The organism is Glycomyces buryatensis, from assembly GCF_004912275.1.
In the GTDB taxonomy this organism is placed as follows: Bacteria; Actinomycetota; Actinomycetes; order Mycobacteriales; family Micromonosporaceae; genus Glycomyces; species Glycomyces buryatensis.
On the sequence record NZ_STGY01000071.1, the window covers coordinates 1 to 187705 of the forward strand.

The following is a 187705-nucleotide window of genomic DNA, read 5'->3' on the forward strand; positions in this document are numbered from 1 at the left end:
TCGTCGCCATCACGACGCTCGTACTGACGCGGTCCACGGTCGTCACGGTTGCCACCTTGGTAGCCGCCGTGGCCACCACGGTCATCGCGATTGCCGCCGCGGTAACCACCCTGACCTCCTTGGTCGTCACGGTTCCCGCGATATCCACCACGGTCACCGCCCTGGCCGCCACGGTCATCGCGATTGCCACGGTAACCACCACGGTCGCCACCTTGACCGCCTCGGTCGTCACGGTTCCCACCGCGATACCCGCCCTGGCCACCTCGGTCGTCGTTAAAACGGCGGGGACGGTCGTCGCCATCGCGACGCGGCCGGTCGTCGCGGTTCCCACCCCGGTAACCGCCTTGACCGCCACGGTCATCGCGGTTCCCACCGCGGTATCCACCCTGGCCACCACGGTCATCGCGGTTCCCGCGGTAACCACCACGGTCACCGCCCTGACCGCCACGGTCGTCACGGTTCTCAGTGCGGCGAGGACGATCGTCACGGCCGTAACCGCCGCGCTCCGATCGACCACTCCGGTCGTCGTTCCGGCGTTCTCCGCCGCGACCGCCACTGCGATCCCGGTCAGAACCGCCTTCACGACGGCCGTAGCCGCCTCGGTCGCCCCGTCGGTCATCATTGCCCTTGCGGGCACGGCCATCCTCAGCCACGTCGTCCTCCCCCTTTAGTCACCGCGACAAAACCAATCAAGTGTATGCCTCAGGCGATGACCTCGGCTCCGGCGACGGTCTTCTTTCCGCGCCGGATCACTGCGTACCGACCGTAAAGCAGGTCAGAAGGGTCGATAACGGCGCTCGGGTCAGTGACGCGCACGTTATTGAGGTACGCGCCCCCCTCCTTGGCCGCCCGACGGGCCTCGCCCAGGCTGGACACCACGCCTGCCTCCTTCATCACCTCGGCGATGGTGACGCCGGGCTTGTGGACCTCGGCCAGGCCGGCCTCGACCAGCGCCGCGCGCAGCGTCGCCTCGGGCAGCTCGGCCAATTCGCCGCGCCCGAACAGCGCCTGCGAGGCGGCGATGACATGAGCGGTCTCGTCCGCGCCGTGCAGCAGCGTCGTCAGCTCCTCCGCCAGCGCGCGCTGCGCCAGTCGGGCGGCGGGCTTCTCGGCGGTGGCCCGCTCAAGCTCCTCGATCTCCTCGTGGGACTTGAACGAGAAGTACTTGAGGTAGCGCACCACGTCGGCGTCGCCGGAGTTGAACCAGAACTGGTAGAAGGCGTACGGGCTGGTCAACTCGGGGTCGAGCCACACCGCGCCGCCCTCGGACTTTCCGAACTTGGTGCCGTCGGCCTTGGTCACCAGCGGAGTCACGAAGGCGTGGACACCCTTGGCGGCGCGGCGGCGGATGAAGTCCACCCCGGCGATGATATTTCCCCACTGGTCGGAGCCGCCGAACTGGAGGGTGCAACCATGGCGACGATTGAGCTCGTAGAAGTCGTTGCCCTGGAGGAGCTGGTAGGAGAACTCCGTGAATGACAGGCCCGCTTCCAGGCGGTTCTTGACGATGTCCCGAGCCAACATCTTTGAGACCGGGAAGTGCTTACCGACATCGCGCAGGAACTCCACCACGCCCATCTCGCTGGTCCAGTCGAGGTTGTTGACCGGGATGGCGCCGTTCTCTCCGTCGTAGGTGACGAACGGCGCAAGCTGACTGCGGATCTTCTCGACCCAACCCGCGACGACCTCCGGCGGATTCAGCGTGCGCTCACCGGATTCACGTGGGTCGCCGATCTGGCCGGTCGCTCCGCCGACGAGCACGATCGGGCGCAGCCCCGCCTGCTGGAGGCGGCGGGCGGTGACCACTTGCATCAGGTTGCCGACATGCAGGCTCGCGGCCGTCGGATCGAAACCGATATAGAAGGTCACCTGCCCGGCGTCGATGTGCTCGCGCAGCGCTTCAGGGTCGGTCGAGTCCTGGAGCAGGCCGCGCCAGGTGAGGTCGTCGAGAATATGCACGATCCCATTGTGCCTTAAGCGGCAAAATCAATTTCTAGCTCATCTCGAGGCCCTCGGCCGGGGCGGTGGCCTCCCCCAGCTGCAGCGCGACCTCGATGTGGACGCGCAGAGCAAGGGCCGCTTCGGTCTTGGAGGCCTGCTTGGTGGGGCCGGTTCCATCGGCGACGACCTCGTCGCCGCTCTCGGCGAGAATTCCGAGGGCGTGGCAGGTGAACACCCGTTCGTGTGACGGCCCCTCGGACTCGAAGGTCCATTTGAGGCCCTTGACGGCGCCCCGCGCCGCGTAGATCTGCACGGCCTCGACCGGGTTGACCTCGGGATCGACCAGCGGGCTCTTGCGCACCTCGGGCGACCGGTGGGAGACCTCGACGTCGCGGGAGAGGTCCGGCAGGTGGGCCAGGTGGGAGACGAGCGCCAGCGCGGCCTGGTTGCGGGCGTCCTTCTTGCTGCGTTGCAGCCGCTTCGCCGAGCGCAGGCGCTGGCCTTCATAGCGGATTTCGACGGTGGCGCCGAAGACCGGTTCGGCGTAGTCCGGTTCCGATTCGACGTCCCACACGACGTCGACATCGACGGTGACGGGTCCGGCGAGCCGGTCCTGGAGGTAGGTGTTGAGCAGCGAGTGGGCCAGTTGCGGTTCGGCCGCGAGGTGGCGGTTGAGGCGGCGGCGGAGGTCGTCGAAGGCCGGTTCGATGCCGTAGAAGTAGACGGAGGCGAACTCGCGCAGTTGCAGGACCTCGGTGTCGAGGCGGCGTTCGATCTCGGCGATGAGGCCGCCGGGGATCTCGCCGCGTTCGATGGCGAATTGGACGACGCGCGCGAAGTCGCGGTCGTTCAGCGGCGAGAAGTCGTTCGCTTCGAGGCGCTGCACGGTTGCCTCTTCGGCCTTGGCGCGGAAGTACTCGGACTTGGCCTGGCGTTCGGCGGTGATCTTCTCGTTGACGTCGTCGGCGATGGCGGTGAGTTCGTCGAGCGGGTACGGGCTGTCCTTGCCCATGGTGGCCGCCAGCAGGATCCGCTGCGTGATGAGGTCGGGGTAGCGGCGGATGGGGCTGGTGGCGTGGGTGTAGACGGGCAGTTGGAGGCCGTGGTGGCCGTGGACGGTGGGCCCGTAGGTGGCGGGGCGGGCGACCATCTTGACGCGGCCGCGCAGCATCTCGAAGGCGGCGCTATCGCCCGAGGCGGCGACGTCGTCGAGTTCTTGGCGCAGTTCGGCGGGGTCGCCGGCGACGGCGGCCATGCGGTGGTTGCGGAACAGTATCGGCAGGTCGCGGCCGACCGCCCAGGAGGCGATCTGGGAGTTCGCCGCGATCATGAACTCCTGCACGATGATGTAGCCGGAGTTGCGCTCGGCCGTGGCGAGGCGGACGAGCTGGCCCTCCTCGTTGGTGGCGAAGCCCGAGAGCAGGTCGTAGAACGCGAGCGCTCCGGTGGCGCGACGCGCGGCGAGCATGGTCTGGGCGAAACGCAGGCCGAGTGCGAGGGTGTCGTGGAGTTCGTGAGCGGGGTCGGCGGCCCCGGTGGCGGCCTGGCCGTGGCTCATGACCCAGGACTTGGTGAGGCGTCCGTGCCCGAGTTCGGTCTCCAGGACCTGCCCGCCGGCGTCGAGCGCGAGGTGGACGACGAAGGTGTCGTTATCGCGGTCGGGGTCGAGCGAGGCGGCCTCGACGATCGGCTTGGGCAGCATGTGCTTGGTGTGGTCGGTGCGGTACTGGGTGTGGATGCGCTCTGCGGCTTCGCGGTCGGCGCGGCCGCCGTTCTGGACGTGGTCGGCGACGCGGGCGATGTGGACCCAGACGTCGTAGCCGTCGCCGCGCGATTCGATCCAGATGGCATCGTCGCGGTCCACGGTGGTGTCGGCATCGATCATGATGCCCGTCTCGGCTGGGTTGTAGTCCGCCAACTGCGCTCCTTCGGTGCTTCGCGGCCATCCTAGCCGTCCTCGCACCGCCAGTACACGTCCGTTACACGCACGTGGACGGGAACGACGCGCCGTTCCCATCCACAAGTACGGTGGTCAGGGACGCAGGTCCCAGGTTTCGAGCCTGCCGCACATGCCCCACTTCCGCGCCGGGGCGCCGCCGCCGCCGACGTGGGAGTCGCACAGGTGGGCGCCGTCGGCCGCGGCGAGCGCGGTGAGGTGCTCGCCGGTGGTATCGGACTGGGCCTTGGGCCCGGCCTCCCAGATCTTGCGCCAGTCGCCGGCGCGGCCCGAGACGAGGTTCGCGGCGCGGTCCCAAAACGGCCGCATGGCTTCCGCGCCCTCGGTCTCGACGCGGGCCCGCAGCGCGAGGTAGCCCTCGACGGCGAGATCGCGTCTGGTCCGGGCGGCCGCGCCGCGATCGGTGTCGCTCAGGTCGGGCGCCGCTGGCGCGGTGGCGGCAGCCGCGTAGGCGGCGGCGTCGGCCATGACCTCCTCGGGAAAGGTGAAGACGGCGTCCCCGGCCTCGGGGATGCCGGCGTTCTGCATGACGACGGTGACCTGGAGGTCTCCCGAGCCGTTGATGAGCCGGTGGACCGTCCCGGGCGTGAACCACAGGACGGTGCCATGGCTCAGCTCGTGCCGCTGGTAGCCGTCGCCCGAGAGGGTCTCGACCGCGCCGGTGCCGTGCGTGACCACGTAACCCTCGGTGGAGGCGGTGTGCAGGTGCGGAGAGCCGCCGGCCTGGCCGTCGAGCGTGGGCCAGTCGTAGACCGTGACGAGTGAGACGGCGGTGCCGCCGGGGAATCCGCTCATGCCCGCCCCAGCTTCCCGAGTTCGGCGGCCGCGGCGGCGGCCGCCTTGCCGGCGCCCTCGATCCCGGTGTCGCCGTTGCAGACCGCGACGGCGTGACGCAGCGTCACGGTCTGGCCGGGCTGCATCGGCAGTTCGGTGTCGAAGAACGGGGCGGGGCAGACCGCGGCGAACGGGGTCGTTCGGACGAACCACTTGACCGGCGCGCCGGGGTTCTCCGGGTGGTCGGTGAAGACCAGGGTGGAGACCGCATCATTCGAGTCGTGCTTGCCGCGGAAGGCCATCCAGTCGCCGCGCACGCCCATGAGCTCGTCGCCGCCCTCGCCGTCGGCGGTGTAGACCCGCCCCTCGGTGAAGGAGCGGGGGCCGCGCCAGAAGAAGCCGCCGTAGCCGGCGTTCTCGCGGCCCTCGGTGGTGGGGCTGCCCATGACGACGACCTCGTCGGTGTCATTGGTGAACGAGGTCGAGAACGACAGCGACCACGAGTCGTCGTCCAGGACGGTGACGGCGAAGGCGCGCTTCTCGGTGAAGAAGTGGCGCTTGTCCTCGGTGACCCACTCGAGGTCCTCGGCGACGCGGACGCCCTGCGCGTCGGCGCTGAGCTCGGTGAAGGCGCGGTGCTCCATCGAGCCGTCGTTCTTCTCGTCCACGTAGCCCTGGTCGCGCCGGAAGGTGCGCCCGCCCCAGAAGTTCTCGGGGCCGCAGTTGGGCAGCGACAGCGCAATGCCCTTGTGCCACACGTGGTCGTGCGGGCGATAGAGGCTCACCTGGTGACCGGCGAGGTCGCGCAGGGGCTCGAAATAGGGGCGCGGGGACTCGAACTGGTCGTTGTCGGGCCGGTAGACGTAGCGGAGCAGCTCGTTGTCGCCCTTGGTAATCGAGAGCGAGCGCTCGTCGGTGTCAGTGAGTTGCAGCGTCATCGGTGTTCACTCCGGTCGGCTAGGTTGCTGTGCTGTCGGCTTGCGGGGTCGTCACTTGCGGTCGGGCCAGGGGGCGCCCGGTCCGTCCATGCGCTGGTAGTACGTGGAGGTCGGGTCGATCTCGCCGGCCCGGACCGCCTTGCCCGAGAAGGCCGAGGCGTAGATCGCCGTGATCAGTTCGAGCGTGGAGCGGGCGTCGGAGACGGTGACCGGTGGGGCGGACTTGCCGTCGAGCGCGTCGGCGACGGCCGTGAACTGGGCGGCGTGGCCCGAGCCGATGTCGCGGGGCTCGCCGCCCCAGGCCTGCATGACCTCCTCGGTGGCGGCGGGGATCGGGGTGACCGACCAGTTGTCGTCGCCGTAGCCGTAGAGGTGCTCGAGTTCGACGGTGGCGGTGTCGAAGTCGAGGCGGATCTGCGAGGTCTCCCTGGGGCTCAGCAGCGAGTTGGTGATCGCGACGCTGGCGCCGTTGGCGAGGGTGACGATCGCATGCGAGACGTCCTCGGTATTGGTGGCGCGGCGGTGGCGGTGCGCCGTGGCGACGACCTCCGACCAGGGGCCGACGATCGACAGCAGCGTGTCGATCTGGTGGATGCCGTGGCCCATCGTGGGGCCGCCGCCCTCGGATTCCCAGCGGCCGCGCCAGTCGACGGCGAAGTACTCCTCGGGCCGGAACCAGAGGGTGTCGCACTTGGCGACGGCGAGGCAACCGAGGACCCCGGAGGCCAGCATGTTCCGCACCCGCTGGGCGGCGGATCCGAAGCGGTGCTGGGAGATCACGGCGAAATCGGCCTCGGATGCGGCGGCAGCGGCGGCGATCCGATCGAACTCGGCCAGACTCAGGGCCGGGGGCTTCTCACAGATGACGCCCACGCCGGCCTCCAGGCCGGCGATCGCGCCCTCGGCGTGCAACCCGGGCGGGGTGCACAGGTCGATCAGGTCGAGTTCCTCGGAGTCGAGGAGCTCTTTGAGCGAGGCATAGCCCTTCTCCACGCCGAAGCGTTCCTGGAAGGCCTCGAGTCGGGCGGTGTCGGGGTCGACGGCGGCGGTCATTTCGATGCGGCCGTCCAGATGGCTCCGCACGCTGTCGGCGTGGGCGCCTGCGATGCCGCCGGTGCCGACGATGGCGAGGCGGTAAGGGGAGGACACGATTGTCTCCTTGAAATTCGGTACTGCGAGAGAGGTAAGCGTTTTCTTTGCGACGAGAGAATACTATCCGACTTCTGTAACAGTCTCCAATCTTCGGGTTCCCGGGTCCAGGTGCCGCGATTCCGTGACGGAAACCGTCACGGTGCCGGCCACATCCGAGGCCGACCGAGCCAGGCGCAGTTCCAATTCCCCGGCCTCGACGGTCCACTCGCCGTCGGCACCGATGAGCGCGGCCTGGTCGACGGGCATGGCAAAACGCGTCTCGGCGGCCTCGCCGGGCCCCAGGCGAAGCTTCGCGAAGCCGACCAATCGCTGCACGGGCCGGACCATGGTGGACACCGGATCGTGCAGGTACAACTGCACCACCTCCGCACCGGACCGGCCGCCCGCATTGCGCACCCGCACCGCGACCTCCACGGTCCCGTCGGGCGCGACCTCGGTGCCGGACAGCAGCCTCGGTGCGTCCCATTCGAACTCGGTGTACGACAGGCCGTGGCCGAAGGCGAACAGCGGTGTCGGGTCCACCGTGGATACGTTGCTGCGGCGGGCCAGTTCCGGTCCCAGGTAGGTGGCCGGGGGCGAGTCCGGCCGGGCCGGGACGCCCACGGGCAGGCGGCCCTCGGGCTCGGCGGACCCGGTGAGCACGGCACTGATCGCGCCCGCTCCCTCCTGGCCGGGCAGGAAGGCCTGGACGATCGCGGCGGCCGGGTGCTCCGCGCCGCTGTCGGCGGCCGCGCCGAGCGCATAGGGGCGACCGGAGATCACGACGACGACGGTGGGCGTGCCGGTCGCGAGCACCGCGTCCAGCAGCTCGCCCTGCTGTCCCGGCAGCGCGTGGCTGGCCGCGTCGCAGCCCTCGCCGGAGGTGCCGCGACCGAACAGGCCCGAGCGGTCCCCGACCGCGACGATCGCCAGTTCGGCGGCAGCGGCGGCGCGCACCGCAGCGGCGATGTCGGCGTCGGTCGTCTCCAGCACGGTCCCGGCCGCGACGTGCTCGATGACCGCTTCCGGCAGGTCGGCGGCCAAAGCGCCGGCGAGGGTGGCGATCTCGACGCCCATGTCCACGTGCGGATAGGGGTCGTCGGGGTCGAGGTCGTCGGCGTCGTTGCGGCCGTGGTGATTGGGGAAGGCGTAGCAGCCGAGCATGACGGCCTTGTCGGCGGCGACCGGGCCGACGAGGGCGATGCGTGCTGGTGCGGCCAGCGGCAGGATGCCGTCATTGGCCAGCAGCACGATCGAGCGGCGGGCGGCCTCGGCGGCAAGCGCGCGGGCACCGGGCGGGTCGAAGTCGACCTCGGTGGGCGCCTCGGGCAGCTCGTCCATAAGCCCCAGTTCGATCTTCTGGGTCAGCACCCGCTCGGCGGCCCGGTCGATGACGTCGACTTCGAGGCGGCCGGTGCCCACGGCGTCGATGAGCGGGTCGCCGTAGCAGTCCACGTTGGGCAGCTCGACGTCGACGCCGGCGGTCAGGGCCAGCGCGGCGGCGTCGCCACGACGTTCGGCGATGTGGTGGAGCGAGTCGAGGAAGTTGACGCCGAAGTAGTCGGCGACGACCGTGCCCTCGAATCCCCATTCGTCGCGCAGGATGCCGGTGAGCAGGCGCTGGTTGGCGTGGGAGGGGATGCCGTCGTTGGCGGCGTAGGAGGCCATGACGGAGCCGGCGCGGCCGATGCGGACGGCCATTTCGAAGGGCGTCAGGTAGGTCTCGGCGAGTTGGCGCTCACCGAGGTAGACCGGCCCGAAGTTGCGGGCGGCGTGGGAGGCCGAGTAGCCGGCGAAGTGCTTGAGGGTGGCGATAATGCCGGATTCCTGGAGTCCGGTGACGTAGGCGCTGCCGATGGTCCCGATCAGGTACGGGTCCTCACCCATGGTCTCCTCGGTTCGGCCCCAACGGGAGTCGGCGACGACGTCGAGCACGGGAGCGAGCCCCTGGTGGACGCCGACCTGCCGCATGGTGGCGCCGATCTGCCGGGCGACGGCGCCGATCAATTCGGGGTCGAAGGTCGCGCCCCAGGCCAGGGGCGTGGGGAAGATGGTGGCGCCGTGGGCCATGAAGCCGGCCAGGCACTCCTCGTGGACCAGTGCGGCGATGCCGAAACGGCTGTTGGCCTTGATCTTCTCCTGGAGGGCGGCCAATCTGGCCGCTCCGGCCTCCGGGTCGACGGGGGCCGATCCGAACGGCCGGGTCAGCTGCCCCAGTCCGTTGGCGATGACCTCGTCTTCGGAGTGTCCGATGCTCTGCTCGCTCTGATGCGGTGCCATGTCGCCCGCGTCGGAGTCGACGCCGCGCCACAGGCTCGCCAGTTGTGCGCATTTCTCTTCGAGGGTCATCCGCTTGACCAGCCCGGCGGCGCGCTCGGCGGCGCCAGAGGGGGTGTCGGTGTCCATGCCACTCCGCTCAACGGCCCGGGGCCCTCTCCAGAGGGGTGGGCCCCGGCCGATAGTTTCTGAAAATTTTTTGATCGATTTCGATACAGGTTTGCACACCATAACATTGATTACGCGGTACTTCTAGCACCAGTTGAGCGCCTAAATCCCATTGGTCAACCTCCATGAACCGGCAAACTATCCGAAAGTTTCGGCCACACTCCGAGAGGGTGCGGCCCCCGCTATAGGATGTTGCGATTACCGTGGAGAGCACCGACTAGCTGGAGGACCCTTGACTGAAGCCGCACACGGGCGCGTCACCATCCGCGCCATCGCCGACGAGGCCGGCGTCAGCGTCCCCACCGTCTCCCGCGTCATCAACGGCCGCTCCGACGTCGCGCCCGAAACTCGCAAGCGCGTCGAGAACCTGCTGTCCGAGCGCGGCTACCAACCCCGTCGCTCCACCCGGGTTCCCAGTCGGGCCCGCCTGGTCGACCTGGTCTTCAACGAGCTGGACAGCCCCTGGGCCGTGGAGATCATCCGCGGCGTGGAGGACGCGGCCCACTCGGCCGGGGTCGGGACCGTGGTCTCGGCCGTCCATCGCCGCCGCGCCTCAACCGAGCAGTGGCTCGACAACCTGCGCACCCGCGCCTCGGACGGGGTCATCCTGGTCGTCTCCCAGCTGGCCTCCCCGATCCTGGAACAACTGCGGCATCTGCGGGTCCCGATGGTCGTGCTCGATCCGGCAGGAGGGCCCACCATGGACTCCCCCACCATCGGCGCGACGAACTGGGCCGGCGGCCTCGCCGCCACCGAGCACCTCATTTCGCTGGGGCACCGCCGGATCGGCTTCATCCACGGCCCCAAGCAGGTGTTGTGCTCGCGAGCCCGCTTCGACGGCTATCGCGCGGCCCTGGAGGGCGCCGGCATTCCGATCGACACGTCGCTGATCTACCACGGCGACTTCTACCACCAGTCCGGCTTCGACGCCGCGACCGAGATGCTGGACGTCGCCGACCCGCCCACGGCGATCTTCGCCTCCTCGGACCAGATGGCCTTCGGCGCCTACGAGGCGATCCGCCGGCGCGGCCTGCGCATCCCCGAGCAGGTGAGCGTTGTCGGCTTCGATGACCTGCCCGAGTCGCGTTGGACCTCGCCTCCACTGACGACCGTCCGCCAACCACTGTCCGAAATGGGAGCCCTGGCGGCCAAGACCGTGCTCGACATGGCGGCGGGCAACGAGGTGGAATCGCCGAGGCTCGAACTGGCGACGGCAATGGTCGTCAGGGAGTCGACCGCCGCAATAACCCTCCCATAGCGGAATTCAGGCATCCTTTTCACTCAATCGGCCAGATAGACTGGGGATATGGGCTCGCTGTCGCCCGCCGACCGGCTTCGGATGGCATTCGAAATGCACGAGGTCGGCCGCCGCATGTACATACAGAAACTCAAGCGCGCACGCAGCGGCCTCACCGAGCCCGAGCTGCGAGAAGAGCTGCTTCAATGGCTCCTGAACGCGCCCGGCGCTGAAAACGGCGACTACCCCGGCCCTCGTTCGCAGCGCCGCATAAGAACGTGGTCGACCTGCTCGGGTTAGGCGTTCGGGGCGACCTCGGTGCCGGCGCCACGGCGGCGGACCTTCACCTGTTCGCGCACGGCCTCCGGGGCCTCTTCCAGTCCCAGCGGGACCAATCCGGCATCGGCGATGAGTTCGAGGTCGTCCTTGGCCGCCTGGCCCTCGCTCGTCAGGTAGTCGCCCAGGAAGATCGAGTTCACGATCTGCAACGCCACGCCCTGCATGTGCCGCAAGTGAACCTCGCGCCCGGCCGCCAAGCGCACCTCGGCCGCCGGGTTCGCCAGCCGCACCATCGCCAGGATCCGGAGGCACTGGCGCGGGTCCAGCTCCCACTTGCCCTCCAGCGGCGTGCCGTCGAAGGACAGCAGGAAGTTCACCGGGATCGAGTCCGACCCGATCTCGCGCAGCCCCAACGCGACCGCCACCAGGTCCGCGTGGCTCTCGCCCATCCCTGCGATCAGCCCCGAGCACGGCGACAACCCTGCCGCCCGCGCCGAGTTCACGGTGTCCACCCGGTCCGCGAACGTGTGCGTCGAGCAGATCTCCGCGTACTGGTCCTCGGAGGTGTTCAGGTTGTGGTTGTACGCGTCGGCCCCCAGATCGGCCAGCCGGTCGGCCTGCCCGTCCTTGAGCAGTCCCAGGCACGCGCACACCTCCACACCCGGAGCCGCGTTCTTCACCGCCGCAATCGTCTTGCCGACCCGCTCGACGTCCATATCGGTCGGACCGCGCCCGCTGGCCACCAGGCACACCCGGCTGGCCCCGCCCGACACCCCCGCGGCCGCCTGCTCGGCGGCCGCCTCAGGCGTCAGCCACGTGTACTTGAGCACATCCGCCTTCGAGCCCAGCCGCTGCGAACAGTAATTGCAGTCTTCAGGGCACAGACCGCTCTTCAGATTCACCAGGTAGTTGAGCTTGACCTTGTTCCCGAAGTGACGGAACCGCAACCGCGCCGCGGCCGCGACCACGTCCATGAGCTCCGCGTCGGAGCTGGCCAGGACCGCTTCGAGATCCGCGGCGGACGGGGTCTCACCTGCGTCGGCAGCGTCGGACAGGCGATTCAGGACGTCATTCAGAGCTGGCATGGCAAGATCTTGCCACACCCGAGCGCCCGCCGACCTTTCGCATATTTGAGTGTTCGTCAGGCGGAAATGCCGTTTAGGTCACCCTCAGCCCTCACCGTCGGACTCTCGGTGCACTTGCTAAATTGGATACTCGGTGCTGCGAAGAACGCGGCGGGCCGGTGGAGGTCCCCGCCTGCCCGCGTCTCGAATACCAATCCGCCCGAACCATTCGGAGAGCCAACCGTGCCGATCGCACCAGGACAGCCGGCGTTGATCGCCGTGGCAGTCGCCACCCTCTGGGCCGAACCATCGGCCCCCGGACCCGAAGACCGCCTCGCCTTGGGCGTCCCCTCCGCCATTCGCGAGTGGGTCGCCCGGCTCACCAACGAGATTCGCGCGCACGGGCTCAAGGGCCGGGTGCGCAGCCAGTGCCTGCTCGGCACCAGGGTGGAAGTTGAAACGATCGAAGACCAATGGGCCTACGTCAGCTGCACCGCGCAGCAGACCGCCGGGTGGGTTCCGATCGACCAGCTCGTCTACCCCGCCGAGGACGACTCGGCCGGGAAGGTGCACCTGGTGAGCGCCACCGCCACGGCCATCCGCGACGAACCGGGCGGCGACGTCGCCATTCCCGGTGTGACGCTTGGGACCCGGTTGCGAGTGGTCGGACCCGGCTACCGCGGCTGGCTGCCCGTGGCCCTGCCCGGGCCGAGGCAGCCCGGCTGGGTGCCGCAGCGCGACCTCGGCGCCGAACCGATCGACGAGGTCAAGCGCCCCAACCCGGCCACGGCGATGATCGCCGCCGGACTGGACGCGGTGAAGCTCGCGCAGCAGCTGCTGGAGATCCCCTACCTCCACGGCGGCGTGAGCGCCTACGGCATCGACGCCCCCGGTCTGGTGTGGATCGTCTACCGCCAGTTGGGCATCGACGTTCCCCGCTTCAACGATGCCCTGATGGAGACGGGCGAGTCGGTCGACTTCGACGAGCTGCACCCCGGCGACCTGATCTTCCTCGAACACGGCGGCGACAAGAAGATGCCGGCTATCGTGGCCGAGCGCGGCCAGACCGATCTGCCCGAGGTCATCTTCTCCTCCCCGGTCTACGGCAAGGTCGTCATCGAATCCCTCAAGCACTCGGAACTGGGCCAGATCGCCTCCTGCCGCCGGATCCCGACCGGCCCCTAACTGATCCGCCTTGCGCCGCAAGCCACTCGCGGCCCCCTCAAGGCCACTGAGACCCTTTCACTTCCACGTACGCGAAACGGCCCGCCACTTCCCTTATCGGGAAGCGACGGGCCGCTTTCAAGCGTTCAGCGAGCCGTTCAGCGGTCTGAGCCGACACCCGCGGTCGCCGGAGCGGGACTCGAATCGACGTTCGCCTCCGCGAACAGCTGCCTCCAGGTCTTGCCCTGGCGGCGCAGGAGGATGTCGTTGGCGATCACCACGGACAAGAGCACGCCGGCGATGATGCCGAGCGACAGCGTGGTGGAGATGTGCGGCATCCATTCGATGTGATGGCCGCCGTTGATGAACGGCAGTTGGTTGTCGGCCAGGCCGTGGATGACCAGCTTGACGCCGATCCAGCCGAGGATCGCCGCCAGACCCAGCGACAGGAACTTCAGCGACTTCAGCAGTGCCGCCAGCAGGAAGTACAGCTGCCGCAGTCCGAACAGCGCGAAGATCGTCGCGGTCCACACCAGGTACGGCTCCTGCGTCAGTCCGAAGATCGCCGGGATCGAGTCCAGCGCGAACAGGATGTCGGTCGAGCCGATGGCGAGCATCGCCAGCAGCAGCGGGGTCGCGTAGCGCAGCCCGTCGACGCGGGTCAGCAGCCTGCCGCCGTCGTATTCCTTGCTGACGCGCATCTTCGACTCGGCGAACTTCATGAATCTGTTGGGTTCGTACTCCTCGTCGTCGCCCTTCTCACGGAGCAGGCCCCAGGCCGTCCAGACGAGGATCGCGCCGAAGATCAGGAAGACCCAGCTGAAGCGCTCGACGAGGACGGAGCCCAGCGCGATGAAGATGCTACGCAAGGCGATCGAGAGCACGATGCCGACCAGGAGCACCCGCGACTGGAGCCGTTCGGGCACCCGGAAGGCCTGGATGATGAGGAGGAATACGAAGAGGTTGTCGACCGACAACGCCTTCTCGGTGAGGAATCCGGCCAGGAACTGGCCGCCGAAGGTGCCGCCCTGCGTCAAGAAGATGATGGCGGCGAAGACGAAGGCGGAGGCGATGTAGACGCCTGACCAGATGGCCGCTTCACGCAGGCCGGGACGGTGGGGATTGCGGATCGCGCTGGTCAGATCCAGTACCACGACCGCCGCGAGCACGACGAGAGTGAGGGCCCAGACCCAAGGTGGGAGTGCCAATGTGTTGCCTTCCGCATAACTCTGGATGGTCACATGGTCTCTCCCGATCCGAGTGGATCAGCGTCACCGGAGACCGATGGCGGTCTCGTGCATTGACGACGACGCTAACAGCGAGTGTTCGCTGCGGGATACTCCCCACATACCTGATTTTGAACAATCAGACTTATTGTGCCTGCCTGAAAGCCGACATGTCCTCCGTCAGATATGTGACTTCTCTCTCGAACATATGCCGGACGGAACGGTCACGTCAAGTGATCGTGAAAAGCTCCACTCATGGTTCTCGAAGTCGCTGAAATCAAGATCACCCCAGGCCAAGAGGCGGCCTTCGCCGACGCGTACCGCTCCGCCAAGGACTTCGTCGCCGTCTCCCCCGGCCTTCGCTCGATCCGTATGACTCAGGGTGTCGAGAACCCGAGTCGCTTCGTGCTCCTCATCGAATGGGACTCCGTCGAGGCCCATGAGCAGGGATTCCGTGACACCGACCGGTTCCCCAAGTGGCGAGAGGCGATCGGCCCGTACTTCGCCCAGCCGCCGCTGGTTGAACACTTCGAGAACATTGAGTAGTGGCCGGCGGCGCTGACTGAGAAGTTCAGTTCCGATGTCGACTGACCAGCCTTCAGCGCGGTTCCGGGTCTCCCCGCAACCGCGCCATCGGCGTTTCTCAGGCCCCCGCCTCGTCCATCTGACGGAGTTCGCGCTTTAGATCGGTGATCTCGTCGCGGTAGGCCGCGGCCACCTCGAAGCGCAGTTCCCTTGCGGCCGCGAGCATCTGCTCGTTGCGTTCCTCAAGCTGCTTGACGATCTCGGAACGGACCTTCGCGACCCCCTTGTCCCGCTTGGAATCCGGGAGCTCGGCCCACGGGTCGTCCTTGGCGAGCGCCGCGGTCTCGGCCGCGGTGTCGTACAGGTCCTCCATGATGTTCGCGATCCGCTTGCGCAGCGGCTGCGGGTCGACGCCGTGCTCGGTGTTGTACGCGACCTGCTTCTCGCGGCGCCGGTCGGTCTCCTCCAAAGCGGCCTTCATGGAGTCGGTCAGGTTGTCGGCGTACATGAGCACCGTGCCCGAGACGTTTCGGGCCGCGCGGCCGATCGTCTGAATCAGCGAGGTCGCCGAGCGCAGGAAGCCCTCCTTGTCGGCGTCGAGGATCGCCACCAGCGACACCTCGGGCAGGTCCAGGCCCTCCCGGAGCAGGTTGATGCCGACCAGCACGTCGAAGTCGCCGCGCCGCAGCTCTCCCAGCAGCTCCACCCTCCGCAGCGTCTCCACCTCGGAGTGGAGGTACTGGACTCGGATCCCGTTGTCCAGGAAGTACTCCGTCAGGTCCTCGGCCATCTTCTTGGTCAGCGTGGTGACCAGCACCCGCTCGTTCTTATTGGCCCGCTCGCGGATCTCGTACATCAGGTCGTCGATCTGGCCCTTGGTGGGCCGCACCTCGACCTGCGGGTCGACCAGGCCGGTGGGCCGGATGACCTGCTCTACGAACTGACCGCCGGACTGCTTGAGCTCCCACTTGCCGGGCGTCGCCGACAGGTAGACCGTCTGCCCGACGCGCTCGCGGAACTCGTCGAAGTTCAGCGGCCGGTTGTCCTGGGCGCTCGGCAGGCGGAAACCGTGCTCGACCAGGTTGCGCTTGCGCGAGGCGTCGCCCTCGGACATCGCGCCGATCTGCGGGACCGTCTGGTGCGACTCGTCCAGGATCGTCACGAAGTCCGACGGGAAGTAGTCGAGCAGCGTGTGCGGCGGCGTGCCGGCCGGGCGGCCGTCGATGTGCCGCGAGTAGTTCTCGATGCCGTTGCACGTGCCGGTCTGCTTCATGTTCTCGAGGTCGAACACGGTGCGCATCCGCAGTCGCTGGGCCTCCAGGAGCTTCCCCTGGGACTCCAGCTCGTTCAGCCGCTGCTCCAGCTCGATCTCGATGGCGCCGATGGCGCGGGTCATCCGCTCGTTGCCGGTGGCGTAGTGCGAACCGGGGAAGATCAGAATCCGGTCGGCCTCGCGCACCACCTCGCCGGTGAGCGGGTGCAGATAGTAGAGCCGGTCGATCTCGTCACCGAACATCTCGATGCGGATCGCCAGCTCCTCGTAGGCCGGGATGATCTCGATCGTGTCGCCCCGGACCCGGAAGGTGCCGCGGGTGAAGGCGATGTCGTTGCGCGCGTATTGGACGTCGACCAGGCGGCGCAGGAGCTTGTCCCGATCCCACTCCTGGCCCACCGCGACCTCGGTGGCCTGCTCCAGGTACTCGGCCGGAGTCGCCAGGCCGTAGATCGCCGAGACCGTCGCGACCACGACGACATCGCGCCTGGTCAGCAGCGAGTAGGTGGCGCGGTGACGCAGGCGCTCGACCTCCTCGTTGATCGAGGCGTCCTTCTCGATGTACGTATCGGTCTGCGCCACGTACGCCTCGGGCTGGTAGTAGTCGTAGTAGGAGACGTAGTACTCGACCGCGTTGTTCGGCAGCAGCTCGCGGAACTCCTTCGCCAGCTGCGCGGCCAGGGTCTTGTTGTGGGCCATGACCAGCGCGGGCCGCTGGAGCTGCTCGATCAGCCAGGCAGACGTGGCCGACTTGCCCGTGCCGGTGGCGCCGAGCAGCACCACGTCGCGCTCGTCGGCGTCGATCCGCCGGGTGAGATCGGCGATAGCGGTCGGCTGGTCACCGGCCGGCTCGTACTCGCTGACTACTTCAAAGCGCCCCTCGGCGCGGGGAATATCGAATGCCACGGCCCAACGGTAGCCCGGGGGTATGACATTGCCGGTCGGTGCCGGTGACTTTTCCCGGCCTCGATCGTTGGTCCCTCCGTGAGCTCCACTACCGCAACTCCCTTTAAATCGGCCCTCATGTGGGTCTTGATCATCATCGTCGCCGTCGGCGCCGCCGGGTGGTTCGCCGTCTCCTGCCAAGCCGGCAAGGAAAACGCCGAACGCCCCGTCACCGAAGAGGAGGCGCAGCTGCTGGCCGGGGTGCGCGGCCGCAACCACGAGGCCGATCCGGTGGCGGTCCGGATGCGCTTCCCCGTCGAAGGCGACGAGATCACCGTCGACGCCTACCTCGACTGGCAGACCCCGATGCTGTACGCCCGATTCCCCACCTCCGACGGCGGCCACGAGCTGATCCAGGCCGTCCCCGGCCTGGTCGCGACCCACGCCGACGATGAGGAGTCCTTCGGGGACGTCACGGCGCCCGAGAACGGCTGGACGTCCCGCCAGATGCTGTCGGGCGCGAGCGACCAGATGGAGTCGATGCTCGACATCATGGTCTCCTCGGTGTTCACCCTGACCTCCGAGAAGGGCGACGACGCCGATTACATGGCCGAACACGCCACCTGGCGAGAGGAGGGCATCATCGACGGCGCCGACGTAGCCACGTTCAGGGCCCCGATCATGGTCGATTCCGACGAGCAGACCGGCACCAGCCCCGAGGGCCTGTACTCGATCGACGGCGAGGGCGATATCCGCCGCTTCCAGGTCAATACCGGTGGGGCCGAACTCGCCGCCGTCGACTTCCTGCGCGAGGTCGACTTCGACGCCACCGCGCTGCACCCGGTCGACCTCCTCGGCGGCCCCAAGATCGAGCCGACCGAGGTCGACGAGGACATGGCCGAGACCATTGCCGGTCTGCGCCAGGAGAACTGGCTGTCCTCGGCGAAGGTCGACATGACGGTTCCGACGGGCGACGACAAGGTCGTCAACGGCCACGGCTACGTCGACTGGCGCACCATGACCGCGTACCTGAACATCACCGACGCCGAGGGAAGCCGGCTGTTCCTGGCCCGCCCGGGCGGGGTGGCGAGCCTCGAGACGGACTCGGACGAACTACCCGAAACGCTCCCCGAGGACGGCTGGGAGATGCACGCATTGACCGACGAAGACGTCGCGGACAGCTTCGGACCGGTCGAATCGATGGCGTACCGGCTGCTGGAGATGGCCGCCGAGTCCGCCGACGACGCCGGCACCATCGCCGAGCAGGCCTCCCAGCTGCGGGTGGACGAGGCCGAAGGCGAGAAGACCTTCGTCGTGGAATACCCGGTCGCCGGTGACGCCGAGGCCGCGGCGGGGGAATCGGCCTTCCGCTATTACGTCGCGGAGGGCCGCCTGAGCCAGGTCGAGATGATGACCTACTACGGGGTGGCGAGCGCCGAACTGGCCTACGAGGACTACCCGATGACGACGATCCCCTGGGAGGTAAGCGAGAGGATCGGCTGAAACGGGGAGTACCCCCGACAGCGATAACCCGACGGGGCCCGCCGCATTGCGCGGTGGGCCCCGTCGGGTTCTATTTGGTGGTCAGCAGACCGGCGGATGCCAACCGGTCTCTCGGGCCCACCGGTTCGCGCGGGGCCAGCCCTCGTGGTCGAACCAGGGTTCCTTCGCCTCGGCATAGGCCGAGGTCGAATCGGCCTTGGCGGCCAGCACGCCCTTGGCCTCGGCGTAGTCCGCCCGGCCCTGGGCGTCGGCCCGCAGCCAGTCACGGAACAGCAGCGCGAAGCGCTGGCCGGGGCTGTCGATCGGGCGGAAGTGGATTTGGGCGATATTGCCGGGGTCGGCGTAGCCGTAGAAGCGCTTCTCCCAGTCCGCCGGGTTCGGGTGCTCGGGCTTCGGCGAGTCCATGAGCACGCGGCCGAAGAAGCCGGCGTTCCCCAGGGCGTCGGCGAAGGCGTCCACGATGTGCAGTGACACGACCGTCACCTGGATGTCGATGACGTCCTTGGCGGGTAGGTCGAACACGGCCGTGGAGCCGACGTGGTCGATGCGGACCGCGCTGGGTCCCATGACGCGGCGCAGCCGCGCGGCGAGGTGTTCGAACCGCCTGGGCCAGGCCGGGTCGGACTCGACGTACTGGAGCTTCTCGGGTCTGGATTCGGCGCGTTCGGCGTGGAGGTTCTCGTTGAACGGCACGATCCGCTCGTCCCACAGCAGCGATACGCGGCGTTCGAGCTCCTCGACGCCGTCCCGGTTGAACAGGACGACGTCGCAGGCCTCGCGGCGCTCGGCATCCGAGGCCTGGGCGTCGATGCGGCGGGCGGCGTCGGTGCGGTCGAGGCCGCGCTGTTCGAGCCGTTCGAGCCGGAGCTCGCGCGGTGCCTCCACGTCGATATTGAGATGGAAACCCGGCGCCTGGCCGGTCTCGGCCAGCAGCGGGATGTCTTGCACGACAATGGCGTCCGCCGCTTGGGCGGCGGTGATTTCGCGCGCTCGCTGACGAACGCGGGGATGGATGATCGCCTCGAGTTCGGCGCGGGCTCCCGCGTCGTTGAAGACGATCTCTGCGATACGGGCACGGTCAAGCGTTCCGTCGGCTGCCAGTACGGCTGGCCCAAAACGGGATATCACCGCGGCGAGGCCATCGGTGTTCGGGGCGACTACTTCACGGGAAAGAGCATCCGCGTCGATAACGCGGGCTCCTAGCTGCGCCAGCTTGGCGGCGACCGTGCTTTTACCGGCTCCGATTCCACCGGTCAATGCGACTCTAAGCACAAATAAAACACTACCCGCCCCAGGGAAACAACCTGGGACGGGCAGTGGTCTGTCAGCTAAAGGAGTGACTAGTTCCCGGCGAGCTTCTCGCGCAGAGCGGCGAGGGCCTCGTCGGTGGCCAGCGTTCCCGAAGGCTCGGCCGGGGCCGAGGTCTTCTTTTCGGACGTGGTCTTCTTGGGACCCTTGTCGCCCTTCGGCGCGGCCTCGCCCTCGGCGGGCTTCGGCGGCGCTTCGCTGATGACGCGCTCGGCGATCTGGCGGCCGTGCTCCTCCCAGCGGGTGCGGGCCTCGGCGTACTGACGCTCCCACTCTTCGCGGGCCTCGTCGTAGCCTTCCATCCACTCGCCGGTCTCCGAGTCGAAGCCATCCGGGTAGATGTAGTTGCCCTGGTCGTCGTACTGCGCGGCCATGCCGTACAGCGTCGGGTCGAACTGCTCCTCGTTCTCGACGTAGGCCTCGTTGGCCTGCTTGAGCGACAGGGAGATCCGGCGACGGTCCAGGTCGATGTCGATGACCTTGACCATGGCGTCGGAGCCGACCTTGACGACCTGCTCGGGCACCTCCACGTGGCGCTCGGCCAGCTCGGAGATGTGGACCAGGCCCTCGATGCCGTCTTCGACGCGAACGAACGCGCCGAACGGAACCAGCTTGGTGACCTTGCCCGGCACGATCTGGCCGATCGCGTGGGTGCGGGCGAACTGGCGCCACGGGTCTTCCTGGGTCGCCTTCAGCGACAGGGAGACGCGCTCGCGCTCCAGGTCGACCTCGAGCACCTCGACCTCGACCGGCTGGCCGACTTCGACGACCTCGCTGGGGTGGTCGATGTGCTTCCAAGACAGCTCGGAGACGTGAACCAGGCCGTCGACCCCGCCGAGATCGACGAAGGCGCCGAAGTTGACGATCGAGGAGACCGTGCCCTTGCGGACCTGGCCCTTGGCGAGCTGGTGCAGGAACTCGGTGCGAACCTCGGACTGGGTCTGCTCGAGCCAGGCACGGCGCGACAGGACCACGTTGTTGCGGTTCTTGTCGAGCTCGATGATCTTGGCTTCGAGTTCACGACCGACGTACGGCTGGAGGTCGCGCACGCGGCGCATTTCCACCAGGGATGCCGGCAGGAAGCCCCGGAGACCGATGTCGAGGATGAGACCGCCCTTGACCACTTCGATGACCGAGCCGCGGACGACGCCGTCTTCGTCCTTGATCTTCTCGATCGTGCCCCAGGCGCGCTCGTACTGAGCCCGCTTCTTGGACAGGATCAGACGGCCTTCCTTGTCCTCCTTCTGGAGGACGAGGGCCTCGACGTGATCGCCCACAGAGACGACGTCTTCAGGGTCCACGTCGTGTTTGATCGACAGCTCGCGCGAGGGGATGACGCCCTCGGTTTTGTAGCCGATGTCGAGCAGGACCTCGTCCCGGTCGACCTTGACGACGGTACCTTCGACGATATCGCCGTCGTTGAAGTATTTGATGGTCGCGTCGATCGCGGCCAGAAGATCCTCTTCAGTAAGGATCTCGTCAGTGCTGGTCTCAGCGGTGCTCGAGGTGGCCTCGATGCTGCTCGTCATGTGGGCTGGTGCTCCGGATACGTTCAGATACGTGGGCTCGCGTCCGTGCCCGTACGGGGCTCGAATGCTCGCGGTTACAGTCACCAGGCCGGCCTTGTCGGTTCCGACTCGCGCCCTGCTCCCTTCTGAGGGCGCGGACAGGCCCAGGCCATCCCAGATTACCGTGCGCGATAATCCCACGCCAGTCCGGGCCTGGGCTGGTGTCAACTGACACGGCTAGTGGGCCGCCGCTTCCCACGAATCGCCGAATCCGGCGGAGACGGTGAGCGGGACGGCGAGCTCGGCGGCGCCCGACATCTGCTCACGCACCAGTGCCTCGAGCCTGTCGGCCTCGCCGGGTGCGACTTCGCACACCAATTCGTCGTGGACCTGGAGCAGCACCCGCGATCGAAGGCCCTCGGAGCGCAGTGCGGCGTCGACGCCGAGCATCGCAGTCTTCATGATGTCGGCGGCGCTGCCCTGGATGGGGGCGTTGAGCGCGGCCCGCTCGGCCATCTCGCGGCGCTGACGGTTATCGCTGGTCAGGTCGGGGAAGTATCGCCTGCGGCCCATGATCGTCTCGGTGTAGCCGGTCTTGCGGGCCTCCTCCACGACGGTGTGCAGGTAGTCGCGGACCTTCCCGAAACGGTCGAAGTAGTCCTTCGACAGCTGCTGGGCCTCCTCGGTGGAGATCCCCAGCTGCTGGCTGAGCCCGTAGGTCGAAAGACCGTAGGCCAGGCCGTAGGACATGGCCTTGATCTTGCGGCGGTGCTCGGCGGTGACCTCGCCGGGTTTCACGCCGAAGACCTTCGCGGCGACCGCGCGGTGGATGTCCTCGCCGGACTTGAACGCCTCGATCAGGCCCTCGTCGCCGGTCAGGCTCGCCATGATGCGCATCTCGACCTGGCTGTAGTCCATGGTCATCAGCGACTCGTAGCCCTCGCCGACCACGAAGCCGGCGCGGATGTCGCGCCCGGCCTCGCTGCGGACCGGGATGTTCTGGAGGTTCGGGTCCGAGGAGGACAGACGCCCGGTGGCGGCCACCGTCTGGTGGAAGGTGGTGTGAATGCGACCGTCGGTCTGGATCGTCCCGCGCAGCGAGGCCACGATCTGCTTGAGCTTCTCGACGTCGCGGTAGCGCAGCAGCTGCTCCAGCAGCGGGTGCTGGGTCTTGGTGTAGAGCTGCTGCAGCGCTTCGGCATTGGTGGTGTAGCCGGTCTTGGTGCGCTTGGTCTTGGGCATTTCCAACTCGTCGAAGAGGATCTCCTGAAGCTGCTTGGGCGAACCCATATTGAACTGGCGGCCCACGATCCGGTGCGCCTCGTCGGTGGCGTCCTTGGCCTGAGCGGCGAAGCTCGCCTCGATGTCGGCGAAGTGGCCCTCGTCGGCGGCGATCCCGGCGATCTCCAACCGCGCCAGCACCCCGGTGAGCGGGAACTCCATCTCCTCGGCCAGGTTCTTCTGCTGGCGGTCGGCGAGCCGCTCGGTCTGGGCGGCGGCGAGGTCGGCGATCACGCCCGCGGCGGCGCAGTCGGCCTCGAAGCGCGACGAGTCGTCGGCCATCGCCGCGTCGAGCCCGACGAGGGTGCCCTCGTTCGTCTCCTGCGCAGCGGTCTCCAACTCGCGACCGAGGTACTGCATCGCCAGATCGCCCAGGGCGTAGGTGCGCTGCTCGGGCTTGAGCAGGTAGGCGCCGATGACGGTGTCGGCCCGCAGACCGGCCAGCGCCGGCCAGCCGGCGGCGTCGGCGCCCCAGCTGAATCCCTTGACGTCATGCACGAACTTGCCGCGCGTCGCGTCGGCCAGCCACTGCGTCCAGGCCTGCTCGTCCTCGGCGTCGAGCTGCGCGGGGTCGAACCACAGCGCCTCGCCGCCCTCGGCAAGCGCGATCGAGTCGAAGGAGCCGGCGCCGGATTCGAAGGTGCCGGTGTAGGCGATGGCGACGTCGCCGGTGTGGGCGTCGAGCCAGGCCTTCATCGATCCGGGTTCGAGCCGGGCGGCCTCCACATTGGCCACTTCGGCGGTTTTGGGGGCGGCCTGGCCGATGGCCTTGTCGCCGAGGCTGGAGTTGAGGCGGTCGCCGAGGGTGCGGAACTGGAGGGCGTCGAAGAGCTCGTTGGTCTCCGCGACCTTCCATCCCTCCCATGCGAGGCCGTCGAAGTCCTCGGGGAGTTCGAGGTCGCAGACGAGCCGGTTGAGGCGGTGGTTGCGCAGGACGTTGTCCAGGTTGTCGCGCAGACTCTGGCCGGCCTTGCCGGCGATCTCGTCGACCTTGGCGACGAGGCCGTCGAGGGAGCCGTATTTGACGATCCACTTGGCGGCAGTCTTGGGTCCGACGCCGGGGACGCCGGGCAGGTTGTCGGACTTCTCCCCCACCAGCGCGGCGAGGTCGCGGTAGTGGCCCGGGTCGACGCCGTACTTCTCCTCGATCTTCTCGGGGGTGTAACGGGCGAGGTCGGTGACGCCCTTGACCGGGTAGAGGAGGGTGACGGTCTCGTTGACGAGCTGGATGGCGTCGCGGTCGCCCGAGGAGATGAGCGTCTGGGCCCCGGCGGCCTCGGACCGGGTGGCGAGGGTGGCGATGATGTCGTCGGCCTCGTAGTTGACCTTGGTGAGCCACTTGATGCCGAGGGCTTCGAGGAGATCCTGGATGACGGGGATCTGGCCCTTGAACTCGGCGGGGGTCTCAGCGCGGCCGTCCTTGTACTCGGCGTACTCCTCGGTCCGGAAGGACTTGCGGGAGAGGTCGAAGGCCACGGCGACGTGGGTGGGCTTCTCGTCTCTGAGCAGGTTGATGAGCATGGACGCGAAGCCGTAGACGGCGTTGGTCACCTGCCCGTCCTCGGTCGAGAACTTCTCGGCGGGGAGCGCGAAGAAGGCACGGTAGGCCATTGAATGGCCATCGATCAGCAGGAGACGAGTTTGCGAAGCGGTCACGTAGGTGAGCCTATCGAGTGGCTGTGACAAGTCCAGGGCACCTCGGGAACGGCGTGGCCCGGCGAGGACAGATCGGGACTCAAGCGAGCGGCCCGCCCTCCGTCGCGGAGTGCGGGCCGTGCTCGGATCGCGCCGTCCCGGGGGAAGCGGAGCCGGTGGTCGTGGGCCGAATTACTCGGCTTCCTGGGCTTCCTTTTCCTTGGCTTCGTCGATGACGCGGTTGGCCACGTCCCGCATCGACAGGCGGTGGTCCATCGCGGCGCGCTGGATCCAGCGGAACGCGTCGGGCTCGGCCATCCCGTACTGGGTCATGAGCAGGCCCTTGGCGCGGTCAACGAGCTTGCGGACCTCGAGGCGGTCGGTGAGGTTCTCGACCTCCTTCTCAAGGGCGGTCATCTCGGCGAAGCGGGTCAGGGACAGCTCGATCGCCGGCACCAGGTCGGACTTCTGGAAGGGCTTGACAAGGTAGGCCATCGCACCCGCGGACTGGGCGCGGGCGATCAGGTCCCTCTGGCTGAAAGCGGTGAGGATCACGACCGGCGCGATGCGCGCGGACACGATCTTCTCGGCAGCCTGGAGTCCGTCCATGATCGGCATCTGGATATCGCAGATCACCAGATCGGGCTGGTGCTCTTGCGCGAGACGGACCGCGGCCTCGCCATCGGCGGCCTCGGCGACTACCTCGTAGCCCTCCTCGGTGAGCATCTCGGCCAGGTCGAGGCGGATGAGCCCCTCGTCTTCGGCGATGAGCACGCGCTTGCGCGGCTCCTCGGCGGCCTTGCTCGTCATGCGGGTCCGTACCTTTCATGCGCGGCTGATCGGTTCGGCGTGCGGCAGTGAAGGCACACCAGGAAGTTAGCTTAACCGCCGCGAACCTCCGCCGCACCTGGCTATGCCGAGCGTTGCGGACAACCGGGCCGATTCGAGGTGCTCCCCGACTCGGGCGTACCATATGCGCCGCTTCGATCACACCCCGCCGAACCGGACTAGGGGCTGTCCTGTGAATCCGGGCGAGGCTGAATCCGAGTCCATTTGTTCGCTCGCGAGGCGGAAGGGCCTCCAGATCCAACACCGGGATCTGGAGGCCCGACAACGAAGCGACCGGGCAAGGAGTTGCCGCCGCGAAGCGGCGTCCGGTCCGGGTGGTGGCGGGCGACGGGAGGGCGGGCCGGATACAGCCCGTTCGGATTCACAGGACAGCCCCTAACCGCCCGACCCGCCGGGAAATCCGCATTTCCTGATCCGAACTGGACCGGGCGTCCAGACTCGGAGGCAACTAGGCGGAGGGCGGACGATGGAACGGTTGCCGGAGATGCTGGCGCTGCGTCAGACCGCGGGGCTGGCGTGGCTGCGGGCCGCTCCGCTCGCGGTGGTCATCATCGTGGTCCCGCTTGACATCGTCACGCATTCTTTGACCCTGTGGGCGGTGGTCGCGGCGACGCCGCCGCTCGCCGCGCTGGTCAACGGGCCCAAGGTCACCGCTTTGGTGGCACTGGCGGCCGGCGTGGCCTTCGTGCTGCTCGAAGTGGTCGACGCCGGCCGGATTCCCCACCATCCGCAATCTGAGCTGATCACTGTGTCCATCATCGGTCTGACCAGCGTCATCATCGCGCATCTGCGGGATCGGGTGCTGGCCCATCTGCTGAGCGTCGCCTCCGTCGCCGAGGCGGCGCAGCGGGCGCTGCTGCCCGAGGTGCCGAAGCGGGTCGGGCGGCTCGAATGCGCGGCGATCTACCGTGCCGCCGCTGCCAAGAGCCAGCTCGGCGGGGACTTCTTCGACCTGTTGGACACGCCGTGGGGCGTGCGGGCGGTGATCGGGGACGTTTCCGGGCACGGCCTCGGGGCGGTTTCGGCGATGGCCGCGCTGCTCGGGTCGTTTCGGGAGGGCGCGCTGGACGATGTCGATCTCAATGGCCTCGGGGCGCGTCTCGAACGCCGGATGGCGATGCGCAATGACGACCACGGCGCCTGGAACCTCCAGTTCGCGACGGCGCTGCTCATGGCCTTCGATCCGGAGGGCGATTCGGTGGAGGTGCGCAGCTTCGGGCATCATCCACCGCTGCTGCTGCGCGACCGTGCGGTCGAGGAGATCGAGCTCGATCCCGCTCCCCCGCTGGGACTGCTCGGCGAGTTCAACACGGTCGCGCCCGCGACCGGAAAGCGGCTGCGGGTGGGCGATCTGATCGTGGCGCACACCGACGGCCTGACCGAGGCCAGGAACGCGTACGGCGAGGAATACCCGCTGGCGAAGCGGCTGCGGGCCCGGGCGGCGAAACAGGGTCCGTTCGCCAACGCCTGGGCTGCGGCGAACTTCGTCACCGATGACGCGGTCGCGCAGGGCCACGTCTTCAATGACGACGTGGCCGTAATCGTCATCGGGGTGCGCGGCGCCTGACCCGGCGGGCGAACCGTTCCCCGGGCAAGAAGAAAGGCCCTGGTGAACAGGGCCTTTGTGCGGTGCCCTACCTGGGATTCGAACCCAGACTTTACGGGTTTTGAATCCGTTCTCTCTGCCAGTTGGAGTAGTAGGGCATGGCCGTCGAAACAGCCGGTGGAAATGTTACCTCGCGCCGGACCAGGGCTGCTCGGAAGGTCCGGGCGGGCGAAAGGGACCCGCCGTCGCTCGCCTGGTTCGGGCTCTCTGGAAGGGCGGCGGTCCGGTGGCCGATCGGACTGGCCGGGCGTGGATACAGTCACCGAATGGCGATCGTGGAGATGATGGAATCGGCTTGGTTTCCCTGGGTTGCGTCCCTGGTCGTGGTGATCGTCGGCGCGCCCTCTTTGGTGCTGGTCGGCTATCCGCTGTATGTGATCAAGACGCCTGAGGAGAAGCGCTCCAGGGCGGGTTTCGTCACTGGGACGATCTTTCTGCTCACGATGATGTACAGCGTCTCGCTAATGGCGTTCAGCGGCTTTCTCAGCGATTCCCCGGACACGCTTTCGTTCGGCCTCACCGTCGTCGGCCTCCTGGTCCTCCCGGCGACGGCGGTCTCGTCGGCCACCGCCTGGCTCCTGCGCCGCAAGGGCTGGGGGCAGCCGAGACCGCGCCGGGACACCTGACGCCGCGTCAGATCTGGACTCCCGTGATCTCGAAGGTCTGGACCGTATTGGCGGGGAAGGCCCTGGAGAATCGCTTGCCGGACACCGCGGTGTCGGTGTAGCTGCGGTAGAGCTCGGAGCCGTTGGTCTGGGTCGACCAGCGGGTGATCGTGGCGTCGGGGACGGTGGCGAAGTTCGCCAGGTCGTAGGTGACGGTCTGCGCGTTGCCGTAGTTGGTCGTGATGAGCACCAGCTTGCGGGCGGCCGAGTCGTAGGCGGCGATGGTGTTGTCCTCGCCGCCGTCGATGAGCCGCATGCCGGGGCGGATGTGGCGGGCGTACTGGGCGTAGACGTAGTACTTGGGGTGGACCTCGCCGAGCGTGCCGGCCTCGTTGTCCGCCTGGATGAGTCCCCAGCCGCCGCCGTCGAGGACCTGCCAGTAGACCCAGGCGGTCGGCTTCATCCAGCGCAGGTCGAGGTTGAGGTTGCGGGCCAGTCGCATGCCGGTGGCGTCGTTCTCGCCGTATTCGGAGTTCCACAGGATCTTCCCGGCGGCGGAGACGTCGTTGAAGAGCAGGTCGCGGCGGCCGTTCTCGTACTGGTAGCCGTGCACATTGACCTTGGCGACCTTCCCGCGGGCCGTGCTCGTCAAGCCGTTGAAGGTGCTGCGGGCCTGGTCGTAGCTGGTCTCGTCCGAGGCGGTGATCGCCGTTCCGGAGAGTCCGCGCGAATCCAGTTCGGCGCGAAGGTGATCGATGACGATCGACTGGGTGCCCACGTCGAAGTGGCAGCCCTCCTGGGTCCCGGTGGCGCTCCAATAGTTCGTCATCGGCTCGTTGAAGGGGTCGACGTACTGGAAGTCGACGTCCCAGTTGTCGCTGGCGTACTTCGCGACGGTGGCCATGTAGACGGCGTGCTGCTGCCGGTTCCAGGACTGGAGGTTGTCGACGTTGGCGTCGGCGCCGCCGGACGGGTTGTGGTTGGTGCACATCCACCACATCGGCGAGTTGGAGAACAGCTCGAACAGGTTCGCGCCCCGGTCGCGGGCCTTCCACATGAGGTTGCGCTGGGCCGAGTCGACGTTCCAGTCCCAGCTGGAGGAGGACGGGTCGCTGGAATTCCAGTCGAGCCAGTAGCCCTCCATCTGCCTGGAGGCCATCATGTTCGGGGAGACGGCCATGGACTCGCCGTCGATCGAGTTCCAGCTGCAGGCCCCGGCGTTGTAGCGGACGATGTTCATGCCCAGACCGGGCACCGAACCTCCGTTGTAGCTGACGGAGTTGCGGCTGAACATGATGTCGGCGATGTCGTCGCGATCGCCCCAGGCCTTGCCCCACCAGCACAGTGAGGTCCCCCAGCCCTCCCAGGTGCCCCAGTTCGCGGCGGGGTTGACGGTGGTCGTGTAATCGGCCTGCGCGGTGCCCGGAATGGCCACGGCGGCAGCGGTTCCGGCACCGGCGGCGGTGAGGAGTGTACGACGGCGCATTCAGGCCTCCAGATATGTCGATACGACACAGAGTCCCACCGTCCGGCGACAACGTCAACCCCTTAGAGAAAGGGGAAGTGAAAGTATCGCCACCGCCACCGCACCGACCACTTCGGGCCGCTCGGCTTCTCGCCGAATCGAGGTGTGGATCGATCGCCGTTCCGTCAATCCATGAGGGAGTAGAACATCTCCCGGACCTCACCGGAGGTGAAGTCGGACTCGTACTCGTCGGGCGGGAGGGCGTAGGTCGATCCGTAGAACGTCTCCACCTCGATGTATTCGGGGCAGGGATCGCCGAGCTGCTCGGTGAAGCTCGTGACGAGCTCGCCGGTCCGGAGTTCGTAGGCCTTGATGGTGAACTTGCTGGCGTAGAAGTCGACTTCGCTCGCGCCTAGCGGGGACAGGGAGTTCTCGTAGTAGCAGCTGTCCTGGTATTCGCCCTTCGAGGGCCCGTTGACGCAGACGACCAATGCCGTGTCGTCCACGCCGTCGGCCTGCCAGGAGTTCGGGAAGTCGTATGAGTTCGGGTCCAGACCGAACAGCCACATCCGGTGCGGGCCTTCGCCCTTGTACTCCACGGCTCCCCGGTAGGGGGCGGGGTTGTCGCAGTACTCGTCGTTGTTCAGCAGATCGGTGACGTTCTCGTACTCGATCTGGGTCTCCACCTCGTAGAGCTCGTCGGCGGCCTCGGCGGCGCGCGCGTCGTCCGGATACTCGGCGAGGAACTCCTCGTACGTGGCCCGGGCCGTCTCGAGTACACCGGCGGCGGCCGTATCGCGGGCGCATTCGAGCATCCGGTCCGGGACCTGGCCGGCGGCAGCGGCTATCGGGTCGGACAGTTCCGGCGCCTCCGCGGACTGGGCGTAGAGCCAATCGTTGATGGTCTTGACCCGGCAGGCCGAATCGTCGTCCGCGAGGTCGACCAGGTAGGACTCGACCACTTCCTGGACGCGAACCGATTGGGCGGGGACGTCTTCGAGCGTCGTCGCCAGTTGGGCGAAGGCCGCCTCCAGATTCGGTTCGACCGCCATGCTGCTGTCAATGGTCGATTCCAGCAGCAGGGCGGCCCGCTCGGGCCCGGCCCCTTCCCACAGCGCCCCTGGGTGGTCCATATAGTCCACCAGTGTCTCGGCACCCTCCGTCGGCCCTTCATCGAGCGCCCGCAGCAGGATCTGGCACGCCGCAAGGTGCTCCTCGCCTTCGAGCGTCATGGAGCCGAATGCGATGCGATGGGTCCCGTCGAGCTCCTCCAGGGACTCGCTCGCGCTCGCGCAGTCGCCGTCGGTCTGCGCGAGCGCTGCGCTCCGCACGGTCATCCAGGCGTCGAAGCGCAAGCCCACGACGGCGGCGAGGACCAGTCCGGCGGTGGCGGCGACGAAGATGCGCGAACGTCGGGAGCGGGGCCGGCCGTCCAGGTCATCGATCAGCAATTCGGGTTCGGTGCGGCGGGTGAGCCACCAGGCATGGACCACCGCCGCCAGCCACCATGCGGCCAGCCCGAACCGCCACTGCGGAGCGGCGGGATCCTCGGCCAGCGCGAACAGGAAGAACAGCGTCCCGACGATGGCGACGCCGGCCAGTCGCGGGCGGCGCATGAACAGGTATCCAATGCCGAGCGCCGTGGCGTTGCCGAGGATGGCGGTGGGCGGGTCGGCGCGGCGCACGATCGGCTTGGGCGGCACCGGAGTCGGCGGCTCCGGGGCAGGGGGCGGGAACATCTGGGGGTACATGGGGGCTCCTAGCGCTTCGGTTCCGGGTCAGTCGCCGAGCAGGCGCAGGTCGGGCGGGACCAGGGTCCTGGTGTGCAGCAGTTCGAGGATCAGGTTGTGGTTGAGCATGTTGCCGACGGGTTCGCCGACCTCCTCGCGCGTCAGGCCGGGCACGCCGGTGGCCGAGAGGCGGCGGCGCACGGCCGTGACCAGGTGTTCGACCCGCTTGGGGCGCCACTTCGCGTCGGGCTGAAGCTCCTGCAGCTCCTCGGCGACCTGCCGCCACGCCAGCGGCTGCGCGTAGGACTCGTGCATCAGGTAGCGCTGCGCGAGGGACACCAGGGCAATCCGCTCCTCGGCGTCGAGCTTCCACGGTTTGTCCTTGAGCGTCCCGGCGTCGGGCGCGGGCCGGGGCAGGCGGCCGTCCTCTCCGGCGACGTACAGCTCCAGCAGGTGCCTGCGATGGGCGGTGCCGCGCAGGAACACCGGGGTGTACCCGAGCCCCAGCGGGAGCGGCTCGTCCTCGGAGAACAGCATTCGCGAGCTGGGGAGCTGGAGCGCCGCGTGTCCGGTGTTGGCCAGCCACCAGTGGTCGCCGCGGCGGGTCACCTGGCCGTGGGTGCGGCTGACGCGGCGGTCGTCCTCGCCGAGGCACACGTGGACCTCGGGCCGGTTCCGTCCGAAGCAGACGAAGCGGCCCTCCTTGGGGCGGAACCGTACCCCTCCCGAGACGGAGAGGACGTAGATGGTGCCCGGCTCGGATTCGGGGATCCCGAAGGCCAGGCTCGCGTGTTGCGGCGGCAGCGGTTCCAGGCCCTCAACCTGTTGGATGTCACTCATGTCGACCTCCGAAATCCTTCGACGTTCACAGCGTTGCACGACCGGCCTGGGACCCCTCCCGGCCGGTCCGGGCTAGAAACGATGGTGTGAACACCCCCGGCCCGAGGAGGAAACCGTGAACCGCATCAACCCCGCAATCGTCCTGCCCGCAGCGGCCATGCTTGCTCTGGCCGCCTGCGGCGCAGGTGACGACGAGGGCGACTCCGAGGAGTCGGCTTCCGCAGGCTCGGTCCCCACATCGTCCGAGTCGGAGCCGGAACCGGAGTCGCCCTCCCCCACCGAGGACCCGCTCGAAGCCGCCGACGGCATCGACTACGAATCCTGCTTCGACGGCGACTGCGAGGTGCGGGTCTCGGCCGGGACCGAGTTCGCCATCGACGACGAGTACGGCATGGACACGTTCACCGTCACGGAGGTCGGCGACGGCTACATGTCCGTGGAGGGCACCGGCCCCGGTACCGCGGTGGGGTTCAGCCTCGGCGTCGACAACCAGGGCAATGCCAACAATGCCCTGGTCATCACCGTGGTGGCCATCGAGGGCGACGAGGGCGTGCTCGAACTCCGCCCGACCTGATCAGTCCTGCGGCAGGGCGGCGGCCAGCGGTTCGGCCAGGCCGACGGCGAGATCGCACAGGTCCTCCTCAGATTCGTCTTCGCCGAGGACGATGAGCTGAACAATCTCGGCGGTGGTGCTGCCGTCCCCATCGGCGCTGGGGCCCTGCCGGTGCATGACGCTCACCTTGCAGGTGCCCTCGCCCCAGGCGGCGGAGCCCTCCATGAGCGCCGGGCGTCCGGCGAACGTCATCGGCTCGCCGTCCTCCTCGCTCAGCGGCTGGTCCCGGTCGAAGATCACGTACACCTCGGTCTCGCTGGTGGTGCTGTTCCACCTGCATTCCCATCCGCCGTATGGGACTACGGGGTGGGTGGCGTCGACCCCGGGGAACTGCTCCAATGCGTCGGCGTCGAGCAGGTCGCAGGCGTACACGCTGATCAGCGAGGCCGGATCGGGCTCGCCTTCGCGCCTGGGGATCGGGCCCTGGTCGAGAACGGAGAGGGCGTGGTCGACCGCCGTGTCGGCCATGGCGCAGATATCGTTGGTGCCGTTTCGCTCCTGCTCCGCGTCCAGCTCGATGATGTACTCGCCGTCGGGCAGGATGAGGGTCCGGTCGCACTCTTCGGGCATGTCCTCCTCGCCCCTGACGACGCCGATGAGGCCGACCATCTCGGTCTCTCCCTCGGGGCTCGGGCTGGTGTCTCGGTAGATGTCGAGCTCGATGTTGATCTCGCTCGGCCCGTTGTTGACGATGACATTGCAGCGATTGAAGTTGCCCTGGTCGGTGTCGAAGACCGCATTGCCGTATTCGGCCAGCGCCTCCGGGTCCAGCAGCGCGCATGGATCCACAGTGGTCGGGTCGCCGATGAAGTCGCTGGTCGTCTCGTCCCCGCCGGTCAAGATCCCCGTGTCAGCCTGGTTCCCCTTGCCGCTGAGAACAATCCACGTCGCGGCCGCCAGGAGCCCGACGATCGCGGTGGCGGCCGCCACCCGGACGCCGGTGCGCTGGCGCAAGCGACGCCCTGACCAGTGGGCGGCACCGACGGAGGGGTCGCCGTACTGCCTCGCCAGTTCCCTGCGGACCTGCTCAGGACTCGGCCGGCGGCCCGGGTCCTTGCGGAGCATCTGCTCCAGCATGGGGATCTGCTGCGCGCGCTCGGATTCGCGCACCTCCTCGGTGACGGTCTTCCAAAGCAGCGCGTGGTTATTGTCCTCCCCGAACGGGGAAGTGCCCTCCAGCGCGAAGTACAGCGTGGCGCCCAGCGAGAACACGTCGGCGGCGACGGTGAACTTGCCGCCCTTGGCGACCTCGGGTGCGACATAACCGGGCGTGCCGGTGATCGCGCCGGTGCCGGTCAGCGTCGCCGCGGCGTGCACGTCGCGGGAGATCCCGAAGTCGGCGAGCTTGGCGAAGCCCTGTTCGGTGAGGAGGACGTTGGCGGGCTTGATGTCCCGGTGCAGGATGCCGACCGCGTGGACGGCTTCGAGGGCCCCGGCTAGCTGCGCGCCGAACCGCGAGACCTCGTCCGCCGAGAGGGGTCTGCTCTCGGCCAGGGTGTGGCCGTGGACGAGTTCCATGACGATCCAGTCGCTGTCGTCGTCATGGACGGTGTCGTACACGGTGACCACATTGGGGTGGCTGACGCTCGCGAGGAGGGCGGCCTCCTTCTTGATCCTCCCGGCGGTGGCCGGACTGGCGCCGGACAATGCCCGCTTCAACGCCACCGGGCGCTGGTTCAGGCGCAGATCCGCCGCGCGCCAAACCTCCCCGTGACTTCCCGAACCCAACCGCTCGTCCAGTCGATAACGACCGCCCACCATCTGTCCAGCGCGCAACTGGCTCTCCACTCGTCCAATGCCGGTTACATGACCCCGTGAGTTGCCCTCAACTCTAGTGCAGTGCAACACAGTGCCCACGGCGTGGGACCGGTCCGAGGCGGACGGTGCTAGGGGGTGCCTACGGCCCCTTGACGGCCGCTATCCGGCCCATCTGCCCGCTCTCTCGGATTCGGGCCGCTCAGCCACGGGGGTAGAGCAGTTCCAGGAGCCGGTCGATGGTCGACGGTTGGGCGGCCATGATCGAGTCGGACTCGGCCCGGTAGTCGGCGCCGGTCCGGTCGACCACGCTCAGGCCCGACTCGCGGGCGATCACGGTGCCCGCCACGACATCCCACGGGTTGATCATGGTGTGGACGACCGCGTCGACTCGGCCCGCCGCGGCCCAGCACATGTCGAGCGCGGCCGCGCCGAGCATCCGGATGCGCTGGACCTCCGGGACGAGCCGGCCCAGCTGTTCCAGGCGTTCGCCGATCCGCTGCTCGGCGCCGATCCACACCGGGAAGTCGCCCATCGCCACCACCGAGTCGTGGAGGCTGTCGGGGCCGGTGCGCTTGGCCAGCGCCCGCCCATTGAGGGTCGCTCCGTGGCCGACTGCGGCACTGAAGGTCTCCTCGACCTGCGGTGCCCGCACCACGCCGACGACCGGGATGCCGTGCCGGGTCAGTCCGAGCGAGACGCAGTGCTGCGGCGAGCCGTGGGCGAAGTTGATCGTGCCGTCGATCGGGTCGACCACCCATTCGTATTCCGAGCCCGAATCCCCGCTGCGGCCCCGCTCCTCCCCCTGCACCGGGATGCCGGGGGTCTCGGCTGCCAGGAACTTCCGGATCGCGTCCTCGGCGGCGAAGTCGAGCTCGGTCGCGAAGTCGCGGTCGCCCTTGCCGCTGATCTCCAGCTCGCCACCGGTGCCCGCCCGGATCGCCTGGACGGCGACCTCGACGGCGGCCTCGGCCTGGCGCTGAAATTCGAGTAGTTCTGGCATATTCGGCTCCCTCGTTCGCACCGCCCGCGGCCTGGTGCCGCCGCGTTCGGCCCCCCGTATTCGATTACTCAAAGCCTAACTGCGAAACCTGAAGCCACCCTTAAATCTGTGTCACGCAAGGGAAAATGCGGCGTCCCCGAGGTTTGGAAGCCCCGGGGGCGCCGCAGCGGCGTCACGGCGAAAGGGCGGCCCGGCATTGCGCCGGGCCGCCCTCGCGCTGGTCCCTAAGCGGTCGGCAGCCAGACTCGCATCGTGGCGGGGCCTCGCGTGGCCCGCAGATGGAACGGGATGAGTGCGACCTCGGCGGCCTCGCGTCCCTCCTCGGGGTCCGGGTTCGAACCGTACGGCCAGGCGTCGACGTGCTTGTGGACGTGACCCGACACGGTCACCGTGCCGTCCTGGACGACCGGGGCCTTGCCGGGGTCGACACTCAGGTCGACCACGTCGGCGCCGCCGGGCTGGTCGACCGATTCGGCGCACAGCACCAGCGGCCCCTGCTCGACCGCGACGCAGCCGCGCACCGAGTCGATGCGCGGATCGGCCCGGGTCCACCTGGGCCCCACCGGGAGTTCCAGCGTGACGGTGTCGCCCGCGGCGAAGTCGCTCGTGATCTCGGCGCGACCGGGCGCGACGGTGCGCCGCACCCCGTCCGGCCCGGTGAGCTGCGCGCCGTCGGCCCAGTCGGGGACGCGCAGGCTCAGCGTCCACGGCCCCGCCTCATTGCGGTCGATGCGGATCGTGATCGTGCCGGACTCGGGATAGTCGGTCTCCACCCTGACCGCGACGGGGCCGTCGGCCAGGTCGGTGGCGATGTCGGCAGGCATGTACTGGTGGAGCTGGAGCCCGCCGTCGTCCACTGTGGCGATGTAGGCCGCGAGCGAGGCGAAGGTGCGGGCCAGGTTCGTCGGGCAGCACGAGACGTCGTACCAGGGGGCTCGATGGCCCCCGGCGCCGCTGTGCCCGACGGCCTTCCCGGACGGCGGCACCTCGTCGAAGGTGCGCTGCTGCAACGGGTTGGCGTAGAAGAATGACTTCCCGTCGGGGGCGACCGCCCCGGCCAGGACGTTCCAGGTGATGCGCTCGATGATGTCGCCGTAGGAGAGCTCGCCGGTGGCCAGCAGGAGCCGCCACGCGGTCATGACGCCGCCGATGCCGGCGCACGACTCGGCGTAGGCGCGGTCGGGCGAGAGCGCGAAGTCATCGCCGTAGGCCTCGTCCTGGTAGCGCGATCCCATGCCGCCGGTGATGTGGGTGCGCCGCGCCAGGGTCCGGTCCCACTGGCGCCGAACGGCTTCCAGCAATTCCTTGTCGCCGGTGTCGGCGGCGACGTCGAGCGCGCCCGACGACAGGTACAGCGCCCGGACGGCGTGTCCGCGCAGGACCTCGGCGTCATGGACGTGCGCGTCGTCCTGGTAGTACTCCAGGCCGTCCCCGCCGAGCGTGCGCTTGCCGTGGCGGTCGATGAACAGCTTCGCCTGGTCCAGATAGCGCTGCTCGCCGGTGGCGCGGGCGAACTCGGCCAGACCCACCTCGATCTCCGCGTGCCCGCAGATCCGCTCGATCCCCCCGGGACCGAACGTGTCGCAGACGTGATCGGCGACCTGGCGCGCCAAGCGGACGAAATCGTCCTCACCGTGGGTCCGCAGCCGCGCGACCGCCGCCTGGAGCAGGTGCCCGTAGCAGTACAGCTCGTGGCCCCATTCCAGGTCGGTGTAGCGCGGGCGCTGCCCCGGGTGGCCGAACATGGTGCTCAGGTAGCCGTCGCTCTCCAGCGCTGCCGAGATCTGTTCGGTCAGCCGGATGAACCGCGCCTCCAGTTCGGGCGAGCCGGAGCGGCCGATCTCCCACGCCATGGCCTCGGCGAGCTTGTAGATCTCCGAGTCGGAGAACTCGCGGCCGGCCCGCTCGAACTCCGCACCGGTCCCGGCCTTCTCGAAGTTGTCGATCCAGCCGAGCTTCTCGAGCCAGTGGAGACAGTGCCAGATGGTGGCCTCGGCGTTCGTCTCCTGCCTGCGGCCCCAATACCCTCCGGTGATCTGGACTTCGTCCAGCCCCAGCGGGCGAAGTGCGCTCCGGGAGGGCAGCACGGGTGTCTTCTTCATCCTTTGATTGCTCCTGACATGAATCCTCGAACATAGTGACGTTGCAGCGCAATGAATAGCAGCAGGCACGGCAGTGCCATGACAACGACGCCGGCCTGCGTCGCACCGAAGTCGACCGACCCCTGCGCCTGTTGACGAAGGTTGGCGATGGCCACCGGCAGCACGGCCTTGTCGGCCTCGCTGACGAGAATGAGAGGGGCGATGAAGTCGTTCCAGGCGGCCAGGAACGAGAAGAGGCCGACCGTGATCAGGCCCGGCCATACCGCGAACAGCATGATCCGGGTGAGGACCCCGAAGGAGCCGCAGCCGTCGACCATCGCCGACTCCTCGATCTCCTTCGGCACCGACTCGAACGAGATCCGCATCATGAAGATCGCGAACGGCAGCTGGTAGAGGGTGAGCACGAGCGAGAGCCCGAACAGCGTATTGCGCAGGCCCAGGTCGCCGAGCATCGAATACAACGGGATCAGCAGGGTGCTGTAGGGCACCATGAGGATCGCGATGGTGACCAGGAACAGCGCGTCCCGCCCCCAGAACTTGAACCGGGCGAACGCGTAGCCGCCGACGATCGCCAGCGCGAGGGTGAAGGCCACGGTCAGGACCGAGACGTAGGCGCTGTTCCACAGGTACTGGGTCAGGCCGGAGTCGTAGTCGAGCAGGCCGGCGTAGTTGCCGAGGCCGAAGCCTTCCTGCTGCCTGGTGGCCCCGGCGGGGGCGACCGAGGCGTACCCGGTCCATATGAGGGGGAACAGGAACAGGATGGCCAGGCCGCCGGCCAGGACGTAGTAGGAGGTTCCCCAGACTTTGGCTCGCATCAGGCATCCCTCCGCAGGGCCCGGAACTGGGCGATATTGAACACCAGGAGCGCGACGAGGACGACCACGGAGATCGCGGCGGCCGCGCCGAGGTCGAAGCGCTGGAACGCCTCTCGGTAGATGAGCTGGACGACGGTGACGGTCGAGTTGTCCGGGCCGCCCTTGGTGAGGATGAAGAACTGGTCGAAGGCCAGCAGCGACCCGGTGACCGAGAGGATGAGCACGAGGCCGAGCGCGGGGCGCAGCAGCGGGAGCGTGACGTGGAGGAAGGACTGCCAGCGGCTCGCGCCGTCGAGCCGGGCGGCCTCGTAGACGTCCGGCGGGATGGCCTGGAGGCCGACCAGCAGGATGATCATGAAGAACCCGGCGAACTTCCACACCACGAGGACCACGGTGGAGAACAGGGCCATGCCCGAGGTGCCGAGCCACGAGACCGGTTCGTCGGTGAGCCCGATCCATTGCAGGAGCGGGTCGAGCGGACCGATCGAAGGGCTGTAGAAGCCGAAGAACAGCAGCGAGGCCGACGCGAACCCGAGGGTGGTGGGCAGGAAGTAGGCGGTGCGGAAGAAGCCGGTGCCCCTGCGGCCGCCGTCGGCCACGATGAGCGCCAGCAGGAGCGAGAGCCCGAGGAGGATGACCACGACAATGCCGGTGTACTTCAATGTGAAGCCGACGGCGGGCCAGAACAGCGGGTTGTCCCCGATGCTCTCGTAGTTCGCGGGGAAGTTCACGCCCATATCGCCCGACAGCAGCGGCCAGTCGGACGCCGACATGCGTCCGACCAGCAGCAGCGGGGCGACGAAGAAGACGGCGACGAACAGCGCGACGGGTGCCGCATAGGCCGCGCCGACCAGTTTTCTCGAATGTCGCATTAGTGGAGGAGTCCCAACCTGTTCGGCGCTAACTGTTCAGGGAGGCGGTGACGGCGTCGTTGAGTTCGGCCAGGTCGGCGCCCGCGTCGCCGTAGACGGCCTCGCGGATCAGCGGCAGGAACGGCCCCTGGGGGTCGTTGAAGGTCTGCCCGAAGCCCAGCGAGTACGGGGTGCGGCCGACCGCGACGAGGTCGTTCATCAAGACCGCGTCCGGGTTCTCGGCGTAGTACTCGTTGTCGGCCAGGTCGGTGCGGGCCATGACGTCGCCGTTCGCGGCCAGGAGTTCGACCTGCTGTTCCTCCTCGAGACTCCAGCGCAGGAAGTCCCAGGCCTGGTTGGGGTACTCGGAGTTCTGGGCGATGCCGATGGAGTCGCCGCCGACGAACGTGGACTCGCCGCCGGTGAGCCCGGGGATGGGTGCGACGCCCATATTGAGGTCCTCGGGCATGAGTCCGAGCATCGTCGAGGGCATCGGCATGACCCCGATATTGCCCTCGGGGAACAGCGATACCCAGGTGGCTCCCGTCTCCTCCTGGTGTCCGGGGGCGACGGCGCCGTCCTCGACCAGGCCGCGGTAGGTCGAATACAGTTCCTGCGCTTCGGGAGTCGCGAGGTTCGCCGCGGTGCCGTCCTCGTTCAGAGGTTCCTGGCCCTCCGCCCACAAGGTGGGCCACCAGGTGAAGACGAAGCAGCCGCCGCAGTTGCCGCCGAAGAACGTGCCGTGCGTGTCGTCGCCGAGCTCGGAGATGGCGCTAGCGTGCTCGGCGAACTCCGCGAGCGTCGTCGGGGGCGCCTCGGGGTCGAGACCGGCCTGCTCGTAAAGGTCCTTGTTGTAGAACAGGACCGACAGGTCGAGGGTGTGCGGGACGAGGTACTGCCGGTCGTCCACGGTGCCGACGTCGATGTGGGAGGGGGCCAGCGCGTCCTTGAAGTCGAGCGCGCCGATCCGGTCGGTGAGGTCGAGGTAGGAGCCGGCGGTGGTGAAGCGCGGCGCGAAGACCACGTCGATGGCGAACAGGTCGGGCAGCTCCTGGTTCCCGGCGGCCGTGCCGACGCGGGTCTGGTAGTCGTCGGTGGGGACGACGGTGAGCTCGACCTGGTTCTCGTGGGCGGCGTTGTACTCGTCCACCAGTGCCTGGGACTGGGCCTCGGTGGCGGCGCGGGTCCACATGGTGAGGGTGGTGCCGTCGTCGACGCCTTCGAGGACGACCTCCTGGTCGGACCCGCCGCCTCCGCCGCTGCACGCGCTGGCGGTGAGGACGGCGGCCGCCGCGGCGAGGGCCACGGCGGCGGTGCGCCCCGGCCGGCTGTGGCGCTTGTCGGTTCTCATTTCCTGTAGCTCCTTCGCTAAGGGGATCAAGGGGTTGCGGACGGCTAACGTCGCCGCCAGTAGAGGTGGTAGGGGGCGTCGTCCGCGAGGTGGAGCGGCGCGAAAGTGTAGCCGTCGGCGGTGAAGTGGAGCGGTTCGTCGGCCGGTTCGAAGGCCGCTTCCAGGTCGTCGCCGATACTCAGGTCGATCAGGCCGGACTCCAGGTCGTCGCCGACGGCCTCATGCCGGATCGCCAGCAGCGTCGGTCCGTAGTAGACGGATTGGACGTCGGGGGCGTCGATGGCGGCCTTGGTGCGCAGGCGCAACGGGAGGGTGATGTCGACGGTGTCGCCGTCCCTCCAGGTGCGGTTCAGGGTCGCGTAGGTGCCGGGGGCGGCGTCGATCTGCTGCGTCTCGCCGTTGACGGCGACGGCGAAGCCATCGCACCAGGCGGGGACGCGGAGCTTCAGGGCGAAGCGGCTGCGTCTGCGGACGCCGATGGTGAGACGGCTCGCGCCCTCGAAGGGGTAGTCGGTGGACTGCTCGACGGTGACGCCCCGCGCAGTCCAGTCCAGAGTGGAGTTGGTGTAGAGGTTGACGTACAGGGACTTTCCGTCTGCGGCGACGAAGTAGACCGAGTCCTGGTGCTTGGTGTGGTTCTCCATGCCGGTGCCGCCGCAGCACGTGCCGATATTGCCGTAGTCGCGCCGGCGGCCGGGACGCACCGGCACGAAGTAGGTGACCTCGGGGCTCTCGGTCGAGTCGGCGTCGCGCCGTGAGGCCAGGATCTGGTTGACCATGGCCAGCTCGTAGTACTCCATGTACTTCGCGTCGCCGGTGTGGAAGAACAGGTTCCGCGCCAGCTTGAGGAGGTTGTAGACGCAGCAGGTCTCGGCGTGGTTGGGGTCGTCCGGGTACTGGTAGAGCGATCCGGCGATGACGTCCCGGGCGCGCAGGATCTCGCCGACGCCGGTGCCGCCGTGGGCGTAGCCGCGGTGGGCCACGACCATGTCCCAGAAGTTCTCGGCGGCGGTGAAGTAGTCCCGGCCCTCGCCGCTCTCGTACATGCGGAGGTAGCCGGTGAACTGCGGAATGTGCTGGTTGGCGTGCTTGCCGTCGAGCCGGTCCTCGCCTGCCGCGGTGGCGGCGAGGAGCGCGGTGTTGTCGAAGGCCTTTGCGGCGGTGCGGTATTCGGGTTTGTCGGGGAAGTGCCCGGCGAGGGTCGCCATGCTCTCGTTCATGCCGCCGTACTCCCCCGCGATGTAGATGCCCCACATGCGATCGAGGGACTCGCGCGGCAGTTCGGCCAGGCGTGCGGCGACCCAGTCGCCCATGGCCGCAGCGATCTCCAGGGCACGGGTGCTCCCCGCGAGACGATGGGCGTCGAGGAGGCCGGCCATGATCTTGTGGCAGGTGTAATACGGCGCCCAGATCCCGGCATTGCCGCCGTAGGTCGCGAACTCTTAGAGGCGGATGAACTGGGTCTCGGGGTAGGCGGCGAGGAAGCCGGGGTGGCGCCCGGAGTCGGTGGGGGCGATGAGGTTCGCGTCGCGGCCGTTGCCGGAGGCGTCGGCGCACACCAGGCCGGGCTCGTCGTCGAAGCGGTACCAGGCGACGGTGCCGCCCTCGCCCTCCCCGGCGGCCAGCGCGGCGATCTCGGCGGCGTCGAGCGCGCGGTCGAACACGCCGAACTCGTCCACTGTGGCGTTCAGGTACTGGGTGATGCCCTGCGGGAACTGTCCGCGGCCGATCCAATTGCTCGTACCGGCGCCGAGATCGGCCGGGGTGAGGCTCACCTCGGCGGTCCCGACGGCGGTGCCGTCGAGGTAGAGGCTCGCGGTGCCGCCTCCGAGGGTGACGGCCAGGTGGGTCCATTCGCCGATCGGCAGCGGCGCGTCGCCGGTGACGGCCTGCTCGGCCTCGGTGCCGCCGGTGGTGATGGCGAAGCGCGGGAACGGCTGGTCGTCGTCGGCCCGCACGGTCAGGCACAGGTGCGACTCGGCGCCTGATCCCAGATCGAAGACCTTGACGCCGTTGGCGAGCGGCGCGGTGTCCTGCGAGGGGTCGGGGAGGCCGTCCGGATCGACGGTGCCGAGGTCGATCCAGGTGACGATGGTGATCTCGGAGAGCCCGTCGATGAGCCCTTCGGGCAGCGCGAGGTGTTCGGCGTGGCCGAGGGGCGAGCCGGTCAGGCGCACTGCGGTGCCGTCGCGGCCATCGACGCGGGGCGTCGGCTGCGCGGCCGCGGTGGCCAGCGCGTCCTGGCACTCCCCCAGTCCGTCCACGAAGTGTTCGAGTTTGCGCAGGTAGGTCTCGTCCCCGGTGCTCGCCCAGGCCTGGGCGAGCATGGACAGGAAGTGGCCCGAGTAGTGGCCGCGCAGGTAGCCGGTGGCGTTGTCCCAGCTGCCGGGCGGCGCCGACCCCGCGGGATTGTCGAGGCCGGCGGCGGCCCGGAAGTTGTAGAGCATCCGGTCGACGCCGGCGAGCTCGCCATTGTCGGCTTCGTAGCCGAGCGCGTAGCCGTACATGCGGTCGCGCTTCTCACTGAAGAGGCTGTCGCCCAGGGCGACCTGGTCGAGCCTGAAGGGTTCGATCGCCCTATTGGAGGTGAAGAGCGCGGCGGCGGCCGGGGAGGCGAGCGCGCCGATGGCCGGTGAGGCGGCCGCCAGTGCGCCCAGTCCGAGGGCGGTCCTGCGGGAAAGCGGGTGCGTCATGGCGTGGCTGCTCCTCCGGTGGTCTGGACGACCTCCTGCATGGTGCCGTCCTCGTTGAAGACGAGTTCGTCCATGGCGACCGAGCGGCGGAAATTGCCGCCGCCCTGGGCATCGGCGGTGTGGTAGACCATCCACCACTGGTCGCCGAATTCCATGATCGCCGGGTGGTTGGTGGTCGAGGTGACCTGGCCGAGGACGACGCCCTGGTGGGTCCAGGGGCCGGCGGGGTCGCTCGCGGTGGCGTAGCGGATGCAGGCGTAGGCGGAGTCGGTGACGCAGTCGGCGCCGGCGTTGGACGCGTAGGCCATGTAGAAGGTGCCGTCGCGCTCGAACATCCAGGGCGCCTCCCAGAAGTCGGTGAGACCCTCGGGGGTCGTGACGGGACCGGCGAGGGAGGTCATGTCCTCGTTCAGCATCGCCATGCGCGGCTGCCAGTAGGAGCCCCAGTAGAGGTAGATCTGGCCGTCGGCGCCGGTGTAGACGGTGGGGTCGATATTGAGCGCCGAGGAGTTCGGGGTGGCGTCGGAGATGAGCGGGGCGCCGATGGCGTCCTCGTAGGGCCCCAGCGGATCGTCGGCGACGGCGACGCCGATGTTCATCCAGCCGTCGTCGGTGCTGCCGTCGACCGAGACGAACCAGTAGTAGCGCCCGTCCGGCCCCTGCTCCACTTCGGAGGCCCAGGCGTTGGCGCCGGCCCACTCGAAGGTGTCCAGCGAGAGCACGGCGCCCTGGTCCTCCCAGGCGGCGGGGTCGTTGTCGGGGGCGGTGGAGGTGAAGGCGTGCCACTCGTTCATGACGAACGCGTCCTGGCCGGGCTGGGCCTCGTCGCGGCCGGAGAAGATGTAGGCGGTGTCGCCGACCACGAGCGTCGCCGGGTCGGCGGTGTAGATGTCGGTGACGATCGGGTTGCCCCCCTCTTGCAGCGGCCCGGCGTCCGGTTCCGAGGCGTTCGAGGCGGCAGCGGCGACGCCGCTCGCGGCGAGGACCGCGGCAAGGGCCGCGGCTCCCATGGTCTTTGACTTGGCGGTGCGCATCATGTGAGTCTCCTTGTGCCGGTTGGAGTTCAGCTTGATTCGATGACGTGGACGGTGGCTTCGGCGGTCCGTGAGGTGCCCTCGACGGTGCCGGAGACGGTGAAGGTGCCGGGTTCGGCGTACTGCGACGGGTCGATGTCGTCCCAGGTGACGGCGGTGGTCACATTGTCCTTGGAGCCGTCGTTGTAGACGGCGGTGACGGTGGGCGGCAGCTGCGGTGCGGCGCCGGCGACGGTGGTGACGTCCTCGGGTTCGAGGGCGGTGATCTCGACCTCGTTCGTGAGTCTGACGTGGACGGTGGCGGTGGCCGGCAGGCCGAGCCCGGTGACGAGTCCGCCGGCGTCTGTGGTGGTGGCCGGGGTGGCCACGTCCTCCTCGGTCAGCTGCTCCCAGACGACCGGGTAGTCGACGCGGGTGCCGTCGGCGTACACGCACGTGACGGTCTGGGGCAGTTCGGGAACGGTCCCGGCGACCGTCGGCTGGTCGACGTGCCGCACGGTCTCCGGAATCTCGGCGGAGACCTTCCATTCCAGGGCCCCGACGGAGCCCTCGCCGCTCTGGAGGACCGCGCGCACACCGGTGGTGGTGACCGGGTCGAAAGACACCGAGTTGTACTGGTCGGGCGCCGTGCCGTACTCGCCCCGCGCGGCCACGTCGACCCATTCCTCGTCGGCGCCCCGGTACTGGAGCTTCCATTCGGCCGGGACTCGCACGCCGCCGCCGTCGTCCAGGAAGTACAGGTCGGAGGCGTTCAACCGGATGGGCGTGTCCCAGTCGTACTGGAGCCACTGCTCACCGGTCTCGGGCCAGGTGCCCCAGCGCGGGTTCTCGCCGTCGTTGGACTGGGCCGGGTCGATGCCGTCATTGACGGCGGTGACGTTCTCCCAGGACGAGGTGTAGGAGGCGGTGGGGGTGGCCCACAGGGCGGCGTTGGAGGTGTCGCCGGTTTCGGCGACATTGACGTGGAGGCTTGCGGCGCTTTGGAGTTCGCCGTCGTCGGCGGCCAGTTCGAGCGTGTATTCCCCCGGCTCGGTGAAGGTGGCGACGGTGGTCGCCGCCTGCGCGTCGGCGAAGACGACCGAACCGGGTCCTTCCACGAGCGACCATTCGCTGGCGAGGGTGCCCTCTGCGGGGAGGGCGTCGTCCTTGACGGTGCCGGCGAGGCGGGCCTGCATGGGCCGATTGAAGTCCAGGTCCTGTCTCGCCACCACATACGGCGCGGCGTTGCCCTGTGGATCGGGGCCCTCACCCGATCGGAAGGCCTGGAACTCCTTGAGTCCGGTGGCGTGGGCGTCCTGGTGGTCCATGACGACGCGCAGCCGGTCGGTGGTGACCTCGCCGAAGCTCACCCGGTTGTAGTTGGCGCGCGGGATCGCGGGATCCCTGGCCTGGTCCGGGACGTTCACCCAGTCGGTGCCGTCGTGGTACTGGACCTGGTAGGTAGATGGTTCGAGCAGGCCGGTGGGGGTCCGGTCGCGGTAGAAGTAGAGCCGCGCCTGATCGACCTTCTCGGGTTCGCCGAAGTCCACTTCGTACCAGTCGGAGTCATTGCCCGAACCGGCGCTGGACCAGTAGGGAGCATTGACGGTGGTGCCGTCGACCGCTCCCTCCACGCTGCTGCCATCGGCGGTGTGGGAGGCGCTGGCGGTGGCACCCTCCGCCAGATTCTCGGCGTCGACGTGGAGGTCGGCGCCGGCCTTGGCGAAGATGTCGGCGACGCGACCGTCCTGCTCCACCTCGATCGGGGCGGACAGACCGGGGCTGGCGGTACTGAAGAGCACCTCGCCCTCGCCGCCGGCCAGCTCGACCTCGCCGGTGTCGGGGTCCCAGACCGCCCCGACCAGACTGTCCACGGTGAAGGCCAGGTCGCCGTCGATGAACACCGAGTAGCCCTCGGGCGCGCCCTCGTAGTACTCATTGCCGTCGCCGGGCTCGTCCCACGTGATGGTGAGGTCGGAGTCGCGGTAGCGGACATTGTTGAGGGTGAAGTGGTCCCAGTCGATGTCGATCGGCGAGAGTTCGACCTTGTCGTCGGTGCGGGGGCGCAGGCCCATCGCGTCCTCGACCACGGTCCAGATGCTGGAGCCGAGGGTGGTGTGGTGGATCCAGGAGCGGTAGTCGATCTGCTCGCTCTCGGGGTTCCAGTCGGCCCAGAACTCGTTGGCGTCGGGCCAGTTCACATCCCCGCCGATGTAGGTCGACCAGGCGTTCCAGTACAGGAGCCTCTTATAGTCCTCGGCGGTGATCGCGTCCTGGTCGTAGTTCCGAAGCACGGACGAGAACAGTCTGAACTGGACTGTCGAGTTGATTTGGGAGAAGTTGTTCGAGCCGGGGAAGCCCGCCTCGGCGGCTTCGGCCTTGTCGGCCTGGTTCGCGGTGTAGAAGGGGAACAGCGGGTACTGCTCGGGGTCCTCGAACAGCCGCAGCGCGTCGGTGTAGGGCTCCTCGTTGGGGACGGCGCCGACAGAGAACGGGTAGTAGTTGTTGATCTCCTTCCACGGCACGTGCTCGCCGGACTCGACGTGGACGTGCTCGAACAGCTGTGTGTCGGGGTTCCAGAGTTCATCGGTGATGGCGCCCTGGATGGTCCCGGCGAGCTCGCTCATCTCGTCGGCCTTGGCGTCCTCGCCGAGGAGCGCGTAGGCCTCGGAGGCGGCCTGGGCGCCCGAGTACTGGTAGGCGGACTCGGCGCGGTCGAGATTGCCTTCGCGCCAGTGGAACGAGACGGCGTCGGCGTCATTGCCGGTCATCGCGCCCCAGTCGTATTCGATGAGCCCGTTGCCGTTGGTGTCGAACTCCTCCAGTTGGCCCTTGACGTCGCCCTCGGCGTATTCGGCGAGGTTCTCCACGATCGGGGCCTGGCCGCCGTGGATCTGGTAGGAGCGCCAGGCGGCCTCTGAGATGTACTGGGTGTAGGAGTTCGACCAGTTCTCGGGGTCGCCGGGATTGTCCATGAAGCGCCCGCCGCCGGAGCTCTCGCCGGTGGAGACCCAGGGTCCGTAGGAGTAGGCGGGGTCGCGCAGGTACTTCAGGTCGTCGATGAACATCGGGACCGTCAGCGCGATGGCGTTGTTGTAGCCGGTGACGCCCTCGATGGAGGTGGGGAACTGAAAGTCGTTGCCCGGAATGTCGGCGTCGAGGTAGTTGTAGCGCATCAACCACCAGCGGTAGTAGATGAACTTCTTCATCTCCTCGTCGGGCACGTCGAAGTAGGGGATGTTGTCCGCCCACCACTGGTTGTAGGTGCGGACGTGCTCGGCGAAGGCGTCCTCGGGGGCGGCGCCCGCGTAGGCCTCGTACTCGGTGGTCGATTCGGGGATCTCGTCGGCGATCATGCCGAGCTGGACCTTGAAGGTGGTCGATTCGCCTTGGGCCAGTTCGATTTCGCCGGTGAGAGCAGCGCCCTCGGGTGCCAATCCGGTGCCGGACAGGCGCGGGAAGACGGTGGTGAGGCGCTCGCCCTGGGAGTTCTGGGCGTCGAGGACTCCGGTCAGCTCGTCGCCTTCGGCCTGCCAGGCGAAGTCGGACTCGACGGTGATCGGAAGGGTGGCCGCGTCGCCCGCATTGCTGACGGTCACGTTCGCGACCGCGACATTGTTGTCGGTGATGAACTTTTCGACCGTGGCCCGGAGGTCGCCGCTCTCGTGGACGCTGCTCCAGTGACTGGGCGTCTGGACGCGCTCGTCCACGACCTCGGTGAACTCGGTGTCGCCGAAGTCGACGGTGAAGCCGTCGGCATTGCTGGTGCGGTCGAAGTACGGGTCGTAGTAGGCGAACTGGCCGCCGAAACCGATGACGTCCGGGTCGTGGACCCGCATCAATAGCGCCCGGCCCCGAGTCATCAGCCACTCGTCGCCGGCGGGATCGGCGCCCTCGCGGGCCAGGAGCCTGTCCATCCAGAAGTCGGTGCCGTCGGCCTCGGCCTCGGCCTCGAACATCGCCGGGAGCATCGCGTCGGTGGTGTACTCGACCGGTTCGTCGGGGACGGCGTCGCCGCCGGTGAAGACGGGATAGCCGATCGTCTGCTCGGCGGAGGCCGGCGCCGCCGCGGCGACGAATCCGACGGTGAGGACGAGGGTGGTCGCCGTCGCTAGAAGCGTGGTGGACGGATGCCGTTGCGCCATTGCGTGCCTCCGTGTGGGGCGGGGGACGAGTCGGGGTGCCGAAAGCGACCGAAAACCTTTTCGGAACCTTCGTCGCCCACGATGCTAAAGGCCCGGAACCTCCGCTGTCAATGCATTGATTGCGATGAATTCCTCGAAGAGAATGGACCTATGGGGATACCGTGAAAGCCGGTGCGGCAGTCTTGGCGTGGTTCGGCTACAGTCGATCCGACCCCCACCGAAACGGCACGGCCCGAAAACCCTATAGGATATATCCTGTAGGGTGCGGCGGCCCGATTCGGACAGGGGTGCCCGGCAGAAGGAGGACGACGTGGCCAGATCCCCGGCTTCTCGCGGCGCCCGCGCCGCCACACTGTCCGATGTGGCGCGCCTTGCGGGCGTCTCGGTCGCCACGGCCTCCAAGGCCCTCAACGGCCGCAACCACGTGCACGCCCAGACCCGCGCGCGCGTCCTCGAAGCCGCGCAGCAACTCTCGTTCTCCCCCAACTCGCTCGCGCGCGGCCTGCTGGCCGGACGCAGCGGCACCGTCGGCCTGCTCACCTCGGACCTGGTGGGGCGCTTCAGCCTCCCGATCCTCATGGGCGCCGAGGACGCCTTCGGCGCCGGCCAGGTCTCGGTGTTCCTGTGCGATGCGCGCGGCGACGCGATCCGCGAGCGACACCACGTGCAGGCCCTGGTCAGCCGTCGCGTCGACGGTCTCATCGTGGTCGGCAGCAGCACCGATCCGCGCCCGCCCCTGGTCGAGGGCGTGGATGTGCCGGTCGTCTACGCCTACGCGCCCTCCGAGGACCCGGCCGACCTGTCGATCGTGCCCGACAACGTGGGTGCGGGCCGGATGGCCGTGGAACACCTGATCGCCTGCGGCCGCACCAGGATCGCGCACATCAGCGGCGACCGCGACTACAGCGCCGCGCGCGATCGCGTGGTCGGCGCCGAGGCCGCGCTCGAGGCGGCGGGCCTGGAACCGGTCGGCGAGGTCGCCTACGGCACCTGGTCGGAGGGCTGGGGCCGAGCGGCGGCGGGCCTGGTGCTCGACCGGCACCCCGAGCTCGACGCGATCCTCTGCGGCTCGGACCAGGTTGCCCGCGGCGTGCTCGACACGCTGCGCGAACGCGGTCGGGCCGTACCCGAGGACGTGGCCGTGATGGGCTTCGACAACTGGGAGGTCGTCGCCACCGGATCGCGCCCCGGATTGACCAGTGTGGACATGAACTTGGAGGAGCTCGGCCGCACCGCCGCCCGCGCCATGTTCGACGCCATCGACAACGAGCACGCCCGCGGCGTCCAGACGACGCAGTGCCGAGTGGTCATCCGCGGATCGACCGCGCCCGTGGCTTAAGGTGCGGCCCCGCGCGAACGGCCACCTCGCCCTAGCGGTGGCCCCGGTGGTCGTGGCGGCAGTGACAGTCGGCGCCGCCGCCCGTTTCGCAGGCCGGTCGACGACCGCCATCTTGACCTCGCGCCCTACCCCCTGTCGGGCCCGCTAACGGCGCTCCGGCTCCGTGTGGCATTCGGCCAAGTGGTCGTCCACCATGCCGATCGCCTGCATCATCGCGTAGGCCGTCGTAGGACCCACGAAGCGGAACCCCTGTTTCTTGAGCGCCTTGGACAGCGCCGTCGATTCGGGTGTCACCGCCGGGATCTCCCCGATCGCCTTCGGCCGCTCCCGCTGTGGAGGGGCGAACGACCAGATCAGCTCGGTCAGTCCCCCGTCGAGCCGCTGCGCGGCCCGCGCATTGGCGATGGTCGCGGCGATCTTGGCGCGGTTGCGCACGATCCCCGCGTCATCGAGCAGCCGCGCCTCGTCCTCCTCGGTGAAGGCCGCCACCGCCTCGATCCGGAATCCGGCGAACGCCGCCCGGAAGGCCTCGCGCTTGCGCAGGATCGTCAGCCACGACAGCCCCGATTGGAACGCCTCCAGGCTGATCCGCTCGAACAGCTCGTCGTCGCCCCGGATCGGACGCCCCCACTCGGTGTCGTGGTATTCGCGGTAGATCGCCGGCTCGGCACCCCACGGGCACCGCGCCAATCCGTCGTCCCCGATGGTCGCACCTTCACTCACTGCTACCCCCTTTTCGCGGCTTCGAGCGTACGCACCACCACCGACAATTCGAGTGGCGAGTGGTGCCGAGTAAGTCTCGGGTATTGCCTCGCGGTCGCGACAAAGGTTACGATCCATGAGCATTCGGCTACACCACCGGCCGATGCGCTATGGCCAAGTTGATCCCCACCGGCAGTTCTCGTCAACCAGGACCAAAGCGAGCAATGAGGTAACAAGTGAACACGCGCATATCGATCCCCGCCGCCTCCGGATCCCACCCGGTGATCGGCCACAGCATCGAACTCGGCCGGGACCCGCTCGGCCTGATGCGCCGCGGCCACCGCGAACACGGCCGGGTGTTCCGGCTCAACCTGCCGATGCGGGACGCCGTGGTCCTCCTCGGGACCGAGCACAATAAGCTCGCCTTCGCCGAGACCGACCGCAAGCTGTCGATCCGCACCGCCTACCCGTTCTTCCTGCGGATGTTCAGCCCCGACTTCTACTTCTTCGCCGATCGCGCCGAATACCGGCGCCAGCGCGACGTGGTCCTGCCGCGTTTCCAAGGGCGCCAACTCGACGGCTACGTCAAGGTCATGGAGGACGCCTCCCGCGATTTCATCGCCGAGCTCGGTGACAGCGGCGAGTTCGAACTGACCGAGGGGTTCGGCCCGCTGGTCATGCGCGTCGCCGCCCACTCGTTCCTGGGCGAGCGCTTCGCCGACAGCAGCACCGACTGGTTCGAGGAGTTCCGCCGCTTCTCGGAGGGGGCCGACTTCATCACGCCCGGTTGGCTTCCGGCTCCGCACCTACTGCGCAGCCGTTCCGCCGGGCGGCGCATCCGCGCCCGGATCCAGGCGATCATCGACAGCCGCCGCGCCGCGCCCGGCGATGGCGGGGACTTCCTCGACGCGTTCGTGCGGGCGACCTACGAGGACGGCACGCCGGTGCCCGACGAGGTCCTCGTCCACCTGATCATCATGCTGGTCTGGGCCGGGCACGAGACCACCACCGGCCACCTGGCCTGGGGGCTCATCGACCTGCTGCGGAACCCCGACGAACTCGACCGGGCCCGGGCGGAGGCCGAGGCGATGCCGGAGGCCATGGGAGCGGCGGATGTCAGGCGGCTCGCCCACCTGGACCGGTGCCTGCACGAGTCCGAGCGGCTGCACCCGGTGGCGTTCATGCTGGCCCGCAGCACGACCGAGCCGATGACCATCGACGGCCACTACGTTCCGGCCGACACGATCGTCATGCTCAGCCCCTCCGCCACGCACCGCTTGGAAGAGGAGTTCCCCGAGCCCGACCGCTTCGTGCCCGACCGCTTCGAGGACGATCCGTCCCAGCTGCGCCGGCTCATCGGATTCGGCGGCGGCCTGCACCGGTGCCTGGGCATGCGGTTCGCCTACCTGGAGATGACGGTGATCCTGGCGCACCTGCTCCGCGCCTTCGACTTCAAGCTGGCCGATCCCGATCCGCAGCCGATCAGGACGACCGGCGCGAAGTGGCCGGCGCCGACCACGGTGAAGTACTGGCGCCGGTGAGCCGGACCCCGGAGATTGCTTATTGCAATCTTTATGCAATAAGATGAGTCGGTGTCGAATTCGAACCCCGCACCAGCACCCCTCGATCTCCTTGCGCCCGCGGCCGTTCCGGACCTGGTCATGGCCTGGGGCCGGGGCCGGGCGGTCTCGCGCCTGACCCCGCCTCCCGTCCCCGTTCCCGGTGGCTATTCGTGCTACGTCAATGGCCCGGGCGACCGCATCCGGCACGTCCTCCACGACTACACCCCCGATTCCCTCGCGGCGCTCGGCAAGACCCTGACCGGGTACCGCGAGGAGATCAAGATCGCGGGCCCCGTCCCGCTGCTGCGCGAGGCGCTCTCCCCCGATTGGAGTCTGGACGACAATGGACACTTGATGGCCGTCGCGTTCGCGCGCCAGCCCATCGAGGCCCCGGCCGGCTACCGGGTCCAGGTGGCCGTCATCGGTGAGCTGCTGGTGGCCGCGGCCTACGACGCCGACGGGAACCAGGCGGCGTCGGCCCGACTCGGGCAGACCGGTGAGTTCGGCGTCTTCGACAAGGTCATCACCGAGCCCGAGCACCGGCGCCGCGGCCTGGGGACCGCGATCATGCGCGCGCTCACTGATCGCGCGCTCGATCTGGGCATGACCCATGGCATCCTGGTCGGCAGCGACGAGGGCCGGGGGCTGTACGAGTCGATCGGCTGGAGCTATGTCTCGGACTTCCCCGGCGCCCGCCGAACGACCGCCGTCGCCTAAAACGATTGCGGAGCCGATCACCTACTGCAACAGTAATCGGCATGAGTAACGAGCCCGACTGGAGCCAGTGGCGAGAGGCAAACCGCGCGATGTGGGACGAGCGCGTCCCGATCCATGCCGCCAGTGAAATGTACGACCAGGACGCCTTCCGAGACGGCAAGAACACGATCTGTCCCTTCGAGGAGGAAGAGATCGGCGACGTCACCGGCAAGCGGCTCCTGCATCTGCAGTGCCACATGGGACAGGACACTTTGTCGTGGGCGAGGCGCGGGGCGGCGAAGGTGGTGGGTCTCGATTTCTCGGCCCCGGCCATCGCGACCGCGCAGGGCCTCGCGGAGGACATCGGCATCGGTCGCGATCGGGCCGAGTTCGTCGTCTCCGACGTGTACCAGGCCCCCTTGGCGGTGCCCGACGCCGACTACGACATCGTCTACACCGGGATCGGCGCGCTGGACTGGCTGCCCGACATCTGGAAGTGGGCCGAGACGGCCGCTTCTCTCGTCGCTCCCGGCGGGTTCCTGTACGTCGCCGAGTTCCATCCGTTCACGCACGTCCTCGGTTGGGAGAACGGGACCGAGATCCTGGAGGACTACTTCAAGTCCGAACCGATGGTCACGGACGCGCCGGGCACCTACACCGACTTCGAGGCGAGGACCGTCAACAACGTCAGTTTCGAACGGGCCCACACCCTCGGCGACATCGTCACCGCGATCAGCGCGGCCGGGTTGCGCCTGGAGTTCCTCCACGAGCACGACTTCACCCTGTTCCGGCGCTTCGCCGGACTGGTGCCAGGGGAGCACGGCTTCCTGACCACACCGCAGGGGAAGCCGAACCTGCCGCTGATGTTCTCGCTCAAAGCCTCCCGCCCGGCCGCCTGACCGGTCTCAGTGGAGGACGACCAGGCCGGTCTCGCCGAACAGGGTGGCCTGTAGGGCCTGGCGATTGCCGGGTTTGATCAGGAGATGCGTGCCGATCGCCTTGAGCGGCACCTCGATCGAGCCGGGATCGGGGTGGATGGCCTCCAAGCTGACGAGCGGGACCGTCGGGAGGTTCGCCGAGGGGTGCGCCGCACGCCCCCAGTCGATGAGGAACGGGATGAGCCCGCGGTGCCCGCGCTCCCGGTCGAGGGTGAGCCGCCATTGCAGCTCGCCGCCGGCCGGGGTGCGGCGCGACATCGACCACGCCTCACCCGGGTCGTACCCGGCCTCGCGGGAGCCCGCGCAGGCCGCGTCGAGGTTCTCGACCCGCACCGCCCACGTCACTATCCGCGATTCGGTGAGGCCGTCGATGCCGAAGGGCCGCGGCCGTTCCGGTTCGGGCTGTTCGGGATCGGGCCCGACGATCTCCAGATAGGCGCCCTCACCGAGCCCGAGCAGGTGGTTCCTGGTGCCGAGCCCGGGGTGCGCGCCGCCGGGGACGGGTTCGGTTCCGGTCAGGGCGGCGACCTCGGCGACAGTGGAGGCGAGGTCGGGTGTGGCGAGGACAAGATGGTCGATAGCAGCCATGCGACGCAGTCTAGTATCGCTGTGCCCCAGCCGCATCGGACGACTCGGCTGACGGCCCGATCGTGAGCATCGGCACGTCCGGGCCCGCTCCCGGCCCGAACCCGGCGCCGGGTCAGTCCTTACCGCGTTCGGTGATCGACTTCAGCATCTTGTCCCTCGCCTCGCGAAGCGGCCCATCGGGACTGGCCAGCGATCGCAGCATCTCGTCGGTCGCCTCGCGGAGCGCGCTGGGTTCGCGGGTCTCGGGATCGTCCACCGCGTACTCGACCCGGCAGCCTTCCGGACCGAACGCGACATCGGTGGGCTGCGGCTCGGTCTCGCGCCGCATGAGGTCGCCGATTCCGTGTTCGAGCAGTCCGAAGGCGTGCTCGGCGGCCGTGATCGCACCGGGCCGGAGCTCCTCGACCGTCCGTCCCTCCAGGATGTGGTGCACATTGACCTCTGCGAGGATGTTCTTGGTGTGCATGAGCTGCGAGGCGACCAGGCGCGCGGTCAAGTCCTCGTGCCCCTCCTCGATGAGGACTTCGGAGAGCAGGACCGAGCTGTGCCGGCGGTAGCCCATCGTGGTCATCAGCAGCGTCGGTGAGGACATGAGCAGTTGCTGGATCCGCAGGTACATGGGATTCCCGCTCAGCCCCGTCTGCGGCGCCCCTGCCTCCAGCAGCCGGAGGAAGTGCTCGCGCAGCGCGGCGTGGGGCGTCTGCCCCTTGGCGCGCTCGCGCACCACGCGGGCGTCGTCCCCGACGTGGTGCTTCATGCCGCCGATGACGAGGTCTTCCTTGGCCGGGAAGTAGTTGAACACCGTGGCCTTCGAGACCTCCGCGGCGGCCGCGACCTGGGCGACGGAGACATTGTCGTAACCGCGCTCCTCAAAGAGGTCGATCGCGGTGTTCCTGAGCAGCTCCCAGGTGGCGTTCTTCTTGCGTTCCCGCAGGCCGTTCCGGTGTTCCACTCTTTCAGTGTACCAGATCAAACTTTGAACCAAATAAAAAGTTGTACCCGGTCCATTTATTCTGCTACGTTAGCTCGCATGACAGGAAACCCACCTCCATCTCCCGAGCGGAACAGGGACCACACCATCCCTGGGGAGAGCCCGCAGCCCGAGGGCGGGCTCCTCCGCCTCCTCGGCGAATACCTCCGACCCCACCGCAGACTCATCGCACTGACGGTGGTCTTCCAGGTCGTGCAGACCATCGCGATGCTGTACGTGCCGACGCTCAACGCCGACCTCGTCGACAAGGGCGTGGCCACCGGCGACACCGACTACGTGCTGCGGCACGGCGCGGTCATGATCGGCGTGACCTTCGTCCAGATCATCGCGGCGGCGTTCGCGGTCTACTTCGGCGCCCGCGCCTCGATGGCGCTCGGCCGCGACCTGCGCCGCGCGGTGTTCGGTCAGGTGCAGCGGTTCTCGGGCCGCGAGATCGACCGCTTCGGCGCGCCCTCGCTGATCACCCGGACCACCAACGACGTCCAGCAGATCCAGTCGCTGCTCATCATGGGGCTCACCATGCTCCTGATCGCACCGATCACCGCCGTCGGCGGGCTGGCGCTGGCGCTGAACCTCGACGTGCCGCTCTCCGGCGTGCTGCTGGCGTTCATACCGATCGCGACGATCGCGATCGTCTTCATCATCCGCGCGATGATCCCCGCCAGCCGCCTGATGCAGCGGTACATCGACGCGGTGAACCAGGTGATGCGCGAGCACATCACCGGCATCCGGGTCATCCGCGCCTTCGTCCGCGACGACCACGAGCAGCGGCGATTCGCCGAGGACAACGAGAACCTGACCGCCGCCTCACTCAAGGCCGGCCGGGTTCAGGCGTTCTTCGGTGCCACCGCCATGCTCTGCGGCAACCTTGCCTCCATCGCGATCGTGTGGGTCGGCGCGAACCAGATCGCGAACGGCTCCATGCAGATCGGCACCCTGATCGCCTTCCTGACCTACGCCGGCCAGATCCTCGGCGCAGTCATGATGTCGATGGGCGTGTTCATGATGGCCCCGCGGGCCAAGGTCGCCGCCGCCCGCATCCGCGAGGTCCTCGACACCGAGCCGAGCGTGTCCGTGCCCGACGCACCCGTCACCGAACTGGCTGGGCTCGGGGAACTCGACGTCAAGGCCGTGACCTACCGCTATGACGGGGCCGAGTCGCCGGTGCTGCGAGAGGTCGACCTCATCGCCCGGCCCGGCCAGACCACCGCGGTCATCGGCTCCACCGGCGCTGGCAAGAGCACCCTGCTCAACCTGATCCCCCGCCTGTTCGACGGCGAGTCGGGATCGGTGCGTATCGACGGCGTCGACGTGCGCGAGCTGGACAGGTCCGTCATCGCTCGGAGCATCGGCATGGTCCCCCAGCGCGCCTACCTCTTCTCCGGCACCGTCGCCTCGAACCTGCGCTACGGCGACCCGAACGCAGACGACGCGACGCTGTGGCGGGCCCTGGAGACCGCGCAGGCGGCCGACTTCGTGCGCGCCATGCCCGACGGGCTGGAAACCGTGATCGGCCAGGGCGGCACCACCGTCTCCGGCGGCCAGCGCCAGCGCCTGGCGATCGCGCGGGCCCTGGTGGCCCGCCCCAAGATCTACCTGTTCGACGACTCGTTCTCCGCCTTGGACACCGCGACGGACGCGGCCCTGCGCAAGGCCCTGTCGGTGGAGATCGCCGATGCCTCGCAGGTGATCGTGGCGCAGCGCGTGTCCACAATCCGCGATGCCGACCGGATCGTGGTGCTCGAAGCGGGCAGGGTGGCCGGAACCGGCACCCACGAGGAGCTGCTGGAGTCAAATCCGGTGTATGCCGAGATCGTCAATTCCCAACTCACCCTTCAGGAGGCGGCGTGAGCATGCCAGGAGGGCCGCGGGCCGGCGCCCCGGCCACATCGAAACCGAGCGACTTCCGCGGCACCGCCCTCCGGATCGTGGCGCTCATCAAGGGCGACCGGCTCCGCCTGGCCTCGATCTTCGGGTTCGGGCTGCTCATGGTCGGCGGAATGCTGCTCGTTCCGACGCTGCTGGGCAATGCGACGGACCTGGCGATCCGGGGCGTGAACTCGGGCGGGGTGGACTTCTCCTCGCTGACGTGGACCCTCGGCGGGGCTGCGGCGGTGTCGCTCGCGACGTTCGCCCTCACGGTCTTCAACGGCCGGGCGATCGCCAAGCTGGCGCAGGGGATCGCGTTCGGCCTGCGGGCCGACACCGACGCCAAGATCGCCTCGCTGCCGCTGCGGTACTTCGACACCCGTACCCGCGGTGAGGTGCTGTCGCGGGCCACCAACGACATCGACAATCTGACGCAGACGGTGCAGACGGTGACGCAGCGGCTGATCCAGGGGGTGCTGTTCCTCGTCGGGGTGCCGCTGGTCATGCTGACGATCTCGCCGCTGCTGACCCTGGTGGTGATCCTGACCCTGCCGCTGACGGTCGTGGCCGCCAGGGTGATCGGCAAGCGATCCCAGCCGCGCTTCGCAAAGCAGTGGGGCGCCACCGGCAAGCTCAACGGCCACATCGAGGAGATGATCACCGGGCACCAGCTGGTGACGCTGTTCGGCCGCCAGGCCGAGGGCGCCGAAACCTTCAAGCGGCACAACGAGGAGCTGCACTCCTCGGGAGTGCGGGCCCAATGGGTGTCCGGGCTGCTGGGCCCCATCATGTTCTTCCTGGGGTCGTTCACCTATGTGATGGTGGCCGTCGTGGGCGGCCTCCAGGTCGCCGCGGGTGCACTGAGTTTCGGGCAGATCCAGGCGTTCATCCAGTACACCGGGCAGTTCTCGAACCCGTTGAACATGCTGGCCGCCATGTTCGGGCAGATTCAGTCCGCGGTGGCCTCCGGCGAGCGGGTCTTCGAACTGCTCGACGCGGACGACCAGTCCCCGGAGCCGGTCACCGCGGCCGATGATCTCGGGGTGCGGGCTCTGGACACGGTCGAGGGGCGGGTCGCGTTCGAGGACGTGTCGTTCCGGTACCTGAGCGAGGAGCCGCTCATCGAGCACCTGTGGCTGTCCGCCGAGCCGGGCCAGACGGTGGCCATCGTCGGTCCGACCGGCGCCGGGAAGACCACGCTGGTGAACCTGCTGATGCGCTTCTACGACCTGGACGCGGGCCGGATCACGGTGGACGGCACCGATATCGCGGCCGTGGAGCGGGCGCGGCTGCGGCAGCGGATCGGGATGGTCCTGCAGGACACCTGGCTGTTCGGCGGCACGATCGCCGAGAACATCGCCTACGGCCGGCCCGAGGCCACCCGCGAGGAGGTGGTGGCGGCGGCTTCGGCCGCGCACGCCGACCACTTCATCCGGACTCTCCCGGACGGCTACGACACAGTGGTCGGTACCGATGAGGAGGGCAGTCTGAGCGCGGGCGAGCGGCAGCTCCTCACCATCGCCAGGGCGTTCCTGATCGATCCGTCGATCCTGATCCTGGACGAGGCGACGAGTTCGGTGGACACGCGCACGGAGATGCTGGTGCAGCAGGGCATGGTGGCGCTGCGCCAGGGCCGCACGAGTTTCGTGATCGCCCACCGGCTCTCGACCATTCGCGACGCCGACGTGATCGTGGTGATGGAGCACGGCCAGGTGGTCGAACAGGGCAGCCACGAACAGCTGCTGACCACCGGCGGCGCATACGCCAGGCTCTATGAGGCCCAGTTCGCACAGGCGGCCGTGGACGAAGACGAGGAAGCCGGTCTGGTCCTGTAGGACCGGATCACGGCGGCCCCGGGCATTCCGATTGGGATTGCCAGGGGCCGCCGTTTTCTGTATCTGGTGTGAATGGGGACCGAATACGGGCCGCATTTCCGGCGGTTGCTTTCAAAACGGGCGCCGCCAAGATCCCCCGTTTCAACGGTGCCCGACAGGTACGACATTGCTCGCGGCCTGAAACGGTGGGACCGCGGGTTATCCGGCGGTGACGGTGAGCCGGGTGGGGTTGCCGTCGAAGGCCGCGCCCGATTGGTCGGGGGCGTCGTCGGGGCAGACGTCGTCGTACGGGAACGCGTATCCGATCGGCGAGTTCGCGTGGACGATCCGCGAGTAGTGGTTGGTGACCTCGTGGGTGTAGAACTCGTCGACCGGGGCACCGTTGGGTTGCTCGGGGTGGCTGTGGATCGTGCTGCGGTTGAACGCCGCGGCGAGACGGGCGAGGAGTCCCTTCTTCTCCTCGGAGTCGGTGGGGATATTGGCGAACGGCCCGTGGTCGCAGGTGAAGATGTCGCGGGCGTCGGGCCGCGGGAAGCTGGATCCGTCGCCGAACACCAGGTTCTCGCCCTCGACCCGTCCGGTCAGGACGCCTCGGCCTCCCTGCAGGTCGATGGACAGGTCGGCGCCCTGGTACAGACTCCAGACCTCGTCGACGTAGGCGGTCCAGTAGTCGGCGAACGGCATGTCGGGCTGCCCGAAGTAGGGGGCCATGAGGTTCTGCGGGGAGACCACGCGCAGCACCTGCCCGGAGCCGCCGCGCAACACCAGCTGGTCCCACGGCTGGCCGTCGGCGGCCGCTTGAGTTTCGAGGTCGGACGCGATGGCGTCGACGGCTCCGGCGGGCATGGGCTCGACGGTCTTGTCGGCGTCGCCTTGCAGGCGCACGCCGAGCGGCAGGTTCGTCACTAGGTCGACATAGCTGAGGTTGACGAACAGCTGGACGTCGTTGAAGGTGAACTCGCAGAACGAGACCGTCTTGCCGTAGTTGGAGTCCGCGGGATTGTGGAGCGCCGGCTCGACCAGGGCCGGGCCGGGGTTGACGTAGAAGTCGAGGACGTCGTCCTTGACGAAGTAGATGCGGGAGCCGTACATCCGCGGCAGCGTGACCACCTTGGGATCGGCGCCCGAGGCGTTCAGCGGGATGGCGGCGTCGACCGGCAGGGGCGTGGCCTCGCCGGCCGGCTCCTCGATGTAATAGGGGGTTCCGTCGGCGAGGAGCAGCATCATTCGATCGGTGCCGAATTCGCGGCCGGTGACGTAGGCGTTGATCTGGTTGGACGACTGCTTGGCAAGCGCCAGTTCGCAGTCGAGCGGAGCGGCCAAGGCTTGAGAGAGCGCTCTCTGGCCCCACCAAGGAGCGCTGGCGGCAGCGGCGGCGGTGCCGATCGCGCCGACGGAAAGGATTTTTCTTCTCGAAAGCATGCAAGTTATCCAAATCGTCTGGAGACGGGGTAAATCGAACATCAATAACGTACTTTATTTACTAATTGACGTCAATAGATGCGAAGGGCCCTTGCGCACCGTCGGTGCACAAGGGCCGAGTCGTCTCACCGGACCACTGAGCCCGGACCGGACGTATTGTCCCCCAACTAGCTCAGCGGTCGGCGGCCTTGCGAAGGGCGTCCACGTAGGGGTCGTCTCCGAGGGAGTCCCAGTCGGCGATGAAGACCGCGATGGCCTCGTCGTCCATCTCGAGGTTGAGGAGGAGCTGCCTCCAGGCCCACAGATTCGGGTGCTGGTAGGCCGTGCAGGCCTCGGCGGGACTCAGGAGTTCGATGACTCGAGTGAGGTCCTTTCGCGACAGACGAAAGGAACCGGTCTCGTTGCGGTATCCGCAGACCGTCGCCAGTACGACGGCCGGGAGCGGGTTCTCGCCCACGTTCACGCGGGCGAATTCGAGCTTGCCGTGCTCGTCGAGGGTGCCGAGCCCGAAGGCGGCGGGTCGCTGCCAACCTGGGAGGGCGGTCTCGAACCCTTCTCGGGCCGCGGCGATCTCTTCTACTGTTTCCCAGCGCTCGTTCATGAACTTCATCGAACCACCTCAATGGCGCTGCGGCAAGTGAAATGCCGACCGCCGAGTCCCTTCTCGATCAGGACAAGAAGCGGAATACGCCGTACGCGGCGCTCAGGCCCACGGCGATCGCGCAGACCGCCACCGCCGCGACCATGATGATCCAGTCCGGCGGGCTCATCCGCTGCTCCCTGGCACGGGTTCTGGGGATTCCCGAATCGAAGCCCCGGGCGTCCATCGCGGCCGCGAGCCTTCCCGCGCGGCGCATGGCGCCCACCAGGAGCGCGAACATGGTCGACGCGAACAGCTTCGCGCGTCGCACCGGGTTCCGGCCGCCTTCCAGTCCTCGCGCGCGGCGGGCCGTGGTGATCTGACGCCACTCGGCCGCCAGGAGCGGCAGCATCCGCAGGGCCGCAAGGGAACCGATCGTGAATCTCGGCGAGGTGCGCAGCTGCTGGGTGAGCGCGTCGGCCAGGTCGGTCGGGTCGGTGGTCGCGAAGCCGAGCACTCCGGCGGTCGCGGCCACGCACACCCGCAGTCCGAGCGCCGCGCCGGCAGTCAGGGCCCCGGCGCTGATCTCCAACGGCCCCAGCGAGAACAGGATCGCCCCGGTCTGCTCGGCGGCGAAGACGGTGTTCACCACGACGACCGTGGCCGCCGCGAGCCACAGCCACTTCAGTCGCTTCACCAAGGGTCCGAATCGAATGCCCGAGAACGGGACGACGGCGAAGATCGCCGCCAGGAGCAGCAGCGGCGTCAGCCAGTCGGCGGCGATCAGCGCGGTGGCCGAGATCGCGGCCACCGCGAACAGCTTCGCGACCGGATTCACCCGCGCGATCGGGGCCTGAGGGCCGCACACCGGCGCCAGCGTCAGCATCGCGTCGCTTCCTCGGTCGCCTTGCCCTGGTCCAGGGCCAGCTCCCTGCCCGCCAGGGCGGCCGCGAAGTCGCGGTCGTGGGTGACCGCCATGAGCGCGGTGCCGTCGTCGCGGATATCGGCGATGAGGTCCACCAACTCACCCCAGGTGCGGCGGTCCTGCCCGAAGGTCGGCTCGTCCAGGATCAACGTCCCCGGCGCGGCCGCCAGCGCGCCGGCCACCGAGAGCCGGCGGGCCTCCCCTCCGGAGAGGGTGTGCGGGTTGGCCCCCGCCAGACGATCCAAGCGGAGCCGTTCCAGCAGTTCGGACACCCGAGCTTCGATCCGCTCGGACTCCCAGCCGGCCGCCCGGGGCGCGAAGGCGAGTTCATCGCGGACGGTGGCGGTCACGAACTGGTGCTCGGGATCCTGGAACACCGTCCCGACGTGTGTCGCCAGGCGTTTCGCGGGGAGGCGATGCAGCCCGGTCCGCTCGCCCGGGACGCGGGCCCGTCCGGCCGTGGGTTTCTCCAGGCCTCCTGCGAGCAGCGCCAGGGTGGACTTCCCGGAACCGTTCGGTCCGGTCACCGCCAATAGTTCTCCGGCCCGCAGTTCGAGGTCGACGCCGTCGAGGGCGGACCGGTCCGCGCCCGGATAGGCCAGGGTCAATCCCTCGCCGCGCAGCCGCACCTCCCCCGCGTCCCCGCTCGGACGGACGGGCAGCGGCGCTCCCGGCACCCACACCCCTTGCGCGGCCAGGCTGTCGCCGTGTTCACCGAAGACCGCCTCGGGTGTGCCGTCGGCGGCGAGGGCACCGCCGGGGCCGAGCGCGATGACGCGGTCGACCAGATCGAGGATGTCGGCCACCCGGTGCTCGACCACGATGAGGGTCGCCTCGGTGTCGGCCAGCGCGGTCCGCAGTCCTTCCCGGATCGCTTTGGCCCCTTCGGGATCGAGGTTCGCGGTGGGTTCGTCGAGCAGGATCAGGTCGGGTCTGCGGGCGAGCACTCCGGCGAGGGCGAGCCGCTGCTGTTCTCCGCCGGAGAGCGCGTCGGTTCCCCGTTCGCGTCCGTAGGGGAATCCGACCGTTTCGAGGGCCTGGTCGACGCGCGGCCAGATCTGGGCCGGGGGTACGGCCTGGTTCTCCAGTCCGAAGGCGACGTCGTCGCCGCTGCGGGCCATGACCAGTTGTGTCTCCGGGTCTTGGAAGAGGATGCCGACGCGGCCGCGCTGGTCGGCCGCGTCCGCGCCGTCGAGCAGGACGGCTCCGGTCTGCTCCCCCGAGTCGGTGGTGAGCAGGCCGGCGAGCGCGGCGAGCAGGGTGGACTTGCCCGACCCGGAGGGGCCGAGCAGGAGTACCCGCTCGCCGGGCTCGATGCGCAGGTCGACGTCGGCGACCGCCGAGGCGAGGCGCCCGGCGTGCCGCCACGCGAAGCCGCGGAACTCGACCGAGATCATGAACCGATCAGATCCTGGCCCGCTCGCGTCCGGCGGGGAATCGGTCGAGGACGCCGGTGGGCTGCATGGCCTTGACCAGGGCCTTCGATCCGAGTCCGGCGACAATGGCGCCGGAGACCATGGCGATGGCGACGTAGGGGACCTTGAAGGCCCAGAGGTCGAACGTCGGGTACCAGTACAGGACGTCCCACATGGTGCCGCCGAATCCTGCCAGCGCCCCGCCGAGCATCGCGATGGGGACGCCGTAGCGGCGGTAGCGGCCGGAGGCGAAGGCGAGATCGCCGCCGAGCCCCTGCAGCAGGCCCTGGTAGATGACGGTGATGCCGTAGGGCGAGCCGAGGAGGAGCGACATGAGCGCGGCCAGTCCCTCGGTGAAGATGCCCGCGCCTGCCTTGCGGACGATGAGCGGGGCGAGGACGGCCGGGATGAGCCAGAGCCCGTAAATCACCGCGGACAGGGGCGGGAAGAACTTGAACAGCGGATCGATGCCCGCCCAGACGAAGTTCCAGGCCCAGAAGACGATGCTGAAGGCGACGGCGAGCACGGCGCAGGTGACGATGTCAACGGTGCGCCAGCGTCCGGTGGGGGCGAGGAAGGCGGCGAGGGCCCCGCGGTCGGGCGCGGGGGGCGAGCTGTCGATGGGAGGCATGGGCGTTGCCTTTCGCGGTTCGGGGACACGGCGCGACAGCGGCAGACGAAGACTTCCTACGCCGGAATTACCCGGATCAGGTTTGAGGGTCTGCGGTCGGTTCCGCACTCTCAGCCAATCGGCTCCCCTGTCACTGTCGACGTTAACACCAGGCGACGCACAGGTAGCACCGAAGCGCCCGGCAGTGGCGGACGCCGCCGCTACCCCGGGTCACAGGGAGCCGATCGCGCTGAGGCACCCGGCGCCGGGCGTCGGCCTTTCCCGAGCCGTAGGGACCGACCCGTACATTGGGGCGCATGACGACTGAGGCGGATTGGGAGTTGGTGCGACGGCTGGTCGCGGCCCTGCCCGAGGGGACCTGGACCTCCTACGGCGATCTGGCGGAGCTGATCGGCACGGGCCCGCGCCAGGTCGGGGCGTTCATGCGCGATGACGGCGCCGTTCCTCGGGCCTACCGGGTCCTGACCGCCTCCGGGAAGGTCTCCGAGGGTTTCCGCTGGTCTGACGGCCGCACCGGCAAGAACGTGCCCGATCTCCTCCGCGACGACGGCGTCACGGTCTCGGCGAAGGGCACGGCCGACCTGAGCCAGCGCATGTCGGTCTACGACCTGCGACTGCTGGCGATGGAACTCGGCGAGGACCTCGGATCGGGCTTCGGCACGAAGCTCGACGAGGACGACGAGGACGCCTGACGGCCGCGCCGCCCAGACGATCCCCGCCTACCGAACTCCTGCGAGCGACCACGCCCGCCAGGGGTCGCTCAAGAACCCGCTAGTGAATCTCGGCATCGGGTTCGGTGAGCCGCCACGAGGCGAAGTCGACCGTGAGCCCGGAGCGGGTCGGCGCCGCGCAGTACGGTCCGGCCTGGAGCTCCAGCTCGGGGTTCACCGGGGCGAGGCGCACCAGGCGCCACGGCTCGTCGCCGGACTTCGCGCGGATCACGACGCCGTCGGCGATGCGGCTGACGCGGATCGTCACTTCCGTTCCGGCCCATTCGGGGACGGGCGCGTTCGACCAGTCGGACTTGATGTCGGTGACCACCGCGCCGACCCCGAGCGCACCGTCGGAGAACTCGACGCCGGTCTTGATCCAGTGCTCCTCGTCGGCCCGGATCAGCATGCCGGCCTGGTCGAAGTCGCCGTCGTAGTCGACGGTGAAGGTGACTTCGACGGCCTGTTCGCGGTCCCAGTCGGTGAGGAGGGCGTGCTCGTTGTCGTGCACGAAGCCGTAACTGGTGTGGCGCCAGGCGTCGCTGCCTTCGGCGGCGGTCACGACCAGGTGCCCGTCGCGCTCGGCGGCGGCGACGGGGAGGGTGGTCCACACGCCGGACTTCCAGGGGACTTCGACCGGGATGGTTTCGAGATTCGTCATGGGACGGAAGTGTAGTGGCGGCGCGGCCCGCTCGGTAGAGGTCGCGTCAGGGACATTGCGGACCTGTCCGGCCCGGCCGAAGTGCTCCGTTCATCGGTGTCCGGGGCGATGTCGACGACGACCAGGACAGGACCCGCCCATGACGTGGCGGCAGCCACGTCAACGGGATCGGCCGGGACCGGGCGGGTAAATTCAATCGCATGCCCCGCCCTCCACTCAGAACGGACGCCCTCGAATGACCGCCCCGCATTCCTCCTCCGACCTCGTCTTCCGCGCCTCCGCCGCCACCCGCTTCGGACTGATGGCGGCAGGCGGCGGAATCTCCGTCCTGTTCATGGGCCTGGCCTGGTGGCAGGAGGGGTGGGGCCTCGCCGCGATCATGGGGGGCTGCTTCGCCGCCATACTCATCCCCACCTTCATCTATGTGCGCAACGCCTACACGGCCGTGACCTCCACCCACGTCGGCAGGGCCGGGATCACCGGCCGCCTCCGCGCGGTGCCGCGCGCCCACATCGCGGCGGCGGTACGAGCGCGCCTCCTTCAGCCCCGGACGCCGGCCCTCGACAACCTGTTCCTCATCGACCACCACGGCAGGCAGCTGCTCCGCCTGATCCCGCACAATCGCAACGGCGACCAGATCGATCAGATCGTGGCGCTGCTGGGCGTCCCGGTCACCGGGCCCGACGAGCCCGTCTGGGGCAAGCAGTTGGCCCGTGAATACCCGGTCGACCTGGCCCTGTACGAGCGGCGTCCCTACCTGTTCTCGCTCTCCATTGCCGGCGTCACCTGCGTGGTGATATTCGCGGTGATCGTCGCCGTCGTGTGGTCGGCCTCCTGAGAAGTGTCGGCGCCCTCAGGTACAACAGAGGGCATGGCTGAAACCGGGAACATCGCCGAGCTGGTATCCAGAGATGAGGCGGAGGCGCTGCTGCGCTCCCTCGCGGGCGAGCACGCGCAGCTGCGCGAGGACCAGTGGAGTGCGATCGAGGCGCTGTGCGACGGCACGGGCCGCCGCGTGTTGCTGGTGCAGCGCACCGGCTTCGGCAAGTCCGCCGTGTACTTCGTGGCCACGGCGCTGGGACGCCGCAGGGGCGCCGGCCCCACCGTCATCGTCTCGCCGCTGCTGGCGCTGATGCGCAACCAGATCGAGGCCGCCGAACGGGCCGGGGTGCGGGCGCGCACCATCAACTCGGCGAACCTGGAGGACTGGGACGCCATCACCGAGGCCATCGCCGCCGACGAGGTCGACGTGCTGCTCATCAGCCCCGAACGGCTCAACAACCCGGCGTTCCGCGACTACCAGCTGCCGAAACTGGCCGCCGGCTGCGGCATGCTCGTGGTCGACGAGGCGCACTGCATCTCCGACTGGGGCCATGACTTCCGGCCCGACTACCGGCGCATCGCCACCTTCATCGAGGACCTGCCCGGCGCGGTCCCGGTCCTGGCGACCACCGCGACCGCCAACGCCCGCGTCAGCGCCGACATCGCGGAACAGCTCGACCGGGAGCACTCGGAGACGCTGGTCCTGCGCGGGACGCTCGACCGCGAATCCCTCCATCTGTCGGTGGTGGAACTGCCCGACAATGCCCACCGCATGGCCTGGCTGGACGAGCGGCTCCCGAAGCTCGAAGGCTCGGGAATCATCTACGCGCTCACCGTCGCCGTGGCCGAGGAGGTCAGCGACTACCTCTCCGCGCGCGGCCACGCCACCGCCTCCTACACCGGCCGCACCGACAATGCCGAACGCCTCGAACGCGAGGAGTCCCTGCTCCGCAACGATCTCAAGGCGCTCGTCGCCACCAGCGCGCTCGGCATGGGCTTCGACAAGCCCGACCTCGGATTCGTCATCCACCTCGGTGCACCGTCGTCGCCCGTCGCGTACTACCAGCAGATCGGCCGCGCGGGCCGCGCCTGCGACCGCGCCGACGCGATCCTCATGCCCGGCAGCGAGGACCGCGCGATCTGGGACTACTTCGGGTCGCTGTCATTCCCCGCCGAGGACGCGGTGCGCCAGACTCTGGCGGTGCTCGCCGAGGAGGGCCGGCCATTGTCCACGGCGGCGTTGGAGACCCGGGTCGACCTGCGCCGCACCAGGCTCGAGATGATGCTGAAGGTCCTCGACGTGGACGGTGCGGTCCGCCGCGTCAAGGGCGGCTGGGAGGCCACCGGCCGGCCCTGGGTCTACGACGCCGAACGCTATGCGAAGGTCGCCGCGGCGCGCGAGCACGAACAGTCCCGAATGCTCGCCTACGAGGCGACGCGGGAGTGCCGCCTCGAGTTCCTCCGCGAGGAGCTCGACGACTCCACGGCCACCGCCTGCGGGCGCTGCGACAACTGCACCGGCGAGCGGGTCGAGACCGCCGTCTCGTCCGAGGTGATCAGCTCGGCGGCCGAGGCGTTGGCCAAGCCGGGCGTGGCGTTCGAGGCGAAGCGCATGTGGCCCACCGGGCTCGGGGCGATCGGCATCGATCTGAAGGGACGCATCCCGGCCGACCAGGGCGCCGAGTCGGGACGGGCACTGGCGCGGCTGTCCGACATCGGCTGGGGCGGTCCGCTGCGGGAGCTGCTGTCGGACGGTGCCGATCGGGACGTGCCCGACGACGTGTTCGCGGCGCTGGTGAAGGTGCTGGCGGCGTGGGACTGGGACGAGCGGCCGCAGTCGGTGGTGTCGATGGGTTCGCTGTCGCGGCCGCGGCTGGTGGACGGTTTGGCCGAGCGGATCGCGAAGCTGGGCCGGATGAACTATCTCGGTTCACTGGGGAGGGTGCCGGAGGCGTTCGGCGGGTCGCGGCGGGCCAATAGCGCACAGCGGTTGCAGCAGGTCCTCGGTTCGTTCACCGTGGACTTCCCGGTGCCGTCGGGCAGCGTGCTGCTGGTGGACGATGTGCGCGACTCGGGCTGGTCGATCACGGTGGCGGCCAGGCAGCTTCGCGGCGCGGGAGCGACGGCGGTCTACCCGCTGACGCTCGCACTTCAGGCCTGAGGCGCCCGCGCCGCGAGGCGCGGGCCGCTCGCTTCATTCGATGCCGGTTCGCCAGTCGGCGATCGCCTGCCTAAAGGATCTCGGACATCTCGGCGTAGTAGCCGTCGCGCTGGCCCAGCACATTCGGGTGGTAGGGCACGTCGATGACGGTGAAGCCGTGGAGCCACGGTGCGGTGTCGCAGATCGCGTGGCCCTCGAAGCCGTCACGTACGTCCACATAGGTGAAACTGTGGCCGCCGGTGGCCTCCTCGATGACATCGGAGAGCAGGTCGGCCCCCTGATTCATCCGCTCCTGCTCGGCAATGTTGATCGATCCCAAAGCGTCGCAGGTGTTGCGCGCGGCGAACAGTCTCGGGTAGCCCAGGACGTAGACCTCGGCCTTGGGAGAGCGCTCGGCGATCTCGGCGTAGACCGCGTCGAGCTTCGCGGGGAGCTCCTCCGTCGCCTTGCGCTCGGCCTCCTCGATCTCGGGAGTGCAGTCGTGGAACGGGGTGATGCAGGCGGCGATGGCCTCGGTCCAGCCGATGTCGTTGCCGCCGATGCCGATCGTGACCAGGTCGGTCTCCTCGGAGAGCGCGTCGACCTGTCCGGCGAGCACGTCGTCGGTGACCGCGCCGCCGCAGGCGACGAAGCTGAGCTCAGCGCCGAGCTCGTCCGCGAGCAGTTCGGGGTAGGCGTTGTTCGAACGCTGGCAGACCGCGTCGGAGTACGCGCCGGCACCGGCGCCCGAGGAGTACGAGTCACCGAGGGCGACGTACTGCTCGATCTGCTTGGGCTTCGCCTGCGCGGCAGCGGGGATGAGGAATAGGGTGGCCAGCAGCGCTACGGCCACAGTGGCCGTTCGTCGGATATTTCGCATGAGGGCTCCTTTGGGGGTCTTCGTTGACCTGCCAGTCATTGTGACCGACGAGTAACTTCTGAGGAACCCCTAACGCGGAATTAGTCGGTAAATTTACATATATCGTTCCTTTGCCACGCGTATTGTCACGGGTCGGTCACTGGTTTCTCTGGCATCGAGGCGCCGTAACTCCTAGGCTGAACGCATGAGCGAGACTCCAGCAACCCGGCGAACGACCATGTCCGACCAGGCCCTCATCGAAGGGACCGGTGCCGACTGGAAAACCTGGCTCAGCCTGCTCGACGAACGCGACGCGACCGCGCTCGACCACACCGCCATCGCCGCCCTCCTGGTGCGCGAATTCGACCTCGACGGCTGGTGGGCGCAGTCCATCACCGTCGGCTATGAGCAGGAACGCGGCATGCGCGAGCCCGGCCAGCGCGCCGACGGCACGTACTCCGCGAACGTCTCCAAGACCGTCTCCGCCGACGCCCCCACCGCGTTCGAATGGGTCGCCGACCCCGATCGCCAGGTCCGGTGGCTGTCGGACATCGAACTGACCCAGCGCAGCGCCTCACCGCCGAAGTCGATTCGATTCGACGCCTCCGACGGCACTCGAGTCCTGGTCAATCTCTCGGCCAAGGACGGCCAGAAGACGGCCGTCCAGATCGAGATCGCCAAGCTGGGGTCCGCCGAGGACATCGCGACGGCCAAGGTCGCGTGGCGGGAGCGTTTGGCTCGGCTGGCCGAGGCAATGCCTACCCTTTTAGCTCGGGTTCGATGAGCTCCGGCTCGGAGACTTCCGCTGCCCGCTTGGCCTTGCTTCGCGAACGCGAGATCGCCACGCCCGCCAGGCACAGCACCCCGCCCGCGAGCGCGCCCAGGCCGGGCACCTCGCCCAGGTAGATCCACGACATGAGCACCACGATCGCCGGGACGACGTAGGTCGTCGCCCCCATCTTGCCGGCGGTGGTGAACTTGAGCGCGTAGCTCCAGGTCAGGAATCCCAGCGCGGTCGGGAACAGCCCCAGGTAGAGCACGTGCAGGCCCGCGGCCGAGGGGGCGGCGTCGAGTTCGGAGAACAGCGCCGGGGCGAACGGCAGGCACAATACGGCCGCGATCGCGTTGCCGAAGGCGGTGAACTGGAGCGATGTCGCGTACTTCATCGTCGGTTTCTGCACGACGACGCTGATGGCGTAGGCGATGGCCGAGACCAGGCAGAGTATGACGCCGAGGACCGACGTGGAGCTCTCCTGCGAGGTCGAGAGGCTGACGATGGCGACGCCGCCGAACGAGACGGCCATGCCCAGGAACAGGCGGGGCGCGAAGCCCTCCTTGAGGAGCCAGCCGCCGAGCAACGCCATCAGGATCGGGCCGATATTGACCACGAGCGCGGCGGTTCCGGCGTCGACGAGTTGCTCGCCCCAGTTGAGCGCGACCATGTAGACGCCGAACCACAGCACTCCGGCGGTGATGATGCCGGGCCAGGCGCGCTTCTTGGGGAGGCCTTCGCGGCGCACCGCCCAGATGGCGAGGAGGACGACCGCGGCGGTGGCGGCGCGGCCGAGGGCGAGGGGCCCGGGTTCGAAATGCTGGCCGGCGTCGCGGATCGACACGAATGCCGAGGCCCACAGCAGTACCGTCACGCCGGCGGCCAATGCCGCCTTCGTGTTCATCGTTCGACTCATTGAGCGGGCACTTCCTGTTCGGGTCCGGCGGCGCGGGGCGGCGCCGGAACGAACGTAGCACCGGGGTCTGACGGGAGGGAACCGAAATATGCCCCGCGGCGTCGTATTGGGTATGAAGCAGATGACACTTCTTCGCCTCGCCCCGGTGGCGGCGCTGCTCGTGCTGTCGGCCTGCGGGCAGGGCGGCGGCGACTCCGCCGGAACCCCGGTGGACGCCGGCGACAATGCCGACCAGTCCACTTCCTCCGATGAGCCCGTTTACGAAGGGGCGCTGACGGTCTACCAGGGGGTCGAGCGCGATGCCGCGGAGCTGTGCGGCGTCGTCGCCGAGTCGTATCCGCCGCAGTGCCAGGGCCTGCCGATCACCGGCTGGGACTGGGAGGCGGTCGAGCACGAGGAGGCCGAGGGGGTGCGGTGGGGTTCGTACATCGTCACCGGCACCTTCGACGGCAAGGCGTTCGACATTACCGAGGACCCGGTGGCGACGGCCGACGTCGACATGGCGGACTATCCGGAGCTCGACTACTCCGAGCCGGAGATCGGCGAGCCGGCCGAGGAGCTGAGCGTCGAGGAGCTTCAGGCCATGGTGGACGAGATCGCGGAGGCGTTCCCGCGGATCGTCTACGGCGGCTGGGCGGACGAGCAGAACGGGGTCGCGCTGGTGGACACGCTGCTGGTGTCGCCCGAGCTCCAGACTTACGCGGACGAGCATTATCCACAGGACACGGTCGTGTTCTCGCAGATGCTGCGCCCTGTCGACTGATCAGGAGGGGAGCGATGGCCGGGGTGGGGGCCCCGGCCATCGCGTTATTTGATGCTGCCGAGGGTGACGCCGGAGCGCCAGAAGCGGGCCATCGCGATCATGAAGATGGCCAAGGGGATCGTGGACAGGAGCGATCCCATGATGACGAGGCTGGTCAGGTCGGTGCCGGTCTCGGCCCGCTTCCCGGCCCAGGCGTAGAGGCCGAGCGCGAGGGTCCACTTGTCCGAGCCGCGCAGCATCATCAGCGGCAGGAAGAAGCTGTTCCACGAGCCGACGAACGCCAGCAGGAAGATCGTGGCCGCGCCGGAGGTCATGATGCGCACGACGATCTGGAAGAACACCCGCACCTCCCCCGCCCCGTCGACGCGGGCGGCGTCGAGGAGTTCGTCGGGGACGGCCGAGTCGCAGTAGACCTTCGCGAGGTAGACGCTGAAGGCGTTGATGAACGAGGGGATCAGGACGGCCCAGACCGTGTCGACCAGGCCGAGCATGCTGAACAGCAGGTACAGCGGGAACGCCAGGAGCATGCCCGGCACCAGGAATGTCGCGACGATGAATCCCATCGCGATGCGCCTTCCCCGGAACTGGAACTTGGAGATCCCGTATCCGGCCGCCAGCGCGATGAGGGTACTGACCAGAGCGCCCACTCCCGAGTAGAACACCGTGTTGAGCGTCCAGCGGGCGAAGATGCCGTCGTCGTAGGTGAGGACCTGGCGGAGGTTCTCGATGAAGTTGAAGTCCGAGAACCACAGTCCCCGGAGGCCGGAGTCGGCGTAGAGGTCGCGCTGGTTCTTGGTGGCGGCGGTGATGAGCCACCACACCGGGGCGACGGAGTAGATGAAGAACAGTCCGAGTCCGGCGAGGGTGAACAGCTGGCTGCGGCGGGTCTGGCCGTGGCCGACGGGCATGTCCTCGGCGGCGCGGGAGCGTCGTTTCCGTACCGGGCGGGCGGGCGCGGGCGGGCTTTCCTTGAGTGAGGTCTTCAAGGCGCTCATGCGTTTCCACCCCTGTTGGCGATCTTGTAGTAGACGAAGGAGACCGCGCCGATGACGAGGGCGAGGACGACCGAGAGCGCGGCGGCGTAGTGGTAGTTGTTGGCGGCGAAGGCCTGGTTGTAGATGAACAGGATCGGCGTGAAGTCCTTGGTGACGGTCTCGGGCGAGACCTGGCGGAACAGCAGCGGCTCGTTGAAGATCTGGACGAGGCCGATGATGGAGAGCATGCCGACCAGGGCGAGGGGCCCTCGTACGTGCGGGATCTTGATGGACCAGGCGATGCGCCATTCGCTGGCGCCGTCGACGCGGGCGGCGTCGAACAGCTCGCGCGGTACCGACAGCAACGCCGCGTAGATGATGAGCATGTTGAACCCGATGGTGTTCCAGACGATCAGGTTGCCGATGGAGACCCACAGCATCTCGGAGGCGAAGAAGTCGGCGTCGATGCCGATGTCGTCGAGGACGGGGGTGAGGGGGCCGGAGCGGGGGCTGTAGATGTAGATCCACATGAGGGCGGCGACGATGCCGGGGACCATGTAGGGCACCAGGAAGCCGAGGCGGAAGAACCTGACGGCGCGCCGCCGGGCGGCGTCGAGCAGCAGGGCCATGGCGAGGCTGATCGCGAGCATGACGGGGACGAGGATGAACGCGAAGATGAGGACCCGGCTCATGCCGAGCCAGAACTTGCCGTCGGCGAAGACCCTGGCGAAGTTGTCGAACCCGACGAATTCGGTGACGGTGCCGGTCAGGCCCAGGCCGCCCGCGGCCTGCTCGCGGAAGAGCGACTGCCACATCGCATAGCCCAGCGGGATGATGAAGAGCAGGACGAAACCGAGGAAGAACGGGACGGTGAAGGCCGCGCCCTTCCACTTCATCGCGGTGGTCCAGTGGCGGGTGCGGCGCCCGGGGGTTCCGACATCGGTGTCGGGTGCGAGTCCGGTGGAGCTCACGGTGGGGTCCCTTTCGGTCCAGGGTGGTGGGGAGCGGGAGAGTATAGATAACGGTCTCTATGAGGCTAGGCGTCGCGGTTCTCGATGGCAAGACGGAGATGCCGAATCGTTACCTTTGTGGGTCTTGCAGATTGCCTGATAGTTCTCTTGCGCCGGTCATGAGACCGTTTGCAGGAAAATCAAAAATGTCGATGATTTTCTCTCGACAATCGGGCGTCGAGTGCTTACCGTAGAAACCGATATCTACACCTCCCAACTGAAGGAACTCCTGTGACCGCTAAACCCCCGGCACTGTTCACCATGAGCCCCGAACTGGTCCCCCGGCTCTACCCCGAGCCCCTCATGCGGCGGCTGACGGCGGTCCTCGACATCGACCCCGCGGGTGCGGTGCAGCGCTTCGAGGGGCCGGAGGCCGACGCCGCGCTCTCGCAGGCCGAGGTCATCGTCTCCGGTTGGGGCTCAGCGCGGTTCGATGAGGCCCTGCTGGAGCGAGCGCCCCGGCTGCGGGCCATCCTCCACACCGCCGGCTCCATCAAGTGGCACGTCAGCCCCCTGGCCTGGGAACGCGGCATCGCCGTCTCCTCCTCGGTCGGCGCCAACGCCCTCCCCGTCGCCGAGTACACCCTCGGCTCGATCCTCTTGGCGGGCAAGGGCATCTTCACGCAGCGCGAGGATTTCCGGGCCCGCCGCTCCTTCACACTCGGCCTCATCCACGAGGGCGTGGGCAATTTCGGCCGGGTGGTCGGGATTGTCGGCGCCTCCCGGATCGGGCGACGGCTCATCGAGCTGCTGCGCCCCTTCGACTTCCAGGTGCTGCTCTCGGACCCCCACGTGGACGCGGCGGAGGCGGACCGGCTCGGCGTCCGACTCGTCGAGCTCGACGACCTCATGGCCGCCTCGGACGTGGTCACCGTGCACGCCCCGGCACTGCCCGAGACCGACGACCTGATCGACGCGAAGCGCCTGGCGGCCATGCGGGACGGCGCGGTCCTCATCAACACCGCCCGGGGCTCGCTGGTCAATACCGACGCGCTCACCGCCGAGCTGGAATCGGGCCGGATCTCGGCGATCATCGACGTGACCGAGCCCGAACCGCTGCCGACCGAATCGGTGCTGTACGACCTGCCGAACGTGTTCCTCACCCCTCACACCGCCGGTTCGCACGGCAACGAGCTCGCCCGCATGGGCCTGTTCATGGTCGAGGAGGCCGAGCGGTTCATCGCGGGGGAGCCCCTCGTCCACACCATCGACCGCGACTCGCTGTGGAAGCAGGCATGACGAACCCCTTCCCTGGGGCGAATGTCAATACCACACGGCAGAGTCACTGCTCACAATGCGCCCCGGAGCGGTCACGTGTCGATGCGGAACCCTTTTACTAATGGCTTGACGAACTCCACTCCAGAAGGAACCCTGTAAAGATGACCCGAACCGATTTCGACTACGTGGAAAGCGAAAGCCCCGGGACTGGGCGACTCGACCCCCGCGCGGCGCTGACCTCCGACGCCGCCGTGTTCAGCCTCGACGGCGACTGGCGCTTCCGACTGGCCTCCGGGCTCACCGACACCACCGAGGGCCTGGAGAACCCCGACCTGGACGACTCGGCCTGGGACACCCTCGCCGTGCCGTCGAGCTGGCAGATGACCGGCCTGCCCGGCGAGACCCGCTACGGCGCACCGGCCTACACCAATACCGTCTACCCCTTCCCGGTCGACCCGCCGCGCGTCCCCGACGCCAACCCCACCGGCGAGTACCGGCGCACCTTCGACCTCGGCGCCGACTGGCCGGCCACCGGCCGCACCTTCCTGCGCTTCGAGGGAGTCGACTCCTGCTTCGCGGTATGGCTCAACGGCATCCGACTCGGCGACGGCAAGGGCTCGCGCCTGGCCACCGAGTTCGACGCCACGCCGCACCTCAAGGCCGGCGAGAACACCATCGCCGTCCGCGTCCACCAGTGGTCGGCCGCCTCCTACCTCGAAGACCAGGACATGTGGTGGCTCTCGGGCATCTACCGCTCCGCCTCCCTCGTCCACCGCCCCGATGCCGGCATCCCAGACCTATTCGCGCACGCCGACTTCGACCACCGGACCGGCGAGGGCACGCTCCGCGTCGAGTCCGATGCCGACGGCCGCGTGACGGTCCCCGAACTGGGGATCGACATCGCCATCGGCGAGAGCGCCACCGTCGCCGTCGAGCCGTGGACGGCCGAGACGCCGCGCCTGTACGACGCCGTCGTCGCCTCCGGCACCGAGCGCGTCTCGCTGCGGATCGGCTTCCGCACCGTCAAGATCGAGGACGGCCTGCTCAAGGTCAACGGCAAGCGGATCCTGCTGCGCGGCGTCAACCGCCACGAATGGGACCCCGACACCGGCCGCACCCTCTCTGTCGAGACCATGCGCCGCGACCTGGAGATCATGAAGCGGCACAACATCAATGCCGTCCGCACCAGCCACTACCCGCCGGACAAGCGCTTCCTGGACCTGTGCGACGAGCTCGGCGTCTGGGTCATCGACGAATGCGACCTGGAGACCCACGGGTTCGTCCACATCGGATGGAAGGGCAACCCCTCGGGCGAGCCGCAGTGGCGCGAGGCCTATCTCGACCGCATGCGGCGCACCGTCGAACGCGACAAGAACCACCCCGCGATCATCATGTGGTCCTTGGGCAATGAGAGCCACACCGGCGACAACCTCGCCGCCATGTCCGAGTGGGCCAAGGGCCGCGACCCCGGCCGCCCCATCCACTACGAGGGCGACTGGGACTCCGGCTACGTCGACGTCTACAGCCGCATGTACGCCGACCACGCCGAGACCGACCGGATCGGGCAGAAGACCGAAGCCGCCACCACCGACCCCGCGCTGGACGCCCACCGCCGAGACGAGATCCCGTTCATCCTGTGCGAGTACGCGCACGCCATGGGCAACGGCCCCGGCGGACTCAGTGAGTACCAGCGCCTGTTCGAGCAGTACCCGCGCTGCCAGGGCGGTTTCGTATGGGAGTGGATCGACCACGGCATCCGCCGGCGCAATGAGGACGGGACCGAGTTCTTCGCCTACGGCGGCGACTTCGGCGAACCGCTCCACGACGCCAACTTCATCACCGACGGCCTGGTCTTCCCCGACCGGACCCCCTCGCCGGGGCTCCTCGAATACAAGAAGGTCATCGAGCCGGTCCAGATCGCGATCAGCCCGTCCGGCCAGACCGTGGTCATCACCAACGGCTACGACTTCACCGACACCGCCCACCTGCGATTCACCTGGTCCGTCGAGGACGGCGGCGAGGGCACCGCTTCCGGCGAACTCACGGTTCCCGCCGTGGCCGCCGGCCAGACCGCCTTCGTGGAATGGCCCGAACCGCTTCGCGCGGCCGCCTCGCCGGAGGCGGCGGGCGACGCGAGCGGCGAGCGCTGGGTGAGCGTCTCCGCGGTGCTGGTCAAGGACGAGCCGTGGGCCGAGGCCGGACACGAGATCGCCTGGAGCCAAACGCAGATCGACGGCGCAGCCGCGGCCGCGCCCACCCGCTCGACCACCGAAGCGGTCGTCGCCGGACGCGAGATCAGCCTCGGCGCGGCCACCTTCGACGCACTCGGGCGCCTGACCGCCCTGGGCGACATCGCCATCGACGGCCCCCGCCTCGACCTGTGGCGGGCACCGACCGACAACGACCTGCTCGGCTGGGGCGGCAATGTCTCCGACAAATGGGTCACCCGCGAGGTCGGCCTGGACCGCCTGGAACACAAGGTGCTCGACGTAGAGACCGCCGACAGCGGCCTCACCGTCACCACCAGGGTCGGCGCCGCCAGCACCGACCTGGCCATGGGCGCGGTGTACCACTGGAGCACCGACACCGAGACGCCCGGGCGGCTGTGGCTGACCGTCGAGATCACGCCCGAGGGCGACTGGGACTTCGTACTCCCCCGCCTGGGGCTGCGCGCCGCGCTTCCCAAGACGCTCGGCAATGTCACCTGGTTCGGTGGCGGACCCGGCGAGGCCTACGCGGACACCCGCGCCGCCGCCCGCGTCGGCCGCTACAGCGCCACCGTGGCCGAGATGCAGACGCCGTACGTCTTCCCGCAGGAGAACGGCAGCCGCATCGACGTGCGGTGGGCGAAGCTGGCCGACGAGTCCGGCAACGGGCTCACGGTCCTGGGCGCCCCGGACTTCGCGTTCACGGTGCGGCCGTGGACGACCGAGGACCTCGCGGCGGCCAAGCACACCCACGACCTGGTCGAACGCGACCGTCTCTACGTCAACCTGGACCAGGCCCTGCAAGGTGTCGGCACCGCCTCGTGCGGTCCCGGCGTCCTGCCGCAGCACCGGCTCCACGCGGCGGCGACGTCGTTCACGGTCGGATTCGAAGTGCCGGTGCGGTAATCGCACGAGTCGGCAACGCTCCGACCTGGGACAGCCGTTCTAATTGAACTAGGCTGAGGGCAAGCCCAACGAAGAGCGAACGCTGAGAGAAGGCCTCTGGTGCCCAAGAAGTCGAGTACGGAAAACGGAAAGCGCCCCACCATTAGGGACGTCGCCGCGCTCGCCGGGGTATCGGTGCCGACGGTCTCGCGGGTGCTGGCCGGGAATTACCCGGTCGCACCCGCGACCCGCGCGAAGGTCCTGCGGGCCATGCGGGAGCTCGATTACGTGGTCAACGCCCACGCCCGCGCGCTGGCCGGGGCGACGACGAAGACCGTGGCGTTCGTGGTGGACGACGTCACCGGACCGTTCTACGCCTTCATCGCTCGCGGCGTCGAGCAGGAAGCCTCCTCGCAGGGGCGGCTGTGTCTGCTGTGCACGACGCATGGAGACCCGGAGCGGGAGCTCGCGGTCGTGGAGCTGATGCGCGAGCAGCACGCCGAGGCGGTCATCGTCGTCGGCGGCGCCTGGGACGACCCGAAATACGCCGAGCGAATGCGCTACTTCGCCACCGTCCTCGACAAGTCCGGCTCACGGCTGGTTCTGTGCGGGCGGCCGTCCCTCGGAGAGGACGTTCCGGCCACGGTGGTGCACTACGACAATGAGGGTGGGTCGTACGCGATGACCGCGTACCTGCTCTCGGCCGGGCATCGCAAGATCTGCTACATGGGGTTCGGCGTCGGACTCTCCACCACGGATGAGCGCATGGCCGGCTTCCGTCGCGCCCACGCCGACTACGACGTCGAGGTGGACGAGTCCCTGCTGATCCACGGCCATTTCTCGAAGGCCAGCGGCCGCGAGATGACCCGGCATCTCCTGGCCGAACGCAGCGACGTCACCGCCATCTTCGCGGCGACGGACATGGTCGCCGCCGGCACGCTGAAGGCGCTGCGGGAGGCCGGGGTGCGGGTGCCCGAGGACATGTCCGTGGTCGGCTTCGACGACATTCCCCTCGCTTCCGACCTGACCCCGGCCCTCACCACCGTGCACGTCCCCCACGAGCAACTCGGCAAGGAGGCGGTCCGCCTCGGCCTGGGCCGCTCCGAAACCGGCGACGACCAGGTGGTTCTCGGAACCCACATCGTGGTCAGAGATTCGGTCGCCCCGCCGAAGCACCTCAGCCACTGAGCATTTGAGGGCAGGCCGGTTCACGCGGAGCGCGACCGGGACACGTTGAGGCACTGGTCTGCGCGAACACGGAATGGAACCGCAGTCACGTGGGACTGCCCTGCCCTCCTGCGCGGGAGAGCCGTGCAGAATCCGTGCGACCGGCGGTCACCGTGAATGAAGCAGCGGAGTCGATGTCGGAATCCCCCGCCCGTACAAGAACATCCGTCGAACCCCGCTGCATCAGGAGATGCCTCAACGTATCGATAGGAGAACTGCGCAAATGAGAAGACTCAGTTATTTCGTCATCGCGATGGTTAGCGCCATCGCCCTCTTGTGGCCGACGGCCGCATCGGCGTCCGCCGACACCGAAGGCGAATTCGCCGCTCAAACCGTCGCATCCGGACCCACGACAACCGAAGCCGGTTCCAACGGCCGCAACGTCACCGTCGCTCGGCTGCGTTCGAAGTCGGATCTGTTGTCCAGCACCATCAGCTGCCCCGAGGGATCGTTCTGCATCGAGCTCGGAGGCAAATTGCATGTCTTCCCCACATGTACGTTGATTGAGCTGACGAGCTGGGAAGGCACAGCGCTCATCACCAACAATATTTCAGGAACGGTAACCAGGGCATACGACGCCAACGGACATCTGGTGTGGAGCAAGATGGCAAAGTTTTCCATCTCGGTGAACATCACTCCGTGGTCGTACATCCGAACCTGCTAGACCGGGACCATGAGGAACGACAATCGCCCCTGGCCAATGTGACTGGGGGCGTTGGTTTTGCCGGGGATCGATCAGCGACCAAAGGCGAACAGTTCCCTGAGGCCGGTTTCGCCGCCCGGGGAGACCGGCATTGGGAACGCGTGCGCTGGCGAAATCGGTGTCCCCGAACGGAACCGGTGCACTGAGGCAGCGAAGAAGCGGTAGCGGGTTACCCCGGGCCGGTTCGCCATTGCCCGCACCGTTCGGGTCGGTCTTCAGGCATCAGCGACGGAGGAGTGGGGAGGGTGTCCGCGCGACGCGCCCGACCGCGGGTGGCAGTGGCACCGAGTCGTGTCGGTCCTCGGGGGCATCGTTGAGATCGGGGGGTGCCGATTGGCGACACGCCCGACCGCGGGGTACGAGGTACTTGACCAGGGAAGACACTGCCATATTCACCCGATCGAGTGATGCCATCGAACCCGTCATGTGGCACCATTGAGTCATAGAACAGGAACACTAAGACAGGCGAACTGTTCGAGACACAGCCTCCCCGAGGAGGTGAGATAGATGGCCACCAGTCACACCACTACCACACAGGCCGGTTCTGACCGGCGGGGCAAGTCCGAGGCCATCCACTCCGTCCTCGATGCGCAGGCCGCTCTGATCAATTCCGCTCACGCCCAGGTGTTGGCCTCGGTGATCGATGCGAAGGCGGCGAACATCCACCGCGACTTCGACGGGTTCTCCGCCCTGCGGGAGTGGCTGGTCTCGACCTTCGACTTCCACACCCAGACCGCCTCGGACCTGGCCACGATCGCCAGACGTGCCAAGAAGTTCACCCTCCTGGCCGAGGCGGCGACCTCCCAGGCGGCCCGGATCGACCCCGTCGCTTACGCGGTCAGGCAGTTGGACAAGACCCCCGCGATGCGCCTCTACGCCCGGACTCCCTACCGCGAAGCCGTGGCCTCCCCCTTCGACGCTGCGGTGTCCTGCACGACCCCCGAAGCCCTGATCGTCCAGTACTGCGCGCACGCACCGTTCAAAGACCTGAAGGCGCACCTGGCCGAGATCGAAGCGTCCCTCGCTGAGAGCGCTGAACTGTTCGAAGGGCTCGGGGAGCAGTCGTTGCAGTATGTGGAGCTCGGGCTTCAGCGCAATGGCATGTGGGCTTTGAACGGGCAGTTGTCGGCCGACACCGGTGCCCTGTTCGCCAAGATGCTCGCCACCTCGGTTCCCCCGCCCCGCCAAGACGAGACCGACCAAGACGGGGACCTGCCCGCGGCCGCGAACCGGAACGCTGAAGCCCTCCACCAGATGCTCGCTTCCTATGGCACTGACCCCAATGCACCGAAGCGGCACGGGCACACCGCGACCCTGTCCCTCTCAGTGGACATCGAGACGCTGCGCGGAGACATCGACCTGACCGAGCACCCCGAGCGGACCCCGCGCCTGGACGGGGACCCGGTCTCGGTCGCCAAGGCCCGCCTCCTGGCCTGCGAGGCCGACATCATCCCCATGGTCTTCGACTATGCGACCGGGGAAGTAGTTGAGCTCGGCCGTGAAGAACGCCTCCCCAACACCGCCCTCCGTAGGAAGCTCGAGGCTGAGCAGCAGGGCGGGTGCGCCTGGCGGGGCTGCGACCGGCCGGTCGCCTGGACCGAAGCGCACCACATCGCACACTGGGCCGATGGTGGCGAGACGGTCGCGGACAACCTGATCCTGCTGTGCCGGTTCCACCACGGCCGCATCCACACTCCCGGCTGGAGCGTGACCAAGACCGGCCCCGGCCAGGCTCTGATCGTCCACCACGATGGACACGAAGCGGCCCCGGCCGACATGGGCGAATACTCGGCAGACGAAGGCAGCACCGGTAGCGGCTGCGGGTACGGCTGCGAAGACCACCGCAGCAGCATCGACCTCGATGAGGACTTCAGGAACGGGCCCGACGATGCCTTCCCCACCGGCCTCTACCCCGAAGAACACGCCCAAGTCCCAGGCCGGGACTTGAGGGATGTTCTCGACGCCTATGCGCTCCACCGAATCGGCATGGACCTCAAGCAAGCCAAAGCCAGAGCACGAGAACGCTTCCGCACACCAACCACTCCCGAACCCGAACCAGCCGACCGGTTACGGTGCCCCGCCGCCAGGCAGCAACGGCGGCGGGGGAAGCGGACCATCAAAGGACCGCAGCCCGACCCACCCCGAAACGGGACTCAGGGACGGGCCCCTCGCCATGCCCACAGGCCGAACCAGCCCCCAACCACTCCGCACCGGCCCACACCCCACCCACACGGCCCGCACCGGCCCACCTGAACACCTCACCCCGACAACGAACGCCAGGCACCCGCCACACCACTCCATCGCTGATCGTCTGAACCCCAAGCGATGCGCACCCTGACAGCCAGCGGCCGGGCCGAAGCGGAAGGCCACCTCTCCATCGCTGATCAGTTTGAAGCCCAAGCTCCACGCACCCCGACAGCCAGTAGACCGCCACCGCACCAGACAGACCTCCGCTGTCGCTGATCCGTCTGAACCCCAACCTGTACCCACCCCGACAGTCAGCCGACTGACCCTGGACCGGGCTGACCTCCACTGTCGCTGATGAGTTTGAAGCCCAACCCACCTGCGCGCCCCGACAGCCAGACGACTGGCCCGGGACGGACGAACCTCCTGATAGGCCTTCAGTCCCGGTTCGAACGAGCTCATACGCCAGGCACGGCAAGCCGAGCGAGACGATCGAGTGCCGACGATGGGTTGGCGGCAGCGATGTGGGGCCGACCTCAGAGTCCTTCCAGCGCAGCGAGTACGCCAAGGTCGTGTTGGGTTTCGTTGTACCCCCGGGAGCCCTGTGGTGTTGCTGGGGCCTGTGGAAGGTGTATGCGCTGCTCTCGATGACCTGTGTGTTCAACACCGTCACCAGAGCGGCCTTGAGAACCGCTCCGATGCCCTTTCCTGCTAAGCGGAGTACCCGTAGCCGACCTGGGCGAACCCGTCAGCGGAACGACTGCAGCGCCTCGGTGCCCGGCGGCTCCTCCGCCCGGATGAGCGACTCGAGCTCGGCCATGCGCTCCCAGGTGTTCACGGCCATCCCCGCGAGCACCCGGCCGCCCTTGGTCCAGAAGACCACGAACTCCAGCGACTCAACCGAACCGGAGACCACCACCTCGTCGTAGGCGTCCGGGCCCGCGACGAAGCCGAGGTACTCCATGCCCAGGTCGTACTGGTCGGTGAAGAAGTACGGCAACTTGTCGTAGGGCTCCTCGGCCCCGAGCATCGCCTTCGCCGCGTGCGGGCCGGTGTCGAGCGCGGTCTGCCAGTGCTCCACCCGGATCGGGCGTCCGTAGCGGGAGGACGGAATGCTCGCGATGTCCCCCGCGGCCCAGATGTCCGGGCCGCTCGTCCGCAGCGTCCCGTCGACGGCGATGCCGCCGCCGAGGTCCTTGGCGCGCAGGTTGATGCCAGCCTCGACCGCGAGGCCGGTGTTCGGGGTCGCGCCGACCGCGATGAGCACGATGTCGGCCTCAACGCGCTTGCCGTCCTCAGTCTCGACGCCCGTGGCCTTGCCGTCCTCGCCGAGGATCTTTGCGACCTGGGTACGTCGCCGCAGGTCCACGCCGTGGTCGGTGTGGAGCTTGGCGAATACCAGGCCCATCTCGGGCCCGAGGACGCGTTCGAGCGGCTCCGCGCCGAGCCCGAACACCGTGACCTCCCGCCCGAGCTGCCGCGCGGAGGCGGCGACTTCCATGCCGATCCAGCCGTCGCCGACGATCGCCACCCTCTCGGACTCGTGCAGAGCACTTGCCAGGAGGTCGGATTGCTCGACCGTGCGCAGCAGGTGCACGTTCTGGAGGTCCGAGCCCGGGATGGGGAGCGGGCGCGGGTTGGAACCGGTGGCGAGTAGGAGCTTCTTGTAGTCGACGGTGGAGCCGTCGGCAAGCGAGAGCCGCCGGGCGGCCGGGTCGAGCCCGGTCGCGGGCTCGCCGGTCCGCAGCTCGGCGTTCCGGGCGAACCAGTCCTCGTCGACGGTGAACACGGCCGAACGGTCCGCCTCGCCGCGCAGGTAGTCCTTCGACAGTGGCGGCCGCTCGTACGGGCGATGGGCTTCACCCGTGACGATGACGAGGTCGTCCTCGTAGCCCTCGTCGCGGAGCGTCACGGCGGCCTTGGCCGCGGCGAGACCGCCTCCGACGATGACGAACGGTGCGTGGCTCATGAGCGCCTCCGGCTCGATAGGCGGCAGGTCGACATCATTGTCCCGCGATCGACTGATCTCGGGGCGGATCGACCGAGATCGGAGTGCCCGGACCGCGGCGGCTCAATCGCAGGGGAGCGTGCCATGAGGGAACGGTGATGGATCGCCGTGGAAGGCGGCCGAGGGTCCGCGACCCAGCACCGAGATGGTGCCGGGCCGCGGACGTGGTTGTCAGGACGTGGTTGTCAGAACGCGGTGTCCTCCTCAGTTATCCGCCGGGCATCGCTTCCAGGCGAAGTGGTAGATGGTGTTGATGTCGCCGTCCGTGGAGTCCATGGTCATGAAGCTCTTCTTGGTGGGGTCGGTGCCCGCGGACACTCGGACTTCGGTGTTGATGTTGAAGTTCCGCTCCTCGCCGCACGGCTTGTAGCTGAGCTGGTCGGTCTCGACCTCGTCGGTGAACTGCCAGTTGTCGCTGTGCGGGGCCGCCAGGTCATGGGTGACGCTGGAGGTCGCCGAGTCGCCTGAGAAGTAGTAGCTCGCCTTCTGCAAGCCGGTGGCGCCGGGTTCGAGGTGCCCGAAGCCGCGGTAGTCGGCCCTCGCGATCGCGTAGGTGAAGCCCGACGGGATGTGCACGATCAGGTTGAGCTGGCAGTTCTTGCGGAAATCGGTGGGGTCCGAATTGCCGCCCGCCTGGGCGAGGTACTCGCTGTAGGTCACGGTGAAGGAGGTGTTGCCCTCGTTGACCGCGACCGCGGCGGTGCCCGCCGGGCACCCGGAGCCGTTGACGGTGGCGACGTCGATGACGATCTGGTCGGGCGGCGGATTCTGGAAGTGAGATGCGGCGGCCGCCGGGCCCGCCGCGGTGGTGATCAGGCCCGCCACCAGGGCGAAGGCCCCGGCGATCACAGAAGCCTTTCGGAGGGTTTTCATGTTGGATCCTTTTCTGGGCTATGGGCAGTCTTCCGACTGCTGGACAAGAGGCAGAGGGATCGGAGACATTGCGCCGCAGGGGCTCGGGTTGGGGTGTTGGAATCGTTCCGGGCGAATACCTGCGCAAGGATCGGCTCTCCGGCTTGTGACCAGATTGCACCGTCCAAATACTAATTTAAGACCATAAATATGTAATGAGTCAATGACTAGGGATGATTTTGTCTCAAAGAGATAAATGAGAATAAAGTTGCAAACAAGGCATCTGCGGCACGCCTGGGTCCAAATTTGACTGCTGGTGCGGCATTGCCGAACCACCCGGAGCGGTCGCAGAACCTTCCTCGCGGCACAAAGGCAACCGCCCGCCGAGTGAGGCCGAGAGGGACGGCGGCGCACGAACTCAGGCCAGATCCGCTCGGATCCCCTCTTGTCCTATCTATCGATTAACGATATATTTCTATTGCCAATCGATCGAAGGAGGAGAAATGGGGAAGCTTACAGTGCTGGCGTTGCGCGTCGTGATCGTCATGTTGGGCGCCGGCTCGTTGTTCGTTCAGTCCGTGATGGTGCCGATCGTGGTCCAGGACGAGGAGTGGTCCGATGGGCCGCTTCCGAGCCAACTCGTCGCGGGTCTCGTGATCGTGGTCCTCGGCGTCGTCGCGATGCAGGTGGTCCTGGTCTGCGTCTGGAAACTCGTCACCATGGTGAAGCGGGGAACAGTGTTCTCCAACGCCGCTTTCCGCTACGTGGACGTCGTGATCGGTGCTTTCGCGGCGGCCGCCGTACTGGTATTCGCGTTCGGGTTCGTGCTGGCGCCGGGCGAAGAGGTCCCCCCGGGAATGGTGCTCCTCGTGGGCGGAGTCGGCATAGCCGTCGTGGGTATCGCGCTCGTCGTGCTCGTGATGCGGGCACTGCTGGCCCAGGCCGTCGCGCGCGATGCCGAAGCGACGCAACTGCGCGACGAGCTGGACGAGGTGATCTGATGCCGATCGTCGTCGATATCGACGTGGTACTGGCCAAGCGGAAGATGTCCGTGGGCGAGCTGGCGGACCGCGTCGGCATCACCCCCGCCAACCTGTCGGTCCTCAAGAACGGCCGCGCCAAGGCGGTCCGGTTCACCACCCTCGCCGCACTCTGCGAAGTCCTGGAATGCCAGCCCGGGGATCTGCTCCGGTGGGAGTCCGACTAACGGTTCCGGCCAGGCGCCTCGCCGGCCCAGACCAAGCCCACCCCGAGGCACCCGCGCCCCACGGCCCCGGCTCCGTACCCTGCGGTTCGCGCCCACGCGATATGATGGACCGCACAGGAAAACGTTGCCCCCCAGATCAAGTCGAGCTGTCATCCCCCGGCGCCCCGACTCCCGTGACTTGACCCCAAGGCGCGAACGTCATGCCCGCCGACAGCACCCCGACAGGAATGCTGTGATGTCCCCGAGACCAACTCCGCTCATAGGACCCAGATCCGTCCCCCGAAAGGCCTCAAGGGACCAGACCGGCCGCTACCTCAAGGCCCCCGGCCCCGAATCCGAACGCCCGCCCGTCCTCAACTTCACCGGACCTCCCGGATTCGGCAAGACCACCCTGCTGCGCCAGCTCGACAAGTGGTACGAAGCGGACGAAGAACCCCCGCACGCACTCGTCGACAGCAGCGACTACCCCAAGCTGGAAGACCTCCCCAAAATGCTCGAGGAGATCAAGTTCCAGCTCGGACGACGCAGCCCCGGGTACGGCCGCATCCCCTTCCGCCGCCTTGAACTCGCGCTGGCGGTGACCGAGCAGCCCGTCGACTTCACCGACCAGGGACACGCCTACCGCCGACTGAAGCGACTGACGCGCAAGGCCTCCCGCAGCCGCCGCGTTCCCGAAGTGGGCGGCGGCGTGCTCGGCGACGTTTTCCAGTCGCTCGTGCAGATGCCGCTCGCGCTGCTGCGCACCCCCGTCGAAATGATCGTGACCGCCGCGATCTCCTTCCTCATGAGCCGCCCGCTCGCCCGCCGCCGCTTCCAGAAATGGTTCGGACACCGCGACCAGGGACGCACCATCCACCCCGAAGACGCGCTCGCCCACCTCAATCGCACCGCCCAGACGCCCCGCCTGTTCCGCGAACGCGACGAGCTCCTGGTGGACGCCTTCCTCGCCGACCTGCGCGACGCCTATGGCCGCGGCAGACTCTCACGGCCCGGCTGGCTCTCGTGCGTCGTCCTGCTCGACAATGCCGACAGCCGCGTCGGCACCCAGTTCCTGCGCCACTTCCGCCACCTGCGCAGCCAACTCCAGCACACCGCCGCCCGCGCCGAACCCCTCCTGGTCGTCACCGCCAGCCGCGAACCCATCGGCGGCGCCTCAATGGAAGTGCACCCCGTTCCCGCCTTCACCGAGAACGACGTGGAATGGCTCGCCTCCGACCTGCCCGAGGTCGACGAGCAGGAATGGCTGCCCAAACTCATCCACCAGACCACCGGCTACCCCGCCGCTGCCGCCGCGCTCGTCCGGACCGCCTGCGCGAAACCGGAGTCCGCCACCGGCATCGACGCGCTCCTGGCCCAGGCCTCGACCGACGGGCCTGACCACCGCAGCCTCGAAGACCGGCTCTACCAGGACCTCGTGAACCATCTGCTCGTCGAGTCGGGCCCGCTCCCGTTCCCCGACGCGGCCCTTGACGCCTTCATCACCTTCTCCGCCGCCCGGAACCAGACCGAAGCCGACCACCTCGCCAAGGCGCGCAAGGGAAGCGTCCTCGCCGACCCCGCCCTCATCCTCCAATCCGACCTGTGGTCCGAGGAGAGCGGCACTGCCGCCCACGCCCTGCTGCGATGGCTCCTGTCCCGGCGCCTCGCCCGGCGCGGCGACGGCGAATGGAGCTGGAAGGAGGTCCACGCGACCCTGCGGGTCTGGTGCCGCACCCGAGGCGACCTGGCCGGCGAACTGCACCACGCGCTCGCGGGCGGCGACCTCGCCGCCGTGTCCAAAGTGCTCGCCGACCGACTGTCCGGGCAGGATCTGGAGGGGCGCTGGCTGGACCTGCTCAGGGAGGTCACCAAGGCGCCCCGCCAGGGAGGCGACGGGACCGGCGAGCCCTACTCGCGGCAGGTCGCCCTCGCGAAATCCATCATGGACCCCGCGCGGCCCCAACTCGCCCACATCGCCCACCTGGTCGCCGGGCTGTGGCTCGCCGCCTCCCCGACCACCGGTTCGGAGCGACGCAGCCTGCACCGGCAGATCTCGCTGGACTACCGCCAGGTCGCGCCCTATGCCGACCGCCCCGCAGACCTGATCGAGGAAGCCGACCGGCACGAACGGCTGGCCGAGGACTGGCACTAGGGGGTGTGTGGTGGTACCGAACGGCCTGGCTCCACCACACGCCCCTGCCGGCCCCGCACACACGCTTGAGGAGAGAGCATGTCCAACGGACGTCAGAGATGGAAGCAGCGCAAGCGGGTCGTCATCGGCACGGTCATCGCGCTGGGATCGATCCTGCTGGCCTACTTCGTGATCACCACCGTGCCCGACGCCCGCTGCGGCGGCCCGTTCGACGGCATCCGCTTCCAGGAGGGCGAATGCGTCGGCGTCACCGACGGCTCGTTCGTCTTCGATCCCGCGCTCGCGGCGATCCAGGCGGACATCAAGGCCGAGAACGACTGGGCCCAGGCCGAATCCGAGAGCTCGGGCGTCGCGCTGGTGAAGGTGGGCCTGCTGATGCCGATCACCACCACCGCCAACAGCGCCGTGAATCTCGACGTCGTGCTCAGTTCGCTCCAGGGCGCCTATGTGGCGCTCCACCGTTCCAACCACACCGTCGAGTTCGGCGACCCGCAGCCGCTGGTCCAGCTCCACCTCGCCAACGAGGGCAGCGTCCAGCAGGGCTCGGCGATGGCCGTGTCGCAGCTGGTGGACATGACCGACGACGAGGTGCCGCTGATCGCCGTCATGGGGCCCGCCATCGGCACAGAGACCACCAGGGAGTCCGTCACCCGGCTTTCGGATGCGGACATCCCCGTCATCACCGGGGCGACCACCGCCGACGACCTCGACAACGACAGCGTCGAGAACCTGCTGCGCACCGCCCCCAGCAATACCGACTTCGCGACGGCGCTGCGCCACTACCTCGACGACCGGCCCGAAGGCGAACTGGAGACCGGCATCCTCGTCTACGACGACATCGCGCAGGACACCTTCGTCACCACGCTCCGCGAGGCCTACGAGACCCAGCTGGGCGACTACATCGAGTTCTCCGACCAGCCATTCAAGGGCCAATCGGTGGAGCAGGGCGGGCCCGACGTGTTCTACCCGATCACCCAGAACATCTGCTCGGCCGAGCCGGACATGGTCTTCTTCGCCGGGCGCGCGCCCGACGCCGAGGTCTTCATCGAGGCGCTGAGCGAGCGGGTGTGCGTGGCCGAGCACCTCACCGTCATGTTCGTCGAGGTCGGGCTGTATCCGCGGGGCGAGGAGGTGCTCGACCAGTTGGAGACGGGGAACCTCACCCTCCTGCACGCCACCGGCGCCGACCCCGGCTGGGCCCGCGGTGAGAAGGCGGCCCCCGAGGGCTTCGCGGACTTCCACGGATACTTCCAGGACCTGGTCGACCCCGACCCCGTCTCCCTGGACAACGGCTACGCGATCACCTACCACGACTCCCTCGCGATCGCGGTCAGGGCCATGCGGATCACCAGGCCGCAGGACGAGGGCGCCCCCACGGCGGCCGAGGTGACCGAGAGTCTGCTGCTGCTCAACACCGACAACACCGTCCAGGGCGCGAGCGGGACGCTCAGCTTCAACCGCAACCGGGGCGGCAACCCCGGCGGCAAGTACGTCCCGGTCATACCGCTGCCCTACTCCGAGGAGTACGCGGAGAACCAGACCTACATCACCCCTGAGGAATAGGAGACCGAGCGATGTCCGAAGGCAGGGACCGCTGGCAGCGGTGGATGGGTACCCTCATCGGCTCGTTGATGGCAATGGTGCTGGTCGTGAGCGTCGTCAGCATCGTGCTCGTGTGGCCCGACGTCCGGTGTGGTTCTCCTTTGGACGGGATCGTCCTCAAGGAGGGCGAGTGCGTCGGGGTCAGCGACGGCTCGTTCGTCTTCGACGAGGCGCACCGGGAGGTGTACGAGGACATCGCGGACGAGAACGAATGGGCCGCGGCCGAAGCCGAGGCCGAAGGTCTTCCGCTGGTGCGGATCGCGCTCATGACGACGCTGACGACCACGCAGGACAGCGCGATGAGCGCCGACCGCATCCGCAGCGCACTCGACGGGGCGCTGGTGGCCCTGCACCGCGCCAACCGAACCCGCGAACTGGGCGACCCGCATCCACTGGTGCAGCTGGTCCTCGCGAACGAGGGCGCCCGCCAGACCCATTGGGAGGTGCCGGTCTCGGAGCTGGAGGACATGTCCGACGACGAGGTGCCGCTCGTGGCCGTCATGGGCCAGGGGGTCAGCAGCGACCGCACGATGGACGCGGCGTACCGGCTCTCCAAGCACGAGATCCCCATGGTCACCGGGGTCACCACCGCCGACGGCATCGACAACGGGATCATCCCCGGCCTGCTGCGCGCCGCGCCGAGCAACACCGACTTCGCCATGGCGCTGCGGCAGTACGTCGACGGCCGCGAGGACATCGCCTCGGCGGTCCTGGTCCACGACAACGCCGAGACCGACCTGTACGCCCGGACGCTGCGCAGCGCGTACGAGGAGCACCTGAGCGAGTACCTGACGTCCTCCCACCAGCCGTTCCCGGGACGCTCGATCGAGGAGGGCGGTGTGGAGGTGTTCGACACGATCACCCAGAACGTCTGCGAGTCGGAGGCCCAGGCGGTCCTGTTCGCCGGCCGCGAGCCCGACCTGAAGGTCTTCATCGAGTCGTTGAGCCTGCGCGCCTGCCAGAGCGACCCGCTGACGGTCCTGTTCGGGGTCACCGGCACCGACCTACAGGCCGACGAGGAGGTCCTGGGCTGGATCGAGGAAGGCAACCTGTCGGTGCTGTACGCCGCCGGGGCCGATCCCGGCTGGGGCGACGGCGCCGAGACGCCGGAGGGCTTCGCGGACTTCCAGACCCACTTCGAGAACCTGGTGGGCGGCGGCCGGGAGGCCCTCGCCAACGGCTACGCGGTCACCTACCACGACGCCCTCATGACGGCGGTGAGCGCCGTACGGATCACCAACCCGTGGAGCGAGGAACCGCCGACGGCCGGGGACGTCCGCGACCACCTGTTGCTGCTCAACAGCGAGCAGGTGGTGCGCGGCGCGAGCGGGACGCTGAGCTTCAACGAGAACCGCGACGGGAATCCGGGCGGCAAGTACGTCCCGGTGGTCCCGCTGCCGTATCCCGAGGACCCGGCGGACCTGCCACAGACAGGCCCGTACATAACGCCGGTGCAGTGAGGAACGGTGGTGCGGCAGGGGCCGGGCCGCACGTAAAACCCTTATGGACCCTAAGGCACCCGGACGGTAGTCGGCGTAGTCGAAGTCGGCGCTTCCGCCCTCATCCGCCAAGTCCTGAACCCACAGGCCCACAAAGGCTCCGGTGAAACCGAAGGCGTGGAGCATTCCGTTCTCGACCCACGTCGCATGTTCATCGGACAGGATCGTCGCGTCGCGATCCTCGCTCAGGTCAATCCATTCGACCTGCTGCTCGGAATGCGGATCGCGGTAGCCGAAACGAAGCCTCGGTCCCTCGAATGCGATTCGGAGTTCAAGCCTCGGGCCCACCTCGGCGATCCGCTCAACCGTGCAGCGGCCCCGATCGGAGGTCACCAGCGACAGCCACGACGCTCCATCCTTCTGCGACACTTGAAGAAAGTGCCAGTTGAAGCTGTTGTAGTACGCCGCAATGCCGGCACTCTGGTGTTCGGTCTCCGGAGTGAACTCCATGCCGACCTCGAGAACCCCCTGTTTCGCGGTGACCCGCTGCGCCACCAGGCTCGGGGTGCGCCTCCCGTGCGGCGATTGACCGCCGCGGATGCGCAGGTGCGACGGCCTGGCGGTGAGGCTGAGCCAGTCCGGGTCCGCGTGGCGGCGGAGGGTGTTCCAGCGCGGGTCCAGTTCCGGCGATTCGAAGTCGTCGCGAGTGTCGGCGCGGGGCCAGGGATGCGGTTCCAGCGCGGGCGCCTCGACCTCCACCGCGGGGGCCGCGTTCTCGATTCTGGGCCAGCCCGCATCCCACTCGACCTTCGCCACCGCGGTCTCTCTTCCGAGCACGCAGCGGCCCGTCACGTCGCGCTGGCGGGCGTCCGTCGGCGGGCTCGGTTCGATCTCGGTGTACGGCCGTGAGGTCAGGTACGTCATGTACCACTCCCCCGCCTCGGTCTCCACGAAGCAGCCGTGACCGGCCTTCTGGAGATCCAGGTCGAGCTTGTCGCGGGTGGTGAGCAGCGGGCCGTTCGGGTCGACCTCATAGGGCCCCTTCAGGTCACGAGAGCGAGCGACGATCGCTCCGTGATTGAAGCCGGTGCCGCCCTCGGCGCACAGCAGGTAGTACCAACCGTTCTTCTTATAGAGATGCGGGCCCTCGGTGATACCGGCCGAACTCCCCCGCAGGATCAGTTCGGGCCGTCCGATGGCCTTGCCGTCCTCCAGCTGCTGGATCTCAATCCCTCGGAAGCCCATCACCATGTTCAGCAGCCAGGTGCCGCCGTCCTCGTCGTGATACAGCGCCGCGTCGAATCCCCGGCCGGGCAGGCGGACCGGGTCCGTCCACGGACCCGCGATGTCGGTGGCGGTGATGAGGTAGTTGGCGCAGTCCTTGTAGCCGTAGGCGTAGTTGTCCAGGACGCTGAAGACCAGGTGGAAGCGGCCGTTCGCGTACGTCAGGTCCGGCGCCCACACGCCGCCCGAGTCGGGGACGCCGTGGACGTCGAGCAGTCGCGGCGAGTCGGCGATGCCGCCGAGGGTCCGCCAGTGCCGCAGGTCCCGCGAGTGGTGGAGGCGGATTCCGGGCGCCCATTCGAAGGTCGAGGTGGCGATGTAGTAGTCGGCGCCGACCCGCACGATGGACGGATCGGGGTGGAATCCCGGGAGGATCGGGTTGCGGATGAGCGACGGAGTATTCACAGCTGCCGATTCAACCGGCGCGGAGGACGCGGGGCAAGCGATTCGGAGGCCGAACGGGGTATCGATAATTTCGAATCGCCCGCCTGTAGTTCGGGAGCGCCCCGGAGCGTCGTCGCAAATCGGGCAGCGGGAGCTCCCCCCGTTTCGATTGTTCACGGGGGTGCGACAGCGGTCCGACGAAATCGCGGTGGTGCGATGTCGGACCTCTGGGTCAGAATTGCCGACATGACTGCGTCCGATGCGAGTTTCCAGATCCGTCCCGTCCGCGAATCCGAGCACCAGGCGCTCGGTGAGGTCACCGTCCAGGCCTATCTCGAAGGGGGTTTCCTGCACGGCGCCAAGGACAGCTACGCCGCCGAGCTGCGAAAGGTCGCCGAGCGCACCCTCACCGCGACGGTCCTGGTGGCGATGGACGGCGAGCAGCTGATCGGCGGCGTCACCTACGCCCCGCCGGGAAGCGCCTCGAGCCAGTGGGGATCTAACCCGGTGGGATTCGATCCAGTGGGGATTTGCGCCAGTGAGATTTACTCCAGATCGCCGATGAAGCGGCGGTACTCGGAGAAGACCTGGTTGACCTCGGTCTCGGTGATTCCGTAAGGGCTCAACTCGTACTTGTGGCGGCCACCGGATCCGCCGGGACGGTCGAGGGCGGTTTCGAGCGTGTCCTGTTCCGCCTTGCCCCACGGGGTGTCGAGGCGTTCGAACAGCTCGGGGATGCGCTCCCTGGCCTCCTTCGTGAGGTGCTCGTAGGGCACATCGATGATGGTGTCGCGCGGCTGTTGGCGGCGGACGGCCCGGGTGCGGTCGATGCCGGTGGCGAGCAGGCCCAGCCACTGGCGGCCGATCGAATGCGGGTCGGGCTTGTGCATGTGAAGCGACATCGAGGTCTCCGCGAGCGAGCACATCGAGGCGAGGACGGTCGCGGGTTCGCGGTGCGTCCACACGATCTCGGCGTCGGGGAAGGTCTTGAGGAGGACGTCGAGACTCCACAGGTGTGCCGGGGACTTGAGCACCCACCGGCGGCGGGGACGACCGTGCTGGAGGACCTGGAGTCCCTGTTTGAGGTAGCGGTAGTCGTCGGTGTAGTCGCGTTCGAGCATCCACTGGACGTAGCGGGGCGAGTCCGCCCGGACGGCGAACATCAGGCCGTGCGGAAGCAGGAAGACGCACTCCTCCGGCTCATCGGTGCCGATGGAGTGGATGTTGCGGAAGTCCGGGGCGACCTTGTCCATGCCAACGGTGATCCGGTCGGACCGCTTGCGGTATTCGTCCCGAGTCTCCTGCGAGATATCGCCGAGGTCGGTGCTCATGAGCTCCCACAGCAGCGGGGCCCGGTGGGCCTCCGGAGCGCCGAGGAGGCGGTGGAGGAGGGTGGTGCCGGTGCGGGGCATCCCGACGATGACGATGGGCCGTTCGATGGGTTCGGCCGCGATCTCGGGGTGCTGGACGTGGAGCTTGCGGATGCGCAGCCGGTTCTCGATGCGCGTGCTCACGTCGTTGATCATGCCGGACCAGCCGGTGGGGCTGAGCCCGTCGATGTCGGCGAAACATCGCAGCAGGAAGCGGTAGTCATCGATGAACTGCTCATCGCCCGAGTGGGTGCCGCCGATGCGAGTTTCGGCATTGTGGACGGCCTTTTCGATGATCTTGTCGATCTTCTTGCGTCGGTTGGCGATGGTTGGAGTCAGGACCGTGTTGACGGCCTTCAGCCATGGTGCGACTCGATTCATTGAGTCCAACTCTCCCTATAGGCCAACAAGATACGGGAAAAGCCTACATTCGAATCCGAGCGCAAGCCAGTCCCGTTGTGACACAGGGAGATCGCCTCGATACCTCCACTATCCTGTAACCCGCTCCGCCTCTTTCGTTCCCGAGCAGGGCATCCGCTGGGAGAACCGCTACTTCGACTCGGAGTCGTCGGCCTTCTCCTCCGGCACTTCCAAGGGGATCGAGGCGGCCAGCTGCGGGGCCAGTTCGGCCGAGAAGCTGGAGGACAGGTGGTTCGAGTCGCGGTAGACCAGCAGGTTCCCGACGACCACCGGACACTTACCGGCCTCGGTGTCGCAGATCCACGGGATCGGGTCCACATAGGTCGCCCCGGTGTCCGCGACGGCGGCCATGGCCTCCTCGCGGCGCTCAGGGAACTTGATCGCGTCGTCGAGGTTGTTGACGCACTCGGTCGCGTCGTCCGGGTGCTCCGAGAGGCAGTCGGGCACATTGCCGACGCCCCAGGCGGTGTCGCCGATGACGTACACGTCCTTGGTGACGTCCAGCAGGCGCTCGGTGGTCTCAACCCAGCCGTCGACCCATTCCTGGTCGGGGTCGTCGCCGATGACCTGCTTGTCGTCCGAGTTGGAGGCGATGACCATGTCGGGATCGAGGTCCTCGATCTCCGTGAGGGCCTTCTCGCGCCACTCCTCGCACTCGGTGTAGCGACCGCCGCGGTCGTCGTTGTTCTCCTCGATCTCGGGAATCGAGCACGCGGCCTTGGTGAGCACCAGCATCTTCCAGCCCGAGGCCTGCGCGAGCTGGTTGAGCGGCGGGAACCACTGCGCGATGTGGGAGTCGCCGTACATCACCAGGGTCTTGTCGCCGTCCGGGTCGCCGAACCAGCAGTCCTCGGCGAGGTCGGTGCCGCCCTCCATGGTCATGCAGCCCTCGGCGTAGGAGAAGGGCTTGTCGTCGCGGGCCTCGTCCAGCGACGGCTGGAGGTTGATCGGGACGTCCTGGACGTCGGAGGAGTCGTTCAGCAGCTGCCACACGGTGGTGTCGTTGCCGGTGATCGCCTCCGCCTCGCCGGCATCCAGGTCCTGCGTGGGCTGGGTGATGGCGACGAAGGACGCGGCCAGCGAGACGCACATGAGCGCCCCGCCCACGGCCAGCGCCCGCGAGGGCACCTGGACCAGCCGCTTGCGGGTCCGGACGGGCTGCTCGACCAGGTAGAACGTGGCGACGGTCAGGATGAACGCGACGCCCATGAGCATGATGTAGTGCCGCAGCCGCGGCTCCTCGATGCCGAGCGCGGCCGGGCCGATCATGATGAGCGGCCAGTGCCACAGGTACAGCCCGTAGGAGACCTTGCCGATGTACTGGGCGGGGGCGATGCCGAGCAGCATCTGGGCGCCGAAGCGGTGCGGGACGCAGCCGGCGGCGATGACCATGGCGGTGCCGGCGACCGGGAGGGCGGCGGCGTAGCCGGGGAAGACGGTGTGGTCGTCCAACAGGAACACGGAGGCGACGATGATCGCAAGTCCCGCCCAGGAGGCGAGCGCGGCCAGGGCCCCCGGGACGCGAGCGAGCCGGTTGGCGCCGACGGCGATGAGCGCGCCGACCGCGAGTTCCCAAGCCCGGGTGTGGATGCCGAAGTAGGACCACTCGGGCTCGGAGGCGGTCTGGGTGGCGCTGAGGTAGAAGGAGACCACCGCGGTCGCGATGAGGAAGAGGGCGATGACCCACTTGCGGCGCTTCTCCAGCAGGCCCTTGCGCATGTACTTGCCGCTGTAGAGCTTGGTGGTGATGAGGGCGATGGCCAGCAGGATGAGCGGCCAGACGAGGTAGAACTGCTCCTCGACGGCGAGCGACCAGAAGTGCTGGAGCGGCGACGGGTCCACGTCGGAGTTGAGGTAATCCGTGTTGGTCTGGGCCAGACGGAGGTTGATGACGTTGAGCGCGGCGGTGGCGGCGTCGGCGGCGATGTCCTGCAACCGGGTTCTGGGCAGCCAGATCCAGGTGGCGATCAGGGTCGCCAGGAGCACCGTCGCGGCGGCGGGGAGGAGGCGGACGGCGCGGCGGGCATAGAAGCCGGTGATGGAGACGCGGCCGGTCTTGAGGATCTCGCGCAGCAGCAGCGAGGTGATCAGGAAGCCTGAGATGACGAAGAAGACGTCGACGCCGACGTAGCCCCCGGCGGAGTGGAAGAACCCGATGTGGGCGGCGATCACCGCGCCTACGGCCACGGCCCTGAGGCCTTCGATGTCGGGTCTCCAGTGACTGGGGCGGGCACTGGGTTCCGTTTTTTGAGCTATTTCAGCGGGGCTGTCAGTGGACGGCCTCGCCAGTTCTGTTGCGCTGGTCAGACGCATAAGTGTCGGTCTCCGAACGGTTCACCGGGCATTTGGGTTTTCCCAGCTGGGCAGGCCGGGCTGACGTGTTCTGGGACGTTATCAGGGGGGACGAATGGAGACCCTAACATTGGTCGGCCATCGAGGGCATACCCCTCCTACAACGTGGTATTCATCCGATTCTATCTAAGCCGCAAGAAGGTTCGTCGCACCAGGGCACGGGGCCGGGCGTGTCCCCGGCAAGAAATTGTGTCCTGCGTCTCTGAGCCGGGAAACACAATGGGCGGCCCGTGGGGACCGCCCATCGCGGTGGCCTTCATCCGGTTCGCCCGATGCTAGGGGACGCCCGGCGTCTCCGGAGTCTGCCGCAGCAGGCCCTCCTGCATGGCCGAGGCGATGTGCGCCCCGTCCTGGTAGAACCGGCCCTGCGCCAGGCCCCGGCCGAGGTCGGCGGTCGGGGACGTCGAGTCGTAGAGGATCCACTCGTCGGCCCGGAACGGGCGGTGGAACCACAGCGCGTGGTCCAGGCTGGTGCCCAGGTAGCCGCCGGGGCCCCAGACCTCGCCGTGGCGGGCCAGGACCGAGTCCAGCAGCGTCAGGTCCGAGGCGTAGGTCAGCACGCACACGTGGATGAGCGGGTCGTCGGGGAGCTTCCCGTCGGCCTTCAGCCACACGCGCTGGTGCTCGCGCGCCGGGCGCTCGCCCGAGGCCGAGAAACCGGATCCGCCCTCGTAGCGCACGTCGATCGGGCGCGGCACCCGCGCCCAGATGCCCAGCCGGTCGGGGTGGGACTGCAACTGCTCGGACAGCGGCGGGATCTCTTCGGGGCCGGGCATGTCGTTCGGAACCGGGTCGGCGTGCTCCAGGCCGGACTCGCCGGTGTGGAACGAGGCCGACATGAAGAAGATCGTCTGCCCGCCCTGGAGGGCGACCGTGCGCCGCACCGAGAAGGAGCGGCCGTCACGGATGTTCTCGACCTGGTAGACGATCGGCTTCGACGAGTCGCCGGGGCGCACGAAGTAGCCGTGCAGCGAGTGGACCCGCCGGTCTCCGGGGACGGTCCGCCCGGCCGCGACCAGCGCCTGCCCGGCGACCTGGCCGCCGAACACGCGCTGGAGCCCGACCTCGGGCTGGGGTCCCCTGAAGAGCCCCTTGTCGATCTCTTCCAGGTCCAGGACGCCGAGGAGCGAGTCCACGGCGTCCTGTCCGACGAGAATCCGCGTCATCGACTAGGAGCCGATCTTGTGGACCCGGACGGTGTTGGTCGAACCCGGCGTGCCAGCCGGGGTGCCCGCCACGATGACGACCAGGTCGCCGGGGGCGGCCAGGTTCTGCTCCTGGAAGGTCTTGTCGACCAGCTGGAACATCGCGTCGGTGTGGTCGACGTGCTCGACCAGGTAGGAGTCGGTGCCCCAGGACAGCGCCATCTGGTTGCGGACGGACTCGATCGGGGTCAGGCCCACGATCTTCTGCTCCGGGTTGAGGCGGGCCAGTCGCTTGACGGTGTCACCGGTCTGGGTGAACGCCGCGAGCGCCTTCGCGCCGATCGCGTCGGCGATCTGGGCGGCGGCCGCGGTGACGGCACCGGGCTTGGACTTCGGGTCGTGCGCGAGGTGGGCCACGTCGATCGGGCCGCCCTCGGTGGTCGCGACGATCTTGGCCATCGTGCGGACGGTCCCGATCGGGTACTTGCCGACCGAGGTCTCGCCGGAGAGCATGACCGCGTCGGCGCCGTCGAGGACGGCGTTGGCGACGTCGGAGACCTCGGCGCGGGTGGGCCGGGCGTTCTCGATCATCGAGTCCAGCATCTGGGTCGCGACGATGACGGGCTTGGCGTTCTCGCGGCAGAGGCGGACGATCTCCTTCTGCACGATCGGGACCTCGTCGAGGGGCATCTCGACGCCGAGGTCACCGCGGGCGACCATGACGCCGTCGAAGGCCAGCACGATCTCCTTGAGGCGCGCGACGGCCTCGGGCTTCTCGACCTTGGCGATGATCGGGCGACGCACGCCGACCTCGTCCATGACCTTGTGGCCCAGGTGGACGTCGTTGGGGTGGCGCACGAACGACATCGCGATCAGGTCCACGCCCAGGTTCAGCGCGAACTTCATGTCGGAGATGTCCTTCTCGGACAACGCCGGCACGGAGATGTTCACGTTCGGCAGCGACAGGCCCTTGTGGTTGGAGACGGGGCCGCCCTCGACCACGAGGCACTCGACGTCGGTGTCGTCGGCGCCGAGCACTTCCAGCGCCAGTTTGCCGTCGTCGACCAGGAGGCGGTCGCCCTTGGTCACCTCGGACGGGAGCTTCTTGTAGGTACAGGAGACACGGTCGTGGGTGCCGTCGACGTCTTCGGAGGTGATCTTGACGCGGTCGCCCGCATCCCACTGCTCCGAGCCGTTGGCGAAATTGCCCAGACGGATCTTGGGCCCCTGCATGTCGGCCAGGATGGCGATGGGCTTTCCAGCGGCGGCGGCGGCGTCACGGACCATCTGATAGACGGCTTCGTGGTCGGCCTGCGTGCCATGGCTGAAGTTCATGCGGGCGACGTTCATGCCGGCGTCGATCAGGCCGGCCATACGCTCGGGCGTGGCGGTCGCGGGCCCGATGGTGCATACGATTTTTGCTCTACGAGTCACCCTGCGAGCTTATATCGGACGCACATTCACACTCACGAGGTCTCCGCAGATGAGAGGTGGAATTCACCGCGACTCGAAATGAGCGGAATGCAAAATGTAGATACGTCGAATTGAGCGCGGACAACAGGTGTCCGCGCTCAATTCCGCGTTATTCGCACCGGTGGGGATAGCGCTTGTGCGCAGGTCCTCTCAGGCTGGTCCGCTAAAGGGGCCGCGAAGGTTTTCTCAGGCGATGAGCGCTTGCGCGCTCGCCTCGACCGGCGAGGGCAGGGCCGTCCGGCCGCCGAGGTAGCGGTGGACCGCCGCGGCCGCGGCGCGGCCCTCGGCGATCGCCCACACGATCAGCGAGGCGCCCCGGTGGGCGTCGCCGGCGACGAAGACGCCGGGCGAGTCGGTCTGCCAGTCGTCGCCGCAGTCGATGACACCGCGGCGGCTGCGCTCCAGCTCGAACTGGCGCAGCAGCGGCTGGTCCTCGGTGCCGGCGAAGCCGATCGCCAACAGCACCAGGTCGGCCGGGACGATCTCCTCGGTGCCGGGCACCGGGATGATGTCGCGGCGGCCCTGGGACTTGTCGACCGTGACCTCGGAGAAGCGCATCTGGCGCACGTGCCCGTGCTCGTCGCCGATGAACTCGGCGGCGGCCGAGGCGTAGTTGCGCTCGCCGCCCTCCTCGTGGGCCGGGTAGTTGCGGACGATGACCGGCCAGGTCGGCCACGGATCCTTGCCCGCGTCGCGGTCGGTCGGCGGGGTCGGGTACAGGTCGAGCTGGCGGACCGAGGCCGCGCCCTGCCGGTGGGCCACGCCCAGGCAGTCCGCGCCTGTGTCGCCGCCGCCGATGATGACGACGTGCTTGCCGTTCGCGTCGATCGGCGCGAAGGGGGCCTTGCCCGCCACGACCTGGTTGGCGCCCGTCAGGTGCTCCATCGCCTGGTGGATACCGGCGAGTTCGCGGCCGCTCTGGTCGGTCTCGCGACCCTCCAGCGCGCCCACGGCCAGCACCACGGCGTCGTGGCGCTCGCGCAGGTCCTCTGCGGTCAGGTCCACGCCCACGTTGACGTTGCACGCGAACTCGACGCCCTCGGCCTCCATCTGGACGATGCGGCGGTCGATCTTGTCCTTCTCGATCTTGAAGTCGGGGATGCCGTAGCGCAGCAGGCCGCCGGGGGCGTCGTCGCGCTCGTAGACGGTTACGGCGTGTCCGGCGCGGGCCAGCTGCTGGGCGGCGGCCAGACCGGCCGGGCCGGAACCGACCACGGCCACGGACTTGCCGGTCGAGGACGAGGCCGGACGCGGGGCCACATTGTCGTCGTCGAAGGCACGGTCGATGATCTCGACCTCGATGTTCTTGATCGTCACAGCCCCGACGGAGTCGGCAAAGGACCCAGCGTCGCCGATGCCTAGGACGCAGGAGGCCTCACACGGGGCCGGGCAGAGCCGGCCCGTGAACTCGGGGAAGTTGTTCGTGGCGTGCAGCTGCTCGATCGCCGCGTCCCACCGGCCGGTGCGGGCCAGGTCGTTCCACTCCGGGATCCGGTTGCCCAGGGGGCAGCCGTTGTGGCAGAACGGGATGCCGCAGTCCATGCAGCGCGAGGCCTGCTCGGTCACCAGTTTGGCGCTGGTGCGCTCGTAGACCTCGCGGTTGTCGAGGATGCGGACCGGGACGGGCCGCTTGCCGACGACCTTTCGGCCGTGGTTGAGGAATCCGCTCGGGTCAGGCATTCACGGCCTCCTTCTGCTGATCTTGCTGCTGGGCTTGCTGGGCGGCGAGGACGGCCTTGTACTCGCGCGGAATGACCTTGGTGAAACCGCTGGCGGCCTTGGGCCAGTTGCCGAGCAGTTCGGCGGCGACCGCCGAGCCGGTGGCCCGGCCGTGCCGCAGCAGCAGGCTGTGAACCAGGTCGATGTCCGAGGCGGACAGCGGGTCCAGGTCCGCCAGCGCGGTATTGGTGCGGCCCTCGTCCAGGCGCCACACATAGGCGGTGCCGCCGGACATGCCGGCCGCGAAGTTGCGGCCGGTGGGGCCGAGGACCAGGACGGTGCCGCCGGTCATGTACTCGCAGCCGTGGTCGCCCACCCCTTCGACCACCGCGACGGCGCCGGAGTTGCGGACGGCGAAGCGCTCGCCGACCTTGCCGCGGACGTACATCTCTCCGGAGGTGGCCCCGTAGAGGATGGTGTTGCCGGCGATGACGTTGTCCTCGGCGGCGAACGGCGCTCCGGCGTCGGGGGCCAGGACGATGCGTCCGCCCGAGAGGCCCTTGGCGACGTAGTCGTTGGCGTCGCCGAGGAGCTTGAAGTTCGCCCCGCGCGGCAGGAACGCGCCGAACGACTGCCCGGCGGTACCGCGGAAGGTCACGTCGATGGTGCCGTCGGCCAGGCCTTCGCGGTGGGCGCGGCTGACGGCGGCGCCGAGCAGCGCTCCGACCGAGCGGTCGGTGTTGTGGATGTCGAGTTCGGCGGAGATGGGCATGCCGGTTTCGATCGCGGGCCGCGCGATCTCGACCAGCTTGGCGCCCATGGTCTCCTCGACGCCGTGGTCCTGGTCGCGGGTGCGGACGCGGGAGCCTTCGACGGGCGGGGCGACGACGTTGGACAGGTCGATCCGGGCGGCCTTGCGGCCGGGTCCGGGGATCTGGCGCAGCCGCTCGACGTTGCCGATGGCCTCGTCCAGGCTCCGGTAGCCGAGCTGGGCGAGGAGCTCGCGGACCTCTTCGGCGATGTAGCGGAAGAAGTTCTCCACGAACTCGGGGTCGCCGTTGTAGCGGGCGCGCAGGACCGGGTCCTGGGTGGCGACGCCGACCGGGCAGGTGTCGAGGTGGCACACGCGCATCATGACGCAGCCGGCGACGACGAGCGGGGCGGTGGCGAAGCCGTAGCCCTCGGCGCCGAGCAGGGCGGCGACGACGACGTCGCGGCCGGTCTTCATGGCCCCGTCCACCTCGAGCGTGATGCGGTCGCGCAGCCCGTTGCGGATGAGGGTCTGCTGGGCTTCGGCGAGGCCGATCTCCCAGGGCGTGCCGGCGTGCTTGACCGAGTTGGTCGGGGCGGCACCGGTGCCGCCGTCGAAGCCGGAGATGAGGATGTGGTCGGCCTTGGCCTTGGAGACGCCGGCGGCGACGGTGCCGACGCCGACCTCGCTGACGAGCTTCACGTGGACCTCGGCGTCGCCGCCTCCGGCGTGCTTGAGGTCGTGGATGAGCTGGGCCAGGTCCTCGATCGAGTAGATGTCGTGGTGCGGCGGGGGGCTGATCAGGCCGACGCCGGGCGTGGCGTTGCGGGTCTTGGCGATCCACGGGTGGACCTTCTTGCCCGGCAGCTGGCCGCCCTCGCCGGGCTTGGCGCCCTGGGCCATCTTGATCTGGATGGCGTCGGCGGTGGCCAGGTATTCGGCGGTGACGCCGAACCGTCCGGACGCGACCTGCTTGATGGCCGAGCGGCGCTCGGGGTCGTAGAGCCGGTCGACGTCCTCGCCGCCCTCGCCGGAGTTGGAGCGTCCGCCGAGGCGGTTCATGGCGATGGCGAGGGTCTCGTGGGATTCCTGGGAGAGCGCGCCGTAGGACATGGCCCCGGTGTGGAACCGCTTGACGATGGTCTCGACGGGCTCGACCTCGTCGATGGAGATCGCTTCGCGCGTTTCGAGGTCGAAGTCGAGCATGCCGCGCAGCAGGCCGGAGTCGGCCGCGATGGCGTCCACCTTCTGGGTGTAGCGCTTGAAGACGTCGTACTGGCCCGAGCGGGTGGCGTGCTGGAGCAGGAACACCGTCTCGGGGTTGAACAGGTGGACCTCGCCCGCGCGGCGCCACTGGTAGTCGCCGCCGGGCGGCAGCGGCTCGGTGGTCTCGATCGGACGCTCGTAGGCGGCGCGGAGGCGCTCGGCCACCTCACGGCTGAGCGTCTGGAGGCCGATGCCGCCGATGCGGGAGTCGGTGCCGGTGAAGTAGCGGTCGACGAAGTCGGCGTCGAGGCCGACGGCCTCGAAGACCTGGGCGCCGGTGTAGGACGCGATCGTGGAGATGCCCATCTTGGACATCACCTTGAGCACGCCCTGGCACAGGGCGTTGATGTAGTTCTCCACGGCCTCGGTCCGCTCGATGTCGAGCACGCCCAGGTCGCAGAGTTCCTCGACGGAGTCGAAGGCCAGGTACGGGTTGACGGCGGCGGCGCCGTAGCCGAGGAGCACGGCCGCGTGGTGGACCGTGCGGCAGTCGCCGGTCTCGACCAGGAGCGCGACCTTGGTGCGGGTCTGCTCGCGCACCAGGTGCTGGTGGACGGCGGCGGTCAGCAGCAGCGACGGGATCGGGGCGAGATCGGCGGTCGAGTCGCGGTCGGACAGGACCAGGATGCGCACGCCGTCCTCGATCGCCTCGGAGACGTGTCGACAGATCTCGGTCAGGCGGTCCTTGAGCCCCTTGGAGCCGTGGCGGGCCTTGTAGACCCCGGAGACGCGCACGGCCTGGAAGCCTGGCATGTCGCCGTCCTCGTCGATGTGGAGGATCTTGGCCAGTTCCTCGTTGTCCAGGACCGGGCGCGAGAGCTCGATCTGGCGACAGGAGTGCGGGCCGGGCTGGAGGATGTTCCCCTCCGGGCCGATCATGGTGCCCAGCGCGGTGACCAGCTTCTCGCGGATGGCGTCCAGCGGCGGGTTGGTGACCTGCGCGAACAGCTGCGTGAAGTAGTCGAAGAGCAGCTTGGGGCGCTTGGAGAGCCCGGCGATGGGCGTGTCGGAGCCCATCGAGACGATCGGCTCGGCGCCGGCGGAGGCCATGGGCGCCAGGATCATCCGCAGCTCTTCATCGGTGTAGCCGAAGGTGCGCTGGCGGCGGCGCACGGTCTGGGAGTCGTAGGGCGTGTGGGCGCGCTCGGGGAGCTCTTCGAGGCGGATGAGTCCGGCGTGGAGCCAGTCGCCGTAGGCGTGCTCTCCGGCGAGTTCGTCCTTGACCTCTTCGTCGTCGACGATGCGGCCGGCCTCGGTGTCGACCAGGAACATGCGGCCCGGCTCCAGGCGGCCCTTCTGGGCGACCTCGCTGGGCTCGAAGTCGACCACGCCGGCCTCGGAGGCGAGCACGACGACGTCGTCGGTGGTGCGCCACCAGCGGGCGGGGCGCAGGCCGTTGCGGTCCAGGACCGCGCCGATCTGGGTGCCGTCGGTGAAGCAGACGGCGGCGGGGCCGTCCCAGGGCTCCATGATGGCCGCGTGGTAGCGGTAGAAGTCGCGCCGCTTGGGGTCCATGGTCGCGTTGTGCTCCCAGGCCTCCGGCATCATCATGAGCATCGCGTGGGGCAGGCTGCGCCCGCCCAGGTGCAGCAGCTCCACGACCTCGTCGAAGCTCAGCGAGTCCGAGCCGCCGGGCGTGTTGATCGGGAACAGCCGCTTGATGCGGCCGGGCAGGTGCTCGCTGGCGAGCTCGGCCTGGCGCGCGGTCATCCAGTTGCGGTTGCCGCGCACGGTGTTGATCTCGCCGTTGTGGGCGAGCATCCGGAACGGCTGGGCGAGCGGCCACGACGGGAAGGTGTTGGTGGAGAATCGCGAGTGCACCAGGGAGATGGCGCTCTTGACGCGTTCGTCGCGCAGCTCGGGGTAGAACTGCGGCACCTGCTCGGGGGTGAGCATCCCCTTGTAGATGACGGTGCGCGAGGACAGGGAGACGATGGCGGCGGCGCCGACGTGGCGCTCGCGGATCTCGCGTTCGGCCTGCTTGCGCACGGCGAACAGGAGGCGGTCGAGGTCGAGTCCGGCGGTGCTCTCGTCCTCGGCGGCGATGAAGACCTGGCTGACCTGCGGCACCGAAGCGGCGGCGGCGGCGCCGAGCGGGCTGGGGTCGGTGGCGACGGAGCGCCAGCCGAGCACGCGACAGCCCTCGGTCACGGCGTACTTCTCCACGATCGCGCGCACGCGCTGGGCGGCGTCGGCGTCATCGGGGGTGAAGACGAGACCGGCGGCGTAGTGGCCGGCCTCGGGCAGCGGAAAGCCGACCGTGTCGCGGTAGTAGGCGTCGGGGATCTGGAGCAGGATGCCGGCGCCGTCACCCGAGTCGGGGTCGGGGGCGGTGGCTCCTCGGTGCTCCATGCGCACGAGCGCGGACAGGCCGCGTTCGACGACATTGTGAGCGGCCCGGCCTTGCATGTCCGCAACGAAGGCGACGCCGCAGGCGTCGTGTTCCCATGCGGGGCGGTACAGACCCGGTGCGGTGTTCTGGGCAGAACTCAACCGTCGGCCTCCTTCGTCGTCGAGCGTCCCAGCTATGTGTGGGGGTGCTGGAACACGGCGTGGTTCCTACGGGACGACGTCGGCCCGAGAAGAATGCAAAGTGTCAGACGAGTGTAATGCATCGCTCATCTTTCTGACACTCTCGTCCTACGATCCGAGCAGGTCCAGAGGTTTTTCTCACTACCGACCCGTCTGCGGGGCAATCAGTCCGTAACGACGGCGTAACCCCGAATCACCAGGGGAGATGCCCGCGCGACGTTTGACGCATAGCGGTTAGAGTGGGCAAATCGCACGGTCCCATATCCGTGCTTCGAGGCACCCATCATGGCTCGGCCTGAGCGTGCCCCGCCGTTCAAGCCGGCGGGACGCGCCAACGCCTCCTCGTCCACCGCGAGGCGACGCTGAGCGGGCCATCCCTTGGAGATACAACGGTACGTATTCAAGGAGCAATTCACCAATGACCTATCCCCCGCCCGGCGGCAACCCTCCGCCGCCTGGCTTCGGCCAGCAGCCCCAACAGCCGGGATACGACTCGCAGCAGGGAGGCGGGTACAACCCGCAGCAGCCCGGCTACGGTGCGCCTTCCCAGCCCCAGCCCGGATACGGCCAGTCTCAGCCGCAGCCGGGTTACGGCCAGCAGCCGGGCTACGGGCAGACCCCGCCGCCCGGTTACGGGCAGCCCGGTCCCGGCCAGCCCGGCCAGCCCGGCCCCGGCGAGAATCCCTACGGCGCCCCGCCGCCCATGCCCCCTGCCTCGGGCGGCAGCGGCGGCATCTGGAAGATCATCGGCCCGATCGTCGGTGTCCTGGCGGTCGCGGCCATCCTGATCCTGCGGTACGTCGACTTCGGCGGCAGCGGCGATGACGGAGGTGACACCACCCTCAGCGACGACGAGGTCGCGGCCGCCGAAAGCGCGGCCGAAGGCGACTGCATGGGCGAGAACACCGAGGTCACCGCCGACGCCGAATTCGTCATCCCCTGCGATGACCCGGCGGCCTTCTGGACGATCACGAAGGTCGACAACGAGGCGGCGGTGTCCGTCTCCGGCGGCGACGTGGCCGACTTCCAGGACGCGATCGACCAGTGCGGCGAGTCGGTCTACGCCCGCATCCCCGGGCAGAAGTGGGTGGACTACAACTTCGTCTACGACGAGGCCACCGGCGTCACCTCGCAGTTCTTCTGTCTGGAGTCCATCGGCGAGCCGAACGAATCCGGCCAGGCCGCCGTCGCCCCCGACACCGGCGACTGCTTCGACGACGCCGAAGACTGGTTCACCGTCGACTGCTCCGACCCCGGGGCGCTCTACGAGGCCGCCGACATGATCCCGGTCGACCCGCCGGTCGAGATGACCGAGGAAGAAGTCGCCACCAAGGCCGAGGAGTGCTCCGGCGGCGACTACTACACGCAGATGATCAGCCCGTACGACCCGCTGGGGCGGGTCGGCGGCATCGCCTGCTACTCCGACCTCTAAAAAAGCGAGAACCCGAGGGCCGCCCCGGAAACGGGGCGGCCCTCGTCGTGTTCGGACGGTCGCGGCGGCGTCCTATGATGATGAGCCCCGCACGCCCAGGCGGTGTGCACCGCCCGCACTCAAAGCAAGATGGAGAACCAGGTGAGCTACCCGCCCCCCAATCCCTACCAGCAGCCGCCGCAGCAACCCGGCTACGGCGCGCCCCAGCAGCCCCCGCCTCAGCAGCCCGGCTACGGAACGCCTCCCCAGCCCCAGCAGCAGCCGGGAGGCTACTCCCCGCAGCCGCAGCAGCAACCGGGCTACGGCGCACCACAGCAGCCCGGTTACGGTGCGCCGCAACAGGGCGGGTACCCGCCTCCCCCCGGTGGCGGCGGCTACGGCGCTCCCCCGCCGATGCCGATGCCGCCCTCGAACGGCGGCACCGGCTTCGGCGCGTTCGTCAAGGACACCGGCAAGGGCCTGATGTGGCGGCTCATCGCCGGTGGCGCCGCGCTCCTCATCGTCGGCGTCATCGTGCTCGTGCAGATGCTCGGCGGCGACGAATTCGGCGAAGCCGTGTCCGACCTGGATGACTCGGACATCAAGGCCGGAGTCGCCGTGGACGACTGCCTCTCGGACTGGTCGATGCACCTCTCGTTCGAGGAGGACCCGCTGGCCGAACTGGTCGTCGACTGCTCCTCTCCCGACGCGGTCTGGAAGGCCACCGTCGTCGACGAGGACGTCGACGACATCCGGGCCAGCTCCACCGGCGACCTGGAGTCCTTCGACGGCATCACCGCCATCTGCGGCGAAGAGGTCCTCGGCTGGCAGTTCGGCCAGACCTGGAAGAGCTACAACTTCGTCTACGACTCGGGCGGCGGCAAGGTCGACTACGTGGTCTGCGCCGAATCGCTGGACACGCCCGACTCCGAAGGCCGCACCCGCGTCGTGCCCGACGTGGGCGACTGCTTCAACGAGGACTACGACGGCTGGTACGTCCGCGACTGCGCCGACGCCTCGTACGAGACCACGGTCACCATCCCGGTCGACCCGCCGACGGCCATGACCGAGGACGAGATCGCCCAGATGGCCTTCGACTCCGGATGCAGCGAAGAGGACTACTTCTGGTCGCTGACGCAGCTGACCGACCCGACCTCCACGACCGGCTCCGACAGCGACCCGGTCACCGGCATCCTCTGCGCGGCGTTCGCCTACTAGGACGAACGCCTGATAGAGGGCATCGGACCCAGTTCCGAGGGCCGTCCCGCACCGAACATCCGAATCCTCGGGTGCGGGACGGCCCTTCGCCGTATACCCCGCGTTCGCAGTGGAGCAATATGATGGAGCGAACGCCACCGAACACCCCCTTGCCCGGCACAGCCTCGGAGACTCTGATGAGCTACCCGCCCCCCAACCCCTACGACCCGAACCAGCAGCAGCCCGGCTACGGACAGCCCCCGCAGCCGCAGCAGCCCGGTTACGGTCAGTCCTCCCCGTCCCAACTCCAACAGCCGCAGTCCCAGCCGCAGCAGTTCTACACCGACGCCGACCCCTACGCACGTCCCGATGCGTACGGGGCCCCCGCGCAAGGCGGCTACGGCAACCCCGCCATGAACGTCCACCCCGGCAGCGGCCCGCCCGGCGGTCCCGCGCCGATGCCCATGGGACCGCCCACCCCCGCCCCGCACGGGCAGGCCTTCCAGCCCGGCCAGGCGGCCCCCGCGCCTCCCAAGGGCCCCTCGAACCTCCCGCTGATCGTGACGCTGTCGGTCGTCATGCTCGCCGTCGTCATCGGCGGCATCTTCATCGCCACCACCCTCGGCGGCGACGAACCGAAAGAGGAGACCACCGAAGCCGCCGGAGAGTCCAGCGCCGCCGAGGAGACTTCGGCCGCCGAAGAGGAGACGACTCCGGAGGAAGAGGAGACCACCGCGCCCGAGTCCGAGTTCCGGGCCCCGCTCGCGGACGAGTGCGTCGAGGACGTCACCGACGGCTTCTACGTCGTGGACTGCGAGGCCGAATCCGCCTACTGGCTCGTCCTCAAGGTCGTGGACTACCCCGAAGACCCCGACCCCAGCGACGAGTACCACTCGGTGGCCGGCACGGACGCCTGCGAGGACACCGACTGGAGCTACTACTACTACACCGACACCGCGCTGTCAGCCGGCCGCGACTGGGACCCCGAGATCGACTCCATCATTGCGATCTACTGTGTCCAGGAAGTCGAGTAACGGCGCTCGCCGACCGCCACCCAGCTAGGTAGCATCGGCCGTATGTCGTTGATCGCGGGCGAGGTCGAGCTGTTCGAGGCGCAGCGGAACCGGTTGGGCGCCATCGCCTACCGGCTCCTGGGTTCGGCCTCCGAGGCCGAGGACGCCGTGCAGGAGACGTTCCTGCGCTGGCAGTCCGCCGATCGCACCTCGATCCAAGTGCCCGAGGCGTGGCTGACGAAGGTCCTCACCAACCTGTGCCTCAACCAGCTCACCTCCGCCCGCGCGCGGCGGGAGACCTACGTGGGCCAATGGCTTCCCGAACCGGTCATCGAGGGACACCCGCTGCTGGATCCGGCCGACACCGCCGAGCAGCGCGAATCGGTGTCCCTGGCCGTGATGGTCATGATGGAGCGCCTCTCCCCCGCCGAACGCGCCGTCTACGTCCTGCGTGAGGCATTCGCGTACCCGCACAGCGAGATCGCCGAAATCCTCGACATTACCGAGGCCGGCAGCCAGCAGACCTACTCCCGCGCCAAGCGGCACGTGAGTGCCGACAAGACCCGCACCGAGGTCGACCCGGCCACCGCCCGCAAGATCGTCGAGGAATTCCTCGCCGCCGCCACCAGCGGCCAAACCGACACGCTCGTCAAACTCCTCACCGACGACTCGATCGCCATCGGCGACGGCGGCGGCAAGGTCGTGGCCCGCCTCGTCCCGGTCCGCGGTGCGCTGGAGGTCGCGAAGTTCATCCGGGGCCTGTTCAAGCCCAGCAAGGCCAAGCGCGAAATGCTCGGCGGATGGCCCGATCTGTATCTGACGCGGGCGAACGGCGACCCGGCCCTGGTCGTAGCGATCGGCGACCGCATCGTCGGGACCATGACCTTCGAGATCTCGGGCGGCCGCGTCTCGGCGATCCGCAATGTCGCCAACCCCGACAAACTCGTCGTGCTCGAACGCCACTGGAAGCACATCGAGCACCCCGAACCGGCTTACAAGGGCGAGTGACCGGCCTCACAGTCAAGTTCTGTCAGAGTTCGCACGACTGCCTCGTTCAAGGGGGGCAAGCGAATCAGACAGGAGAAATCCAATGCAGCACCGCATCGTAGTTCTCGGGGCCGGATACGCCGGCGCGTACATCGCGGGGAACCTGGCCCGCAGCCTCGCCCCCACCGACCGGGAGATCACCGTCGTCAACGCCGAACCCGACTTCGTCGAGCGGCTGCGCCTCCACCAGGTCGCCGCCGGGCAGGACATCAAGCGCCACTCGCTGACCGAGGTCTTCCGCGGGACCGACATCCGAATTCGCCTGGCGCGTGTCGAATCGGTCGACGTCGAGGCCAAGACCGTCGCACTCAGCGACGGTGAACTCCCCTACGACACCCTGGTCTACGCACTCGGCAGCCGCGTCGCCGACCACGGCGTCCCCGGCGTGGTCGAACACGCCTTCCACGTCACCAGCAGCCCGGCCGCACAGCGACTGCGAGAACACCTGGACGGCCTCGACTTCGGCGGGAAGGTGCTCGTCGTCGGCGAGGGCCTGACCGGCATCGAGACCGTCACCGAACTCGCCGAATCCAGGCCGGAGCTGCAGGTCGCCATGGCCGCCCGCGGTGAATTGGGCGCCTCGCTCTCGCCGGGAGCCCAGCGCCACCTGCGCCAGGCCTTCGACCGGCTCGGCATCGAGGTCCACGAGCACACCTCGATCGAACGCGTCGAGCAGACACGGGCGATCGGAGCCGACGGCACCGTCCTCGAATCCGACGCGACCGTGTGGGCCGCCGGCTTTGCCGTCGACCCCATCGCCGCCGCCAGCGGCCTGGAGGTCGCCGACACGGGCCAGATCCTGGTCGACCGGGAAATGCGCTCGGTCTCGCACCCGGACGTCTACTCCGCCGGCGACGCCGTCTACATCCTCGGCGACAACGGCCTCCCGCTGCCCATGTCATGCGCCTCGAGCGGATTCACCGCCAAGCAGGCGATCGAGGCGATCGTGGGAGACCTGACCGGCCACAAGGTCTCGACCAGCAAGCTGCCGTACGTCGGCAACCACATCAGCCTCGGACGGAACGACGCGATCTTCCAGCTGGTCGACGAAGTGGCGCACTCGAAGTCGTGGTCGGTGCGCGGCAAGTCGGCCGTGCGCATCAAGGCGGCCATCCTCAAGGGCTCGATCATCGGCACCCTCCACCCGACCTTCGGCATGCCGAAGCGCAAGCACCGCCTGCAGACTTCCTCCAAGACGACGGAGGCCATTGCCGCCTAGGCTGGGAGCCATGGACACTGCCACTTTGGAGCGCTTCGAGGCCAACCGGGACCGGTTGGCCTCGCTCGCGTACCGCCTGCTCGGATCGGCGGCCGACGCCGAGGACGCGGTCCAGGACGCGTTCCTGCGCTGGCAGGACGCCGACCGGGACCACATCGACGTGCCCGAGGCGTGGCTGACCAAGATCGTCACCAACCTCTCGATCGACCGGCTCCGCTCGGCCAAGGTGCGGCGCGAACGCGCGGTCGGCGACTGGATGCCCGAGCCGCTCCTCGACGGCGACCCGATGCTCGGCCCGGCCGAGACCTTCGAGCAGCGCGAGTCCGTGTCCCTGGCGGTGCTGACGCTGTTGGAGCAGCTCTCGCCGGTCGAACGGGCCGTGTACGTCCTGCGCGAGGCGTTCTCCCACAGCCACAAAGAGATCGCCGCGATCCTGGACATCACTGAGTCGGCCAGCCACCAGCACCTCCATCGGGCCCGGCAACGCATCGCCGCCGAATACCCCGCCACCGGCCGCCACGACACGATCGACCGCGACACCACGCGACGGGTCGTGGAGGCGTTCCTCGACGCCGCCGCCTCGGGCAGCACCGACCGGCTCGTCGCGCTGCTCACCGACGACGCCACGGCGGTCACCGACGGCTTCGGACTGAGCGAGAAGCTGATGCACTACTCGGTCCCGGAGCGGTTCGCCGCCGCCGCCCGGGCCGCGTTCAAGCCGACCCCGGCGAAGCGGGAGCTCGCGGGCGGCTCCCCGGCGCTCCATGCCGGCCTCGTCAACGGCGCCCCCGCCATGCTCGCCGTCATCGACGACCGCGTCGTGGGCGCGGTGGTGTTCGAGGTCGAGGGCGAGAAGGTCTCGCACGTCCGCGGCATGGCCAGTCCGGGCCGGCTCACCCGACTCACCGAGGTCTGGCAGCGGCACGAGCACGACGCGCCGCTCATCGCCGACTGGTGACCTGTTCGAAGGTGCTCGTTTGCCACTGCTTGGTCCGATGGTTCGTTCAGCATGTTTCGGGACCGTCCCCCAAGTCTTCAGGGCACCAGAGAAACCACTACTGGAAGTCGCTCCGACTAAATTGTCGTACCCCTCCGATAGCGTTGGTGACGTGAAGATCGCGGTGCAAGTGAAGCTGATGCCGACGCCTGTTCAGGCGTCGGCATTGGCGGCGACTCTGCGCGTATGCAACGAGGAGGCGAACCGGCTTTCCGAACGCGCCTTTCGCGGTGACGCTAAGCCAACCCGCGCGCACTTGCAGCGGGTCGCCTACAGCGACTTCAAAGACCGCGGCCTGTCTGCTCAGCCTGCGCTGCATGTGATTCGGAAGGTCGCCGACGCGTACACAGTCTTGCGCGCCAACATTGCGGCCGGGAATCTCGGCGAACCTGGTTCGCGACGCCGGGTCAAGGCCGAATCGAAGCCGGTCGCATTCCGATCGGATGCGGCGCAGCCCTTCGATGATCGGTGCCTGTCCTGGCAGCACGATGCTGGGACCGCGTCGATCTGGACCGTGCACGGCCGCATGAAAGGCATCCGGTTCACCGGTGGCGCCGAACAATTGAAGGCTCTCCGCGAACATCGCAAGGGCCAGACTGATCTGGTCTGTCGCGATGGCATGTTCTATCTGGCCGCGACCTGCGAGGTCCCCGAAGCGGATCCGAACGAGCGGCCGGCGGGGTGGTTGGGCGTGGATCTGGGGATCGTGAATGTGGCGACCACCTCGGATGGGAAGGTCCGCTCCGGTAGAGGCCGAAATCGCCAGCGCCGTCGTGAGCAGGAACTGCGGGCGAAGTTGCAGGCGAAGGATACGAAGGCTGCGAAACGGTTGTTGAAGATCCGACGCCGCAAGGAACAGCGCCGGAATAGGGACGTCAATCACAAGGTTTCGAAAAGGATTGTGGCCGAGGCTGAACGCACCGGGCACGGGATCGCCCTTGAGGAGCTCAAGGGTCTCCGTGAGCGGGTACGGCTCCGCAAGCCCCAACGGGCCGCAGTCCACTCCTGGCCGTTCGCCGAGCTCGCGGAGTTCATCGCCTACAAGGCGAAGATCGCCGGCGTGCCGGTGGTATATGTCGACCCGGCATACACCAGCCAGGAGTGCTCGTACTGCCATTACATCGACAAGCGGAACCGGCCGAATCAGGCCGAGTTCCGGTGCCGGTCGTGCGGGGTCGTTGCCCACGCCGACCGAAATGCTTCCCGCAATATCGCCGCCCGCGGCGAGATGGCGTGGAATGCGGGGCGTCAGTCACGCGTCCCAGCACCGTCATTACGACAGTGCCGGATGTAGGAGTGAGCACGGCAGCCAGCCGCGGACGCCACCTACACGCTTGGCCTCTTTGGGTCGAGAAGTTGATTCAGTGCATTTCGTATCTTTCTACTCAGCGATGATCCGCGGGTGCAGGTCCTCCGCCGGAGGCTCCCAGGCGTCGACGTCGACGGGCACCTGGTCGCCGGAGCGGATGTCCTTGATCTGGGGGCCCTCTTCGCCATCGAACAACACGAACGGGATGCCGCGCTTGTCGGCGAACTTGATCTGCTTGCCGAACTTGGCCGCCGAGGGCGAAACCTGGGTGGGAATGCCACGGTCCCGCAGCCGCTGGGCGAGGGCGTTCGCGCCGGAGCGCTCCTCCTCGTTGGCCAGCGCGACGAGCACGCACGTGGGCACTTCGCGGGTGGCGTCGAGCCTGCCGGCCTGGAGCAGCGGCACCAGGATTCGGGAGACGCCGATCGACAGGCCCACACCGGGATAGGTGTGCTTGCCGTCGGAGGCGAGCTTGTCGTAGCGGCCGCCCGAGCAGATCGAGCCGAGGCTCTCGTAGCCCTCCATGACGGTCTCGTAGATGGTCCCGGTGTAGTAGTCGAGGCCGCGCGCGATCTTCATGTCCGCGATGACGAAGCCCGGCGCGGCCTTGGACGCGGCCTCCACGATGGCGGCGAGTTCGTTCAGGCCCTCGTCGAGGAGCGGGTTGGACACCCCGAGCGCGCGGACCTCCTCAACGAACGAGGTGTCGGCGGCGCTGATCGAGGCGAGCTTGAGACAGGCCTCGGCCTGCTCGAGGGTCGCGTCGACCGTGTCGATCAGGAGCTTGGAGACGCCTTCGGGGCCGATCTTGTCGAGCTTGTCGATGATCCGCAGCGCCTCCTCGGTGTCGCGGATGCCGATGCCCTGGTAGAAACCCTGGGAGAGCTTGCGGTTGTTGACGTGCATGCGCACCGGCGGGAGCGGGAGGCCGCGCAGGGCGTCGGCGATCACCAGCGCCACCTCGACCTCGTAGTGCGCGGGCAGCTCGCCGAGGTCGACGATGTCGATGTCGGCCTGCATGAACTCGCGGTAACGGCCCTCCTGCGGGCGCTCGCCCCGCCAGCACGGCTGGATCTGGTAGCGGCGGAACGGGAAGTTGAGCTTCCCGGCGTTCTCCAGCACGTAGCGGGCGAAGGGCACGGTCAGGTCGAAGTGCAGGCCGAGCCCGGAGTCGGAGCCTTCGGCGTCGGACTGGAGGCGGCGCAGGACGTAGACCTCTTTGGACGTCTCGCCCTTGCGGAGCAACTGGTCCATGGGCTCGACGGCGCGGGTCTGGAGGTTCGCGAAGCCGTGGAGTTCGAACGCCCGGCGGAGATGGTCCACGACCTGCTGCTCGACGATGCGCTGCCGGGGCAGCAGTTCGGGGAATCCCGAGAGCGGCTGGGGCCGTGACATAGGTGTCTCCATTCTTGGCGAAGCTTGCGAGCCATAGATGTGCATGATCTGGGATGAATGCTGGGCGAACTGCGGTCGGTCTAGGCGCGATGCGCCGCGACCAGATGATGCAGGTAGGCATTGCCGGCGCGCTCGGCGCCGATGGTGCTGCGCGGGCCGTGGCCGGGCAGGATCACCGTGTGGTCGTCCTTGGGCAGGACCTTGTTGACGAGGCTGGCGCTCATCTGGGTCTCTGATCCGCCGGGCAGGTCGGTGCGGCCGATGCCGTTGTTGAAGAGCACGTCGCCGGTGAGGCAGAAGGGGTCCGCGGCGCCGATATTGAACATGGCGGAGCCCTGGGTGTGGCCGGGGGCGTGGTCGACGGTGAAGGTCATCCCGGCGAGGTCGAGGGCACCGCCGTCGGCGAGGACGGCCACGTCGTCGGGTTCGGTCCAGTCCAGGCCGGTGCCGACGAGCGACATCATCCCGGGCCCGAAGCCCTGCATGGGGTCTTCGAGGAGGTGGCGGTCGGCGGCGTGGATGTAGGCGGGCACGTCGTTGGCGCCGCAGACGGGGGTGACCGAGAAGGTGTGGTCGAGGTGCCCGTGGGTGAGCATGACGGCGACGGGCTTCAGCCGCTTGTCGCGCAGGAGTTCCTCGAGGCGGGGGGCGATGCCGATGCCGGGGTCGACGACCACGCATTCGCTGCCCGGGCCGTCGGCGAGGACATAGCAGTTCGTGCCGAACGCGTCGGCCACGAGTGTCTCGATGAGCACCTGCGGTCCCCTCCTTTTCCGGCCCAAAGCCTACACCGACGGCCAGCCGTGTCGACCCCGACAGGTGCGGATACACTCCACATCTCGTACCCCCTTTACGAGTGACAGCATCTAGGAGGCCCGGCAGTGCCCGCCAAGTCGAAGCACATGGAGCGGCGCAAGCAGCGCATCGCGAACGCGAAGAAGAACGCGCGGCTCGCGAGCAAGCTCCGGCACCGCCGCCAGCTCCAGGCGCTGTTCGGACTGCTGGCGATCGCGGCGGTCCTCACCCTCGGGTACTTGTGGCAGAGCGGCTTCTTCAAGGATGACCCTGTCGAACCGCCCGCGGAGGAGACCCCGACCGCCGAGGTCACCGAGGCTCCCTCCGAAGAAGTCAGCGAGGGCGCATCGGAAGAGGCGAGCGACGGAGCGAGCGAGCCGGCCGAGGGCTCCGAGGCCCCGTCCGAAGACGCCGAGACCGAATAGACCCCTAGAAGTCAACGACGCGAAGGAGAACCGACGGTGTCGTCCAAACAGGCCCAGCGGATCACTGCCCGCCAGCAGTTGCAGCAGCGGATGTCCGCCAAGGCCGAGCAGCAGCACAAGAAGCGCAATGTCGCCTGGGCCGTCGGCGGGGTGGGTGCGCTCGTCGCGCTCGCGCTGGTGGCCTGGGGCGCGGTCGCGCTCTTCGGCCCTGAGGACGACGGTTCGGGCACGGACGATCCGGCGGTCGCGTCGCTGGTCGATGCCGCGAAGTCCGCCGCGGACCGCTGCGCCGACGCGAAGCCGAGCGGCGAGGGCGAGACCGCCGAGGCCTCCGAGGGCGTCACCGACGGCATGCCCGCGCAGCAGGTCTTCCTCGAGTGCGCCCAGCTGAGCGCCCCGGACGGCTCGGCCACGGCCGAGTGCGCCTACACCGCCACCGAGGGCGGCAGCACCCCGCAGGCGACCCAGCCGGCGGCGGGCAAGCAGGAGCTGAAGTTCGTGACGAACCTCGGCGAGATCAGCGCCGACATCGACACCGAGGGCGCCCCCTGCACGGCGGGCGCGATCACCACTCTCGCTCAGGCGGGCTACTTCGACGAGCAGCAGTGCCACCGGATGACCACGGACGGGATCTGGGTCCTCCAATGCGGCGATCCCGACGCCCGCGCGGCCATCGACGCCGGCACGCCGGAGTACGCCGGCCAGGGCAGCCCGGGCTACTCCTATGCGGAGGAGAACACGCCGGTCGAGTCCGAGGCGAACTACCCGGCCGGGACCATCGCGATGGCCAACGCCGGACCGGGCACCACCGGCAGCCAGTTCTTCATCGTCTACGAGGACACGACGCTCCCGGCCGACTACACGATCCTGGGTCAGGTGACGTCCGGCCTGGACATCGTCCAGCAGGTCGCCACCGCCGGCGTCGTCGAGGTCGTCGTCCCCAGCTAAATCCACGGCTCGCCCGGGTGCGGCACAGTGACGCGGGTCGCGGCATGAAACCGCGGCCCCGGCCGTTCGTCACGAAGCCTGACCCGCAGCTGTGCGCGGCTACGATATCAACCTAAGCTTGATCAGCAGGACCAGGCAGAGGAGGCGACGTGGTGACCGAACGAGCCGCAGGGCCCAGCGGTAAGCCCGCAGGCGCCCCCGCGCCGACGTCCGGTGGGCCGATGGGCCCGCCGACGGGGCGGAGGATGCGCGCGCGGCTGGCGAGGTTCAACGCGCCCTGGCAGTCCTCGACGCTGCCGGAGGTCCTGGAACCGCTGGTCGCCACCCACCGGGCCGCGCACCCGCGCGCCGACGTCAAGCTGCTCCAGCACGCGTACACGCGGGCCGAGGAGCTGCACAACGGCCAGTTCCGCAAGTCCGGGGACCCGTACATCACCCACCCGCTGGCGGTCGCCTCGATCCTGGCCGAGCTGGGCATGGACACGAACACGCTGGTCGCGGCGCTGCTGCACGACACCGTGGAGGACACCGACTACGAGCTGGACGAGCTCGAGGCGGAGTTCGGCGGGGAGGTCCGGCTGCTGGTCGACGGCGTCACCAAGCTCGACAGGGTGAAGCTCGGCGACGCGGCGAAGGCCGAGACCATTCGCAAAATGGTGGTGGCGATGGCCAAGGACCCCCGGGTGCTGGTCATCAAGCTCGCCGACCGCCTGCACAATATGCGCACCCTGACGTTCCTGCCGCCCGCCAAGCAGGAGCAGAAGGCCCGCGAGACCCTCGAGATCCTCGCTCCCCTGGCCCACCGCCTCGGTATGAACACCATCAAGTGGGAGCTGGAGGACCTGTCCTTCGCGACCCTCTACAAGAAGCGCTACGCCGAGATCGCCCGCCTCGTCTCGGAGCACTCCCCGCAGCGGGAGATGCTGCTTCAGCAGGTGACGGCCCAGGTCAAGGAGCACCTGAAGGAGTCGCGCATCAAGGCCGAGGTGTCAGGTCGGCCTAAGCACCTGTACTCGATCTACCAGAAGATGATCGTGCGCGGCCGCGACTTCAACGACATCTACGACCTGGTCGGGCTCCGCATCCTGGTGGAGAACGAGCGGGACTGCTACGCGGCGCTCGGGGTGATCCACGCGAGCTGGCAACCGGTGCCGGGGCGCTTCAAGGACTACATCGCGATGCCGAAGTTCAACATGTACCAGTCGCTGCACACCACCGTGATAGGCCCGAACGGCAAGCCGGTCGAGATGCAGATCCGCACCTGGGCGATGCACCGCACCGCCGAGTACGGCATCGCCGCGCACTGGAAGTACAAGGAGACCAAGAACTCGACCGTCGCCGGTCCCCCGGCCCACATCGACGACATGGCGTGGCTGCGCCAGCTGCTGGACTGGCAGCGCGAGGCCGCCGACCCGTCGGAGTTCCTGGACGCGCTCCGCTTCGACCTGGCCTCCTCCGAGGCGTACGTGTTCACCCCCAAGGGTGATGTCATCGCGCTTCCTGCCGGCTCGACGCCGGTCGACTTCGCCTACGCCGTCCACACCGAGGTCGGCAACCGGTGCATAGGCGCTCAGGTGAACGGCAAGATCGTGCCGTTGGAGTCGACCCTGTCCAACGGGGACGTCGTCGAGGTCTTCACCTCGAACTCCAAGGACGCCACGCCCAGCGAGGACTGGCTCACTTTCGTCAAGAGCCCGCGCGCCCGCACGAAGGTCAAGCAGCACTTCAAGCGCGAGCGGCGCGAGGAGGCGATCGAGCTCGGCAAGAACGAGCTCACCCGCGCCATGCGCAAGCGGCGTCTCCCCATGCAGCGCATGCTGACCCACGACAACCTGACGTCGCTGGCCAAGGACATGAACCTGAAGGACGTCGAGGCGCTGTACGCGGCCCTGGGCGAGCACCACATCAGCTCCACGGCCGTGGTGCAGCGGCTGCTGGAGGTTCAGGGCGGCGCCGAGGGCGCCACCGAGGACATGGCCGAGGCGACCGCCCCGACCCAGCCGGCCAGGATCGTCCCCGAGGAGCACGGCGACATCCACGCCGCGGTCACCGTCTCCGGCATGGAGGACGGCGACATGCCGGTGCGGCTGGCCCACTGCTGCAACCCGATCCCCGGCGACGCCATCATCGGCTTCGCCACCCGCTACCACGTCATCTCGATCCACCGCCGGGACTGCGAGAACGCCGAGGAGCGCATCGAGCTGCAACCCGATCGGGTACTCGAGGTGAGCTGGTCCAGCGAGGACGACCAGGCCACGTTCGTCGCGACGGTCCAGGTCGAGGCGCTCGACCGGCACCGGCTGCTCGCCGACGTCTCACAGGTGCTGTCGGGCGAACGGGTGTCGATCCTGTCGGCCACGGTCACCACGACCAGGGACCGGGTCGCCTTGTCCCGCTTCACGTTCGAGATGGCAAATCCCGAGCATTTGGATCACATTATGAAAGTGATCCGGAAGGTCGACGGCGTCTACGACGCCTACCGCTTGACGGGAGCCGAGCGCAGCTAGGGGTCCTCGGACACCCGCTAGAACCGACGTGTCGAGAAGGAATCACCCCTCCCCCGGGCAGGTCCCACCGTGCGCCGACCCAGTATGTTGTGGCGGTCCCGAACCGGCGCAATGAAAGGCACGGCAATGACCGATCTCTCCGACTTCGAAGGCGACGCGCGCGCCCTGATCCTGGACACGCCTCGGGCCGTCATGGAGGGCGCCATCGTCGTCGATGGAGAGGTGAAACCCATGGCGTTCCTCAAGGAACTCACGGCCGGCGCCTCGGTCTTCCGCGAAGCCCAGCGGCACGAGAACGCCTTCGTGCGATCCGTCGCAGTCGCGCTCCGCAAGGGCGGGGGCTCCGAGTCCGAGCACAAGGGCATGCCCGATCCGATCGAGGCGGTGGCCAAGGCGCACAGGCTGATCGAGGAGACCACCGCGCTGCTCCGCGAGCGGGCCGACGAGCAGGACGCCGCCGCGTACGGCGCCTGGCTAGTACGCCTCGCCACGAAGGTCGCCGAGGCCTCCAAGTCCAAGACCGGCGGCCTCTTCAGCAAGAAGGTCGCGATCTCCGAGGCCGAGCGGGAGTTCATCGAGCAGGTGGAGAGCCTGGTCGTACGCTGATGCTGGCCTTAGTCCGCCGTACCCCTCACCGAATCGCCGTGGCTCAGCGGGTAATTCAAGCCGCCGCTTCCCAGTCGATCCGGTACCCGTACTGCCAGGCGGTCTTCTCCGGAGTGTTGAAGCGCTCCATGAAGAACGGCATGAGCGCGTCCCTGATCCTGGCCGCGATCGGCCCGGCCGCCTTGTTCTGATTGGTGCGCGCGGCGGCGGCGATGATCCGCTCCACCCGGTCGGCCCGGCCCCGCCTATAAGCGGCGAAGGCCGCCTCCACCGGCAGGTCGCGCAGGCACCGCGCCAGCTCGACCGCGGACTCGGCCGCGAGGCTCGCCCCCTGTCCCGACGACGGCGAGGTCGCGTGCGCGGCATCCCCGACCAGGGCGATGCGGCCCTTGGACCACTGTGGGACGTGCGGCAGGTCCTCGAGCGGGCCGGGCGGGGCGAACTCGTCCGGTGTCACCCGGTCCAGGAAGTCCAGTGCCGGTCCGGCGTCGTCGGCGAACGCGGCCCGCATCCGCTCCATCCACTCTTCGAATCCGGTGGCGCGCACCGCATCCGCATCGAGGCGCTTGACCGGGAGGTTGGCGAACCAGCCGGTCCGCTCGCCGCAGGTGACGTAGCCGAAGAAGGCGCAGCGGCCGAAGATGAAGTGCCAGGCGCCCCCGGTGTCGGCCAGCCCCGCGCTCGGCACGTAGCCGCCGAGCCCGATCAGACCGGTGTAGCGGGGGGAGGGGGCGGCGGGATCGATGATGCCTCGCACCGTCGAGCGGATGCCGTCGCAGCCGATGAGGAGGTCGGCCTCCGCGGTGGTGTGGTCGTCGAACCGGGCGATGACGCTGCGGCCGGTGTCGACCGCACCCACGAAGCGGCGCCCGTAGACGATGGAAATGCCCTGTTCGACCGCGCTCTCCTGCAACTTCTCGATCAGATCCGCCCGGGTCAGGGTGATGCGGGGCGGCAGGTCCGGATCGTCGTCCATGGCGCCGAGGACCTTGCCGGAGCCGCTCTGAATGATCATGCGGGGCGTGGGGTGCCCTGCCTGCTTGACCGCCCGGTCCGCGCCGACGACGGCGAGCGCGTTCTGCCCGTTCGAGGCGAGGGTGATCGGGCCGCCCCGGCTGCCGGTGCCGGGTGCATAGGGCTCGTAGACGACTGACTCGATGCCGGCCTTGCGCAGGGCCAGGGCGACCACGGGGCCGGCCACTCCCGCGCCGATGACGATCGCGGTGCGGGCCCGGCCCTGGTTGGTTTCAACGGTGCTGTTCATGGGGACGACGGTAAGAGGCAGGTCGCCTCGTCCGCATCAGCCCGCAGTCGCGTTCGGGGGTCGACTCAGGGAGTACGCGCCGGGCCGTGCCCGGATCGGCGAGATTTCCCTCCGAAACTCGCCCAGCACCTATAGTGAGGATGTCTCAGCCAAGGAGGAAACCACGGTGGGCATGTCAGACAAGTTCAACGAAATGAAAGACAAGGCCTCGGACAACGCCGGCGACATGAAAGACAAGGCCGACGAGATGTTCAACAAGGCCAAGGAGTCGCCGCTGGGCGACAAGGTGGACGAAGTCACCGAAACCGTCAAGGACAAGGCCGGGGAGGCCATGTCCAAGATGAAGGGCAAGAAGGGTTCCGAATAGCCCACGCGGACGTACGAGAGGGCGGGCGGATCAGAATGGATCCGCCCGCCCTCTTTCGTGTCAGTAGGTCTTAGCGGCGCTTCTTGCGCCGCTGCGCGCGCGAACCGCCCGAGGGACGGGACGAGGCTCCAGCGGAGGCACCGGCGGAAGCGCCGGCGGTCGACTCCTCCAGCAGCTCGATCGGGAGCTCATCGGTCTTGGCCGTGGGCAGCGCGTCGTCATCGTCGTCATCGTCGGAGGCGTCGCGCCGGCCGGCGCGCTTGTTCTCGACCTTCTTGTGGTGGCGCTTGTAGACGGCGCTCCGCTCGGCCATGTCGACCACCAGGGGCGAGGCCAGGAAGATCGAGGAGTACGTACCGACGATGATGCCGACGAACAGCACCAGCGCCAGGTCCTTGAGCGTGCCGACGCCGAGCATGCCGACGCCGATGAACAGCAGCGCCCCCACCGGCAGCACCCCGATGAGCGAGGTGTTGATCGACCGCATGAGCGTCTGGTTGACGGCGTCGTTGACGCCCTCGGCGAAGGTCTGGTTCCGCGTCTGGAGCAGGTTCGCGGTGTTCTCCTGGACCTTGTCGAAGACGACCACCGTGTCGTACAGCGAGTAGCCCAGGATGGTCAGCATGCCGACCATGGTCGAAGGCGTGATCTCGAAGCCGACCAGGGAGTAGATCCCGGCGGTCAGGAGCAGGTCGTGGCCGAGGGCCGCGAGCGCGGCGACGGCCATGCGGCGCTCGAACCGGACCCAGATGAAGATCGAGACCAGGACCAGGAAGACGGCGAGCGCGACCAGGGCCTGCCGGGACACCGAGGCGCCCCAGGTGGCCGATACCTCGGAGACCGAGATCTGGTCGGCGTTGACATCGGCGGCCTCGGCCATGGCGGTCCGCACGGCCTGCGTGGTGTCCTCGTCGAGGTCGCCGGTGCGGATGACGAACGAGGCGCCGTCGCCGGACCCGGCGGTCTGCGCGGAGGCCACCTCCGCCCCGGCCTCCTCGGCGGCGTCCTCGACCTCGGTGATGGTCACATCTGGGTTGCCGGCCGGGACGTTGTACTGGTTGCCGCCGGCGAAGTCGATGCCGAGGACGAAGCCCTTGACCACCATGACCAGGACGCAGGCGCCCAGGACGATCGCCGAGGCGAGGTAGAAGCGATTCCGGTTGGCGACGAACTGGAAGTCCGTCTCGCCCCGGTAGAGCCTGCTCCAGATCGACGGCGTCTTGTCCTTGCGCGGGGAGGTTTGCTTTTGCTGAGTGCTCATCGGTGCTCCTTAACCGCGCGTGGCCGCGTCGCCGGTGGCCGGGGTCGACTTGGTCCGCAGCCCGGAGAGATGGACGTTGTTGAGGATCGAGCCCCGCGACAGCCAGGCGGCGATCGGGTGGGTGAACAGGACCACGACCAGAATGTCCACGAGGGTGGACAGGCCCAGCGCGAACGCGAAGGCGCGGACCGGGCCGATGGCCAGGATGTACAGGACCACGGCCGACAGCATCGAGATGGCCGCGGAGGACAGGATGGTCCGGCGGGCGCGGGTCCAGGCGCGGGGCACGGCCGAGCGCGCGGACCTGCCCGAGGCCATCTCCTCCTTTATTCGCTCGAAGTAGACGACGAACGAGTCGGCGGTGATGCCGATGGCGACGACGAAGCCGGCGATGCCCGCGAGGGTGAGCGTCATGCCGATCTGCGAGCCCAGGAGCGTCACCGTCGGGTACAGGACCACGGTGGCGACCAGGAGGCTGCCGAGGACGATGAAGCCGAGCAGGCGGTAGTAGATCGCGCAGTAGATGAAGACCAGGATCAGGCCGATGAGCATGGCAAGCACGCCGGCCTGCAGCTGCTCGACCCCGAGGGTCGCGGTGACTTCGTCGATGGTCTCGACCTCGAAGGTGGTCGGCAGCGAACCGAAGTTCAGCTGGTCGGCGAGCTGCTTGGCCTCGGTGGCGGTGAAGTCACCGGAGATCTGGGTGGAGTTGGTGGAGGCCTCTTGAATCGTGGGGGCGGAGACCACCTCGTTGTCGAGGACGATGGCGATCTGCTGGCCGACGCTCTCAGCGGTGAGAGCGCCCCACTTGTCGGCGCCGCCGGTGGTGAACTCGGTGTTGACGACGTACTGGTTCGGCCTGGCCGGGTCGGAGCCGACGTCGGCGCTGGACACGTCCGAGCCGAGCACCTCGGCGGGCGCGAGGAGGTACTTGTTGGAGATCGTCCCGGCTTCGGGGTCCTCGGGGTCGACGTTCTCGGGGGTCGAGCACGCGGCCACCGGGTCGTCGGGCTTCTGGACCGATCCCGGCGGGCGGGCGTCGAGCTGCTCGCAGGTGATCTGCGGGACGTAGAACTGGACGTTCGCGGGCAGGAGGCCGACCTCTGCGGCGCTGAGCTCCCCGAAGGGCTCCAGGACCGCGGTGGTCGTCGGGTCGGCGGGGTCGGGGGCGGCGGTGAGGGCCTGCGCCGTGGCGGTGGCCTCCTCGCCGACCTTCGCCCACACGTCGTCGACGGTCATGTCGGCGGTGTCGGACTGGGCCGAGCCGGAGCCCTCGGTGGTGGCGACGGTGCCGGAGCCGGAGGCGTCCTCGGAGGTCTCCTCGGTCGGCTCTTCCGCGCCCTCGCTGGACTCGGCGGACGGGGTCTCGGCGGACTCCTCGCCGCCTTCACCCTCGGAGGACGTCTCGTCCTCGGTGGAGCCCTCGACCTCTTCCTCGGGGATGGTGATCCCGGAGGTGTCCTGGGTCTGGTCGGTGACGATGCGGAAACGCAGTTCGGCCGGGGCGCCGACGTCGCGCAGCGCCTCTTCGTCGGTGTCGCGCCCGGCCACGTTGACCACGATGTTCTCGGTGCCCTGGACGTAGACCTCGGGCTCGGTCACGCCGGTGGAGTTGACGCGTCCCTCGATGATCTGGCGGGCCTGCTCCATCGTCTCGGCGCTCGGCGCCTCGTCGGAGCCCTGCTGGTAGGCGGTGAGCGTCATTGACATGCCGCCCTGAAGGTCGAGGCCGAGCTTCGGTGTCGGGAACTTCCATCCGGCGCCGGCGAGGGTGGCGGCCCACAGCACCGCGATCACTATCAGGAGCGCTACGAAGTAAGGGGCGACTGGCAGCCGTTTGCGCTGGATCTTCTTCCGTGGGCGGTCAGCGCCCGTTACTGAAGCCAATGGTCGGTCTCTTCCTTGAAGTCGATGCGGTTCGGGCACAGGGGTATGCCCTCACCTCGTGGCGCCGCGCCGCTCGGCCCACCCGCAGCGAATCGACTGAAGGGAGTGGCCTCGCACACGCATCCTCGGCGCGGCTCATTCTAAACTGCCGCGTAAGTCGGCTTTGCCCGACCTGCAGGCCGCCCGATTGGCTACGCCGAGGCGGGAAGCTCAGTACTCCTTGCGGTCCGACTTGCCGGTGTGCTTGTCGCCGCCGTCTTCCTCGGCGGAGCGAAGCTTGTCGAGGTCGTCGTCGGTAAGCGTGGCGTCTGCCTCGGCCACCTCGGAGGACTCGTCCTCTTCGGGGGTCTCGGTGTCGGCGTCGGCGGGAGTGATCACCTTGGCGATGGCCTGGCGGGCGAAGACGAGGAAATTGTCGTCGCTGGCCTCAAGCGTCACCGTCTCCTCGTCGGAGTCGACCACGGTGCCGTAGAGGCCGCCGATCGTCATGACGCGGGCACCCGGAGCCACGGTGTTCTGCATACTCTGCTGCTCGCGCTGACGCTTCTTCTGCGGGCGGATCATCACAAAGTACATCAGGGCGATAAAGCCGACGATCATGATGATGAACGTCAAGTCCACGATGGTGCCTTTCAAATTTGTAGGTCCTGGCGTGGGCGGAGTCTATCCTGCGGCCCGGACCTGGCGATCGGACCGCTCCCGCCCCTATTGGGCCCACCCTACGCGTTGCCGGTCTCGAACAGCCCGTCGGTGTTGGGCGGGGCAAGCCCGAGATGCCGCCAGCCGGCGGCCGTGGCCACGCGTCCGCGGGGGGTGCGGGCCAGCAGCCCGGCCCTCACCAGGTACGGCTCGCACACCTCCTCGACGGTGTCGGATTGTTCGCCCACGGCCACTGCCAGGGTGTTCAGTCCGACGGGCCCGCCGCCGAAGGTGGAGACGAGGGCCCGCAGCACGGCGCGGTCGAGCCGGTCGAGACCGAGCTCGTCCACGTCGTAGAGCGCCAGCGCGTCCGAGGCGACCGGCTTGTCGATGACGCCGTCGGCGCGCACCTGCGCGAAGTCGCGGACGCGGCGCAGCAGGCGGTTGGCGATGCGGGGCGTGCCTCTGGAGCGGGAGGCGATCTCGACGGCGCCGGCGTCGTCGATGGCGACGTCGAGGATGCCCGCCGAGCGTTTGACGATGGCCTCCAGTTCGGCGTCGGTGTAGAACTCCAGTTGGCCCAGGAAGCCGAAGCGGTCGCGCAGCGGGCCGGTGAGGAGCCCGGCGCGGGTGGTGGCGCCGACGAGCGTGAACGGTTCGAGTTCGAGGGGGATGGCGGTGGCGCCGGGGCCCTTGCCGACGATGACGTCGACGCGGAAGTCCTCCATGGCGGTGTAGAGCAGTTCCTCTGCGGGGCGGGCGATCCGGTGGATCTCGTCGATGAAGAGGACTTCGCCGGGGCCGAGGCTGGTGAGGATTGCGGCGAGGTCGCCGGAGCGTTCGATGGCGGGGCCGGAGGTCTGGCGCAGGCCGACGCCGAGTTCGGTGGCGACGATCATGGCGAGGGTGGTCTTGCCGAGGCCGGGCGGGCCGGACAGGAGGAGGTGGTCGGGGGCGGAGCCGCGGCGGCGGGCGCCTTCGAGGAGGAGGGCGATCTGTTCGCGGACGCGGGTCTGGCCGATGACGTCGTCGAGTTTGCCGGGGCGGATGCCGGCCTCGGCGACGCGGTCGAGTTCGGTGGCCTCGGCGGCGGTGAGGGCGGCGTCCCACTGTTCGGGGGTGTAGTCGCTGTCGTCCATGCCTTATCGCTTCCCGAGCAGTCGGATGGCTTGCTTGAGGAGCGTGGGTACGTCCTGTCCGTCCGCGCCTTCGGCGTCGAGTTTCTCGATCGCGGTCTCGGCTTCCTTGGCGGACCAGCCGAGGGCCTGGAGGCCCTGGCCGACCTGGACTCGCCAGCCGCCGGGGCGGGAGCCGGCCTGGTGGGGCAGGCCCGGTTCGACGGGGCCGATCTTGTCGGCCAGGTCGAGCACGATCCGTTCGGCGCTCTTCTTGCCGACGCCGGGGATGCGCGAGAGCGTGGCGGTGTCGCCGGTGGCGATGGCGCGGCGGATGACGTCGGGGCGCAGGGAGTCGATGGCGTCGCGGGCGATGCGCGGGCCGATCTTCTGCGCGGTCTGGAGCAGTTCGAACAGGTCGCGTTCGGTCGCGGAGTTGAAGCCGTGCAGGGTGATCGAGTCTTCGCGCACGATCGTCGAGACGTGCAGGACGACGTTCGATCCGATTTTGAGGTTGGCGAGGGTGCCGGAGCCGCCTTGGACGGCGTAGCCGACGCCGTTCACGTCGATGACGGCGTATGACTCCCCTACGGAGGCAACGGTTCCGGTAAGACTGGCGATCATCGCGGTCCTCCATTGCCCGCCGCGGCGGCGAGGCGGGCCTTCATGCCGCCGCGCCACAGGTGGCATACGGCGATGGCGAGCGCGTCGGCGGCGTCGGCGGGTTTGGGCGCCTCTTTCAGCCGCAGGATGCGGGTGATCATGGTGGTGACCTGTTGTTTGTCGGCGGCGCCGTTGCCGCAGATCGCGGCCTTGGCTTCGGACGGGGTGTAGGTGGCGGTGGGCAGGCCGAGGCGGGCGCCGGCGAGCAGGGCGATGCCGGAGGCCTGGGCGGTGCCGATGACACTGGCCACATTGTGCTGGCTGAAGACGCGTTCGACGGCGACGGCCTCGGGCTGATGGTCTTCGAGGAACGCGCGCAGTCCGTCGTCGAGGGCGAGGAGGCGGTCGGCAAGGGGCGCTTTGGGGTCGGTGCGGATGACGCCGACGGCGATCATGGTGCCGGGTGCTCCCGGCCGTCCTTCCACGACCCCGACGCCGCAGCGGGTCAAGCCCGGATCGATCCCCATGACGCGCACTCGCCCCTCCGTTCTTCCCGTTCGCGTCAGCTTATCCGGGCGGTGTGACAGCTGTGGTCGGAGACGCTCGTGGCGTGGCCCATAAACTACTTGCCGACCGGCTAGGGATGGCGTTACGTTCGTAGTGGCCGGTTGCGACGATCTCGCCCCGAGGCCTCGACTCCCGTGCTCTACCAATCTTTTGTGAGATGACCGTGTCTGCTGCTGCGCTCAATTCGACCGTGCTCTCCGGCGGCCACCCGCGCCGCTTCATCGCCATGCTGGTCTTCGTGCTCGGTGCGCTCTCGGCGACCGCGCCGATCGCCATCGACCTCTACCTCCCGGCGTTCCCCGCGATGGCCGACGCGCTCGGCGCTCCCGAGAGCCGGATCCAGCTCACCTTGACGTCGATGATGATCGGCATGGGCGTCGGCCAGGCGTTCATCGGTCCGCTCTCGGACCGCTTCGGTCGACGGGCGCCGCTGCTCATCGGCATGAGCGTCTTCACGCTGGCTTCACTGGCGTGCGCGGTGACGACCAGCGCGGACCTGCTCATCGCCATGCGGTTCCTGCAGGGCCTGAGCGGCGCGGCCGGGGTCGTGGTGGCCCGCGCGGTCATCCGCGACCACTTCGAGGGCGACGACATGACCCGCTTCACCGCGAAGATGATGTTCGTGACGATGCTCGCGCCGATGCTCGGCCCGATCGTCGGCGCGCAGCTCATCCGCTTCGGCCCCTGGCCGACCGTGTTCGTGTTCATGGCGGTGCTGTCGGGCCTGTCGACCTTCCTGGTGTGGAAGTTCCTGCCCGAGAGCCTCCCGGCCCGGGAGCGGCGCTCAATGGGCATGCGCGAGTTCGGTTCCTCGCTCGGCACGTTGGTGCGCGACGCGCGCTTCATCGCGCCGACGCTCGTGGTCATCATGAACTTCTCGATGCTGTTCACCTACGTCTCGACGTTCAGCTTCATCTCGCAGGAGGAGCTGGGGGCCTCCCCGGGCTTCTACTCGCTGCTCTTCGCGGCGGGCACGCTGGCGCTCCTCGCGGGGAACCAGACGAACATGATCCTGATCGACCGCAGCGAGCCGCACCAGCGCATGATCTGGGGCATGGCGATCTCGCTGACCGGCGTCGCGTGGATCGCGGGCGTGCAGTTCGCGGGCGCCGAGAACCTGTGGACGATCCCGACCGGGATCGTGCTGATGATGTTCGGCTGCGGCGTCGTGTTCCCGAACGCGGGCGCGGCAGCGATGTCCTCGCAGCCGCCGCAGATCGCGGGCACCGCCTCGGCGTTCATGGGCTCGCTCCAGATGGGCGCGGGCGGCGTGATGCCCGCCCTCGCCACGCTGGGCGGCGTGACGCTGGGGAGCATGACCCTGGGATTGTCGGTCTATGCGGTCGCGACGGCTCTCGCCGTCGTCTGGACCATCCGGGTGTACCGCAGCGAGGCCGCCCCCGTGGCGGCATGACGGCGCTGACCCAAAGCTGACCCAGACCCAGACCCCGCCCGGCCTCGTGCCGGGCGGTTTGGTTTACCCGCCGTTTCCAGCGGGAATACTGTTCGGATGCGGGGGAAGATTTTCCGCGACCGGCGCGAGGCCGGCCGCGAGTTGGCGGGACTGCTCGGCGATTACCGAAGCCGCGACGGCGTGATCGTCCTGGGCCTCCCACGCGGCGGCGTCCCGGTCGCCTTCGAAGTCGCCCGGGCCCTGGACGCGCCCCTGGAGGTCTTCACCGTTCGCAAGATCGGCGTCCCCGGCCACGAGGAACTGGCCATGGGCGCCGTCGCCTCCGGAGGCGTGGTCGTCACCAACTACCAGGTCGTGGAGGCCGTCGGCGTCCCTCACGACCAGTTCGATCTGGTCGTCGCACGCGAGAAGGCCGAACTCACACGCCGCGAACGCCTCTACCGGGGCCCTCGCCCCGCCCCTGACCTGTTCAGAAAGACCGTCCTCCTGGTCGATGACGGCCTCGCCACGGGCGCGACCATGCGCGCCACCGTCAGCGCCGTCCGCGAGTTCGGCCCCGAGCGCATCGTGGTCGCGATCCCGACCGCCCCGTCCTCGGCCTGCCGGGAGATCTCGGCGCTGGTCGACGAGGTGGTCTGCGTGGACACCCCGCACCACTTCAGCGCGGTCGGCCAGTCCTACGAGGTGTTCGATCAGACCAGCGACGACGAGGTGCGGGATCTGCTCGAACAGGCGGTCCTGCCGGATCTGAGCGACGACGTGGACTACGGCGGCGAAGGCTGAGGCTCGGTGCCGGGCAGCATGCGGGGCCGGGAGCATTCGCTCCCGGCCCCGGCTTGACAGTGTCGATCAGGCGTCGGCGCTTTCGAGCTCGGCCATGACCTCGTCGCTGATGTCGACGTTGGAGTAGACGTTCTGGACCTCGTCCGAGTCCTCCAGGGCGTCGATGACTCGCAGGACCTTGGTGGCGCCGTCGGCGTCGACCGCGATCGTGGTGGAGGGCTGGAAGCCCGCTTCGGCCGAGTCGTAGTCGATCCCGGCGTCTTGGAGCGCGGTCCGGACCGCGACCAGGTCGGTCGGCTCGCAGCGCACCTCGAAGCCGCCCTCGCCCAGGTCCTCGACCTCGTCGGCGCCGGCGTCCAGGACCGCCATGAGGATGTCGTCCTCGGTCAGTCCGTCCGTCTGCGGCACCGCGATGACGCCCTTGCGGGCGAACATGTAGCCGACGCTGCCGGCCTCGCCGAGCGCGCCGCCGTTGCGGGTGAGGGCCACCCGGACCTCGGAGGCGGCCCGGTTCTTGTTGTCGGTCAGGCACTCGATGAGCAGCGCGACGCCGCCGGGCGCGTAGCCCTCGTACATGAGCGTCTCGTAGTTGACGCCCGCGCCGTCGAGCCCGCCTCCGCGCTTGACCGCGCGGTCGATGTTGTCGTTGGGCACCGAGCTCTTCTTGGCCTTCTGGATGGCGTCGTAGAGGGTGGGGTTGCCCGCCGGGTCAGGACCACCGGTGCGAGCCGCGACCTCGATGTTCTTGATCAGCTTGGCGAAGATCTTGCCCCGCTTGGCGTCGATCGCGGCCTTCTTGTGCTTGGTCGTCGCCCACTTGGAGTGGCCACTCATTCCGGCGTCCTCGTTCCTCTTACTCGACCGGTCCGGCACTGGACCGGACCATATCCACGAAGTATCGGTGCACTCGCGCGTCCGCGGTCACCTCCGGGTGGAAGGAGGTGGCCAGGCACGAGCCCGCACGTACGGCGACGATCCTACCGTCTGCCGCCCCTGCGGCTCCTTCCCCGCTGCTGACGCGGCCCAGGACCTCCACGCCCGCACCGACCCGCTCGACCCACGGGGCGCGGATGAACACGCCGTGGAAGGCACCGCCCTCGACCCCGTCCAGCTCGATCGGGGCCTCGAAGGAGTCGATCTGGCGGCCGAAGGCATTGCGGCGCACCGTCATCGGAATGGACCCGAAGGACTGCTGGTCGGCCCGGCCGTCGAGCACCTCGGAGGCCAGCATGATCATGCCGGCGCAGGACCCGAACGCGGGCATCCCGGCGTCCAGGCGCTTCTTGACCGGTTCGAACATGTCGAACACGGTCAGCAGCTTGCTCATCGTGGTCGACTCGCCGCCGGGGATCACCAGGCCATCGACCGAATCCAGCTCCGAGGCGCGGCGCACCGGGACCGCCCGGGCGCCCGCCGCCTCGATGGCCCGCATGTGGTCGACGACGTCGCCCTGCAGGGCCAGCACACCGATCTCGGGTACGGCTGCCATCAAAGAACTCCAAGAAACTCGAATCAACTGCCGCCACAAGCGTAGTTCGGTGGCGGCACCCCGCCTACCTGGGCAATCGCGACTGTGACCGACTAGGGCTGAGCTCACAGGGGTGGGCACTATCCGTTAGGCTCTGCGGGCGAAAGTGCCGCACCCCAGGGGGCGTTCAAGAGCCCCCGGCGAGGCGATATCGGAACCCATTTGTTCGCTCGCAAGGCGGAAGGGCTTCCAGATCCCGGTGTTGGATCTGGAAGCCCGACAACGAAGCGAGCGGGCAAATGGGCCCGATAGCGACCGTCTGGGGTTCTTGAACGCCCCCGAGGAGCTATGAGGACCATGCCCACGAAGACCGCCAAACGCAACCCGATGCCCCGCTCAGTCCGGACCGCGCGCAGAACGATGTGGATCCAGGCCGCCATCAGCGCCGCCGTAGCGGGCATGCTCGTGCTGCTGCACCACACCGCCACCGACATGGTCCCCTCGGCGGCCAAGGACGACGTGTACCGCGGAGCGGCCGGGCTCGGCGCGCTCGCGCTCTTCCTGCTGCTGTCGACCTGGCTCATGACCTACCAGTGGCGCCTGCTGTGGATCCTGATCCTGCTCAGCCAGGTCGCCAGCCTCGTCGGACTGGGATGGCTGCTGTTCACCGGCGGCCTGTACTGGGCGCTGTCCCTCGCCTTGGCTATCGTTCCCATTACGATCATCGGAACGCTGACCGAACGGTTCGCCCGCCGCTGGTTCAACCACTAACGCTCCGAAAGGCCCACGCGATGCTCCCGCAACCGAACTTCGGCCCGAACCCCGAACCCGCCGGCAGTGGCGACGAGGAAGTAGACGGCCCACCGAAGCAGTTGCGCCGCTTGCGAATCGCCATTTGGGTACAGGTCGTCTTCGGCGTCCTGGCCGGGAACCTCATGATCGTCAACATGTTCTCGCTGCGGCAGAGCTCGACCGACGAACTCGTCGCGACCTACACCGACGTCTACGTCGACCAGGGCGAGACCCAGGCCAATGCCGTCAAGTTCGCCCAGGACAGCGCCGAGTACTTCCACTCCTCGAGCTACCTGACCTCGACCCTGGTCATCGGGGGCCTCGCGGTCGTCGCCGCCGTCATCGGGGCGCTGTGCGCGGTGCGGCTGAAGACCCGCCTCAAGGCGGTCCGCTGGTGGGCCGTCGGCGCCACGGCGGTCCTGTTCATCATCGGAATGCTGACGTCCACGTCCTTCGGACTCATGGTGGCGCCGTGGGTGTTCGCCTCGGTGCTGGCCCTGTGGTGGCTGTTCGCCCGCGACGTCCGGCAGTGGCTGAACGAGTAGCCGCCGCAATCAGTTCGTGGGGTCGTCGGTGTCCTCGTCCTTGTCGCTGAGGTAGTCGATGAAGGCCGCGCGGGCCAATGGCTCGGACTCGCCCCACTTGCCCTGGGTGGCCTGGCGCCACATGCCGACCAGGTCATCGATCGCCACCCCGATCTCGGCCACGTCCGGGTCCAGGTCGCCGGTGTCACTGGCGGCCGGAGTGTGCCGGAACAGCTCGATGAAGAACCGCCAGTCGCGATTGTGGCGCGCCAGCTCGAACGCGCGGTGCTGGAGTTCGGGCGTCGAAAGCCGTTCGAGGTCTGCTGCGTCCATGCTTCTAGCCTAGGACGCCCGACCGGACCCGGTGTGTCGATGCGGTTTTGCGGTCCTTTGCCTACTTAGGATCGAATGATGTTCAAGAAACCAGTCCGCGCCGCAGCACTGCTGGCGGCCGCCGCAGCCGTCATGTTCGCCGCGCCCGCGCAGGCGCACCTGGCCCCGGAGGAATCGCCGCACAGCGAGTTCGCGCTCTACCTCGCCCCCGCCGGTTCCGGCAGCGAACTCACCACCCTGACGCTGGAGTGCCCGGGCAAGGAGAGCGAGCACCCGAACGCCAAGGCGGCGTGCCGGCAGCTGCAGCGGGCCCACGGGCACATCGCGGACATCCCGCCCGCCGACGGGATGTGCACCAAGGAATACGCCCCGGTGGTGGTCCTGGTGCACGGCCACTGGCACGGCGATAAGCGGGTCTTCGCCGAGAAGTACGGCAATGACTGTGAGGCCGCTCTGGCCACGGGCGGGTACCTGTTCGACATCTAGACCGAGACGCGAAGGCGGGCCGGGAGCTGGTGCTCCCGGCCCGCCTGAATGTCCTTGTCACCAGCCGCGCTTGGCCAGCTTCTGGTCCTCGGGGAGTGTGTCGACATTGAGGCCGACCATCGCCTCTCCCAGGCCGCGCGAGACTTCGGCGATGACCTTGGGGTCGTCGTGGAAGGCGGTGGCCTTGACGATCGCGGCGGCGCGCTTGGCGGGGTCGCCGGACTTGAAGATGCCCGAGCCGACGAAGACGCCCTCGGCGCCCAGCTGCATCATCATGGCCGCGTCGGCGGGGGTGGCGATGCCGCCGGCGGTGAAGAGCACGACCGGGAGCTTCCCGAGCTTGGCGACCTCGGCGACCAGCTCGTACGGGGCGCGCAGTTCCTTGGCGGCCGCGTACAGCTCGGTCGAGTCGAGGTTCGTGAGGCGGCCGATGTCCTGGCGGATCTGGCGCATGTGGCGGGTGGCCTCCACGACGTTGCCGGTACCGGCCTCGCCCTTGGAGCGGATCATGGCCGCGCCCTCGCCGATGCGGCGCAGGGCCTCGCCGAGATTGGTCGCACCGCACACGAACGGCACGTTGTACTGCCACTTGTCGATGTGGTTGGCCTCGTCCGCGGGGGTGAGGACCTCGGACTCGTCCACGTAGTCGACCCCGAGGGACTCCAGGACCTGGGCCTCCACCATGTGCCCGATGCGGGCCTTGGCCATCACCGGGATCGAGACGGCCTCGATGATCCCGTCGATCATGTCGGGGTCGGACATGCGCGAGACGCCGCCCTCGGCGCGGATGTCGGCGGGGACGCGTTCCAGCGCCATCACGGCGACGGCGCCGGCGTCCTCGGCGATCCTGGCCTGCTCGGGCGTGACGACGTCCATGATGACGCCGCCTTTCAGCATGTCGGCCATGCCGCGCTTGACGCGGGCAGTGCCGACTTCGGCCTGGGGCTTCTGAGTCTCTGACACGGTCACCGGCTCCATCTGAGGTTGAACGTCGTTAGGGGTGCCTGACCTGGTCGATTCTACGCGGCGATCGATCTCACAGGCCCCTTGATACAGACAGGCACCGGGCACCTCACTGAGTCCGGCTCAGCAGGCACCGGGAGGCCCAGAACTCACTGGACGGGGTCTTCGATGTCCCAGTACTGGGGGCGCGGAAGCCGGTGGTGGAGACGCAGTAGTACGGCCATCGGCAGGGAGCGGGAGGCGACGGCGTCGCGCACGAAGTCAGTGTGGATCTGACGGGCCAGGGCGACGCGGCGGTTGGCCGCCTCGAGGTCGTCGGCCCAGGCCGGGTCGGGATGCAGTTCCCGCAGGGCGCGGGTGAGGTCGTTCTCGGCGTACTCGCGCAGCTCGCGCTGGCGCTGGGTCTCGGCGGGGACGGCCACGACCGACAATGCCAGGGCGACAACCTCATCGAAGCCGGGCTGGCCGACGAACTTGAGGACGGTCTCGGCGCGGTCGTCGAGCTTATTGAGCAGGGCGGACTCGGAGGTGCGGGCGCGGCGGTGCAGCCGTTCGACCCGCGTGACCGTCCAGGTCGCATAGGCGCCGACGGCGGCCACGATCGCTACCAGGACTGCCAACCACCACATCGCGCTCATCGTAATGCGCCCCGACTCGCCGTCGGGTGCTGGTGCTTCGCAAGCGGATGCGGCTCACCCATCCAGAAACGCCCGCGGCCGGCTCGGTCCCCGGGAGGACCGCGCCGGCGCGGGCGTCGTGTCGTGGTTCGATCTCTCCGCTACACGGCTCAGCCAGGTGCAGGCGAACCGTTGTTGTGTCGGGTTCTGACCTGCCAGGCCGCCATGAGGCCGAGCAGGAACGCCAGCGCACCGACGATGAAGTTGCTCCAGATGGCTTCCGTGCTGGGGCTCGTAGCGATGACCCAGGGCGAGAAGAACATCCAGACACCGATCGCACACATGGCCCAGCTCATGCCGTACATGCGCTCTGGGGCCACGGTGAATCCTAGTGCGAGCAGCCCGATCGCGATACCGATGACCAGGTTGTGCGTCGCCAGAGTTGCCTCAGCGGCCGAGAATCCGACCACCCAGGGCGAGATGACGCAGTACAGACCGACGAGGAAAACCGGGGCGTCAATGAACGCCACGTCCCGCCGTCCCATCATGCGGTCGTATCGGGCTCCCATTTCGCGGACGTCTGGGTGACCCTTCAGGTCACCCCTGTGTGAGACATCGGCCATCCGACTGCCCTCCGTTCGATCCGTGCGCGTGCGATTGCACGGGGATACACGCATCGCCAATTCTCAGTATGGACCTTTCGGCACTCAGAGTAAAGAGTCAGTAACTCTCAGATTCGGGCACTAGCGGCGTTCGGCCCCGGCCTCGATGGCGGCGCGGTAGACCTCCAGGACACGGCCGGCCACCTCGGGCCAGTCGTAGCGGCGGACCCAGTCGTTCGCGCGATCGACGTAGACCGCGCGCGCTTCGGCGTCGTCCAGCAGCTCGCCGGCCTTGGCGGCCAGGTCGGCGGCGTCGCCCATGGCGAACAGCCCGCCGGCTCGGCCGTCGTCCAGGACGCTCTTGAACGCCTCGATATCGGAGGCGAGCACGCAGGTGCCGGCGGCCATCGCCTCGGTGAGGATCATGCCGAAGGACTCGCCGCCGGTATTGGGGGCGACGTAGAGGTCGACGCCGGCGAGCATCGCGGCCTTCTCCTCCTCCGAGACGGCGCCGAGGAAGCGGACCCGGGCCGCGACCTCTGGGTCGAGCCCGGCCATGGCGGCCTCGCGGTCGCCCCGGCCCACCACGAGCAGGTGCAGGTCGGGACGTTCGGCTGCCAGCTGCGCGAAGGCGTCACGGAGGATGCCGAAGCCCTTGCGGGGCTCGTCGAAGCGGCCCATGAAGCCGATCGTCGGACCGGCCGGCTTGTCCTTCATCGCCGCGGCCTTGCGGTAGAAGGCGACCGGGACGCCGTTGGGAATCTCGACGGCGCCGCCGCCGAGGTGCTCGACCTGGACTTTGCGGGCGTAAGGGCTGACGGCGATGCGCGCCGACAGGTTCTCCAGCACCAGCTGCGCCATGCGCTTGCCCGCGGCGAGCATCCGGGAGCGGGTGATGGCGGTGTGGAAGGTGGCCACTACCGGGCAGCGGGCGGTGAGCACTGCCAGGCACGACAGGCTCGGGGTGAGCGGCTCGTGGACGTGGATGACGTCGAAGTCGCCCTCGGAGCACCAGCGGCGGACCCGCGCGGCCGAGCGGGGGCCGAAGGCCAGCCGCGCGATCGACCCGTTGTAGGGAACCGCGACGGCCTTGCCGCCGGGGACGACGAAGTCGGGCAGACCGGCAGTCTCCGTCGCCGGGGCGAGGACCGAGACGTCGTGGCCGGCATCGATCAACGTCTCCGCCAGGTCCCGGATGTGGAACTGCACGCCACCGGGAACATCGAAGGAGTACGGGCTGACAATGCCGATCCGCAAGTCCCCCATCAGGACTCCGCTGCGTCGCCGGAATCGGGTGCGGCCGGTGCGAAATCGGCCGGCCAGAACCGCTGCAGCATGTGCCAGTCGGCCGGATGCTCGGCGATGCCCTTCTCAAAGGCATCCGCCATCGCCTGCGTGGTGGAGGCGATCCGCTCGCGCAGCCGCCCGGTGCCGGTGTCGATCGGCCCGGTGATGTGGCAGACCGCCCGGTCGTCCTCGTAGTGGATCGCGGCGGTGTACAGCGGGACGTCATTGCGGATCGCCAGCAGCGCGGGGCCGGAGGGGAACCTGGCGGCCTCGCCGAAGAACTTCACGTCGACGCCGTTCTTGCTCAGGTCGCGGTCGGCGACCAGAGCGACGACGTCGCCGTTCTGCAGGGCATCGGACAGCAGCGCCTGCGGATTGCGGTCGGCCCCGGAGGTCGGGATGATGGTCATGCCCAGCGATTCGCGGTATTCGAGGAAGCGGCGGTAGACGCCCTCGGGCTTGAGCCGTTCGGCGACCGTGGTGAGCCGGTCCCCGGCGTTCTGGGCCGCCCAGGCACCCGCGTAGTCCCAGTTCCCGCAGTGCGGCAGGGCGATGATCGAGCCCTGACCGGCGCGGTGGCGCTGATGCACCGGCTCGTAGCCGTTCATCTCGAAATCGCGGTCCAGGTCCTCGGCGCTCATCGACGGCAGCCGAAACGACTCCATCCAGTAGCGGGCGTACGAGCGCAGCGCGTCGCGCACCAGCTCCTCGTCCACCTCGCCCTCGACCACGCGGGAGAGGTTGCGCCGCAACTGCTGCACCCCGCGGCCGTTCTTGCGCCAGGCCCGGTCGGCGAAGGACCGGCCCAGGCCGACGGCGACGCGCTCGGGCATCAGCCGCACCACGCGCCACGCGGCCAGATAGGAGAGCTCCGTCAACTTCTCACGCATCGACGGACCTCTCGCTCGCGGTGAGCACGGAGCGGGCGTGCACGAGGCGCTGCACGACGGTGATCGTCGTCAGCAACGCCAGCACCGCCATGCCGACCTCCATCGCGTACGGGACGCCGAAGGACTCGGCCAAAACAGCGACACCTGCGAGAATGAGCCGCTCGGGCCGCTCCATGATGCCGACGTCGCACTTCTCCCCGAGGCTCTCGCAGCGGGCCTTGACGTACGAGACGACCTGGGAGCCGACCAGCACTGTCAGCGCCAGCGCGCAGGCGGCGTACCGGTCCTCGGCCAGCGCCCAGTAGGCCAGTCCGGCGAAGATCGCGCCGTCGGCGATGCGGTCGCAGGTCGAGTCGAGCAACGCGCCGAAGCGACTGGTGGTGCCCTGGACGCGGGCGATCGCCCCATCGAGCATGTCGGTGAGCACGGACAGGCCGACGACGATGACGCCGGCGAACAGGTGTCCCTGGGGCAGCAGGAACACCGAGGCGGCGACGACGACCGCGGTGCCGGCGAGCGTGACGGCATTGGCGGACACGCCGAGGCGGATGAGGACCTTGGCCACGGCGTCGACATAGCGTCGCACTCCCGCTCGTCCGGAGGTCCGAAGGAACTTCGCCATGATCTCCTGATTTCTTGGCGTAGCCCAAGTTGGGTGTTCGGGCACGGCTTGGTGGGTTCCTTGACTCTATAGTGCGTACCCGGTTACGACTCCCCCCATGCCGCGGCAAGCTCGGTTCGCGTATCGGCGAGCAGCTGCGGCAGGGTCTTGGTGCGGCCGATGATCGGCATGAAGTTCGCGTCGCCGCCCCAACGGGGCACGATGTGCTGGTGCAGGTGGCCGGCGATGCCGGCCCCGGCGACCTGGCCGAGGTTCATCCCGATGTTGAAGCCGTGCGCGCCCATGTTCGCCCGCAGCAACCGGATGGCGTGCTGTGTGAGCGAACCCATCTCGGCGACCTCGTCGGCGTCGAGGTCGGTGTAGTCGGGCACATGGCGGTACGGGACCACCATCAGGTGTCCCGCGTTGTACGGGTACTTGTTCATCACCACGAACAGGGCCTGGCCTCGGGCGACGATGAGGCCGTCGGCGTCGTCCAGCTTCGGGATCTCGCAGAACGGGCACCCCTCGATGTCCGCGTCGTCTCCGGTGGGTTTGCCCTCGCCCTTGATGTAGGCCATCCGGTGGGGCGTCCACAGTCGCTCGTAACCGTCGGGGACTCCGGATCCTTCGGGTGCTTGTTCGTTCACGGACCCGATCCTAGGCCACAGGCTTCGAGCGCGGAAATGCGACGAAATCCCCGTGACACAACGTATCGGTTAGGCTCCAGGCGTGACGCTGCCGCAGCTGTATCTCGTGCTCCTCATCGGCTGCGCCACCGTGCTCGTCTCCATCGCCGCGATCCGCGCCACCCACCGGCTGGGCCTGCCCGCGCTGCTGATCTTCCTCGGCATCGGCATCGTCCTCGGCGAAGACGTCCTCGGCATCGCCTTCGCGGACTTCGAACTCGCCCAGATCATCGGCACCTTCGCCTTGGCGCTCATCCTCATCGAGGGCGGCCTGTCCACCCGATGGAAGGCCATCTCGGGGCAGTTGGCCCCGGCGAGCATGCTGGCGACGCTCGGGGTGGGCATCAGCGTCGCGGTGGTCGCGTCCGGAGCGCACTACCTGCTCGGATTCTCCTGGCAGACCTCGCTGGTGCTCGGCGCGGTGGTGGCCTCGACCGACGCGGCGGCGGTGTTCTCGGAACTGCGCGGAGTGGGACTGCCGAAGAGGCTCACCGGGACGCTGGAGGCCGAGTCGGGCTTCAACGACGCCCCGGCGATCATCCTCGTGCTGGCGTTCTCATCGGCGGCCGGAATCCCCAGTACCGCGAGCCTGCTCGGCTCGCTGGCCTGGCAGTTGTCTGCGGGCGCGGCGATCGGACTGGCGGTCGGCCTCGGCGGCGCGTGGCTGGTGCGGCGGCTCGCCCTGCCGGTGTCGGGCCTCTACCCCCTCGCCGTGTTCAGCCTCGGACTGGCGGCATTCGCGGCGGCCGGGGCATTGAACGCCTCAGGTTTCATCGCCGCATATCTGGCCGCGCTGATCCTGGGCAATTCGCACCTGCCGCACCGGGCGGCGACGCAGTCGTTCGCGACGGGACTGGGCTGGGTCGCCCAACTGGGCCTGTTCGTCATGCTCGGTCTCCTCGCGAGCCCGTCGAACCTGGCGGACGCGCTGGTCCCCGCACTGATCCTCGGCGCGGTCCTGACGCTGCTGGCGCGCCCGCTCTCGGTCCTGTTGTGCCTCATACCGTTCCGCTTCACGATGCGGGAACAGGCGCTCCTGTCATGGGCGGGCCTGCGCGGGGCGGTGCCGATCGTCTTGGCCACGATCCCCCATTCGGAACAGCTGGCGGGCGCGCAGCAGCTGTGGGACATCGTGTTCATTCTCGTGGTCGTGTTCACCCTGCTCCAGGGCCCGACCCTGCCCTGGGTCGCCAGGCGGCTGGGGCTGACCCGGCCCGAACTGGTCCAGGAGGTCGATATCGAGACCGCGCCGCTGGACGCGGTCGACGGCGAGGTCCTGACGATCACGGTCCCGAAGAAATCGGGTCTGGCGGGCCTGCGGCTGTTCGAGCTGCGGTTGCCGGAGGGCAGTGCGATCGCGGGCGTGGTCCGCGAGAAGCACCTGTTCGTCCCGGAGATGACGGACCGCCTCCGCTCGGAGGACCAGCTCATCGTGATCACCAACCCCCGGCTGCGCGCGGAGACGGAGGACCGTCTGACGGCGCTGGCCAGGGCGGGAAGACTGGCGCGCTGGCTGGGAGAAACCGGCCGCGACTAGGGGTTACGAACCCCCTAGAACGACTCGGACGGCGCCACTGGGAAGCCGGTGACACCGTCCGAACCTGATTCGTCGTCGGCTAGGGCCGGGCCTCGGGTGCCGAGGGGCCCTCGTTGGTACGGGAGTTGATCACCTCGGCCACGTGGGCGATGGCCTCCTCGATCGGGACGCCGTTCTGCTGCGAGCCGTCTCGGTAGCGGAAGCTCATGGTGCCCGCGTTCTGGTCGTCGTCTCCGGCGATGACCATGAACGGGATCTTCTGGAGCTGGGCGTTGCGGACCTTCTTCTGCATGCGGTCGTCGGAGTAGTCGACCTCGCCGCGGATGCCCGCCGCGCGGAGCTTCGCGAAGAAGTCCGCCAGGTATTCGGCGTTCTCGTCGCGGACGGGAATGCCGATCGCCTGAACCGGGGCCAGCCAGGCCGGGAACGCGCCCGCGTAGTGCTCCAGGAGCACGCCGAAGAAGCGCTCGATCGAACCGAACAGGGCCCGGTGGATCATGACCGGCTGCTTGCGGGTGCCGTCGGCCGCCGAGTACTCCAGTTCGAAACGCGCGGGCTGGTTGAAGTCGAGCTGGATGGTCGACATCTGCCAGGTCCGGCCGATGGCGTCCTTGGCCTGCACCGAGATCTTCGGGCCGTAGAAGGCCGCGCCGCCCGGGTCAGGCACGAGATCGAGCCCGGAGGCTTCGGCGACCTCGCGCAGGGTGGCGGTGGCCGACTCCCACAGGGCGTCGTCGCCGATGAACTTCGGCGAGTCGTCCTTGGTGGACAGCTCCAGATAGAAGTCGTTGAGCCCGTAGTCGTTCAGCAGTTCCAGCACGAACTGCAGCAGGCTCGCGATCTCTCCGGGTGCCTGCTCCTCGGTGCAGTAGATGTGCGCGTCGTCCATGGTCAGACCGCGGACACGGGTGAGGCCGTGGACCACGCCGGACTTCTCGTACCGGTACACCGCCCCGAACTCCGACAGGCGCAGCGGCAGCTCCCGGTAGGAGCGTCCCCTCGACTGGAAGATCAGGTTGTGCATCGGGCAGTTCATGGACTTGAGGTAGTAGTCCGCGCCCTCGAACTCCATCGGCGGGAACATCGAGTCCGCGTAGTACGGCAGGTGGCCGGAGGTCTCGAACAGGACCGACTTGGTGATGTGCGGGGTGTTGACCAGCTCGTACCCGGCCTGCTTCTGGCGCTCGCGCAGGTAGGACTCCATCTCCTGGCGGATGATGCCGCCCTTGGGGTGGAACACCGGCAGGCCCGAGCCCAGCTCGTCGGGGAACGAGAACAGGTCGAGCTGCTGCCCCAGCTTGCGGTGGTCGCGCTTCTCGGCCTCCGCGAGACGGGCCAGGTAGTCCTTCTGCTCGGCCAGGGACGGCCAGGCGGTCCCGTAGATGCGCTGGAGCTGCGGGTTCTTCTCCGAACCCATCCAGTACGCGGCCGCCGAGCGCATCAGCTTGAGCGAGCCGATCAACTTGGTCGACGGCAGGTGCGGGCCCCGGCACAGGTCCGACCAGCAGCGCTCGCCGGTCTTGGGATTGATGTTGTCGTAGGCGGTGAGTTCGCCGCCGCCGACCTCCATGACCTCGTCGGCGTCGGTGCCCTCGCCCTTGGTCTCGATGAGTTCGAGCTTGTAGGGCTGGTCGGCCAGCTCGGCACGGGCCTCGTCGAGCGACGCGTACATGCGGCGCTCGAAGGTCTGCCCCTGCTTGACGATCTGGAGCATCCGCTTCTCGATCTGCTTCAGGTCATCGGGGGTGAACGGCTCGGCCACGTCGAAGTCGTAGTAGAAGCCGTCGGTCACCGGCGGGCCGATGCCCAGCTTGGCCTGGTGCAGCTCCTGCACCGCCTGCGCCAGGACGTGCGCGGCGGAGTGGCGCATGACGTTCAGCCCGTCGGGGCTGTTCAGCGCCACGGGCTCGACCTTCGCGTCGGCCTCGGGGGCCCAGGCGAGGTCGCGCAGCCGGCCCTCGGAGTCGCGGACCACCACGATCGCGGCCGGTCCATTGGCGGGAAGTCCGGCCGCGGCCACCGCGTCGGCGCACGTAGTGCCAGCCGTCACCCAAAGCGGTTCGACGACGGCTGGACTGTTGTTCGGCGCTGCGGATGCCACGGTTCTCCCTCGATCACGTTCGGCCGGGAATGCTCCCGACGCTGCATATTCGCGTCAATGGTAGTCGCCGGTGCCGCTCGGACTCCAACGCATTAGCCCCGGCGTGAGGCGAGTTGAAAAATACTTCACTCGCGGGCTTGACCTTGGAGCCGACTCCAAGGTTTATGTTCGATGCATGACCACCACAGCCGTCACCTGGACGGTCGGGAAGCTGGCCGAATCGGTCGGTGTCTCGGCCGACACCATCCGCTACTGGGAACGCGAGGGCCTGCTGCCGCCGCCCGAGCGCAGCCCCTCCGGATACCGCCGCTACGGCGAGTCCGAACTCGACCGGGCCCGCTTCGTGCGCACCTGCCAGCGCGCGGGACTGCGGTTGTCCGACATCGCCGATCTGCTCGCCGTGCGCGACACGGGGGTCTGCCCGTGCGAACCGGCCGAGCAGCACCTGGAGCGGCGCATCGGCGAGGTGACCGCCGAGATCGCGCGCCTTGAAGGGCTGCGCCACCAGCTGACGTTGATGCTGCGGGCCGTCGAGGAGGGCGACTGCGGGCAGCCGCTGCCCGAGAACTGGTGCCCTCCGGGCTCGGCGACGCTTGCGGAGCCGTCGATGTGCACTGAGGTCAAGGGAGGTGAATGCGAATGAACACGGAAGCGTGCTGCACCTGTTGCGACGATGCCACCTGCCAGTGTGGCGGCGAAGCCTGTTGCCAAGGCTGCTGCGAGAAGTAAGTCCCCCGAAACGGCTGCGGCCCGCTGAGCGCTCAGCGGGCCGTCTGCGTGCGGCCGAGTAGCCGGGCCTGTCCTTTTCGGCTACTCGACCGTGAGGACGGTCTTGCCGTAGCCGCCTCCGGCCGCCATGCGCCGGTGGGCCTCGGCGGCCTCCTTCAGCGGCAGGCGGGTGGTGATGGTGGTTTCGAGTTCGGCCCGGTCGAGCAGCGGCCAGACGCGTTCGAAGACGTCCGCGACGATCTGGCGGCGCTGGTCCAACGGTCGAGAGCGCAGTGTGGACGCGCTGACAGTCTGGCGCTTGGTGAGCAGTGCGCCCAGATCGATCTCGGCCTTGGCGCCCTTCTGGAGGCCGATGATGGACAGTCGGCCATCGGTGTTGAGGGCCTTGAGGTTCGGCTCCAAGTAGGCCGCGCCGATGACGTCGAGGATGGCGTCGGCGCCTCCGGCGGCGCGGATCTCGGCGGAGAAGTCCTCGGTGCGGTAGTCGATGACGCGGTCGGCTCCGAGCCCTTCGAGCTGGCGCCGCCATTCGGAGCGGGCGGTGGTCCAGGTTTCGGCGCCGAGGAGCTTGTGCGCGAACTGGATCGCGAAGGTGCCGATGCCGCCGGCGCCGCCGTGAATGAGGACGCGGCGCTTGGCGGGGTGGTCCTGTCCGACCAGGTAGCCGAGGTTGGAGTAGACGGTGGCGGCGACCTCGGGCAGGCCGGCCGCGTCGATCAGGTCCACGCCTTCCGGTTTGGGCAGGATCAGTCCGGCGTCGACGGTGACCAGTTCGGCGTAGCCGCCGCCGGGCAGCAGCGCGCACACCTCCAGGCCGACCAGGCCGGAGTTCTCGTCGCTGCCAGCGGCGATGATCGTGCCGGAGACTTCGAGTCCGGGCCAGACGGGGGCGCCGGGCGGGGGCGGGTAGTGGCCGGCGACCTGGGCGAGGTCGGCGCGGTTGAGGCCGGCGGCGGCGACCTCGATGAGCACTTCTTCGGGTCCCGGCTCGGGGTCGGGGACCGTGTCGGGGGCGAGTTTCCCGTCAGCGACGGTCATGGCAAGCATTTCCGAATACTAGGACTTTCGGGTCACGGGTTCTCACTCGAGTGGCCGGGGAACAGGTGCGCCTCGGGATCGAGGGCGACGGCGGCATTGTTGACGGCGGTGGCGGCCTCGCCGAAGCCGGTCGCGATGAGACGCACTTTCCCGACGTACTGGGCGATGTCACCGGCGGCGAAGACTCTGTGGAGGTTGGTGGCCATCGTGGAGTCGACTGTGATGCAGCGCTTCTCGATTTCGAGACCCCATTCGGTCAGGGGTCCGAGGTCGGCGGTGAAGCCGAGCGCGGCGACGACGGTGTCCGCGGGGAGGTAGCGCGTCTCGTCGTCGCCCGCGATGTCGATCTCGATGCCCGTGACGTGGTCGGTTCCTCGCATGGCTCTGACCTGGGCATTGACAATGATGGGGACGCCGAGTTCGCGGACGCGCTCGACGGTGGCCTGGTGGGCGCGGAACTTCTCGCGGCGATGGACGATGGTGACGCTGCCGGCGATCGGGTGGAGCGCCTGGGCCCAGTCGAAGGCGGAGTCGCCCCCGCCGACGATGACGACGTCCTGCCCGGCGTGGGCGGCCAGCTCGGGAACGAAGTAGACGACGCCCTCGCCGGTGAAATCCGCGGCGGCGGGCAGGGGCCGGGAGGTGAAACTGCCGAGCCCGCCGGTGATGAGGACGGCCTTGGCCTGGACGCGGGTGCCGTCATCGAATTCGAGCAGGGGTGAACCGTCTTCGTAGTGGAGCTTTTCCGCCCGGTGGCCGAGCAGGTAGGACGGTTCGAAGGCGGCGGCCTGGCGCACCAGGTTGTCGACCAGGTCTCTGCCCCTGATCTCGGGGAAGCCGGCCACGTCGTAGATGAGTTTCTCGGGGTACATCGCGGTGATCTGGCCGCCCGCCTCCGGCAGCGCGTCGGCGACCACTGTGGATAGCCCGCGGAATCCGGCGTAGTAGGCGGCGAACAGGCCGGTGGGGCCGGCTCCGACTATCGCCAGATCGACTGTGAGGACAGGCATGCGTGGTCACCGACTCCGTTGTCCGACTGGTCACTTCGACTCATCGTAGCGACCGGGAGGACCTGGTGGGGGCTTCACGGACAGCCGGTTCCGCGAAGCCCCTGATGTCTAACGGAACGAACCGGTCACTTCGTAGGTGATCCCGCCGGAGCTGGAGCCGGAGGTGCCGCGCTGCGACGAGAAGTAGAGGCGGTCCCCCGCCGGGTTGAAGGCGGGCCCGCAGATCTCGGAGCCGCTCTGGCCGGTGATGCGCAGGAACGGGGCCACGATGTCGTCGGGGGTGATGATGCAGATTTCCATATTGCCGCCGTCTTCGGCGACGAACAGGTCGCCGGAGCCGCTGGTGCCGGTGATGTTGTCGACGCCGGTCAGCGGCGGATTCGGGGTGAGGCCGTCGTCGTAGACGGTCGCGAGGGTGTTCGCTACGGCGTCGTAGGCCCAGACCTTGTTGTCGCCCTTGGTGGTGAAGAAGCAGATGCCCCCGGCGTAGTAGCAGCCCTCACCGCCGTTGAAGCGCTTGGTGTTCGAGACCTGGTTGCGGGTGGCGGTCGGGGAGCCGTCGGGGTCGGGCACGGGCTTCCAGGACAGGGCCCCGCCCGATTCGGTGAGCACCTGGAGGGTGCCGCTGGCGAGGTTGCCCCAGGTGGAGGGGACGAAGCGGTAGAAGGCGCCGTCGGAGACGTCCTCGGTCAGGTAGATGACCTGGCGGTCGGCATCGCAGGCGGCGGCCTCGTGCTTGAAGCGGCCCATGGCGGGGCGCTGCGACGCGGCGTCGGTGCCGTACGGGTCGGTCTCGTAGACGTAGCCGCGATCGACCTCCTCGCAGGACAGCCAGGTGTCCCACGGGGTGGCGCCCCCGGCGCAGTTGTTACGAGTGCCGCTCAGGATGCTGTAGGCGTCCACGACCTGGGCGGAGGAGTCGAAGCGGAGGGCACCGGCCCCGCCCGCGCTGGAGATCTCGCAGTTGGAGGTGTAGATCCACCCGTTGCCGTCGGCGAAGCAGGCGCCGCCGTCGGGCGCGCCGTGCCAGGTGTAGGAGGTGCCGGGGACGGTCTGGGAGGAGCGGGCGACGATGCGGGAGGTGAATCCGGCGGGCAGCCGGATGCCATTGGCGTCCGCCGACTGGAGGGATCCGTAGGGGCTCGGTCCGGTTTGGGCAGGGTAGGCGAAGGAGGGTCCGGTCATGGTGAAGCCGAAGGCGACCGATCCGGCGCCGACCACCGCGGCGCGCATGACGTTCCGTCGTTTCATGGGGCAAGTCCTCACTTACGAAGGTGCACAGCCATTTCACTGCTTCCCGACACCTTATTGACCCGATGAAACGATTCGCCCAATCTGACGCGACCTCGACGTGTCGCTGGGTTGACCGGGGCGGGAACGGCTTTTGAGGGACCCTGTCGCGCCGCCCGCTTTGGCCCGGTACCGGCAATTCCGCATGCCGGGCAGGTGCCGAAGGGCTGCATTAGACTTGGGAACCGCACCCGGGACAGGAAGGCGGATCGATGCCGACGGCAGCGAAGGACCCTCAGGCGGAACGGCCCAAGCGCCGCGTCGGCCACCCCCGCCTCACCCCCGACGCGGGCGACGGCGACCCGCGCGGCCGGCTGCTCGCGGCGGCCGCCGCGTGAGCGCCGGAACCGTGGAGGGGCAGGGCGCCGCGATCGGGCGCGCCAAGACCGCGCTGATCACCGGGATCACCGGGCAGGACGGCTCGTATCTGGCCGAACTGCTGCTGTCCAGGGGCTACGAGGTCCACGGGATCGTCCGGCAGGCCTCGTCCCTGATCGCCAACACCTCCCGGCTCGCCTCGGTCTACCAGGACCCCCACGAGTCGGGGCGCCGCCTCTTCCTCCACAAGGGCGATGTCACCGACGCCGGGCTGCTGGTCAACCTCATCCGCGACACCCGGCCCGACGAGATCTACAACCTGGCCGCCCAGAGCCACGTGCAGGTCAGTTTCGAGCTGCCCGACTACACCGCGAACGTCACCGCGCTCGGCGCGATCCGCCTGCTCGAAGCGGTGCGGGCCTCGGGCATCGCCACTCGGATCTACCAGGCCTCCACTTCGGAGATGTTCGGCCTGACCGCCCCGCCGCAGAGTGAGACGACCGTCTTCCACCCCCGCAGTCCCTACGGCGTCTCGAAGCTGTTCGCGCACTGGGCGACGGTCAACTACCGCGAGTCGTACGGCATGTTCTGCGTCAGCGGGATCGCCTTCAACCACGAGAGCCCCCGCCGCGGGGAGACCTTCGTGACCCGCAAGATCACCCGCGCAGTCGCCCGGATCGCGGCCGGCCTGGAGAAGCACGTCTACCTGGGCAATCTCGACGCCGTCCGGGACTGGGGCTATGCGCCCGAGTACGTCGAGGCGATGTGGATGATGCTCCAGCACGACGAACCGGTCGACTATGTGCTCGCGACCGGGCACGCGGCGACGGTCCGCGACTTCCTGGAGGCCGCGTTCTCGCACGCGGGACTCGACTGGCACGACCACGTCAGGCACGACGACCGCTACGAACGCCCCGCCGACGTGCCCGAGCTGATCGGCGACCCGGCCAAGATCGAGCGCGAGATCGGCTGGAAGGCCAGGGTCCACTGGGACGAACTCGCCCGCATCATGGTCGACGCCGACCGGGCCCAACTCGCCGCGGACGGGTGAGATTTCGAACCCCCGATTCGGCATTGGGAACCGCGATCCGGTGGCTACCATCGCCGATATGACTGATCTTCGCGCACCGTTCCAGCTCAATGACGGCGTTGCCATGCCCCGCATCGGCTACGGCACCTACAAGGTCGGCGACGACGAGGCCCAGCGGGCCGTCGAGGCGGCGCTGACCACCGGATACCGCCTCGTCGACACCGCTGAGATGTACGGAAACGAGGTGGGCGTCGGCCGCGCGATCAACGGTTCCGACGTCGCCCGCGAGGACGTGTTCCTGACGACCAAGGTCTGGAACGACCACCACGGGTCGGACCAGGCCCGCGCGGCGCTCGAAGCCTCGCTCGAACGCCTCGGCACCGACTACCTGGACCTGTATCTGATCCACTGGCCCTCACCCAAGCAGGGCCTGTACGTCGAGACGTTCGAGTCGCTGCTCAAGGCCAAGGAAGAGGGCCTGATCCGCTCGGCCGGGGTCTCGAACTTCCTGCCCGAGCACCTCGAACGCCTCCACGCCGAGACCGGAGTCTGGCCCTCGGTCAACCAGGTCGAGCTGCACCCGTACTTCAATCAGGCCCCGCTGCGCTCATGGCATGCCGAGCGGGGCATCGCGACCGAGTCGTGGGGGCCGCTGGGCCAGCGCACCGGCTCGGTCCTCGCCGAGCCCGCCGTCACCGCCGCGGCCGAGGCCCACGGGAAGAGCCCGGGCCAGGTGGTCATCCGCTGGCACCTGCAGAACGGCTGCGTCGTGATCCCCAAGTCCGCCAAGGAGAGCCGCATCGCCGAGAACTTCGACGTGTTCGACTTCGCGCTGACGAAGGCCGAGATGGAGGCGATCGACGCGCTGGAGACCGGAAAGCGGCAGGGCATCGATCCCGGGAGCAATGAACGCTGAGGTCAGGGCACGAAGGGGGGCGCGGGGCATTCGCCTCGCGCCCTTTTGCCATGCCGCACTTCCCGGCCCGGCACTACAGGCTGACGCCGTCGGCGAGCCGCCGGAGTTCCGCGACATGCCCGGCGAAGGCGTCCTTGCCGGCCGGCGTGAGCGAGGCCCAGGTGCGGGTCCGCCCCTTGGAGGGCGACTTGCTGACACCGACGTAGCCGGCCTCTTCCAGCGCACGGAGCTGCTTGCTGAGCACCGAGTCGCTGACGCCGAGTTCATCGCGCAGGACGGCGAATTCGACCTCGGGCATCGCCGAGAGCATCGAGCAGATCCGCAACCGGTTGGGCGCGTGGATGATCTCGTCGAACTCGGGTTTGCGGCTCATGCCGCTTCCCGCAGGTCGGCACGCAGGACCTTGTCGAATTGGCGGCCCCAGACCGTGGTGTACACGGCGATGACGAGGCCGGTGATCGGCGTGAACCAGCGGAGTTCCATGCCGATGCTGAAGGCCGCTCCGACGATCCCGATGACGAGGAGGACCACGACGAAGCGAAAGAGGCTGCGGCGGGACTTCGGTCCGGCCTCGTAGCCATTGATCCACACGCCGGCCACGCGGCGGTAGGTGTAGACGAGACCGACGAGTCCCGCCGTGTAGACGACGAGCAGCACCGAGAAGTGGACGCCGCCGGTGACGGCGGCGACCAGCCCGCCGACGAGGACGCCGAGGGCCGGGTGGTACCACCACGGGGTGTAGAGCCGGTCGGCGATGTCCGATCGGGACTGCTGGACGGAATCGAGGGCCGCTTGGGCCTCTTGGGGATTCACGCTACTTTCCATGACGGAAAGTCTACCTGACGACTTTCCATCTTGGCAAGTCGGCGGGAAAGATGTCGGACCCCGCGAGTAAACTTTTGCCTAGGGGCCCCCTTGGACTACCTGCTTCGGCGTGCCCTGCTTGCGATCACCCCGCGATCACCCCTGCGACAAATGCCGCACACACGGCGATGCCCTGCGGTTCTGGGCGATCCCGATACACCTGAGTACGCTCGAAATCATGAGCGAACTGAGCACATCGATGATCCTGTCCAGCGGCGTCGCGATTCCTCGCTACGGCTACGGCACATTCAAGATCGACGACGACGGCGCGCAGGCCGCCGTCGAGACCGCGCTCGAAACCGGCTACCGCCTCATCGACACCGCCGTCGGGTACCAGAACGAGGTCGGCGTCGGCCGCGCCATCGCCACCGGCGCCAAACGCGAGGAGGTCTTCCTGACCAGCAAGGTCTGGGACCACGGCCACGAGGACGTCCGCCGAAATCTCCAGGAATCCCTGGAGCGCTTGAACACCGAGTACCTCGACCTGTACCTCCTGCACTGGCCGCGCCCGTCCGTGGACAAATACGTCGAGTCCTGGCAGGCGCTGCTCGACGCCCGTTCCGAGGGGCTGATCCGGGCCGCGGGCGTGTCGAACTTCCTGCCCGAGCACCTCGATCGCCTTGAGGACGAGACCGGTGCCCTGCCCGAGCTCAACCAGGTCGAGCTCCACCCGTACTTCAGCCAGCCCGAGCTGCGGGACTACCACAATGAGCACGCCATCGCGACCGAGTCGTGGGGGCCGCTGGGACTGCGCTCCGGTTCGCTGTTCGAAGAGCCCGTCGTGCAGGTGATCGCCGAGGCCCATGGCAGGACTCCGGCGCAGGTCGTGCTGCGCTGGAACCTCCAGCGGGGCAACGTGGTCATCCCGAAGTCGGTCACGCCCGAGCGCATCCGCGAGAACTGGCAGGTGCTCGACTTCGAACTGACGCCGTCGGACCTGTCCCAGATCGACACCCTCGACACGGGCGAACGCCAGGGCGGCGACCCGCTCACCGTCGGCGGCTGAGCATCGTAGATTCCTCCACGGCCGCCGCATGCCCGAGGGCAATCGGCGGCCTGTGCTCTGGTGGGTGAGAATGTGCCGATGGACGATTGCCTGATCGCCTTGGTGCACAGCCCGCTGACGGGCCCGTCCGCCTGGGAACCGGTGGCCGCCTCGCTGCGAGAGCGCGGCTTCCGGGTCGTGGTGCCCGCATTCGGCGAGGTCTTCGCATCCGCGGGACCGTACTATCAGGCGGCGGCCGACGCGATCGGCGGCCGGATTCCACCCGGCATCCCGGTGGTCCTGGTGGCGCACAGCGGGGCGGGCGCACTGCTGCCGTCGATCGAGACGGCCGTTCCCGGGACGATCGGCGCGGTGTTCGTCGACGCGCTGCTGCCGCATCCCGGCCGGTCCTGGTTCGACACCGTTCCGCCCGAGTTTCGGGATCAGCTCCATGCCGTGGCCGAGCACGGGCGCCTGCCGAGGTGGAGCGACTGGTTCCCGCCGGAGACGATCGCCGAGCTCCTGCCGGATCCCGGCCAGCGCGAACGGTTCATCTCCGAGCTTCCGCGCCTACCGCTCTCCTATTTCGAGGAGGCCGCGCCCGATCCGCCGCGGTGGCCGGCGGGCTGGTGTGGGTACCTGCAACTCAGCGAGGCCTACGACGTCGAGGCCGCCGAGGCGGCGCGATCGGGCTGGTCGGTCGACCGTCTCGACGGTGACCACCTGTCGATCGCGACCCGCCCCGGCGACCTCGCCGAGTGCTTGGCGCGCATCGTCTTCGATCAGGAGTGAACGGGCACCGCACGTCGGCGGCGGGCCGCGGTGAGGGCGATCGAGCCGGCGGTGAGGGCGATCAGGACTCCCGCGATATTGACCGCCTGGCCCAGCATCGGGCCGCGGCCGGACTCGCCGGTGAGGTTGCCGATGCCGACCCCGCCGACGATGCCTTCGATGCTGAAGCCGATGACGTTGGACAGTCCGAGGAGCAGCGGGAAGAGCGCCGCCCAAGTCGATCGGCCCCTGGTCAGCACGAAGAACGCGAGCATGGTCGAGGTGATGAGCATGCCCGGGGGCGGGTAGATCGGGAATTCGACCCCGACGGCCCACAGGATCCCGATCCCGGAGGCGGCCAGGCCGAGTCCGGCGGCGGCGGTGATCTCGGGCTTGGTCCAGGCGGTCTTGGCGTTCATTGGGGGCTCCTTCGTCGGTTGCTTATGCCCCAATGTTCGAACGCGAAGGCACGCAGTCACCTCCGCGTCCGAACGCAAACCGGTCTACGCACTGCGACGTACACCCTTTGCGGGTCTCAGCCGATGCCGTGGCGGACCGCCCACAGGGCCGCCTGGGTTCGGTCGGCGGCGTCGATGCGGCGCAGGAGGTTGGTGACGTGGGTCTTGACGGTCTTCTCCGAGACGCCGAGGGCCCTGGCGATCTGGCGGTTGGTCTGGCCCTTGGCGATGAGGCCGAGGACCTGGCTTTCGCGCGGGGTCAGTTCCGGGGCGGCGGAGGCGGAGGTTCCGGACATGAGGCCTCGCAGCGCGGCCGGCGAGAGCAGGGCCTGTCCGGCGTGGACGGTGCGGATGGCGGCGGTGAGGGCGTCGGGGTCGATGTCCTTGTAGACGAATCCGGCGGCGCCCGCGGCGATGGCCGCCGGGACGCGTTCGACGTCGGTCGCGGACGTCAGGACGAGGACGCGCGGCGCGTCCTTCCCGAGGCGTTCGAGGACGCCCTGGCCGTCGAGGCCGGGCATCTTGAGGTCGAGGAGGACCACGTCGGGGCTCAGGGAGGCAATGGATTCGAGGGCTTCTTCGCCGCCGGAGGCCTCGCCGACGACCTGGAGGTCCGCTTCAAGTTCGAGGTAGGCGCGGAGGCCCTGGCGGACCACGGGGTGGTCGTCCACGAGAAGCAGTCGGATCGACCCACTTGCCTTCGTGTCATTCACCGTCGTGTCATTCACCGTTCTGTCATTCACGGTCGAGCTCCAAGGTCACTGTCGTGCCGGCGCCGGGGGCGGTCTCCACCAGCAGGTTGCCGCCGAGGGCCAGCGCCCGTTCGCGCATGGAGAGCAGGCCGAGGCCGCGGGTGGCGGCCTCGTCGGCTTCGAAGCCGGCGCCGTCGTCGACGACGGTGATGCGTTCGGCCTCGACGGTCACCTGGACGTGCCGGGCGCGGGCGTGGCGGAAGGCGTTGCCGAGGGCCTCTTGGACCAGGCGAAGCACTTCGACCTCGCCGTCGCGGGTCAGGTCGATCGGGGAGCGCACCTCGATGGCGACGTCGGTGTCGTGGAGCCGGTCGAGCAGGGCGACGTGGCGGCGCAGCGTCTCGACCAGGCCGTGGGTGTCCAGGTCGGCGGGGCGCAGCTCCACGATGACGCCGCGCAGTTCGGCGATCGCGTCGGCGGCCAGGGTCTCGACCTCCTCCAGCCGCCGGGCGGCCTCGTCGGGGTCGATGGCGACGAGCTTCGCCGCCGCGCGCGTCGAAAGCCGCAGCGAGAACAGCCGCTGCATGACCGCGTCGTGGAGTTCGCGGGCGAGCCGGTTGCGCTCCTCGACCACGGTCAGCTCGCGGCTGCGTTCGTACAGTCGCGCATTGGTGAGCGCGATGGCGGCGTGGGAGGCGATCAGCTCGATCAGCTCGGTGTCGGCCTCGGTGAAGCCGGGCCCGCCGAGATCGTTGGTGAGCACCACGATCCCCAGGGTCCGGTCGCCCTCGAGGATGGGGACGCCGAGGAGTGCGGCCATCGTCGGGTGGGCCTTGGGCCACCACTGGTGGCGCGGATCGTGGCGCAGGTCGTCCAGGCGGATCGGCTCGGTCTCGGTGAGGATCGCGGCGAGCATGCCGTGCTGGCGGGGCAGCGGCCCGATCTTCAGGCGCTGCTCCTCGCCGATGCCGTCGGTGATGAACTCCGCGAAGCCGCCGGCGTCGTCGGGGATGCCGATGGCGGCGTAGTCCGCGCCGACCAGGCGGCGCGCCGAGGACACGATCACCTCCAGCACCTGGTGCACGGACAGGTGACGGGTGATCGCACCGACCGCTGCCGACACTTCGTGCAGCAGGGCGGTGGGCTCGGATTGGGAGGCGGTCACCCCTACAACCTAGTCGAGGGAGCGCCCGCTCACCTCGTTCGCAGGTCTTAGGACCAGCGGACCGGGACCGACCGCGACCTCAGCCGGATGTGCGGAAGCGGCGGCGGCCATAGCGTGGGGCCATGGTTGACAACGAATCTCGCACCGCACTGATCACCGGGGCATCGGCCGGACTGGGCGAAGCCCTCGCCGAGCACCTCGCCGCCGACGGCTGGAACCTGATCCTCACCGCCCGCGGGGAAGAGCGCCTGGCGAAGACCGCCGAGCGGCTCGGAGCCGAATACCTGGCCGGGGACCTCGCCTGGGACGCCGCACACCGCGAACGGTTGGTCGCCTTGGCCCAAGACCGGATCGACCTGCTGGTCAACAATGCCTCGACGCTCGGCCAGTTGCCGCTGCCGACGCTGGACAAGGCGGACCTGTCGGTCTGGCCGGACGTGTTCGAACTGAACATGCGCGCCCCGATCCACCTGGCGCAGCTGGCGCTTCCGTCGCTGCGGCGGCGCCGGGGCGCGATCGTGAACATCACCTCCGACGCGGCCACCGGGCCGTATCCGACCTGGGGCGCTTACGGCGCTTCGAAGGCCGCCCTCGACCAGCTCTCGAACGTGCTCGCCGCCGAGGAACCTGACGTGCGCGTCTGGTCCCTCGACCCCGGCGAGATGCGCACGGCGATGCTCACCGCCGCCGTGGGCGAGGCCGATGCCGCCGAGGCCGGCGACCCCGCCGATTCGGCGGCCGCGATCGTCCGCCTCGTCGAGGCGCGGCCCGCGAGCGGCCGGTACGAGGCCAAGGCGTTCAAGGAAGGCTCGAACCCCCCGGAAGGCAGCAGAGAATGAGTACGACCTTGGTTTCCCCCTTCGGTTTCGCACTGGAGGCCGCTTTGGAGGCGAATCAGCCCGCCGAGGTCCGCGGCGCCTCGCGCTCGGACGTGCGGATGCTGGTGACCGACAAGGCGACCGGCCAGATCAGCCACCGCCACTTCGAGGACCTGCCGGCGCTCGTGCGCCCCGGCGACCTGCTCGTGGTGAACAACTCCACCACGCTGCCCGCGTCGGTACCCACGAAGCAGGGCTGGCGTGTCCACTTCTCCTCCACCCGGCCCGACGGCTCGTGGCTGGTGGAACTGCGCGACGGACAACGGCCCTACCTGGGCGAGGTCCCCGGACGCCAGGTCCATCTCGCCGGCGGCGTGGTGCTGGAACTCGAGGCGCGCTTCGGCAAGCGGCTGTGGGTGACCCGGCCGCCGCTCGCCTCGGTGCCGGACTACCTCGCGCGCTTCGGCAAGCCCATCCGCTACTCCTACGTCGACCGCGACTGGCCGGTCAGCGCCTACCAGACGGCGTTCGCTACCGTCCCCGGATCGGCCGAGATGCCCAGCGCGGCAAGGCCGTTCACGCCGGAGATCGTGACGCGGCTGGTCTCGGCCGGGATCGGGATCGCCCCGATCACCCTCCACACCGGGGTGGCCTCCCTGGAGAGCGACGAGGATCCGTACCCGGAGTGGTTCGAGGTCGGCGAGTACACCGCCCGCGCGGTGAACGCCGCCAAGGATTCCGGCGGTCGGGTGATCGCGGTGGGCACGACCGCCGTGCGCGCCTTGGAGAGCGCGGCCGACGGCGGCCGGGCGTTCGCCGCCTCTGGCCACACCGACCGGATCATCTCGCTCGACGACCCGCCGGTCGTCGTGGACGGGCTGCTGACCGGCCTCCACGAGCCGCGCTCGACGCACCTGGCGATGCTGGAGGCCCTGTGCGAGACCGAGCTGCTGCGCGAGTCCTACGAGGCGGCGATCGAGGCCCGCTATCTGTGGCACGAGTTCGGCGACGTGCACCTCATCGCGTGAGGTCTCCCGGCGGCCTCGGCGGACCGATATCTACGTCCGCCGAGGCCGCCGGGTATGTTTTGCCCCTGCTTTCAAAGGGGGATCCGCATGGCAGCCAGGAAGCCGCTCCTGCCCGACACTCCGGGGCTCGCAGTGGTCAGCGCGGTGCTCGCGCTGGCCGTGGCCGTGGTCGTCTTCATCGCCTCGATGCCCGGCGAGGAGCGCGTCCTGATGTACGAGGGCAGCGAGGTCTCCCCGTCCACCACGTGCGAGAGGGTGAACGCGGACGGCGAGACCGTCAGGGCCGCGTGCGTCGAGGTCGGGACCTACGAAGAGCGTGAGACCGGCTGGGGGGTGCCGGGAGTCGTCGCGGCGGTCGTCCTCGCCGGGCTCGCCGCCGTGGTCCTCTGCGCGCTCCCGGCCCAGATCCGGGAGCGCCGCCGCCGTGAGGCCCAGGCCCGCGAGTTCGCCACCGACGATGACGACCGGCAGGGCCGATAGTCAGTCCGTGTCCACCTGCGGATTGACCGTGTCCGCTCTTCAGTCGGTCGCCTTCGGGTGACCTGTCCCGGCGTAAGTGAGCCAAACGGTACGCCGGTCATCGTCGATGAGGTACCAGAGGCGTCCGCCGCCGGTTACCTCGTACTGCCAGCGCTCGCAGGCAGACCCTTTCCAGCTCGCTAGTCCGAGGTCCCCTTTCAGCTGGTGCTGTCGGCTGGGATTCGCACGGGAACGTGGGTCGGCCCGCAATTCTTCCCAAGCGCGCCGGAGATTCCCGGTTGCCTGCCGTTCCAGTTCCTCCCAGCCTTTGACAGCTGCCGAGTCGGCGAACCTCAGGTCGAATTCCATGTCGGTAGGCGGTGGTGCGACGCGGTCGCCTCGCTTCGGGCTCAAGCCGCCTCCTCAGGCGCGGAAATCGGGCCCAGGTCGCCCTCCGGCTCGGCCGTCAATCTGGTGTAGAGCTCGGGGTCGGCGTGAATCTCGGCCGAATGCCTCCACTGCTCAAGAAGCACCGCGATGGGGGCGAGATTGTGCAGCGATGCGGAGCCCTGTGCCACTTCGATCAGTTCCGACAGCATCTGGGCCCGATCGCGGTCGGGAAGGAACGTCGACCACGGAAGTGCTTCGGGGAGCACCCGGTAGATGGCGTCTGTGTCACCCCCGCGCGCGAGGCCTGCGAGCAACCGTGAGGTGAAATCGATGACCGTTGCGTCGCGGTCGGCCTGGTCCGCTCGACTCAGCGCGAGATCGGCAGAGCCTCTGCGGCGAAGCACGATCGAGCGAACCGTTTCGAGACGGGCAGCGGTCGCCGCGGGATGGTGCAGGAAATCTGAAAACGGCAAATCCTCATATGGCGCGGGCATACTTCCACACTACCGTGGAGGTATGCCCGCGCGCAAGATTCTTGCTCAGCGTGCCCGCTGATCAGTCCACGTAGATGTCGGGCTGGAATTCGGTCTGGCCCGGCTTCACCGCATACTCGGACAGGTCGGTAATGCCTTCCGCCGCAAGGACGTCCTCGACCATGACCGCATTGCCGGTATAGGTGTTCGGGTCCTTGGTCAGGATCGCCAGCGCGGCATCGGCGACGATCTCCGGCTTGCGGGAGCGGTCGAGCATGGGCTGGCCGCCGAGCGCGAACTCGACGGCGGCGGTGGCGATGGTCGTCTTGGGCCACAGGCAGTTGGCGGCCACGCCCGGCTCGGAATTGGCCGCGCCGAGGGTCATGATCGTCATGCCGTACTTGGTGGCGGTGTAGGGGCCGCCGTCGAACCACTTCGCATCGGTGTTCAGCGGCGGGGCGATGGTGAGCAGGTGCGCGTGCTCGGACTCGCGCAGGTGCGGGAGCGCGGCCGAGAGGGTCGCGAAGGTGCCGCGCAGGTTGACCTGGCTGATGAGGTCGAAACGCTTGAGGCTCATCTCCCCGACGGGGGTGAGGTCGAGCGCGGAGGCGTTGTTGACGCAGATGTCGAGCCCGCCGAATTCGGCCGCGGCCCGGTCGACGGCGGCCGTGACGGCTTCGGCGTCGCGCAGGTCCCCGACGATTGGGAGGGCCTGACCGCCGGCGGCCTCGATCTGGGCGGCGGTCTCGTAGACGGTGCCGGGCAGTTTCGGGTGCGGCTCACCGGTCTTGGCGAACAGCGCCACTTTGGCCCCGGCGGCGCCCAGCGCGACGGCGATGGCCGCGCCGATGCCCCGGCTGGCGCCGGTGACGAAGGCGGCCCGTCCGGTGAGGGGTCGGTCGTTGACGGCTGGCTCCATTGCCTTACCTCCAGGTTGATCGACGCACGCGTTTGCGCGTCCGGTCGATTCGCACTCTTACTACTAACGGGTAACTTACAGGTTCGAAGCGACCGGCGCCACCCCGCCACGCCCTCTCCAGATTCGGAGCTGAACGGCAGCTGAGAGCCGCCCCAGAACTGGAGTGGAAACGGTCGCGAAGCCTTTCACATGCGCATCGCCTGAAATAGGCTGACCGGGCAACCTCAATCGTGTCTCACCAATACCTAGGAGCGGCGGATGTCTTCGACCAGTGGGCCAGCCGGGGCCGTACCTCCCGCCGTGCCGCTCCGGCCCGACGGGTCTCCCGCCCGGCTGCTGGTCGTGGACGACGAGGAGAGCCTGGCGGACCTGTTGGTCGAGGCGCTCTCCTTCCAGGGCTATGAGGTCGCCGCGGCCCGCTCGGGAACCGAGGCGCTCGCGTCGGTCGACTCCTCGCGGCCCGACCTGATCATCCTCGACGTCAATATGCCGGGCCTGGACGGTTTCGGCGTCGCCGACCGCCTGCGCGCCACCGGCGACCAGGTCCCGATCATCTTTCTGACCGCCCGCACCGCGCCCGACGACCTGCGCGAGGGCTTCGGCTCCGGCGGCGACGACTACCTCATGAAGCCGTTCCGGCTCGAAGAGCTCAGCTTGCGCGTCTCGGCGGTGCTGCGCCGCTCGCTGGGCAGCACCCCCTCGGCGGCGAAGGCCGACGACACCGTCTCGGTCGCCGACCTCATCATGGACCTGTCCGCGCACCAGGTCTCGCGCGGCGGCAAGACGATCGACCTGTCCCCCACCGAGTTCCGCCTGCTGCGCTACCTGGCCGCGAACGCCGGCCGAGTGGTGTCCAAGCAGGAACTGCTCAAGCAGGTCTGGGGCTACGACTTCGACACCGAGTCGAGCCTGGCCGAGACCTACGTGTTCTATCTGCGCCGCAAGCTCGACAAGCTCGGGCCGCGACTGATCCACACCGTGCGAGGGGTCGGCTACATGCTGCGCCCGCCGCAGGGGCAACCGTGACGATCCGCACCAAGATGGCCGCGGCGATGGCGATCCTGCTCATCGTCGCCGTCGCGATCATCGGCCTGGTGACCGTGCAGATCGTCTCGGACAAGCTCACCGGGCAGGTGGACGAGCAGATCACGCGCATCGCCGACCCCCAGAACCTGGACGCCTGGGTCCAGAACGCCCAGCATTTTGAAGACGACTCCGAGCAGGCGATGCCGAGCCCGTTCCAGGAATACTCGCTCATGGTGTTCAACAGCGACGGCGAGCTGTCCTTCAAGCAGCAGGCCGGCAGCCCGGACGACTACGATCCACTCCCGGCCATCGCCTCCTCCCCTGCGACCGACGAGTACTTCAACGTCAAGGCCACCGACGGCTCCATCACCTACCGCGCCCTTGCCCGCGAGTACGAGGTCAAGCTCTCCTCCGGCGAGACTCCGACCTACACCTTCGTGGTGGCCACCCCGCTGACCGAGGTCCACGAGTCGATCGCCACCCTCACCAAGACCGTCGTCTTCACCGGGATCGCGGTGGCGTTCATGGGCATCAGCGCGGCCCTGGTCATCACCCGCCGCGGACTGCGCCCGGTCGACCACATGGTCGCCGACGCCGAATACGTCGCCGCGGGCAACCTCGCCCACCGCATCACCCCGGCCGACCCGCGCACCGAAATGGGCCGACTCTCCTTGGCGCTCAACCGCATGGTCTCGCGTCTGGCCGAGGCGATCGGCGCGAGGGACCGCCAGCACGAGCGGCTGCGCCAGTTCGTCGCCGACGCCGGCCACGAACTGCGCACCCCATTGACCGCCATCGGCGGCTACGTCCAGCTGTACCAGTCCGGCGTGGCCGCGGAGGGCGAGAAGCTCGACCGGGCCATGGACCGGATCGGCAGCGAGAACGCCCGCCTCGCCAAACTCGTGGACGACCTCATGGTCCTCTCGCGTTTGGACGAAGAGGTCGGCGGCGACCGCGAACTGGTCGAGCTGAGCCAGCTCGCCCGCGACGCCGTCGACGACTCCGAGGTCGCCGACCCCGACCACCCCGTCGAGCTCGTCGCCGCCGGGGAGGCCACCGTCGTCGCCAACGAAGGCCAGCTGCGGCAGGTCCTGGTCAACCTGCTCACCAACGCCCGCGTCCACACCCCCGCCGGGACCCGCATCGACGTCTCGGTCGTCACCGAGAACACCTGGGCGGTAATACGAATCGCCGACCAGGGGCCGGGTATCCCCGAGGAGCACCGCCAGAAGGTCTTCGACCGCTTCTACCGCGCCGACCCGTCGCGCTCGCGCGCCACCGGCGGATCCGGCCTGGGGCTGTCCATCGTGACCTCCATCGTGGCCCGCCACGGCGGCGAACTCCGCCTGTACAGCAGCGAAGGCGAAGGCACCACAGTCGAGGTTCGCATCCCCAAGGCTCAGCTCGAATAGCGTTCCGAGTTACGCGAGTTGATATGACGCGTGCTCGCGAATAAGCTTCCCCACTGGTTCGTCGAACGGATCAAGCCCACGAAGGACGAGGCCGCGTTCGAGCACGGCAGCGTGTGGCTCGCCGTCGGCATGCTCATCGTCGTGGTCGTCCACGGCCTCATGTACGTCCAGGCCACGGCCGCGTTCGGCCCGATCTTCCTGGCGAACCTCGCCGCCGTCGGCGCCGTCTTCGGCGCCCAGTTCGCGGACGGCATCTGGCGCTACGCGCTGTGGGCGCTGGCCGCCGCCATCGTGTGGTCGGTCCCGATCTTCCACAGCCAGCGCGGACTCACGCTCCATCCGGCGCACATCACCGAGCGGCACGGCCTGGTCGTCATCGTCGCGCTCGGCGAATCGGTCGTGGCCATCTGCGTGGGTGCGCGGCGCCATGGCACTCGTCTTGATAGGCGGGTTGGCGTTGGAGCACCGCGGCGCTGCGAAGGGCGACGCGGGCAGTGCGCCCGAGGCCGCCGTGGTCAGTGCAGCGCCTTCGCCCGAGTTACAGCTCCCTCGAGCCGGCCTTCGACTGAGCTACAGATCCCTCGGGCCAGCCCTCGGAATTACGAGAGGAGTCCCGGTCTCGGGGTCGTCGATGATGCGGCAGGGCAGGTCGAAGATCTTCTCGACGGTCGCCGCGGTCAGGATCTCGACCGGGGCGCCTTCGGCGACGATCGCGCCGTCGCGCATCGCGATCAGGTGGGTCGCATAGCGGGCGGCCTGGTTCAGGTCGTGCAGCACCGCAACGAGAGTCTGGCCCTCGCGGTGAAGCTTGGCGCACAGGTCGAGGACCTCGATCTGGTGCGTGATGTCCAAGTAGGTGGTCGGCTCGTCCAGCAGCAGCAGCGGGGTCTGCTGGGCCAGGACCATCGCGATCCACACCCGCTGGCGCTGGCCGCCGGAGAGCTCGTCCACGCCGCGCGAGGCGAGCTCCGTGACGTCGGTGGCCGCCATGGCCTCGGCCACGACCTTCTCGTCCTCGGCCGACCACTGCCGCAGGATGCCCTGGTGGGGGTAGCGGCCGCGGGCGACGAGGTCGGCGACGGTGATGCCGTCGGGCGCGATCGGCGACTGCGGCAGGAGCCCGAGACGGCGGGCCACGGCGCGAGTCGGCTGGGAATGGATGTCCTTGCCGTCGAGGAGGACCTGCCCGGCCGAGGGCTTGAGCATGCGCGCCAAGGCCTTCAGCAGGGTCGACTTGCCGCAGGCGTTGGGGCCCAGGATGACCGTGAACTCCCCCTCGGGGATGTCCACGTCGAGGCCCTCGCTGATGGCGACGCGCCCGTATCCGAGCGTGGCGTTCCGGGCCGCCAACGGGCTCAGCGAGTCGGTCACGGCATGACCCCCTTCTTGCGTTGTGTGACCAGCAGCCACATGAGATAGATGCCGCCGACGACGCCGGTGACGACGCCCGTCGGCAGTTGCCGCTCGCCGATGCCGACGATGGCGGCGGCGTCGGCGGCGGTGACGATGAGCGCGCCGACCAGAGCGGCGCACAGGAAGCTCCGCGAGGAGCCGGTGAGGCGGGCGGCGATGTGCGGGGCGGCCAAGGCGACGAAAGCGAGCGGCCCGGCGACGGCGACGCCGCCGGCGGTCACGACCGAGGCGGTGATGAGCGCCGCGACCTGGACGCCGTTGACCTTGACTCCGAGCGCGGTGGCGGTCGCGTCGCCCAGGCGCAGCGCGTCGAGTCCGCGGACCAGGATGCAGGTGGCGATGGTCCCGGCGGCCAGGACGGCGGCGACGGCACCGGCCTGGTCCCAGTCGCGGCCTGACAGGTCGCCGGTGAGCCAGTAGACGGCGCGGAAGGCGTCGATCGTGTTGGTACGGGTGAGCAGGTAGCCGTTGATGCCGGCGAGGATCGCCGCGACGCCGATGCCGACCAGGACCAGCCGATAGCCGGACGGGTCGCCGCCCCTGGTGAGCAGGTAGATCGTCAGGCCCGTGCCGAGGGCGCCGAGCGCGGCGAAGGCGGACGTGGTCGCCAGCGAGCCGCCGAGCAGGATGAGCGAGAGCAGCGCGCCCGTGGTGGCGCCCTGGGTGAGTCCGAGGATGTCGGGGCTGCCGAGCGGATTGCGCGACAGGGTCTGGAAGAGGACCCCGGCCAGGCCGAGGCAGGCGCCGACGCAGATGCCCGTGACGAGTCGCGGCAGGCGGACGGTCCAGACGATGAACTCGTCGGCGGTGGTCCCGTTCATGGTGAGGGCGGCCCAGAGCCGGTCGAAGCCCATCGCGAAGCTGCCGGTGGAGGCCGCCCAGAAGGCGATGGCGAGTAGGACTAGCAGGGTGCCGCCGATGGCCGCGGCGGTGCGGCGGCGCAGGCGCACCGAGTAGTCGCCGAAGCGGATGACCGGCGCCTTGCGGTCACTCGCATCCACCTGGACGCGGGTCATGGTGCTCACAGGCTGGCGACCCTTCTGCGCGAGATCAGGTACAGGAAGAACGGTCCGCCCGCGACGGCGCAGACGATGCCGACCTGGACTTCGGCGGGACGCGCGATGACGCGGCCGAGCACGTCGGCGGCCAGGAGGAAGGCCGCCCCGGTGAGCGCCGAATACGGCAGGACCCAGTTCTGGTCCGGCCCGGTGAAGGCCCGGACCACATGCGGGACGACCAGTCCGACGAACACGATTGGCCCGCAGACGGCGGTGGCGGTCCCGGCCAGGACGGTAATGGCGGCGATCCCGGCGACTCGCAGCACCCGCGGGTCGACGCCGAGGCCGGTGGCGGTGGCGTCGCCGAGCGCGAGGGCGTTGAGCGGACGGGCCAGCACCAGACCGGCGATGGCGGCGACCGCGATGAGGATGACGACCGGCAGCACCGGCGTGGTCGGGGCGTTGACCAGCGAGCCGACCGACCAGAACCGCATCTGCTCCAGCGTGGCCGCGTCGAGGATCTGCACGGCCGAGACATAGGCGTACCCGGCGGCGGTGACGGCGGCCCCCGCCAGCGCGAGGCGGGCCGGAGTGGCGGAGGCGGCCCCGGCGATGAGGTAGCAGCCGACGGCGGCGATCGCGGCTCCCGCGAAGGCGAAGCCGATGGTCTGGGTGAAGCTGGCGAAGCCGAAGAAGTAGGCGGCGGTGACCACGGCGGCGGCGGCCCCGGTGTTGACGCCGAGGAGGCCGGGGTCGGCGAGGGGGTTGCGGGTCATGGCCTGCATGAGGGCCCCGGCGAGTCCGAGGGCGGCGCCTGCGGCGAGGCCGAGCGCGGTGCGCGGCAGGCGCATCTGGGTGACGACGGTGTGCGCGTCGGAGGCGGGGTCGGTCAGTCCGGTCCACACCTCGCCCAGGCCCATCGCGCGGGATCCGACGGCGATGCTGAGGACCGCGAGGACGGCGATGACGCCGGCGAGGACGAGGAGTCCCCAGGCGCGGCGGGAGGTGGGCCGGGCGCCGTCGGTTGCCGCTGGCGCGGGCGCGACGGGAGAAACGGTGGTCAAGTCGTGGCTCCGGGGGACGGACTGTTAATTCGCTTAGGCTAACCTAACCAATTGAGTGGCTGACGACACGTCCCGCTCGCGGACCACTGCCCCATTCTTTGCTTAGGCTAGCCTAATTCAAGCCCCGTTCAGTCCGTCAACCCTTCCTGAAGGAGTAATCAATGGCTTTCGATGCCGACAAGGTCAGGATCGCCCGCCGCGGCCTGCTCGCCGGGGGCGGCGCCCTCGGCCTGACCGGTGCGCTGGCCGCCTGCGGCGCCGGCGAAGACGGCGACGACGCCTCGGGCGACGCGCCCGAGGGCCCCTGGTCGTTCGCCGACGACGCCGGGGAGACCGTCGAACTCGACGCGGTCCCCACCAAGATCGTCGCCTTCACCGGCATGGCCGCGGCCCTGTACGACTTCGGCATCGAGGTGGCCGGGGTCTTCGGCCCCACCACCAATGAGGACGGCTCCCCCACCAGCCAGGCCGGCGATCTCCCGGTCGACGATCTCACGGTCATTGGAAACGCCTACGGCGAGTTCGACATCGAGGCCTATGCGGGCATCGGCCCCGAGGTGCTGATGACGCACTACTACGTCGACCCGGCCGCCTTGTGGTACGTGCCCGAGGAGAGCGCCGACCAGGTCAAGGAGCTCGCCCCCGTGGTCCTGCTCAGCGCCGACGACGCCGAGCGGACCAACACCCTGGACGACATCATCGTCCGCCACTCCGAGCTGGCCGCGTCCCTCGGCGCGGACCTGGAATCGGAGACCAACGCGGCCAACAAGGAGCGCTACGACGCCGCCGTGGAGGCCCTGAAGACGGCCGCCGCCGACAATCCGGTGACCGTGCTCGCCTGCTCCGCCGCCGCCGAGATCTTCTATGCCTCCAGCGCCGACGCCAATAACGACCTGCGCTTCTTCCAGGAGCTCGGCGTCCAGTTCATCGCCCCGGACGCGCTCGACGAGGCCACCGGCAGCTACTACGAGAACCTCTCGTGGGAGAACGCCGACAAGTACGCCGCCGACGTCCTCTTCCTCGACTCGCGCGTCCAGGCCCTCCAGCCCGACGCGCTCACCGAGTTCCCGACCTGGAACGCCCTCCCGGCGGTCGAGGCCGGACAGGTCGTCGGCTGGGAGGCCGAGCCGATGTACTCCTACGGTCTCGCCGCCGCCTCCATCGAGGCCCTGGCCGAGGCGATCGCGAGCGCCAAGAAGGTCGCTTAGCCAAGACCTGCAATTGAATGCAGAGTGAGAAAGGGGCGGGCCCGCGGGCCCGCCCCTTTCTCGTCGTCCTGAGTGAAGACGCTCGCCGCAGCGGCTACTTCACTTTGATGGTCACGACCTCGGGGTCGTGGTCGGAGACGCCGTAGGCGCCGTAGGCGGGCTCCTCACCGAAGCCGGTGGCGTCGGCCGGGTAGTCGGAGTTGATGTGGGCGCTGGTCGCGTCCTGCACCTTCTTCAGCATCGACGGCGAGGCCCACATCTGGTCGAGGGTCTGCGCCTGCCCGACGTAGGTGTAGGAGTAGGCCGCCTCGGGGTGGTCCTCCAGCATCACGTCGTAGAGGCTGCACATGCCCGAGTCCTCGTACATGGCGGCGAGCTGGTCGGAGGGTCCGACCCAGTCACCGGAGATCTTCTGGCCCTCGGCGAACGGGTCGTCGGGGCGCGGGAAGACGTTGAAGTCGCCGCCGGCGAGGATCTTCGCGTGCTTGTTCTCGTCCAGAATGGCGCTGGTGACGGCGGCCAGGTAGGCGGCCTGCTCCGTGCGGTGCAGCACCCGGGTGTTCGGGCTCGACGAGAAGTGGTTGTTGACCAGGTAGATCTCGGTGGTCTTGCCACGACCGGCGGCGATCTCGAACTTCGCGACCTGGGTGGGGCGCGAGTACACGTCGAAACCGTTGCAGGCGAATACGCCCGAGGAGGTGCACTTGTCGAGCACGTCCTGCGGCAGGGAGGCGTTGAGCGCCTTCGGGTTCTCGACGTCGGCGTTGATCGCGTCGGCTTCGGTGTCGTAGTCGACGGCCGGGTCGGCGCCGAGCACCACGTCGTCGGCGTCGGCCTCGGCCAGCGTGGACTGGTCGGCCTGGTACAGGTAGCCGGTCATGATGCCGCGGGTGTCGGCCGAGTCGAGATCACCTGCGGCCGTGTAGGTCGGGCCGCCGTATTCGGCGATGACGAGCGCGAGCTCCTGGAGCGAGTCGGGCTGGCCGTCGGACGATGCGTTGGCGTCGCCGGTGTTCTCCAGGTCGCACACGAGGCGGTCGGCGCCGAGCTCGGCGCCCGAGTTCCAGTCGGGGTTGACCGAGCAGACGTCCTGGGCCTCGCCCTCCTGGGTCATGACGATGACGGGGCTGTGCAGGTCGTCCACGATCTGCTGGGCCTCGCGCTCCATGCGTTGCTGGTACTCCTCATAGGAGGACGGGACGTAGTCGAAGGGCGGGTCGACATTGCCCTCGGGGTCCTCGGCGTCCACACAGCCGGCGTCGGAGGCGTCGTCGCACTCGGAGTTCGGGTTGTCGCGGGTGTCGTAGAGGTTCTCGATGTTGTACGAGGCGATGCCCGCCTCTCCCCTGCCGGGTTCCTCGACGGGGTGGTTCTCGGACGGGTCGAGGCCCTCCTCGAGTTCCAGGTCCTGGGCGACCTCGACGGCGTACTTGCCGAAGGACAGGTACACACCGCCGGTGGTGGCCTCGGAGATGACGTCGTAGGTCTTGGCGGGGGCGATGACCGAGTCCACGGTGCCCTCGGTGGCGCGAATGCCCAGGTCGCCGATGACGAACAGGTAGCCGTTGCCGTCGTCGAAGGTCGCCGGGTCGGTGTCGAGCGGGTGCGCATCGCGGTACGGGCGGGCGGCGTAGCCGTCCTGCTGGGCCGCTTCGGCATCGCCGCGCATGGCCCAGACCTCGCCGCCGGACGAGTAGACGTCGCGCCCGGCGGTCACGACCGAGTTGGCCGGGACGGTCATCTGCATGCCGAGGTGGCGACGGAAGTAGACGGTGGAGGCGGCGGCCTGGTCGGGCGGGGCGATCTCGACGTTCTCGACGGCCTCGGCCGGGTCCAGCCCGGTCTCGACCACGTCATAGACGAACGCGGAGGAGCCGCTGAACTGGATATTGCCGAAGTAGGCGCCGACCTTGGCGTGCAGGACGATCTCGTCGCCGACGGTCACGTCCCAGTTCGCGCCGAGCTCATCGGCCGCGGGCGAGCCGGTCTCGGTGCGGAGGGTGTCGTAGTTGCCGTTGTAGACGAAGATGCCGTCCGAGGAGTTCGGGTCGCCGTCGGTGGCGTCGGTCTTCTCCTGGAGGAAGAAGCCCTTGGCGCCGCTCGGGTCCAGGGTCACCTGGGTGACCACGCCCTGGACGGCCACGGTCTGGTTCGCCAGCGGTGAGGGGAAGCTGGTGGCGCCGTCGGCGATCGAGCCCTGGACCTCGCCGATGTGGACGTCCGCGTAGTCGGCGGCGTAGGCGAGGGAGGAGAAGGTGAAGCCTGCCGCTCCAATGATCGCGACGCCTGCCGCGGCCGCGGCGATGCGGGCTCGCCGTCTGAGGGAATGCACGGGGATGCTCCAATGCTGTTGTCTGATCGCGTTCATGGGCCGCGAACGGCGCCATGAGGAGAGATGGATTCACCTTCACTCAAGCGCAAAGAAGGGTCCGACGCAAGACCTGAAAGTGAATTCCTCGTATCATCCCATGTCTGTGCTGCCGGGCCCTGACCGTACGGGGGCAACGGCGAAGACGGGGCGCCCTTTCGGACGCCCCGCCAACGGGATTCAGTTGTCGATCAACCGTCTATCGCGGGTCCTTGCACTCGGGAGCGTGGAATTCCGGCACCGGGACGTTCGCGAAGTCGGTGTCGGAGGCCAGGTAGAAGCCCGGGTACTGCGGCTGGTTGTAGGCGGTCTGCTGCGTCGCCACGCCGACCCGGTACTGCGGGTCGTGCATGAGCGTGTAGAGCTTGCGGTCGGTGACCTCGGTGGACAGGTAGATCCGCAGGGCGCTGCTGTCCTCGGTGCGCAGCAGCAGTTCCTCGCGCCAGTCGCCGAAGACGTCGGCGACCAGGCCGGGGTTGCCCTTGGTGTAGTTGTTCGTGTAGGTCCCCTCGGCCGTGAGAACCGTGCCGTCGGTCCAGTCCACGATCTTCGGCGTATCCGGCGTCTCGGTGTTCATGCCGGTGACGACCTGGGTCGTCCCGTCGGCGGCCCAGCGGATGCTCATATTGTTGCCCGGAGCCGTGACCGGGATCGGCTCACCGGTGACGGTGAACAGCCCGTTGGCCGAGCCGTCCTGGTTGGGCGGCATGCCGGCCCAGGCCTCCAGTCCGGGGATGGCGGGGTCGATGTCGCCGACCATGCCGCGTCCGGTGTCGCGGCCGGTATAGCCGCCCCACAGGACCTCGCCGGTCTCGGCGTCGCGCATGGCGTAGCCGTACGGCGCCCACCTGCCGCCCTCGAAGACCCCGAAGATCTCCAGGCCTTCGCGGTCCGGATCGAAGTCGCCGACATGCTCGGCATCGCCGTGCCCGAGCTTCGCCTCGGCGCCCGGATTGGCCGAGCCCTCGGGCATCGTGTCGTACGAGGAGTACAGCAGCGAGCCGTCGTGGTCCAGGGTGGCTCCGCCGTAGACGATCTCCTGCTTGCCGTCGCCATCGACGTCGGCGGTGCTCATCGAGTGGTCGCCCTGGGTGGTCAGCGTGCCCCACTCCGGGTCGGGTCCTTCGACGCCGTGCGGGCCGTCGTTGAAGGGGTTCGACATGGGCGCGTGGCCCGAATCGGCCAGCCAGCGCTGCTTGAGGTGCCTGCCGTTCCAGTCGTAGGCGGCGATCGTGGTGCGCGTGTAGTACCCGCGCGAGAAGATCGCCGACGGGTGCTCGCCGTCCAGATAGGCCACAGAGGACAAGAATCGGTCGACCCGGTTGCCCGGCTCGATGCGCGACATGGCGTAGTCGCCCCACAGGAGGCCGTCGTCGCCGCGCTCGACCGGGAAGTCGACGGTGTCCATCTCCAGGCCGGTCGTCCCATCGAAGACGCTCAGGTACTCCGGGCCGCTGAGGATGAAGCCCTCGAAGGCCCGCAGCTGGTTGCGCGAGGAACGCGCGGGGGCATAGACGTCGATGAAGTAGTCGGCGAGGGTCTCCGCGTCCTCCTGCGACAAGGGATAGGAGAAGTCGAACTGGTCATCGGCCCCGAGCGCCGATTCGATGGTGGCGGGCCAGTTCCCGGCCACGACCTCCTCGTGTTCGGACCAGCCCATGAACATGCCGACCAGGTGGTCGTAGTAGCCGGAGGCGGAGAGCCGGTAGTCGTCCTGGTGGGTCACACCATTCCGGACATCCCTCCGGGGGAGGTCGATGTACCGCTCCTTGTCCTTCACATAGGAGGTCGTCTTGGTGCCGGGCGCGGTCTTCATCATGACCTCGGAGACGCCGTCGCCATCGAAGTCGTACACGTCGAACTGGGTGTAGTGCGCACCCGAGCGGATGTTCACCCCCAGGTCGATGCGCCACAGCTGCTCGCCGGACTGGGTGTAGGCGTCGAGATAGGTATTGCCGGTGTAACCGACCTGCGAGACGTCCTTGGAGTTCGTGGGGTCCCACTTGACGACGTACTCGTACTTCCCGTCGCCGGTGAGGTCACCGACACTCACATCGTTGGCGCGGTACTCATAAGCCTCCCCGGCGGGGGTGGTCCCGCCCGCGGGCTTGGACAGCGGCACATCGAGGTAGTTCTCGGACCAGGGCGTGACGGTGACGCCCTTGCCCTTCTCTTTGCCGTTGACGACGCGAACGACCTTGTACTCGGCCTCCGCAACACCCGCAGTATCGAGGTAGTTGGTGCTGTCCGAAACGGTGGAGAGCAACTCTCCGTCTCGGTAGACATTGAAATCGGTCCCGGTGAGACCTGAATCGTTATAACCGGACACTTCATCAGCAAGCAGGCGCCAGCTGAGGAACACACCGTCATCGGTGACGGCCGCGACCAGGCCGCGGTCGAGGTTCTCGAGCTGGACACCATCGCTGCCGTGCCGCGATTCGGCCTGAGCCGCAACGGCAATGCCGGTCCCGGCCACCACGCTGGCCAGTGATACCGCCACGATCCGGCGGAACTTAGGGGGTGAATTCATTCAAGGGGCTCCTTGCGATTCGAACGAGACCAGCCGGAACGCGCCAGACCTGAGCGAGGGGACCGCGAACCCGATCTCAATTGAAACGATTTAACGAATCGAAGGCTATCGACGTTTCCATCCCATGTCAACACCACGACGCCCTCCCCCATCCGAGACCCCAACCCGACCTCCCGTGACCCCGAGCACCAAAGCGCCCCCACAGCGCCCCCCACCAAAGCCTCCGGTAAAGTTCAACCCCGTCCCGGTCGATTAGCTCAGCGGGAGAGCACTCGCTTCACACGCGAGGGGTCACTGGTTCGATCCCAGTATCGACCACAAACAGACATTGAGTACATTAGGGATCTTCATGTTGAAGGTCCCTATTTTCTTGCCCAGCAAGGCATCTCGGGCCTGTCATGCCACAGTGGCGACAGCGATTCGCAGCACGGTCGAAACCTCACCTTTCGGAATGCCGGTGGTTCGAGGAGGGGCGGTCGTTCCGAGGAAACCTCGAGCGCCTCTTTTCTGCTGGGCGCGTTCGCGCCGCCTCATCAGCACCCGACCGGATCACATTGCGACCTCCTTGACATTCTTTCTGAGTGGAGTCATACTTGAGTCAGCTCGGAAATTTCGAGCAGCGTCAGAGCCAGAGACAAGACGGACAGGGATCTCCTCCGCCGGCTGGCTGCAGTCAACGACCAGAACAAGGAACAAGGAGCGACATGAAAGCGTTCGTCGTCAACAAATACAAGGACCCGCTGGAGCTCGCGGACGTCCCCGAGCCGGTCGTGGGTGAGCGGGACGTGCTCGTCCAGGTGCAGGCCGCCGGTCTCAACCCTCTCGACGAGAAACTCCGGATCGGCGAGTTCAAGACGATCCTGCCGTACCAGCTGCCGCTCGTCCTCGGCAATGACGTTGCCGGCACCGTCATCGGCGTCGGTTCCAAAGTGCGCGGGTTCAGGCCCGGCGACGAGGTGTACGCCCGGCCCAACGAGGACCGTATCGGGACTTTCGCCGAGCGCATCGCCGTCGCCGAGGACGACCTGGCCCTCAAACCGCGATCGGTCACCATGGAGGAAGCCGGTTCACTGCCGCTGGTCGCGCTGACCGCATGGCAGGCCCTCGTTGAGAAGGGGCACGTGCGCGCCGGGCAGAAGGTCCTCGTCCACGCCGGCGCCGGCGGCGTCGGGTCGATCGCGATCCAACTCGCCAAGCACCTGGGCGCCACGGTCGCCACCACGGCCAGCGCCGCCAACGCGGACTTCGTACGCGAGCTCGGCGCCGACATCGTGATCGACTACCGCACCCAGGACTTCGAGCAACTGCTGGGCGGTTACGACCTCGTACTGGACAGCCTCGGCGGGGAGAACCTCGAGAAGTCCCTGCGCGTACTGAAGCCCGGGGGCAAGGCGATCAGCATCGCAGGTCCTCCAGATGCGGCCGTCGCGCGCCAGCTCGGCGCCAACCCAGTAGTGCGTCTGGCCATCACCGCTATGAGCGCCGGGATTCGCCGCCGGGCCAGGAAGCTCGGCGTGACCTACGAGTTCCTGTTCATGCGCGCCAGCGGCGCACAGCTCGGCGAGATCACCGCCCTCATCGACAGCGGCGCGCTGCGCCCGATCGTCGGCAAGACCGCCTCCTTCGACCAGCTTCCCGAGGCCCTCGAGGCACTGGAGCGGGGCGGCATCCGAGGGAAAGTCGTCATCACCAAAGCCTGACCTGCCCAAACAACCATCACTAGCATCAGCCATATCTGGGGGGCACCATCATGAACACGAGCAACGACCAAAACCGTCCGGTCATCACGTCGTACGTCGAGGCGCCGACGAACACCATCACGGCCAATGGCGTCACCTTCGTCTACCGCGAGCTGGGGCCGAAGGGCGGGATCCCGGTCGTCTTCTTCGTCCATCTCGCCGCGACGCTCGACTACTGGGACCCGCAGATCGTCGACGCGATCGCCAAGGACCGCCATGTCATCACGTTCGACCAGCGCGGTGTGGGCGCCTCCACCGGCGAGGTGCCCGACAGCATCGAGGCGATGGCCGACGACGCCTACGCCTTCATCACCGCGCTCGGCTTCGACAAGATCGACGTCTTCTCCTTCTCCCTGGGCGGCTTCATCGCTCAAGCGCTCATCGCCGAGCACCCGGACCTGGTCCGAAGGCTGGTCCTCACCGGCACGGGTCCGAAAGGCGGCAAGGACATCGACAAGGTCGCCGGGGTGACCTACCGCGACGTCCTGAAGGCGACGCTGACGCGGTCGGATCCGCGGGAGTTCCTGTTCTTCAACCGCGACGCCCTCGGCAAGAGGGCCGCGAAGGCGTACGTCGAGCGGACGACGGGCTCGCGTACTGAGGTCCGCGACGCGCCGATGAAGGTGCAGGGGTTCCAGACGCAGCTCAAGGCCATCAAGAAGTGGGGCCGAGGCACGCCGCACGACCTCTCGAAGCTCACCCAGCCGACGCTGATCGCCAACGGCGACAACGACCGCATGGTGCCCTCGGTCCTGTCCGAGGACATGCAGCGGCGCATCAAGGACTCCGAACTGGTCATCTACCCGGACTCCGGGCACGGCGGCGTCTTCCAGCACCACCGGGAATTCGCGCCCGTGGCCGCCGCGTTCCTGAGCCGATGAGCGCCGCCCGAACCGACCGAGAGGAGGCGGCGATGTCCACGACGCCGGCCTTCACCAAGAAACCCTTCACCTCCTCGATCCTGCTGTGGGTGCGCGACGATCAGCCCCGGAAGCAGGGCATGGACCGCTGGAAGGGCCCGCACTCCGCGATCATCAGCGCCACACCGGGATTCGAGGAGTACCGGCAGATCCACCTGGCCGAGACCAACCCCGGCCTGTGGCCCGAGGTCGACGGTGTCGAGACCGCCATCCCCGCCGACCGCAGGATCGACGGGGTCGCCGAGGTCACCATGAAGTCGGTGTTCTCACCGCTCTTGGGCCGCGAGCAGACCAAGCTCGCCTTCCTTGATGAGGTGAACCTGTTCCGCCGCACCGTGCTCTTCGCCGGGCCGCCGTACTCGGCGCGCTGGTACGACCTCGCTGCACCGGGTGAGCGGGTGGGGGCGAGGGCCCTGGTCTATGTCAGGAAGCGAGAGGGTGTCGGCACCGGCGCCTTCCGGAGGATCCTCACCGACCGCCTCGTCCCCGCGCTCGCGAGCGCCGGCATGTTGAAGGAGCTGCGGACGCAAGCGTTCATGCCCTGGCGACGGGGCCTGTGGAACACGCCGAACGTCGCCCACGACAACCCGGCCGACAAGCAGTTCCACGCCTCGCTGATCCTGGGCTTCCCCGATACCGACGCACGTCACGCGTACTTTGCGGGCGATGCCGTCGCGAGACTGTCGGCCAGGCTCCCCGCGTTCGCCTCGGCGGTCCACGCCTATGAGGTGGAGCAGGCCCTCACCTTCGTTGCAGGCGGGAAGGCGCTGTCGAGGTACCTGGAATGAGTGGTCACGAGTGTCCACTATCGATCTTCACGGCAGAGCGGCGGCGAACGCGAAGCGTCCACCGCCGCTCGATCCGCCGCCGGTCAGGCGTTCGCGGCCTTCAGCTGCGGGTACATCGCCTCGATCGGGGCGCTGAGCGCGGCCTTCAGCTGCACGGAGGTCTCGTCGGCGAGCACTTCGCACTCGCCGGCCTCGAGTCCGTCGAAGACGCTCCGCACCAGATCTGCGGGTGCGGTCTTGGCATCGGCGACGCCCGCGGCCATCTGCGTGTCGACATAGCCGACGTGCACGCCGACCACGTGCACGCCTTGCGGAGCGAGTTCCAGGCGCAGCGAATTGGTGGCCGACCACAGTGCGGCCTTGGAGGCGCTGTAGATGCCGCCCACGGCGTACCAGCTCAGCGCCGAGTGGATGTCGATGATCGCCGCGTCCTCCTTGCCCGCCAGCACCGGTGCGAAGGCACGGGCGAGGAAAAGCGGGCCGAAGAAGTTCGTCTCGAGGTTCGCGCGGATCTCGTGATCGGTGTGGTTGAGGATGCCCACGCTGGCGGGAATGATCCCGGCGTTGTTGATCAGCACCGTCACGTCTCCGGCGGTCTTGACCGCGGCCTGGATGGACGCCGGGTCGGTGACGTCGAGGGCGAGCGGGACGATGCGCTCGTCGTCCCAGTCGCGGGGGTTGCGGGCGGTGGCATAGACCTTGCTGGCGCCGCGCGCGAGCGCGTCGTGAACGAAGTGGGTGCCGATGCCGCCGTTGGCCCCGGTCACGAGGACGACGGCTCCGTTGAGTGCGGTCATGATTGCTTGCCTTTCGGTCGACGTTCGGTTTCGCGTCGTCGTGGGAGAATGAACCGAGGCACTTCCGAGCCCACACAGTAACGACTAAACTCACAACTGATCGCAGTCAGATAATATTCCCGAAGGAGGCACTATGCCAACCGCCCCGCAACGGGTCGGGCGGCGTGAGCGGAACAAGCAGGAGAAGCTCGACCGCATCACGGCCGCCGCCAGCGAACTCTTCGCCGAGCACGGCGTCGACGAGGTCACCACCCAGCAGATCGCCGACAAGGCCGACATCGGCACCGGCACCTTGTTCCTCTACGCCAAGAACAAAGGCGAGCTGCTGCTCCTCGTCCAGAACTCCACCTACGCTGAAGCGCTCGTCGAAGGCAAGGCCGCCGCCGAGGAGGTCCCCGGCGTCCTCGATGCGGTGATGGCGATCATCGGCCCGGTCGTGGCGTGCAACCGCAAGCAGATCGACAACGGCCGCACCTACCTGCGGGAGATGGTCTTCGGCGACCCCGCCGAACCCCACCACCGCGAGGCCCTCTCGCTCACCGTCCAGACCGAGGAAGCATTCGCCGCCATCCTCCAGCGGGACCAGCGCATCGACGCCGAGACCGCGGCGACGCTCGCCCACGTCGCCTCCGCGGTCATGTTCATCAGCATGGCGGCCACCGTCAACATCGGGCGCACCGTCGACGAGATCCTCGACGAGATCCGAGGTCAGATCCAGGCTCTCCTACCGCGCTGATGCGCATCGCGATAGGATGCGCTCCGCCTCGTCTTCGGCGTAGACCAATGTGAGAGCGTTCTGGACGCCTGGTTCGAGGATCTCCTCGGCGAGCTCTCGGTCGGCCAGAGCACGGGAGAGCTGCAGCGTCCCAATCATTCCGGCGTAGATGCTGAGCACCTTCGCGCGTGCCGACTGCGGGTCGTGCGGCGCCAGGCGGACAGCGAACGCTTCGATGAACGCGAGCATGAGAAGTTCGGCGACCCCGAGCCAGTCCGCGTCCCGCACAAGAAACCCAAGGGCGGCCGTCTCACCGTTGTCAACGAAGCACTCGATGCACGACTTATTGAGCGTGGTCGGCAGGCATGCTCGCCGTGAAATCGATGGCTGCTGGACACCGCTCGCGGCCAGGCTGGCACTTCCCCGAAGCGCGTTGCATCAGGCCGGCTCGTCCGGGTGGATGCTGCGCGTCTCGGCTCGCCGGTCTCGACCGCGCCATGCGATTCGGGGTACCGGCAGGATCTTCACGACCGTGAGCCCGAGGTAGAGCACGCTGTTGATGGCGACGAACGACGCGAGCAGAGCGAACGCGTCGGTGTGAAGGACCTCGACGGGGAGGATGTTCCCGGAGCGGGCGATCATGCCGCTACCTCCTCTCGATGGGCAGCCTTGGCCGTGCGGTCGTGGCCCCAGGTGGCACTGCGACCGAAGACCATGTCGCCCACGCCCTTGAGGAACACCACTTCGATGTACAGGTCGTAGACCAGCTCTGGAAGGACCATGGCTGCGAGTAGGCGCGCGCGCCAGCCGCCGCGCCACACCGTCACGATGCGCTCGATCGCGAACACCATGCTGAGACAGCCCCAGAACGGGAACCAGACCCATGAGTCGATCGCCATCACCGTGATTCCCATGAGCGAAAAGTACGATGCGAGCGCGACAGCCGAGTAGCCGATGCCGATCTGCTGTGCCCAGTACCGTGTCGTGGTCGGTGTGACACCGTACGCGCTGAGGTTCTCAAGCGCGCCGCGCTGCCAGCGCAGGCGCTGCCGCCACAGCTGTCGCCAGGTGGGCATCAGCTCGGTGATGACGGTGCACTCGTGCGGCGAGATCATGAGACCGCCGAGCGACTTGATCGCGAGGGTGAGCTCGTTGTCCTCCGTCAAAGCGATCGTGTCGTAGACGTCGCCGTGCACGCCCGGAAGGAGCGTGCCGCGGGACTCGGCGACCGCGCGCAGTGCGGCGGGTCGGAACACCGACGCCGTTCCACTCAGCACGAAGACACGACCGCGGCGGCGCTTGATCTCCCTGGTATACCGCGTGTACTCGTTGCGCTGGAACTGACCGAGCAGGCCGTGCCCCTGCTCACCGAGGAACAGGCCGCCGATGGCCATCATCGCCCGGTCGTCGGTCATGCGGCGGACGGCCGATTCGATGAACTTGTCGGACGCGAAATATGTGTCGGCATCCATGACCATGACCACGTCATTCGGCCCGAAAGTAGGCAACATGCCGGCGATCGCCTGGTTGAGGGCACCGGCCTTCTTCTCCCGGTTGTCGACGGGGAAGAACACCTCGACGCCGGCGGAGCGGGCGATGTCAGGCGTCGTATCGGTGCAGTTGTCGGCGACGACGACGATCCGGTCGGGTGCGACCGTTTGCTGCGCCAGTGAAGCCAGCGTCGCAGGAAGCCGCTTCTCTTCGTTATGCGCCGGGATGAAGACTGTCATGGTCACGTCACCGTCGAACCTCCCGCGTGTATCCGCCATGATTTGGCGTGGTGAGAGTGGCAGCTCCGTGGTCTTGGGAGGTGTGCGGCGAGCCGCAGTGGCCACCCGCCTCTCGTAGACTGCGATTCCAACCCCGGCCATGGCAGCCAACAGCAAAGCGCCTACGACGAGCTCGACTGCCGGGCCGTGCAGGTCGTAGCGGATGGTCAGACCGAGAATCTCAATGGACTCCGGTTGCGACAACCTGCGCGGCACCGTCAGCCAGGTGATCGCGAGCACTGACACGGCCATGGTCAAAGCCAATATGACAATGCCAAGTCCCGTGAAACGTTTCATATCGACGCCGACTGCTCTGGTGCCGAGGAGTCCGATCAACAGCCATGCGGCCAAGGCGAAGACCCACCAGGGCAGTTCGAGGCCGATGTGGGCGAGCACGTCCGCGGCGGTCAGACCGAGCAGCCCGAAGAGGCTGAGCTGCAGAGCGCAGCATGAGATGGCGGCCCAGGCGACGGCGACGCCTGGGATGCGGCCCAGTCCACGGGCGATGAGGGCGTAGAAGGCGCCGTTGTTGATGTGGCGGGCCATGGTGGGGTAGCCGACGCTGAACACGGCCAGGCAGACGGCGATGACGATGTATCCGAGTGCGATGCCGTTCTGGCCGGCGAGTGCGAGCATGACGCCGACGCCGGCGGCGATGACCGTCAGCGGTGTGGCGGCGGTGAGCGAGAAGTGCAGGAGGCTCACTGTGCTGAGCTTGTTGCGCGCGAGCGCGGTCTTGTCGGGACTGGGTTGGGTGGACATGGGTTCGGTGACTCCTCCTCGGTCAGGTAATCCGGTTGGAAACCGCCGGTGATGGCGGTCCCGGCGATCGCCGCGGCCAGGTGCCCCATGAGGACCTGGAACGATGCGGCGAGCGTCTGCCGGGCGGCGGTCCTCGCGAATGGGCGTAGTGGTCGGGGATCTTGGGAGAGCGGCCCGGTCAGGCCGACGGCCCCGGTCAGTCCCATCAGGAACAGGTAGGGGTTTCTCGCGGTGTGGAGCGAGTCGAGGGCGCGGCGCAGATTCACCAAGGGGGGTATCGGCGATGCGAGCGTCGGCCGGAATGAGGCGGACCTGCTTGTGGCGGCGCCTGCTGGAACGGCGTTCGCTGCGGACCGGGAGCCCGTCGGCGACCTTGCCTTCGGCACAGATGTCGTATATGTCGCGTCACATAGCCAACCTAAAGCACTACACAGCAGTGATCAAGGCCTTGATCATGACAAACTCTTCCGAATATACGCAAGATGGAAAATTAGCGCAAATAGTCTAATTCGGACTATGCCCCACTCTTCAGGTCAGGTAGCTGCTGCGGCTTGCAGCTGGCGCCTCACCGATCCGCTCGCACTGCGCCGCATCGAACTGCGCATCGCCCTCAGCAACCGATACCACCGCCGGAATCCCGCCGAGCCGCCAGCAGTCCGCGGTTCGTCAAGCAAGCTGAAACGGTCGAGCACGCCGCAACGACGTCCTCGAACCGTTGAGTCCAGGCGAGACACCGGAGAGCGAGACGATCGAACGCCTGCTGGCCGTCGGCGGCAGAGGTCAGCCGTCCGTGAACCGGTCCGCGACAGCCCGGCAATGCCCCAGAACCATCTCGTCGTCGCGCAGCGACGCGACGTCGCCACGGTGGTTGTTCGCAAGCTCAGCGCGGATGCGCTCCAACGCGAGACGGGCGTCATCACCCATGCGGTCAAGCAACGGTGCGACAACGCGACCGGTTACCGCGTTCCGGTTCCAAGCCGCGAGAAGCACGCCGAGGACTGCTTCGGTCTCAGTTTCACCGCCGATCGCCCACACTGCGGCGGCAGCACTGACCCGGACCCACTCATACGAATGTCCCATGAGTTCCCTCAGACGGGGCAGCGCCGCGGCCGCGTCAGGACCGAACTCCGTGAGGAGCGAAGCGCCGTCGTTGATGGCGAACCATGCGGACGCGTCCAGGAGGTTGAGCGCGAGCTTCACGGTGGCGTCTTGGTCACCGGAGATGCGCCACCAGGCTTTCACTGCGGCCGCTTGGATGTGCAGATTGGCCGAGCCGGTGAGGGCCCAGACCGCGTCGGCTGCCGGGCCGGCGGCCGGCCCGAGAGCGGCCAAGGCGTTCAATGCCGCCGGCGCCGCGGTTGGCACGTCGTTTCCGCTGTTTGTGGCGGTCGCGGCCGTGAGCGCATCCATGATGGGCCCGATCGTGCCCGGGTCGCCGAGCTTCCCGAGCGCAGACAAGGCCGCGTTCACTCTCATGGTGTCACGCCTGGAACCCGGATTGAGACTGGCGAGATAAGCGGCAATCCGGGGAGCGAGCACGCCGGTGGCCTCGGAAAGACCTCCGGCGACCTGGACTCCTTTCCACGTGTCGACGCCCGAATCCAACGCCTCCACCAAGTACGGGACCGCACGCACGTCACCAAGTTTCGCGAGCGCAAGCACTGCTTCCTGGAACGGCTCTCGCAGCTCGTCGTCGGCCACATGCCATGCCGCCGCCAAGGGCTCGCCGGCGAGCGACGCCACATAGGTGCCCAGTCCGTCCGCTGCGGCGCCGGCGACCGGCGCGCACGCCCCGAGAGCGCCGGCGGCACGCGCGGGGACCGGGCCGATGCCGTGCAGCAGATCGGCGAGCGCATCGACGAGAGCCGCATGGTCGCCGCGCCAAGCGGTGATGAGGCCCTGGGCGTCACGAATACCGTCGAGCCGGACTGCATCATCCACGTGGGAGAGTTGGGCCCGGATCAGCACGGCCCGGTCGGCGAGCCGGTCACCCAAGGCGCCATGGAGCACACCCAGGAGTTTCGTCACGACGGTCGTTTCGGCTACTGCCCGATCCATGTCGGCGAACGCTGCGACCACCTCCGGCGGCACGCCGCCGTTCGCTGACTGCGACGTTGCGGCCGCGGGCTCGACCGGAGCGACGCGAACCTCCGCGAGGAAGCCGACGCCTCGTTCCACCAGGCCGTCATCAATACGGTCCGGAGCAACCTGGGCGCTGTAGGCGAGCGCCGAGAACCGCAACACCGGATGTGCGGCACCTTTATGAGCCACGGAGCCGAACCACTCCCACGCTGCGATCCCCATCGTCTCCGATCGCGCCGCAAGACCCGCCATCGCCGCCACGATCGCAAGACGAACCTGGACGTCCGCATCCTCACCGAACCGAGCCCGCAAGAACGCACCCGCAGCCACCGCATCCTCCATGCACCACGCGAACGCCCCCACCGCGGCCTCGCGCAGGCCCGGGTCCGAATCGGACGCGAACCGTTCGAACACCGCCGCGCGCTCGCGCAGCACTGCTACCGCCTGCGCACCGGCGTCAGTGTCGCTCCCGTACCCGCGCCCGGCCTGCTCGACCGCGGACTCCCCGATCGACACGAGCAGCCTCACCACTGCCGAACGATCCCCGGTGCCCGGGTCCTCAGCGACGTCGACCAGGAACGGGAGCGCCGCCACCGTCGAGTCGTACACGCTGCCCTGATGATGGACCGTCGAATAGCACTCGTCCAGTGCCCGTCGGCGCACCGCGGGATCCTCCGATCGCAACGACACAAGCAAGGCCGGTACCTCCTGAGCGGAACCGTAGGCGTGCTGCAGAGCGGACCAGTCGATATCGTTGAGACCGTTGAACATGCAGGTCATCATCTCATCCCGCACCTACGACGAAGACTGCCCGGAATGGCGCCGATGAGGTCTCTGAGCCGGGTGAGTGAGGCTCTGACCTGCCGGGATCAAAAAACTCGCTAAGCCGGTCGGCGATCGCCGACCGGCTTAGCGTTTGGTGATGATCACCCGCTGCATCCTCACACTTCGCGACTCGCGACCGTGAGGACACCGCCGAGATGGTGGCCGTTATCCGCTCACCGTCGCCTCCGGGGTCAGTTCCTCCTGGTTCGGCTGCTCCGTGGCGGTCACGGTACGGCGCATCATGGTCAGCGCCACCACGACCGCCATGGCGGCAAGGACGACGGCAGTGATGAACGCCAGACGGTAGCCGTGGACCTCGGCGTCGAGGGCCGCGGCCCCGTCGTCCAATGCGGAGGCATTGCCCCACACCACGACCGAGGACAGCAGCGCCACTCCGATCGGGGCGCCGATCATGAAGGTGGATTCCTTGACCCCGGAGGCTGCTCCAGCGTCGGACGCGGGCACCCCGGTCAGGGCCGCGATGGATGCCGCCACAATGCCCACCCCGAAGGCCAGTCCGATGATCAGCACCGGTACTAGCACTACCGCCAGCAGCCCGGAGTCGGGACTGACGCGCAGCAGCAGCGCGATGGCGACCGCGATGGCGCCGGTTCCGATCGCGGTCAGTGTGCCGGATGCGAACCGGGCGGTGAGGCGCTGGCCGAATTGGGCGCCGACGATGCTGCCTGCGGCCGGGGCCAGCATGAGCAGCCCAAACTCAGTGGCGGAGTAGTCGAGCATGCCTTGCACATAGAGCGTGACGACGAACCAGGTGCCGTTGATGGTCATGCCCATGAGCAGCAGCACCAGGTTGCCGCCGGACAGGACCGGATTGGCGAACAGCCGCAGCGGCACCAACGGCTGCGACACCCGGGTCTCGATCACAATGAAGGCGACGGCCAGGACCGCGAAGGCGGCCAGCGGGACCAGTACCTGCGGGTGGCCCCAGCCAGTCTGCGGCACTTCGGAGATCCCGTAGACCAGCGCGGCCAGCGCGGCGGTGGCGGTGATCGCGCCGCCCACGTCGAAGGCGCGACGGCCGCCAGGGGCACCGTCTCGTTCCATCAACCGAAGCACCGCGACGGTGACGACGACGCCAACCGGGATGTTGATGAAGAAGATCCAGCCCCACCCGGGGCCGTCGATCAGCGGGCCGCCGAGGACGAAGCCACTGATGCCGCCCAGCCCGCCGACGCTGGCCCACATGCCCAAGGCCTTATTGCGCACCGGCCCTTCGGCGAAGGTGACCATCAGGATCGACAGTGCGGCGGGCATGACGACTGCCGCGCCCGCGCCCTGAACGATGCGGGCGGTGATCAGTACCTCGGCGGTCCAGGCGATACCGCACAGCCATGAGGCGGCGGTGAAGACCGCCAACCCTGCCAGGAAGACGCGGCGCCGGCCGAAGTGATCGGCCAGGCGTCCGCCCAGCATGGTCAGCCCGCCCAGAGCCAAGGTGTAGCCGGTGACCACCCATTGCAGTCCGGCGGGACTGAAGTCAAGTTCGGCCTGTATGGACGGCAGCGCGGTGATGACTGTGGCGGTGTCGACGACTACCAGGAAGGCGACACTGCTCAGCAGGGCCAGTACTGTCCACTGCCGAGTCGTCAGCCGGGGTGCGGTGTCGGTGGCGTTCATCGTTCTCCTTCTGTGGGATTTGTGTGGGGTGTCGGCGCGGCGTCCAGCCGGTTCGCGGATTGTTCGCTCACGTCCGCCGAGCCTGGGATGGTGAACGAATCACGTCGCGCTGAAGAACTCGTCCGCGATCTTGATGACGGCACTGGGATCGACGAACCAATCCATGTGGCCGTCGTCCGGCAATTCGATGTACTGGCTGCCTTGAATCGCCTCAGTGAGCCGGTGCGAGCCCTCGACGGGGATCATGTTGTCGCGGCCGAGACCCACGACCATGGTCGGCGCGGTGATGTTCGGCAGGTGATCGAGGATGTCGACCTGCGCGCCGGCATCGATTTGGCGGCTGATGCTCGGCGGCGGCCACTCATCGGCCAAGGAGGCAGCCAGGCCTTCGTGTCCGAAAAGGTCAAGGGTGGTCGGGCTGAACCCGGTCAGTGCGCTGAAGCGCTTGAGTGCCTCGCGGTCGAGGTCGAGGAGCCTGCGCCAAGTGTCGAAATAGTACTTGTTCCGCGGGGTACTGGAGTCGGTCCAGCCCGCGAGCAGGATCAGCCTGCGCACCAGTTCCGGGCGGGTGGCGGCGACCACGGCCGACACCACGGCCCCGAGGGAGAAGCCGAGCAGGTCGACCGGGCCGTCCGCGCCATCCTCGATGGCGGCGGCGACCTGGTCGGCCAACTCCTCGATGCTCAGCTGTCCGCCGGAGTCGGTGGTCTCCCCGCTGCCGCTGAGGTTGGGGCGGATGACCGTACGAGTGGCGGCGAAGTGACCCACGACGTTTCCGAAGACCTTCTCGGCGTCACCGCCGACGCCGTGGACGAGGGCGACGGCGGGCCCTCCGGTCCCGTCCAGCAGGTAGTGGACCCGTGCGTCTGATGTCGCGGTAAATGGCATGACCTCTCCTAGAGTCTCGAGTCGTACTGTTATATTCAATGTTGAAATAACTGTAGCAAATTACGTTCAGCGTTAAAATATCTTGGGGTTGAAATACATGTCACAAGAACCGCCGGACTCCGTTGACGTGGTCCTGTCGTCCTGGGCTCGCGAGCGTCCAGACCTCGAGCTGTGGCCGCTGTCCGTGGTCGCCCGCATCATGCGCTTCTCGCGGCACCTCGAACGCGAACTCAAGGAGTTCCTCGATCGCCACAATCTCGAACCCGGTGAATTCGACCTCCTCACCACGCTCCGCCGCACCGGGCAGGAAGAAGGCCTGACCGCCGGAGCCTTCCGCCGATCCACTCTGGTCACCGCCGGCGCAATCACCAACCGGATCGACAAGTTGACCGAGAAGGGCCTGGTCACCCGTACCCACGACACCGTCGACCGCCGCGTCGTTCGCATCACCCTCACCGACCGCGGCAGAACGTTGATAGACACGCTGCTCCCCGAGCACCTGGCCAACTACGCGAAACTGTTGCGCCCACTTCACCGCGAGGAGGCAGAAGTGCTCGCCGACACTCTCCGCTCAATCCTCCGGCAGTATGGAGACACTCCATAAGCGATCAGGGCCGGGAGAGCCACCGGATCGTCCTGCGCGGATCCCGCCATCGCCGCTCGGCGACCGCCGCGCCGTCTTCGGTGGAACGTCGATGGAGCCCAGGGGCAGTTCGTCGCGATAGCTCCTCGGGGCGACCCAGCGGCTCCCTGCACCACCCAGTCAACGAGCTCGCTTCAGATGGTTCCGGAGGGCTTCAATGCCAGGTCCAGAGTGGCGAGTGCTCCCCCGCCTGGAGGATTTGCGAACTCGAGTCGGGCGCCGAGCACCCGGGCCTGACCGAGGGCGATGGTGAGTCCCAAGCCGTGCCCGCCGGTTTGCCCCGGGCCCATGCGGAACCGGATCGGCCCGTCGTGGAGCACGGTCTCGGGGAAACCGGGGCCGTGGTCGCGGACGCTGATGCGGGGGCCGTCGATCTCGACCAGCACCGGTGGAGCACCGTGCCTGACCGCGTTGGCGACCAGGTTGACCAGAATCCGCTCGAGCCTGCGGGGATCGGTTTCGAGGACCGCGTCGGCGACGACGCGCACCTCAACCCCCGGCCCGTAGGCGGACACGCGACGAGCGGTGAACTCGGCGAGGGCCACTTCGGACAGCTCGGCGCGTTCGTTGTCCGTGTCCAGCCGTGCCACCTCGAGGACGTCCTCGACCAGGGCACGCAGCGCGCCGACGCGGTCGCGAACCAGCTCGGAGGGACGACCGGGCGGCAGCAGTTCGGCCGCCGTAGTCAGCCCGGTGAGCGGGGTTCGAAGTTCGTGGGCGATATCGGCGGTGACCCGCCGCTCGGCCTCCAGCCTGGCCTGCAGGGCGTCGGCCATGGCGTCGATCGCCTGCGCCAGTTCGGCGGCCTCGTCGCGAGACCTGCCGCCGATGGCGGCGCTCACCCGGGCGGAGCGGTCGCCGTCGGCTACCCGGCCCGCGGCTGAGGCGGCCCGGCGCAACCGTTTCGACAGGCTCGCGCCGATCAGGACCCCGGAGCCCGCGCCGGCCATGACGACCGCGGCCGCGCCGGCCACCAGCACCCGGTCCAGCGAGGCGAGCGAATCGAGACGCCCCTGGTAGGAGTCCCGCAATGACAGAATCCGCCCGTCGCCGACCGGCTCCGCCGCCCAGACGTAGGAACCGTCCGCGGTGTCCTCGATCAGGGTCGCCTTCTGGCCGTCCTCGACCGCTGCCCGCAGGTCGCGGGGCAGATCCGGGTCGTCCAGGGTGCCGCCGAGCGAGGGCTGCCCCGTGCGGGAGAACTCCCGCATCACCAGGTCGATCCGCTCCTGCTGGACTTCGCGGGCCTCGTCGGCAAGGCGGTAGGCGAAGGCGAAGTGCACGATCACGCTGAGCGCCACCGCGACGAGGACGCTCACCACGGTGATCGTCGCGGTGATCTTCCAGCGCAGGCTCATCGGACCTCGCCGATGAGCTTGTAGCCGAAACCGCGCACGGTCGCAATGAGGTCGGTGCCGATCTTGTTCCGCAGGCGCTGGACATGCACGTCCACAACTCGGCTGTCGCCGCCCCACTGGTAATTCCAGACGCTCTCCAGGAGGATGTCGCGGCTGAGCACGGTGCCCGGCGATTCGGCGAACCGCAGCAGCAGCCGCATCTCGGTCGGGGTGAGCGCCACGGGCTCGCCGCCGCGCACCACCCGCACGCCGTCCGGGTCGATCTCCAACTCTCCGAACCGCAGCGGCTCCGTCTTCTCGTCGCCGACCGGTGGAGGTGCGGCCTCCGTGCGGCGCAGCGCCGCCCGGATGCGGGCGGTCAACACGGCGCTGTCGAAGGGTTTGGTGACGTAGTCGTCGGCGCCGGCCTCCAAACCGACCACGACGTCGACCGGGTCGTCGCGGGCCGACAGCATGATCACCGGGATGAGACTGTCCTCGCGGATGCGGCGGCACAGGCTGACCCCGTTCATCCCCGGCAGCATCACATCGAGCAGCGCCACGTCCGGGCGCAGGCTGCGGAACGCCTCCAGACCCGCCCTGCCGTCCGCGGCGACGGAGACCCGGAATCCGTCGCGCTCCAGACTCAGCTGCGTGGCCTCCCGGATCACGTCGTCGTCCTCGACGAACAACACGTGCGTCGCCGTCTCGTCCATCCGTCATTCACCTCCCGGCACGAACTCGTCGCCGTCCCAGATCAGGGGCATCGAGTCCAGACCGGTCGGACAATCGGTCTCATCGCCGGGCTCCCAGACCGACCACTCCAGGGTGAACTCGCCGTCGACCACCGCGATGCTGCTGGTGGTCTCCTCGGCGGCGTAGACCTGCTCGGTCCCGTCCTCTCCCAGCCGGTAGATGTAGCTGGCGTAGCCGCTGGCGCAGAGGTTCGGCTCGGTGCAGCCGAGGACGTCGATGACGGCGACCTGGATGTCGGTTCCGGCGATGGTGGCATAGACCGTATCCACCGGAAACCAGCTTCCGCTCTCGTAGAAGCAGGGCTGAGCGAACAAGTCCTTGATGTCCTGGCGCACGTCGGGGTCCTCGCGCAGGACCTCGATCGGGTCGAGACTGAACGCCTCGCCTTCGGCCGTGTCAGTCTGCGAGTCGGGCGCGGGACTGGTCGTGGCGTCCCCGCCGTCCCCGGTTACCTGGACCCCGGCGCCCGCAATGCCGCAACCGCCGGCCGCGACCAACGCGAATGCGGTACCGCCCGCGACAAACCATCTTCTGACCTGCACTTCGGCCATGCTACCGGCGATGCGTCCGCTGTTACCGAACCGATGGATTTCCGCCGGAAGACCGCGGCAATGAATAGGGAGGACCGAGAAACGGCGCGCATAGCGTCCCTCTCATGAATCGCGACAGAACTTCGAGACGCCGCTTCCTGCTTCTGAGCTCCTCCCTGCTCGGCACCGGACTGTTCGGGGCCGCCGCATGCGGGGCCACCTCTGCGGCGAAGACCGCTACAACCGAAACCGCCCGCGACGCCGGGACCGAGTCCTCGCCGAAGCAGGCTCCCCGCAAGACCGCGACCGAGTCCGACGCGTCGACCACCATCGACAAAGTGACCTACAAAGTGGACACGGACGATCCCGTCGTCTTCCTCACCATCGACGATGGCGTCACGCGTGACCCGGACATGGCCGACATCCTCGAGGAGAACGACCTCAAAGCCACCCTGTTCCTCACCGACCAGTACGTGCGCCAGGACCCCGACTTCTTCCGGGGTCTCCGCGACCGCACCGGGTCCCGAATCGAGAACCACACGCTCGACCATCCCGATCTCTCCACCAAGTCCTTCGACGAACAGCTGCGGCAGATCGGCGAAACCTCCGACCACTACCAGCAGGTATTCGGCCACCGCCCCACACTCATGCGGCCCCCGTACGGCAACTTCAACGACGACACGCTGCGCGCCGCGCAAGAGTCCGGCGTGAAACACGTCGTGCACTGGACCGCCGTCATCGACCAGGGCGCCATCCAATTCGCCGCGGACGACCACCTGACCTCAGGGGACATCGTCCTGATGCACTTCACCGAGCACTTCCGCGAAGACGTCGAACGCTTCGTCGCGGAGGCGCAGCAATCCGGCCTGGAACCCGCGCTCCTGGAGGGCTACCTGAACTGACGCCGATTTCCGCTCCGCTCCTGCGCCCGAACCGTCTACACCGACGCGTTGTGGACGGTCTGGAACTCTCCGACAGCGGCCTCCAGGTCCCCCTCGGCGCCGATCCGATCGAGGAACAACGGGAACCGGTCAGCGGCCTGGTCGAGCCAGATCGTCATGGACGGACGCCGCGCGATGAACGCCTCGATATTCGTATTGACGGTCTCCACGTAGTCGCGGCAGACCTCGATACGGCGCTCCTCGGGCCATTCGGCCCCGCGCTGGAGCATGCCGTGAGCGTAGGCGCGAATGATCGACGCCTTCTGCGGGCCGCCCCAACGTCGCAGAAAGCTCTGCGCGACCGCTTCGGGATCACGACGCAGGTGGACGTACAGGACCTCGGTGCCGTCATATTCCCGGGCGAGACGCCCCAGGAACCAGGTCAGGCGGTTGTCGACCTCGATGTGCTCGTCAGGGAACGCGAACCGCTCATCCCCCACCAGCTTGTACCTCGACTCGTGGCCCGCCGAGAAGTTCGACAGGTACCCGCAGGCGGTCGAGAACGTCACCGAGCCGCACCGGCCCGTAGAGAGAACGAAAACACGCATCCACCGATGCTACGACCACCACGAAGTGGGACTGTTCATCTAACGGTGTTACTGGCCTGTAGTTATC

At 68.3% G+C, this 187705-nt stretch carries 159 protein-coding genes, 2 tRNA genes, 2 pseudogenes and 1 riboswitch; of the genes and pseudogenes, 67 read left to right on the forward strand and 96 right to left on the reverse strand.

Features of this window, described 5'->3' with window-relative positions; translation table 11 throughout:
* The 7 genes and pseudogenes from FAB82_RS20565 to FAB82_RS20595 all read right to left on the reverse strand — a co-directional run.
* A pseudogene (locus FAB82_RS20565) lies at window positions 1-622 on the reverse strand (hypothetical protein); the annotation flags it as partial.
* An 80-nt stretch (window positions 623-702) separates the two neighbouring features.
* A complete protein-coding gene (tyrS, locus tag FAB82_RS20570) occupies window positions 703-1959 on the reverse strand; it encodes a tyrosine--tRNA ligase (protein WP_136536434.1) in 1257 nt (418 codons plus the stop codon).
* 34 nt (window positions 1960-1993) lie between these two features.
* Window positions 1994-3859, reverse strand: a complete 1866-nt coding sequence (locus FAB82_RS20575; RefSeq protein ID WP_168801697.1) for an RNB domain-containing ribonuclease — start codon at window positions 3857-3859, stop codon at window positions 1994-1996.
* Window positions 3860-3973: 114 nt separating this feature from the next.
* Window positions 3974-4693 carry a cupin domain-containing protein gene (locus tag FAB82_RS20580; protein ID WP_136536436.1) on the reverse strand — a complete coding sequence of 240 codons (720 nt, stop codon included), beginning with the start codon at window positions 4691-4693 and terminating at the stop codon, window positions 3974-3976.
* The gene (locus FAB82_RS20585; protein WP_136536437.1) at window positions 4690-5610 is read right to left on the reverse strand and encodes a DUF6807 domain-containing protein; all 921 of its coding nucleotides are present in this window, start codon (window positions 5608-5610) and stop codon (window positions 4690-4692) included. The genes FAB82_RS20580 and FAB82_RS20585 overlap by 4 nt, the downstream gene beginning before the upstream one ends.
* Window positions 5611-5661: 51 nt before the next feature.
* On the reverse strand, window positions 5662-6759 hold the full coding sequence (locus tag FAB82_RS20590) for a Gfo/Idh/MocA family protein (protein ID WP_211116728.1): 1098 nt from the start codon (window positions 6757-6759) through the stop codon (window positions 5662-5664).
* A 63-nt stretch (window positions 6760-6822) separates the two neighbouring features.
* Window positions 6823-9147 carry a beta-glucosidase gene (locus tag FAB82_RS20595; RefSeq protein ID WP_136536439.1) on the reverse strand — a complete coding sequence of 775 codons (2325 nt, stop codon included), beginning with the start codon at window positions 9145-9147 and terminating at the stop codon, window positions 6823-6825.
* A 271-nt stretch (window positions 9148-9418) separates the two neighbouring features.
* Between FAB82_RS20595 and FAB82_RS20600 the strand changes: the two genes are divergently transcribed.
* Together FAB82_RS20600 and FAB82_RS20605 are read left to right on the forward strand one after the other, a co-directional pair.
* Window positions 9419-10444 (forward strand): LacI family DNA-binding transcriptional regulator, encoded by a 1026-nt coding sequence (locus FAB82_RS20600; protein WP_136536440.1) that lies wholly within the window; start codon window positions 9419-9421, stop codon window positions 10442-10444.
* A gap of 48 nt (window positions 10445-10492) precedes the next feature.
* Window positions 10493-10723: a hypothetical protein gene (locus FAB82_RS20605; RefSeq protein WP_136536441.1), complete on the forward strand. Its 231-nt coding sequence runs from the start codon at window positions 10493-10495 to the stop codon at window positions 10721-10723.
* Here the strand turns inward: FAB82_RS20605 and bioB are convergent.
* Window positions 10720-11787 carry a biotin synthase BioB gene (gene bioB / locus FAB82_RS20610; RefSeq protein ID WP_136536442.1) on the reverse strand — a complete coding sequence of 356 codons (1068 nt, stop codon included), beginning with the start codon at window positions 11785-11787 and terminating at the stop codon, window positions 10720-10722. The genes FAB82_RS20605 and bioB overlap by 4 nt on opposite strands.
* 222 nt (window positions 11788-12009) lie before the next feature.
* Between bioB and FAB82_RS20615 the strand changes: the two genes are divergently transcribed.
* Window positions 12010-12951 carry a C40 family peptidase gene (locus FAB82_RS20615; RefSeq protein ID WP_168801698.1) on the forward strand — a complete coding sequence of 314 codons (942 nt, stop codon included), beginning with the start codon at window positions 12010-12012 and terminating at the stop codon, window positions 12949-12951.
* Between the two features lie 137 nt (window positions 12952-13088).
* On the opposite strand, the gene FAB82_RS20620 is transcribed toward FAB82_RS20615, so the two are convergent.
* Window positions 13089-14138 (reverse strand): TerC/Alx family metal homeostasis membrane protein, encoded by a 1050-nt coding sequence (locus FAB82_RS20620; protein WP_136536444.1) that lies wholly within the window; start codon window positions 14136-14138, stop codon window positions 13089-13091.
* A 273-nt stretch (window positions 14139-14411) separates the two neighbouring features.
* On the opposite strand from FAB82_RS20620, the gene FAB82_RS20625 reads away from it, so the two are divergent.
* Window positions 14412-14702, forward strand: coding sequence for an antibiotic biosynthesis monooxygenase family protein (locus FAB82_RS20625; RefSeq protein ID WP_136536445.1), 291 nt, complete (start codon window positions 14412-14414; stop codon window positions 14700-14702).
* A 97-nt stretch (window positions 14703-14799) separates the two neighbouring features.
* Here FAB82_RS20625 and uvrB read toward each other — a convergent pair whose 3' ends face one another.
* Window positions 14800-16860, reverse strand: a complete 2061-nt coding sequence (gene uvrB / locus FAB82_RS20630) for an excinuclease ABC subunit UvrB (protein ID WP_136536446.1) — start codon at window positions 16858-16860, stop codon at window positions 14800-14802.
* Window positions 16861-16977: 117 nt separating this feature from the next.
* On the opposite strand from uvrB, the gene FAB82_RS20635 reads away from it, so the two are divergent.
* Window positions 16978-18342, forward strand: a complete 1365-nt coding sequence (locus FAB82_RS20635) for a hypothetical protein (RefSeq protein WP_136536447.1) — start codon at window positions 16978-16980, stop codon at window positions 18340-18342.
* Window positions 18343-18423: 81 nt separating this feature from the next.
* On the opposite strand, the gene coaE is transcribed toward FAB82_RS20635, so the two are convergent.
* From coaE to FAB82_RS20655, 4 genes are all read right to left on the reverse strand, one after another.
* Complete coding sequence (coaE, locus tag FAB82_RS20640) at window positions 18424-19614, reverse strand: dephospho-CoA kinase (protein ID WP_136536448.1); 1191 nt, start codon at window positions 19612-19614, stop codon at window positions 18424-18426.
* Between the two features lie 68 nt (window positions 19615-19682).
* The gene (gene rpsA, locus FAB82_RS20645) at window positions 19683-21179 is read right to left on the reverse strand and encodes a 30S ribosomal protein S1 (protein ID WP_136536449.1); all 1497 of its coding nucleotides are present in this window, start codon (window positions 21177-21179) and stop codon (window positions 19683-19685) included.
* Window positions 21180-21395: 216 nt separating this feature from the next.
* Window positions 21396-24095 (reverse strand): DNA polymerase I, encoded by a 2700-nt coding sequence (gene polA, locus FAB82_RS20650; RefSeq protein WP_246039747.1) that lies wholly within the window; start codon window positions 24093-24095, stop codon window positions 21396-21398.
* A gap of 171 nt (window positions 24096-24266) precedes the next feature.
* The gene (locus FAB82_RS20655; RefSeq protein ID WP_136536450.1) at window positions 24267-24884 is read right to left on the reverse strand and encodes an ANTAR domain-containing response regulator; all 618 of its coding nucleotides are present in this window, start codon (window positions 24882-24884) and stop codon (window positions 24267-24269) included.
* Window positions 24885-25389: 505 nt separating this feature from the next.
* On the opposite strand from FAB82_RS20655, the gene FAB82_RS20660 reads away from it, so the two are divergent.
* Complete coding sequence (locus FAB82_RS20660; RefSeq protein WP_136536451.1) at window positions 25390-26490, forward strand: PP2C family protein-serine/threonine phosphatase; 1101 nt, start codon at window positions 25390-25392, stop codon at window positions 26488-26490.
* 63 nt (window positions 26491-26553) lie between these two features.
* Here FAB82_RS20660 and FAB82_RS20665 read toward each other — a convergent pair.
* Window positions 26554-26627 (reverse strand) — tRNA-Leu (locus FAB82_RS20665).
* A 168-nt stretch (window positions 26628-26795) separates the two neighbouring features.
* On the opposite strand from FAB82_RS20665, the gene FAB82_RS20670 reads away from it, so the two are divergent.
* Window positions 26796-27155, forward strand: a complete 360-nt coding sequence (locus FAB82_RS20670; RefSeq protein WP_136536452.1) for a hypothetical protein — start codon at window positions 26796-26798, stop codon at window positions 27153-27155.
* A gap of 7 nt (window positions 27156-27162) precedes the next feature.
* On the opposite strand, the gene FAB82_RS20675 is transcribed toward FAB82_RS20670, so the two are convergent.
* The 3 genes from FAB82_RS20675 to FAB82_RS20685 all read right to left on the reverse strand — a co-directional run bounded on the left by FAB82_RS20675 (window position 27163) and on the right by FAB82_RS20685 (window position 31169).
* Window positions 27163-28620: a glycoside hydrolase gene (locus FAB82_RS20675; RefSeq protein ID WP_136536453.1), complete on the reverse strand. Its 1458-nt coding sequence runs from the start codon at window positions 28618-28620 to the stop codon at window positions 27163-27165.
* A 164-nt stretch (window positions 28621-28784) separates the two neighbouring features.
* Window positions 28785-30350 (reverse strand): hypothetical protein, encoded by a 1566-nt coding sequence (locus FAB82_RS20680; RefSeq protein WP_136536454.1) that lies wholly within the window; start codon window positions 30348-30350, stop codon window positions 28785-28787.
* 27 nt (window positions 30351-30377) lie between these two features.
* Window positions 30378-31169 carry an FHA domain-containing protein gene (locus tag FAB82_RS20685; protein ID WP_136536455.1) on the reverse strand — a complete coding sequence of 264 codons (792 nt, stop codon included), beginning with the start codon at window positions 31167-31169 and terminating at the stop codon, window positions 30378-30380.
* 115 nt (window positions 31170-31284) lie between these two features.
* Between FAB82_RS20685 and FAB82_RS20690 the strand changes: the two genes are divergently transcribed.
* Window positions 31285-31743, forward strand: a complete 459-nt coding sequence (locus FAB82_RS20690) for a hypothetical protein (protein ID WP_136536456.1) — start codon at window positions 31285-31287, stop codon at window positions 31741-31743.
* On the opposite strand, the gene FAB82_RS20695 is transcribed toward FAB82_RS20690, so the two are convergent.
* The 10 genes from FAB82_RS20695 to FAB82_RS20740 form a co-directional block, all read right to left on the reverse strand.
* Entirely contained in the window at window positions 31744-33558 is a 1815-nt protein-coding gene (locus tag FAB82_RS20695) for a serine/threonine-protein kinase (protein WP_136536457.1), read from the reverse strand.
* 181 nt (window positions 33559-33739) lie between these two features.
* Complete coding sequence (locus tag FAB82_RS20700; RefSeq protein WP_136536458.1) at window positions 33740-34540, reverse strand: inositol monophosphatase family protein; 801 nt, start codon at window positions 34538-34540, stop codon at window positions 33740-33742.
* Window positions 34541-34764: 224 nt separating this feature from the next.
* Window positions 34765-36642, reverse strand: a complete 1878-nt coding sequence (locus FAB82_RS20705) for a glycoside hydrolase family 127 protein (RefSeq protein WP_136536459.1) — start codon at window positions 36640-36642, stop codon at window positions 34765-34767.
* Complete coding sequence (locus tag FAB82_RS20710; RefSeq protein WP_136536460.1) at window positions 36639-37457, reverse strand: carbohydrate ABC transporter permease; 819 nt, start codon at window positions 37455-37457, stop codon at window positions 36639-36641. Before FAB82_RS20710 ends, FAB82_RS20705 begins: the two co-directional genes overlap by 4 nt.
* Entirely contained in the window at window positions 37457-38329 is an 873-nt protein-coding gene (locus FAB82_RS20715) for a carbohydrate ABC transporter permease (protein ID WP_136536461.1), read from the reverse strand. The genes FAB82_RS20710 and FAB82_RS20715 overlap by 1 nt, the downstream gene beginning before the upstream one ends.
* Before the next feature lie 28 nt (window positions 38330-38357).
* On the reverse strand, window positions 38358-39659 hold the full coding sequence (locus tag FAB82_RS20720) for an ABC transporter substrate-binding protein (RefSeq protein ID WP_136536462.1): 1302 nt from the start codon (window positions 39657-39659) through the stop codon (window positions 38358-38360).
* 44 nt (window positions 39660-39703) lie between these two features.
* On the reverse strand, window positions 39704-41071 hold the full coding sequence (locus FAB82_RS20725; protein ID WP_281276935.1) for a glycoside hydrolase family 127 protein: 1368 nt from the start codon (window positions 41069-41071) through the stop codon (window positions 39704-39706).
* Between the two features lie 30 nt (window positions 41072-41101).
* The gene (locus tag FAB82_RS20730) at window positions 41102-42352 is read right to left on the reverse strand and encodes a LamG domain-containing protein (protein WP_136536464.1); all 1251 of its coding nucleotides are present in this window, start codon (window positions 42350-42352) and stop codon (window positions 41102-41104) included.
* Window positions 42349-43389, reverse strand: a complete 1041-nt coding sequence (locus FAB82_RS20735) for a family 43 glycosylhydrolase (RefSeq protein WP_211116729.1) — start codon at window positions 43387-43389, stop codon at window positions 42349-42351. Before FAB82_RS20735 ends, FAB82_RS20730 begins: the two co-directional genes overlap by 4 nt.
* A 26-nt stretch (window positions 43390-43415) precedes the next feature.
* The gene (locus tag FAB82_RS20740; protein ID WP_136536465.1) at window positions 43416-47510 is read right to left on the reverse strand and encodes an Ig-like domain-containing protein; all 4095 of its coding nucleotides are present in this window, start codon (window positions 47508-47510) and stop codon (window positions 43416-43418) included.
* 310 nt (window positions 47511-47820) lie between these two features.
* Between FAB82_RS20740 and FAB82_RS20745 the strand changes: the two genes are divergently transcribed.
* On the forward strand, window positions 47821-48849 hold the full coding sequence (locus tag FAB82_RS20745; protein WP_136536466.1) for a LacI family DNA-binding transcriptional regulator: 1029 nt from the start codon (window positions 47821-47823) through the stop codon (window positions 48847-48849).
* Between the two features lie 144 nt (window positions 48850-48993).
* Here FAB82_RS20745 and FAB82_RS20750 read toward each other — a convergent pair whose 3' ends face one another.
* Complete coding sequence (locus FAB82_RS20750; RefSeq protein WP_281276929.1) at window positions 48994-49572, reverse strand: DNA-3-methyladenine glycosylase I; 579 nt, start codon at window positions 49570-49572, stop codon at window positions 48994-48996.
* Window positions 49573-49787: 215 nt separating this feature from the next.
* On the opposite strand from FAB82_RS20750, the gene FAB82_RS20755 reads away from it, so the two are divergent.
* The 3 genes from FAB82_RS20755 to FAB82_RS20765 are packed head-to-tail and all read left to right on the forward strand — an operon-like array spanning window position 49788 to window position 52708.
* Window positions 49788-51092, forward strand: a complete 1305-nt coding sequence (locus FAB82_RS20755) for a cytochrome P450 (protein ID WP_211116730.1) — start codon at window positions 49788-49790, stop codon at window positions 51090-51092.
* A 51-nt stretch (window positions 51093-51143) separates the two neighbouring features.
* Window positions 51144-51830 carry a GNAT family N-acetyltransferase gene (locus FAB82_RS20760; RefSeq protein WP_136536468.1) on the forward strand — a complete coding sequence of 229 codons (687 nt, stop codon included), beginning with the start codon at window positions 51144-51146 and terminating at the stop codon, window positions 51828-51830.
* Between the two features lie 41 nt (window positions 51831-51871).
* Window positions 51872-52708: a class I SAM-dependent methyltransferase gene (locus FAB82_RS20765; RefSeq protein ID WP_136536469.1), complete on the forward strand. Its 837-nt coding sequence runs from the start codon at window positions 51872-51874 to the stop codon at window positions 52706-52708.
* Window positions 52709-52714: 6 nt separating this feature from the next.
* Here the strand turns inward: FAB82_RS20765 and FAB82_RS20770 are convergent, their stop codons facing one another.
* Complete coding sequence (locus FAB82_RS20770) at window positions 52715-53335, reverse strand: VOC family protein (RefSeq protein ID WP_136536470.1); 621 nt, start codon at window positions 53333-53335, stop codon at window positions 52715-52717.
* Between the two features lie 112 nt (window positions 53336-53447).
* Window positions 53448-54287: a TetR/AcrR family transcriptional regulator gene (locus tag FAB82_RS20775; RefSeq protein WP_136536471.1), complete on the reverse strand. Its 840-nt coding sequence runs from the start codon at window positions 54285-54287 to the stop codon at window positions 53448-53450.
* Window positions 54288-54365: 78 nt separating this feature from the next.
* Between FAB82_RS20775 and FAB82_RS20780 the strand changes: the two genes are divergently transcribed.
* Window positions 54366-56177: an ABC transporter ATP-binding protein gene (locus FAB82_RS20780; protein ID WP_136536472.1), complete on the forward strand. Its 1812-nt coding sequence runs from the start codon at window positions 54366-54368 to the stop codon at window positions 56175-56177.
* Window positions 56178-56179: 2 nt separating this feature from the next.
* The gene (locus FAB82_RS20785) at window positions 56180-58030 is read left to right on the forward strand and encodes an ABC transporter ATP-binding protein (RefSeq protein ID WP_136536576.1); all 1851 of its coding nucleotides are present in this window, start codon (window positions 56180-56182) and stop codon (window positions 58028-58030) included.
* A 198-nt stretch (window positions 58031-58228) separates the two neighbouring features.
* On the opposite strand, the gene FAB82_RS20790 is transcribed toward FAB82_RS20785, so the two are convergent.
* The 5 genes from FAB82_RS20790 to FAB82_RS20810 form a co-directional block, all read right to left on the reverse strand.
* Window positions 58229-59452, reverse strand: a complete 1224-nt coding sequence (locus FAB82_RS20790) for a glycoside hydrolase family 64 protein (RefSeq protein WP_136536473.1) — start codon at window positions 59450-59452, stop codon at window positions 58229-58231.
* Between the two features lie 172 nt (window positions 59453-59624).
* A complete protein-coding gene (locus tag FAB82_RS20795; RefSeq protein ID WP_136536474.1) occupies window positions 59625-60062 on the reverse strand; it encodes a hypothetical protein in 438 nt (145 codons plus the stop codon).
* 58 nt (window positions 60063-60120) lie between these two features.
* Window positions 60121-60918 carry an energy-coupling factor transporter transmembrane component T family protein gene (locus FAB82_RS20800; RefSeq protein ID WP_136536475.1) on the reverse strand — a complete coding sequence of 266 codons (798 nt, stop codon included), beginning with the start codon at window positions 60916-60918 and terminating at the stop codon, window positions 60121-60123.
* Complete coding sequence (locus tag FAB82_RS20805) at window positions 60912-62354, reverse strand: ABC transporter ATP-binding protein (RefSeq protein ID WP_136536476.1); 1443 nt, start codon at window positions 62352-62354, stop codon at window positions 60912-60914. Before FAB82_RS20805 ends, FAB82_RS20800 begins: the two co-directional genes overlap by 7 nt.
* A gap of 7 nt (window positions 62355-62361) precedes the next feature.
* Complete coding sequence (locus tag FAB82_RS20810) at window positions 62362-63003, reverse strand: ECF transporter S component (protein WP_136536477.1); 642 nt, start codon at window positions 63001-63003, stop codon at window positions 62362-62364.
* A gap of 36 nt (window positions 63004-63039) precedes the next feature.
* Window positions 63040-63142: riboswitch (TPP riboswitch) on the reverse strand.
* Window positions 63143-63299: 157 nt separating this feature from the next.
* Here FAB82_RS20810 and FAB82_RS20815 point away from each other — a divergent pair.
* Entirely contained in the window at window positions 63300-63695 is a 396-nt protein-coding gene (locus FAB82_RS20815) for an MGMT family protein (RefSeq protein WP_136536478.1), read from the forward strand.
* Window positions 63696-63774: 79 nt separating this feature from the next.
* On the opposite strand, the gene FAB82_RS20820 is transcribed toward FAB82_RS20815, so the two are convergent.
* Window positions 63775-64374 carry a DUF1349 domain-containing protein gene (locus FAB82_RS20820; protein WP_211116731.1) on the reverse strand — a complete coding sequence of 200 codons (600 nt, stop codon included), beginning with the start codon at window positions 64372-64374 and terminating at the stop codon, window positions 63775-63777.
* A 235-nt stretch (window positions 64375-64609) separates the two neighbouring features.
* Here FAB82_RS20820 and FAB82_RS20825 point away from each other — a divergent pair, with 235 nt between their 5' ends.
* Window positions 64610-65212 carry a hypothetical protein gene (locus tag FAB82_RS20825; RefSeq protein ID WP_136536479.1) on the forward strand — a complete coding sequence of 201 codons (603 nt, stop codon included), beginning with the start codon at window positions 64610-64612 and terminating at the stop codon, window positions 65210-65212.
* Window positions 65213-65245: 33 nt separating this feature from the next.
* Window positions 65246-67357, forward strand: coding sequence for a RecQ family ATP-dependent DNA helicase (locus tag FAB82_RS20830; RefSeq protein WP_136536480.1), 2112 nt, complete (start codon window positions 65246-65248; stop codon window positions 67355-67357).
* Window positions 67358-67427: 70 nt separating this feature from the next.
* Here the strand turns inward: FAB82_RS20830 and FAB82_RS20835 are convergent, their stop codons facing one another.
* Window positions 67428-68216 carry an SGNH/GDSL hydrolase family protein gene (locus FAB82_RS20835; protein WP_136536481.1) on the reverse strand — a complete coding sequence of 263 codons (789 nt, stop codon included), beginning with the start codon at window positions 68214-68216 and terminating at the stop codon, window positions 67428-67430.
* 184 nt (window positions 68217-68400) lie between these two features.
* On the opposite strand from FAB82_RS20835, the gene FAB82_RS20840 reads away from it, so the two are divergent.
* The gene (locus tag FAB82_RS20840; RefSeq protein WP_136536482.1) at window positions 68401-68979 is read left to right on the forward strand and encodes a hypothetical protein; all 579 of its coding nucleotides are present in this window, start codon (window positions 68401-68403) and stop codon (window positions 68977-68979) included.
* Here the strand turns inward: FAB82_RS20840 and FAB82_RS20845 are convergent.
* Entirely contained in the window at window positions 68954-69871 is a 918-nt protein-coding gene (locus FAB82_RS20845) for a DMT family transporter (RefSeq protein ID WP_136536483.1), read from the reverse strand. The two genes, FAB82_RS20840 and FAB82_RS20845, sit on opposite strands and share 26 nt — an antisense overlap.
* Before the next feature lie 133 nt (window positions 69872-70004).
* On the opposite strand from FAB82_RS20845, the gene FAB82_RS20850 reads away from it, so the two are divergent.
* Window positions 70005-70646 (forward strand): hypothetical protein, encoded by a 642-nt coding sequence (locus FAB82_RS20850; protein ID WP_136536484.1) that lies wholly within the window; start codon window positions 70005-70007, stop codon window positions 70644-70646.
* Between the two features lie 44 nt (window positions 70647-70690).
* Here FAB82_RS20850 and FAB82_RS20855 read toward each other — a convergent pair whose 3' ends face one another.
* On the reverse strand, window positions 70691-71641 hold the full coding sequence (locus FAB82_RS20855) for a carbohydrate ABC transporter permease (protein WP_211116733.1): 951 nt from the start codon (window positions 71639-71641) through the stop codon (window positions 70691-70693).
* Entirely contained in the window at window positions 71638-72591 is a 954-nt protein-coding gene (locus FAB82_RS20860) for a carbohydrate ABC transporter permease (protein ID WP_211116734.1), read from the reverse strand. The genes FAB82_RS20855 and FAB82_RS20860 overlap by 4 nt, the downstream gene beginning before the upstream one ends.
* Window positions 72592-72861: 270 nt before the next feature.
* On the opposite strand from FAB82_RS20860, the gene FAB82_RS20865 reads away from it, so the two are divergent.
* From FAB82_RS20865 to FAB82_RS20885, 5 genes are all read left to right on the forward strand, one after another.
* The gene (locus FAB82_RS20865) at window positions 72862-73869 is read left to right on the forward strand and encodes a hydroxyacid dehydrogenase (RefSeq protein WP_136536485.1); all 1008 of its coding nucleotides are present in this window, start codon (window positions 72862-72864) and stop codon (window positions 73867-73869) included.
* Window positions 73870-74009: 140 nt separating this feature from the next.
* The gene (locus FAB82_RS20870; RefSeq protein ID WP_136536486.1) at window positions 74010-76961 is read left to right on the forward strand and encodes a glycoside hydrolase family 2 TIM barrel-domain containing protein; all 2952 of its coding nucleotides are present in this window, start codon (window positions 74010-74012) and stop codon (window positions 76959-76961) included.
* Window positions 76962-77060: 99 nt separating this feature from the next.
* Window positions 77061-78128 (forward strand): LacI family DNA-binding transcriptional regulator, encoded by a 1068-nt coding sequence (locus tag FAB82_RS20875; protein ID WP_136536487.1) that lies wholly within the window; start codon window positions 77061-77063, stop codon window positions 78126-78128.
* Between the two features lie 262 nt (window positions 78129-78390).
* The gene (locus FAB82_RS20880) at window positions 78391-78831 is read left to right on the forward strand and encodes a hypothetical protein (protein WP_136536488.1); all 441 of its coding nucleotides are present in this window, start codon (window positions 78391-78393) and stop codon (window positions 78829-78831) included.
* A 546-nt stretch (window positions 78832-79377) separates the two neighbouring features.
* Window positions 79378-81123: an HNH endonuclease signature motif containing protein gene (locus tag FAB82_RS20885; protein ID WP_136536489.1), complete on the forward strand. Its 1746-nt coding sequence runs from the start codon at window positions 79378-79380 to the stop codon at window positions 81121-81123.
* Between the two features lie 679 nt (window positions 81124-81802).
* On the opposite strand, the gene FAB82_RS20890 is transcribed toward FAB82_RS20885, so the two are convergent.
* Window positions 81803-83023, reverse strand: a complete 1221-nt coding sequence (locus tag FAB82_RS20890; RefSeq protein ID WP_136536490.1) for an NAD(P)/FAD-dependent oxidoreductase — start codon at window positions 83021-83023, stop codon at window positions 81803-81805.
* A 243-nt stretch (window positions 83024-83266) separates the two neighbouring features.
* Window positions 83267-83935: a DUF4360 domain-containing protein gene (locus FAB82_RS20895; protein ID WP_136536491.1), complete on the reverse strand. Its 669-nt coding sequence runs from the start codon at window positions 83933-83935 to the stop codon at window positions 83267-83269.
* A 482-nt stretch (window positions 83936-84417) separates the two neighbouring features.
* Between FAB82_RS20895 and FAB82_RS20900 the strand changes: the two genes are divergently transcribed.
* The 4 genes from FAB82_RS20900 to FAB82_RS20915 all read left to right on the forward strand — a co-directional run bounded on the left by FAB82_RS20900 (window position 84418) and on the right by FAB82_RS20915 (window position 88815).
* On the forward strand, window positions 84418-84915 hold the full coding sequence (locus FAB82_RS20900) for a DUF2975 domain-containing protein (protein WP_136536492.1): 498 nt from the start codon (window positions 84418-84420) through the stop codon (window positions 84913-84915).
* Entirely contained in the window at window positions 84915-85121 is a 207-nt protein-coding gene (locus FAB82_RS20905; protein ID WP_136536493.1) for a helix-turn-helix domain-containing protein, read from the forward strand. The genes FAB82_RS20900 and FAB82_RS20905 overlap by 1 nt, the downstream gene beginning before the upstream one ends.
* A gap of 235 nt (window positions 85122-85356) precedes the next feature.
* On the forward strand, window positions 85357-87252 hold the full coding sequence (locus FAB82_RS20910; protein WP_136536494.1) for a hypothetical protein: 1896 nt from the start codon (window positions 85357-85359) through the stop codon (window positions 87250-87252).
* A gap of 78 nt (window positions 87253-87330) precedes the next feature.
* Complete coding sequence (locus FAB82_RS20915) at window positions 87331-88815, forward strand: ABC transporter substrate-binding protein (RefSeq protein WP_136536495.1); 1485 nt, start codon at window positions 87331-87333, stop codon at window positions 88813-88815.
* Window positions 88816-89858: 1043 nt separating this feature from the next.
* Here FAB82_RS20915 and FAB82_RS20920 read toward each other — a convergent pair.
* Complete coding sequence (locus FAB82_RS20920; protein ID WP_136536496.1) at window positions 89859-91982, reverse strand: glycoside hydrolase family 43 protein; 2124 nt, start codon at window positions 91980-91982, stop codon at window positions 89859-89861.
* A gap of 225 nt (window positions 91983-92207) precedes the next feature.
* Here FAB82_RS20920 and FAB82_RS20925 point away from each other — a divergent pair, with 225 nt between their 5' ends.
* Entirely contained in the window at window positions 92208-92579 is a 372-nt protein-coding gene (locus FAB82_RS20925) for a hypothetical protein (protein ID WP_136536497.1), read from the forward strand.
* On the opposite strand, the gene FAB82_RS20930 is transcribed toward FAB82_RS20925, so the two are convergent.
* From FAB82_RS20930 to gltB, 6 genes are all read right to left on the reverse strand, one after another.
* Complete coding sequence (locus FAB82_RS20930; protein WP_136536498.1) at window positions 92507-93712, reverse strand: sulfotransferase family protein; 1206 nt, start codon at window positions 93710-93712, stop codon at window positions 92507-92509. The genes FAB82_RS20925 and FAB82_RS20930 overlap by 73 nt on opposite strands.
* Window positions 93713-93880: 168 nt before the next feature.
* Window positions 93881-96064, reverse strand: a complete 2184-nt coding sequence (locus FAB82_RS20935; protein ID WP_136536499.1) for an acyltransferase family protein — start codon at window positions 96062-96064, stop codon at window positions 93881-93883.
* A gap of 314 nt (window positions 96065-96378) precedes the next feature.
* Window positions 96379-97269 carry an acyl-CoA thioesterase gene (locus tag FAB82_RS20940; protein ID WP_211116735.1) on the reverse strand — a complete coding sequence of 297 codons (891 nt, stop codon included), beginning with the start codon at window positions 97267-97269 and terminating at the stop codon, window positions 96379-96381.
* A gap of 3 nt (window positions 97270-97272) precedes the next feature.
* Entirely contained in the window at window positions 97273-98682 is a 1410-nt protein-coding gene (gene pyk / locus FAB82_RS20945) for a pyruvate kinase (protein WP_136536500.1), read from the reverse strand.
* Between the two features lie 225 nt (window positions 98683-98907).
* The gene (locus FAB82_RS20950) at window positions 98908-100401 is read right to left on the reverse strand and encodes a glutamate synthase subunit beta (RefSeq protein WP_136536501.1); all 1494 of its coding nucleotides are present in this window, start codon (window positions 100399-100401) and stop codon (window positions 98908-98910) included.
* Window positions 100394-104890: a glutamate synthase large subunit gene (gene gltB / locus FAB82_RS20955; RefSeq protein WP_136536502.1), complete on the reverse strand. Its 4497-nt coding sequence runs from the start codon at window positions 104888-104890 to the stop codon at window positions 100394-100396. Before gltB ends, FAB82_RS20950 begins: the two co-directional genes overlap by 8 nt.
* 457 nt (window positions 104891-105347) lie before the next feature.
* Between gltB and FAB82_RS20960 the strand changes: the two genes are divergently transcribed.
* The 7 genes from FAB82_RS20960 (at window position 105348) to FAB82_RS20990 (ending at window position 113107) form a co-directional block, all read left to right on the forward strand.
* Entirely contained in the window at window positions 105348-106361 is a 1014-nt protein-coding gene (locus FAB82_RS20960; protein WP_136536503.1) for a hypothetical protein, read from the forward strand.
* Between the two features lie 141 nt (window positions 106362-106502).
* Window positions 106503-107558, forward strand: coding sequence for a hypothetical protein (locus FAB82_RS20965; RefSeq protein ID WP_136536504.1), 1056 nt, complete (start codon window positions 106503-106505; stop codon window positions 107556-107558).
* 176 nt (window positions 107559-107734) lie between these two features.
* On the forward strand, window positions 107735-108571 hold the full coding sequence (locus FAB82_RS20970; protein ID WP_136536505.1) for a hypothetical protein: 837 nt from the start codon (window positions 107735-107737) through the stop codon (window positions 108569-108571).
* Between the two features lie 42 nt (window positions 108572-108613).
* Window positions 108614-109558, forward strand: coding sequence for an RNA polymerase sigma-70 factor (locus FAB82_RS20975; protein ID WP_136536506.1), 945 nt, complete (start codon window positions 108614-108616; stop codon window positions 109556-109558).
* An 82-nt stretch (window positions 109559-109640) separates the two neighbouring features.
* A complete protein-coding gene (locus FAB82_RS20980; protein ID WP_136536507.1) occupies window positions 109641-110816 on the forward strand; it encodes an NAD(P)/FAD-dependent oxidoreductase in 1176 nt (391 codons plus the stop codon).
* 10 nt (window positions 110817-110826) lie between these two features.
* On the forward strand, window positions 110827-111774 hold the full coding sequence (locus tag FAB82_RS20985) for a sigma-70 family RNA polymerase sigma factor (protein ID WP_136536508.1): 948 nt from the start codon (window positions 110827-110829) through the stop codon (window positions 111772-111774).
* Between the two features lie 151 nt (window positions 111775-111925).
* Complete coding sequence (locus FAB82_RS20990; protein WP_211116736.1) at window positions 111926-113107, forward strand: RNA-guided endonuclease InsQ/TnpB family protein; 1182 nt, start codon at window positions 111926-111928, stop codon at window positions 113105-113107.
* Window positions 113108-113194: 87 nt separating this feature from the next.
* On the opposite strand, the gene hisS is transcribed toward FAB82_RS20990, so the two are convergent.
* Both hisS and FAB82_RS21000 read right to left on the reverse strand, forming a co-directional pair.
* Window positions 113195-114517, reverse strand: a complete 1323-nt coding sequence (gene hisS, locus FAB82_RS20995; RefSeq protein ID WP_136536509.1) for a histidine--tRNA ligase — start codon at window positions 114515-114517, stop codon at window positions 113195-113197.
* A gap of 80 nt (window positions 114518-114597) precedes the next feature.
* The gene (locus FAB82_RS21000; protein WP_136536510.1) at window positions 114598-115272 is read right to left on the reverse strand and encodes an MBL fold metallo-hydrolase; all 675 of its coding nucleotides are present in this window, start codon (window positions 115270-115272) and stop codon (window positions 114598-114600) included.
* A 126-nt stretch (window positions 115273-115398) separates the two neighbouring features.
* Between FAB82_RS21000 and FAB82_RS21005 the strand changes: the two genes are divergently transcribed.
* The 4 genes from FAB82_RS21005 to FAB82_RS21020 all read left to right on the forward strand — a co-directional run bounded on the left by FAB82_RS21005 (window position 115399) and on the right by FAB82_RS21020 (window position 119798).
* Window positions 115399-115737: a hypothetical protein gene (locus FAB82_RS21005; protein WP_136536511.1), complete on the forward strand. Its 339-nt coding sequence runs from the start codon at window positions 115399-115401 to the stop codon at window positions 115735-115737.
* 36 nt (window positions 115738-115773) lie between these two features.
* Window positions 115774-116685, forward strand: a complete 912-nt coding sequence (locus FAB82_RS21010) for a peptidylprolyl isomerase (RefSeq protein WP_136536512.1) — start codon at window positions 115774-115776, stop codon at window positions 116683-116685.
* 221 nt (window positions 116686-116906) lie between these two features.
* Window positions 116907-119192, forward strand: coding sequence for a RelA/SpoT family protein (locus FAB82_RS21015; RefSeq protein WP_136536582.1), 2286 nt, complete (start codon window positions 116907-116909; stop codon window positions 119190-119192).
* Between the two features lie 126 nt (window positions 119193-119318).
* Entirely contained in the window at window positions 119319-119798 is a 480-nt protein-coding gene (locus FAB82_RS21020) for a hypothetical protein (RefSeq protein WP_136536513.1), read from the forward strand.
* 55 nt (window positions 119799-119853) lie between these two features.
* Here FAB82_RS21020 and FAB82_RS21025 read toward each other — a convergent pair whose 3' ends face one another.
* Window positions 119854-121062: an FAD-dependent oxidoreductase gene (locus FAB82_RS21025; protein WP_136536514.1), complete on the reverse strand. Its 1209-nt coding sequence runs from the start codon at window positions 121060-121062 to the stop codon at window positions 119854-119856.
* 166 nt (window positions 121063-121228) lie between these two features.
* Here FAB82_RS21025 and FAB82_RS21030 point away from each other — a divergent pair, with 166 nt between their 5' ends.
* Window positions 121229-121429 carry a YtxH domain-containing protein gene (locus FAB82_RS21030; RefSeq protein WP_136536515.1) on the forward strand — a complete coding sequence of 67 codons (201 nt, stop codon included), beginning with the start codon at window positions 121229-121231 and terminating at the stop codon, window positions 121427-121429.
* Window positions 121430-121499: 70 nt separating this feature from the next.
* Here the strand turns inward: FAB82_RS21030 and secF are convergent, their stop codons facing one another.
* The 6 genes from secF to ruvC form a co-directional block, all read right to left on the reverse strand.
* Entirely contained in the window at window positions 121500-122690 is a 1191-nt protein-coding gene (secF, locus tag FAB82_RS21035; protein ID WP_136536516.1) for a protein translocase subunit SecF, read from the reverse strand.
* Window positions 122691-122699: 9 nt separating this feature from the next.
* On the reverse strand, window positions 122700-124577 hold the full coding sequence (gene secD, locus FAB82_RS21040) for a protein translocase subunit SecD (RefSeq protein WP_136536517.1): 1878 nt from the start codon (window positions 124575-124577) through the stop codon (window positions 122700-122702).
* Between the two features lie 210 nt (window positions 124578-124787).
* Window positions 124788-125213 (reverse strand): preprotein translocase subunit YajC, encoded by a 426-nt coding sequence (gene yajC, locus FAB82_RS21045; protein ID WP_211116737.1) that lies wholly within the window; start codon window positions 125211-125213, stop codon window positions 124788-124790.
* Between the two features lie 83 nt (window positions 125214-125296).
* On the reverse strand, window positions 125297-126355 hold the full coding sequence (ruvB, locus tag FAB82_RS21050; RefSeq protein ID WP_136536518.1) for a Holliday junction branch migration DNA helicase RuvB: 1059 nt from the start codon (window positions 126353-126355) through the stop codon (window positions 125297-125299).
* A 3-nt stretch (window positions 126356-126358) separates the two neighbouring features.
* Complete coding sequence (gene ruvA / locus FAB82_RS21055; RefSeq protein ID WP_136536519.1) at window positions 126359-126955, reverse strand: Holliday junction branch migration protein RuvA; 597 nt, start codon at window positions 126953-126955, stop codon at window positions 126359-126361.
* The gene (gene ruvC, locus FAB82_RS21060) at window positions 126952-127470 is read right to left on the reverse strand and encodes a crossover junction endodeoxyribonuclease RuvC (RefSeq protein ID WP_211116738.1); all 519 of its coding nucleotides are present in this window, start codon (window positions 127468-127470) and stop codon (window positions 126952-126954) included. The genes ruvA and ruvC overlap by 4 nt, the downstream gene beginning before the upstream one ends.
* Before the next feature lie 188 nt (window positions 127471-127658).
* On the opposite strand from ruvC, the gene FAB82_RS21065 reads away from it, so the two are divergent.
* A complete protein-coding gene (locus tag FAB82_RS21065; RefSeq protein ID WP_136536520.1) occupies window positions 127659-128915 on the forward strand; it encodes a multidrug effflux MFS transporter in 1257 nt (418 codons plus the stop codon).
* 96 nt (window positions 128916-129011) lie between these two features.
* On the forward strand, window positions 129012-129698 hold the full coding sequence (locus FAB82_RS21070; protein WP_136536521.1) for a phosphoribosyltransferase: 687 nt from the start codon (window positions 129012-129014) through the stop codon (window positions 129696-129698).
* Window positions 129699-129764: 66 nt separating this feature from the next.
* Here FAB82_RS21070 and FAB82_RS21075 read toward each other — a convergent pair whose 3' ends face one another.
* Both FAB82_RS21075 and pdxT read right to left on the reverse strand, forming a co-directional pair.
* Window positions 129765-130532 (reverse strand): YebC/PmpR family DNA-binding transcriptional regulator, encoded by a 768-nt coding sequence (locus FAB82_RS21075; protein ID WP_136536522.1) that lies wholly within the window; start codon window positions 130530-130532, stop codon window positions 129765-129767.
* A 19-nt stretch (window positions 130533-130551) separates the two neighbouring features.
* Window positions 130552-131187: a pyridoxal 5'-phosphate synthase glutaminase subunit PdxT gene (gene pdxT, locus FAB82_RS21080; protein WP_136536523.1), complete on the reverse strand. Its 636-nt coding sequence runs from the start codon at window positions 131185-131187 to the stop codon at window positions 130552-130554.
* A 336-nt stretch (window positions 131188-131523) separates the two neighbouring features.
* Between pdxT and FAB82_RS21085 the strand changes: the two genes are divergently transcribed.
* Together FAB82_RS21085 and FAB82_RS21090 are read left to right on the forward strand one after the other, a co-directional pair.
* Window positions 131524-131937 (forward strand): hypothetical protein, encoded by a 414-nt coding sequence (locus FAB82_RS21085; protein ID WP_136536524.1) that lies wholly within the window; start codon window positions 131524-131526, stop codon window positions 131935-131937.
* A 20-nt stretch (window positions 131938-131957) separates the two neighbouring features.
* Window positions 131958-132503, forward strand: coding sequence for a hypothetical protein (locus FAB82_RS21090; RefSeq protein ID WP_136536525.1), 546 nt, complete (start codon window positions 131958-131960; stop codon window positions 132501-132503).
* 9 nt (window positions 132504-132512) lie between these two features.
* On the opposite strand, the gene FAB82_RS21095 is transcribed toward FAB82_RS21090, so the two are convergent.
* A complete protein-coding gene (locus FAB82_RS21095; RefSeq protein WP_136536526.1) occupies window positions 132513-132815 on the reverse strand; it encodes a hypothetical protein in 303 nt (100 codons plus the stop codon).
* 78 nt (window positions 132816-132893) lie between these two features.
* Here FAB82_RS21095 and FAB82_RS21100 point away from each other — a divergent pair, with 78 nt between their 5' ends.
* Complete coding sequence (locus FAB82_RS21100; protein ID WP_168801700.1) at window positions 132894-133301, forward strand: SSI family serine proteinase inhibitor; 408 nt, start codon at window positions 132894-132896, stop codon at window positions 133299-133301.
* Between the two features lie 57 nt (window positions 133302-133358).
* Here FAB82_RS21100 and pdxS read toward each other — a convergent pair whose 3' ends face one another.
* From pdxS to FAB82_RS21135, 7 genes are all read right to left on the reverse strand, one after another.
* The gene (gene pdxS, locus FAB82_RS21105; RefSeq protein WP_136536528.1) at window positions 133359-134279 is read right to left on the reverse strand and encodes a pyridoxal 5'-phosphate synthase lyase subunit PdxS; all 921 of its coding nucleotides are present in this window, start codon (window positions 134277-134279) and stop codon (window positions 133359-133361) included.
* 134 nt (window positions 134280-134413) lie between these two features.
* Window positions 134414-134893, reverse strand: a complete 480-nt coding sequence (locus FAB82_RS21110; protein WP_136536529.1) for a hypothetical protein — start codon at window positions 134891-134893, stop codon at window positions 134414-134416.
* A 158-nt stretch (window positions 134894-135051) separates the two neighbouring features.
* Window positions 135052-135504, reverse strand: a complete 453-nt coding sequence (locus FAB82_RS21115) for an SPW repeat protein (protein ID WP_136536530.1) — start codon at window positions 135502-135504, stop codon at window positions 135052-135054.
* A 120-nt stretch (window positions 135505-135624) separates the two neighbouring features.
* A complete protein-coding gene (locus FAB82_RS21120) occupies window positions 135625-136740 on the reverse strand; it encodes a glycosyltransferase family 4 protein (RefSeq protein ID WP_136536585.1) in 1116 nt (371 codons plus the stop codon).
* A gap of 8 nt (window positions 136741-136748) precedes the next feature.
* The gene (locus FAB82_RS21125) at window positions 136749-137660 is read right to left on the reverse strand and encodes a phosphatidylinositol mannoside acyltransferase (RefSeq protein ID WP_136536531.1); all 912 of its coding nucleotides are present in this window, start codon (window positions 137658-137660) and stop codon (window positions 136749-136751) included.
* The gene (gene pgsA / locus FAB82_RS21130) at window positions 137653-138282 is read right to left on the reverse strand and encodes a phosphatidylinositol phosphate synthase (protein ID WP_136536532.1); all 630 of its coding nucleotides are present in this window, start codon (window positions 138280-138282) and stop codon (window positions 137653-137655) included. The genes FAB82_RS21125 and pgsA overlap by 8 nt, the downstream gene beginning before the upstream one ends.
* 83 nt (window positions 138283-138365) lie before the next feature.
* On the reverse strand, window positions 138366-138911 hold the full coding sequence (locus FAB82_RS21135; RefSeq protein WP_246039749.1) for an HIT family protein: 546 nt from the start codon (window positions 138909-138911) through the stop codon (window positions 138366-138368).
* Window positions 138912-138993: 82 nt separating this feature from the next.
* On the opposite strand from FAB82_RS21135, the gene FAB82_RS21140 reads away from it, so the two are divergent.
* Window positions 138994-140487, forward strand: a complete 1494-nt coding sequence (locus FAB82_RS21140; protein ID WP_136536533.1) for a potassium/proton antiporter — start codon at window positions 138994-138996, stop codon at window positions 140485-140487.
* Window positions 140488-140566: 79 nt separating this feature from the next.
* Here FAB82_RS21140 and thrS read toward each other — a convergent pair whose 3' ends face one another.
* Window positions 140567-142588 carry a threonine--tRNA ligase gene (gene thrS / locus FAB82_RS21145; RefSeq protein ID WP_136536534.1) on the reverse strand — a complete coding sequence of 674 codons (2022 nt, stop codon included), beginning with the start codon at window positions 142586-142588 and terminating at the stop codon, window positions 140567-140569.
* 175 nt (window positions 142589-142763) lie between these two features.
* Between thrS and FAB82_RS21150 the strand changes: the two genes are divergently transcribed.
* A complete protein-coding gene (locus tag FAB82_RS21150) occupies window positions 142764-143231 on the forward strand; it encodes a MerR family transcriptional regulator (protein ID WP_136536535.1) in 468 nt (155 codons plus the stop codon).
* Window positions 143232-143398: 167 nt separating this feature from the next.
* Here FAB82_RS21150 and FAB82_RS21155 read toward each other — a convergent pair whose 3' ends face one another.
* From FAB82_RS21155 to FAB82_RS21165, 3 genes are all read right to left on the reverse strand, one after another.
* A complete protein-coding gene (locus FAB82_RS21155) occupies window positions 143399-144364 on the reverse strand; it encodes an NAD(P)H-quinone oxidoreductase (protein ID WP_136536536.1) in 966 nt (321 codons plus the stop codon).
* Between the two features lie 23 nt (window positions 144365-144387).
* A complete protein-coding gene (locus FAB82_RS21160; RefSeq protein ID WP_136536537.1) occupies window positions 144388-145365 on the reverse strand; it encodes an NAD(P)/FAD-dependent oxidoreductase in 978 nt (325 codons plus the stop codon).
* Between the two features lie 108 nt (window positions 145366-145473).
* Complete coding sequence (locus FAB82_RS21165; RefSeq protein WP_136536538.1) at window positions 145474-146616, reverse strand: alkaline phosphatase PhoX; 1143 nt, start codon at window positions 146614-146616, stop codon at window positions 145474-145476.
* Window positions 146617-146867: 251 nt separating this feature from the next.
* Between FAB82_RS21165 and FAB82_RS28455 the strand changes: the two genes are divergently transcribed.
* Genes FAB82_RS28455 through FAB82_RS21175 form a run of 3 tightly spaced genes read left to right on the forward strand, consistent with a single transcriptional unit; the run spans window position 146868 to window position 148919 of the window.
* Entirely contained in the window at window positions 146868-146993 is a 126-nt protein-coding gene (locus FAB82_RS28455; RefSeq protein ID WP_281276932.1) for a hypothetical protein, read from the forward strand.
* The gene (gene gmd, locus FAB82_RS21170) at window positions 146990-148024 is read left to right on the forward strand and encodes a GDP-mannose 4,6-dehydratase (RefSeq protein ID WP_246039750.1); all 1035 of its coding nucleotides are present in this window, start codon (window positions 146990-146992) and stop codon (window positions 148022-148024) included. The genes FAB82_RS28455 and gmd overlap by 4 nt, the downstream gene beginning before the upstream one ends.
* 58 nt (window positions 148025-148082) lie before the next feature.
* Window positions 148083-148919 carry an aldo/keto reductase gene (locus FAB82_RS21175; RefSeq protein WP_136536540.1) on the forward strand — a complete coding sequence of 279 codons (837 nt, stop codon included), beginning with the start codon at window positions 148083-148085 and terminating at the stop codon, window positions 148917-148919.
* Between the two features lie 73 nt (window positions 148920-148992).
* Here the strand turns inward: FAB82_RS21175 and FAB82_RS21180 are convergent, their stop codons facing one another.
* Both FAB82_RS21180 and FAB82_RS21185 read right to left on the reverse strand, forming a co-directional pair.
* Entirely contained in the window at window positions 148993-149292 is a 300-nt protein-coding gene (locus tag FAB82_RS21180) for a winged helix-turn-helix domain-containing protein (RefSeq protein WP_136536541.1), read from the reverse strand.
* Window positions 149289-149744, reverse strand: coding sequence for a hypothetical protein (locus FAB82_RS21185; RefSeq protein WP_136536542.1), 456 nt, complete (start codon window positions 149742-149744; stop codon window positions 149289-149291). The genes FAB82_RS21180 and FAB82_RS21185 overlap by 4 nt, the downstream gene beginning before the upstream one ends.
* 217 nt (window positions 149745-149961) lie before the next feature.
* On the opposite strand from FAB82_RS21185, the gene FAB82_RS21190 reads away from it, so the two are divergent.
* Window positions 149962-150789 carry an aldo/keto reductase gene (locus tag FAB82_RS21190; protein WP_136536543.1) on the forward strand — a complete coding sequence of 276 codons (828 nt, stop codon included), beginning with the start codon at window positions 149962-149964 and terminating at the stop codon, window positions 150787-150789.
* A gap of 78 nt (window positions 150790-150867) precedes the next feature.
* On the forward strand, window positions 150868-151560 hold the full coding sequence (locus tag FAB82_RS21195) for an alpha/beta hydrolase (RefSeq protein WP_136536544.1): 693 nt from the start codon (window positions 150868-150870) through the stop codon (window positions 151558-151560).
* Here the strand turns inward: FAB82_RS21195 and FAB82_RS21200 are convergent.
* From FAB82_RS21200 to FAB82_RS21210, 3 genes are all read right to left on the reverse strand, one after another.
* On the reverse strand, window positions 151551-151958 hold the full coding sequence (locus tag FAB82_RS21200) for a hypothetical protein (protein WP_136536545.1): 408 nt from the start codon (window positions 151956-151958) through the stop codon (window positions 151551-151553). The genes FAB82_RS21195 and FAB82_RS21200 overlap by 10 nt on opposite strands.
* A 116-nt stretch (window positions 151959-152074) precedes the next feature.
* Window positions 152075-152668 carry a response regulator gene (locus tag FAB82_RS21205; protein ID WP_211116740.1) on the reverse strand — a complete coding sequence of 198 codons (594 nt, stop codon included), beginning with the start codon at window positions 152666-152668 and terminating at the stop codon, window positions 152075-152077.
* Between the two features lie 64 nt (window positions 152669-152732).
* Entirely contained in the window at window positions 152733-153854 is a 1122-nt protein-coding gene (locus FAB82_RS21210; protein ID WP_246039751.1) for a GAF domain-containing sensor histidine kinase, read from the reverse strand.
* Between the two features lie 122 nt (window positions 153855-153976).
* Between FAB82_RS21210 and FAB82_RS21215 the strand changes: the two genes are divergently transcribed.
* The 3 genes from FAB82_RS21215 to FAB82_RS21225 all read left to right on the forward strand — a co-directional run bounded on the left by FAB82_RS21215 (window position 153977) and on the right by FAB82_RS21225 (window position 156180).
* Entirely contained in the window at window positions 153977-154693 is a 717-nt protein-coding gene (locus FAB82_RS21215; protein ID WP_136536546.1) for an SDR family NAD(P)-dependent oxidoreductase, read from the forward strand.
* On the forward strand, window positions 154690-155700 hold the full coding sequence (locus FAB82_RS21220; protein WP_136536547.1) for an S-adenosylmethionine:tRNA ribosyltransferase-isomerase: 1011 nt from the start codon (window positions 154690-154692) through the stop codon (window positions 155698-155700). The genes FAB82_RS21215 and FAB82_RS21220 overlap by 4 nt, the downstream gene beginning before the upstream one ends.
* 87 nt (window positions 155701-155787) lie before the next feature.
* Window positions 155788-156180 carry a hypothetical protein gene (locus FAB82_RS21225; protein WP_136536548.1) on the forward strand — a complete coding sequence of 131 codons (393 nt, stop codon included), beginning with the start codon at window positions 155788-155790 and terminating at the stop codon, window positions 156178-156180.
* Between the two features lie 389 nt (window positions 156181-156569).
* On the opposite strand, the gene FAB82_RS21235 is transcribed toward FAB82_RS21225, so the two are convergent.
* Window positions 156570-157043, reverse strand: a complete 474-nt coding sequence (locus tag FAB82_RS21235; RefSeq protein ID WP_136536550.1) for a hypothetical protein — start codon at window positions 157041-157043, stop codon at window positions 156570-156572.
* Between the two features lie 61 nt (window positions 157044-157104).
* Entirely contained in the window at window positions 157105-157941 is an 837-nt protein-coding gene (locus FAB82_RS21240) for an SDR family oxidoreductase (protein ID WP_136536551.1), read from the reverse strand.
* A gap of 258 nt (window positions 157942-158199) precedes the next feature.
* Between FAB82_RS21240 and FAB82_RS21245 the strand changes: the two genes are divergently transcribed.
* The 3 genes and pseudogenes from FAB82_RS21245 to FAB82_RS28940 all read left to right on the forward strand — a co-directional run.
* Window positions 158200-158967, forward strand: a complete 768-nt coding sequence (locus FAB82_RS21245; RefSeq protein WP_211116741.1) for a response regulator transcription factor — start codon at window positions 158200-158202, stop codon at window positions 158965-158967.
* Complete coding sequence (locus tag FAB82_RS21250) at window positions 158964-160379, forward strand: sensor histidine kinase (protein ID WP_136536552.1); 1416 nt, start codon at window positions 158964-158966, stop codon at window positions 160377-160379. The genes FAB82_RS21245 and FAB82_RS21250 overlap by 4 nt, the downstream gene beginning before the upstream one ends.
* A 129-nt stretch (window positions 160380-160508) precedes the next feature.
* A pseudogene (locus FAB82_RS28940) lies at window positions 160509-160751 on the forward strand (low temperature requirement protein A); the annotation flags it as partial.
* A 198-nt stretch (window positions 160752-160949) separates the two neighbouring features.
* Here the strand turns inward: FAB82_RS28940 and FAB82_RS21260 are convergent.
* The 3 genes from FAB82_RS21260 to FAB82_RS21270 are packed head-to-tail and all read right to left on the reverse strand — an operon-like array spanning window position 160950 to window position 163854.
* The gene (locus FAB82_RS21260) at window positions 160950-161750 is read right to left on the reverse strand and encodes an ABC transporter ATP-binding protein (RefSeq protein WP_246039753.1); all 801 of its coding nucleotides are present in this window, start codon (window positions 161748-161750) and stop codon (window positions 160950-160952) included.
* Window positions 161747-162808 carry a FecCD family ABC transporter permease gene (locus FAB82_RS21265; RefSeq protein ID WP_136536591.1) on the reverse strand — a complete coding sequence of 354 codons (1062 nt, stop codon included), beginning with the start codon at window positions 162806-162808 and terminating at the stop codon, window positions 161747-161749. Before FAB82_RS21265 ends, FAB82_RS21260 begins: the two co-directional genes overlap by 4 nt.
* Window positions 162809-162813: 5 nt before the next feature.
* The gene (locus tag FAB82_RS21270) at window positions 162814-163854 is read right to left on the reverse strand and encodes a FecCD family ABC transporter permease (protein WP_136536553.1); all 1041 of its coding nucleotides are present in this window, start codon (window positions 163852-163854) and stop codon (window positions 162814-162816) included.
* 161 nt (window positions 163855-164015) lie between these two features.
* On the opposite strand from FAB82_RS21270, the gene FAB82_RS21275 reads away from it, so the two are divergent.
* On the forward strand, window positions 164016-165062 hold the full coding sequence (locus FAB82_RS21275) for an ABC transporter substrate-binding protein (RefSeq protein ID WP_136536554.1): 1047 nt from the start codon (window positions 164016-164018) through the stop codon (window positions 165060-165062).
* 94 nt (window positions 165063-165156) lie between these two features.
* Here FAB82_RS21275 and FAB82_RS21280 read toward each other — a convergent pair whose 3' ends face one another.
* Together FAB82_RS21280 and FAB82_RS21285 are read right to left on the reverse strand one after the other, a co-directional pair.
* Window positions 165157-167394 (reverse strand): hypothetical protein, encoded by a 2238-nt coding sequence (locus tag FAB82_RS21280; protein WP_136536555.1) that lies wholly within the window; start codon window positions 167392-167394, stop codon window positions 165157-165159.
* Window positions 167395-167629: 235 nt separating this feature from the next.
* A complete protein-coding gene (locus FAB82_RS21285) occupies window positions 167630-169960 on the reverse strand; it encodes a rhamnogalacturonan lyase (protein WP_136536556.1) in 2331 nt (776 codons plus the stop codon).
* 246 nt (window positions 169961-170206) lie between these two features.
* Here FAB82_RS21285 and FAB82_RS21290 point away from each other — a divergent pair.
* From FAB82_RS21290 to FAB82_RS21305, 4 genes are all read left to right on the forward strand, one after another.
* A tRNA-Val gene (locus tag FAB82_RS21290) sits at window positions 170207-170278 on the forward strand.
* 386 nt (window positions 170279-170664) lie between these two features.
* The gene (locus FAB82_RS21295; RefSeq protein WP_136536557.1) at window positions 170665-171660 is read left to right on the forward strand and encodes an NADP-dependent oxidoreductase; all 996 of its coding nucleotides are present in this window, start codon (window positions 170665-170667) and stop codon (window positions 171658-171660) included.
* A 50-nt stretch (window positions 171661-171710) separates the two neighbouring features.
* Complete coding sequence (locus tag FAB82_RS21300; RefSeq protein WP_136536558.1) at window positions 171711-172580, forward strand: alpha/beta fold hydrolase; 870 nt, start codon at window positions 171711-171713, stop codon at window positions 172578-172580.
* Window positions 172581-172612: 32 nt separating this feature from the next.
* The gene (locus FAB82_RS21305; protein ID WP_136536559.1) at window positions 172613-173407 is read left to right on the forward strand and encodes a strictosidine synthase; all 795 of its coding nucleotides are present in this window, start codon (window positions 172613-172615) and stop codon (window positions 173405-173407) included.
* 83 nt (window positions 173408-173490) lie between these two features.
* On the opposite strand, the gene FAB82_RS21310 is transcribed toward FAB82_RS21305, so the two are convergent.
* Window positions 173491-174204: an SDR family oxidoreductase gene (locus tag FAB82_RS21310; protein WP_136536560.1), complete on the reverse strand. Its 714-nt coding sequence runs from the start codon at window positions 174202-174204 to the stop codon at window positions 173491-173493.
* 133 nt (window positions 174205-174337) lie between these two features.
* Here FAB82_RS21310 and FAB82_RS21315 point away from each other — a divergent pair, with 133 nt between their 5' ends.
* A complete protein-coding gene (locus FAB82_RS21315; protein ID WP_136536561.1) occupies window positions 174338-174940 on the forward strand; it encodes a TetR/AcrR family transcriptional regulator in 603 nt (200 codons plus the stop codon).
* On the opposite strand, the gene FAB82_RS21320 is transcribed toward FAB82_RS21315, so the two are convergent.
* The 6 genes from FAB82_RS21320 to FAB82_RS21345 form a co-directional block, all read right to left on the reverse strand.
* Window positions 174929-175207, reverse strand: coding sequence for a hypothetical protein (locus FAB82_RS21320; RefSeq protein ID WP_136536562.1), 279 nt, complete (start codon window positions 175205-175207; stop codon window positions 174929-174931). The genes FAB82_RS21315 and FAB82_RS21320 overlap by 12 nt on opposite strands.
* A 150-nt stretch (window positions 175208-175357) precedes the next feature.
* A complete protein-coding gene (locus FAB82_RS21325) occupies window positions 175358-175561 on the reverse strand; it encodes a hypothetical protein (protein WP_136536563.1) in 204 nt (67 codons plus the stop codon).
* Entirely contained in the window at window positions 175558-177450 is a 1893-nt protein-coding gene (locus FAB82_RS21330; protein ID WP_211116743.1) for a glycosyltransferase, read from the reverse strand. The genes FAB82_RS21325 and FAB82_RS21330 overlap by 4 nt, the downstream gene beginning before the upstream one ends.
* Before the next feature lie 780 nt (window positions 177451-178230).
* Entirely contained in the window at window positions 178231-180303 is a 2073-nt protein-coding gene (locus tag FAB82_RS21335) for a HEAT repeat domain-containing protein (RefSeq protein WP_136536564.1), read from the reverse strand.
* 219 nt (window positions 180304-180522) lie between these two features.
* Window positions 180523-181995 (reverse strand): MFS transporter, encoded by a 1473-nt coding sequence (locus FAB82_RS21340; RefSeq protein WP_136536565.1) that lies wholly within the window; start codon window positions 181993-181995, stop codon window positions 180523-180525.
* A 99-nt stretch (window positions 181996-182094) separates the two neighbouring features.
* Complete coding sequence (locus FAB82_RS21345; protein ID WP_136536566.1) at window positions 182095-182883, reverse strand: alpha/beta fold hydrolase; 789 nt, start codon at window positions 182881-182883, stop codon at window positions 182095-182097.
* A 97-nt stretch (window positions 182884-182980) separates the two neighbouring features.
* Here FAB82_RS21345 and FAB82_RS21350 point away from each other — a divergent pair, with 97 nt between their 5' ends.
* Complete coding sequence (locus tag FAB82_RS21350) at window positions 182981-183487, forward strand: MarR family winged helix-turn-helix transcriptional regulator (RefSeq protein WP_136536567.1); 507 nt, start codon at window positions 182981-182983, stop codon at window positions 183485-183487.
* A 173-nt stretch (window positions 183488-183660) separates the two neighbouring features.
* On the opposite strand, the gene FAB82_RS21355 is transcribed toward FAB82_RS21350, so the two are convergent.
* From FAB82_RS21355 to FAB82_RS21365, 3 genes are read right to left on the reverse strand one after another with little or no spacing between them, the layout of a single operon-like run.
* Window positions 183661-184884 (reverse strand): sensor histidine kinase, encoded by a 1224-nt coding sequence (locus tag FAB82_RS21355; RefSeq protein ID WP_136536568.1) that lies wholly within the window; start codon window positions 184882-184884, stop codon window positions 183661-183663.
* Window positions 184881-185579, reverse strand: coding sequence for a two-component system response regulator CseB (gene cseB / locus FAB82_RS21360; protein ID WP_136536569.1), 699 nt, complete (start codon window positions 185577-185579; stop codon window positions 184881-184883). The genes FAB82_RS21355 and cseB overlap by 4 nt, the downstream gene beginning before the upstream one ends.
* Window positions 185580-185582: 3 nt before the next feature.
* Window positions 185583-186161: a hypothetical protein gene (locus tag FAB82_RS21365; protein ID WP_136536570.1), complete on the reverse strand. Its 579-nt coding sequence runs from the start codon at window positions 186159-186161 to the stop codon at window positions 185583-185585.
* Between the two features lie 113 nt (window positions 186162-186274).
* Between FAB82_RS21365 and FAB82_RS21370 the strand changes: the two genes are divergently transcribed.
* Window positions 186275-187051: a polysaccharide deacetylase family protein gene (locus FAB82_RS21370; protein WP_136536571.1), complete on the forward strand. Its 777-nt coding sequence runs from the start codon at window positions 186275-186277 to the stop codon at window positions 187049-187051.
* Between the two features lie 35 nt (window positions 187052-187086).
* Here FAB82_RS21370 and FAB82_RS21375 read toward each other — a convergent pair whose 3' ends face one another.
* Complete coding sequence (locus tag FAB82_RS21375) at window positions 187087-187638, reverse strand: hypothetical protein (RefSeq protein WP_136536572.1); 552 nt, start codon at window positions 187636-187638, stop codon at window positions 187087-187089.
* Between the last annotated feature and the right edge of the window lie 67 nt (window positions 187639-187705).

Bases quoted from the DNA above. Each gene is read 5' to 3' on its own strand.
- FAB82_RS20635 (WP_136536447.1), top strand. From the start codon at position 16,978: ATGTGGGTCTTGATCATCATCGTCGCCGTCGGCGCCGCCGGGTGGTTC.
- FAB82_RS21070 (WP_136536521.1), top strand. From the start codon at position 129,012: ATGCGGGGGAAGATTTTCCGCGACCGGCGCGAGGCCGGCCGCGAGTTG.
- FAB82_RS20790 (WP_136536473.1), bottom strand. From the start codon at position 59,452: ATGCTTTCGAGAAGAAAAATCCTTTCCGTCGGCGCGATCGGCACCGCC.
- FAB82_RS21160 (WP_136536537.1), bottom strand. From the start codon at position 145,365: ATGCCTGTCCTCACAGTCGATCTGGCGATAGTCGGAGCCGGCCCCACC.
- FAB82_RS21220 (WP_136536547.1), top strand. From the start codon at position 154,690: ATGAGTACGACCTTGGTTTCCCCCTTCGGTTTCGCACTGGAGGCCGCT.
- FAB82_RS21085 (WP_136536524.1), top strand. From the start codon at position 131,524: ATGCCCACGAAGACCGCCAAACGCAACCCGATGCCCCGCTCAGTCCGG.
- FAB82_RS20895 (WP_136536491.1), bottom strand. From the start codon at position 83,935: ATGAAAACCCTCCGAAAGGCTTCTGTGATCGCCGGGGCCTTCGCCCTG.
- FAB82_RS21075 (WP_136536522.1), bottom strand. From the start codon at position 130,532: ATGAGTGGCCACTCCAAGTGGGCGACGACCAAGCACAAGAAGGCCGCG.
- FAB82_RS21300 (WP_136536558.1), top strand. From the start codon at position 171,711: ATGAACACGAGCAACGACCAAAACCGTCCGGTCATCACGTCGTACGTC.
- ruvA (WP_136536519.1), bottom strand. From the start codon at position 126,955: ATGATCGCCAGTCTTACCGGAACCGTTGCCTCCGTAGGGGAGTCATAC.
- FAB82_RS20605 (WP_136536441.1), top strand. From the start codon at position 10,493: ATGGGCTCGCTGTCGCCCGCCGACCGGCTTCGGATGGCATTCGAAATG.
- FAB82_RS21020 (WP_136536513.1), top strand. From the start codon at position 119,319: ATGACCGATCTCTCCGACTTCGAAGGCGACGCGCGCGCCCTGATCCTG.
- FAB82_RS20580 (WP_136536436.1), bottom strand. From the start codon at position 4,693: ATGAGCGGATTCCCCGGCGGCACCGCCGTCTCACTCGTCACGGTCTAC.
- FAB82_RS20810 (WP_136536477.1), bottom strand. From the start codon at position 63,003: ATGCCTCCCATCGACAGCTCGCCCCCCGCGCCCGACCGCGGGGCCCTC.
- FAB82_RS21325 (WP_136536563.1), bottom strand. From the start codon at position 175,561: ATGATCGCCCGCTCCGGGAACATCCTCCCCGTCGAGGTCCTTCACACC.
- FAB82_RS21370 (WP_136536571.1), top strand. From the start codon at position 186,275: ATGAATCGCGACAGAACTTCGAGACGCCGCTTCCTGCTTCTGAGCTCC.
- FAB82_RS20855 (WP_211116733.1), bottom strand. From the start codon at position 71,641: ATGAGCGCCTTGAAGACCTCACTCAAGGAAAGCCCGCCCGCGCCCGCC.
- FAB82_RS20765 (WP_136536469.1), top strand. From the start codon at position 51,872: ATGAGTAACGAGCCCGACTGGAGCCAGTGGCGAGAGGCAAACCGCGCG.
- FAB82_RS21315 (WP_136536561.1), top strand. From the start codon at position 174,338: ATGCCAACCGCCCCGCAACGGGTCGGGCGGCGTGAGCGGAACAAGCAG.
- FAB82_RS21375 (WP_136536572.1), bottom strand. From the start codon at position 187,638: ATGCGTGTTTTCGTTCTCTCTACGGGCCGGTGCGGCTCGGTGACGTTC.
- FAB82_RS21110 (WP_136536529.1), bottom strand. From the start codon at position 134,893: ATGTGGTGGTTGGCAGTCCTGGTAGCGATCGTGGCCGCCGTCGGCGCC.
- FAB82_RS21195 (WP_136536544.1), top strand. From the start codon at position 150,868: ATGGACGATTGCCTGATCGCCTTGGTGCACAGCCCGCTGACGGGCCCG.
- FAB82_RS20925 (WP_136536497.1), top strand. From the start codon at position 92,208: ATGACTGCGTCCGATGCGAGTTTCCAGATCCGTCCCGTCCGCGAATCC.
- FAB82_RS21150 (WP_136536535.1), top strand. From the start codon at position 142,764: ATGACCACCACAGCCGTCACCTGGACGGTCGGGAAGCTGGCCGAATCG.
- FAB82_RS21065 (WP_136536520.1), top strand. From the start codon at position 127,659: ATGACCGTGTCTGCTGCTGCGCTCAATTCGACCGTGCTCTCCGGCGGC.
- FAB82_RS21225 (WP_136536548.1), top strand. From the start codon at position 155,788: ATGGCAGCCAGGAAGCCGCTCCTGCCCGACACTCCGGGGCTCGCAGTG.
- FAB82_RS20935 (WP_136536499.1), bottom strand. From the start codon at position 96,064: ATGCGTCTGACCAGCGCAACAGAACTGGCGAGGCCGTCCACTGACAGC.
- FAB82_RS20710 (WP_136536460.1), bottom strand. From the start codon at position 37,457: ATGCGAGCCAAAGTCTGGGGAACCTCCTACTACGTCCTGGCCGGCGGC.
- FAB82_RS20685 (WP_136536455.1), bottom strand. From the start codon at position 31,169: ATGAGTGACATCCAACAGGTTGAGGGCCTGGAACCGCTGCCGCCGCAA.
- FAB82_RS28455 (WP_281276932.1), top strand. From the start codon at position 146,868: ATGCCGACGGCAGCGAAGGACCCTCAGGCGGAACGGCCCAAGCGCCGC.
- FAB82_RS21295 (WP_136536557.1), top strand. From the start codon at position 170,665: ATGAAAGCGTTCGTCGTCAACAAATACAAGGACCCGCTGGAGCTCGCG.
- FAB82_RS21100 (WP_168801700.1), top strand. From the start codon at position 132,894: ATGTTCAAGAAACCAGTCCGCGCCGCAGCACTGCTGGCGGCCGCCGCA.
- FAB82_RS20985 (WP_136536508.1), top strand. From the start codon at position 110,827: ATGGACACTGCCACTTTGGAGCGCTTCGAGGCCAACCGGGACCGGTTG.
- FAB82_RS20910 (WP_136536494.1), top strand. From the start codon at position 85,357: ATGTCCCCGAGACCAACTCCGCTCATAGGACCCAGATCCGTCCCCCGA.
- cseB (WP_136536569.1), bottom strand. From the start codon at position 185,579: ATGGACGAGACGGCGACGCACGTGTTGTTCGTCGAGGACGACGACGTG.
- FAB82_RS20655 (WP_136536450.1), bottom strand. From the start codon at position 24,884: ATGACGAGCAAGGCCGCCGAGGAGCCGCGCAAGCGCGTGCTCATCGCC.
- FAB82_RS21095 (WP_136536526.1), bottom strand. From the start codon at position 132,815: ATGGACGCAGCAGACCTCGAACGGCTTTCGACGCCCGAACTCCAGCAC.
- FAB82_RS20890 (WP_136536490.1), bottom strand. From the start codon at position 83,023: ATGAGCCACGCACCGTTCGTCATCGTCGGAGGCGGTCTCGCCGCGGCC.
- FAB82_RS21165 (WP_136536538.1), bottom strand. From the start codon at position 146,616: ATGAAACGACGGAACGTCATGCGCGCCGCGGTGGTCGGCGCCGGATCG.
- FAB82_RS20625 (WP_136536445.1), top strand. From the start codon at position 14,412: ATGGTTCTCGAAGTCGCTGAAATCAAGATCACCCCAGGCCAAGAGGCG.
- FAB82_RS21240 (WP_136536551.1), bottom strand. From the start codon at position 157,941: ATGGAGCCAGCCGTCAACGACCGACCCCTCACCGGACGGGCCGCCTTC.
- FAB82_RS20715 (WP_136536461.1), bottom strand. From the start codon at position 38,329: ATGCGACATTCGAGAAAACTGGTCGGCGCGGCCTATGCGGCACCCGTC.
- FAB82_RS21185 (WP_136536542.1), bottom strand. From the start codon at position 149,744: ATGGAAAGTAGCGTGAATCCCCAAGAGGCCCAAGCGGCCCTCGATTCC.
- FAB82_RS21215 (WP_136536546.1), top strand. From the start codon at position 153,977: ATGGTTGACAACGAATCTCGCACCGCACTGATCACCGGGGCATCGGCC.
- FAB82_RS20905 (WP_136536493.1), top strand. From the start codon at position 84,915: ATGCCGATCGTCGTCGATATCGACGTGGTACTGGCCAAGCGGAAGATG.
- FAB82_RS20785 (WP_136536576.1), top strand. From the start codon at position 56,180: ATGCCAGGAGGGCCGCGGGCCGGCGCCCCGGCCACATCGAAACCGAGC.
- FAB82_RS20720 (WP_136536462.1), bottom strand. From the start codon at position 39,659: ATGAGAACCGACAAGCGCCACAGCCGGCCGGGGCGCACCGCCGCCGTG.
- FAB82_RS20735 (WP_211116729.1), bottom strand. From the start codon at position 43,389: ATGATGCGCACCGCCAAGTCAAAGACCATGGGAGCCGCGGCCCTTGCC.
- FAB82_RS20730 (WP_136536464.1), bottom strand. From the start codon at position 42,352: ATGACGCACCCGCTTTCCCGCAGGACCGCCCTCGGACTGGGCGCACTG.
- FAB82_RS20830 (WP_136536480.1), top strand. From the start codon at position 65,246: ATGGCTGAAACCGGGAACATCGCCGAGCTGGTATCCAGAGATGAGGCG.
- FAB82_RS20880 (WP_136536488.1), top strand. From the start codon at position 78,391: ATGAGAAGACTCAGTTATTTCGTCATCGCGATGGTTAGCGCCATCGCC.
- hisS (WP_136536509.1), bottom strand. From the start codon at position 114,517: ATGTCACGGCCCCAGCCGCTCTCGGGATTCCCCGAACTGCTGCCCCGG.
- FAB82_RS20950 (WP_136536501.1), bottom strand. From the start codon at position 100,401: ATGCCTGACCCGAGCGGATTCCTCAACCACGGCCGAAAGGTCGTCGGC.
- FAB82_RS21275 (WP_136536554.1), top strand. From the start codon at position 164,016: ATGGCTTTCGATGCCGACAAGGTCAGGATCGCCCGCCGCGGCCTGCTC.
- FAB82_RS20820 (WP_211116731.1), bottom strand. From the start codon at position 64,374: ATGACGAATCTCGAAACCATCCCGGTCGAAGTCCCCTGGAAGTCCGGC.
- FAB82_RS21175 (WP_136536540.1), top strand. From the start codon at position 148,083: ATGACTGATCTTCGCGCACCGTTCCAGCTCAATGACGGCGTTGCCATG.
- FAB82_RS20975 (WP_136536506.1), top strand. From the start codon at position 108,614: ATGTCGTTGATCGCGGGCGAGGTCGAGCTGTTCGAGGCGCAGCGGAAC.
- FAB82_RS20660 (WP_136536451.1), top strand. From the start codon at position 25,390: ATGGAACGGTTGCCGGAGATGCTGGCGCTGCGTCAGACCGCGGGGCTG.
- FAB82_RS20705 (WP_136536459.1), bottom strand. From the start codon at position 36,642: ATGAAGAAGACACCCGTGCTGCCCTCCCGGAGCGCACTTCGCCCGCTG.
- FAB82_RS20800 (WP_136536475.1), bottom strand. From the start codon at position 60,918: ATGCTGACGCTGGCGCCGGTGTGCGGCCCTCAGGCCCCGATCGCGCGG.
- FAB82_RS20835 (WP_136536481.1), bottom strand. From the start codon at position 68,216: ATGCGAAATATCCGACGAACGGCCACTGTGGCCGTAGCGCTGCTGGCC.
- FAB82_RS20940 (WP_211116735.1), bottom strand. From the start codon at position 97,269: ATGACGCGGATTCTCGTCGGACAGGACGCCGTGGACTCGCTCCTCGGC.
- FAB82_RS20700 (WP_136536458.1), bottom strand. From the start codon at position 34,540: ATGCCAGAACTACTCGAATTTCAGCGCCAGGCCGAGGCCGCCGTCGAG.
- FAB82_RS21245 (WP_211116741.1), top strand. From the start codon at position 158,200: ATGTCTTCGACCAGTGGGCCAGCCGGGGCCGTACCTCCCGCCGTGCCG.
- FAB82_RS21265 (WP_136536591.1), bottom strand. From the start codon at position 162,808: ATGACCCGCGTCCAGGTGGATGCGAGTGACCGCAAGGCGCCGGTCATC.
- FAB82_RS20900 (WP_136536492.1), top strand. From the start codon at position 84,418: ATGGGGAAGCTTACAGTGCTGGCGTTGCGCGTCGTGATCGTCATGTTG.
- FAB82_RS20740 (WP_136536465.1), bottom strand. From the start codon at position 47,510: ATGGCGCAACGGCATCCGTCCACCACGCTTCTAGCGACGGCGACCACC.
- FAB82_RS21115 (WP_136536530.1), bottom strand. From the start codon at position 135,504: ATGGCCGATGTCTCACACAGGGGTGACCTGAAGGGTCACCCAGACGTC.
- FAB82_RS20970 (WP_136536505.1), top strand. From the start codon at position 107,735: ATGAGCTACCCGCCCCCCAACCCCTACGACCCGAACCAGCAGCAGCCC.
- FAB82_RS21235 (WP_136536550.1), bottom strand. From the start codon at position 157,043: ATGCCCGCGCCATATGAGGATTTGCCGTTTTCAGATTTCCTGCACCAT.
- FAB82_RS20870 (WP_136536486.1), top strand. From the start codon at position 74,010: ATGACCCGAACCGATTTCGACTACGTGGAAAGCGAAAGCCCCGGGACT.
- FAB82_RS21345 (WP_136536566.1), bottom strand. From the start codon at position 182,883: ATGCCATTTACCGCGACATCAGACGCACGGGTCCACTACCTGCTGGAC.
- FAB82_RS20980 (WP_136536507.1), top strand. From the start codon at position 109,641: ATGCAGCACCGCATCGTAGTTCTCGGGGCCGGATACGCCGGCGCGTAC.
- secF (WP_136536516.1), bottom strand. From the start codon at position 122,690: ATGAGCACTCAGCAAAAGCAAACCTCCCCGCGCAAGGACAAGACGCCG.
- FAB82_RS21180 (WP_136536541.1), bottom strand. From the start codon at position 149,292: ATGAGCCGCAAACCCGAGTTCGACGAGATCATCCACGCGCCCAACCGG.
- FAB82_RS21200 (WP_136536545.1), bottom strand. From the start codon at position 151,958: ATGAACGCCAAGACCGCCTGGACCAAGCCCGAGATCACCGCCGCCGCC.
- FAB82_RS21285 (WP_136536556.1), bottom strand. From the start codon at position 169,960: ATGAATTCACCCCCTAAGTTCCGCCGGATCGTGGCGGTATCACTGGCC.
- FAB82_RS20770 (WP_136536470.1), bottom strand. From the start codon at position 53,335: ATGGCTGCTATCGACCATCTTGTCCTCGCCACACCCGACCTCGCCTCC.
- FAB82_RS20885 (WP_136536489.1), top strand. From the start codon at position 79,378: ATGGCCACCAGTCACACCACTACCACACAGGCCGGTTCTGACCGGCGG.
- FAB82_RS21155 (WP_136536536.1), bottom strand. From the start codon at position 144,364: ATGCTTGCCATGACCGTCGCTGACGGGAAACTCGCCCCCGACACGGTC.
- FAB82_RS20585 (WP_136536437.1), bottom strand. From the start codon at position 5,610: ATGACGCTGCAACTCACTGACACCGACGAGCGCTCGCTCTCGATTACC.
- FAB82_RS21330 (WP_211116743.1), bottom strand. From the start codon at position 177,450: ATGTCCACCCAACCCAGTCCCGACAAGACCGCGCTCGCGCGCAACAAG.
- pgsA (WP_136536532.1), bottom strand. From the start codon at position 138,282: ATGGCGAAGTTCCTTCGGACCTCCGGACGAGCGGGAGTGCGACGCTAT.
- ruvB (WP_136536518.1), bottom strand. From the start codon at position 126,355: ATGGACGACAGCGACTACACCCCCGAACAGTGGGACGCCGCCCTCACC.
- FAB82_RS20595 (WP_136536439.1), bottom strand. From the start codon at position 9,147: ATGGACACCGACACCCCCTCTGGCGCCGCCGAGCGCGCCGCCGGGCTG.
- FAB82_RS20815 (WP_136536478.1), top strand. From the start codon at position 63,300: ATGACGACTGAGGCGGATTGGGAGTTGGTGCGACGGCTGGTCGCGGCC.
- FAB82_RS21025 (WP_136536514.1), bottom strand. From the start codon at position 121,062: ATGAACAGCACCGTTGAAACCAACCAGGGCCGGGCCCGCACCGCGATC.
- FAB82_RS21305 (WP_136536559.1), top strand. From the start codon at position 172,613: ATGTCCACGACGCCGGCCTTCACCAAGAAACCCTTCACCTCCTCGATC.
- FAB82_RS21350 (WP_136536567.1), top strand. From the start codon at position 182,981: ATGTCACAAGAACCGCCGGACTCCGTTGACGTGGTCCTGTCGTCCTGG.
- FAB82_RS20960 (WP_136536503.1), top strand. From the start codon at position 105,348: ATGACCTATCCCCCGCCCGGCGGCAACCCTCCGCCGCCTGGCTTCGGC.
- FAB82_RS20680 (WP_136536454.1), bottom strand. From the start codon at position 30,350: ATGTACCCCCAGATGTTCCCGCCCCCTGCCCCGGAGCCGCCGACTCCG.
- FAB82_RS20850 (WP_136536484.1), top strand. From the start codon at position 70,005: ATGACACTTCTTCGCCTCGCCCCGGTGGCGGCGCTGCTCGTGCTGTCG.
- FAB82_RS21190 (WP_136536543.1), top strand. From the start codon at position 149,962: ATGAGCGAACTGAGCACATCGATGATCCTGTCCAGCGGCGTCGCGATT.
- bioB (WP_136536442.1), bottom strand. From the start codon at position 11,787: ATGCCAGCTCTGAATGACGTCCTGAATCGCCTGTCCGACGCTGCCGAC.
- FAB82_RS21125 (WP_136536531.1), bottom strand. From the start codon at position 137,660: ATGCGTGAGAAGTTGACGGAGCTCTCCTATCTGGCCGCGTGGCGCGTG.
- FAB82_RS20795 (WP_136536474.1), bottom strand. From the start codon at position 60,062: ATGAAGTTCATGAACGAGCGCTGGGAAACAGTAGAAGAGATCGCCGCG.
- FAB82_RS21355 (WP_136536568.1), bottom strand. From the start codon at position 184,884: ATGAGCCTGCGCTGGAAGATCACCGCGACGATCACCGTGGTGAGCGTC.
- FAB82_RS20805 (WP_136536476.1), bottom strand. From the start codon at position 62,354: ATGATCTCGGTCGAGTTCCGCGGCTTCGCGTGGCGGCACGCCGGGCGC.
- FAB82_RS20845 (WP_136536483.1), bottom strand. From the start codon at position 69,871: ATGAACACGAAGGCGGCATTGGCCGCCGGCGTGACGGTACTGCTGTGG.
- pdxT (WP_136536523.1), bottom strand. From the start codon at position 131,187: ATGGCAGCCGTACCCGAGATCGGTGTGCTGGCCCTGCAGGGCGACGTC.
- FAB82_RS21335 (WP_136536564.1), bottom strand. From the start codon at position 180,303: ATGTTCAACGGTCTCAACGATATCGACTGGTCCGCTCTGCAGCACGCC.
- pdxS (WP_136536528.1), bottom strand. From the start codon at position 134,279: ATGGAGCCGGTGACCGTGTCAGAGACTCAGAAGCCCCAGGCCGAAGTC.
- FAB82_RS21340 (WP_136536565.1), bottom strand. From the start codon at position 181,995: ATGAACGCCACCGACACCGCACCCCGGCTGACGACTCGGCAGTGGACA.
- FAB82_RS21090 (WP_136536525.1), top strand. From the start codon at position 131,958: ATGCTCCCGCAACCGAACTTCGGCCCGAACCCCGAACCCGCCGGCAGT.
- FAB82_RS20915 (WP_136536495.1), top strand. From the start codon at position 87,331: ATGTCCAACGGACGTCAGAGATGGAAGCAGCGCAAGCGGGTCGTCATC.
- FAB82_RS20825 (WP_136536479.1), top strand. From the start codon at position 64,610: ATGACCGCCCCGCATTCCTCCTCCGACCTCGTCTTCCGCGCCTCCGCC.
- FAB82_RS21015 (WP_136536582.1), top strand. From the start codon at position 116,907: ATGGGCCCGCCGACGGGGCGGAGGATGCGCGCGCGGCTGGCGAGGTTC.
- FAB82_RS20670 (WP_136536452.1), top strand. From the start codon at position 26,796: ATGGCGATCGTGGAGATGATGGAATCGGCTTGGTTTCCCTGGGTTGCG.
- FAB82_RS20780 (WP_136536472.1), top strand. From the start codon at position 54,366: ATGACAGGAAACCCACCTCCATCTCCCGAGCGGAACAGGGACCACACC.
- FAB82_RS20930 (WP_136536498.1), bottom strand. From the start codon at position 93,712: ATGAATCGAGTCGCACCATGGCTGAAGGCCGTCAACACGGTCCTGACT.
- rpsA (WP_136536449.1), bottom strand. From the start codon at position 21,179: ATGACGAGCAGCATCGAGGCCACCTCGAGCACCGCTGAGACCAGCACT.
- FAB82_RS20840 (WP_136536482.1), top strand. From the start codon at position 68,401: ATGAGCGAGACTCCAGCAACCCGGCGAACGACCATGTCCGACCAGGCC.
- FAB82_RS20675 (WP_136536453.1), bottom strand. From the start codon at position 28,620: ATGCGCCGTCGTACACTCCTCACCGCCGCCGGTGCCGGAACCGCTGCC.
- FAB82_RS21310 (WP_136536560.1), bottom strand. From the start codon at position 174,204: ATGACCGCACTCAACGGAGCCGTCGTCCTCGTGACCGGGGCCAACGGC.